Origin of the sequence: Burkholderia seminalis (assembly GCF_001718535.1) — a bacterium.
In the GTDB taxonomy this organism is placed as follows: domain Bacteria; phylum Pseudomonadota; class Gammaproteobacteria; order Burkholderiales; family Burkholderiaceae; genus Burkholderia; species Burkholderia seminalis.
Window position 1 is genome coordinate 400,153 of the sequence record NZ_CP013399.1, and the last position, 230,036, is coordinate 630,188.

205 protein-coding genes and 2 pseudogenes (2 of these 207 only partly in view) are annotated in these 230,036 nt (G+C 66.0%); 76 read left to right on the plus strand and 131 right to left on the minus strand.

All coding sequences use genetic code 11. The annotated features are described in order from the left end of the window. Positions 1–561, plus strand: the end of a protein-coding gene (locus WJ12_RS17655) for an aminotransferase-like domain-containing protein (protein ID WP_059562109.1). 774 nt of this gene lie to the left of the window's left edge; 561 of the gene's 1,335 nt are visible here — the last part of the coding sequence; its start codon lies beyond the left edge, outside the window; its stop codon occupies positions 559–561. Positions 562–865: 304 nt separating this feature from the next. On the opposite strand, the gene WJ12_RS17660 is transcribed toward WJ12_RS17655, so the two are convergent. From WJ12_RS17660 to WJ12_RS17670, 3 genes are all read right to left on the minus strand, one after another. Further along, complete coding sequence (locus WJ12_RS17660) at positions 866–3,970, minus strand: efflux RND transporter permease subunit (RefSeq protein WP_059562112.1); 3,105 nt, start codon at positions 3,968–3,970, stop codon at positions 866–868. Next, positions 3,967–5,088 (minus strand): efflux RND transporter periplasmic adaptor subunit, encoded by a 1,122-nt coding sequence (locus WJ12_RS17665; protein ID WP_059562115.1) that lies wholly within the window; start codon positions 5,086–5,088, stop codon positions 3,967–3,969. Before WJ12_RS17665 ends, WJ12_RS17660 begins: the two co-directional genes overlap by 4 nt. A 76-nt stretch (positions 5,089–5,164) precedes the next feature. After that, positions 5,165–5,782 carry a TetR/AcrR family transcriptional regulator gene (locus WJ12_RS17670; RefSeq protein WP_049035844.1) on the minus strand — a complete coding sequence of 206 codons (618 nt, stop codon included), beginning with the start codon at positions 5,780–5,782 and terminating at the stop codon, positions 5,165–5,167. A gap of 97 nt (positions 5,783–5,879) precedes the next feature. Between WJ12_RS17670 and WJ12_RS17675 the strand changes: the two genes are divergently transcribed. The 8 genes from WJ12_RS17675 (at position 5,880) to WJ12_RS17705 (ending at position 14,716) form a co-directional block, all read left to right on the plus strand. Further along, complete coding sequence (locus tag WJ12_RS17675; protein WP_059562221.1) at positions 5,880–7,346, plus strand: efflux transporter outer membrane subunit; 1,467 nt, start codon at positions 5,880–5,882, stop codon at positions 7,344–7,346. 236 nt (positions 7,347–7,582) lie between these two features. Beyond that, the gene (locus WJ12_RS17680; protein ID WP_082744782.1) at positions 7,583–8,515 is read left to right on the plus strand and encodes a helix-turn-helix domain-containing protein; all 933 of its coding nucleotides are present in this window, start codon (positions 7,583–7,585) and stop codon (positions 8,513–8,515) included. 376 nt (positions 8,516–8,891) lie between these two features. Continuing rightward, entirely contained in the window at positions 8,892–10,361 is a 1,470-nt protein-coding gene (locus tag WJ12_RS17685) for a catalase (RefSeq protein ID WP_059562117.1), read from the plus strand. A 66-nt stretch (positions 10,362–10,427) separates the two neighbouring features. Then, entirely contained in the window at positions 10,428–11,069 is a 642-nt protein-coding gene (locus WJ12_RS17690) for an HD domain-containing protein (RefSeq protein ID WP_034190444.1), read from the plus strand. Positions 11,070–11,228: 159 nt separating this feature from the next. Continuing rightward, on the plus strand, positions 11,229–11,975 hold the full coding sequence (locus tag WJ12_RS17695) for a glucose 1-dehydrogenase (RefSeq protein WP_059562119.1): 747 nt from the start codon (positions 11,229–11,231) through the stop codon (positions 11,973–11,975). 304 nt (positions 11,976–12,279) lie between these two features. Further along, positions 12,280–13,101 carry an alpha/beta fold hydrolase gene (locus WJ12_RS17700; protein WP_059562123.1) on the plus strand — a complete coding sequence of 274 codons (822 nt, stop codon included), beginning with the start codon at positions 12,280–12,282 and terminating at the stop codon, positions 13,099–13,101. A gap of 116 nt (positions 13,102–13,217) precedes the next feature. Beyond that, a complete protein-coding gene (locus WJ12_RS34940) occupies positions 13,218–13,754 on the plus strand; it encodes a DUF3331 domain-containing protein (protein WP_167361884.1) in 537 nt (178 codons plus the stop codon). A 38-nt stretch (positions 13,755–13,792) separates the two neighbouring features. Next, positions 13,793–14,716, plus strand: a complete 924-nt coding sequence (locus WJ12_RS17705; RefSeq protein WP_059562126.1) for an MBL fold metallo-hydrolase — start codon at positions 13,793–13,795, stop codon at positions 14,714–14,716. Between the two features lie 375 nt (positions 14,717–15,091). On the opposite strand, the gene WJ12_RS17710 is transcribed toward WJ12_RS17705, so the two are convergent. The 3 genes from WJ12_RS17710 to WJ12_RS17720 all read right to left on the minus strand — a co-directional run bounded on the left by WJ12_RS17710 (position 15,092) and on the right by WJ12_RS17720 (position 18,088). Continuing rightward, complete coding sequence (locus WJ12_RS17710; protein WP_231750658.1) at positions 15,092–15,406, minus strand: VOC family protein; 315 nt, start codon at positions 15,404–15,406, stop codon at positions 15,092–15,094. 671 nt (positions 15,407–16,077) lie between these two features. Next, positions 16,078–17,355: an ATP-binding protein gene (locus WJ12_RS17715; protein WP_059562132.1), complete on the minus strand. Its 1,278-nt coding sequence runs from the start codon at positions 17,353–17,355 to the stop codon at positions 16,078–16,080. Beyond that, complete coding sequence (locus tag WJ12_RS17720) at positions 17,339–18,088, minus strand: response regulator (protein WP_176730085.1); 750 nt, start codon at positions 18,086–18,088, stop codon at positions 17,339–17,341. The genes WJ12_RS17715 and WJ12_RS17720 overlap by 17 nt, the downstream gene beginning before the upstream one ends. A gap of 313 nt (positions 18,089–18,401) precedes the next feature. Between WJ12_RS17720 and WJ12_RS17725 the strand changes: the two genes are divergently transcribed. The 4 genes from WJ12_RS17725 (at position 18,402) to WJ12_RS17740 (ending at position 25,000) form a co-directional block, all read left to right on the plus strand. Next, a complete protein-coding gene (locus WJ12_RS17725; RefSeq protein ID WP_059562135.1) occupies positions 18,402–19,646 on the plus strand; it encodes an efflux RND transporter periplasmic adaptor subunit in 1,245 nt (414 codons plus the stop codon). Between the two features lie 12 nt (positions 19,647–19,658). Then, positions 19,659–22,856: an efflux RND transporter permease subunit gene (locus tag WJ12_RS17730; protein WP_059562138.1), complete on the plus strand. Its 3,198-nt coding sequence runs from the start codon at positions 19,659–19,661 to the stop codon at positions 22,854–22,856. Continuing rightward, positions 22,853–24,280 carry an efflux transporter outer membrane subunit gene (locus WJ12_RS17735; protein WP_059562142.1) on the plus strand — a complete coding sequence of 476 codons (1,428 nt, stop codon included), beginning with the start codon at positions 22,853–22,855 and terminating at the stop codon, positions 24,278–24,280. Before WJ12_RS17730 ends, WJ12_RS17735 begins: the two co-directional genes overlap by 4 nt. A 315-nt stretch (positions 24,281–24,595) precedes the next feature. Next, positions 24,596–25,000 carry a hypothetical protein gene (locus tag WJ12_RS17740; RefSeq protein WP_049036671.1) on the plus strand — a complete coding sequence of 135 codons (405 nt, stop codon included), beginning with the start codon at positions 24,596–24,598 and terminating at the stop codon, positions 24,998–25,000. 344 nt (positions 25,001–25,344) lie between these two features. On the opposite strand, the gene WJ12_RS17745 is transcribed toward WJ12_RS17740, so the two are convergent. The 4 genes from WJ12_RS17745 to WJ12_RS17765 all read right to left on the minus strand — a co-directional run bounded on the left by WJ12_RS17745 (position 25,345) and on the right by WJ12_RS17765 (position 29,384). Next, positions 25,345–26,232, minus strand: coding sequence for a hypothetical protein (locus WJ12_RS17745; RefSeq protein ID WP_156810498.1), 888 nt, complete (start codon positions 26,230–26,232; stop codon positions 25,345–25,347). A 98-nt stretch (positions 26,233–26,330) separates the two neighbouring features. Next, the gene (locus WJ12_RS17750) at positions 26,331–27,065 is read right to left on the minus strand and encodes an immunity protein Imm33 domain-containing protein (RefSeq protein WP_059562147.1); all 735 of its coding nucleotides are present in this window, start codon (positions 27,063–27,065) and stop codon (positions 26,331–26,333) included. 468 nt (positions 27,066–27,533) lie between these two features. Beyond that, a complete protein-coding gene (locus WJ12_RS36770) occupies positions 27,534–28,535 on the minus strand; it encodes a hypothetical protein (protein ID WP_226104038.1) in 1,002 nt (333 codons plus the stop codon). A 342-nt stretch (positions 28,536–28,877) separates the two neighbouring features. Next, positions 28,878–29,384 (minus strand): winged helix-turn-helix transcriptional regulator, encoded by a 507-nt coding sequence (locus tag WJ12_RS17765; protein ID WP_034190431.1) that lies wholly within the window; start codon positions 29,382–29,384, stop codon positions 28,878–28,880. Positions 29,385–29,612: 228 nt separating this feature from the next. On the opposite strand from WJ12_RS17765, the gene WJ12_RS17770 reads away from it, so the two are divergent. The 3 genes from WJ12_RS17770 (at position 29,613) to WJ12_RS17780 (ending at position 32,634) form a co-directional block, all read left to right on the plus strand. Further along, positions 29,613–30,707, plus strand: coding sequence for an NmrA family NAD(P)-binding protein (locus WJ12_RS17770; RefSeq protein ID WP_034190430.1), 1,095 nt, complete (start codon positions 29,613–29,615; stop codon positions 30,705–30,707). 72 nt (positions 30,708–30,779) lie between these two features. Then, a complete protein-coding gene (locus WJ12_RS17775) occupies positions 30,780–31,409 on the plus strand; it encodes a hypothetical protein (protein WP_051701043.1) in 630 nt (209 codons plus the stop codon). A gap of 43 nt (positions 31,410–31,452) precedes the next feature. Further along, complete coding sequence (locus tag WJ12_RS17780) at positions 31,453–32,634, plus strand: alpha/beta fold hydrolase (RefSeq protein ID WP_034190477.1); 1,182 nt, start codon at positions 31,453–31,455, stop codon at positions 32,632–32,634. 113 nt (positions 32,635–32,747) lie between these two features. Here the strand turns inward: WJ12_RS17780 and WJ12_RS17785 are convergent, their stop codons facing one another. From WJ12_RS17785 to WJ12_RS17805, 5 genes are all read right to left on the minus strand, one after another. Then, positions 32,748–33,497: an SDR family NAD(P)-dependent oxidoreductase gene (locus WJ12_RS17785; protein WP_034190476.1), complete on the minus strand. Its 750-nt coding sequence runs from the start codon at positions 33,495–33,497 to the stop codon at positions 32,748–32,750. 86 nt (positions 33,498–33,583) lie between these two features. Next, positions 33,584–34,330 (minus strand): SDR family NAD(P)-dependent oxidoreductase, encoded by a 747-nt coding sequence (locus tag WJ12_RS17790; RefSeq protein ID WP_059562228.1) that lies wholly within the window; start codon positions 34,328–34,330, stop codon positions 33,584–33,586. 124 nt (positions 34,331–34,454) lie between these two features. After that, the gene (locus WJ12_RS17795) at positions 34,455–35,444 is read right to left on the minus strand and encodes a zinc-dependent alcohol dehydrogenase family protein (RefSeq protein WP_059562154.1); all 990 of its coding nucleotides are present in this window, start codon (positions 35,442–35,444) and stop codon (positions 34,455–34,457) included. A gap of 29 nt (positions 35,445–35,473) precedes the next feature. Further along, complete coding sequence (locus WJ12_RS17800) at positions 35,474–36,820, minus strand: LLM class flavin-dependent oxidoreductase (protein WP_059562156.1); 1,347 nt, start codon at positions 36,818–36,820, stop codon at positions 35,474–35,476. A 56-nt stretch (positions 36,821–36,876) separates the two neighbouring features. Next, positions 36,877–37,713, minus strand: a complete 837-nt coding sequence (locus WJ12_RS17805; protein ID WP_059562159.1) for an alpha/beta fold hydrolase — start codon at positions 37,711–37,713, stop codon at positions 36,877–36,879. Between the two features lie 180 nt (positions 37,714–37,893). Here WJ12_RS17805 and WJ12_RS17810 point away from each other — a divergent pair, with 180 nt between their 5' ends. Then, positions 37,894–38,793, plus strand: a complete 900-nt coding sequence (locus WJ12_RS17810) for a LysR family transcriptional regulator (RefSeq protein WP_049036458.1) — start codon at positions 37,894–37,896, stop codon at positions 38,791–38,793. A gap of 479 nt (positions 38,794–39,272) precedes the next feature. After that, positions 39,273–39,767, plus strand: coding sequence for a GNAT family N-acetyltransferase (locus tag WJ12_RS34945; RefSeq protein WP_049036459.1), 495 nt, complete (start codon positions 39,273–39,275; stop codon positions 39,765–39,767). Positions 39,768–40,554: 787 nt separating this feature from the next. Here the strand turns inward: WJ12_RS34945 and WJ12_RS17820 are convergent. The 3 genes and pseudogenes from WJ12_RS17820 to WJ12_RS37240 form a co-directional block, all read right to left on the minus strand. Then, positions 40,555–40,878 (minus strand): ribonuclease E inhibitor RraB, encoded by a 324-nt coding sequence (locus WJ12_RS17820; protein WP_197423895.1) that lies wholly within the window; start codon positions 40,876–40,878, stop codon positions 40,555–40,557. Positions 40,879–41,088: 210 nt separating this feature from the next. Continuing rightward, entirely contained in the window at positions 41,089–41,664 is a 576-nt protein-coding gene (locus WJ12_RS17825) for a chloramphenicol phosphotransferase CPT family protein (RefSeq protein ID WP_059562167.1), read from the minus strand. A gap of 560 nt (positions 41,665–42,224) precedes the next feature. Continuing rightward, positions 42,225–42,332, minus strand: a pseudogene (locus WJ12_RS37240) (integrase core domain-containing protein); the annotation flags it as partial. Between the two features lie 63 nt (positions 42,333–42,395). On the opposite strand from WJ12_RS37240, the gene WJ12_RS17830 reads away from it, so the two are divergent. Both WJ12_RS17830 and WJ12_RS17835 read left to right on the plus strand, forming a co-directional pair. Next, the gene (locus WJ12_RS17830) at positions 42,396–42,629 is read left to right on the plus strand and encodes a hypothetical protein (RefSeq protein WP_011549124.1); all 234 of its coding nucleotides are present in this window, start codon (positions 42,396–42,398) and stop codon (positions 42,627–42,629) included. Between the two features lie 217 nt (positions 42,630–42,846). Next, positions 42,847–43,278 carry a GNAT family N-acetyltransferase gene (locus tag WJ12_RS17835; RefSeq protein WP_034190424.1) on the plus strand — a complete coding sequence of 144 codons (432 nt, stop codon included), beginning with the start codon at positions 42,847–42,849 and terminating at the stop codon, positions 43,276–43,278. Between the two features lie 354 nt (positions 43,279–43,632). On the opposite strand, the gene WJ12_RS17840 is transcribed toward WJ12_RS17835, so the two are convergent. The 10 genes from WJ12_RS17840 to WJ12_RS17885 form a co-directional block, all read right to left on the minus strand. Beyond that, entirely contained in the window at positions 43,633–44,364 is a 732-nt protein-coding gene (locus WJ12_RS17840) for a transporter substrate-binding domain-containing protein (RefSeq protein ID WP_059562230.1), read from the minus strand. A gap of 342 nt (positions 44,365–44,706) precedes the next feature. Further along, the gene (locus WJ12_RS17845) at positions 44,707–45,237 is read right to left on the minus strand and encodes an OsmC family protein (RefSeq protein WP_049036658.1); all 531 of its coding nucleotides are present in this window, start codon (positions 45,235–45,237) and stop codon (positions 44,707–44,709) included. Positions 45,238–45,287: 50 nt separating this feature from the next. Further along, positions 45,288–46,358, minus strand: a complete 1,071-nt coding sequence (locus WJ12_RS17850; protein ID WP_059562170.1) for a substrate-binding domain-containing protein — start codon at positions 46,356–46,358, stop codon at positions 45,288–45,290. A 166-nt stretch (positions 46,359–46,524) separates the two neighbouring features. Then, positions 46,525–47,580 carry an ABC transporter permease gene (locus tag WJ12_RS17855; protein WP_059562173.1) on the minus strand — a complete coding sequence of 352 codons (1,056 nt, stop codon included), beginning with the start codon at positions 47,578–47,580 and terminating at the stop codon, positions 46,525–46,527. Next, on the minus strand, positions 47,580–49,130 hold the full coding sequence (locus WJ12_RS17860) for a sugar ABC transporter ATP-binding protein (protein WP_059562176.1): 1,551 nt from the start codon (positions 49,128–49,130) through the stop codon (positions 47,580–47,582). The genes WJ12_RS17855 and WJ12_RS17860 overlap by 1 nt, the downstream gene beginning before the upstream one ends. Before the next feature lie 102 nt (positions 49,131–49,232). Further along, complete coding sequence (locus WJ12_RS17865; protein ID WP_059562179.1) at positions 49,233–50,615, minus strand: LLM class flavin-dependent oxidoreductase; 1,383 nt, start codon at positions 50,613–50,615, stop codon at positions 49,233–49,235. Positions 50,616–50,641: 26 nt separating this feature from the next. Beyond that, positions 50,642–51,409, minus strand: coding sequence for an ABC transporter permease subunit (locus WJ12_RS17870; RefSeq protein ID WP_034190419.1), 768 nt, complete (start codon positions 51,407–51,409; stop codon positions 50,642–50,644). Next, positions 51,406–52,140 (minus strand): ABC transporter permease, encoded by a 735-nt coding sequence (locus WJ12_RS17875; protein WP_059562182.1) that lies wholly within the window; start codon positions 52,138–52,140, stop codon positions 51,406–51,408. The genes WJ12_RS17870 and WJ12_RS17875 overlap by 4 nt, the downstream gene beginning before the upstream one ends. 4 nt (positions 52,141–52,144) lie before the next feature. Then, positions 52,145–52,948, minus strand: coding sequence for a transporter substrate-binding domain-containing protein (locus tag WJ12_RS17880; protein ID WP_049036649.1), 804 nt, complete (start codon positions 52,946–52,948; stop codon positions 52,145–52,147). Positions 52,949–53,123: 175 nt separating this feature from the next. Then, on the minus strand, positions 53,124–54,431 hold the full coding sequence (locus WJ12_RS17885) for an NtaA/DmoA family FMN-dependent monooxygenase (RefSeq protein ID WP_059562185.1): 1,308 nt from the start codon (positions 54,429–54,431) through the stop codon (positions 53,124–53,126). A 339-nt stretch (positions 54,432–54,770) separates the two neighbouring features. Here WJ12_RS17885 and WJ12_RS36780 point away from each other — a divergent pair, with 339 nt between their 5' ends. After that, a complete protein-coding gene (locus WJ12_RS36780; protein WP_082744785.1) occupies positions 54,771–54,968 on the plus strand; it encodes a hypothetical protein in 198 nt (65 codons plus the stop codon). A gap of 60 nt (positions 54,969–55,028) precedes the next feature. Here WJ12_RS36780 and WJ12_RS17890 read toward each other — a convergent pair whose 3' ends face one another. Then, positions 55,029–56,030, minus strand: coding sequence for an AraC family transcriptional regulator (locus WJ12_RS17890; protein ID WP_059562187.1), 1,002 nt, complete (start codon positions 56,028–56,030; stop codon positions 55,029–55,031). Between the two features lie 58 nt (positions 56,031–56,088). Here WJ12_RS17890 and WJ12_RS17895 point away from each other — a divergent pair, with 58 nt between their 5' ends. Then, complete coding sequence (locus tag WJ12_RS17895) at positions 56,089–57,144, plus strand: SDR family oxidoreductase (RefSeq protein WP_059562189.1); 1,056 nt, start codon at positions 56,089–56,091, stop codon at positions 57,142–57,144. Between the two features lie 37 nt (positions 57,145–57,181). Here WJ12_RS17895 and WJ12_RS17900 read toward each other — a convergent pair whose 3' ends face one another. From WJ12_RS17900 to WJ12_RS17920, 5 genes are all read right to left on the minus strand, one after another. Beyond that, complete coding sequence (locus WJ12_RS17900; RefSeq protein WP_034190413.1) at positions 57,182–57,643, minus strand: MarR family winged helix-turn-helix transcriptional regulator; 462 nt, start codon at positions 57,641–57,643, stop codon at positions 57,182–57,184. A gap of 160 nt (positions 57,644–57,803) precedes the next feature. After that, on the minus strand, positions 57,804–58,517 hold the full coding sequence (locus WJ12_RS17905) for an SDR family oxidoreductase (RefSeq protein ID WP_059562191.1): 714 nt from the start codon (positions 58,515–58,517) through the stop codon (positions 57,804–57,806). Between the two features lie 72 nt (positions 58,518–58,589). Further along, entirely contained in the window at positions 58,590–58,964 is a 375-nt protein-coding gene (locus WJ12_RS17910) for a hypothetical protein (protein ID WP_027789306.1), read from the minus strand. Between the two features lie 33 nt (positions 58,965–58,997). After that, positions 58,998–59,879, minus strand: coding sequence for an NmrA family NAD(P)-binding protein (locus WJ12_RS17915; RefSeq protein ID WP_059562193.1), 882 nt, complete (start codon positions 59,877–59,879; stop codon positions 58,998–59,000). A gap of 383 nt (positions 59,880–60,262) precedes the next feature. Beyond that, positions 60,263–61,186, minus strand: a complete 924-nt coding sequence (locus tag WJ12_RS17920) for a LysR family transcriptional regulator (protein WP_034190410.1) — start codon at positions 61,184–61,186, stop codon at positions 60,263–60,265. 105 nt (positions 61,187–61,291) lie between these two features. Here WJ12_RS17920 and WJ12_RS17925 point away from each other — a divergent pair, with 105 nt between their 5' ends. From WJ12_RS17925 to WJ12_RS17955, 7 genes are all read left to right on the plus strand, one after another. Continuing rightward, positions 61,292–62,026: an SDR family NAD(P)-dependent oxidoreductase gene (locus WJ12_RS17925; protein WP_059562232.1), complete on the plus strand. Its 735-nt coding sequence runs from the start codon at positions 61,292–61,294 to the stop codon at positions 62,024–62,026. Between the two features lie 12 nt (positions 62,027–62,038). Then, positions 62,039–62,806 (plus strand): SDR family NAD(P)-dependent oxidoreductase, encoded by a 768-nt coding sequence (locus WJ12_RS17930; RefSeq protein ID WP_034190409.1) that lies wholly within the window; start codon positions 62,039–62,041, stop codon positions 62,804–62,806. A gap of 27 nt (positions 62,807–62,833) precedes the next feature. After that, positions 62,834–63,430, plus strand: a complete 597-nt coding sequence (locus WJ12_RS17935; protein ID WP_059562196.1) for an NADPH-dependent F420 reductase — start codon at positions 62,834–62,836, stop codon at positions 63,428–63,430. A gap of 501 nt (positions 63,431–63,931) precedes the next feature. Continuing rightward, complete coding sequence (locus WJ12_RS17940) at positions 63,932–64,774, plus strand: transporter substrate-binding domain-containing protein (RefSeq protein WP_049036066.1); 843 nt, start codon at positions 63,932–63,934, stop codon at positions 64,772–64,774. Then, on the plus strand, positions 64,771–65,505 hold the full coding sequence (locus WJ12_RS17945) for an amino acid ABC transporter permease (protein WP_049036067.1): 735 nt from the start codon (positions 64,771–64,773) through the stop codon (positions 65,503–65,505). Before WJ12_RS17940 ends, WJ12_RS17945 begins: the two co-directional genes overlap by 4 nt. Beyond that, entirely contained in the window at positions 65,495–66,280 is a 786-nt protein-coding gene (locus tag WJ12_RS17950) for an amino acid ABC transporter permease (RefSeq protein WP_059562199.1), read from the plus strand. The genes WJ12_RS17945 and WJ12_RS17950 overlap by 11 nt, the downstream gene beginning before the upstream one ends. Beyond that, positions 66,267–67,106: an amino acid ABC transporter ATP-binding protein gene (locus WJ12_RS17955; protein ID WP_059562202.1), complete on the plus strand. Its 840-nt coding sequence runs from the start codon at positions 66,267–66,269 to the stop codon at positions 67,104–67,106. The genes WJ12_RS17950 and WJ12_RS17955 overlap by 14 nt, the downstream gene beginning before the upstream one ends. Before the next feature lies 1 nt (position 67,107). Here the strand turns inward: WJ12_RS17955 and WJ12_RS17960 are convergent, their stop codons facing one another. From WJ12_RS17960 to WJ12_RS18015, 12 genes are all read right to left on the minus strand, one after another. After that, positions 67,108–68,439: an LLM class flavin-dependent oxidoreductase gene (locus WJ12_RS17960; protein ID WP_034190403.1), complete on the minus strand. Its 1,332-nt coding sequence runs from the start codon at positions 68,437–68,439 to the stop codon at positions 67,108–67,110. Next, positions 68,436–69,803 (minus strand): MmgE/PrpD family protein, encoded by a 1,368-nt coding sequence (locus tag WJ12_RS17965; protein WP_059562205.1) that lies wholly within the window; start codon positions 69,801–69,803, stop codon positions 68,436–68,438. Before WJ12_RS17965 ends, WJ12_RS17960 begins: the two co-directional genes overlap by 4 nt. 214 nt (positions 69,804–70,017) lie before the next feature. Further along, complete coding sequence (gene ssuD / locus WJ12_RS17970) at positions 70,018–71,139, minus strand: FMNH2-dependent alkanesulfonate monooxygenase (RefSeq protein ID WP_059562235.1); 1,122 nt, start codon at positions 71,137–71,139, stop codon at positions 70,018–70,020. Between the two features lie 181 nt (positions 71,140–71,320). Continuing rightward, complete coding sequence (locus WJ12_RS17975) at positions 71,321–72,118, minus strand: ABC transporter ATP-binding protein (protein ID WP_034190401.1); 798 nt, start codon at positions 72,116–72,118, stop codon at positions 71,321–71,323. Positions 72,119–72,120: 2 nt separating this feature from the next. Further along, entirely contained in the window at positions 72,121–73,485 is a 1,365-nt protein-coding gene (locus WJ12_RS17980) for an ABC transporter substrate-binding protein (RefSeq protein WP_082744786.1), read from the minus strand. Positions 73,486–73,538: 53 nt separating this feature from the next. Further along, the gene (locus WJ12_RS17985; protein WP_059562208.1) at positions 73,539–74,579 is read right to left on the minus strand and encodes a branched-chain amino acid ABC transporter permease; all 1,041 of its coding nucleotides are present in this window, start codon (positions 74,577–74,579) and stop codon (positions 73,539–73,541) included. Between the two features lie 10 nt (positions 74,580–74,589). Continuing rightward, positions 74,590–75,471 carry a branched-chain amino acid ABC transporter permease gene (locus WJ12_RS17990; protein ID WP_034190398.1) on the minus strand — a complete coding sequence of 294 codons (882 nt, stop codon included), beginning with the start codon at positions 75,469–75,471 and terminating at the stop codon, positions 74,590–74,592. A gap of 26 nt (positions 75,472–75,497) precedes the next feature. Then, positions 75,498–76,277, minus strand: coding sequence for an ABC transporter ATP-binding protein (locus tag WJ12_RS17995; RefSeq protein ID WP_059562212.1), 780 nt, complete (start codon positions 76,275–76,277; stop codon positions 75,498–75,500). A gap of 15 nt (positions 76,278–76,292) precedes the next feature. Beyond that, entirely contained in the window at positions 76,293–77,396 is a 1,104-nt protein-coding gene (gene sfnG, locus WJ12_RS18000; RefSeq protein ID WP_069245757.1) for a dimethylsulfone monooxygenase SfnG, read from the minus strand. A 30-nt stretch (positions 77,397–77,426) separates the two neighbouring features. Beyond that, complete coding sequence (gene msuE, locus WJ12_RS18005) at positions 77,427–78,005, minus strand: FMN reductase (RefSeq protein ID WP_049033006.1); 579 nt, start codon at positions 78,003–78,005, stop codon at positions 77,427–77,429. Between the two features lie 244 nt (positions 78,006–78,249). Next, the gene (locus WJ12_RS18010; RefSeq protein WP_059557399.1) at positions 78,250–79,440 is read right to left on the minus strand and encodes an acyl-CoA dehydrogenase family protein; all 1,191 of its coding nucleotides are present in this window, start codon (positions 79,438–79,440) and stop codon (positions 78,250–78,252) included. A gap of 40 nt (positions 79,441–79,480) precedes the next feature. Further along, positions 79,481–79,708: a hypothetical protein gene (locus WJ12_RS18015; RefSeq protein WP_059557400.1), complete on the minus strand. Its 228-nt coding sequence runs from the start codon at positions 79,706–79,708 to the stop codon at positions 79,481–79,483. Positions 79,709–79,882: 174 nt separating this feature from the next. On the opposite strand from WJ12_RS18015, the gene WJ12_RS18020 reads away from it, so the two are divergent. Beyond that, entirely contained in the window at positions 79,883–81,100 is a 1,218-nt protein-coding gene (locus WJ12_RS18020) for an acyl-CoA dehydrogenase family protein (RefSeq protein WP_082744676.1), read from the plus strand. Next, a complete protein-coding gene (locus WJ12_RS18025; protein ID WP_059557401.1) occupies positions 81,097–82,203 on the plus strand; it encodes a sigma-54 interaction domain-containing protein in 1,107 nt (368 codons plus the stop codon). Before WJ12_RS18020 ends, WJ12_RS18025 begins: the two co-directional genes overlap by 4 nt. Before the next feature lie 218 nt (positions 82,204–82,421). Here the strand turns inward: WJ12_RS18025 and WJ12_RS18030 are convergent, their stop codons facing one another. Then, positions 82,422–83,699 (minus strand): acyl-CoA dehydrogenase family protein, encoded by a 1,278-nt coding sequence (locus WJ12_RS18030; protein ID WP_049034843.1) that lies wholly within the window; start codon positions 83,697–83,699, stop codon positions 82,422–82,424. Positions 83,700–84,363: 664 nt separating this feature from the next. On the opposite strand from WJ12_RS18030, the gene rbsK reads away from it, so the two are divergent. The 3 genes from rbsK to WJ12_RS18045 are packed head-to-tail and all read left to right on the plus strand — an operon-like array spanning position 84,364 to position 87,759. Further along, complete coding sequence (rbsK, locus tag WJ12_RS18035; RefSeq protein WP_059557403.1) at positions 84,364–85,290, plus strand: ribokinase; 927 nt, start codon at positions 84,364–84,366, stop codon at positions 85,288–85,290. Positions 85,291–85,330: 40 nt separating this feature from the next. Then, complete coding sequence (gene fucP / locus WJ12_RS18040) at positions 85,331–86,704, plus strand: L-fucose:H+ symporter permease (RefSeq protein ID WP_034191098.1); 1,374 nt, start codon at positions 85,331–85,333, stop codon at positions 86,702–86,704. Between the two features lie 2 nt (positions 86,705–86,706). Next, positions 86,707–87,759 (plus strand): aldose 1-epimerase family protein, encoded by a 1,053-nt coding sequence (locus WJ12_RS18045; RefSeq protein WP_059557405.1) that lies wholly within the window; start codon positions 86,707–86,709, stop codon positions 87,757–87,759. Between the two features lie 34 nt (positions 87,760–87,793). Here the strand turns inward: WJ12_RS18045 and deoR are convergent, their stop codons facing one another. Beyond that, complete coding sequence (gene deoR, locus WJ12_RS18050; protein WP_034191096.1) at positions 87,794–88,564, minus strand: DNA-binding transcriptional repressor DeoR; 771 nt, start codon at positions 88,562–88,564, stop codon at positions 87,794–87,796. A 137-nt stretch (positions 88,565–88,701) separates the two neighbouring features. On the opposite strand from deoR, the gene deoC reads away from it, so the two are divergent. Then, complete coding sequence (gene deoC, locus WJ12_RS18055) at positions 88,702–89,382, plus strand: deoxyribose-phosphate aldolase (protein WP_034191095.1); 681 nt, start codon at positions 88,702–88,704, stop codon at positions 89,380–89,382. A gap of 65 nt (positions 89,383–89,447) precedes the next feature. Here the strand turns inward: deoC and WJ12_RS18060 are convergent, their stop codons facing one another. Together WJ12_RS18060 and WJ12_RS18065 are read right to left on the minus strand one after the other, a co-directional pair. Beyond that, the gene (locus WJ12_RS18060; protein ID WP_059557407.1) at positions 89,448–90,425 is read right to left on the minus strand and encodes an ATP-binding protein; all 978 of its coding nucleotides are present in this window, start codon (positions 90,423–90,425) and stop codon (positions 89,448–89,450) included. Further along, positions 90,422–91,330, minus strand: coding sequence for a DMT family transporter (locus WJ12_RS18065; protein ID WP_059557408.1), 909 nt, complete (start codon positions 91,328–91,330; stop codon positions 90,422–90,424). The genes WJ12_RS18060 and WJ12_RS18065 overlap by 4 nt, the downstream gene beginning before the upstream one ends. Positions 91,331–91,421: 91 nt before the next feature. On the opposite strand from WJ12_RS18065, the gene WJ12_RS18070 reads away from it, so the two are divergent. Further along, positions 91,422–92,222: an AraC family transcriptional regulator gene (locus tag WJ12_RS18070; protein ID WP_059557410.1), complete on the plus strand. Its 801-nt coding sequence runs from the start codon at positions 91,422–91,424 to the stop codon at positions 92,220–92,222. 21 nt (positions 92,223–92,243) lie between these two features. On the opposite strand, the gene WJ12_RS18075 is transcribed toward WJ12_RS18070, so the two are convergent. The 5 genes from WJ12_RS18075 to WJ12_RS18095 form a co-directional block, all read right to left on the minus strand. Continuing rightward, the gene (locus WJ12_RS18075) at positions 92,244–92,804 is read right to left on the minus strand and encodes an OmpA family protein (RefSeq protein ID WP_069245758.1); all 561 of its coding nucleotides are present in this window, start codon (positions 92,802–92,804) and stop codon (positions 92,244–92,246) included. 4 nt (positions 92,805–92,808) lie between these two features. After that, positions 92,809–94,419: a C1 family peptidase gene (locus tag WJ12_RS18080; protein ID WP_049030028.1), complete on the minus strand. Its 1,611-nt coding sequence runs from the start codon at positions 94,417–94,419 to the stop codon at positions 92,809–92,811. Positions 94,420–94,450: 31 nt separating this feature from the next. Next, complete coding sequence (locus WJ12_RS18085; RefSeq protein ID WP_082744677.1) at positions 94,451–96,007, minus strand: caspase family protein; 1,557 nt, start codon at positions 96,005–96,007, stop codon at positions 94,451–94,453. Positions 96,008–96,280: 273 nt separating this feature from the next. Continuing rightward, complete coding sequence (locus WJ12_RS18090) at positions 96,281–96,766, minus strand: anthrone oxygenase family protein (protein ID WP_059557420.1); 486 nt, start codon at positions 96,764–96,766, stop codon at positions 96,281–96,283. Between the two features lie 2 nt (positions 96,767–96,768). Further along, positions 96,769–97,593 carry a Rossmann-fold NAD(P)-binding domain-containing protein gene (locus tag WJ12_RS18095; protein ID WP_069245759.1) on the minus strand — a complete coding sequence of 275 codons (825 nt, stop codon included), beginning with the start codon at positions 97,591–97,593 and terminating at the stop codon, positions 96,769–96,771. 94 nt (positions 97,594–97,687) lie between these two features. Between WJ12_RS18095 and WJ12_RS18100 the strand changes: the two genes are divergently transcribed. Beyond that, positions 97,688–98,353, plus strand: coding sequence for a TetR/AcrR family transcriptional regulator (locus WJ12_RS18100; RefSeq protein ID WP_059557415.1), 666 nt, complete (start codon positions 97,688–97,690; stop codon positions 98,351–98,353). Between the two features lie 62 nt (positions 98,354–98,415). Here WJ12_RS18100 and WJ12_RS18105 read toward each other — a convergent pair whose 3' ends face one another. The 7 genes from WJ12_RS18105 to WJ12_RS18130 all read right to left on the minus strand — a co-directional run bounded on the left by WJ12_RS18105 (position 98,416) and on the right by WJ12_RS18130 (position 107,700). Further along, positions 98,416–99,270, minus strand: a complete 855-nt coding sequence (locus tag WJ12_RS18105; RefSeq protein WP_059557416.1) for a 3-hydroxybutyryl-CoA dehydrogenase — start codon at positions 99,268–99,270, stop codon at positions 98,416–98,418. Positions 99,271–99,307: 37 nt separating this feature from the next. Continuing rightward, positions 99,308–100,501, minus strand: a complete 1,194-nt coding sequence (gene bktB, locus WJ12_RS18110; protein ID WP_059557418.1) for a beta-ketothiolase BktB — start codon at positions 100,499–100,501, stop codon at positions 99,308–99,310. A 48-nt stretch (positions 100,502–100,549) separates the two neighbouring features. Then, entirely contained in the window at positions 100,550–102,178 is a 1,629-nt protein-coding gene (locus WJ12_RS18115) for an electron transfer flavoprotein-ubiquinone oxidoreductase (RefSeq protein ID WP_418219561.1), read from the minus strand. A gap of 81 nt (positions 102,179–102,259) precedes the next feature. Then, a complete protein-coding gene (locus WJ12_RS18120) occupies positions 102,260–104,050 on the minus strand; it encodes an acyl-CoA dehydrogenase (protein WP_069245761.1) in 1,791 nt (596 codons plus the stop codon). Between the two features lie 304 nt (positions 104,051–104,354). Beyond that, complete coding sequence (locus WJ12_RS35955; protein ID WP_124670589.1) at positions 104,355–104,543, minus strand: hypothetical protein; 189 nt, start codon at positions 104,541–104,543, stop codon at positions 104,355–104,357. Between the two features lie 353 nt (positions 104,544–104,896). After that, the gene (locus WJ12_RS18125; RefSeq protein ID WP_059557877.1) at positions 104,897–106,057 is read right to left on the minus strand and encodes an AraC family transcriptional regulator; all 1,161 of its coding nucleotides are present in this window, start codon (positions 106,055–106,057) and stop codon (positions 104,897–104,899) included. 8 nt (positions 106,058–106,065) lie between these two features. After that, complete coding sequence (locus WJ12_RS18130) at positions 106,066–107,700, minus strand: AMP-binding protein (RefSeq protein ID WP_059557879.1); 1,635 nt, start codon at positions 107,698–107,700, stop codon at positions 106,066–106,068. Between the two features lie 308 nt (positions 107,701–108,008). On the opposite strand from WJ12_RS18130, the gene WJ12_RS18135 reads away from it, so the two are divergent. From WJ12_RS18135 to WJ12_RS18145, 3 genes are all read left to right on the plus strand, one after another. After that, the gene (locus WJ12_RS18135; protein ID WP_059557881.1) at positions 108,009–108,800 is read left to right on the plus strand and encodes an HAD-IIB family hydrolase; all 792 of its coding nucleotides are present in this window, start codon (positions 108,009–108,011) and stop codon (positions 108,798–108,800) included. A gap of 306 nt (positions 108,801–109,106) precedes the next feature. Next, positions 109,107–109,562 (plus strand): carboxymuconolactone decarboxylase family protein, encoded by a 456-nt coding sequence (locus tag WJ12_RS18140; protein ID WP_034190995.1) that lies wholly within the window; start codon positions 109,107–109,109, stop codon positions 109,560–109,562. A 129-nt stretch (positions 109,563–109,691) separates the two neighbouring features. Beyond that, the gene (locus tag WJ12_RS18145; protein WP_059557883.1) at positions 109,692–110,792 is read left to right on the plus strand and encodes an AraC family transcriptional regulator; all 1,101 of its coding nucleotides are present in this window, start codon (positions 109,692–109,694) and stop codon (positions 110,790–110,792) included. 25 nt (positions 110,793–110,817) lie between these two features. On the opposite strand, the gene WJ12_RS18150 is transcribed toward WJ12_RS18145, so the two are convergent. Both WJ12_RS18150 and WJ12_RS18155 read right to left on the minus strand, forming a co-directional pair. Beyond that, positions 110,818–112,308, minus strand: coding sequence for a sensor histidine kinase (locus tag WJ12_RS18150; protein WP_059557999.1), 1,491 nt, complete (start codon positions 112,306–112,308; stop codon positions 110,818–110,820). Then, a complete protein-coding gene (locus tag WJ12_RS18155; protein ID WP_049030868.1) occupies positions 112,308–113,027 on the minus strand; it encodes a response regulator transcription factor in 720 nt (239 codons plus the stop codon). Before WJ12_RS18155 ends, WJ12_RS18150 begins: the two co-directional genes overlap by 1 nt. 447 nt (positions 113,028–113,474) lie before the next feature. Here WJ12_RS18155 and WJ12_RS18160 point away from each other — a divergent pair, with 447 nt between their 5' ends. Next, a complete protein-coding gene (locus WJ12_RS18160; protein WP_034190992.1) occupies positions 113,475–114,134 on the plus strand; it encodes a carbonic anhydrase in 660 nt (219 codons plus the stop codon). Positions 114,135–114,191: 57 nt separating this feature from the next. On the opposite strand, the gene WJ12_RS18165 is transcribed toward WJ12_RS18160, so the two are convergent. Continuing rightward, positions 114,192–114,761: a lipocalin family protein gene (locus WJ12_RS18165; RefSeq protein ID WP_059557885.1), complete on the minus strand. Its 570-nt coding sequence runs from the start codon at positions 114,759–114,761 to the stop codon at positions 114,192–114,194. A 250-nt stretch (positions 114,762–115,011) separates the two neighbouring features. Between WJ12_RS18165 and WJ12_RS18170 the strand changes: the two genes are divergently transcribed. From WJ12_RS18170 to WJ12_RS18215, 10 genes are all read left to right on the plus strand, one after another. Continuing rightward, entirely contained in the window at positions 115,012–115,608 is a 597-nt protein-coding gene (locus WJ12_RS18170; RefSeq protein ID WP_034190990.1) for a sigma-70 family RNA polymerase sigma factor, read from the plus strand. Next, positions 115,605–116,339 carry an anti-sigma factor gene (locus WJ12_RS18175; RefSeq protein WP_034190989.1) on the plus strand — a complete coding sequence of 245 codons (735 nt, stop codon included), beginning with the start codon at positions 115,605–115,607 and terminating at the stop codon, positions 116,337–116,339. The genes WJ12_RS18170 and WJ12_RS18175 overlap by 4 nt, the downstream gene beginning before the upstream one ends. 155 nt (positions 116,340–116,494) lie before the next feature. Continuing rightward, the gene (locus WJ12_RS18180) at positions 116,495–117,328 is read left to right on the plus strand and encodes a DUF1295 domain-containing protein (RefSeq protein WP_059557887.1); all 834 of its coding nucleotides are present in this window, start codon (positions 116,495–116,497) and stop codon (positions 117,326–117,328) included. Then, positions 117,325–118,425 (plus strand): SAM-dependent methyltransferase, encoded by a 1,101-nt coding sequence (locus tag WJ12_RS18185; protein ID WP_059557889.1) that lies wholly within the window; start codon positions 117,325–117,327, stop codon positions 118,423–118,425. The genes WJ12_RS18180 and WJ12_RS18185 overlap by 4 nt, the downstream gene beginning before the upstream one ends. 8 nt (positions 118,426–118,433) lie before the next feature. Then, complete coding sequence (locus WJ12_RS18190) at positions 118,434–119,045, plus strand: lipocalin family protein (protein ID WP_082744694.1); 612 nt, start codon at positions 118,434–118,436, stop codon at positions 119,043–119,045. A gap of 92 nt (positions 119,046–119,137) precedes the next feature. After that, positions 119,138–120,445 (plus strand): NAD(P)/FAD-dependent oxidoreductase, encoded by a 1,308-nt coding sequence (locus tag WJ12_RS18195; RefSeq protein WP_059557891.1) that lies wholly within the window; start codon positions 119,138–119,140, stop codon positions 120,443–120,445. Next, a complete protein-coding gene (locus tag WJ12_RS18200; RefSeq protein WP_069245762.1) occupies positions 120,442–121,296 on the plus strand; it encodes a DUF1365 domain-containing protein in 855 nt (284 codons plus the stop codon). Before WJ12_RS18195 ends, WJ12_RS18200 begins: the two co-directional genes overlap by 4 nt. Continuing rightward, positions 121,293–122,522 carry an SAM-dependent methyltransferase gene (locus tag WJ12_RS18205; RefSeq protein WP_059557895.1) on the plus strand — a complete coding sequence of 410 codons (1,230 nt, stop codon included), beginning with the start codon at positions 121,293–121,295 and terminating at the stop codon, positions 122,520–122,522. The genes WJ12_RS18200 and WJ12_RS18205 overlap by 4 nt, the downstream gene beginning before the upstream one ends. Next, complete coding sequence (locus tag WJ12_RS18210; RefSeq protein ID WP_049028789.1) at positions 122,512–123,054, plus strand: chalcone isomerase family protein; 543 nt, start codon at positions 122,512–122,514, stop codon at positions 123,052–123,054. The genes WJ12_RS18205 and WJ12_RS18210 overlap by 11 nt, the downstream gene beginning before the upstream one ends. A 43-nt stretch (positions 123,055–123,097) precedes the next feature. Continuing rightward, a complete protein-coding gene (locus tag WJ12_RS18215) occupies positions 123,098–123,634 on the plus strand; it encodes a DUF2878 domain-containing protein (protein WP_059557896.1) in 537 nt (178 codons plus the stop codon). A gap of 476 nt (positions 123,635–124,110) precedes the next feature. Here the strand turns inward: WJ12_RS18215 and WJ12_RS18220 are convergent, their stop codons facing one another. Further along, positions 124,111–124,416, minus strand: a complete 306-nt coding sequence (locus WJ12_RS18220; protein ID WP_059558003.1) for a DUF4148 domain-containing protein — start codon at positions 124,414–124,416, stop codon at positions 124,111–124,113. Between the two features lie 321 nt (positions 124,417–124,737). On the opposite strand from WJ12_RS18220, the gene WJ12_RS18225 reads away from it, so the two are divergent. From WJ12_RS18225 to WJ12_RS18235, 3 genes are read left to right on the plus strand one after another with little or no spacing between them, the layout of a single operon-like run. Next, positions 124,738–127,977: an efflux RND transporter permease subunit gene (locus tag WJ12_RS18225; RefSeq protein ID WP_069245763.1), complete on the plus strand. Its 3,240-nt coding sequence runs from the start codon at positions 124,738–124,740 to the stop codon at positions 127,975–127,977. Positions 127,978–128,031: 54 nt separating this feature from the next. Next, the gene (locus tag WJ12_RS18230; protein ID WP_059557899.1) at positions 128,032–129,456 is read left to right on the plus strand and encodes an efflux RND transporter periplasmic adaptor subunit; all 1,425 of its coding nucleotides are present in this window, start codon (positions 128,032–128,034) and stop codon (positions 129,454–129,456) included. A 30-nt stretch (positions 129,457–129,486) separates the two neighbouring features. Next, positions 129,487–131,007, plus strand: coding sequence for an efflux transporter outer membrane subunit (locus tag WJ12_RS18235; RefSeq protein WP_059557901.1), 1,521 nt, complete (start codon positions 129,487–129,489; stop codon positions 131,005–131,007). Here WJ12_RS18235 and WJ12_RS18240 read toward each other — a convergent pair. The 6 genes from WJ12_RS18240 to WJ12_RS18265 form a co-directional block, all read right to left on the minus strand. Beyond that, positions 130,985–132,445 (minus strand): heavy metal sensor histidine kinase, encoded by a 1,461-nt coding sequence (locus tag WJ12_RS18240; RefSeq protein WP_059557903.1) that lies wholly within the window; start codon positions 132,443–132,445, stop codon positions 130,985–130,987. The genes WJ12_RS18235 and WJ12_RS18240 overlap by 23 nt on opposite strands. Then, entirely contained in the window at positions 132,442–133,119 is a 678-nt protein-coding gene (locus WJ12_RS18245) for a heavy metal response regulator transcription factor (protein WP_034190976.1), read from the minus strand. The genes WJ12_RS18240 and WJ12_RS18245 overlap by 4 nt, the downstream gene beginning before the upstream one ends. Positions 133,120–133,278: 159 nt before the next feature. Then, on the minus strand, positions 133,279–134,397 hold the full coding sequence (locus WJ12_RS18250) for a Rieske 2Fe-2S domain-containing protein (RefSeq protein ID WP_264169589.1): 1,119 nt from the start codon (positions 134,395–134,397) through the stop codon (positions 133,279–133,281). 21 nt (positions 134,398–134,418) lie between these two features. Then, complete coding sequence (locus tag WJ12_RS18255) at positions 134,419–136,119, minus strand: NAD(P)/FAD-dependent oxidoreductase (RefSeq protein ID WP_059557905.1); 1,701 nt, start codon at positions 136,117–136,119, stop codon at positions 134,419–134,421. Between the two features lie 44 nt (positions 136,120–136,163). Beyond that, positions 136,164–137,204, minus strand: coding sequence for a monodechloroaminopyrrolnitrin synthase PrnB family protein (locus WJ12_RS18260; protein WP_080287973.1), 1,041 nt, complete (start codon positions 137,202–137,204; stop codon positions 136,164–136,166). 50 nt (positions 137,205–137,254) lie between these two features. Next, positions 137,255–138,871 carry a tryptophan halogenase family protein gene (locus WJ12_RS18265; protein WP_049029698.1) on the minus strand — a complete coding sequence of 539 codons (1,617 nt, stop codon included), beginning with the start codon at positions 138,869–138,871 and terminating at the stop codon, positions 137,255–137,257. Between the two features lie 781 nt (positions 138,872–139,652). Between WJ12_RS18265 and WJ12_RS18270 the strand changes: the two genes are divergently transcribed. Further along, positions 139,653–140,255 (plus strand): LysE family translocator, encoded by a 603-nt coding sequence (locus WJ12_RS18270; protein WP_034190972.1) that lies wholly within the window; start codon positions 139,653–139,655, stop codon positions 140,253–140,255. Positions 140,256–140,402: 147 nt separating this feature from the next. Here the strand turns inward: WJ12_RS18270 and WJ12_RS18275 are convergent, their stop codons facing one another. The 16 genes from WJ12_RS18275 to WJ12_RS18350 all read right to left on the minus strand — a co-directional run bounded on the left by WJ12_RS18275 (position 140,403) and on the right by WJ12_RS18350 (position 159,529). Beyond that, positions 140,403–141,248 carry an IclR family transcriptional regulator gene (locus tag WJ12_RS18275; RefSeq protein WP_226104030.1) on the minus strand — a complete coding sequence of 282 codons (846 nt, stop codon included), beginning with the start codon at positions 141,246–141,248 and terminating at the stop codon, positions 140,403–140,405. A gap of 100 nt (positions 141,249–141,348) precedes the next feature. Further along, positions 141,349–141,675 carry an H-NS histone family protein gene (locus WJ12_RS18280; RefSeq protein ID WP_034190970.1) on the minus strand — a complete coding sequence of 109 codons (327 nt, stop codon included), beginning with the start codon at positions 141,673–141,675 and terminating at the stop codon, positions 141,349–141,351. 92 nt (positions 141,676–141,767) lie between these two features. Then, positions 141,768–143,063 carry a polysaccharide pyruvyl transferase family protein gene (locus tag WJ12_RS36785; protein ID WP_063896727.1) on the minus strand — a complete coding sequence of 432 codons (1,296 nt, stop codon included), beginning with the start codon at positions 143,061–143,063 and terminating at the stop codon, positions 141,768–141,770. Positions 143,064–143,108: 45 nt separating this feature from the next. Further along, positions 143,109–144,326 (minus strand): glycosyltransferase, encoded by a 1,218-nt coding sequence (locus WJ12_RS36790; protein ID WP_063896728.1) that lies wholly within the window; start codon positions 144,324–144,326, stop codon positions 143,109–143,111. Continuing rightward, positions 144,323–146,653, minus strand: a complete 2,331-nt coding sequence (locus WJ12_RS18295; protein WP_059557910.1) for a DUF4838 domain-containing protein — start codon at positions 146,651–146,653, stop codon at positions 144,323–144,325. The genes WJ12_RS36790 and WJ12_RS18295 overlap by 4 nt, the downstream gene beginning before the upstream one ends. Beyond that, a complete protein-coding gene (locus tag WJ12_RS18300) occupies positions 146,650–147,480 on the minus strand; it encodes a glycosyltransferase family 2 protein (RefSeq protein ID WP_034190967.1) in 831 nt (276 codons plus the stop codon). The genes WJ12_RS18295 and WJ12_RS18300 overlap by 4 nt, the downstream gene beginning before the upstream one ends. 67 nt (positions 147,481–147,547) lie before the next feature. Next, positions 147,548–148,618 carry a glycosyltransferase family 4 protein gene (locus WJ12_RS18305; RefSeq protein WP_049036126.1) on the minus strand — a complete coding sequence of 357 codons (1,071 nt, stop codon included), beginning with the start codon at positions 148,616–148,618 and terminating at the stop codon, positions 147,548–147,550. Between the two features lie 3 nt (positions 148,619–148,621). Next, positions 148,622–149,458: a glycosyltransferase family 2 protein gene (locus tag WJ12_RS18310; protein ID WP_034190966.1), complete on the minus strand. Its 837-nt coding sequence runs from the start codon at positions 149,456–149,458 to the stop codon at positions 148,622–148,624. Beyond that, a complete protein-coding gene (locus tag WJ12_RS18315; RefSeq protein ID WP_059557911.1) occupies positions 149,455–150,681 on the minus strand; it encodes a hypothetical protein in 1,227 nt (408 codons plus the stop codon). Before WJ12_RS18315 ends, WJ12_RS18310 begins: the two co-directional genes overlap by 4 nt. After that, the gene (locus WJ12_RS18320; protein ID WP_049036127.1) at positions 150,678–152,207 is read right to left on the minus strand and encodes an oligosaccharide flippase family protein; all 1,530 of its coding nucleotides are present in this window, start codon (positions 152,205–152,207) and stop codon (positions 150,678–150,680) included. The genes WJ12_RS18315 and WJ12_RS18320 overlap by 4 nt, the downstream gene beginning before the upstream one ends. Then, positions 152,191–154,422 (minus strand): polysaccharide biosynthesis tyrosine autokinase, encoded by a 2,232-nt coding sequence (locus WJ12_RS18325; RefSeq protein ID WP_059557913.1) that lies wholly within the window; start codon positions 154,420–154,422, stop codon positions 152,191–152,193. The genes WJ12_RS18320 and WJ12_RS18325 overlap by 17 nt, the downstream gene beginning before the upstream one ends. A 32-nt stretch (positions 154,423–154,454) precedes the next feature. Then, positions 154,455–155,615, minus strand: a complete 1,161-nt coding sequence (locus WJ12_RS18330) for a polysaccharide biosynthesis/export family protein (RefSeq protein ID WP_069245804.1) — start codon at positions 155,613–155,615, stop codon at positions 154,455–154,457. A 119-nt stretch (positions 155,616–155,734) separates the two neighbouring features. Beyond that, the gene (locus WJ12_RS18335; protein WP_034190963.1) at positions 155,735–156,133 is read right to left on the minus strand and encodes a hypothetical protein; all 399 of its coding nucleotides are present in this window, start codon (positions 156,131–156,133) and stop codon (positions 155,735–155,737) included. Next, on the minus strand, positions 156,133–156,585 hold the full coding sequence (locus WJ12_RS18340; RefSeq protein WP_059557916.1) for an arsenate reductase/protein-tyrosine-phosphatase family protein: 453 nt from the start codon (positions 156,583–156,585) through the stop codon (positions 156,133–156,135). Before WJ12_RS18340 ends, WJ12_RS18335 begins: the two co-directional genes overlap by 1 nt. Positions 156,586–156,593: 8 nt before the next feature. Then, positions 156,594–157,964, minus strand: a complete 1,371-nt coding sequence (locus WJ12_RS18345; RefSeq protein WP_059557918.1) for an undecaprenyl-phosphate glucose phosphotransferase — start codon at positions 157,962–157,964, stop codon at positions 156,594–156,596. Positions 157,965–158,005: 41 nt separating this feature from the next. Further along, on the minus strand, positions 158,006–159,529 hold the full coding sequence (locus tag WJ12_RS18350; RefSeq protein ID WP_059557920.1) for a mannose-1-phosphate guanylyltransferase/mannose-6-phosphate isomerase: 1,524 nt from the start codon (positions 159,527–159,529) through the stop codon (positions 158,006–158,008). 708 nt (positions 159,530–160,237) lie between these two features. On the opposite strand from WJ12_RS18350, the gene WJ12_RS35960 reads away from it, so the two are divergent. After that, positions 160,238–160,492, plus strand: coding sequence for a hypothetical protein (locus WJ12_RS35960; protein WP_154233814.1), 255 nt, complete (start codon positions 160,238–160,240; stop codon positions 160,490–160,492). A gap of 325 nt (positions 160,493–160,817) precedes the next feature. Here the strand turns inward: WJ12_RS35960 and pntB are convergent, their stop codons facing one another. The 6 genes from pntB to WJ12_RS18380 all read right to left on the minus strand — a co-directional run bounded on the left by pntB (position 160,818) and on the right by WJ12_RS18380 (position 170,125). Beyond that, the gene (pntB, locus tag WJ12_RS18355) at positions 160,818–162,230 is read right to left on the minus strand and encodes a Re/Si-specific NAD(P)(+) transhydrogenase subunit beta (protein WP_034190959.1); all 1,413 of its coding nucleotides are present in this window, start codon (positions 162,228–162,230) and stop codon (positions 160,818–160,820) included. A gap of 13 nt (positions 162,231–162,243) precedes the next feature. Then, on the minus strand, positions 162,244–163,842 hold the full coding sequence (locus tag WJ12_RS18360; RefSeq protein ID WP_069245764.1) for a Re/Si-specific NAD(P)(+) transhydrogenase subunit alpha: 1,599 nt from the start codon (positions 163,840–163,842) through the stop codon (positions 162,244–162,246). Between the two features lie 641 nt (positions 163,843–164,483). Beyond that, the gene (locus WJ12_RS18365; protein WP_034190957.1) at positions 164,484–166,565 is read right to left on the minus strand and encodes a putative bifunctional diguanylate cyclase/phosphodiesterase; all 2,082 of its coding nucleotides are present in this window, start codon (positions 166,563–166,565) and stop codon (positions 164,484–164,486) included. A 540-nt stretch (positions 166,566–167,105) separates the two neighbouring features. Continuing rightward, positions 167,106–168,122 carry a pirin family protein gene (locus WJ12_RS18370; RefSeq protein WP_226104031.1) on the minus strand — a complete coding sequence of 339 codons (1,017 nt, stop codon included), beginning with the start codon at positions 168,120–168,122 and terminating at the stop codon, positions 167,106–167,108. Between the two features lie 40 nt (positions 168,123–168,162). Further along, complete coding sequence (locus WJ12_RS18375) at positions 168,163–169,074, minus strand: NmrA/HSCARG family protein (protein ID WP_167361885.1); 912 nt, start codon at positions 169,072–169,074, stop codon at positions 168,163–168,165. 145 nt (positions 169,075–169,219) lie between these two features. Beyond that, positions 169,220–170,125 carry an alpha/beta hydrolase family protein gene (locus WJ12_RS18380; RefSeq protein WP_034190955.1) on the minus strand — a complete coding sequence of 302 codons (906 nt, stop codon included), beginning with the start codon at positions 170,123–170,125 and terminating at the stop codon, positions 169,220–169,222. A 105-nt stretch (positions 170,126–170,230) separates the two neighbouring features. Here WJ12_RS18380 and WJ12_RS18385 point away from each other — a divergent pair, with 105 nt between their 5' ends. Then, positions 170,231–171,127: a LysR family transcriptional regulator gene (locus WJ12_RS18385; protein WP_124609306.1), complete on the plus strand. Its 897-nt coding sequence runs from the start codon at positions 170,231–170,233 to the stop codon at positions 171,125–171,127. Between the two features lie 177 nt (positions 171,128–171,304). On the opposite strand, the gene WJ12_RS18390 is transcribed toward WJ12_RS18385, so the two are convergent. The 7 genes from WJ12_RS18390 to argH form a co-directional block, all read right to left on the minus strand. Next, the gene (locus WJ12_RS18390) at positions 171,305–172,681 is read right to left on the minus strand and encodes an MmgE/PrpD family protein (RefSeq protein WP_059557922.1); all 1,377 of its coding nucleotides are present in this window, start codon (positions 172,679–172,681) and stop codon (positions 171,305–171,307) included. Next, complete coding sequence (locus WJ12_RS18395; protein WP_059557924.1) at positions 172,678–173,586, minus strand: polysaccharide deacetylase family protein; 909 nt, start codon at positions 173,584–173,586, stop codon at positions 172,678–172,680. The genes WJ12_RS18390 and WJ12_RS18395 overlap by 4 nt, the downstream gene beginning before the upstream one ends. Then, a complete protein-coding gene (locus WJ12_RS18400) occupies positions 173,583–174,452 on the minus strand; it encodes a polysaccharide deacetylase family protein (RefSeq protein WP_034190952.1) in 870 nt (289 codons plus the stop codon). The genes WJ12_RS18395 and WJ12_RS18400 overlap by 4 nt, the downstream gene beginning before the upstream one ends. 7 nt (positions 174,453–174,459) lie before the next feature. Further along, entirely contained in the window at positions 174,460–175,293 is an 834-nt protein-coding gene (locus WJ12_RS18405; RefSeq protein WP_059557926.1) for an ABC transporter substrate-binding protein, read from the minus strand. Between the two features lie 92 nt (positions 175,294–175,385). Beyond that, positions 175,386–176,189, minus strand: coding sequence for an amino acid ABC transporter ATP-binding protein (locus WJ12_RS18410; RefSeq protein WP_082744695.1), 804 nt, complete (start codon positions 176,187–176,189; stop codon positions 175,386–175,388). Further along, positions 176,186–177,082 (minus strand): amino acid ABC transporter permease, encoded by an 897-nt coding sequence (locus WJ12_RS18415; protein WP_082744696.1) that lies wholly within the window; start codon positions 177,080–177,082, stop codon positions 176,186–176,188. Before WJ12_RS18415 ends, WJ12_RS18410 begins: the two co-directional genes overlap by 4 nt. Then, entirely contained in the window at positions 177,076–178,509 is a 1,434-nt protein-coding gene (gene argH, locus WJ12_RS18420) for an argininosuccinate lyase (protein ID WP_059557928.1), read from the minus strand. Before argH ends, WJ12_RS18415 begins: the two co-directional genes overlap by 7 nt. Positions 178,510–178,634: 125 nt before the next feature. Between argH and WJ12_RS18425 the strand changes: the two genes are divergently transcribed. Further along, the gene (locus WJ12_RS18425; RefSeq protein ID WP_059557930.1) at positions 178,635–179,513 is read left to right on the plus strand and encodes a LysR substrate-binding domain-containing protein; all 879 of its coding nucleotides are present in this window, start codon (positions 178,635–178,637) and stop codon (positions 179,511–179,513) included. A gap of 39 nt (positions 179,514–179,552) precedes the next feature. Here WJ12_RS18425 and WJ12_RS18430 read toward each other — a convergent pair whose 3' ends face one another. From WJ12_RS18430 to WJ12_RS18440, 3 genes are all read right to left on the minus strand, one after another. Further along, on the minus strand, positions 179,553–180,083 hold the full coding sequence (locus WJ12_RS18430) for a GNAT family N-acetyltransferase (protein WP_059557932.1): 531 nt from the start codon (positions 180,081–180,083) through the stop codon (positions 179,553–179,555). 89 nt (positions 180,084–180,172) lie between these two features. Continuing rightward, complete coding sequence (locus tag WJ12_RS18435; protein ID WP_034190947.1) at positions 180,173–181,282, minus strand: DNA alkylation repair protein; 1,110 nt, start codon at positions 181,280–181,282, stop codon at positions 180,173–180,175. A gap of 175 nt (positions 181,283–181,457) precedes the next feature. Next, positions 181,458–182,156: a hypothetical protein gene (locus WJ12_RS18440; RefSeq protein WP_059558012.1), complete on the minus strand. Its 699-nt coding sequence runs from the start codon at positions 182,154–182,156 to the stop codon at positions 181,458–181,460. A 370-nt stretch (positions 182,157–182,526) separates the two neighbouring features. Between WJ12_RS18440 and WJ12_RS37045 the strand changes: the two genes are divergently transcribed. The 4 genes from WJ12_RS37045 (at position 182,527) to WJ12_RS18450 (ending at position 184,950) form a co-directional block, all read left to right on the plus strand. After that, positions 182,527–182,655: a hypothetical protein gene (locus tag WJ12_RS37045; RefSeq protein WP_257786220.1), complete on the plus strand. Its 129-nt coding sequence runs from the start codon at positions 182,527–182,529 to the stop codon at positions 182,653–182,655. 29 nt (positions 182,656–182,684) lie between these two features. Further along, positions 182,685–182,855, plus strand: coding sequence for a helix-turn-helix domain-containing protein (locus WJ12_RS34960; RefSeq protein ID WP_080287969.1), 171 nt, complete (start codon positions 182,685–182,687; stop codon positions 182,853–182,855). A gap of 321 nt (positions 182,856–183,176) precedes the next feature. Then, positions 183,177–184,433 (plus strand): sulfite dehydrogenase, encoded by a 1,257-nt coding sequence (gene soxC / locus WJ12_RS18445; RefSeq protein WP_059557934.1) that lies wholly within the window; start codon positions 183,177–183,179, stop codon positions 184,431–184,433. Further along, complete coding sequence (locus tag WJ12_RS18450) at positions 184,426–184,950, plus strand: c-type cytochrome (RefSeq protein ID WP_059557936.1); 525 nt, start codon at positions 184,426–184,428, stop codon at positions 184,948–184,950. The genes soxC and WJ12_RS18450 overlap by 8 nt, the downstream gene beginning before the upstream one ends. Positions 184,951–185,224: 274 nt before the next feature. Here the strand turns inward: WJ12_RS18450 and WJ12_RS18455 are convergent, their stop codons facing one another. The 6 genes from WJ12_RS18455 to WJ12_RS18480 form a co-directional block, all read right to left on the minus strand. Then, complete coding sequence (locus WJ12_RS18455; protein ID WP_049036684.1) at positions 185,225–186,112, minus strand: ABC transporter permease; 888 nt, start codon at positions 186,110–186,112, stop codon at positions 185,225–185,227. After that, entirely contained in the window at positions 186,109–187,098 is a 990-nt protein-coding gene (locus WJ12_RS18460) for an ABC transporter ATP-binding protein (RefSeq protein ID WP_059557938.1), read from the minus strand. The genes WJ12_RS18455 and WJ12_RS18460 overlap by 4 nt, the downstream gene beginning before the upstream one ends. A gap of 67 nt (positions 187,099–187,165) precedes the next feature. Further along, the gene (locus WJ12_RS18465) at positions 187,166–188,197 is read right to left on the minus strand and encodes an ABC transporter substrate-binding protein (protein WP_059557940.1); all 1,032 of its coding nucleotides are present in this window, start codon (positions 188,195–188,197) and stop codon (positions 187,166–187,168) included. Between the two features lie 48 nt (positions 188,198–188,245). Then, positions 188,246–189,172: a TauD/TfdA dioxygenase family protein gene (locus tag WJ12_RS18470; RefSeq protein WP_059557942.1), complete on the minus strand. Its 927-nt coding sequence runs from the start codon at positions 189,170–189,172 to the stop codon at positions 188,246–188,248. 55 nt (positions 189,173–189,227) lie between these two features. Then, on the minus strand, positions 189,228–189,674 hold the full coding sequence (locus WJ12_RS37070) for an AAA-type ATPase lid domain-containing protein (protein ID WP_269435162.1): 447 nt from the start codon (positions 189,672–189,674) through the stop codon (positions 189,228–189,230). Positions 189,675–189,792: 118 nt separating this feature from the next. Then, on the minus strand, positions 189,793–190,533 hold the full coding sequence (locus WJ12_RS18480) for a GntR family transcriptional regulator (protein WP_034190923.1): 741 nt from the start codon (positions 190,531–190,533) through the stop codon (positions 189,793–189,795). A 159-nt stretch (positions 190,534–190,692) separates the two neighbouring features. On the opposite strand from WJ12_RS18480, the gene WJ12_RS18485 reads away from it, so the two are divergent. Further along, positions 190,693–192,255 (plus strand): SLC13 family permease, encoded by a 1,563-nt coding sequence (locus tag WJ12_RS18485; protein ID WP_226104032.1) that lies wholly within the window; start codon positions 190,693–190,695, stop codon positions 192,253–192,255. Positions 192,256–192,294: 39 nt separating this feature from the next. Beyond that, a complete protein-coding gene (locus WJ12_RS18490) occupies positions 192,295–194,703 on the plus strand; it encodes a hypothetical protein (RefSeq protein WP_059557946.1) in 2,409 nt (802 codons plus the stop codon). Positions 194,704–195,117: 414 nt separating this feature from the next. Here the strand turns inward: WJ12_RS18490 and WJ12_RS18495 are convergent, their stop codons facing one another. Continuing rightward, positions 195,118–196,017 (minus strand): DMT family transporter, encoded by a 900-nt coding sequence (locus WJ12_RS18495; RefSeq protein WP_034190921.1) that lies wholly within the window; start codon positions 196,015–196,017, stop codon positions 195,118–195,120. Positions 196,018–196,224: 207 nt separating this feature from the next. On the opposite strand from WJ12_RS18495, the pseudogene WJ12_RS37115 reads away from it, so the two are divergent. Next, positions 196,225–196,491 (plus strand): annotated as a pseudogene (locus WJ12_RS37115) (winged helix-turn-helix transcriptional regulator); the annotation flags it as partial. A 397-nt stretch (positions 196,492–196,888) separates the two neighbouring features. Here the strand turns inward: WJ12_RS37115 and WJ12_RS18505 are convergent. Further along, positions 196,889–197,197 (minus strand): H-NS histone family protein, encoded by a 309-nt coding sequence (locus tag WJ12_RS18505; protein ID WP_059557951.1) that lies wholly within the window; start codon positions 197,195–197,197, stop codon positions 196,889–196,891. 105 nt (positions 197,198–197,302) lie between these two features. Then, on the minus strand, positions 197,303–197,575 hold the full coding sequence (locus WJ12_RS18510; RefSeq protein ID WP_226104033.1) for a flagellar transcriptional regulator FlhD: 273 nt from the start codon (positions 197,573–197,575) through the stop codon (positions 197,303–197,305). A gap of 319 nt (positions 197,576–197,894) precedes the next feature. Here WJ12_RS18510 and galU point away from each other — a divergent pair, with 319 nt between their 5' ends. The 4 genes from galU (at position 197,895) to WJ12_RS18530 (ending at position 202,112) form a co-directional block, all read left to right on the plus strand. Continuing rightward, the gene (gene galU / locus WJ12_RS18515; RefSeq protein WP_034190918.1) at positions 197,895–198,779 is read left to right on the plus strand and encodes a UTP--glucose-1-phosphate uridylyltransferase GalU; all 885 of its coding nucleotides are present in this window, start codon (positions 197,895–197,897) and stop codon (positions 198,777–198,779) included. Positions 198,780–198,804: 25 nt separating this feature from the next. Next, on the plus strand, positions 198,805–199,404 hold the full coding sequence (locus WJ12_RS18520; protein WP_059557953.1) for a phosphatase PAP2 family protein: 600 nt from the start codon (positions 198,805–198,807) through the stop codon (positions 199,402–199,404). A gap of 315 nt (positions 199,405–199,719) precedes the next feature. Further along, the gene (locus WJ12_RS18525; RefSeq protein ID WP_059557955.1) at positions 199,720–200,913 is read left to right on the plus strand and encodes a hypothetical protein; all 1,194 of its coding nucleotides are present in this window, start codon (positions 199,720–199,722) and stop codon (positions 200,911–200,913) included. Between the two features lie 71 nt (positions 200,914–200,984). Continuing rightward, positions 200,985–202,112 (plus strand): sialidase family protein, encoded by a 1,128-nt coding sequence (locus tag WJ12_RS18530; protein ID WP_059557957.1) that lies wholly within the window; start codon positions 200,985–200,987, stop codon positions 202,110–202,112. Between the two features lie 63 nt (positions 202,113–202,175). Here the strand turns inward: WJ12_RS18530 and WJ12_RS18535 are convergent, their stop codons facing one another. The 16 genes from WJ12_RS18535 to WJ12_RS18605 all read right to left on the minus strand — a co-directional run bounded on the left by WJ12_RS18535 (position 202,176) and on the right by WJ12_RS18605 (position 219,774). Further along, on the minus strand, positions 202,176–203,111 hold the full coding sequence (locus WJ12_RS18535) for a KpsF/GutQ family sugar-phosphate isomerase (RefSeq protein WP_059557958.1): 936 nt from the start codon (positions 203,109–203,111) through the stop codon (positions 202,176–202,178). After that, complete coding sequence (kdsB, locus tag WJ12_RS18540; RefSeq protein ID WP_059557960.1) at positions 203,089–203,892, minus strand: 3-deoxy-manno-octulosonate cytidylyltransferase; 804 nt, start codon at positions 203,890–203,892, stop codon at positions 203,089–203,091. The genes WJ12_RS18535 and kdsB overlap by 23 nt, the downstream gene beginning before the upstream one ends. Further along, the gene (locus tag WJ12_RS18545; RefSeq protein WP_059557962.1) at positions 203,876–204,427 is read right to left on the minus strand and encodes a KdsC family phosphatase; all 552 of its coding nucleotides are present in this window, start codon (positions 204,425–204,427) and stop codon (positions 203,876–203,878) included. Before WJ12_RS18545 ends, kdsB begins: the two co-directional genes overlap by 17 nt. After that, entirely contained in the window at positions 204,424–205,269 is an 846-nt protein-coding gene (gene kdsA / locus WJ12_RS18550; protein WP_059557964.1) for a 3-deoxy-8-phosphooctulonate synthase, read from the minus strand. Before kdsA ends, WJ12_RS18545 begins: the two co-directional genes overlap by 4 nt. Positions 205,270–205,300: 31 nt before the next feature. Continuing rightward, on the minus strand, positions 205,301–206,383 hold the full coding sequence (locus tag WJ12_RS18555) for a glycosyltransferase (protein WP_059558017.1): 1,083 nt from the start codon (positions 206,381–206,383) through the stop codon (positions 205,301–205,303). Between the two features lie 52 nt (positions 206,384–206,435). Continuing rightward, on the minus strand, positions 206,436–207,389 hold the full coding sequence (locus WJ12_RS18560) for a glycosyltransferase (RefSeq protein ID WP_059557966.1): 954 nt from the start codon (positions 207,387–207,389) through the stop codon (positions 206,436–206,438). Then, positions 207,386–207,916 carry a serine O-acetyltransferase gene (locus WJ12_RS18565; RefSeq protein WP_034190910.1) on the minus strand — a complete coding sequence of 177 codons (531 nt, stop codon included), beginning with the start codon at positions 207,914–207,916 and terminating at the stop codon, positions 207,386–207,388. Before WJ12_RS18565 ends, WJ12_RS18560 begins: the two co-directional genes overlap by 4 nt. Before the next feature lies 1 nt (position 207,917). Further along, a complete protein-coding gene (locus WJ12_RS18570) occupies positions 207,918–209,117 on the minus strand; it encodes a capsular polysaccharide export protein, LipB/KpsS family (protein WP_059557968.1) in 1,200 nt (399 codons plus the stop codon). Between the two features lie 28 nt (positions 209,118–209,145). After that, on the minus strand, positions 209,146–210,378 hold the full coding sequence (locus WJ12_RS18575) for a lipopolysaccharide biosynthesis protein (protein WP_059557969.1): 1,233 nt from the start codon (positions 210,376–210,378) through the stop codon (positions 209,146–209,148). 63 nt (positions 210,379–210,441) lie between these two features. After that, positions 210,442–212,679, minus strand: coding sequence for a polysaccharide biosynthesis tyrosine autokinase (locus tag WJ12_RS18580; RefSeq protein ID WP_059557970.1), 2,238 nt, complete (start codon positions 212,677–212,679; stop codon positions 210,442–210,444). A gap of 54 nt (positions 212,680–212,733) precedes the next feature. Then, a complete protein-coding gene (locus tag WJ12_RS18585; RefSeq protein ID WP_034190906.1) occupies positions 212,734–213,168 on the minus strand; it encodes a low molecular weight protein-tyrosine-phosphatase in 435 nt (144 codons plus the stop codon). Next, on the minus strand, positions 213,165–214,340 hold the full coding sequence (locus WJ12_RS18590) for a polysaccharide biosynthesis/export family protein (RefSeq protein WP_069245765.1): 1,176 nt from the start codon (positions 214,338–214,340) through the stop codon (positions 213,165–213,167). The genes WJ12_RS18585 and WJ12_RS18590 overlap by 4 nt, the downstream gene beginning before the upstream one ends. 180 nt (positions 214,341–214,520) lie before the next feature. Next, positions 214,521–215,597, minus strand: a complete 1,077-nt coding sequence (locus WJ12_RS18595) for a sugar transferase (RefSeq protein WP_034190904.1) — start codon at positions 215,595–215,597, stop codon at positions 214,521–214,523. Between the two features lie 86 nt (positions 215,598–215,683). Continuing rightward, entirely contained in the window at positions 215,684–215,866 is a 183-nt protein-coding gene (locus WJ12_RS35965; RefSeq protein WP_124670535.1) for a hypothetical protein, read from the minus strand. Positions 215,867–216,418: 552 nt separating this feature from the next. Next, positions 216,419–217,363 carry a GlxA family transcriptional regulator gene (locus tag WJ12_RS18600; RefSeq protein ID WP_226104035.1) on the minus strand — a complete coding sequence of 315 codons (945 nt, stop codon included), beginning with the start codon at positions 217,361–217,363 and terminating at the stop codon, positions 216,419–216,421. A gap of 1,502 nt (positions 217,364–218,865) precedes the next feature. Next, positions 218,866–219,774 carry a LysR family transcriptional regulator gene (locus tag WJ12_RS18605; RefSeq protein WP_069245766.1) on the minus strand — a complete coding sequence of 303 codons (909 nt, stop codon included), beginning with the start codon at positions 219,772–219,774 and terminating at the stop codon, positions 218,866–218,868. 113 nt (positions 219,775–219,887) lie between these two features. On the opposite strand from WJ12_RS18605, the gene WJ12_RS18610 reads away from it, so the two are divergent. From WJ12_RS18610 to WJ12_RS18640, 7 genes are all read left to right on the plus strand, one after another. After that, positions 219,888–221,237, plus strand: a complete 1,350-nt coding sequence (locus tag WJ12_RS18610) for an MFS transporter (RefSeq protein WP_059557972.1) — start codon at positions 219,888–219,890, stop codon at positions 221,235–221,237. Then, complete coding sequence (locus WJ12_RS18615; RefSeq protein WP_059557974.1) at positions 221,234–222,274, plus strand: alpha/beta fold hydrolase; 1,041 nt, start codon at positions 221,234–221,236, stop codon at positions 222,272–222,274. Before WJ12_RS18610 ends, WJ12_RS18615 begins: the two co-directional genes overlap by 4 nt. A gap of 25 nt (positions 222,275–222,299) precedes the next feature. Further along, positions 222,300–223,955 (plus strand): tannase/feruloyl esterase family alpha/beta hydrolase, encoded by a 1,656-nt coding sequence (locus WJ12_RS18620; protein ID WP_059557976.1) that lies wholly within the window; start codon positions 222,300–222,302, stop codon positions 223,953–223,955. A 723-nt stretch (positions 223,956–224,678) separates the two neighbouring features. Further along, positions 224,679–225,206 carry a peptide-methionine (R)-S-oxide reductase MsrB gene (msrB, locus tag WJ12_RS18625; protein ID WP_059557978.1) on the plus strand — a complete coding sequence of 176 codons (528 nt, stop codon included), beginning with the start codon at positions 224,679–224,681 and terminating at the stop codon, positions 225,204–225,206. Between the two features lie 35 nt (positions 225,207–225,241). After that, positions 225,242–227,089, plus strand: coding sequence for a cytochrome c biogenesis protein DipZ (locus WJ12_RS18630; protein ID WP_059557979.1), 1,848 nt, complete (start codon positions 225,242–225,244; stop codon positions 227,087–227,089). Positions 227,090–227,144: 55 nt separating this feature from the next. Then, positions 227,145–227,888 carry a peptide-methionine (S)-S-oxide reductase MsrA gene (gene msrA, locus WJ12_RS18635; RefSeq protein ID WP_059558018.1) on the plus strand — a complete coding sequence of 248 codons (744 nt, stop codon included), beginning with the start codon at positions 227,145–227,147 and terminating at the stop codon, positions 227,886–227,888. Between the two features lie 220 nt (positions 227,889–228,108). Continuing rightward, positions 228,109–229,224: an aromatic ring-hydroxylating oxygenase subunit alpha gene (locus tag WJ12_RS18640; protein ID WP_059557981.1), complete on the plus strand. Its 1,116-nt coding sequence runs from the start codon at positions 228,109–228,111 to the stop codon at positions 229,222–229,224. Between the two features lie 28 nt (positions 229,225–229,252). On the opposite strand, the gene WJ12_RS18645 is transcribed toward WJ12_RS18640, so the two are convergent. Further along, the gene (locus tag WJ12_RS18645; protein ID WP_034190664.1) at positions 229,253–229,642 is read right to left on the minus strand and encodes a cytidine deaminase; all 390 of its coding nucleotides are present in this window, start codon (positions 229,640–229,642) and stop codon (positions 229,253–229,255) included. Positions 229,643–229,667: 25 nt separating this feature from the next. After that, on the minus strand, positions 229,668–230,036 hold the 3' end of the coding sequence (gene deoA, locus WJ12_RS18650; RefSeq protein ID WP_059557982.1) for a thymidine phosphorylase. It continues 948 nt past the right edge of the window; 369 of the gene's 1,317 nt are visible here — the last part of the coding sequence; the start codon falls outside the window, past its right edge — the gene reads right to left on this strand; its stop codon occupies positions 229,668–229,670.

Genomic DNA, 230,036 nt, shown 5'->3' on the forward strand with positions numbered 1-230,036 from the left:
GAGGATGCGGCTTATGCCTTTCTGGAGAAGCGTCCGCCGCCGCCGCTTGCGATGCTTGCGCCCGAACTGACGGTGTACGTGTCCAGCTTGTCGAAGAGCGTCGCGACGGGGCTGCGCATCGGCATGGTCAGCGCACCGCGCGGCTGGGTCGGCAAACTGGAACGCACGATCCGGGCGACCGTCTGGAACACGCCCGCCGCCATGACGGCGATTGCCTGCGGCTGGATCGAGGACGGCACCGTTGCAAGGCTCGAAGCGGAGAAACGGCGTGACGCTTCCCTGCGCCAGGCCGTCGTGAGCGAAGTCCTCGGTCATTTGAAGCTGGTCCGTCACTCCTCGTCGTACTTCGTCTGGCTGCCGCTGCCACACGAGGTTCGGGCGGATGCCGTTGCGAAGGCGTTGCTGCGTGAGCGCATCTCGGTGTCGACGGCACATCCCTTTGCTGCGTCGAGACACGTTCCGCACGCCGTTCGCCTGGCACTGGGTTCGGTCGACCTCGACACGCTCCGGCGTTCCCTCGAGACAGTCGCGAACGTGGTGAAAGACCATACTGATCGGTAGTCAGTCTTGTCCCGGCCGGCATTGCCGGCCTGCGAAGGCCGGATCTCGTCTCACCTGCCTGTCACCTCCCGCCGCCGCATCGAGTCGCCGTCCGGCGTCGGTCCGATTCCGTGCCACGGCCCGACGCCCCGAAGTCACCGCGCAAAGAACAAACGGGGCGCACCGGATCGCCTCTCCCGATCTGGACTGCAAGCCATGGCTCGCCTTCCCGCAGCGTCAATCCGTTCGCCGCCGGACTCGCAACCGGACGCAGGTCGACTCCGCGTCGCGAGGCGCCGGGCGATACCTTCATCGCCCGGCGCGCTCATGCCTCCGTCGTCACGCTGGCGCTGGGTTCGAGCGCGGAACGGCTTTCTCCTGCCGCGGGCCGGATCTTGAACCAGATCGAGTACATGGCCGGCAGAAACACCAGCGTCAGAATCGTTCCGGCGAAGGTTCCTCCGATCAGCGTATAAGCCAGCGTGCCCCAGAACACGGAATGGGTCAGCGGAATGAACGCCAGCATCGCGGCAACCGCCGTCAGGATCACCGGCCGCGAGCGCTGCAGGGTCGCCTCCACCACCGCATCGAACGGCATCATGCCCGCGTGCGTGTTCACCTCGATCTGGCCGATCAGGATCAGCGTGTTGCGCATCAGGATGCCGGACAGCGCAATGAGCCCGACCAAGGCGTTGATGCCGAAGGGCTGATTGAACAGCAGAAGCGTCGGCACCACGCCGATCAGACCCAGCGGACTGGTCGCGAACACCATCATGGTCGCGGCTATCGAGCGCGTCTGGAAAATGATGATGAGCAACGTCAGCGCGATCATGATCGGAAACAGCGGCGCGAGTGCATTGGTCGCCTTGTTGGCCTCCTCGATGGAACCGGCCTCCTCGATCCGGTAGCCGCCCGGCAGCTTCGCGATGATGGGCTGCAGCTGCGCGAGCATCGCGGTCGACACATCGGGCGGTTGCAATCCTTCGGCGATATCGCCGCGCACGGTGATCGTCGGCGTTCGATCGCGACGGCGCAGGATCGGATCCTCCATGCGGATGTCGACCTTGCCGACCTGCGAGAGCGGCACCCGCTGCCCCGCGGTACCGACCAGCGTGAATCCTTCGATCCGTTGCGGGTCGAGCCGGGTGTCTCCCGCCGAACGCGCGACCAGTTCCACCGAACGAATGTCCTCGCGCACGTGCGTGACGGGAATCCCGGTCAGCAGGAATTGCAGTTGCTGCGCGACCGAGCTGGACGTCAGCCCGAACGACCCGAGACGAGTCTGATCGAGCGTGAAGTGCACGGTGGGTACGCGCGGCCCCCAGTCGGCGTTCACCGTTCGCATCATCGGGCTGGCGTTCATCGTCCGTTCGACCTGTGCGGCGATCGTGCGCAACGTCCCCGCGTCCGGGCCCATGACCCTGAACGCGACGGGGTAAGGCGAGTAAGGGCCGAACACCAGCTGCGTGACGCGAACCTGCGCCCCGGGCACCAGGCCTGCGGCGACGACCTTGCGCAGACGGAATTTGAGCGCTTCACGTTGACGCTCGTCGTTCGTGCGGATCACGATCTTCGAGAAGGACGAATCCGGCAGCTCCGGAGACATCGCCAGATAGAAGCGCGGCGCGCCCTGCCCGATGTACGAGGTCACGATCTGCGCTTCCGGCTGCTTCGCGAGCCACGCCTCGACCTTTTCCGTTGCCGACGCGGTCTGCTCGATCGAAGTCCCGTAGGGCATCTGCACTTCGACGAGCACTTCCGGGCGATCGGACGTCGGGAAGAACTGCTTCTTCACCAGTCCCATGCCCATCACGGCGATCACGAACGATGCCACCACGATCCCGGCGACCATCCACTTGCGGCCGATCACGCGCCCGAGGAAACGGCGAAAGCGCTGGTAGTTCCGCGTGTTGTAGATCGCCTCGTGGCCGCCTTCGATCACGGCGATGTCGGGCAACAGCTTGACGCCGAGGTACGGCGTGAAGACGACGGCCACGACCCACGACGTGATCAACGCGATGCCGACGATCCAGAACATGTTGCTCGTGTATTCGCCCGCTGTCGAGCGCGCGAAGCCGTTCGGCATGAAGCCGACCGCCGTGACCAGCGTGCCCGACAGCATCGGCGCGGCCGTGTGGCTCCACGCATAAGCCGACGCCTGGACGCGGTTGTAGCCCTCCTCCATTTTCACGACCATCATTTCGATGGCGATGATCGCGTCGTCGACGAGCAGGCCCAGCGCGAGAATCAGCGAACCGAGCGTGATGCGGTCGAAGCTCTTGCCCGTGGCGGCCATCACGACGAAGACCCCCGCGAGCGTCAGCGGCACCGCCGCCGACACGACGATGCCGACGCGCCATCCCATGCTCGCGAAGCTCACGACCATCACCACGAGCAGCGCGACGAAGAACTTGACCATGAATTCGTCGACGGCCGAATGGATATTGACGGCCTGGTCGGTCACCTTCGTGAGGCTCATGCCGAGCGGCATCCCGCCGTTGATCGATGCGACCTCCGCGTCGAGCGCCTTGCCGAGGTTGAGCCCGTTCCAGCCGTCCCGCATCACGACGCCGAGCAGCAACGCCGGTTCGCCGTTGTTGCGAATCTGGAACGTGGCCGGGTCTTCGTAACCGCGTTCGACGGTCGCCACATCGGAAAGCTTCAGCGTGCGGCCCTGAACGACGATCGGCGTGTCACGAATGGTCTGCAGCTTGTCGAACGCGCCTTCGACGCGAATGAAGACCTGCGCGCCCGCCGTATCGATCGAACCGGCCGGCGTCAGAACGTTCTGGTTGTTCAACGCGGCGAAGATCTCCTGCGGCGTCACGCCGAGCGTCGCGAGCCGGTCGTGCGAAAACGAGACGTAGATCCGTTCCGCCTGCTCGCCGATGATGTTCACCTTCTTGACGCCCGGCACATGAAGAAGCCGCTGGCGCAATCCCTCGGCGTCGCGCACCAGCACTCGTTGCGGCTCGCCTTTCGCCTTCAGCGCGAACAGCGCGAACGTCACGTCGGAGTACTCATCGTTGACGAGCGGGCCGATCACGCCGGGCGGCAGGTTGCCCGCTTCGTCATGCAGCTTCTTGCGCGCCTGATAGAACTCCTCGGGCACGTCCGCGGGCGGCGTACTGTCGAGCAAGGTCACGGTGGTGAAGGCCAGCCCCGGACGCGTATAGGTCTCGGTCCGGTCGTACCAGCGCAGTTCCTGCATGCGCTTTTCGAGCGGCTCGGCCACCTGGTCCTGCATTTCCTGCGCGGTCGCGCCGGGCCACGCCGTGATGACCGTCATCGACTTGACGGTAAAGGGCGGATCTTCGGCCCGCCCCAGTTTCAGGAAGGCCACCACGCCGGCGATCGAGATCAGGATGATCAGAAACAGCGTGACCGAGCGCTCCCGCACCGCGAGCGCCGACAAGTTGAAGCCGCTCATCGCGCCGCTCCTTGCGCGGAGACGGATGCCGCGATCATCTTGTCATTGGCGAGACGCACCTGCTCTCCGTCGTGCAACAACTGGGCACCGAGCGCGACGACCTGGTCGCCGTCGCGAAGGTCGCCCGTCACCGTCGCACTGTCGTCGCTCAATGCGGTGACGCGCACCTTGCGCCAGGTCACGCGCGACTGGGCCCGGTCGACCGTCCAGACCCCGGTGCCCGTGCCTGGATCGAACACCGCGCCGACCGGTACCACCATGCCGGCGGGTGCCTGGCCGGCATCGCCTGCGAGATCGAGCGTCACGGTCGCGCCGAGCGGCGCATTCGACAGCGCGCCCTGGAGAACGTATCGCGCCTCGTAGGTCCGTGTCAGCCGATCGGCGGAGTCGGAGAGCTGGCGCAGGACGGCGGGAACGGGCTTCTGGGCCGCGCCGTACAGCGTCGCCTCGGCAATCGAGCCGGATGCGGGACGCAGCGTCTCGGGAAGCTGGACGACGGCCTCGCGGGGGCCGGCATGCGCGAGCCGCACGACGATTTGTCCCGGCGCGACGACCTGGCCGGGCTCCGCCAGCGTCTCGACCACCACGCCGTCGGCGTCCGCCATGACGACGGCGTAGCCGGACGCGTTGTTGGCGAGCACCGCCTGCGCCTGCGCCGCGACGAGCTGGGCCTTGGCGGAGTCGGCCGCCGCCTTGAGCTGGTCATAGGTCGATGCCGAAACCGCGCCGGCCGCGACGAGATCCCGATAGCGCGCCTCGTCGGCGGCCGTCTGCGTCGCGCGCGCCTGGGCGGCATCCACGAGCTTCTGCTGCGCACGGGCCTGCAGCCCCAGGTCGATCGGATCGATGCGCATCAGCGGCTGGCCGCGCTTGACCGTCTGGCCCGCGTCGACCAGCCGCTCGATGACCTTGCCCTGAACCCGGAAACCGAGATCGCTCTGAACGCGGGCGCCCACGACACCCGAAAACGACCGGCTCGCCCCCGCCGCGCCGTGAACGGCGCTCGTACGCACAAGTGGCGCCTCGGTGCGCGGATCGGCGGCCGGATGCTCGCCGCATGCCGCGAGCGCAAGCGAAGCCACGCCCAATGTGTAGACAAAATGATGGCGCCGGAACATGAGGTCCCCTCTCGCAAAGAACAGGAGCCCTCATTCTGATACCAGTGACCAATTCAGTCAACAGTCACAACAAGATTCATGGCGCGAGACTTCTGAGTACCAGGTTCGCAAGTTGGGTCGTCGCCTCTTCCGCACCCTCGAGGTTGTACTGGAGCAGCAGCGGATTGAAATAGGGCTTCATCACCAGAAAGATCCCGTTCACCGCCTCGTCTTGCGGCGTCTTGCGTTCGAATTCGCCGGTTTCGCGCCCGAGCCGCAGGATCTCGGCGACGAGTTGCCGGATCTGGTCCTCATAACCCTGGACCGATGGCCAGGGCGATGCGGCCGACACGGCGGCGATGTCGTAAAGCTTGCGATCCTGGAAGAAGAGCTCGCTTCCGGATGAAAGCAAGGTCTTGAACATACAGCGAAATTTTTCTGTCGCGCTGTGCGCGCCGTCGATGTTTTCCTTGACGGCGGTGATCATCGCGGCGAGGCGATTCGCGCAGATGACTTGACCGATCGCCTGCTTGGAATCGAAGAATTTGTAGATATAGGCTTTTGAAAACCCGATTTCCTTCGCGAGGTCGGAAACGGTGGTCTTTTCGTAGCCGTAGCGGCTGAAGTATTCCGTTGCGGCGTCGACGATCTGCGCGCGAACTTCGTGGTCCGAGGGACCGCGGGACGGGGAGGCGGAGGGAGTCGGTTTGTTCATGTCTCAAGCTTAGCCGCTCACTCGCGAGTTGACAACTTGTGACCATATTGTATATTGGTCACACTATCCGCTCTCCCGTTGCGCTCCCGAGATGATCATGCCCCTGCACCGTCCACTTGTTCTCCTGGCCAGCGTCGCCGCCCTTTCGGCGTGCGCCGTGGGTCCCGACTACCACCGCCCGGATGCGCCGCTGGCGCAGCACTACCTGACCCAGCCGTCCGCCGGCACGGCACAGGCTCCGGTTGCCGATCTCTCCGCCTGGTGGGAAAGCTTCAACGACCCGCTGCTCACGCGTTACGTTTCGCTGGCGCTGGCGCAGAACCTGGACCTGGCTCAGGCCGTCGCGCAAATCACTCAGGCACGCGCGCGCCTCGGCACGGCCAACGCGGCGCTCCTCCCGTCGGCCTCGGTTTCCGCGTCGGCGGCCCGCGCCTATCAGTCCGTCGACACGCCGTTGGGGCAATTGCTCAATGCCACGCCGGGTTACGCGCGCTGGGGCACCGAGTACGAAACCAACCTGGAGGCCGGTTGGGAGATCGACATCTTTGGCGGTCTGCGCCGCCAGCGTGAAGCCGCGCTCGCCGATTACTCGGCGACGCAGGCGGCGGCGGTCGCCACCCGCCTTGCCGTCGCGGCCCAGACCGCGGACATCTACGTCACGATCCGGGGGCTCCAGGCCCGTCTGGACATCGCGACCCGGCAGGTGCAGACGCAGCAGACACTGCTCGCGGACGTGAAACTCCTGTATTCGAAAGGTGCGGCGGCCGACTATCAGGTTCAGCAGGCGCAAGGCGCGCTCGATCAGGTTCAGGCCGGCGTGCCCGTCCTGCTCGCGGCGCTCGACGCGGCGTCGAACGCCCTCGACGTGATGCTCGGCACGCCTCCCGGCACGCACCGCGCGGAGCTGAGCCCGCCCGCCGTGATCCCCGTTGCGCCGTCGCTCGCGGAAATGGGCACGCCGGCCGATCTGCTGCAAAGACGTCCCGACCTGATCGCCGCCGAACGTCACCTCGCCGCGGCCAATGCGCGCATTGGCGCCGCGATCGGCGAGTACTACCCGACGGTCTCGCTGAACGCCTTCCTCGGCAGCGCGACCGCCGCCGCCACCGGTACGTTGTTCTCGAGCGGCGCCAACCAGGCGGCCGGCCTCGTCGGGCTGCGCTGGCGCCTGTTCGATTTCGCGCGCATCGGCGCCGATGTCGAAGCGGCGAAAGGCGCCGACGCGCAGGCGCTCGCGGCCTATCGGCAGGCCGTCCTCCGCGCGTCCGAGGACGTCGAGAACTCGCTCTCGTCATTGGTGAATCGACAGGCGCAGGCGGCCACGCTGTCGCATGCCGAGTCGTCGTTTTCCCGCGCCAAGGATGCGTCGATGACCGCGTACCGCAGCGGTGCGGCGAGCTTCATCGACGTATTGCACGCGAACGAGACGCTGCTGCAGGCCGCCGACGCGCGCGCGCAAGCACAGACGGAATCCGCGCGGGCAGCGATCTCGACGTTCAAGGCGCTCGGCGGCGGCTGGGACCCGGCATCGCACGTCGGTCAGACGTCGTTGAGTTCACGCTGACGAAGCCGCCCTGCGTTGGCGCGCGCAACGACGCCCGCGCACCGTCCGGTTCCGCGCGAGTGCGAATCGCACCATTGCCGTGCGCGTCGCACCCGCGATCGGACAGCGTCACGCGCGTGACTGCACGCATCGCGCGGCCGTCATCGAATTGCGCTAAATTGGGCCTGATTTCATTTGAACCCGCCGTCGGGCAAAGGCACGCCACGCCCGACCGGGCGCACTCCAGGGCGCGATGAATGAACGACAAGGATCCTGTCGATTACGGTCAACCCGTCGCAGACGACACGCTCGCCAGACGGTTTCTCCTGCGAGATGCACCGACCGTGCGGGCCGGCGTTTTCTCCCACGGGCAACCGATTTCGTTCACCCGGTTGATCAACCCGCGGCCCCAGCCGGGGCGCTCGCTCACGCCGCAACCGGAGGAAGCCTTCGTCTTCCAGATGCCGCTGATACTCGGCCCCGATCCCGGCCTCCGTTATTCAAGCGGCAATCTCGACGCGTCCGCGTCGTGCAGTCCCGGCAGTTGCTTTCTGCTCGACCTGCGCTCGAGCCCGACGCGCCGTCTCGACATGCCGTTCGATACCATGCGGCTCTATCTGGCCCAGGGCGCGATCGAGGAATTCACCGATCAAAAGCGGCGCCGGCGCATAGGAGGACTCGTGCAGCCGCATCTCGGCGCCAGCGACCCGGTGCTGCTCAGTCTGTCGCATACGCTGCAGACGGTCCTGCAGCAGCCCAACCTGACGAGTGCGCTGTTCATCGATTACCTCGCGCTGGCGTTCTGCGAACACGTCGTCACACGCTATGGCCGAGCCGATCCGGCACTCCGGCCGCGCCGCTCCGGACTCGCTCCTTGGCAGATGCGGCGCATCGAGGATTATTTCGCGTCCCACCTGCACGACAATCCGTCGATCGCCGATCTCGCGCGCGAGTGCAATCTCTCCACCAGCTACTTCGGCGAAGCCTTCAAGCAGACCACCGGCAGCACGCCCCATCAGTGGCTGCTCAAGCGCCGAATCGAGCGCGCGAAATCGCTGTTGCGGGACACCGATGCGAGCCTGGCCAGCATCGCGTCGGACTGCGGATTTTTCGACCAGAGTCATTTCTCGCGCGTGTTCTCGCGTCTCGAGGGGTGCGGGCCGAAAGACTGGGCGCAGCGCAACCGATAGCACCGCACCGGTGCAAACGTCACGGGCGGCGCATGTGTGTCCGCTCGACATGCGCCGACGCACCCCGCACCGCCGCCTCCTGATCCGGATTCAGCCCCTGCCCCCGGTATTCGACGGTCGTCCGCGAATCGTCCAACGAACCGGTGTTTTATACAAGATCGCGCGGGCACCCCGCGGGTACGCTTCTCTCACATCGACTCGTCGATGCCTCCGTGGCGCGTCACTCGTCGAACGGGTGGCCATCGCGGTCCGGCCGTTTCATGTCGGCGCACCTGCCGAAATTGCACGTTGATTTTCCCGTAAAGCCTCGCGCGGCCGCCCGCCCCGAAACGGCATGGCGCTGCGCCGGTCCGCCCACCCCTCCTGGAGTCGACGCATGAAAAATCGCGATACGTCTACGCGTCTCGATCACGCAACCGGTGCGCCCGTCGCCGACAATCTGAACATCGAAACGGCCGGCCCGCGCGGTCCCGCGCTGCTGCAGGATATCTGGCTGATCGAGAAACTCGCGCACTTCGACCGCGAGGTCATTCCCGAACGACGCATGCACGCCAAAGGATCGGGCGCGCATGGCGTATTCACGGTCACGCACGACATCACGCGCTACACCAAGGCGAAACTCTTTTCGGAAATCGGCAAGGCAACGCCGGTATTCATGCGCTTTTCGACAGTCGCCGGCGAGCGCGGCGCCGCCGATGCCGAACGCGATATCCGGGGCTTCGCGGTGAAGTTCTATACGGAAGAAGGAAACTGGGACATCGTGGGCAACAACACGCCCGTGTTCTTTTTCCGTGATCCGCTGCGTTTTCCCGATCTCAATCACGCGATCAAGCGCGACCCGCGCACCGGACTGCGCAGCGCAAACAGCAACTGGGACTTCTGGACGCTGCTGCCGGAGGCGCTTCATCAGGTCACGATCGTCATGAGCGACAGGGGCATCCCGCGCAGCTATCGTCACATGCATGGATTCGGCAGCCATACGTTCAGCCTCGTCGATGCCGACAACCAGCGGACGTGGGTGAAATTCCACTTCCGTACGCAGCAAGGCATCGAGAATCTGACCGACGGCGAAGCCGAACAGCTCGTGGGCAAGGACCGGGAAACGCATGGCCGCGACCTTTACGAAAGCATCGAACGCGGCGAGTTCCCGCGCTGGACCCTCTTCATTCAGGTGATGAACGACGACGAGGCCAGGGCGCTGCCGTTCAACCCGTTCGACCTGACCAAGGTCTGGCCGAAAAGCGATTTCCCGCTGATCGAGGTCGGCGTGCTCGAATTGAACCGCAACCCGGGCAACTACTTCGCCGAGGTCGAGCAGGCCGCGTTCTCGCCCGCGAACGTCGTGCCCGGCATCGGCTTTTCGCCGGACAAGATGCTGCAGGCGCGGCTCTTCTCTTATGGCGACACGCAACGTTATCGACTGGGCGTGAACTTCAATCACATTCCCGTCAATGCGCCGAAGTGCCCCTTCCACAGCTACCACCGCGATGGCGCCATGCGCACCGACGACAACCTCGGCGGCACGCCGTCCTACTACCCGAACAGTGCCGGCGAGTGGGAAGTGCGGCCCGATCTTCACGAGCCGCCGCTGCGAATCGAAGGCGACGCCGCACATTGGGACCACCGCGTGGACGTCGATCACTTCGCGCAGCCCGGGAATCTGTTTCGCCTGATGAGTCGGGCGCAGCGACAGGTGCTGTTCGACAACACCGCCCGGCAGCTGGCCTCCGTCCACGCGCCTATCCAGGAACGCCACATCCTCCATTGCGCGAAGGCGGACCCCGAGTACGGCGCGGGCGTTCGCGAGGCCCTCGCGAGAATCGGGGCGACGGCTGCGGCGAAATAACCGGCCGTTCGCGTGCGGCGTCCGCCAGGACGCCGGCATCCGCTCACATTTCGATGGAGAACCGTCATGTCGCAGGTCATTCAGGATGTCGCCGTGCCCGACAGTCAGCTTGCACGGGAAATTACCGAGTTCGTGCGCGACACGTCCACCCCGCTGCTCTTTCATCATTCGAGCCGCGTCTATTTGTTCGGCGCCCTGGAAGGCGTGCGTCGCGGCCTGAAATTCGATCCGGAACTGTTGTACGCGGGCGCCATGTTCCATGACATCGGCCTCACCGGCGCGTACAGCAGCGCCACCGAACGCTTCGAAGTCGACGGAGCCAATGCGGCCCGCGACTTTCTCTCGGGCCGGGGCATCACCGCGGCCGACATCGATCTCGTCTGGACGGCCATTGCGCTGCATACCACGCCCGGCATTCCGCGCCATATGCACCCGGTCGTTGCGCTGGTGACCGCCGGGGTCGAGATGGATGTGCTCGGCCTTTCGTACCACGCGTTCTCGCACGAGGAACGCGAAGCCGTCACGCATGCGCATCCGCGCCCGCCGCACTTCAAGGAAGAGATCATTCAGGCGTTCTACAACGGCATCAAGCATAAGCCGGAGACCACGTTCGGCAACGTGAAGGCCGACGTGATCGCCGACAAGGAGCCTCACTTCCATCGGGGGAATTTCTGTTCCGTCATCCGCAATTCGGCATGGCCGGGTTGACGATGCCATGTCCCGCGCATCGACGGCCGGCCAGTCGCGCCGCGCCAGGCGATCGCGACCGCATGCAGGTCCGCATTGGCAGAAAACACCGGCGATCGCATCGTGCGAGACGGCTGGCCGGTGTCCATCAACGGAATCATTCACACTGAGGTGAACATCATGGGCAAGCTTGCAGGAAAAGTGGCCGTTGTAACCGGTGCGTCGAAGGGTATCGGCGCCGCCATCGCCAAGGCGCTCGCGGCAGAGGGCGCGTCGGTCGTCGTGAACTACGCCAGCAGCAAGGCCGGCGCGGACGACGTCGTGTCCGCCATCACCACGGCCGGGGGGAAAGCGGTTGCCGTGGGCGGCGACGTGTCGAAGGCGGCCGACGCGAAAGGCATCGTCGATGCGGCAATCGAAACGTTTGGCCGCCTCGACATCCTCGTCAACAACTCGGGCGTCTACGAGTTCGCGCCGATCGATGCGTTCACGGAAGCGCAATACCGCAGGCAATTCGACATCAACGTGCTCGGGGTCCTGCTCACGACGCAGGCCGCCGTCCAGCACCTGGGCGAAGGCGCCAGCATCATCAATGTCAGCTCGGTCGTCTCGACGCTCACACCGGCGACGACCGCCGTCTACAGCGGCACGAAAGGCGCGGTGGATTCCATCACCGGCGCGCTCGCGCGCGAACTCGGGCCGCGCGGCATTCGCGTGAATACGATCAACCCCGGCGTGATCGTGACCGAAGGTGCGCAAAGCGCCGGCGTGATCGGATCGGAGTTCGAGAGTTCAGCGGTCAGCCAGACGCCGCTCGGACGCGTGGGCCGGCCGGACGATGTTGCATCGATTGCGGTTTTCCTCGCTTCCGGCGACGCAAAGTGGCTGACGGGCGAACACATCATCGCCAGCGGCGGCATGCGCTGACGCGGGTTCGCTCGCGTACCGTCGGCCCCGCCATCGACGCAATGCATATGACGACCGCTCCCGATTTCCCGCGGTTCAGCGGGTTGCCACGTGGATTCGGAGCATGACGACTGCAGTCACTGAAACGAAACGACGATGCCCGCACTTCGTGAGTGCGGCCCGCATGCGCGGGTCGCTGCTCACCGCCACGCCGGAAACCAGCGGGCGCCGGTGCGACGCGCCGTTCGCGATCGCCAACTCGACACGATGCTCCGTATTGCCCTGCCCGAGACTTCCTTCAAATCAACCTGATCAGGAACGTGCCATGAGCTATTTCAACTCCACGGACGGTACCGAGATTTTCTACAAGGACTGGGGGACAGGCACGCCGGTCGTCTTCTCCCATGGGTGGCCGCTCTGTGCCGACGCCTGGGATGCACAAATGCTGTTCCTCGGCACCCGAGGCTATCGTGTCATTGCACACGATCGCCGCGGCCACGGCCGTTCCGGTCAAACGTGGGACGGGAACCACATGGATCAGTATGCCGACGATCTCGCGGCACTCCTGAACCATCTCGATCTGCGCGGCGCGGTGCTGGTCGGGCATTCGACCGGTGGTGGCGAGGTCGCACGCTACATCGGCCGCCACGGAACCGGACGCGTCGCAAAGGCGGTGCTGATCGGCGCGGTTCCGCCGATCATGCTCAAGACCACCGATAACCCGGGCGGTCTGCCGATCGACGTATTCGATGGACTGCGCGCCGGCGTGATGAACAATCGTTCGCAGCTCTACAAGGAGCTCGCCGTACCGTTTTACAACTTCAACCGCCCGGGTGCCGACGTGTCACAAGGCACGATCGACGCCTTCCAGGTGCAAGGCCTGATGGGTTCGATCAAGGGGCAATTTGATTGCATTCGTGAATTCTCCGAGGTCGACTACACCGAAGACCTGAAAAAAATCGACGTTCCCCTCCTCATTCTGCACGGCGACGACGACCAGATCGTGCCGATCGACGCATCGGCACGACGATCGGTTGAAATCGCCCCGAATGCACGGCTCAAGATCTATCCCGGCGGCTCGCACGGCATGGCGACGATCAACGCGAGCGCAGTCAACCTCGATCTACTCGATTTCCTGCAAAGCTGAATCGTCTGTCTGCGATGTGCCTGTGCAGCGCTTTGCACAGGCCCCGCGCAAAAACCGCCCGCCTGGCAGCACCATTTCTCACGCTGCATCCAGCATCCAATGGCGATATTGAAGCTATGGAAAACACTCCAGGTATCGACGATGTCGCAAACGACATCAGCGACCGGAATCGTTGGGACAGGATCCTCGATGCCCTGCGATCGCCTCCGGCTGCACCGCTTTCACCGGGAGCGGACGAGCGTGCATGCAGGACCGATTCGAACCTCGGGGCGGTCCGCATCGTGATTCTCGAGCGCCCGTCCGCCGACACCGTGCTCGTCTCGTGGAGCAGTTCAACGACGTGTCGATACGGCGAGCAGACCTGGCAGAGAGTGATTGCCCGGAAGGACGGCGTTTGCATTCTGAGCGGCGACTCGATTGCTCGAGGGGACGCGGTCTTTCGTCCAAAGCGCGCGCGAAACGCGATGTGCAGCAACGCGACGGCAATGATCAAGGCGTCGGCCATCGATTCGCCGCCTTGCCGGGGCGGTCAGACATCAGTCGGGTCGGTCTCTGAATCCAGGGCCTCGACGCCGAACCGGCCTGGCGATCGGCACGCGGATGCTTTTCCCGAACTCGAACCGCACTTTGCCCAACTCGTCTCCGAGGCTTGAATCGGAGACGGACGGGGGCAAGAAAAAGGAGACATCGCGTGGATCAATCGCTCGAACGCGCCATCGCGGGCATCGTTCGGACGCGTGCCGGAAAACATCCGGTGCCGGTTGTCCATTCCTTTTTTGACGAGGCGACATCTACCGCGAGTTATGTCGTTCACGATCCGATCTCGCTTGCCGCAGCAATCATCGACCCGGTCCTCGACTTCGACGCACCGACGTGCCGATGTTCGGAGACATCGGCCCGCGCTATCGTCGCTTATATCGAATCGGAAGGCCTCTCGATCGCATGGCTGCTCGAAACCCATGTCCATGCGGACCACCTGAGCGCCGCGTCCTTTCTGCAGGCGCGTGTCGGCGGTGCGCTCGCTATCGGACGCGCGATCACCGCGGTACAGCGACGCTTCGGCAGCTTGTTTAACGCCGGACCGGAGTTCCTGCGCGACGGCTCGCAATTCGATCACCTGTTCGATGACGGAGAGCGATTCAACATCGGGGCGATCGAGTGCAGGGTTCTCGACGTTCCCGGACATACGCCCGACAGTGTCGCCTACGTCATCGGCGATTCGGTGTTCTGCGGCAACACGATGTTCATGCCGGACTACGGGACGGCGAGAGCCGACTTGCCGGGCGGAGACGCCAGGCGGCTTTTCCGCTCCATTCGGCGATTGCTCTGCCTTCCCGACGAAGCAAGACTGTTCGTGAGTCACGACTACAAGGCGCCTGGCCGGGACGCCTACGCGTGGGAAACGACAATCGGGGCCGAACGCACCACGAACGTACACGTTCGTGACGGGATTACTGAAGACGCGTTCGTCGCGGCACGTACCGCACGAGACGCGACGCTAACCTTGCCGAAGCTGATTCTTCAAGCGATGCAGGTGAACATGCGGGCCGGTGCTCTTCCGCCTTTGGAAAACAACGGCAAGCGCTATCTGAGAATTCCGTTGAACACGATCTGATGCAATTGGCGGTGAACTTGGCGTTCGGCGGGTCGATGCTCCTGGGCTCTCTCGGAGCGCGGGTTCACTGAATCTCGAGCCACGGCTGGACTGGACCCTGGCCGTGTATGCGAGCTGAGCCTGGCATGCACGGCATGCGGGGCGCTACCGTGATTGAAGTTCGAGTCGATACGCCTGAAAATAAGCGGCATTACTTCGTTATCCTTCCGTTATGTGGCATCGACAATCAGCGGCACATGATGTCGAGCGGCCGTTGTGTGGTCGCGCGAAGGATGCTTTGCGACCCGGGCGACATTCGTCGCGGCTCCTGCAACGGCCCTTCGTCGCCGCCAAGCGGTCGTTCGCGGGACATACGACGAACTGCAAAGCCCGTGGTTAGTTGCGGCACATGCAAAGCTCGAACTCGTGTCCGTCGGGGCTGCTCAATACAATGCTTTTCATGGACGCGATCTTCAATCCGTCCATCACGATGGCGGCGCCGTTTTCTGTTGCCCGTTTCACGAATTCGTGAAGTGCACTTTCTTCGAACTCAAAGACCGGGACGGAGCTGCTACCTTTTATCTCGTCTCCAAAATCGTTTAACAAAAGGCCCAGTCTGTTTGTTCCGATCAAGAATTCAGTCCACTTGCCGGACCGCTTCAGCGGTTCATATCCGAGAAGTCGCTCCCAGAAAGAAGTGGACGTCTCCATATCACTCACCTTCAAATACACGGTCCGAAGTTTCATGACGTGCCCCCGAAATGGATGCCAACGGAATGTATCAGATGCCAAAATAATTGGCTTTCAACAGCATCGGCCAGATTCATGCAGTGATTGAAGCTTGACTGAGCTTGAGGTCGAAAGCGTACTGTCTGAACTCGGTGCTTCGCCCGGCCGGCCGCCCGGTACGCCGGGAATCGGTCTAGAAATCAGGGGGTACTGCCGGAACGCTTGGTCCACTGCGTGAGTGGACAAATTTAATGCGGACGTAGACGAGTTGTGTCATTCGCACCGAGCAATGGGGAATTCGATTCGACTCGCGTCGTCCGGTCGAATCGCCGTCTGGCCGCCCTGCTGAACAGCCATGAAGCGCCCGTATCCTGTCACGTCGAAAAGGGTCTCGATCACTTCGACGTGCACTCACGCTGCACGATCTGCACAGTCATCGGTATCGAACACTGGAAGCGATGATGAAGGGGAAACATATCGTGAACGGAGTCATCGATGTCGGGTTGCCGTTCCTCCCTTCCGCCAACACCTGGTGAACACACCACCGAGGACCTCAACGAAGGCGCCCGCACGCTTGCCGAAGTGGTGGGCGCATGGAAGCTCGACTAGACACCGCTGCCACCCGGACGAGCGGCGACAGCGCATGCAGCGCTTCATCGCGCGACGCTGTGCTTCGGAAACCTCATCGCTATGACAAGGCCGCCGTCGGCCGCGTTGGAAATCTGCAGCGTGCCGCCGTGATGGCGAACGAGGCGGCGGACGATGGCGAGGCCCAATCCGCTGTGCGCGGTGCCGCCGCGCGCGGGATCGAGCCGGACAAACGGACGCAGCACGCGGTCCAGGTCAGGCTCGGACACGCCGGCCCCGTGATCTCGCACCACGAGTTCGTAGTGCTCGTCATGCGCTCGCGTGGCGATCTCCACGGGCGGCTCGCCGTAGGTCAGCGCATTCTCGACAAGGTTGGAGAGAATGCGGTCGATATCGACCATGGGCAGCATGAAGTCGAGCCCCGCGTGCAGATCGAGCGTGACAAGTGCATCGGTATGCGCTTCGCCGCCCGGACTCGGTGCGTCGGTGTAATCGCGACGGCAATGCGTGTCCACGCTGATTTGCGGCGACCCTTCGGGGCTCTCGTGCGCAAAGTCGAGAAACTGCGTGATGACACGCGACATGGATTCGGTATCGCGCAGAAAGCCCTCGCGATCGCTACGGTCGGTCAGCAGGTCTGCCCGCACCTGCATGCGTGTGATCGGTGTCCGCAGGTCGTGCGCGATACTCGCGAGCATCACGGCGCGCTCGCGCTCTGCCTCGGCCAGCTCGCGCGTCATGTCGTTGAAGTCGCCAATCAGCTCGCGCAGTTCGCGCGGCCCGCGTGTGCGCACGCGGTTCAGATGATGGCCAGTGCGATGCTCACGCGCGGCTGCGGCAAGATCGCGGATGGGGCGGTTCAGGTGCCACGCAAGCACGACGGCAACCACGATAGCGAACACCAGCGTCAACGCCAGCACCCCGGTGAAACGACTCAGTGGCACCTCGGCCCGCGGGAGCACGATGCCACGCGTGCTGCCTGCGGGGAGCACGCGCAGCGTGCCGTCGCTATCCATCGCCACGTGGATGCCCGACGGCAGCACGTGCCGCAGCTGCCGTTCGATGGGCCCGAGCGTGTCGATGCGAAAGCGCTGCGCTTCGGCGGCCGGCAGTTGCTTCAGGTCCACGAACGAAATACCGAGAATGTTCGCCACAGACCGTTCGCTGCCGCCATCGTGATCGCCCATGCGGGCGGCTGCCTCCATGACGCGCGAAATATGGAAAGCGGTGAGGCTCGCGCGGGTTCGGTCGATCAGCAGCAGCGACGTGAGGTGAACCAGCACGAGCAGGCCCACCGTCGTGATGACGAGCCGGCCGAACATCGAATCAAATGGATTCTTCATCGGCCGGGATGTCGGGAATGAACATGTAGCCGACGCCGCGCATGGTTTGCAACCGCCGGGGATTGGACGGATCGTCCTCGATCAGGCGACGCAGGCGCCATACCGGCACGTCGATGCCGCGCTCCGTCACCTCGGCATCCGGACCGTGGAGCAGCTCGATGAGCCGCGCACGCGAAAGCGTCTCCATGGGGTGCGAGGCCAGCACCTCGAGCAGCGCGTACTCGCCGCCCGTGAGCTTCACGGGTATGCCTTCCCTCAGCAGCGTGCGCGTCGAGAAATCCAGTTCGAAACGGCCGAACCGGCACGGGGCGCGCTTCTCCTGCACTACCGTGGTTGGCGGCTGGCCTTGGCGGCGCAGCACCGCGTGGATGCGCGCGAGCAGTTCCTGCGGCATGAACGGCTTGCCCAGATAGTCGTCCGCACCCAGTTCGAGCCCCAGCACGCGTTCCACGCCTTCGGCGCGCGCGGTCAGCATGATGACGGGAATCGTGTCGCCGCGCGCGCGCAATTGCTTGAGCGCGGTGAGGCCATCCACGCCCGGCATCATGAGGTCCATCACGATGATGGACGGCCGCTCGCGTTCGAGCCGCCGCGCCAGATTGGTGGCGTCGTGCAAGACGGAGAACGCGCTGCCGCGTTGCTGGAAGAACTTGCGCAGCAGGTCGCGCAGCTCGGCGTCGTCATCAACGAGCAGGACCTGCAGCGTGGAATCGGGAAAGGGGGGTGCGTGCACTTCGGGTATTCGGGTGGTATGAGAACGGATTGATGGTAGCCCGGAGAAGGCTCGACTGGCTTTCGAAATATTACTGAGTATTGGCGCTCGCCAGATGTATGTGCCGCACCGCCTGGTGTTTCGTTTCGTACGCAGCAAGCATCCCCGTCTCTTTCGTCTGTCTTCTCGGGTCACCGGACAGTAAGTTTCCGTAAGCACGGAAATAGGCGACGTCGGTAGCGTTACGCCTTGCCCAGCACCGGTTCCGCTGAGCTGCCATTGAAGCGCTCGGTGCCATCCCGTTCCCGCATCGCGATGTCCAAACAGGTCAAAGATGAAGACGTCAATCCTCTCTAACCACGCGCACCACCGCACGATGTGCAGGCCGCGGCGCTTATTTTCCGCGCTCTCGATATTCGCCATACTCGGCACCGCGGGCTGCAACAAGCCGACAGGCGCGGCCTCCGGCTTTGCCGCACAAACCGCCGCGGTCGGCGTACTCACGCTCGCGCCGCAGCGCATCGTCGAAACCACCGAACTCTCCGGCCGCCTTTCCTCGCTGAAGGTTTCCGACGTCCGCCCGCAGGTGGGCGGCATCGTCTTGAAGCGGCTGTTCGTGGAAGGCAGCGACGTGAAGGCGGGTCAGGTGCTCTACCAGATCGACCCGGCCACCTACCAGGCGACCTACGACCAGGCCCGCGGCACGCTCGAAAAAGCGCGCGCCACGCTGGCCTCGGCGAAAACGAAAGCGGATCGCTACACGGAACTCGTGAAGATCAACGCCGTGAGCAAGCAGGATTACGACGATGCCGTCGCCGCCGTTCGCGAAGACGCAGCCGACGTCACGGCCGACGAGGCGTCGCTCGAATCTGCGCGCGTCAACCTCGAATACACGCGTGTGCGCGCCCCAATTTCCGGGCGCATCGGTGCATCGAGCGTGACCGAGGGTGCGCTCGTCACCTCCGACCAGACCACTGCGCTTGCCACCATCCAGGCGTTCGACCAGATGTACCTCGACGTCACGCGCCCCAGCACGGAATGGCTGAAGCTGCGCAAGGCCTTCGCTTCGGGGCGCCTGAAGAAAACGGGCAGCGACAGCGCCGCCGTCACGCTCGTAATGGAAGACGGCACCGAGTACGCCCACCCCGGCGCGCTGCAGTTCTCCGGCGTGACCGTGGACGCCACGACGGGCTCGGTCACGCTGCGCAGCACGTTCCCGAACCCCGAACGCGAATTGCTGCCCGGCATGTTCGTCCGCGCCCGTCTGGAAGAAGGCGAAAACGACAACGCGATACTCGTGCCGCAGATGGCCGTGACGCGCACATCGGACGGCAAGGCGAGCGTCTACGTGGCGGACGCGACCGGCAACGCGCAGCAGGTGCAGGTGGTGGCCGACAACGCATTCCGCGACCAATGGATCGTGACGTCGGGTCTGCACACCGGCGACCGCGTGATCGTGAGCGGCCTGCAGAGCGTGCATGCGGGCGCGCCGGTCAAGGTGGCGGCCGATACGCCGCAGACGCAGGCGAACGCGGCACCCGCGACAGACACGGCCTCGTCCGTGTCGGCACAACGCTAGGCGGAGAACGGCATGGCAGAGTTCTTCATCAAGCGTCCCATTCTCGCGTGGGTCATGGCCATCGTCATCATGCTGGTGGGTGCGGCGGCGGTCACGAGTCTTCCCGTCGCGCAGTACCCCACCATCGCGCCGCCCTCGGTGCAGGTGACGGCCACCTACCCCGGCGCCTCCGCCGACACCGTCGCCGCAACCGTGACCCAGGTGATCGAGCAGAAGTTGAGCGGCATCGACAACGTGCTGTACATGTCGTCCACGAGCAGTTCCGCCGGGCAGGCCACCATCACGCTGACGTTCAATCCCGGCACGAATCCCGACATCGCGCAGGTGCAGGTTCAAAACAAGGTGACGCAGGCCACGCCGACCTTGCCCGAAACGGTGCAGGAGCAAGGCGTGCAGGTGGCGAAGGCGTCGACGAGCTTCCTCATGATCGTCGCGCTCTCGTCGCCGGGCCGCACCTGGAATTCGGTGGATCTCGGCAACATCATCGCGACCCGGATCGAAGATCCGCTCGCGCAGTTGAACGGCGTGGGCGACGTGACGCTGTTCGGCGCGCAGCACGCCATGCGCATCTGGCTCAACCCGGTGAAGCTCCACAGCTTCGGACTCACGCCCTCCGACGTGACCACGGCTATCACGAACCAGAACGTCGAGCTTTCCACGGGACAGGTAGGCGGCTCGCCGGCAACGGACTCGCAGGCCATCAACGCAACCATCCGCTCGTCGAGTCTGCTTACGACCGCCGACCAGTTCGCCAACATCCTGCTGCGTGTGAACAGCGACGGCTCGCGCGTGCTGCTGAAGGACGTGGCGCGCGTGGAGGTGGGCGGCGACAGCTACGACACCTCGTCGCGTCTGAACGGCAAACCGGCATCCGCACTCGCCATCAAGCTCGCCACCGGCGCCAACGCGCTGGACGCAGCCAACGCGGTGCGCGCGAAGCTCGCCGAAATCCAGCTGCAATTGCCGCAGGACGTAGCGATCAGTTACCCGTACGACACCACGCCGTTCGTGCGCATCTCGATCGAAGAGGTCGTGAAGACGCTGCTCGAAGCAGTCGTACTGGTTTTCCTCGTGATGTACCTGTTCCTGCAGAACGTACGCGCCACGCTGATTCCGACCATCGTGGTGCCCGTTGCGCTGCTCGGCACGTTCGGCGTGATGTCGATGATCGGTTTTTCGATCAACGTGCTCTCGATGTTCGCGATGGTGCTCGCCATCGGCCTGCTCGTGGACGACGCCATCGTGGTGGTGGAAAACGTCGAGCGCATCATGAGCGAGGAGAAACTCGGCCCGAAGGAAGCCACGCACAAGGCAATGGGGCAGATTACCGGCGCGCTGGTCGGCGTGACCACCGTGCTCACCGCCGTCTTCATTCCAATGGCGTTCTTCGCGGGCTCCACGGGCGCGATCTACCGGCAGTTCTCCATCACCATCGTCTCGGCGATGCTGCTGTCGGTCATGCTTGCGCTCACGCTCACGCCGGCGCTGTGCGCCACGCTGCTCAAGCGCGCCGACGTGGAGCACCACGAAAAGCGCGGCTTCTTCGGCTGGTTCAACCGGTGGTTCGCGAGGAGCAATGCGGGCTACAGTTCCTCGCTCGCACGCGTGGTCGCGCGGCCCGCGCGTTACATGCTCCTCTACGGCGTGATCGCCGGCGTCGTGGCGCTGCTCTACGTCACGCTGCCCTCCTCGTTCCTGCCTGACGAAGACCAGGGCTACTTCATCGTGTCGATCAGCGCGCCCGCGGGCACGCCGGCCTCGCGCACGCTGAAGACGGTGGAGACGGTGGAACAGTACGTGCTGAAAGACGAGCCGGGCGTCAAGCAGGTCATCGCCATCAACGGCTTCAGCTTCAACGGTCAAGGGCAGAACAACGCCATCGCGTTCGTAACGCTCAAGGACTGGAGCCTGCGCGGTTCGCGCGACAGCGCGTCGGCCATCATCGCGCGCGCCAACCAGCATTTCGCCGGCAATCGCGACGCGCGCATCTTCGTGCTGAATCCGCCCGCCATTCAGGAACTGGGTACGCAAAGCGGCCTCGACTTCGAGATCGAAGACCGCGGCGGCGCAGGACACGACAAGCTGCTCGCGGTGCGCAACCAGTTTCTCGGCATGGCGTCGAAGGAACCGACGCTTGCCATGGTGCGCCCGTCCGGTCTCGAAGACACGCCGCAGTTGCAGGTGGACATCGACCGCGAAAAAGCCAACGCGCTGGGGCTTTCCATCTCCGACGTCAACGACACGCTGCAGACCGCGTTCGGTTCGTCCTACGTGAACAACTACATCGACACGGGGCGCGTGCAGAAAGTCTACGTGCAGTCGGACGCGCCGTATCGCATGATGCCTGCCGACCTTGGCGACTGGTATGTGAAGGCAAGCAGCAGTTCGTCGGGTTCGTCATCCTTATCGTCTTCGAGCACCGCCACGAGCACGACAGGCTACGACTCGACGATGGTGCCCTTCTCGTCGTTCGCCAAGAGTCACTGGACGTTCGGGCCGCCGCAGATCGAGCGCTACAACCGGCAGCTCGCCACGGGCATTTCGGCTGCCACGCGGCCCGGCGTGAGCACCGGCGAGGCCATGAACGCGGTCGAGCAGCTCGCGCACAAACTGCCGCCCGGCTTCGCTCTGGAATGGACCGGACAGTCCTACCAGGAGAAGCAGGCCGGCTCCCAGGCCACGACGCTCTATGCGATCTCGCTCGTCGTCGTGTTCCTGTGCCTCGCGGGACTCTACGAAAGCTGGTCGATTCCGCTCGCGGTGCTGCTCGTCGTGCCGCTCGGCGTGCTGGGCGCGTTACTTGCCGCTCACGGGCGCGGACTTTCGAACGACATCTACTTCAAGGTGGGGCTGCTGGCCACCATCGGGCTTTCCACGAAGAACGCCATTTTGATCGTCGAGTTCGCGAAGGATCTGCAAGCGCAGGGGCACCGCCTCGTGGACGCCGTACTCGAAGCCGCCCACATGCGGCTGCGCCCCATTCTCATGACTTCGCTCGCGTTCGTGTTCGGCGTCCTGCCGCTCGTCATCAGTACGGGTGCCGGCGCCGGCGCACGCCATGCCATCGGCACGGGTGTGACGGGGGGCATGATCGCGGCCACGGTGCTTGCGATCTTCTTCGTACCGGTCTTCTTCGTCGTGGTGCGCAGACTGTTCAAGGAACACGGTCACGCCACGGACTCCGCCGACATCAACGAGGGCAACGCATGAAACGCACACTGATCGCCCTTCTTTGCGCGGTCGCACTGGCAGGCTGCACGCTCGACCCGACGTACCGGCGCCCGGCCGCGCCCGTCGACAGTGCCTGGTCCACCGTCCCCGTGCCGACGCAACCGAAAGCGGCACAGCCCACCGCTGAGGCACCGCTGGGTGCCGACCTCGGCTGGCGCGACTTCTTCAGAGACCCGCGCCTGCAAAAGCTGATCGAAGTCGCACTCGCGAACAACCGCGACATGCGAGTGGCCGCGCTCAACGTGGCGCAGTACGAAGCGCAGTACCGCATCGCGCGCGCCAACATCGGGCCCGCCATCAGCGCATCCGGCTCGGTCACGCGCGAACGCGTGGAAGGCTCCACGAGCTCATCCAGTTCGAGCAGTGCGAACGTGGGGCTCACGTCGTGGGAAATCGACTTCTTCGGCCGCCTGCGCAGCCTCAAGCGCCAGGCGCTGGAGCAATACCTCGCCACGGACGCGGCGCGCACGAGCACGCAGCTCAGCCTGATCGCGACGGTCGCTACCGACTATCTGCAGTTGCTCTCCGACGAAGCTACGCTGCAGGTCACGCAGAACACCGTGGATGCGGACCAGCACACCTACGACCTCACGGTGCGCATGATGAAGATCGGCAGCGCGTCGCTGCAGGACGTGCGCCAGGCCGAAAACTCGCTGGCCAGCGCGCGCTCGAGCCTGGCCTCGTACACGCGTGCGGTGGCGCAGGACCGCAACAACCTGGTGGCCGAAATCGGCGCGCCGCTGCCCACCGATCTGCCGCAAAGCGGTGCGCTGATGGAAAGCGAGAACATGTTCGCGGACATCGGCGAAGGCGTGCCGTCGGATCTGCTCACGCGCCGCCCCGATATCGTCGAAGCCGAGCACACGCTGAAGGCCGCCAACGCCAACATCGGCGCGGCGCGCGCCGCGTTCTTTCCGAAGATCGAGCTGACGGCTTCCGCGGGCACCACGAGCAGCAGCCTCTCGAACCTCTTCAAGGCGGGCACGGGTGCGTGGACATTTGCGCCGTCCATTTCGGTGCCCATCTTCGACTTCGGCTACAACCGCGCCACGCTCGACGTAGCGAAGGTCGAGAAGGATATCGACATCGCCAACTATGAAAAGGCCATCCAGACGGCGTTCAAGGAAGTGTCGAATGCACTCGCGGGACGCACGACGTACGTCACGCAGGTGGCTGCGGACCGCGACTACGTGAACGCCGCGCAGCAGTACTACGACCTCGCGCAGGCACGCTACCGCAGCGGCACCGACAGCTTCCTGACCTTGCTCGACGCGCAGCGCACGCTCTACACTGCGCAACAGCAACTGATCACGGACATGCTCGCCAAGCAGTCGAACCTCATCACGCTGTACAAGGTGGTGGGCGGCGGCTGGTCGGAGACGAGCGCGATGGCGCAACGATAATCATACGAACGGTCGATGGGTCGTTTGCTTCGACAATGACCCATCCGATTCGCCCGCACGCCTCGATCCTGCCTCGATTCCACGGCCCGTTTACCGGGCCGGTCTCGGCAGCCGGCCGCCGAGCGGGTGATCGGGCATCGTTGATTTTCACGGGGCATCGCTGCATGTCGAACGGATAGGTGTACGGATTCCTAGTGTGCGATCAGACCGCCTCGATCTGGCATGACGAGAGACACGATTCAGTCACGAGCGAGCAAATTGGAAAACAAGAGACGATCAATGCGACGAGTCGGTCGATCGCACCTAACGAGAAAAATGTTTCTGCCGTTGCCAACGGAAAAGATCCATGCGCTGTCATTGGAGAACCACCTCGCCCTGGCCACCGTGCGGGGTGGGCGCGGGGACCTCGACCAGGTCATTTGCCTGGTTCGCGTGGTGTACCTCGCGTTCTATCTGCGGGATGCGACCTCGACTGGCACGGACCTTGATCTGTACCGGCGCGCGGAAGCAGCGCTCAATGCATGCGTCACGCGTGTGGATCGAGGGGAGCGCTGCCTGCTGCTCGATCACGAACTGGCGATCGTCGAGCAGATCCTCGTCATCCATGACGAACAGTTGGCCGCCATCCCGTGGCATCGCTACCTGGACGCTTGGGAGCGACTGCGATACTACATCGCGAACGGAAAATGCTCGCCAATCGCAGCCGCAGCGAGCATGTGACCCCATCGACCGAGAGGGAATTGTCTGCATTTGAACGAGTATGGACCGATAGCGCCGAGCTTGAGAACACAGTCACACTGTAGTGATCAAGCTCCCTATCTCGCTGGCGCATTTACTCAGTGTCAGGACTGGCACGCGACCGCGAATGACGGTTTTGGGGCAACGCGAAGGACTCTTTGCGACCCGAGCGGTCAGCCACTTTGCTCCAAGCCGGTCGCTCAATCTAGGCATGTATTTGATCCGAGCACATCCCAATCCGGCACTGCCGCGGTCAGGATTCGAAGCCGAAAAGCAGACTCCCGAAAACTATCGGCTGATGTCACTTCCGTACGTCGGGTGTTGTGTCATGCCGAGTCTCGCTCCCACGCGTCACAATCCTGAACCGAACAACTTTGGCAGTCCGGTTGTTTGCCGCAAACAGGCTTTGGGCGCCACCCGTGCTCCTCCCTCGCTCGGTCCTGCGCGTACCACATAACCAAGCGATCGACTTGGCGAGAGCTGAGCTCAGAGACACCTGGGAACATCACACCGTTGCGCGATGGCGGTGGCGCCAGCGCACTCGAAGAGAAGAGTGCACAAGCGTCCTGCCATGCTCTCACGAACGGAAGCGTGAGCGCTGGGCGGAGATCATCCGTAGCGCCGTCAGGAAAGTATCGTTTCCATTGGCCACCTAGCCTGCTGACGAACCGACAAATATGCCGATCCGGTTTTACCACTCCCCATCCCAGGTCCATCAGGATATGAAGCGCCGCCTTGTCTGCGACACCTGTAAAGGTATAGAGGACCGTGAACGGATCTACGATATCGTCGAGTGACCAATTCTTCTTCGGTTGAAGAACCGTCGCGAGCCGATCCGTTCCATAGGTGGAAATCTCTTTCGCCCGCATGAAGAGTTCGTCGACGCGCCTGCGCATCCCGAATTCATTTCCGCCGACAACGGCGAGCTGCTCAATGTCGGCAACCGTCTGTCTACCACTGACGGCATCTTCTATCGTGAATGGCAGCGCTCGGAGCGCGTCAATGCGCCGAGTTATGCCGGCTTGGCCCATTCCCATCGAATACATCGGCAAGTAGAGGACAGCGTCGACAGCAGTGAAATTGTTTACCACGCTGTCCAGTCGCCGCTTAAGTTCTGCAGGATTCGGCGTCCTCTGGCAGAGATTCTGGTAGACGGCGTTAATCTGATCGGGTGTCATAGTGATGAGGTCGTAATTGTCCTTGTGATTTTCCAACCGCAAGGCGGCCGTTGGCGAAGGTCGGCTCTTGGCCGACTGCAACCCAACGGGCTTGGCTGTAGCCGACCCCAAGCGGGCATAGCACTTCTAAGCGGTCACTCGGGGAAAGATTGGGTGCCGCACTGTTTCAACGCTTCAAGATACGAGCCTGGTACCGGTTGAATTTCGCCGTCGGGTCCGGTCACGTGTATCTGCAGACCATCGAGGAGAATCTGTAGGCCAGGCGGCAAGGCAAAGAATTTGATCAGGTCGGGCCTGTCGACGCCCAATTGATAAAGCGAGATCCTGAGGATCGATGAACCGCCTTCATCGCGCGGATCTGTTAGCGACCATCCGGAGTCCGCTCCGTGAGCGGGATTGCGCGTCAGAAGCAGGTGACTGGCGCGCTTGTATTCGGCGTGTACAACCGCACTCTGCTGCAGCGACGGGAAGTCTGACCCTAGAGGGGGTACGATACTCTCCACCATGTCTTTCTGATTGCGCAAGTACTTCAATGTGTTGTCGACCGAGTCGATGAACTTGATTGGGATTGCCTTCATATCAGGTTCGGTGACGCGCAGAAGGCCGTCCGCTGTGGCCTCTAGCTTCGTCAGCATCCACCCGATCTGTACAGTCTCACCGGCATGAAAGCGCTCGCCGTCCGCGACTTTTCGCTCAAAGTAGCCTAATAGCCAACTGATGTCCGGTGCGGGAATCGCTCGATTAAAGACCCGAATCTCGAATTCTGGATGGTCAACCAGCTTGCAATCGATAGTTCTATGAATAGATCCGGTTGGCTGCCGCTCCGTTTGCGTCGATCCGGGTGAGCGAAACAGTGAGCGAAAACGCATAGTTCGTATTCTCGGGTGACGAGCGATTGTCGACGATCCGGTCCGCGATGTGCATCGACCGGTTGAATCCGCTGCCGTCACTGGCCGAATCGGCCCAGACAGCCAAAGATACTTATCAGTACGACGACAGTGAGAAGCACCCCGACCAGCGCGTAAGCGGAGAAAAACTTGATAGGCGACTCGGCTTTGTATATGGTCCCGCCACCACGAGTACCGACTTCGTCTTCCGTAAAATAACTCGAAAGCGTTGCCACCAAGCCGGCCGTCGACGCGAACAATGTTCCGATCCTCCCAAAGTGGGCGGTATCGGTTAGATCTGTCACGCATCCCCCCATGAGACCATGGCTAGCGCGAGCAGAATCCACACGGCCGTTCTCATAAATGGTCCTGTTCCGTTGCCTCAAATATATGCAATTGTCGACGATCCAAGCAATACGGTCGAAGGTCTCTTTGTGGCCGGCCTCGTCCTTACGAAGAAGGTTCGAGGCAATCACTTCGACGGATCAAGACCCTTACCGCGCGCATGAGGTGATGGTTTATCGTCGGAATCAATGTTGCCGGAATCTCATAAGGGCCAGCGGTCCGAAAATCGGCTGCGTGCAAAATGTGAGCCCGCCCACTGTTGAACTGAACGAACGCCTCGATCGTTGGATCGTCCCGCATAGCCGCTTTCATTTCATCTTCCCCGAACCAGGGTGACGAATAGAGGGTGAACGTCTGTCCATCGAATGGCGGTAGCGCTCGGAAACCCGCGTGAACGAGCCAGTCGAATTGCGCCCGATTCACCTTAACGATACTAGACGCGCCGTAAAGACTGCTACCGCTGCGCGCGAGATAGTCGATCCACCAGTCGTTTTGCCATGGCTCGTAACCAAGCAACGCACCCTCCAGTCGCTCCATGTTTTCGCAGCCGTCGCCTTGTCGGTTGAGATTCTGGCGGAAAAACTCCAGAGCCGGGATGCGCCACTCCTCGCCTTTGAGCGTATATAGGACTTGCCCGATTCGACGTGCTGGACGGCCTTGACGCACCGGTGCGTCAACGATGATTTCCTGCGAATGCAAGACACCTTGAGCCACATACTCGTCAAAGCGAGCCTTCAGTTCGACCGACGGCCGGCATTCGCTGTCGAAATCGATGAACCCGAATGGTTTACGCCCTTGCACCATCAAAGCCAGTTCGTAACCGGTATGGACGAGGTACGGTACGGGAACACGGGCTTCTACATACTTCGTGAGGATGGTTTCGCGTGAACTGTGTTCAAAGTCGATCGCGAAGAATTCGCAAACGTCGGCGACCTGTATCGGCGACAGAAGATACCAATCGTCAAGCGCGGCATCCTCCGGGGCGTCCGGGTCGACCAGCTGCCGCAGCGCCGCAACATCGTCGATTTCGAATCGGATCTGAAGGCACGGGTACCGAAGATCAGGATCGATCGCCGACAGAATGAACGAGTTTCTCCGATCTCTCATGGCAGCTTCCCGTGCGTCAGTTTAAAGACTTCGATTCAATACGCGCGAAGATTGTCGACGATCTACTGGCCTACACGCAATCAGAAACGATCTGGACTTCGGCGCCAGATTTACCTTTCAACGTCCGCCCTTGGCCGAACGCGGCCGGCCGCCGCCCCGAGACGCGCGCCGAGCGCAGATCGCCCCTCAGTTGCCATTCGAACCCGCGCATTCGTAAAGGCCAGTTCCCAGGGTGCAGCTCCTTTGAGCCGGCTAGTCTCGAACCGGCGCGGGCTCGGTGCACTTACGCACCGACCCACCAACGGAGCCGGCGTGTATCGCGAGAGATCGGGTTGGTCTTCATCATGCCCGCTGGCGGCGGCGCGCACCTTGCGCCAAGCGCCAACGCAGCAAATCGTCCGCCCCGGGGCCTTCCTCGATGATCAGATCAGCGGTGCCGACCTCCTCGCCCGTGTTTTGATCGATAAAGCCCAACCGTATCTCGGCGCCGGTCTTCCGGTTCACGAACTTCATCGGCGGCGCCGACGCTCCGGAAACCCCCAGGCTATCTCCTATCTCGGCGAGCACCGGCATGACTCGAGCGATCTGCCAACCTTTCCGGGTCAACAGATATTCAAAGCGATCCGGGTTGACCTGATAGCGCTTGCGCTCGACGAGGCCGTTGGCCTCCAGATGCTTGAGCCGATCGCTGAGTGTCGCATTGGTGATGCCCGACGACTGGCGAAACTCGTCATATCGGCTGAGGCCAAGGACGAGATCGCGCAGGATCAGCAAAGCCCATCGGTCGCCGATCACCGCCATCGCTCCGGCGATCGGGCACACCATTCCATCGAAACCCTTCGAGCGCATGCGCTGTATCCCAAATAGTCCGACGATCGTCGTCGGGTAAGTCTCATTATAAGAGTAACAACGCCTCGACAGAACGATCCCGCGGGCACCACGGCCTCGCCCTGCTTCCGGGAACCGAAAAGCACTTGTCGGGCAGGTCAGTAACTCTCATAATAAGAGTTACTGACCTGCCCCGGATTGGAAGACGCCGGTCCGGATGCCCGTTCAATCAAACTCGAGGAAACGAACATGACTTCCCACGCCACTTCCAGGATTTTCGTCGTGGGCGGCACCGGCGCGCAGGGGCTGCCCGTCGTCGGCGCGCTCGTCGCCGACGGCAAGTATTCCGTCCGGGCCTTGAGTCGGGACCCCGATTCCCGGCGGGCCAAGGCGTTGCTTGCACTCGGCAACGTATCGATCCTGAAAGGCACATTCGCCGATGAAGCCATCCTGCGAGAAGGTTTCCGCGGCTGCGACGGGGCATACATCAATCTCGACGGATTCAACACCGGAGAGAAAACGGAGATCTATTGGGCGATCCGTTGCTACGAAATCGCGCTCGAGGAAGGCATCCAGTTCTTCGTGTACGGCAACCTCGACTACGCACTCAAGAAAGCCGGCTACGACTCCCGTTTCCGCGCGGGCCACTATGACGGCAAAGGCCGCATCGGCGAATGGATCCTGTTCCAGAACCAGACGAACCGGGACCGTATGGGCGCCGCCGTGTTCACCACGGGGCCGTACATGGAGATGGCGATCTCGGCGATGACGCCGATGACGCCGTTCGTGGAGGACGGCGTGGTGACCTGGCGCGTGCCGCTCGGCAACGGCGCGGTGCCGCATGTCGCGTTGGACGATTGCGGCTATTACGCACGCTGGCTGTTCGACCATCCGGAGCGCGCGAACGGCATGGACCTCGAAGTCGCGATCGAGCAGGTCGAGTACCAGAAACTGGCCGAGGCGTTCGAGCGGGTGACCGGGCATCCGGCGCGCTATATCGACACGGATCTGGACACCTACTGGAACGGCCCGCTCAAGATGGCCGCGAGCCGGCCCGCTGGATACAACGCGGATCCGAGTGACAAGAGCACGATGAGCTTCCGCGACAACTTCACCGGGTTCTGGAACATCTGGAAGCACGGTGTGATCCGGCGTGATTACGAGCTGCTCGATGAAATCCATCCGAATCGAATCAGGACGGTCGAACAGTGGCTACGCCGTGAAGACGAACGCGGCCGGCAGCAAGGGATAGGCAGCCTCTGGGAGCGCGTACAGCCGGAAAACCTGTTCAAGTCGACACCGCTTCTGAAGCTGTCCGAAGACGGCGGAAAGGGCGCGCTGTAACGCTTGGACAATGCGTCCGGATCTTGGCCTGAAAGCAAGCTCAAAAATTAGGTTAACTAATGGAAAGTTAAAATGGATCAGCCAATTGAAACACAAAAGAGCCGCGGAACGCGCGTCCTGCTGGGCGTACTGCTCGTCTGGGGGCTGGCCGTTGCCGTCGCCGCCGAATTCGGCATCTTCCGTGCCGTCTACCCGCTGTGGCTCGCAGGGCTGATCGCGTTGGGCATCGTGGCACCGGTCGTCGTATACGCACTGTCCGGAAGGTTTCGCGCCTACATCGAGACCATTGGGCTGCGAACGCTGACGGCATTCCATATCTGGCGCATCGCGGCCGCGCTGGTCTTCTTCTGGTACGGAGCCCACGACCTCTTGCCGGAAGCCTTCGTGCGAAATGCAGGATGGGGCGACTTCATCGCCGGATGGCTGGCCCTCGGCGTCACGCTGCTGCCGAAGACGCGCAACCGATATCTGGCGTTCCATCTGTTCGGGTTTGCCGATTTTGTCGTCGCGGTCGGTACCGGGCTGACCTGCTTCCTGCTCAACGATCCACGCATGTCCGGCATCCAGACGCTGCCGATGGCATTGATCCCGTTTTACGGCGTGGGTATTTCCGGGGCGAGCCACATCATGGCGTTCGACCTGCTGCGTCGCCAGCCCGTCGTGCCGGACTCCGCGGTAAAGCATGCCAATCCAACGGCTTGAGCCGGACCAGGGCGCACACGCCCTCTTCAACCAGGAAATCATCATGAAGTCTCGTCTTACCCGTGCCGCAGCCGGCACGCTGCTTGGCTTGTTGCTGTCAAGCTCCCTGTTCGCGGGTACCGCAGCGGCCCAGTCCAACGCGCCGGCCGCTGCTTCCGCCAACGGAGCCACGCCTTGGGACCAGCGCGTGAATCCGGCGGCTGTCCAAAGCGATGCCTGGTTCGACAACTACAGGTTCCGGGACGGCGAGACGCTGGCCCGGCTAAAGCTTCACTACGCGACGCTCGGCACGCCACATCGCGATGCACAGGGGGCCATCGACAACGCCGTCCTGGTCCTGCACTGGACCGGTGCGGACAGCCGCACGCTGCTGAGCCCGACTTACACGAAGGCGCTGTTCGACGCGGGGCGTCCGCTCGACGCGCGGCGCTACTATCTGATCTTTCCCGACAACGTGGGCCATGGGCAGTCGAGCAAACCCAGTGACGGACTGAAGGCGAAATTTCCGAACTATGATTACGGCGACATCGTCGATCTTCAGCACAAGCTGGTCACCGAAACCCTGGGCATCGGGCATCTGCATGCGATTCTCGGCATGTCGATGGGTGGCATGAACGCGTGGCAATGGGCGGAGACCTATCCCGGCATGATGGACGGCGTGATGCCGGTGGTCTCGCTGCCGATTTCGGTCTCAGGTCGCAATCTGCTGTGGCGACGCATGGTGATCGACGACATCCGCTCCGATCCGGACTGGAAGAGCGGCGACTACACGGAAACGCCACGCGGCTGGGTCGATGGTTTCAGGGTGCTGCGGATGATGATCGACAGTGCGCCCGCACTGCAGCAGGAAATTCCGGATGGCGTGGCAGCGGACAAGTTTCTCGCGGCCACCCGCTTCCAGGCGGAGCACGTCGACCCGAACGACATCCTGTATTCGCTGAAGTCGTCATTCAGCTACGATCCCGAGCCAGCGCTCTCGAGGATCAAGGCCAGGCTCTTCGCCCTGAATTTTTCCGACGACGAGTTCAATCCCGACACGCTACAAGTCCTCGAGAGACTCGTCCCGACGCTTCCGCAGGGCCGGTACGTGGTGCAACAGGGCACGTCATCGTCGCCCGGCCATTTCACCATGACGCGTCCCGACCTCTGGGCGCAACACGTGGGTGAATTCATGCAGTGGCTCGGTGACATGCCTTTGCAACCGGGCAGTACGAAGCCCGGTTGATAGCCGATTCATCCAGGCCATGACGTAATCCACGCGGTGGGAGGCTGCAACAACCGTGTCCGAACGTCTATGCAACAGATGAACGTGTCCATGGAAAGACCGGGCCGGAGCGGTTAAGCAGCAGTTCGTCCGCCGTTAACTCTCAGAACTTCTCCGGTCATGAAACTCGCTTTTTCCGACGCCACAAAAATGATTGCGTCCGCAATCTCTTCAGGCGTTCCCGCACGTTTAAGCGGCACGGTGGCGAGCATCGCGGCCTTGCTCGATTCGGAGCCCGTTATGCGGTCGAGCATTTCAGTCTGGATGGGCCCCGGAGCGACTGCATTGACTCGAATATTGAATGCGGCTGTCTCGAGCGCGGCGGATTTCGTCAGACCCTCGACCGCATGCTTGCTGGCGACATACAGTGCGTTCCTGGGGGCGCCGCGAATACCCATCGTCGACGATACATTGACGATGCTCCCGCCGCCCTGGGCTGCCATGGCGCGGATCTCGTGCTTGAGCGCCAGCCACGTGCCGAGCACATTCGTATCGAAAACGAAAGCGTATTGATCGACGTTCTGTTCAACTATCGGTGCCGGGTCGCCCTCGTAACCGGCGCTGTTCACCGCAATATCCAGGCGGCCAAAGCGGGAAATGACGCGGTCGACCAGGCCTTGGACCTGGTCCTCGAAGCGCACGTCTGCCTGCACAAATTCCACTTCGGCACCAGACGAACGCAGTTGGTCTGCGAGCTTCCTGCCCTCTTCGAGTCGACGGCCCGAGATGACCAGCCGAGCTTTCTCTTTCGCGAAGGCAATCGCGGTTGCGCGACCAATTCCAGAAAGCGCTCCCGTCACGAGTACTACGGGCGAATCATTCATTTTCCGACTCCTTTTGCAGTCCATAAAAATTCTTGGTTATCGGAGCCACGAAACGGCAAGCATTGCGTCACGTGGCTCGTATTGCGTTACGCGCTGTAGCCACCGTCGACAGGAATAATCGCGCCGGTAATGAAGCTCGCCGCAGGGCTGGCGACGAAGGCGACCACGGAGGCGATCTCTTCAGGCCGACCGAAGCGTCCGAGCGCAGTGGCGGCTGCCTGCGCCTCGGCAAAGGGACTGTTATCAGGATTCATCTCGGTATTCGTCGAACCGGTGCCGATAACATTCACGGTAATCCCCTTCGGGCCCAGATCCCGCGCGGCGCCTTTGCTGTAGCCCTCGATCGCGCGCTTCGTTGCGCTGTAGTCAGCAAGGCCGGGCCATGTCGATCGCCAGGCGAGCGCCGACGAAATCGAGATAATCCTGCCGCCGCTCGCCATCACCCGCGAGGCTTCTCGAATAGCGGTTACCACGGCTTCGTAATTGATCTTCTGTTGTCGCTCGAAGCCCGATGTATCGGTGGTCTCGGCCACCGTGCCCGTCACGAACACGGCGGCGTTATTGACAAGGATGTCGATCCGGCCGAACCGTTCGACAACTTCCGCAATCAATGCCTTGACCGCTGTTGCGTCCGCCTGGTCGGACTTCAGGGCAATCGCCTTGCCACCGGACGCTTCGATCGTTGCAATGACCTCTCCGGCTGCGATCTCGCTGCTGGAATAACTCAGCGCGACGGTGGCGCCTTCCGCAGCGAGCTGGATGGCGGTTGCGGCGCCGATACCGCGCGAGCCGCCGGTCACAAGAGCAATCTTTCCTTGAAGTGTACTTGCCATGATTTTGTCCATTAAGTAGAGGATGAGTCGCGGGCACCTGGATCGCCCGGATGTTTTTCATAACGCCAGAACTACAAGTTGAAACTTCGTCGAGCGGAAGTTCGCTACAAGTGGCTACCGCAAGCTACAGCGTGACGACGATCCTGCCGATGTGCCGGTTCTTCTCCAGCTCGCGATGCGCGTCGACGATTTGTTCGAACCGGAAGTACTTCGAGATGGTTGCCGTCAGCTTGCCCGCTTCGAGATTGTCGTAAACGAATCGGGCAACCTTGGCCTGACGGGCCGGGGTGGTCGTAATCGAGAACAGGTTATAACCTCGGATCACGACCTCCTTTGCGAGCGCGCGGAGCATGGGAAGCGGCGTCACTTCGTCGCTTAACGCGCCATAGATCATGACGGTGCCACCCGGCGCCAGGGCGTCGATCAGCTTGGGGAAAGCGGGACCGCCGACCGGATCGAACGCGACAGTCGCACCCGCACCGCCGGTTATCCGTTCGACCTCGCCCACCAGGTCCTGGTCGTCGGTGACGACGACATGGTCCGCGCCCGCCATGCCGATTTGCGCGGCCTTTTCCCTGGTGCGCGTCGTTGCGATGACCTTCGCGCCCGCAAGCTTCGCAACCTGGATCGCACCGATGCCCACGCTGCTCGAACCGGCAGTGATGATCACGGTATCCTTGTCCGTGACGATGCCGCTTTCGATAAATGCGCCCCATGGAGTGATGAAGGGATTCCAGATCGAAACCGCTTCTTCGAACGAAATGGACGATGGCTTCTTCACTGCCGCACTTGCTGGCGCCAGCACATGATCGCCGTACAGGCCGTAGTCGTTCATCGAGAAGGCCGGCATGGTGGAAACCTCATCGCCCACCGCGAGGTGCGTGACGTTTTCTCCCACGGCCTCCACGACGCCCGCGGACTCATAGCCCAGCCGGCCGGGGAGATTGACCGGTTCAACATAGACGCCCGTGCGCCACATCGATTCCGCACGGTTCAATCCGATCGCCCTGACGGCAATGCGAATCTCATCCGGCCCTGGTTCCGGCAATGCGACTTCCTCGATCTTCAGAACATCGGGGGCGCCATATTCGGCAAAGGTGACGATGCGTGCCATGGAGAAATCCTTTATCGAAAAATGAAAGATCAGACAACCGCGCCGGGCTCGTACGGAAAGAAGCGGTTGGACGGCCGCGAAAGGCCGAGATGCTCCCTTAGTGTTCGCCCTTCATATTCGCGTCTGAACAGACCGCGCCGCTGAAGCTCCGGAACGAGCTTGTCGACCACTTCGTCGAGGCCGCCGGGAATCCACGGAAACATGACGTTGAAGCCATCGGAGGCCTCTGTCTCCAGCCACTCCTGCATCTCGTCGGCGATCGACGTCGCGGTGCCGACGAACGTGAAGCCCGAATAACTGCCGGCGGCTTGCGCGAGTGCCCGGATCGTCAGACCTTTCTCCCGGGCGAGATTGACCATGCGCTCGCGCTGCGAACGACCGGCTTCCGTCTCCGGGATCTCCGGCAGTGGCCCATCGGGGTCATGGCCGGAAACGTCGAATCCCAGCATCGAGTTCAGGGAGCCGATACCACTGTCGTAGTGGACGAGACTGTCGAGCGTCGCGCGTCGCTCGAGCGCCTCATCCATGCTGTCGGCTACGACGACAAAAGCACCGGGCAGGTAACGCAGCATGTCGGGTGTGCGCCCGATCGCAGCCATGCGCGCACGAACATCGGCATTGAAGCTGCGTGCGGCCTCCATCGTCGGCGGAGCGCCGAAAACGACCTCCGCGGTTTCCGCCGCGAGCTGACGGCCTGCCGGCGACGCCCCGGCCTGAACAATCACGGGCCAGCCCTGCGGAGGCCGTGCGATGTTGAGCGGGCCGCGTACTGTCAGTAACGGGCCTTCGTGACCAATCGCATGAATGCGTGCCGGATCGACGAAGACCCCACTCTCCGTGTCCCTGACGAAGGCGTCATCAGCGAAGCTGTCCCACAGACCGGTGACGACATCCACGAACTCGCGTGCAAGCTCGTAGCGCTCGTCATGATCCATCTGGGCCTCGTAGCCGAAGTTCAGGGCCGCGTCGGGGTTCGCCGTCGTCACCACGTTCCAGCCGGCCCGGCCACCGCTGATGTGGTCGAGCGACGCGAACCGCCTGGCGATGTGATACGGCGCATCGAAGGTTGTCGAGGCTGTGGCGATCAGCCCGATCCGCTCGGTAACCGCCGACAGCGCCGAGAGCAGCGTGAAAGGTTCGAATGACGTCACCGTGTGGCTCCTCATGAGCGCCGCGATCGGCATATTCAATAACGCCAGATGGTCGGCCATGAAGAAGGCATCGAACTTCGCCTCTTCCAGTCGCCGGATCGAGCGCCGCATCTGGTCGAGGCTGAAATTCGCCTGCGGGTCGGCGCCCGGATAGCGCCACGCGCCCGTGTGGATGGCTGCGGGGCGCATGAATGCACCGAGGTGGAGTGGGCGATGACGAGCCATCTGTCGCTCCGTCGCGTCAGGTGCCGCTGGCCCGATTGACGGGTCAGCGGCTGGTTTCAGGCGTCGAGGAACGTCGTCGCATTGGCGACGAACGTGTCCGGATACTGATAGATCGACCCGTGATTGGAATCCGGATAGACGATCAGCTGCGCGTTCGGCAGATGCTGCTGGAGCGTGAACGAATGCCTCGTCGGAATAATGACGTCGTTGCTGCCCTGGACGACCAGCACGGGCTGCCGGATCGATTTCAGATACGCCAGCGCGCTATCGTTCGGCACATGCCACTTGCCGATCGCCTCGCCTTGGGCGGCAATGGTTTGCGCGCTCACTTGCGGATCGCGATCCTGACGACGCAGCTTGCGCTCGAGAAAGGCAAGGCCGGCCTTCTGGCTGGCTTCGGAAGGCCCGAAATGGACAGCAAGCCACAGATGTTCGGGCGGGTCATAGCTGCCGGCGAAGATTTCCGCGGAGCGGCTTTCCGACATGTCCTGCGAACGATGCCCGGTGCCGACGAGGATGATCTTGCGGACAAGGTCACCGCCCTGCAGCGCGATCTCCTGCGCAACGAAGCCCCCAATCGAAATGCCGAGTACGTCGACCTGAGTCAGGCCCAGCGCGCGAATGAACGCAATCGCATTGGCCCCCATTTCCTGGAAACTCGTCGGCGTGTCGCCCGAGGAGCTGGAGACGCCAGCATTATTGAAAAGGATCACTTCGCGATCCTTGGCAAAACCGTCGGTCACTGCCGGATCCCAGTGATCCAGGGTGCCGGTGTAGTGCTGATTGAAGACGAGCGGCAAGCCGCCCGGCTTGCCGAACCGGCGGTAGGCGAAGCGGATGCCGTTGGCCTCGACGAACTGCGTCGGTGCTGTATCGTGACTGATGCTGTTCATGGTTCAATCCTCTGTTCACCGACGCGCTCACCAGGGTGGTGGCAGCCTGCCGGAATTGACGGTTTCTTGCTGCGTTGGAGTCAATATAGAGGTCGGGCACGCCGTGCACTAGCCGTGAAACCCGGTTATGATCTATCCGGAAATTGCATAGATAGAACGTCAGGCGCCACGAGGAATACGATGGACATCAACGCGTTGCGGATTTTCTGCCGGGTGGCTCGACTGCAAAGTTTCTCGGCCGCCGCGCGGGAGCTGTCGATCTCGCAATCGCAAGCCTCGCGAGCTGTCGCCGATATCGAGGCCGAGTTGGGCACGCTTTTATTGGCCCGGACCACACGCGCCGTGATTCCGACCGAGGCGGGTGCCGACTATCTCATTCGCGTCGAGGGGGTGCTCGATCAGCTTGACGATGCAGGACAAAGCGTCCGGCAGGACGAGCTTCGTGGAACGCTTCGCGTTGGGATGCCGACGAGTGCCGGCGTGCGGGAAATCATTCCCCGACTTCCCCGTTTTACTGAACGTCATCCGCTGCTACGGATCGAGATCGTGCTCGACGACCGTCGCCAGGACCTTGTCCGGGACGCAGTCGATGTCGCCATCCGTATCGGAACCCTCCCGGACTCGAACGCGACGGCGCGTCTGCTCACGAGCTACGCACGACTGATCGTCGCCTCCCCTGCATATCTCGCCCGATGCGGCACGCCCGTTTCGCCGGACGCGCTCGTCGGTCACCGGATCGTCTATGGGCCCGCGGCCACCGTCAGTACCGCCTGGACATTTACGCAAAAGGAGATAACCACCAACGTGCCGATAGAACCCAACCTGTCGTTCAGCGACAACGAGGGCGCAGTTGCAGCTGCGAAGGCTGGCTTGGGTATTACTTCGATAGGATATTGGGCGTGCCGCAGGGAGCTGGAGGAAGGATCACTCGTGCCGATCCTCACCGACTGGTCGATGGTCGGCACCAAGGTGCACGCCTATTTCCCCCTCGGCCGTGCGACCCGGACGGCGGCCCGTGCCTTCATCAATTTCTTGCTGGAAGAATTTAGCGAAGGCGTCGACGTGACACGCGTCGGATGATGTCGCTGCATCTCCGTCATGCGTATGCCGCGTGTCGATACGTGAAGGGTTGGGTTACCGCTCGTCGAAGAGCACAGCGGCCCGGAAACGTTCAGACGTCAATGCTCCCCGGCGCGAGGCGCGGCCGCATGAAGGTTCACGAGCAAAAATAGAGCATCGCCTGGCGCTTCGTCAGGTTCCGTTTATCTTCTGATTACTGGACGGCGCCCAAGTTTTAGTCAGCTCGCGGCTCAAACCTCGGCGGCACATGAGACATCGATACCCCGGTTATCTCGTGGCCAACGAAAACACGCTCGATTTCCATGACAATCTCCTTTCACGCAAAGGGAGATTGAGTGTGCGCCTCTACCGGCGGCCGCTATCCGACCCGGAAGCGACCTTCAACTTCCCATGAAGCGGATGCTAGCGCCATGTTGTGCTGCGTGTGTTCATGGGTAAATCGACTTAGAATTGCGCCTCACACTTCGAACAAGCGCCAGATGGTCACAGTCCGCCCTCTCAGCATCGATTCGGATAGCGATTACGCGAATGTATCGCGCGTCTTTATCGAAGCCGCCTCTTATACTCAACTGGTAGAAGGACGGTCGCCCTCCAAAGAAGATGTTGATGATTTCTTCCACGGCAAGCCTGCAGGTAAAGATGGGGGAGATAAATCAGTCTTCGGGTTTTACGTCGGGCCAGACATGGTTGGCTGTGCCGACGTGATTCGCGCATATCCAACTGACGACTGCATCTGGATCGGACTGCTGTTATTTTCCGATGCGTACCGGAGTCGTGGTTACGGAAAGACCGCGTTAGCGTTGCTCGATGCCCTGGCGCGTGAGTGGGGCTTCCGCAGGGCGCAACTCGCGGCCGTTTCGACGAATCCGCGTGCGTTCGCATTTTGGCAGCGCGAGGGATTTGAGGAAATCCGACGGACGACCAATCCGCGATTTCTCGGAGAGTTGATCGTCATGGAGCGCCCCATTCGGTAGCTGCGTCGAATGGCTCAAACGGGTGGCGGTTTGAGGCAGTGCAGGCGGAAATTAGCTGCCGAACAACGACTATTGAGCGAGGGCTGACGTGGCCTTGGTTAGCCAAAGTGGAGGCGGCCTCGACCGGCCGCTCCTGGCCGAACTCAGCCGGTCGCTGCCTCCGACGCGCGACGGGCGACTTCCGACCCACAAGGGACATTCCGATTTCTCCGAAGCGGACGTCTACCGAGGTTTATTGGGACTTAGGGGAAGACGATCACTTAATTGGTGCTAGGGTTATCCTTTCTACTCCGAGGATTCCGCAGCGCAATAAAGAGACCAACTCCGAGGACGATACCGAACATCCAACTTAGCATGTGTAACGCATTGGCGGCCCGTAAGAGATATGAGACACGGGCCACGCCAAACATTCCACCAATCGCCAATACTATTATCAGTATCCGTATTGTCCACCATAGCGGGGACCGACTGAACCAACTCTCATCCCTGTGCGTCCCAACAAAAAAGATGGTGGTCAGGCTCACAAAAATAGTGGAGAACCATACCCAACACCAGAAAAATGCTAGCAATATAGAATCACCAGGAGCATACATCTGGGCCCTCGCTTATCTGCGGCTCAGCGCCTATTAGAAAATCCGCCGAGCGTTGTGGTATTCACTTCGTAGTCGGTTGCGATTGTAATCGCCACAGTTTATAACGCACAGATTGTTGACGCTAATCTACCAGGTGCCATTGACCGTCCCTTCCTGACCGGATTGCGTCGGCGGCAATACGTCTAGAAATTTTGTCAGTTGCGTTTTTGAGCGACGCACCCCCACCCATCGTAGGTCAGCCCAAAAAACGCAGAGATACACGTCATGAATCCCGACACAGCTAAAATATTGTGCTGGAGAACTGGCATATGGATGAAGACTAGGACGCGAAATTGGTCGTCAACTTGTTGCACCGAAGCGCGGCCGTACTGGTAGTCGTTAATGAAGCCCGAAACGATCGATGCCTTCTCGGCGGACGGTGCAATCAGGCAAAAATCGACTTCGCGAGGCATGCCAAAGTCGTCTCCCTGTGCATCCATTACACGCAATTGATCAACGTCAGCAACCGCAGTTTCCATCAAGGTCTCAATAACTGACACGGCTTTCCCCTCTTTTTGTATTGTTGAAGATTGGCAATGACGGCCATGATCGAGCGCTTACTGTCGATTTGCATATCGTGGATTTCACCATGCTACCTGCGGTGAACGTCGGGAGAGATGTTGTTCGTTGTCGATGATCTACGATCTGACACCGAATGTCCCTTCTTGGCCGAAACCTATCCATCCGGGTTACTGGAAAAACCGCTGGTGCATCTTCGTGAATGCAGCAGGTGTCGGTCGGGTTTGTAACCACTTCAGGACCTGCTGACCGCATTCGACACCGTTCGAAGATGATGTGTCGACAACGTAATCGTAGTGTCGGTTAGCGTGAATCGAGTGAAACTGAGACTCGGCCAGTCCGATCTTACGATCGCCACGGGCCTGTTCGCGCTCGATTAGAACTTCAAGCGCACAAGAAACGCCGATAATAAGTACCGGTAGCTCGACCAGGTCTTCAAGCATGTAGCGCCACGAATCGGACGAGAGAACATGATCGACGATCACGGCCTGACCGTGTCTGAAAAAAGTGGCGGCCGTGGCATTGATCGCCCGACACAGGGCTGCCACGCGAATCTCTACCAACGGCTTCTCGACGTCCCAATAGTCGGCAGGCTCCATGCTTCGGAATACATCAAGCTCAACGTGCAAAGGATGCTCGTCCAGGTTCTCGCACAGATATCTGGACAATGTGCTTTTGCCCGAGCTGCTCGGACCGTTGAGTACGACGATGCCCCCCGGGGAGCGCAGCGTTTCTCTAATCGGCATTTAGGAACCTGTCGACGGCCTGCGAACGCAGGAAGCCAGTCAATTGTCGTCCAAGTGACGCACGGTGTCGAACGTCCGTTTGTGGCCGGGAGCAGGCGGACGCAGTTGACCCCGAATGTCCCGCAACACCGCTTTTCCAGCATAGATGACCGAGCTTGAGACAGAGAGCGTCCTGTCTGAAGTCAGCGCTTCGACCGGCCGCGCGGTGGGCCGGGAATCGGTCCAGAAATCAGGACGTTACCACCGGAACCCTTGCTCCACTACGCGAATTGACAAATTTAATGCGGACGTAGGCGAGTTGACGGCATTATTTTGATGCGACCGTCAATAAAGTCGTCAATTCGCGGGACGGAGGCCTTGATCCATGAGAATTCTGGAGTGACGGAATTATTTTGCTCTACGCCAAAGCGGTCGTTCAAAACCTCTGGTTCGTCGGGGTGTTAGTGGCTCCGTGGTCAGCACACGTCTTGCGACCCGATCATGCCACCCGGTCGCAAGACGTTGCTCAGAGCGTCACTTCGACGCAAGGCGGCGCTGACCTGAGGCGGGATTTTGTAGCCACGCTCGATGAGTATCTTGGCCTCGGCGCGACTGCGGAACCATTCCCGATTAAATCGCTTCTCGCGCAGCGTGCCGTTGGAACCTTCAACGGAGTCGTTCTGCCAAGGGCGGCAAGAACGAACACAGCGTGTACGATCTGGTCTTCAAGAAAACCATCCAAGGAGAGTGGAATGAATCCGGAACAGGCCCGAGCCGAAGAAACCCAGGCGATGGAGCGCATGGTGGCCGCCACGCTGCGCGTGCAGAGCACGTTCGCCTCGATGCAGAAGCAATTTCCGCCGCAAGGCAGCGGCGAGCCTTCGCCGTTCGCGCTGCAAACCTTCGATGCCGCCCTGCAGGAACTTGAAGACGCACAGGCCGCGTTCGATGCGCTGCTGAACGATCTGATCGACGGTAACCGCTAAAAGCTACGCCCTTACCTGCACCGATTGTCGACGATCTAAAAAGCTGTGTCGAACGGCCGTTCGTGGCCGAACGTGGCCGGCCGACGCCTTGTGATACGCGACCGGCGGAGATCGACCCACAACAGTCCTTCGTCTTTCTCGCTAGCGGATATCGGGCTGTGAGATAAGGCGGATTTGTGTGTAAGAATTCACATCCTTTAAACCCGGGTCACACGCCATGAGTCAGAGTCGCCGCACCAATGTCAACGTTCGACGGCTTACCCCGGCAGAATGGGCGCAAGCCTTTCCAGTCATTTCCCAATTGCGCTCACTGGACGAAGCGGAGTTCTTGAAGCGAGTGCAGCGGCAATCGCATTCTGGTTTCGAGCTCGTGGGAGCGTTCGAGAACGGCGAGCTTCTCGGCGTCATGGGGATGAGGCCGGTCCACACGCTGGCGCGCGGAGCACATCTGCACATCGATGATCTTGTCGTAACTGCCAAAGCTCGGGGAAGCGGTACAGGTCACGCGTTGATGGCATATGCAGAAGCCGACGCACGGGCTCGCGACATGAGTGCCGTGTTTCTCGACGCGAGACCAGAGGCTGTTTCCTTCTATGAGCGTCAGAACTTTGTGCTTCACACCGCACCGTCGATGAAAAAAGTGCTCTAGTCGAGCGACGAGACGCAGGAATGCCGAACCCGGGCCTCCGACCGCCGCAGTCGGTCGTCGTTCGTCCCGCGTCGTCGAACTTCCGCAAACGATCCGCTCGAAACCCGCCCCCCAGCGAAACAACACGCGCCGATTGTCAACAATCTGGCTGCTCGTGCCGAACGGCCGCTTGTGGCGCCGGCTGCAGCCCATCATGACCGATTGAATCCGCAACCCGAAGCAGCCATGCGGTTTCCTCCCGGACAGCCATTCAATTCGATCGGTTCGAGATCGATTGTTGGACGGGCGCCCGAAAATTGACGGCAATCCATCAAGCTCTTCCGACTGGCGATTATCGGTTGACACCCGCCATGCTCACCACTCGAGAGCGGGGTCGATCTCGTTGGACGACAAGCCGAATACCGCCATTCTGGCCCGATGGTCCGGTGAACCCAAATAAGAACGGAGTTGCCGGTTTACCGCATTGCGCAACTCGCTGTTTTGCGGGTCGAACGAGAATGCGCCGAGTGGGGGCCTCTGTTGTTTGCCATTCGCTTCCGGCTCGTGCGGCACGGCCTCAAGCGCTGAGGCTCCAATCCGATCCGCAACAATGCGATTTCCCAGCGCCGTACTCGCGTACGCGTCGATCGTGCCGGAGAGAACCGCATCAATCGCGTCGGCTTGTTGCGCGAAGACGGCTATCTGGTCATCGCTTATGCCCGCCTCTTTTGCCGAGTCGTGCTGAACCTGTCCGGCAATGATGCCAAGGCGGGCGTCGGAGCGTTTGGCGAGTGACGTGTAGTTGTTGAGGCCCTTCGGGTTACCGGCCCGAACCAGAAAGCCGTCGCCGATCCCCCATACAGGTTCGCTGAATGCGACCGATCTGGCGCGTTCAGGCGTAATGAAGAGCGGAACGTTCATATCCCAGCGTCCAGTTGCAACGCCGGGCAGCAGTTCACTGAATGTCGTCAGGCGATGCTCGATCCGCGTGACGCCAATCGCCCGAAGAACGACACCGGCCAGTTCAATATCGGCACCCGAAGCAGTTCCTCCGGGTTCCGTCCATCCGAAAGGGGGTTCGTCAATGTACGCAATCGTTACCTTCATCGCCATGTCTCGCGAAATGGGACGGCCACCGCATCTGGCGCCGATTGGTCATGATTCTACCCATACACACGGATGTTCGTTCCTGAGCGGAATCCATCAGTAAAAGCCAAGCCAATACTGCCCGACAGTCCTCCCAGGTGGGTCGGATTGCGACGCTTCTCCTTAACGATTCGCATACCGAATCGTATATGGATCATGCCTCGACGGTTGCGTATCGAACGCCGACACACCGACTCGATCCGCACCATGTTTGCCGCGCCCGGCACGACGAAACGCGAAACCACAATGAAACCCGCATGTGAATGCCGCGAAGCTGCATGAACGAATCGTCAGTCCGGCGCGTCAACCTTGCGTATGCCTCAATTCGCCGCCGATATCTTGCGGCAGCCTCAGCAAGTTGAAGATCGGACAGACCGCCTCGACCGCCTGGTGCAACGCGCGAATGGCTTCGGGCGGCTCGGGCGACACGATGTCGAGCGTATAGCGGATGTTGTGCGGGAATACCGGAACATGCTCGAACCCCGGCTGCTGTGCGAGCGGATGCTGGTCGCCGGTGACCTCGACCGCGATCGAGTCGACCTTCAGGCCACGCTCCGCGGCCTGAATCAACGTGATATGCGTGAGGCAACTGCCGAGCACGCCAAGCTGCAGCTCCGGCGATGCGGGCCCGAGGTTATAGCCCGCGAAGTCCGGCGGACTGTCGCTGATCACCTGGAAGTCGCGAATCCGGATCTCGCGCACGCCGCTGCGACCGAGCGCGCGCACGGTCGCCTTCAGCGGCGTCGCCTTGAATTCGGGATCGTTGCGGGCCGCCTGCTGCTTCGCGTGCCACGCATCGCGCTTTTGTACGAGATAGTCGTTGAGAGTCGTCATGGTCGAATCATGGGTAGATTGCGCGGATCGCTCGCTGCATTCGCACGCGATCAGTCGACCGCCGGAATCCATGCGGCAGTCGCCGCGTCGCTTGCCCGGAATGCGGGGAACTTCACGCCGAGCTCGGCCACGGTGCGAATGTCGTTTTTCACGAGATCGTCGCGCGTGATCAGCGTCGGCTTGACCGCGATGCGCGCGCCCGGGTTCTGGCCGGCGACCAGCAGTGCGGCCGCGCGCACCGACACGGCGCCGACGACCGCGGGATTGGTCGCGGCCGTCGCGACCCACGCGCTGTTGGGCGCACGAATCGCCTCGATGTCGGCCGTCGAGATGTCGGCACTGTAGATGCGGATCTTCGACGACAGCTTCGCTTCGTCCGCGGCGAGCTTCGCGCCGCGCGCGAACTCGTCGTAAGGCGCAAAGACGACGCGGATATCCGGATTCGCTCGGTACGCCGCGGCCGCCTGATTCGCGACCGATTGCGCGATCGGCGTGTCGACGGTGCCCCAGCGCGCCTTCTCCTGCACCTTCGGGTGCGCGCGCTTGAAGTCGCGCCACGCGGCGTCGCGGCGGTCGAGCGGCGCAAAACCGGCAACGTAGACGTACCCGGCCGAAAACGCGTCGCCGTTGTCCTTGACGGCCTGCCCGAGCAGCAGGTTCGCGAGGTCGCGATCGTTCTGCTCGATCTGCGGCACCTTCGGGTTGCCGAGATCGACGTCGAACGCAACGACCTTGATGCCCTTGTCCAGCGCACGCTGCACGACGTCCTTCAGCGACTCCGGCAGGCCGTGATTGACGATGATCGCGGACACCCCGACGCTGATCGCCTGCTGGATCTGCTCGCGCTGCTCGGCCGCATCCTGCCGGCCCTCGTAGATGCGCAGGTCGATGCCGAGCGCACGCGCCTGCTTCTGCGCGCCGGCCTCGTACGCCTGGAAGAAGTCGCCGGTGGACAGATAGTTGACCAGCGCGATCTTCACGCCGCCCTTGTCGAACGGCGCGGGCGCCCCCTTGAGCGGACCGGCCTGCACGGCGGGTACGCCCAGCGCAGTCGCGAAACACAGCACGAGCGCACCGATCTTCAGATCGACGCGCGATTTCCGGCGAAGCAACGAGCGCATGGCGAGCCTGTCTCCACATTGGACAATATCGGCTCAATCTATCAGCGCCGCATGCAAACTCAAACCGAGCGATTCGAAAATGGATATCACTTCGGATGGCAAACCGTTACCGTTCCGCGAGCCGGCCGATCCATGCGAGCCGCTGCGACGCATGACGGCACGTGCGTCACGCGCGCGCATCCGTCCGACGCCCGATGCCGAACGTGAACGCCAGCGCGAGCACGAGCAGCGCCCCCTTGATGAAATCCTGCATGTAGTACGGGGCATTCAGCATCGTCAGCCCGTTGAGCAGCACACCGACGAATACCGCGCCGACGACGGTCCCGAACACGTTGGGCCGCTTCGCGCCCCATACCGCGTAGCCGATCAGCGCGGCGGCCACCGCATCGAGCAGTAGCGAGTGGCCGGCGCTCACGTCGCCTCGACCGACCCGCGCGGCGATCAATACGCCGCCCAGCGACGCGATCGCACCCGATACGACATACGCGGCCACGCGGTAGCGCGCGGCGGGCGCACCGGCAAGCCGCGCGGCCGTTTCGTTGCCGCCGATCGCATGGATCACGCGGCCCCATCGGGTCGCCTCCATCGCGACACATGCGACTGCCGTGATAGCGACGAGCAGCAGCACCGGCAACGGCACCACGTCGAACACGCGCAACCGGCCGAGCGCGAGAAACGCGTCGGGGAACACGCCGGTTGCATCCGTACCGTCGGGCAGCACCGAGCCGGTCGCGAGCGAACGGCCACCGGTCGGAATCAATTGCAGGCCGGCCATCAGGAACAAGGTGCCGAGCGTCGCGAGCTGGTCGGGCACGCGCAGGCGCGTGATCAACACGCCGTTGAACCACCCGGCGGCCATGCCGAGCGTCACGCAGGCGATGACCGCCGCCAGCGTGCTGCCGTGCCACACGACCAGCACATAGCTGGCGGCCATCTGCGCGGTCGCGGCCACGCTGCCGACCGACAGGTCGAAACCGCCGGCCGCGAGCGTGATCGTCACGCCGACGCCGAGCAACGCGACGATCGACACCGACTGCAGGATACTGAACAGATTGTCGACGTTCAGGAACGCGGGTTCCCTGAGCGCGAAGCCGATCACCAGCAGGACCAGCACGAGCAGGATGCCGGTGCGCTCGAGAGCGTCGCGGATGCGGGCCGGCGCGGCGCGCGGCCGTTCGACGGGTGCGGCATCGTGCTCGGTGGAAGAAGTCACGGTTTTCATCAGGGGGCGCTCAGGGTGGAGGATGTCGAAGGCAGGTCATCGAGCGTCGCGCGATCGAACCGCACGATACGGTCGGCGATCTCGGCAGCTTCTTCCACATCGCTGACGAACACGATCGTCGCACGGGCATGCGCGTGACGCCGCAGCGTATCGACGATATCGGCCCGCGCGCCGGCATCGATGCCCTGAAACGGCTCGTCGAGCAGCAACAGCCGCGCGGGTTCGGCATGCCAGCGTGCGAGCACGACCTTCTGCTGATTGCCGCCCGACAGGCGGACCACGCGATCGTCCGGGCCGGTGCAGCGGATGCCGAACCGTGCGATCGCCTCCGCGGCGGCCGCGCGTTCACGCGCCCTGCCCACCGGGCCGCGCGCGAACCAGCGCGCCAGAAACGGAAAACCGATCGTGCCCGCGATCGACGCGAACGGCACGCTGTCGGGAAACAGCGACGTGCGCCAACGGTCCTCGCCGGCCAGGAAGACGCCGGCGCGAATCGCATCGGCCGGCGAACGCGGGCGCCACGGGCGGCCGTCGAGCGTCATGTCGCCGGACACCGCCCGCGCGGCGCCGAAGATCGTGTTGGCAAGACGCGACTTGCCGCCGCCGACCGGGCCCGCGATCGCGACGATCTCGCCGTGCCGGACATCGAGGTCGAACGGCGTGCTGGCCGGCGTCAGCCGAATACGCCGCATGCTGAACGCGGCGTCCGACTCGCGCGCCGCGGCGCGGGCCGGTGCCGGCTCACGCGTTTTCGGCAACGGCCGTCCGATCATCGTTTCCACCGCCGCATCGAAATCGACGGGCGCGGGCAGATCCGCGACGATCCGGCCATCGCGGACGATCGCCACGCGGTCGGCCATGCGGCGCAAATCGCCGAGCCGATGCGACACCAGCAGGATCGCCACGCCATCGCGGCGCAACGCGTCCAGCAGCGCGAAGAGCCGCTCGGCCTCCGGTGCGGACAAGCTGGCGGTCGGCTCGTCGAGTATCAGCAGCGACGGCTGTCCGCCAAGCGCGCGCGCCAGCGTCACACGCTGCTGATCCGCCAGCGACAGCGACGCCAGCGGCGCGGCCAGGTCGACGTCGAGCCCGACCCGCTCGGCGAGCGGTCGCGCCGCGGCACGCCGTGCGGCCGGCGTCGCACGCCACGGTGACGCCCGATCGCACAGCCGGTCGAGCAGCAGGTTGTCGGCGATCGACAGCGTCGGCACGACCGCGTCGACGACCGACTGGTGGACGGTCGCGACACCAAGCCGCTTGGCGGCGTGCGGCGACGCCGGTCGATACGGTTCGCCGCGCAGTGTCAGCGTGCCGCCGTCCGGGCGCAGCGCGCCGCTCAGGATCTTGACGAAGGTCGACTTGCCCGCGCCGTTCGCGCCCATCAGCGCGACGACTTCGCCCGCGTCGATCGACAGATTCAACGCCGACAGCGCGACGGTCGCGTCGAAACGCTTCGCGATGCCAGCCGCGCGCAGGACCGGCGGCGACGCCGATCGATGTGATCGACTTTCGCGCGTCGCACCGGCAATCCCGTTCGCCGTCGCATTCATGCCGGATACCCCTGTCGGGCACGGCGTGGTTGAAACCGGAACAGCACGTCGTGATTCACGTCACGTACCTCCCCTGGTAGCAGCTCGGTATCGCCCGGCTCGTCACCGTTCGTCGGATGCGGATTGCCGGAACGACGCGCCATGCGCGGTGTCCGGCAGACGGTCGCGGCCGCTCAGCCGCGAGCGGAAGGTACCGGCCGGCGAAGTCGTCCGGTACAGGCCGCGCTTTTTCAGTTCGGGCACGATCAGTTCGGCGAAATCGTCCAGCGTGCCCGGGCTGATCAGCGGATTGAGCATGTAGCCGCTCGTGGTCGACTGCCGTGCATGCTCGGCGAGCTGATCCGCGACTTCGTCCGGCGCGCCGACGAGGATCAGGTCGGTGCCGCGCGTGACGCTCGCGAACTTGCGCCGCACGTCGCCGGCCGTGAGCGGCTTGCCGCCGCCGTCGGGCCGCACGACGTAGGACGTGAGCCCTTCCGTGCGCGTCGTCAGCGGTTCGTCGTCCGCGTAGCGGTCGATGTCGATACCGGTGTCGCCCGCATAGCTGACGAGTTGTGCGTGCTGATGGTAGTGCTGCTGCAGCGTGTGGTATTTCTCCTTCGCGTCGCTCGACGAGCGCGCGGTCACGATCCGCAGCACGGTCAGCGACTTCACGTCGTCCGCCGCCCGGCCGCGTTCGACCGCCAGCCGGCGAATCTCGTCGAGGCCGGCGCGGATCTCGTGCGGATTCGACTTCGCGACGAATACCACCTCCGCGTGCTTCGCCGCGAACTCGCGCCCGCGCCCGGACCAGCCGGCCTGGATCAGCACGGGCGAGCGCTGCGGCGACGGCGCACAGACGTGCGGCCCCTGCACGCGATAGTGCGTGCCCTCGTGCGCGATCGGCCGCACGCGGTCGCCACGCGCATAGCGCGGCGCATGCTTGTCGGCCACGACCGCGTCGTCCGCCCAGCTCCCTTCCCACAATTTGTACACGACGTCGAGAAATTCCTCCGCGCGCGCGTAGCGTTCGTCGTGGCCGACCATCCGGTCGAGCCCGAAGTTGCGCGCCGCACTCGTCAGGTAGGACGTCACGATGTTCCAGCCGATCCGGCCGTTGCTCAGATGATCGAGCGTGCTGAAGCGGCGCGCGAGCGCGAACGGATGCTCGTAGGTCGTGCTCGCCGTCACGCCGAACGCGAGCCGCTCGGTCTGCGCGACAAGTGCCGGAATCAGCATCATCGGATCGTTCGCGGGCGCCTCGACCGCCCATCGCAGTGCCGCGTCGGCCGACCCGCCGTAGACGTCGTACAGACCGAGCACGTCCGCGAAGAACAGCATGTCGAGATCGGCCTGCTCGGCCGTGCGTGCGAGATCCGACCAGAACGCGAGCGTATTCGCGCGCAGCCGTTCGTCGGCCGGATGGGTCCACAGGCTCGGCGCGCCGCCGCAGCCGACGCTGGCTTGTTCGTACAGGGAAAACAGCAAGGGGCGAGGATCGGACATCGTGGGGTTCGTTACCAGGGCAGGAATCAGTTGGGTGCCGCCCACGCGTTGGGCGACGCGCGGCGACGGCGTGCAGGCACGCGAGCGTGGGGGGCGCGCGCCAGATGGCGATTGACATGCCTCTCGAGACGAGAGGCCGGAATGGTGAGGAGCGCGACCAGCACGACATAGACGACGGCCGCGCCGGCCAGCGGCTCGTAGACGCGCAACGTCTCGAAGCGCAGCGTATTGGCCGTTCCCATCACGTCGAACACCGTCACGGTCGACGCGAGGACGGTCGATTTCAGCAGCAGGATCGCCTCGCCGATGAGCGCGGGCAGCGCGAGCCGCCACGCGCGCGGGCCGACGATGCGGCGCAGCACCTGCACGCGCGTCATGCCGTATGCGTACCCGGCTTCGATCTCGCCGGCCGGCACGCCGGCGATCGCGCCGCGCAGAATCGTCGCGACATACGCGCTCTCGTTCACGCTCAACGCGACGATTGCGTACCAGAACGCGTCGCGCAGCAGCGGCGATGCCCAGCTGTCGCGCATCCATTCGCGCGGGACGATCTGCCCGAATCCGTAGTACAGCAAATACAGCTGAACGAGCAGCGGCGTGCCGCGAACGAGCATGATCCAGCCGCGCGCGGACCAGCGCAGCGGCGCATGGCGCGCACCGGCGGCGAGCGCGAGCGGCACGCCGAGCAGCACGCTGGCCGTGCCCGACAGCAGCGTCAACGCGAGCGTCGTCGGCACCGCGGCGAGCAGCTTCGGCATCACCGTATCGAACAGGAACGGCAGCGAGAAGATCATGCGGTCGCGCGCCTCGTGCCACGGTTCGCGTGCCGCTCGAGCACCGCGAAGATGCCCGTCGACGCGATGCTCAGCAGCAGGAACAACGCGGCCGTGACGAGATAGAAGAATACGTAGTGACGGGTCGCGCCGGCCGCGAGCTGGCTCGCCTTCAGCAAGTCCGTGAACGAGCCGAGCACGCTGATGAACGACGCGTCCTTGGTCGCGTTCAGCCACACGTTGCCGACGCCCGGCAATGCGAGCCGCGCGGCGGCCGGCAGCCGGATGCGCGTGAACGTCTGCCATGGCGTCATCCCGTATGCATGCGCGGCTTCGATCTCCCCGATCGGCACGTTGACGAGCGCCGCGCGGAAAATGTCGGTCAGATACGCGCCCTGGATGAAACCGAGCGACAGCGCAGCAACGAGGAACGGCGGGAACGCGAAGCCGTCGGGCACCAGGCCGCCGCGGTGCAGCGCGACCTCGACGGCAGGCGCGAGCGCATAGAACGCGAGCAGCAGGCACAACAGCTCGGGCAGCGCACGCACCAGCGTCGTGTAGAGCCGCGCGAGCCATGCGAGCGGCGCGTGGCGCGACAGCTTGCCGAGCGCGCCGGCGATGCCGAGCAGCACGCCGGTGCAGAACGACGCCGCCGCGACGCCGAACGTCAGCGCGAACGCGCCCGCGAACACGTGGCCATATCCACCGTCGTCGAATGCAAGCAGCGCGAGCAGCGAGTCGTCCGCGGCCATCGGGTCAGCGGCCCTTCTCGATCGTGCCCTTCAGGTTCGGATAGCGGGCGGTGATCGCATCCCACGTACCGTCCTGCTGCAGCTGCGCGATCGCGGTCGACAGCTTGCCGCGCAGCGCATCGCCGCGGCGCACGCCCGCGCCGACCCCGAGGCCCAGCAGCGGATTGTCCGCGCAGGTCGCCTTGACCTCGAAGTCCTTGCCGTCGCGCGACGCGAGGAAGGCCGTGAACAGCCCCTTGCCTTCCTGCACGTAGTCGACACGGCCGGACACCAGATCCGCGAGCGCGTTGTCGAACTTGTCGAATGCCTTGATCTGCGCGTCCTGCTTGAAGCGGGCATCGAGGAACGCCGAGAAGTTCGTGCCGGCCTCGACACCGATCACGCTGCCCTTGACGCTCGCGGGCACCGCGCAGTCGACGCGGCGCCGGTCGCTTTTCGCGCCGACGAACACCGTCGGCGATTCGTAATAGGCACGGCTGAAATCGATCGCTTTCTGCCGCTCGCCGGTGATCGTCATCGACGACCAGATCACGTCGATCTTGCGGTTCTGCAGTGCCGGAATCAGGCCGTCCCACGCAATGTCGGTGAGCTCGCACCGCACGTTCAGTTTGCCGCACGCGGCATCGAGCACGTCGATTTCCCAGCCCTTCCACTTGCCGCCCGCGTCCTTCGAAAAGAACGGCGGATACGACTCGGCGTCGATGCCGACGCGCAACGTCGGCTGGGCCGCATGGGAAGCCGGCACGAGGCCGAGCACGAACAGCGCGGCCGCGGCACGGCGGACCCTGGAACGCATCAAACGATTCATGTGGCGAATTTCTGAAATAACGTCGGAACGACCGGCGTCGCAGCCGGCAGGAGGCGAGACTGTAATGCGTGCCGAAGCGTGTACCAAATGGTTATTTTTTCGATGAATATCTGATCGCGCGATATGGCGGAACGGCGCACCGCCGAACGCGACGCACGGTGCATCGTTCGCCCGCTCACGCCTCCGCTGTTTCGCGCCGCTGCGCCGGCAGCTCCAGATTCGCGCGGAAATCGCCGCCCACGTAGTCGGTATCGAGCAGGCCGCGACGCCGCAATTCGGGCAGCAGGCCGTTGAGCAGCAGGTCTTCCTGGTCCGGCTGGCCGAGCCCGTGCAGCGACAGCACGTCGACGAGCCCCTCGCGATAGCGCGCCTCGATCGCATCGGCGAGCTGCTCGGGCGTACCGGCGACGAACCAGTGGCCGGTCTCCTGTGCGCGGATGATCAGTTCGCGCAGCGTCAGCCGCTGGCGCGCATAGGCGACGAAGATGGCGACACGCCCTCGCCGGCGATGGACGCTGTCGATAGCAGGCAGCAACGCCGCCGGCAGCGGCTGATCGAGCGGCAGGTCGCGCAAGTCGACACTGCCGCCGAGCATGTCGGCGAGCTTCAGCCTGCCTTGTTCGTAATCGATGCGCTCATGCTTGTCGCGCAATCGTCGCGCGACGTCGGCATCGGACTCGCCGATCACCGAATGAAACGAGTTCATCACGAGCGGCGGCCGGTCGCCGCGACCGAAGGCGGCGGCCTGCCGGCGCAGCTCGGCGACGAACGCGCGCGCATCGTCGTGCGTCGGCTGAGACGTGTAGACGACCTCCGCGTACCTCGCGCCGAGCGATACGCCGCTGGCCGACTGCCCGGCCTGAAACAGCACCGGCCGGCGCTGCGGCGACGGCGGCACGTTCAGCGGCCCCCGCACCTGGAAGTGCTCGCCGTGGTAGTCGATCGCACCGAGCTTGCGCGGGTCGACCGAGAGGCCGCCGCCCTGCGCGCGCCGCGTCGCACGCGGATCGTTCGCATCGAACAGCGCGTTGACGACTTCGACGAATTCGGCCGCACGGGCGTAACGCCGTTCGGGGTCGGGCAACGCCGCGTCGCCGAAATTCTCCTCGCCGACCGACGACGTGACCGCATTCCACGCGGCCCGCCCGCCGCTGACGTGATCGAGCGTGCCGATCAGCCGCGCGAGGTTGTACGGATGGTGATACGTGGTCGACACCGTCGCGACGAGCCCGATCGACGAGGTCGCCTGGCTCAATGCCGCCAGCGCGACGATCGGCTCCTGGCTGCCCGTGGTGCCGGCCAGGCCAGCCGCGTCGGCCTGCAGCAGGTCGGCGGTAAAGAGGCCGGTGATCTTCTCGGCTTCCGCCTTGCGTGCGAGCGACGCCGCGCGGCGCACACCGTGCACGACGTCCGGGTCGCCGGGCGCGTACAGCACGCTCGCCGCACCGACGAGCGTCTTCAGTCGTCTGCGCGCGCCGCTCATGACGCGGCTCCGTTCGTCGCGCCATGGCGTGCGCTGCGCGTCGCGTATCGTTCGCGTGGATCGTTCATCTGCATTCCTCGTGATTCCGTTCGATCGGTGGCAGCATGCCGGCATCGCGACGGCGAGCACGCGCGCGCCGGGCCGTCCTGCATGCGCCGGGAACGCGCCGCGGGGGGCGCAACCACTGACCATAACGCAAGCGCCCGGGGCGGCAGGAACGAATATTTTCGGCTTTCGATATTCTTCTTGATTGTTTGACCGTGCGAACGGCGCCGCAAAATAATTCGGCATGCAAAACCCGTTGATCAGGCCGCCTCGACCCGCGCCGATCGCCTCATCATGACGTTCGACGCCATCCGCTCCCACTCCGATTTGTCTGCGCTACCGTTCCGCTTGAGCGTGCTCGACAAGAGCCCGGTAGCATCGGGGGACACGCCCGCCGACGCGCTGGCGCACCCGTACACCGCGTCGCTGCTCGATGCGCTGCCGGCGCTGCCTGGCGTGCATGCCGCGGCGCCGCCCGCCGTGCCGGCATGAACCTCGACCGTTCTCATTGAAGCGCCGCCATGAGACGGCGGCAGTGCCGAACCGGCAGCGTCAGCTTTCCCCGCGAACGCCGCCGCGTTCACTGCCGATGTTTTCGGCAGCCGTTCGAGCGATATGACGATAGGCCGTCGGCGCATGTCCGGACATGCGCTTGAACGCGTTACTGAATGCGCTTTCGGACGAATAGCCGAGCGACTGCGCAAGCAGGGCGACCGGGATGCTCTCGTCGCGCAAACGGCGTTCCGCAACCCGCATGCGCCACTGGCCGAGATAGGTCAGCGGCGCGACGCCAGCGCTCGCCCTGAAGTGCGCAGCGAACGTGGTTCGTGACATCGCGCACGCGGCGGCAAGCTCGTCCAGATGCCACGCGCGTGCGGGATCACCGTGCATCAATCGCAGTGCCGGTGCGATGCGTGGGTTGCTCAACGCACGCAACCATCCCGCCAACGGCGCGGACGCGTTCAGATGGGCGCGCAGTATCTGAATGAAAAGCAGTTGCGAGAGCTGGGCCGATACGAGCTGCGCGCCGGGCAGATCGGCCGCACGCTCTTCCACGAGTTGCTCGAGAAGCCAGCGCACCCTCACTGCCTGCGGCGATGCGGCCGGTACGTGAATCCAGGGCGGCAGTACGTCCGACAGCAAGTTGCCGGTTACCGGATCGAGCAGGACGTGTCCTCCGATGTGGGCGAAATCATCGCCGTTGCCCAGTTTCGCCGACGACTTGCCGGCGCCCGAGAACAACGCCATCGCATCGACGGGTGGAACGCCAGGATCACTGGCGAGGACAAAGGATCGTTTTGCCGTCAGCAGACCGACATCACCGCTTTCAAAGCGGATCGGCGTTTCCTCTTCGTCGATGCAAACCCAGCACGTGCCCTTCACCACCGCAAAGAATTTGATCTTGTCGGGTGCCGGAAAGCGAATGGCCCAGGCGCCGCCGGCCGAGAAGCCTCCCGTTGCCAGCGATTCGGCGTTCGCGAGTCTCAGGATGTCGGAGAAGGGATCGTCGCTCATCATCGTACTGTCGCGCAAGTAAATCGCACTATAAAGCATTAACAAGCGGCAGACCGGCCCTTAACCTTCCGGTTCTTCATCCCTGACATTCAACGACATGAACAGCAATACCAGCCTCGAATCGGTTCTCGTAACGGGCGGCACCGGCTTCATTGCACAACACTGCATCCTGGCGCTGCTGCATCGCGGCTATCAGGTACGAACCACCGTCCGCTCGCTCGCGCGCGAAACGCAGGTGCGCGCCCAGCTCGAAAGAGGCGGCGCGGAACCCGGAGATCGTCTGTCATTCGTCGAGGCGGATCTCCTCGCCGACGACGGCTGGCAACGGGCAACCGCCGGCTGCGCCTACGTCGTGCATGGCGCGTCGCCCACGCCCACCGGCACGCAGACGAGTGAAGACGATTGGGTCAAGCCCGCCGTGGCAGGCACGCTGCGCGTGCTGCGTGCGGCGCGGGACGCGGGTGTCCGGCGCGTCGTGCTGACCTCCGCTTTCGGTGCGATTTGCGCCGGACACGGGCCAATGAACCGCCCCTTCGACGAAACCGACTGGAGCAACCTGACGGCCGCCGATGTCTGGCCTTATCAGAAGTCGAAGACGTTGTCGGAACGCGCGGCATGGGACTTCATCGCGCGAGAAGGGCACGGCATGCAACTGTCCGCGATCAACCCGGTGACGGTTGTCGGGCCCGTGCTCGGCGACGACTATTCGCACTCCATCCGCCTGATCAGGGGCATGCTGAACGGCCAGCCCGGCAATCCGCGCATCAATTCCGGTTTCGTCGACGCGCGCGACGTCGCCGACCTGCATGTGCGGGCGATGACCCACGACGCCGCGAACGGAGAGCGCTTCATTGCCATTGCCGGCGAAAGCATGTGGCTCGCCGAAGTCGCGCAGGTGCTCAAGACGCGCATGGGCGATGCCGCGCGCCATGTGTCCACCCGGGTGCTGCCCGACTGGCTGGTGCGCATCGGCGCGCTCAGGGATCCGGCGCTGCGAGGATCGCTGCCGCTGCTCGGCCGCAACCTGAACGCCACCAGCCAGAAGGCCATCGGCTTGCTCGGCTGGTCGCCCCGCCCGCGCGAGGACGCCATTGTCGCCACGGCCGAAAGCCTCGTGCGCCTCGGACTGCTGCGCGATGCAGGCCAGCGATAACGACAGCGGATTTCATCGCCCTTCGTCGAATGACTGCTCAGTCTTGCGACGAGCGCATCGACACGTCGCCGATCTGCACGCCTCTCAACCCTTCTCGCAACGCCGTCACATTGGCCACACCGTTCAGTTGCTCGAACTCCCGTTGCGCTTCCTGCCAGAGTGGGGAGGCTCTTTCGTGCAGGCGCCGTCCCTCCTCGGTGAGTTCGACGAGGCGGCTGCGGCCGTCGGTGGGCGACGGCTTGATCGTGACGAAGCCGTCGCGCTCCAGGAAGCCAACCATCTTCCCCATCGCCGTTCGTTCGATATCGAGCCGTTCGGCAAGGGCGTTGACCGGCGTACTTCCCACTTCGCGCAGGGCGGCCAGCGTGAGGAATTGCGTGATGCGCAAGCCCGAGGGCTCGAGATGACTATCGTAGAGTCGGGAGATCTGCCTGCTCGCCTTCCTTACGGTGAAGCAGTTGCATTGATCGATGCCAAGCGGCTGGTTGACGGGCAACATCGGGTGCACTCCTGATTTCGGTTCCTTGCGCGAGCGCGACGCACACGTCGCGCAAGGGTATGGTCGTATCCATCGATGATAGCCGGGAGCGACAACGCTGGCGCACGATCCGCGCACCTCGTGTCTCGCCGCCAAATCCGGCCCGTGTCGACCGCGGTGTTCAAAGCCCTGCCGGCGGCGTGATGTAGCCGGGTATCTCGGCCGCGAGCGTGCTCTTCAGCGCCGCGGTCCCCTCGTCGGCCATGACCTCGCTCTTGCCGGCGGCGAGCGCGTCGTAGGTCCGTCGTACGACGTCACCGGGACTGGCTTTGGGCACGTCGATGCCGTTGGTCAGATCGGTATCCACGAACCCGACGTGCAGGCCGAGAACCTGGATGCCGCGCTCGCGCAGGTGAAAGCGAAGCTGGTTCGTGTAGCTCCAGGCGGCGGCTTTCGACGCGGCATACGGCGTCAGATAGGGCCGAGGGAGCCACACGATATCGGAGAGCACGTTGATGATCGCGGCATTCGGCTGGGCCGCGAGGATCTGTTCGAAGGCCTGTGTGACACGCACCACGCCGTAGTAGTTGGTATCGAACAAGCGGGCGGACTGCGCTTGCATGTCGGCCGCCAAAGGCCCGTCGATCAGCGCGGCGATGCCCGCGTTGTTGATCAGCAGCGTCGTGTCGGCCGCCCGTTTCGCGGCCTCGGCGATCGACGCCGGATCCGTGACATCGATCCTGACCGGCACGATGCCCGGCTCGTCGAAACCGCTCGTGTTGCGCATACCGGCGTACACTTTCGCCGCCCCGCGCCGCAGCGCCTCGCGTGCAAAAGCGAGGCCCAGGCCGCGATTGGCGCCGGTGATGAAGACGGTGGCGTTCTTGATATCCATGACAAGCTCCTGTTTCAAAAGCCGCGTGCCGGGGGCGTGTCGACGCCCGCCACGAGCACGCGGGTGCCTGGTTCAGAGAAAGACGTGTTCCGGCAACTGTTTCGAAAGCGACTCCCGCAGATGGGTCGCGAGAGTCAGTACGGCGCCAAGCGGGCTCATTCGCACGCTGACTCGCGGCACCGAGCCGTCGGCGTTGCGATCGACGACCACGACCGCGCTCAGCGTCTCGCCGCTCGTCAGTACGGCCTCGTATTCGAGAAAGAGCCGCGAGCCGACGGCCTGAACGAACGTGGGCGTCTGCGAGACGTAAAAGGTCCCGACGGCGTCGACGGCGAGCCGGATTTCGTCGCGCCCGGTCACGGGCGTGCGCAACACCGAGCTGACCAGTTCGGCATCGGCCGTCAGATCATCGAGAAACGGGTGACGATCAGGCTGAATGGGTGACATGTTCAAACCCCTCGATTCGTTTCAGGGACGTGTTCACACGAATGCGGCCCGATATTTCTCGACGAATTGCTGAACCGACAGCGGCGGCGTTCCGGTGATCTTCTCGACGGCGTCGTTGGTGCCCGAGAAGATGCCGTCTCGGTAGTTCTGCGCGACTTCGACCAGATGCTGCGTGAGGAACGGCGGAAACTTGTAAAGGGTCTCCATCTTGATTCGGAATGCCTCGATGGAAATCGGCGCGTATTCGATCCGGGCGCCGAGAACCTCGCTCATCGCGTCCGCGATCTCGACGTGGTTCATCTCGACGGGGCCGTGCAGCGTGTAGGTCTTGCCCCCGTGGCCTTCGGGTTTGGCGAGGAGGTGGGCGATCACGCGTCCCTGGTCGTCGCTGGAGATGGGCGCGTGACGGCCGTTGCCAAACGGAAATTCGATCTTCTTCGTGGCCCATATCTCCCGCGCAAAATGCGGATAGACGAGCCAGTCGGCAAAGAACGTCGGGCGCAAATGCGTCGTCGCGACGCCCGACCAATCGAAGACCTGCTCGGAGACCCAGTGATCCTGTGCCGCGTGGCTCAGCGACGCCCGGCGCGCGGAAATCTGCGACATGTTGACGATCGCCGTGACCCCCGCCTCCTTTGCCGCCTGTGCGAAATAGGCTGCGGCCCCGATGATCCCCGGCGCGATCGGATGAAGGAAATACGCCGATCGGATGCCTTCCATCGCTGCCCGAATGTCGTCGATGCCGGTGAAGTCGCCGACCGCGACATCGACACCGCGCCGCCTCAGGGCTGCCGCCCGATCGTCATCGGTGCGCACGTAGGCACGCACGCGTTTGTGCATCTTGAGCAGTTCGTCAATCGCCATACCTCCGGTGCGTCCGGTTGCACCGCTCACAAGAATCTCAGGCTCGTTCATCGCTTCGCTCCGTTCGAAAATGAGAGCATATGCTCCCTTGAGACAAAGAATAGGAGCATATGCTCTCATAGTCAAGCTTTTTGGTTGACGGGGCGACGGCGCTGGAGTTCATCAGTCAGGAGCCCGAGTATTCGACCTGCCCGCCGATTCGGCCGGGCTGCAAACCGCAAATCGCCGTTCGCGCTGGCCCTCGCCAACGATTCGCTCAGCGACGATGCGACTCATCAGCGGGATGGCCAAGGGATCGCACCATCTCTGGAGCCGACAGTTGAGTGCGCATCCGGCGGGCGCGAGCGAACAAATGAAAATGGCAGGAATCAACCGACAGCCGCCCTCCGACTGGCGACTTTCGATTGCGAATTCAACCCGTCAGCGGCCGCACGTTACGTCGACTTCCCTCTTCCCGCCTTTTGTGGCGCCCGATTGCCGAGCAGTTCGACCAGCCGCGCCTCGCATCCGGAAAGCGCGTACCCGCGCCGCTGCGAGATCATGAACGTCAGGGGACGCATGTGCCAGGCACGCCGCTTGAGCTCGACAAGGGCGCCGTTGGCGAGGTCCGCCTCGACCATGTGGCGCGGCATGTGCCCCCAGCACAGGCTGCCTTTGAGCAAGTCGTGCTTCGCGCCGAGGTCGTTTACCCACCATTGGCGTTCACTGGCGACTCCCTGCTGGGTCTTTTCCGCATCGGGCTGGTTGTCGGTGACGACGAGCTGGATGTGCCGGCCGAATTCTTCCCGCGGGATCGGCATCGCCATCGCGGCCAGCGGGTGCGATGGCCCGCAGACGGTCACCATCTGCGCATCGCATAAATGATGCCGTTCTACGGTGCCCGGGCTCAGCTCGGGCACGTCCGTGATCGTGACCGCCAATGCGCACGTCCCGTCGAGAACCAGACGCTCGCCGCCCTGCATGGTTGTCATGCGCAGATTGATTGCAACCGTCGGAAAGTCCGCCTGCACGGTGTGCAGGCATTCAATCAGGTGCGCCCGCGAAAAATAGGTGTCCACGGCGATCGAGACCTGCGGGACGCCGGTCTCGGCAATCGCCACCGCACGCATCTTCATTTCCTCGGTGCGCGAGATCACCCCGCGTGCATCAGGCAGGAGGCTGCGGCCCGCGGCCGTGAGCGTCGCTTTGCGCGTGTTGCGCTCGAACAGCACCACGTCGAACGCGCTCTCGAGCGCGCTGATCGCATGACTGACCGCCGACTGTGCACGCCTCAGCTCCCTCGCGGCGCCGGAAAAGCTTCCCTGGTCACACACGGCAACGAACGCCCGAAGTTGATTGATGGTGACGTTGTCCAGCATATCTATCTATAAAGTAGATGGTACTTATAGATATTCAGTCAATTGGCTTCATGAATCAAGTGCTCCAGAATCGGCGTGTCACTTTTGTTTCGAAGGATGCACGACATGAACAGACTGAATGGCAAGACTGCCGTGATCACCGGCGGCGCAACTGGCATCGGCCGCGCCGCGGCGCAGCGCTTCATCGAGGAAGGCGCTTTCGTCTACCTGTTCGGCCGCCGGCAGGCGGCACTCGACGCCGCGGTGGCCGAGCTGGGGCCCAATGCCCGCGCGGTGAAGGGCTCGGTCGCCGATCCGGCCGACCTCGACCGGCTCTACGCGGCGGTCAAGGCGGAGCGCGGCACCCTCGACATCGTCTTTGCCAACGCCGGAGCGGGAAGCCCGCTTCCGCTCGGCCAGCTCACCGCCGAGCACATCGACGAAATCTTCGACACCAACGTGAAGGGTTCGATCTTCACGGTCCAGAAGGCGCTGCCGCTGATGGGCCCGGGTGGTTCGATCATCCTGACCGGATCGAGCGCCGGCACCACGGGAGCCCCGGGATTCACGGCCTACAGCGCGAGCAAGGCCGCGGTGCGCAACCTCGCGCGGACCTGGGCAGCGGACCTGAAAGGCACCGGCATCCGGGTCAACGTGCTGTCGCCCGGGGCGACGGCGACCGAACTCGCCAAGGAGGCGCTGGGCGAAGCGGGCCAGAAGGCCTACGGCGCGCTGACGCCGCTCCAGCGTATGGCCGATCCGGCCGAGATCGGCGCGGTGGCGGCCTTTCTTGCGTCGTCGGACAGCAGCTTCATGACCGCCAGCGAGGTCGCCGTTGACGGCGGCCTGGCACAGCTCTGAGGAGAAAAACAGATGACGCAATCACTGAAGGGCAAGACCGCGCTCGTGACCGGGGCATCACGAGGCATTGGCCGCGCCATCGCCGAACGTCTGGCAAAGGACGGGGCGACCGTCGCACTGACCTACAACGCCAGCACATCCGGCGCGGACGAAACGATCGTGGCCATCGAGAAAGCGGGAGGCAAGGCGTTCGCCGTCCACGCCGATCTCGTTGATCCGACGACCGTCCCGGCATTGTTCGAAAGACTCGACGACGAGTTCACGAGGCGGAACGGAAGCAAGACTCTCGACATTCTGGTCAACAACGCCGGCAATTCCGGCTGGCTCGGCTTCAAGGAAGCGACGCCGGAGAGTTGGGACACCCTGATGGCGGTCTACGCCCGCGCGCCCTTCTTCATCATTCAAGCCGCACTGGATCGCCTCGCCGACGGCGGACGCATCATCAACATATCTTCCGCGGCCGCCACGAAGCCCGTGACGGCCGCGCCCGTCTACTCGATGGCGAAAGCAGCCATCAATACCCTGACCCATACGCTCGCAATCGAGCTGGGGCCGCGTGGCATCACCGCGAACGCCGTGGCGCCGGGCTTCACGCGAACGGATGCGAACGCCGCCTTTCGGGAGAATCCCGAACTCGTCAAGGCGGCCGAGGCCCAGATCGCGCTGGGCCGCTTCGGCGAGCCTGCGGAAATCGCCGCTGTCGTGGCGTTCCTGGCGTCCGATGAGGGCCATTGGGTCACCGGCCAAACGATTGAAGCGAGCGGCGGTTACAAGCTCTGAGCACACCGGGAAACGAAGGAGAAACCCATGCGTTACGCAATCGTCGGCTTCGGCAAGATCGGCCACGCATTGGCCAGGGCGTTCGCCCGCAACGGCATCGACGTGGCCGTTGCAAGCACGCGCGATCCGGCAAGCTTCGCGTCCGATGCGGCAGCGATCGGGCGTTCGATCATTCCCGCCACGCTGGCGGAAGCGGTCAAGGCGGACATCATCTTTCTGGCGGTCCGTTTCGAGTCGCACCCGGCGGTCGCGAAAGCGCTGCCGGACTGGACGGGCAAGATCATCGTCGACGTGACGAACACCTTCGCCCCGCCCGAGGAACTGGACGGTCTTCCCTCCTCTGCGTTCGTCGCGCACGCGTTCACCGGAGCCAGGCTGGTGAAAGGCTTCAATCATCTGGCGGCGGCCATTCTCGGCCAGGACCCGGCCGTACAGGGCGGCAGGAGAGTCGTGTTCCTCGCGAGCGATGATGACGGTGCCGCGGCGGAGATCGGCGCGCTTGCGGAAAAACTGGGTTTCGCGCCGATATCACTCGGCGGACTTTCGGACGGTGGACTGCTTGTTCACGCGCGCGGAAACAACTGGGGAAAACTGATCTTCAAGGACTTGATCACGTTTGACTGACGGTCAACGGTTTCCGGATGTTCCCTGAGCCGACGAGTCGGAGGGCACCCACGACAGAATTATTTTGATTCGCATGACGAATCACCTCCTCCACCGATTCCGGGTCGACGACGCCGTTTCGCCGGTCGTCGTCGACCCAGGGAAGTGAAACCACCGCGAGTTCAAACGGTTGTCCGCCACACGCTCGAGTCGTCTTCCAGCGGGCATCGCCCCGAGCCACGGGGCCGCATGCGCGTGCGTGATCGCTGGCGCCGCGCCGCATGGCGCGGCCGGCCGACCGGTTCGCGCAGATCCGTTCAGCATCCGCTCGCGCGAGCCCTCCGCTACACCGCCATTTTGGCCGCGCAAACGTCGCGTTCCTCTGCGTAAATCGGAGGATCAGATAACGGTATGAGAATTTGTTGGTTCTTGGATGCGTTCCACATCCCGAGAATACAGGCTCCCGACAACCGGGCGCGCGACGCTCCGCCCCGCGTCGCTCCAACAACGTTCCTCTTTCCCATGTTCAGCAGATCGTTTCGCACTACGTCGGGCCACGCGCTTTTCCTCGCCGCCCTCCTTTCCGCTTTTTCCGGTGTCGCTCGCGCGGACAGCACGCTCGATCGCATCCATCAACGTCACAAGATCTCGATCGGCGTGATCCTGTCGGGCCCGCCGTTCGGCTCGCTCGATCCCGCGACGCAAAAACCGGTCGGCTTCAACGTCGATCTGGCGAACGACGTCGCGAAGCGGCTCGGTGTCGACGCCGAGCTGACACCGGTGCAGCCGTCGAACCGCGTGCAGTTCCTGCAGCAGGGCAAGGTCGACGCGCTGATCGCCAACATGGAGCTGACGACGGAGCGCGCGGAGATACTGTCGTATGCGCCGACGCCGTTCGAATCCATCGGCGGCGCGCTGATCGCGCGCAAGGACAGCGGTATCAAGTCCTGGGCCGACTTGCGCGGCAAGCCGGTCTGCGTGTCGCAAGGCAGCAACTACACGAAGCCGCTCGCGACGGAATACGGCGCGCAGGTGAAGGCCTTCCGCGGTCAGCCGGAATCGCTGCTCGCACTGCGCGGCAACAACTGCGTGGCCGCCGTGCACGTCGCACCGACGTTGCGCATGCTCGTCGCGCGCAACCCCGACTGGAAGGACTATACGACCCCGCTGTCGAGCGACCTGATTCCGTCGCCGGCCGTGATTTGGGTCCGCAAGGGCGAGACCGATACCCAAAACGCGCTCGACCGGATCGTCCAGGACTGGCACCGCAGCGGCTGGCTGCTCGACGTCGAGCGGAAGAACGGAATGACGCCGTCGCAAGCCGTGCTCGACCTGCACGCGAAGCTCAAGGCGCAGCGCACATGACGGTGGCCGCCGCCGTCGATGCACTCCGCACGTTCGGCCTCGATTACAGCTTCGTGCTCGCCCCGGACGAACGCGCGTCGTTCGTGCACGGGATGGGCGTGACGCTCGAACTGTCGATCGCGACCGCGTTCGGCAGCCTCGCCTGCGGCATCGTGCTCGCCGCGCTGCTGGTGTCGCCGAGCGCGGCGCTCGCGCGCCCTGCGCGTGCCTTCGTCGAGGTCACCCGCAACACACCGACGCTCGTGCAATTGTTCTGCGCATTCCTCGTCGTCAACATGCTGATCAGCGCCGCACTGCGCGATCTGGGCGGCAATCCGCTGACGCCGTTCCTCTGGAGCGTCATCGTGATCTCGCTGCACAAGGGCGCGTTCCATGCTGAAGCGCTGCGCGCCGGCCTCGACGCGGTCCCGCGCGCAACGCTCGAGGCAGCGCAATCGCTCGGCTACAGCCGCCGCCAGCGGCTCTGGCACGTGCAACTGCCGCTCGCGGTGCGCTTCGCGCTGCCCGCGCTCGTCAACAACCTGGTCGACCTCGTGAAGATGACGACGGTCGCCTCGGCGATCGCCGTCGGCGACGTCACCTATGCGTCGATCATGATCTGGACGCAGCGCGACAATGTGCTCGAGCTGATGATCCTGATCCTGCTCTTCTTCGGCGCGCTCACGTTCGCGGTCAACCTCGCGGGACGCTGGCTGGAACACCGCCTGAGGATACCCGGCTATGGCCATTGACTTGCGCGCACAGCCCGTGCGCGTCGTGCGATGGCCCGCCGTCGCGGCGACACTGGCTGCGCTGGCCGTCGTCGCGCTGGCCGTCGCGGCCCGCCATCACCCGACCCTCGTCGCGCTCGCCACGTGGCTGCCGGCGCTCGGCAAGGCGATGCTGGTCAACATCGGCATCAGCGCGAGCGCGATCGCGATCGGCACGCTCGCCGGCCTCGTGCTCGGCCCGCTGACGCTGTCGCGGCTCGGCATCGCACGCGTCATGGCGCGCGCGTACGTGCAGGTGTTCCGCAACGCGCCGCTTCTCGTGCTGATCTATTTTTCGACCTACGTATTCCCGTTCGAGATCAGGTTCGGCCATGCGGCGCTGCCGTTTCCGGACTGGTTCAAGGTGACGCTCGGCCTCGCGCTGCCCGCGAGCGCGAACTTCGCGGAAATCTTCCGCGGCGCGATCCAGTCGATTCCGCGTGCGCAGTGGGACGCCGCCCGCTCGCTCGCGTTCAGCCGCGTGCAGGTGTTCCGCTGGATCATCCTGCCGCAATGCGTACGCCGCATGCTGCCGCCGTGGATGAACCTGTATGCGAGCATTGCGATGGCGACCGCGCTCGCGTCGCTGGTCGGCGTGCACGACCTCCTCGACACCGCGCAGGTCGCGAGCAACACCGTCGCGCGTGCCGACTTCACCGTCGTCGTCTATTTCACGGTACTCGGCCTGTTTTTCGCGTACTGCTACCCGATCGCCCGTTTCACCCGCCTTCTCGAACGACGTCATGCATTCCACTGAAACTCCGCGCGGCGCGGACGAGCCGCTCGTCCGCCTGCGCGACGTGCATCTGTCCTATGGTACGACGCCCGTGCTGCGCGGCATCGATCTCGACGTGCACCGCGGTCAGGCCGTGTCCATCATCGGTCCGTCCGGCTCCGGCAAATCCACGATCCTGCGCTGCATCACCGGGCTGTTGCGGCCGCAGCGCGGCCTGATCGACGTCGACGGCACGCGCGTCGACCGGCTCGCATCGGAGCGCGACGAAATCGCGCTGCGCAAGCGGGTCGGTTTCGTGTTCCAGCAATACAACCTGTTTCCGCACCTGAGCGTGATCGACAATCTCGTCGTCGCGCCGGTACGGATTCTCGGCCGCGATCGCACCGACGCGGTGCGCACCGCACACGCACTGCTCGAACGCGTGCGTCTCGCGGACAAGGCGCACGCCTACCCCGGCGAGCTGTCGGGCGGCCAGCAGCAGCGCGTCGCGATCGCCCGCGCACTCGCGATGCAGCCCGACCTGATCCTGTTCGACGAGGTGACGTCCGCGCTCGATCCGGAAACCGTCGGCGACGTGCTGGCGGTGATTCGCGATCTCGTGCGCGACGGCATGACCTGCGTGCTCGTCACGCACGAGATGCGGTTCGCCGAGGAAATCAGCGACGTCGTCTATTTCACCGAGGCGGGCGTGATCGTCGAGCACGGGCCGGCCGCGCAACTGTTCCGCGCGCCGCAAAGCCCGCGCACGCGGGCCTTCCTCGCCCATGCGCTCGGCCCGGCCGGCCGCGCCCACGCAAGCCGCGACGACGCGCCGATCGCCCTGGACCTGACGCGCTTCGCGGTCTGACTCAACGCGCGGCGTAGCGGCTCGGCGGGCGCGCGAGCCCGAGATGGTCGCGCAGCGTCGTGCCCTCGTATTCGGTGCGGAACAGGCCGCGTCGTTGCAGTTCCGGCACGACATGCTCGACGAAATCGTCGAGTCCGCCCGGGAAATAGGGCGGCATGATGTTGAAGCCGTCTGCGGCGCCGCCATCGAACCACTCCTCGAGCGCGTCCGCGACCTGCGTCGGCGTGCCCCACACGATCCGATGCCCGCGTGCGCCGGCGACGAGATAATAGAGTTCGCGCAGCGTGAGGTTCTCGCGGCGCGCGAGATCGGTCAGCAGCTTCGCGCGGCTCTTCAACTGGTCGGATTCGGGCAGGTCGGGCAGCGGGCCGTCGAGCGGATACTTCGACACGTCGTGGCCGAGACGGTCCGACAGCAGCGTCAGCGCACCCGACGTATCGGTCCATTGCTGGAGCTGCGCATATTTGTCCTTGGCTTCCTGCTCGGTGCGGCCGATCACCGGGAATACGCCCGGCATCACGGCAATTGCGTCCCGGGCGCGGCCGTATGCCGCGAGCCGCCCCTTCAGGTCGCGATAGAAAGCCTGCGCTTCCTCGAGCGTCTGCTGCGCAGTGAACACGACTTCTGCGGTGCGGGCGGCTAGCTCCTGGCCGGGACCCGACGAGCCGGCCTGGATCACGACCGGATGGCCCTGTGGCGGACGCGACGCGTTGAGCGGCCCCTTCACGTTGAAGAAGTGTCCGGCGTGATCGAGCGTGTGCACCTTCGCCGGGTCGAAATACACGCCGCGCGCCTTGTCCCTGACGACCGCGTCATCGTCCCAGCTGTCCCACAGCCCCTTCACGACATCGACGAATTCGCCGGCCATCTCGTAGCGCTGCGCGTGATCCGGATGATTGCCGCGCGTGAAATTCGCGGCGGTGCGGTCGTATGAAGTCGTCACGACGTTCCATGCCGCGCGCCCACCGCTCAGGTGGTCGAGCGAGGCGAACACGCGCGCGATATGGTAAGGCTCGCTGTACGTCGTCGACGCGGTCGCCGCCAGGCCGATGCGCCGCGTATGCATCGCGAGCGCCGACAGCAGGCTCAGCGGCTCGAAGCGCATGGCCATCGACGGATGCGCGTCGGGGCCGCTCGTCAGGCCGTCGGCCAGGAAGACCATGTCGAACTTCGCGCGCTCGGCGGTCTGCACGACGCGGCGCATGAGATCGAAGTTCTCGCTGCCGGATTCGGCATCGGGGTGGCGCCAACCGGCGACGTGGTGTCCAGCGCCCTGGAGGAACAACCCGAGACGCATCTGGCGGCGGGAAAGTGTGCTGCGATCGGTGCTCATGATTGAAGCGGCGTAAAGGTGTGGAAAAGCCGGGCGAGATCGGCCGTGCTTCGCATCGTGTCGATCAGTGCCGGGACGAACGCGAGTGCGGGATCGTGAGCGGTCGCGTCCGCGAACTTCGCGGCAAGGTCATCGGCACCGACGAGGCGTTCGGTGCGTTGCCGCAGCGTGTCGCCGTTGCGCAGCGCAATCTCGACGACCGAGAAACGCGTCGCGGGATCGGTCGACGCGCGCGGCGCCGCGGCATCGTGGCGCCGCGTCACGCGTGCGGCGAGCGCGATCAGGTCGCCGCGCACGGGCACGTCGGCAAACGTCGCGACACCGGGCGGCCCGTCCGTCAGTGCGGCGGCCACCGCGTATTCCACGCTGAAGCGCGCTTCGAGGCCGGTGGCCGGCAGTCGGTTCGACAGCGGCGTATCGCCGCCGGGCGGGAACGTGGCCGCGATGCCGTCGATGTCCGCCGGCGCGATGCGATGGCGGGCGCGCAAATCGAGCGCGGCCTGCACGGCGTAATGAGTTGCCGTGCAGCACGGCCACGGCTTGAAGTACAGCCCCGGCGCCACGATCTGCCACGGCGCGCCCCAGTCGGCCAGCACGCGCGCCGGTTGCGACGCACCGCCGCCGAACACGGCGAAGAATCCCTCCGGGCCGTCGAGTGCGCCCGGTGCGCCGGCCAGGCCGGCCTCGGCGAGTTCCGCGGCGAGCAGCCCCGCGCGTGCCGCCAGGCCCGCGTGCAACGGCTTGACCTCGCTACCGAACTGCAGCCGCAGCCCGGCCGATTGCGTCGCGGCGATGCCGAGCGCGTTTTCGGTGGCCGCCGCATCGAGCCCGAGCAGACGTGCGGCGGCCGCCGCCGCGCCGAGCGTGCCGAGCGTCGCGGTGTTGTGGAAGCCGAGTTCGTAGTGGCGGCTGCCGAGCGCGAGACCGATTCGCGCCATCGTCTCGACGCCGACGACGTATGCATCGAGCAGTTCGAGCGCGCTGCGGGCGCGCACCTGCGCGAGCGCGAGCAGCGCCGGCAGCAGCACGGTGCCTGGATGGCCGCGCACGCTGCTGTGCACGTCGTCGTAGTCGAGCGCGTGGCCTGCATAACCGTTGAGCAGCGCGGCATGTTGCGACGATGCCGGAATCGCACTGCCGATCACCGCTGCCGCGCCGGTCGATTCTCGAGCGCACACCGCCAGCAGCTTGCGGTAACCGTTGTCGCGAGCGCCGGCGAACGCGGCGGCAAGAAAGTCGAGCAGGCCGCGCCGCGCGGCAGCGATCGCGGACGGATCACGCGCGGGTTCGGCGCACGCGATCGCCTCGGCCAGCCGGCGCGTGATGTCGCCGGCCGTGCCGTCGGGAATCAAGTGGGAAGACATGTCGGCAGTTGGAAAGTCGCGAATCGCCGCAACGGGCGGCGCAACCGGGAACCGTCCGGTTCCCGCTCGAATGGGAGCGTTGGATACTAGCGAAGCATCCGTGCGCGCCCAACCAAGTATTCGAGCTTTCTATATCGCGTAATCAGCGTTGCCTGGACGGAGGCACGCTGTCGCAAAACGCGCGATCGCATCCGTCTGGGCTTCCCCAAGCGGGTCAGTTGGCCCGGATATCGAACGCGCCACCGGTGAGCGTCCGATCGCGCAACGTGACCGGTGTTTTGCCGGGCAGCAGCGGAAACACCAATTCCGCGAAACGAATCGCCTCTTCCAGATGCGGATAGCCGGACAACACGAAACTGTCCACACCGAGGTCCGCATACTCGTTGAGTCGCGCGACCACCTCTTCCGCGCTTCCGACCAGCGCCGTGCCCGCCCCTCCGCGCACGAGGCCGACGCCGGCCCACAAATTGGGACCGACCATCAGTGTTTCACGGCTGCCGCCGTGCAACGCCGCCATCCGTTTCTGCCCGACTGAATCCATGCTCGCATAGTTGCGCTGTGCCGCCGCGATTTCCTCATCGGTCAGGTGACTGATCAGTCGATCTGCGTCCGCCCATGCCTCCTCGCTGGTTTCGCGCACGATGACATGCAGCCGCACGCCAAAACGAATCTCGCGACCATACTGCCGGGCGCGCCGACGCACGTCGGCGATCTTCTCCGCCACCGCATCGGGCGGTTCACCCCAGGTCAAATAGGCATCGACATGCTTCGCGGCCAACTCGTGCGCCGCTGGCGAGGAACCGCCGAAATACAGCGGCGGATAAGGCTTGCTCGCCGGTGGGAAGAAGTTCTGCGCGCCCTGCACCTTCAGGTGCTTGCCGTCGAAATCGACTTTCTCGCCCAGCAACAGACGACGCCAGATCGTGAGAAATTCGTCGCTGGCCTCGTATCGCTCGTCGTGGCTGTAAAACGCGCCATCGGCAGCAAGCTCGGTTGCGTCGCCGCCCGGCACGACATTCAGCAACAGCCGCCCCGCGCCGAGGGCCTGGTCCAGCGAGGCCGCCTGGCGTGCGGAAGCCGTCGGATTGCCAAGTGATGTCCGCAGCGCCACCAGCAGCTTGATACGCTGCGTGACCGGAATGAGGCTGGCCGCCGTCACCCACGGATCGAGACAGGAAGCGCCCGTCGGAATCAGCAGACCGTCGTAACCGAGTTCGTCGGCCGTGACCGCAATCCTGCGCAGGTAAGCGTTCGTTGCCTGACGGCCGAAATCCGATCTGCCGAGATAGCGCGTATCGCCCGAAGTGGGCAGAAACCAGAAAATATCGAGACTCATCATGTATTCGTGAAATCATCATCCGCAGCGCGCGCGGGTCGATGCCATGCCGGGTTCTCGCACGATCGGCGCCACGGCTGTCGAAACGCGGCAAGCAGGAGCGACGACGGCGAGCTCGGGACATCGCTCGGCCCGATGCTGTCGATTGCGCATCCTGTCCGACTTCCGACCGGCGGCCCCGTCATGCCGAAGTCGTCACCAACGTCCGTTGTGCCCGTCTGGCCGCATATTCGACCGGCGTACCGCCAAGATAGGCATCCCGTAAAGCATCGAGCTCCCTGAGTTCCGCCGACGTGCCATGCGCGACGACTCGACCGCTTTCCAGCACGTAGCCATAACCGGCAAAGCGCAACGCAATCGACGCGTTCTGCTCGGCGAGCAGGAAACTCACGCCCTCGTCACGGTTGAGCGTCGCCACGACCTCGAAAATCTCCTCGACAACCAGCGGCGCAAGTCCCATCGACGGCTCGTCCAGCAACACGAGTGACGGGTGCGCCATCAGCGCCCGGCCAATCGCGAGCATCTGCTGTTCGCCGCCCGACGTATAGCCGGCCAAGGCTTTCCGCTTCAACTTCAGGCGTGGAAAGATCGTGTAGATCCGCTCCAGATCCGTGTCGATCCCGATCCGCTTCGAGCGCCGCGCGAAAGAACCGATCCGCAGGTTCTCCTCGACCGACAGGTGTCCGAAACAGCGACGCCCTTCGAGTACCTGGACCAGACCACGCTCGACCAGCGTCCACGGCTCGACACGCGTGACGTCCTCGCCGCGATAGACGACGCGGCCACTCGTCAATTCGCCGCGCTCGGCATGCACCAGGCTCGACAGTGCCTTGAGCGTCGTGGTCTTGCCCGCCCCGTTGCCGCCGAGCAGCGCAACGATCGCGCCCTCGGGGACCGTCAGCGACACCCCGCGCAACGCGGGAATGATCTGGCTGTAAGTTACGGCAATCTCGTCGACCTGCAGGATCGGGGCGCTCATGCTCACGGCTCCTTGCTGCAATCGCGCGGCGTGATGCCCTTTTCCTTCGCATAGGCAAGCGCCGACTTCTCGATAATCGGGCGCAGCAGCGCGCGATCGGCCTGCACCCAATCGCTGATCACGTGCCACTTGGCACCATCCCATTGCTGAAAACGCACCGCGCCGCCCCCTTCGTGGTCCGCGCAGGACAGCTTGAGCGGCTGCACGAGACCGAGCGCGCCGAGCTGCTTGAGCCGGGCGTCGTCGAGATTCAGATGCTCGAAGCCCCAGCGCACCTGCTCGCCCGTCAGCGGCTTGTTGCCGTACTTGCGCTGCGCGACGCGCACCGCCTCGACATTCAGGATGCCGTTCACCACGCCGAGGTTGTAGTACACGGTGCCGAAGCGCGCGGGATCCTTGAGGTTGCCGTTACCCGGTTTGATCACGAACTGGTTGATCGCCTGCAGCACCGGGTAATCCGTTCCCGACGGGTGCGTGGTGATCGAGATGAAGCCCTTGGCCGCATCGCCGGCCGGGCGCACGTCCTCCTCCGAATTGCTCCAGATGTTGCCGATGATGTGGTCGACCGGATACCCGACCTTCTGTGCGGTCTTGATCGCCACCGGGTTCATCACGCCCCAGCCGCGCAGGATCACCCAGTCGGGATTGATCTGGTGAATCTTCAGCCACTGCGAACCCTGCTCGTTACCCGGGTGCGGAACCTCGATCTGGGTCACGATGAAGCCGTATTTCTTCGCCAGCAGATCGACCACGGGAATCGTCTCGCGGCCATACGGCGAGCCGTGATAGAGCACGACGATCTTCTTCCCCTTCAGGCTCGCCAGTCCGCCCGAGCGCTGCCCGACGTAGTTGACGATCGCCGACACCTCGCTGTACGGATTCAGCTGCAGCGGAAACACGTACGGGAACACGGAACCGTCCGTGGAGTCGGTACGTCCGTGGTTGATCGTAATGAGCGGGATCCTGTCGGCCGTGGAACGGTCGAGCGTCGCATACGCGATACCAACCGACAGCGGATTGGTGGCCGCGGCCGGAGCGCCGTCGGGGCCGCTGTTCTTCAGGCGTTCGTAGCACTCGACGCCCTTTTCCACGACGTATTCGGTCTCGCACTCCTTCCACACCAGCTTGACACCATTGACGCCGCCGTCGCGCGCGTTGATCAGCTGCAGGTAGTCGATAAAGCCGCCGAAGAAGCCGCTGCCGCCCGCCGCGTACGGACCGACGCGGTAACTTTGCAGCGGGAAGTATTCCGCGCCCGCCGCTCGCGCCTGCGGCACGACCGCCGGAGAGAGCGCAAGCACGGCGGCAAAGGCGCCAACCCATTTTCTCCACGCCAACCCTGAAAATCGTTTTCGAATATTACTCATATGCTTAGTATTCCTTGTTGATATAACTAAAAAAATTCCCCGTCGACACGGCTTCATTTCTTGTTCACGAATCGCGCCCACGCCACCTGGACCAATCGTACGAGCCCGTCCGGTTCCTTGATCAGGAACACGATGACGAGGCTGCCGAATACGATCTTCTGCAGGTTCTGCACCTGTTCGCCGCCGATCCCGAATCGCGCGAGCTCGCCGCCCGCGTTCGACAGCAGGATCGGGAGCAGCACGATGAAGGCGGCGCCGAGGAAGTTTCCGCCGATGCTGCCCATGCCGCCGATGATGATGATGAACAGGATCTGGAACGACAGGTTGAGGCTGAAGCCGTCCGGTTCAATCGTGCCGAGGTAAGCGAAGGCCCAGAGTGCGCCGGCAATCCCCAGCACGAAGGAACTCAGCGCAAACGCGAGCAGTTTGGTCCGGCCGATCGGAATGCCGATCACGCGCGCCGCCGTATCCATGTCGCGCACCGCCATCCAGCGCCGCCCCAGCTCGCTTTTCACGACGCTCGCTCCCAGTGCGAATAGCACCGTCGCGACGCCGAGCACCAACAGATAGCGCGACGCCGGCTTGTCGATGTGCCAGCGACCGATCTCAAGCAGCGGCGCGCTCAGCACACCCGACGTATCGTTGTTCGAAAACCAGCTCACGCGGGTAAACAGCCAGACCACGAAAAATTGCGCGGCCAACGTGGAGACGATCAGATAGAAACCCTTGATGCGCAGGCTGGGCAACCCGAATAGCACGCCGACCGCGGCACTCACGCCCCCGCCAAGCAGCAGACTCGCCGGCAACGGCAGCGCCGGCACGCGCACGAGCAGGTTGTAGCTCGCGTAGGCCCCGATCGACATGAATGCCGCCGAACCCAGCGAAAGCTGCCCCGCATAGCCGGTCAAGAGGTTGAGGCCGAGTCCCGCGATCGACAGGATCAGAAACGGCACCAGAATCGCATTGAGCCAGTAATCGTTCGCCCACAGCGGCACGCCAACGAACGCGACGAGCACAAGCACACCCGGCGCGATCCACCGGCGCGGGTTCACGCGACGCGATACGGGGACCGAAGCGGTATTCGTCAATTCCATGTGACTTCCCTCAGACACGCTCGACGGGCGGCTCGCCGAACAGGCCGTACGGCCGCGCCAGCAGGAACAGCATCGCCATCAGATAGGGGAACCAGTTCTCGATGCCGTCGCCGATCAGCCCACCCGCGTAAACCTCGGCCAGCTTCTCGGTGGCACCGACCAGCAGCCCTCCCGCGATCGCGCCGCCGATCGACGAAAAGCCGCCGATGATCAGCACCGGCAGCGCCTTGAGCACGACCAGCGAAAGCGAAAACTGCACACCGAGCCGAGCGCCCCACAATAGCCCGGCGACGAGACTCGTGAACCCCGCCAGCGCCCAGACGACCGCCCATACGCGCGGCAGACGCACGCCAACCGCCAGTGCGGCAAGCGGATCGTCGGCCACCGCACGCAGCGACAGGCCAAGGCGGGTTCCTCGCGCGAACAGCGACAGTCCAAGCACCAGCGCGCCCGCCGTCGCAGCCGCGAACAGATCGAACTGGCTGACCATGACGCCGGCCAGATGCAGCGGCTTGTCGTCGATGCCGAGTTCGAGACCGTGCACCTGCGCGCCCCAGAGCAGTTGCGCCCCGCCCTCGAGCACCAGGCTCAGGCCAAGCGTCGCCATGAACAGCACGATGGGCGGCCGGTTCACGAGCGGGCGCAACACCAGCCTCCCCGTCAGGATCGCGATCACGACCAGCGCGCCGAGCGTGGCGACAAACGCGAGCCATCCGCTCCAGCCGCGCTCGACAAGGCTCACGTAGGTCAGCGCGCCGAACAGCACGAGCGCGCCCTGCGCAAAGTTGAAAATGCCGGACGCCTTGTAAATCAGCACGAAACCGATCGCGACAAGCGAGTACATCACGCCCGCAAGCAACCCGCCGGTCAGCACCTCGATGAAGAACTCCATTACCCCCCCGTTGTCGTCCGTTCCCGTCAGTGACGGGTGCCCAGATAGGCCGTCAGCACATCCGGATGCCTGCGCACCTCGTCGGGCCTGCCGTCGGCGATTTTCCTGCCGTAATCAAGCACCACCACGTGATCGGACACGCCCATCACGACGCCGATGTCATGCTCGATCAGCACCACGGTCACCCCGAGATGCGCGTTGGCATCGAGCACGTATTCGGCCATCGCATGCTTCTCGTCGGCGTTCATCCCGGCCATCGGCTCGTCGAGCAACAAAAGACGCGGCGCGGCCGCGAGCGCGCGCGCCAGTTCAACGCGTTTTTGCAAGCCATACGACAGCGTGCCGACTACCGTGTCGCGATGGCCCTGCAGGTCGAGTTTCTCGATCACACGTTCCGCGTACCTGCGTTGTTCGGCCTCGTCATGGCGTGCGCGTCCGACATGCAGCGTCTGCTCCAGCCAGGTGCTGCGTCGATGCAGGTTGCGCCCCGTGAGCACGTTGTCGAATACGCTCATCCGGCGAAACAGCGCGAGATTCTGGAACGTGCGCGCGATGCCTCGGTGCGCGGCGCGATACGGATCCATGCGCCGGTACACCTGCCCGTCGAACCGGACGGCACCCTGCTCCGGCCGATATACGCCGTTGATCACGTTGAGCAGCGAACTCTTGCCCGCGCCGTTGGGTCCGATCAGCGCGCAGATTTCGCCCGCCGCCACCTCGAAACTGATGTCGGTGACGGCCTTGACGCCCTTGAACGACAGCGAGATGCGCTCGAGCGCGAGCAGCGGCGGTGCGGTCTGAGTCATGCGTCTCGCTCCGGGTCAGGCCGCGACCGGCTGCTGGCGGCTTTCGAGTTCGCGCACGAGCGGCAGCACCTTCTTGCCGAAGTACTCGACTTCCTCGATGAAATGCAGGAACCCGGCCAGCACCAAATCGACGCCGATCGCCTTCAACGCGACAATGCGCTCCGCGATCTGCTGCGGCGTGCCGATCAGGTTCGTGCGGAAGCCGTCGTTGTACTGCACGAGATCCTCGAACGTCGATTTCGCCCAGTTGCCTTCGCCTTCGGGCGACGCCTTGCCGGCCTCCTTCACCGCATCGCCGAACGCATTGACCGCCTCGACGTGCGCGTGCGCAATGATGTCGTCGAGCACGGCCTTCGCCTCTTCCTCGGTGTCGCGCGCGATCACGAACGCATTGACGCCGATCCGCACGCGATGGTTGTTCGCGGCCGCCTTGGCACGGATATCGTCGATCTGCGCCTTGAGGTTCTCCGGCGTGTTGCCGTTGGTGAAATACCAGTCCGACACGCTCGCCGCGTTGTCGCGCGCCGCCCGCGAGCTGCCGCCCTGGAAGATTTCCGGGTGCGGTTTCTGCACCGGCTTCGGGCTCAGCGTGTAATCGTTGAAGCGGTAGAAGTCGCCCTTGAACGTGAAGTTGTCCTGGGTCCAGATGCCCTTGAGCGCCTGGATGAATTCCTTCGAGCGCCGATAGCGTTCGTCGTGCTCGAGCCACGGCTCGCCGATCGCGGTGAATTCGCCCTTGAACCAACCGCTCACGACGTTGATCGCGATGCGCCCGTTCGAAATGTGGTCGATCGTCGCGAGCTGCTTCGCGACCACCGCCGGATGCCACGGCCCCGGCAGGATCGCGGCGAGCACCTTGAGCTTCGTCGTCGCATGCAGCAGCGCCTGGCTGAACGACACCGACTCGTGCTGGTATTCGGCGCCGTAGCCGGCCGTGAAGCGGATCTGGCTCAGCGCGTAGTCGAAGCCGGCCGCCTCGGCCGTGCGTGCGAGCTGCTGGTTGTATTCAAGGCTCCAGTCGGTACGCTGCTCGATCGTGCTGACGACGAGGCCGCCGCTGACGTTCGGCACCCAGTACGCGAATTTGACGGCATCGCCGGAGGAGGTCGTGTTGCTCATGGAAATGTCCTGGTTGGAAAATGTCGAGATTCACGCGACCGGCACGGCCGCGGAAGATTCAAATCCGCCGACTTCGCGAACGAGCGGGACGGCCCGCTCGATGGCCAGCCGGATGCGCCCGCGCAACTCGGGGCTCGTAATCGTGTAGTTCTGGAAATCCCGTTCGGACGCGTACACGCCGATCGGCAAGGTACGCGCCTGGAAAAAACTGAACAGCGGGCGCAATTGATGGTCAATGACCAGCGCATGACGTTCGCTGCCCCCCGTCGCAGCCAGCAGAACGGGCACGTCGATCAGCGCCTCGTGATGCACAAGATCGAACAGATGCTTGAAGAGCCCCGTATACGAAGCCCGATAGACAGGACTTCCTACGATCAACGCATCCGCCTCCTCGATCGCGCGCAACTGTCGCTCCAGTTCGTCGCCGGCATCCGCTCTCGACAGCACACCGGACAGCACCGGCGCGATCACCCCGAGTTCGATCAAATGCGGCTCGACAGGCAACTCGGCACGCAAGCCGGACAGCAACGCCTCCGACAGCGCGAGCGTTCGTGACGGCCGCGAGGTGTTGCCCGATACCGCAACGACCTTGTATGTCTTCTTTCCCATCAAGCATTCCTCTTCATCTGTCGCACGAGTCCGATAACGTCGACCAACCATCTAGCGAATACCGTGCCAAACACGCCTCTTCCGTTCCGCAACGGACAAAATGGGCTCAATCTACGGTCACGCCGCGACATTTCGCGGATCGCAAGCCGATCCTTAAATCATTCCGAATGGACTGGAATCCATATCTCCGATCCAGATGACTGACCCGCAGCATCCCTGCTTCCGGGCCGCGTCACGAGCAGCATCAGGAGTAAAAAGAAGGCGTCGGAAAACGCTCGTTGAGGGCCCAGTCCCCCAACTCGCGAATCTTGTAGTCGATCGGATCGTGCAGGGTATGAACACGCAGGTTCCGCCAGAACCGATCGAACCGCAGCGCGGCCGTCGTTGCCCGCGCGCCGGTCACTTCGAACATGCGCTGCGTGATATCGAGACCAGCCTGCGCAGACGAAACCTTCGCCGCCGCGACGGCTATCGCCACCTCGCCCCGTTCGCGTTCCGTCAGCGCCGCCTCGCGCCGCCAGGCCACATCGAACGCGCCCGCGGCGCGCTCGACCAATGCGCTTGCCCCCTCGATGGCAAGCCAGAACCGACCGTAGTGACCCTGCACATACAGATCCTCCGTCGGATGCGATGCCGGAGACGCGACCCACGATCGCGTACTCTCCCGCGTAAAATCCCGCGCGGCGCCTATCGCGCCTTCGCCGATACCAAGATAGATATGCGCCAGAATCAACTGGGCCAACAGCGGCCGCAAGCATGCAAACGGCGAAGACAAAGGCCCCGGATCGGCTAGGATCTCGTCGCCGGCCACCTTCACCTGTTCGAACAGCACCGTCCCGCTATCCGTCTGACGCTGCCCCATGTTGTCCCAATCGTCGAGGATCGCGATCCCTTCGCGCGCAGTCGGCACCACTCCAATCAGCAAACGTCCCTGCGCATCGAAAGCCGACGCCAGCAGGCGATCCGAATCGGCCGCGCCGGAGCAGAAGCTCTTGCGCCCGACGAAAACCCATCCGTCCGCCCCATCCGATTCCGCGCGCGTACCCTTGTCGAGCGGATTGAGCGCGTTCCCCCAGAACCAGCGTTGCGAAACGGTCCGCTCCAGCCAGGGCTCCCACTGCTGCGGGCGCCCGAACAAGCGCACTGTCGCGAGATGCAGATGGTGAAAGGCGAAGAGATGCGCGAGCGAGCTGTCCACCCGAGCGAGACGCCGTACGACGGCCAGCGTGTCGGACCAGGTCGCTCCGTGCCCCCCGAATGCGCGAGGCACGCTCAGCGCAAGCAAGCCGCTATCGCGAAGTACTCGACGCTCGTGCAACGCCGTTCCACCCGCCCGGTCGCGCGCTATCGCCGTACGTGCCAGCTCCTGCACGACGGACTCCACCACGGGCTGCCACGCGGCCATTTCGACTGTCTCCGCACCGATATGCTTCATGAGCGAAACACCTTCTGATCGACATTGTTCGAGCAGACGCTCACGCATGTTCCATGCCATGGGCGAATGGACTCAAAAGCATCAGAACCAGCAGGCGCCGCTCGTGCCCCGTAACGGGCTTGCACACGACCGACGACGGTTGCAATCCAAGCAGTGCCAAGCTGATGACGATCGATGCGCGTATGGCCGGCACCGCGCCGTCACCCGTCGGGAGAAACTCATTCGTGGCGTTGCCCGCTCTGACGAGCCGATCGCCGCGCGTGCTCATCAGTCAGCATTCCGTCAGCAGGATGCTGACCACCAAGCAACCGCGCCCCTTCCCGCTGCCTGAAAATCAAGCTTCTGATTTGGATATGAAAATTCGTTGCTTTCCAGGAAGCATCGACGCAAAGAGAATCCCTCACACCGGAACACTACGCCGCACTTCACTCCTACCTTTCACATGGCAACACTCTCGACCTATCCGGATACGATCGGGCTTCGCGGCACGCCCTCCGATACCTCGGCAGTACGCGTCATCGCCGAAGAACTGGCTGCCCGATTCGGGCAGACCGCCGCCGAGCGAGATCGTGCGGGCGGCACGCCAAAGGCCGAGCGCGATGCGCTACGCGCCAGCGGCCTGTTGCGACTCAGTATTCCAGCCGCCTATGGCGGACTCGGTGCGAACTGGCTGACCACGCTGGACGTCGTGCGTACGCTCGCGCGTGCCGACGGCTCGCTTGCCCACCTGTTTGGTTTTCATCATCTGCTGCTTGCCACCGTCCGTCTGTTCGGCGCCGCCGAGCAATGGGAGCCATGGTTCCAGCAGACGGCCGCCCACGACTGGTTCTGGGGCAACGCGCTCAATCCGCTCGACGAGCGCACGATCAGTTCTCCGGGCAACGGCTGGCTCGAGTTCAGTGGTCAGAAAAGCTTCTGCTCCGGCGCACTCGATTCCGAAATGCTGATCGCTTCCGCTCGGGACGTCGACACCAACGCGCTGCTCATCGCGGCTGTCCCGACGCACCGCAGCGGCATTTCCATCTCCGAGGACTGGAACAATATCGGTCAGCGCCAAACCGACAGCGGCACCGTGACCTTCGAACGGGTGCGCGTCGAGCATCACGAAATCCTCTCTGATCCCGGACCGCTCTCCACACCGTTCGCCTGCCTTCGCCCGTTGATCGCGCAGCTCGTCCTCACGAACGTCTACCTGGGCATCAGCGAGGGCGCTTTCAACGACGCACGACACTACACCTTGCACGAGGCCCGACCCTGGCCCTCGTCCCGTGCGGAAAGAACCGACGACGACCCCTATATCCTCGGCCAGTATGGAGAGTTCTGGGCTGGCCTCGAGGCCGTCCGCGTTCTGGCCGACCGCGCCGCCGCCCGACTCGACGATGCATGGGCACTCGGCGCGGCACTCAGCGACGATGAGCGCGGAGAAGTCGCGATTGCGGTCGCGAGCGCAAAAGTCTCGGCGATACGGACCGGGCTGGACGTTTGTACCCGCATGTTCGACGTCGCGGGCGCACGCGCCACCCACGGCGCACTGGGTCTGGACAGACACTGGCGCAACCTGCGCACCCACTCGCTGCACGATCCGTTGGCCTACAAACTGCGGGAACTCGGCGAGTGGGCACTCAAACGAACCTACCCCCAACCGACCTTCTACTCATGAACCGCCCGCTCCCTCCCGCCCAACCGGGCGACCCGGATGACACTGCCGACCCGGACGTGCTGACCTTGCCGGACCGGCACGCGCTCACCACCTCGATCCGTGCACGCGCGCAGGTCTTCGTCGATCCACGCTCACTCGCGTTGCTCAACCAGATACGCATGATCGCGCCCAGCGACGCAAGCGTGCTCATCATCGGTGAAACCGGAACCGGGAAAGAACTGATTGCCCGCCACGTACACAATCTGAGCCATCGCAAGAATCAGCCGTTCGTCGCGGTCAACTGCGGCGCGTTTTCGGAAACGCTGGTGGAGAGCGAACTGTTCGGCCACGAGAAGGGGGCGTTCACGGGCGCGTTCAGCGCCAAGCCCGGATGGTTCGAGGCGGCCAACGGCGGCACGTTGTTCCTCGACGAGATCGGCGATCTCCCGCTGTCGATGCAGGTCAAGCTCCTGCGCGTGCTGCAGGAGCGCGAAATCGTCCGGCTCGGGGCGCGTCACAGTATTCCGATCAATGTGCGCGTGGTCGCGGCCACCAACGTGCATCTCGACGATGCCGTCGCGGCAGGTCACTTCCGCGGCGATCTGTTCTACAGGCTCAACGTCGTCCAGCTCGCGATCCCCGCACTACGCGAACGCCCGGGCGACGTCCTTCCGCTCGCGCGATACTTCATCGAAGACTATCGCGGTCGTCTTGGCTACGGCCCCGCGGATATCGACAGACGAGCCGAACAGAAGCTGCTTGCGCATCACTGGCCCGGCAATATCCGCGAACTGGAGAACGTGATCCACCACGCACTGCTGGTCAGCCGCCATGATCTGCTCCAGGATTCCGATCTCCAGATCCGGTATGGCGACACGACGTTCGCCCGACGTCACGAGTCGACGCCACACCTCGATCCTCAGGAAACGTTCGAGCAGGCGCTACGCTGCCTGTTCGACGCGGAACACGACAATCTGTTCGAGCATATCGAGGATACCGTGATGCGCGTGGCCTTCGAATTCAGCCACCGCAATCAGATCCAGGCAGCGAAGCTGCTCGGCATCAGCCGCAACGTATTGCGTGCACGCCTGATCCGGGCAAAGGAAATCAACGCCTTGAAGTAGCACGCGCCGAAGCGATGCCGTGCATGACATGCATTGCGTCGCCGGCTCATGCGCGAAAGCATCGGAATACATGAATCGCTCGCAGTCGTCGCTCACGCATACCGAAAAGCAGCGATGCCGAACATGTACACGTTACGCAGCAATCCTTTTCAATTCGGCAAGTCCTGCTTGAAGAAGTAAAGGGAGCGGGATACACCTAGTCCGCTCCTCGCACGCGTTCAGGCGGCAACCGTGGAAGTGCCTTGCGCACCCGGCCCGCTGCCGATGGCCCAGACATACGGCGGCTCGGTACCGTTGATTTCCCGATCGCCGACGATGCGGGCCTTGAACACCAGCGGATTGTGCGAGGCCGCCGTGCGCGCGTTGCGCCAGTGGCGATCGAGGCCCTTCGCGGCACTCGAGCCCGATGCGCCAAGCGCGTTGAACAGATCGGTCGTCGCGCGCAGCACGAGGTCCGACACCACGATCTGAGCACGCGCCGAATCCAGTTCCGCGTCGACATTCGCACGGTGCTCGGCTTGCTCGTCGCCGCCAAAACGTGCCTCGTACGCACGCTGCGACGCCTCGCTCGCGCGCACCGCCGTGGCCTCGGCCGCGAATACGCGCGCAGCCACCTCTCCCACCACCTGCTGGATCTGCGGATCCTGCGCGAACGACGGGGCGTTGCCGTGGCTGAAGATGCGCTTGCGCGAACTCACCTCGCGCGCGATGTCACGCAGCGCGGCGCGCCCGGTGCCCGCGAGCACCGCGAGCAGCACGAGCTGGTAGAACGCCGTCTGATACTTGAAGCGCGTCGCGAAGTCGAACACGTTCTGCGCATCGACTCGCGCCGCGTCGAAGCGGGTCGTGCCGCTACCGGTCGTGCGCTGACCGAAGCCGTCCCAGTCGTCGCTGCGTTGCACGCCGGGTTGGTTCGTCCGGACGGCCGCGATCACGTCTCGGCCGTCTTCATCGCGCGCGAATACGTCGATCCAGTCCGCGAAGATGCTTCCGGTCGAATAGTATTTCTCTCCGTCGAGGATCCAGCCATCCCCGTCGCGCCGCACACGGGTAATCACATCGCCTATCGCGACGCTGCCAACCTCGGTCCACGCGTTGCCGACGAGTTCTCCGGCGACAAAGCGCCGGAACCATTCGTCACGCGCCACATCCGGCGCGGAATTCAGCCGATCCTCGACGAAAGCGAAGTGGCCTCGCAACGCCTGCGGCAGGTTCGAATCGGCGGCGGCCAGTTCGATGAGAAGCTGTATCAATTGCGGCAACGACGCGCCCGCGCCGCCATGCTCGACCGGTACGCGAACCGCGCCGAACCCACTCTCCCTGAGCCATTCGATCGGGTCATACGGCAACGTGCGGGAACGTTCACGTTCGAGCGCCCCGTCTGCGATACGCGCGAAAACCGGGCGGAAGCGCTCCGCCAGGCGCTCGTAATCCGTGCCCCGCGACAGCTGGGCATCGGAATGATGGACGGATTTCAGATGATTTGAAGCGGTCATGTCGGCTCCGGCAGATTGGAAATGGCGTCGAAAGCATCACCCGATGCAGAAACCGTGCCATACCGCACAAGCACCGCCCGGCATTGAAATCCCCTCACCGCAATTTCAATGCTGCTGATTCCGCAGCAAACATGCTGACATGCTGCTGGCGGACAGCGGACATCGGGTGTGTCGCTTCATGATCTCCGTCGCCGCGCCTCCATATCGCCGGAACGGAACGCCGTCAGGACGCCGGATCCGCCGGCACCGCGTGCGCATCGCGCGGCAAATTGACGGGTATGAGGCATCAACGGATGCGGCTTCGATGTCGCGTGCGGCGCCGTGACGCGCACGTCGGTCCCCGGCACGCCGTAATGGGCGTGCGGCGTCGACTCGTCGAGGCCTTCCGGCGAAGCGCGAAATAGCGCGAAACCAGGGTCCGGGTATCGCCCAGGCCCGTCGTGATGATCGGTACCCGCAGACGGTGGATGACGTCCAGCGTCCTGTTCGCGTCTTTTGCATGTCGACAACCTCGGTACGCGCGAGCCCCCGCGGAACGCCCGATCCAAGTGACCCTATTTACATCATAAGATTGCATTTTCACATTTAATGTGATTTTATTATCACACACTACAGTCGCCGCCCCATGCTCGCGGCGCACCTCATATCAAAGGAAGAGACGCAGATGGAGACAATCGCCGTCATCGGCAGCAACATGGTCGACCTCGTGACCTACGTCACACGCATGCCCGGCCGGGGCGAAACGCTCGAGGCGCCGAACTTCGAGCTCGGCTGCGGCGGCAAGGGCGCGAACCAGGCCGTCGCGGCCGCGCGCCTCGGCGCGCGTGTCGTGATGGTCACGAAGGTCGGCGACGACGTGTTCGCCGACAACACGATCCGCAACTTCGAGCGCGAGGGAATCGACACCACGCACGTGCGCAAGGTCGCCGGCGTGCCGAGCGGCGTCGCGCCGATCTTCGTCGAACCCGATTCGAGCAACAGCATCCTGATCGTCAAGGGCGCGAACCGCCACCTGCGGCCGGCCGACATCGACGCGGCCGCGCCGGCGCTCGCCGAATGCGCGCTGATCGTGCTGCAGCTCGAGATCGAGCTCGACACCGTCTATCACGCGATCGAATTCGGCGCACGGCACGGCATCCCCGTGCTGCTGAATCCCGCGCCGGCGGTGGCCGACCTCGATTTCGAACGGATCCGCTCCGTCGAATTCTTCGTGCCGAACGAAACCGAGCTCGCGATCGTGTCGGGCATGCCGGTCGATTCGCGCGAAAGCGCCACTCGCGCCGCCGAAGCGCTGGTCGCACGCGGGCTGAAGCACGTGCTCGTCACGCTCGGCGACCAAGGCTCGCTGCTCGTCTCGCGCGACGGCGCCCGGCACGTGCCGGGCGTCCCGGTCGACGCACGCGACACGACGGGCGCGGGCGATGCGTATATCGGCTGCTTCGCGCGCTGCTACGCCAGGTCGCGCGATGCCGTCGACGCGATGCGCTACGCATCCGCGTACGCCGCGCATTCGGTCACGGGCCTCGGCACGCAGAAGTCGTACGCCGACGCCGCGACGTTCGAACGCTTCCTCCACGACGCCGGCCTCTGAACGGCGCCTTCATCGACGAGACATTGGGAAGGAGACACCCATGAGCCGAGCCAGGATCGAACACACACCCGACGGCTACTACCTGAACCGCACGCCGCTCTTCGCGTTCACGCTGCTGTGCTGCCTGTTCGCGCTGTGGGGCACCGCCGCGAACCTGAACGACGTGCTGATCGCGCAGTTCAAGAAATCGTTCTTCCTGTCCGATTTCGAATCGGCATTCGTGCAGTCCGCGTTCTATCTCGGCTACTTCTTCCTCGCGATTCCGGCCGCGACCGTCGTGAAGAAGTTCAGCTACAAGACGACGATCCTCGTCGGCCTGCTGCTCTACACGACCGGCTGCCTGCTGTTCTTCCCGGCCGCGTCGATGGCGAAATACGGGATGTTCCTCGTCGCGCTGTTCGTGATCGCCGCGGGCCTGTCGTTCCTCGAGACGGCGTCGAACTCGTATTCGACGCTGATGGGCCCGCGCGACACCAGCACGCGGCGGCTGAACATCTCGCAGACGTTTTATCCGTTCGGCGCGATGGCCGGCGTCTACATGGGCAGCTTCCTGATCTTCAAGGAAGGCGACGCGTCGCATGCGCAGCTCGCGGCGATGTCGGCCGCCGACGCACACGTACACCAGCTCGCGATGATCCAGGCGACACTCGAGCCGTACAAGTGGCTGATCGTCGTGCTCGTCGCGGTATTCATCGTATTCGCGCTCACGCCCTACCCGGCCTGCAAGGGCAACGGTCCCGGCGCGGTCACGCACCGGATCGACGCGCGCGGCACGCTCGCACGCCTGTTCGGCAACCGGCGCTTCGTCGCGGGCGTGGTCGCGCAATTCCTCTATGTCGGCGCGCAGGTCGGCGTGTGGAGCTTCACGATCCGGCTCGCGATGCAGATCGGCGGCCTCACCGAGCGCGGCGCGTCGCGCTACCTGCTCGCGACGTTCTTCGCGTTCTTCGTCGGCAAGCTGGTCGCGACACTCGTGATGAAGCGCGTCGGCCCGGCCAAGGTGCTGATCGTCTACGGCATCCTGTGCATCGCGCTGCTCGCGTATACGATCAGCGTGCACAACATCACGGCCGTCTATGCGGCCGTGTGCGTGAGCGTGTTCCTCGGCCCGTGCTGGCCGACGATCTACGGCCTGACGATCGACGGCCTCGGCAAGGACACCGAATACGGCGGCTCGATCCTCGTGATGAGCATCGTCGGCGGCGCGGTCGTGCCGCTGATCCAGGGGCTGATCTCCGATCACACCGGCGGCAACATGCAGCTCGCGTTCGTCGTGCCGCTCGCATGCTTCGTCGTGATCGTCTACTACGGCTTCCACTGCCTGCGTCACCTGCCGGCCGCGACGCCCGACGCAGCCGCCGACGGCCGTGCGCCCGCGCGCTACGCCGCATCGCGCAACACGTCGGGAGCGTGACCATGCGCGGCGAAATCGAACTGCGGCGCGACGACTTCCGCGAAACGCCACGCACGCTGTACCGCACCGACGGCCTCACCGTCACCGCGTTCGCGTATCCGTCGGGCGTCGAGGCGCTGAAGCTCGAAAACCGCCGCGGCCATCTCGTCGTGCTGCCGTATCTCGGCCAGATGATCTGGGCCGCCGAATTCGACGGCCGCGACCTGACGATGAAACACATGTTCCGGCAGCCGAAGCGCGCAGCATCGATCATCGATACCTACGGCTGCTTCATGTTCCACAGTGGGCTGCTGCGCAACGGCTGCCCGGGGCCGGACGACACACATGCGCTGCACGGCGAGATGCCGTGCGCGCCGATGGACCGTGCGAGCCTCGTCGTCGGCACGGATGCGCGCGGCGCGAGCGTCGAAGTGACCGGCGAATACGAGTACGTGCAGGGCTTCGGCAGCCACTATGTCGCGCGTCCGTCGGTACGGCTCGCGGAGCACGAGGCGCGGATGACGATCGCGATGGGCGTGACGAATCTCGGCGGCACGCCGATGGACCTGATGTACATGGCCCACCTGAACTACGCGTACGTGCCGGGCGGCCGCTTCGTGCAATCGCTGTCGCGCGGCGGGTTGCGGCTGCGCGACAGCGTGCCGGCACACGTGAAGCCGACCGCCGCGTGGCGCGACTACACGGCCACGCTCGCGCGCGAACCCGAGCGGCTGACGACGCTCGATACGCCGGCGCTGTACGACCCCGAGATCGTGTTCTTCATGAACGGTGCGGAAACGGACGCCGATGGCATCGCGCATTTCCGGCTCGCGCATCCGGATGGCGGCGCATTCCACACCGCGTACCGCCCCGGGCAATTCCCGCATGCGACGCGCTGGATCCTGCACAACGCGGACCAGCAGGTCGTCGCGTTTGCGCTGCCGTCGACCTGCGAGCCGGAGGGATATGAAGCGGAGCGCCGCAAGGGCCATGTCGCGGCGCTCGCGCCGGGCGCGACGCGCCGCTTCGACGTGCTCACCGGCTACCTGAGCGCGGCGGAAGCACGTGATGCCTGATGCGATGCAACGCGCGACGCATGGCCGCGGGTCATCAGGTCACGAGCGCGATGCCGTGTTCGCGGATCGCCGTTTCGTAGCGGTGGCTCAGTTGCCCGTCGGAGATCACGTAGTTGAAATCGGTCAGCTCGGCGAAATAGGCCGCGCGCACTTCGTCGAACTTCGTGTGGTCGACGAGCAGGAAGCGGTTCTGTGCGCGCGCCATCACCTTCTTCTTCGCGTCGACCTCGTGGAAGTTGAAGCACGTGACGCCGCAGCGCTCGCTGACGCCGGCCGCCGAGATGAATGCCTTCGACACGCGCACCGAGTCGAGGATGCCTGTTTCGGCGACCGATTCGAACACCATGTTCTGGCGGTGATACGCGCCGCCGCACAGGATCACGTTGCAATGCGGCTTCTGCTGCAGCTTCGCGAATACGTTCAGCGAGTTGCAGACCGCCGTGAACTCGAGGTCGTCCGGGATGAAATCGACGATGAACGGCGTGGTCGAGCCACAATCGACGAAGATCGTGTCGCCGGTCGTCACGAACTGAGCGGCCAGCTTGCCGATGCGGCGCTTTTCCTCGGTCTGCCGGTTGTTCTCGGCACTGATCAGGTACTCGCCGATGTCGCTGCGCTGCGCGGCGAAATGGCGCGTCACATAGCCGCCGATCAGGCTGAGGCCGTGCGGGTTGTCCGCGAGATCGCGGCGGATCGTCATCTCGGAGACGCCGAACAGCTCGGCGACTTCCTTCAGATGAATCGCGTTCTGCCCTTGCAGCACGTTCATCAAGGTCTTGATCCGTTCGCCCTTCTTCGTTTCCATGCCAGTATCCTGCCTACCCGTCGCGTGTCGTGCCGGGCGCCCAGGCCCGGCCGGAATGTCGTATTTGTAACAAACCGATGTGAAAACATCAACTTTCCGTGTGCCCTTCCGGCACACGAACCGTGGAGTCCTGACACATGCCGCTTTCCAACGCCCAACTCGCCCACACCATCGATCACACGCTGCTCGCGCCCGACGCGCGCGACGCGCAGATCCGCGAACTCTGCCGCCAGGCGGCCGAGCATCGCTTTTACTCGGTCTGCGTGAATTCGGCGAACGTGCCGCTCGCCGCACGCGAGCTGGCCGATACCGGCGTACTCGTTTGCGCGGTGGTCGGCTTCCCGCTCGGTGCGGGGCTGTCGGCCGCGAAGGCATTCGAAGCCACCGCCGCGATCGACGCGGGCGCCGGCGAGATCGACATGGTGATCAACATCGGCGCGCTGAAGAGCGGCCGCGCCGACGACGTGAAGGCCGACATCGCGGCCGTCCACCGCGCATGCGGCGCGGTGCCGCTCAAGGTGATCCTGGAAACCGGGCTGCTGACGGACGACGAGAAGGTGCGCGTGTGCGAGATGTGCCGCGATCTCGGCGTCGCGTTCGTGAAGACGTCGACCGGATTCGGCCACGGCGGCGCGACGCTCGCGGATGTCGCGCTGATGCGCCGCACGGTCGGCCCGGCACTCGGCGTGAAGGCCTCGGGCGGCGTGCGCGATCGCGCGGCCGCACTCGCGATGCTCGAGGCCGGCGCGACGCGGCTCGGCACGAGCTCGGGCGTCGCGATCGTCACCGATCAGGCAGGCGGCGGGTCGGGGTACTGACGACGCCAACGGCGCACGGCCGCATCGGGCCGACGGGCGTCGTCACGCGCGACGTTGCGCCCCGTTCAACCCGTCCGCCGAATCGGCCCGCCCTCTTCGGCGCCGCGTTCGTCCGCAAGCCGCCCCGCGTAATCGCGTGCGAACTGCACGGCGATGCGGCCCGAGCGCGCACCGCGTTCCAGCGCCCACTGCAGCGCGGGCTCGCGCGCCGCGCGGATTGCTTCGTCGTCGAAGCCGGCCGCGCCGAGGCGGCTCTCGACGACGGCCAGGTATTCGTCCTGCGTAAAGCCATAAAACGTGACCCAGATCCCGAAGCGCTCCGACAGCGAAATCCGCTCCTCGACCGCGTCGCCCGGATGCAGTTCGCCGTTCTCCGCGCGCGTCACGTTCGCGTTGTCGCTCGCCTGCTCGGGCATCAGGTGGCGGCGATTGGAGGTCGCATACACCAGCACGTTCGACAGGTCGCTCGCGACCGAGCCGTCGAGCACCGTCTTCAGCCCCTTGTAGCCGGTCTCGCCGGCCTCGAACGACAGGTCGTCGCAAAACACGATGTAGCGCTCGGGCCGCGCGCGTACGAGCTCGACGATCGCAGGCAGGTCGCTCAACCCTTCCTTGCTGACCTCGATCAGCCGCAACCCGTGCACCGCGAACGCGTGCAGGCACGCCTTCACGATCGACGACTTGCCGGTGCCGCGCGCGCCGGTCAGCAGCACGTGATTGGCCGCGAACCCGCGCACGAATTGCCGCGTGTTCCGTTCGACGATCGCCGCCTGCCGGCCGATGTTGCGCAGCGCGTCGAACCCGACGAGCGCGGGCGTGGCGATCGGCTCGAGCGGCGCCGTTCGAGGGCCGCCGCCGAAGCCGCGCCAGCGAAACGCGACGGCCGCCTCGAAATCGACGTCGGCCGGCCGCCCGGTGTGCGCCATTGCTTCGAGCGCGGTCGCGATGCGTTCGAGCTGGCGCGCAAGCGACGGGTCGGCAACCGGCGCAGGTCCGTCCGGCAGCGCGGCAATCAGGTCCCGCATGTCGAATCCGGCGCTCATTGGCGGACCTCTTGCGACGCCCTGGCATGGAACGGAAACCGCTGCGCGATCGCCACGCCGACGAGCGCGACACCGCCGCCGACCAGGTGATACAGCCGCAGCGATTCGCCGAGCAACACGATCGCGCCGGCGGCCGTCATCACCGGCAGCAGGTTCATGAACATCGCGCAGCGGCTCGGGCCGAGCAGCCGCACGCCCTGCATCCACAGATACGGCAGCACCACCGACGCCAGCACGCCGGCGTACAGGATCAGCGGCACGCTCGCGCGCGTCGGCCAGGCGGCCTGCGCGGGCAACCGCAGCAGCATCGGCAGCATGAACACGAGCGCGGCCAGCGCCTGCACGTAGGTCGACTGCCATGCCGGCAGCGCGCCGATGCGCCAGCGCTTGAGCAACACGCCGTACAGCGCGTACGCGGCCGACGCGGCCAGCATCAGCAGGTCGCCCATGTGCACGCCGCGGGCGGCGATCGCCGTCGGGTGCCCTTCGGCGATCAGGTAGACGACACCCGCGAGCGACAGCCCCCCGCCGCCGATCATGCCCGCGCCCGGCGGATCGCCGAGCAGCAGCGAGCTGAGCACCATCGTCATCAGCGGCACGAGCGCGGTGATGATCGCCATGTTGGTCGCGCTGGTCGTCTTCGCGGCCTCGTAAGACAGGCTCTGGAACAGCGCCATCGCGAGAAAGCCGAGCGCCGCGAGCTTCGGCAGGTGCGCGACGAGTACCGCGCGATTGCGCCATGCGGGGGCGAGCGTGAAGACGCTCATCAGCACGACCGCCAACAGCAGCCGGTAGAACGTGATGGCCGACGGGTCGATCGTCGACGCCGACAGCTTCGACACCACGACGTTGCCGGCCCACAGCGCGATCGCGCAGAAGGGAAACAGAAAAGGTGACTTGTTCATCGCGTTCGACGGATTAATATCCTGACAGGGAATCTGGCGTGAATCGGAACGCCATCGTGCCCGTCCGCCCAACTGCCTGTCTCACGCCAAAATGTCAGGACTTATCGCCAATCGGACATTCGAGTCCACCCAGCCCTTCGCGCACCTGCGCTACGAATCGACGCCGATGCCGGTGTCCGCGATGGCGGCGGCCTATACGCACGGCACGTCGATCCCGGCGCACCGGCACCGCCGCGCGCAGCTTCTCTACGCGATCGAAGGGGTGATGCACGTGCAGTCTGAGGGTGCGTCGTGGGTCGTGCCGCCGACGCGCGGCGTGTGGCTCGAAGCCGGCCTCGACCATACGGTGCAGATGAGCGGCGACGTGCAGATGCGCACCGTGTTCGTCGAACCGGGTGCGGTCGAGCACCTGCCCGCGCGCAGTTGCGTCGTGGAAGTGCATCCGCTGCTGCGCGAGCTGATCCTCGCCGCGGTCGAGGTACCGCTCGACTATGCGCCGGGTTCGCGCCACGATCACCTGATGCACCTGCTGCTGGCCGAGGTGACCGTCGCACCGCTGCTGCCGCTGTACCTGCCATGGCCGCACGACGCGCGCCTGCGGACGATCTGCGACACACTCGTCGCCGCGCCCGACGACCTGCGCACGATCGCCGAATGGGCCGACCTGCTCGGGCTGTCGGTGCGCACGCTGCATCGCGCGTTCCGGCGCGAGACGGGGCTCAGCTTCCGCCGCTGGCGCGAGCAGGCGCGGCTGCTGCTCGCGCTCAAGCGTCTGGCGCACGGCGAGAAGGTGGTCACCGTCGCGATGGATCACGGCTACAGCAGCCAGAGCGCGTTCTCCGCGATGTTCAAGCGGCACTTCGGCGTGTCGCCGTCGGCGTTCTATGCGTAGCGCGGGTCGCCCCGGCCCGACTCACTGGCCGCCGTCGAGATTCACGACTTCGACCCGCCGGTTCACGGCCGCACGCGGATGCGCCGGGTCTTTCGGGCGCGCACTGCCCACACCCTCGACTGCGAGCCGCGTGCCGTCGATCCCGAAGGTCGACACGAGGTAGTCCGCAACGGCCTGCGCGCGCCGCCTCGACAGAGAGAGATTCGTGCTCGGGTTGCCAGACGCGTCGGTGTGCCCAACGATCCGGAACCGGGCGTGCGCGAGCGCGTCGTCGCTCAGCGCATGACCGAGGTTGTCGAGCAGCACCCGGCTGCCCGGCGTGAAACGGGCCGACGAGAAATCGAACTGGATCGCGAGGTTCACGGACGGCGGGCCCGGCGTATTATCCTGCGTGCGCACCGGTGCCCGTTCGACGACGATGCCGCGCAAGCTGCGGCTCGCGCCATGCGGCGCAAGCTGACGCACGATTTCGTCGGCAGACGGCCGCATGTCGGCTACATCGCCGGCATGGACAGGCAACGCGGCAAATCCGCCAGCGCACCACAGGCAGGCCGCGATGCGCGCGGCAAGCATCGTCTTCATGCGTTCACTCCTTCGCCACCGTCTTCAAAGGCAACACGGCAACCGCCACTGCGTCGTGCGCGGAGGCCGCCGGATCGGGGTCGAGCAGCGGCATCCGGAATTTCGTCAGGAATTCGCGATCGACCTCCTTGTCGGGCAGTGTGCCCACGACGAGCCGCCGGCGCGACGCGATCACGACGACGATCTCGTCGCCAAAAGGTTTCGCGACGCGATACACGGGCTGACCGTTCCTGCCACCGCCGAACACGAGTCGGCTGCGCGGTGGAACAGGGCGCGGCGACGCGCCTTCCGGCCAGCTCAGATAGACGACTTCGCCGCTCGCCTGCAGGTACGCGACATACAAGTAGCTCGGATAGCCTGGACTCGTCACCTGCAGCGCGAGCGAATCGCCTTCCCGATAGCGCTCGGCCGGGTGTCCGACCGCTTTCACGTCGAGCCCGCCCGCATGGCGCAGCCCCTGGTCGAAACTCAGGTAGACCTCGCATTGCGGCCACGGATGCACGGTCACGCGATTGTCGACGCGCCCTGAATCCGGCATCGCAGCAACGGCCTTCAGCAATGCGTCGAGATCGCCCTGAGAGCCGACGAAGCCCGTTAGCGCCACGCTTCGGTCAGCCGCCACACCGGCGTCAACGCGCGCGCACTGCAGTTTGTCCACGCGGCGCCGGATCGCATCGCGCAGCGCATCAGGCGACACGTTCTGTCGAATCACCGGCGGCACCGGCGGCGGCTCCGGTTCGACATGCGCGGCGGTCAGCAACCGCCGAATCCCGTCCGGGTCGATTTCATCGATGACGAACGGGCCGTTCGACAAGTTCGTGAGCAGCGTTTGGTAGTCGATGCGCAGCAGCCCCTGTTCGCCCCAGTGCTCGCCCCATGAGTTGACGACAGTGAAGGTCTGGCTCGCGTCGTCATAGCCGGCGATGACCATCGCGTGCGCATTCTCCTTCGGCAGCACGTCGCGGAAAACCCCGCCGCGGTATCGCTGCAGCGCGCTCGTGATGTCGCCCGAATAGATCCCGATCACAACCGGCTTGCGCGCGAAGACCGCGCCGCGAATCTTCTCGAGGACGTCGCGGTCATCCTTGTCGATCAGGCTGTAGGTAAGCAGGCGATTGTTGCGCGCGTCGCGCATGCGCAGGTCGTCGGGCAGCGCCGAACACGTCTTCGGGTCGTACGGCAAGCCGTCGAACGTGACGAGGCCGTTGTCGTGAATCGCATCGAGGGCGGCCGTGACCGACGTGCCGCCCTCGCAGCGGCCGCGATGCAGCAGATTGAACAGGTAGGCCGGGCTGAAGGCAACGCGGCGCCGCTCACCGCCCGCCGCGCCCTGCCGTTCGAGCTGCAGGTTGAAGGCGGCACTAAGCGCGTTGTAGCCGGTCGCCCAGGCCGTACAGGAACCCTGCTCGCCCTGCGAGCGCACGAGCGGGAAATAGCGTGTGAAATCCGAGCGCGGCGGCAGGTACGCGCGATAAGCAGGCTGGCGCGGCACGGCCGCGAGCACGGCGGGCGGGTCGTCGACGAGCCCCGTGGCATGACCGGTCTGCGCGGACACGGGCCGCGCGGCGGCCGCAAGCAGAACGCACGCGATGGAGAAGCGGAGGCGACGGCACATGATCGTACTCCCCGGCAGCCGGATACGTGTGTCACGTTTTCGTGAACGACATCAGTTCGCGGCGCTCGCTTGCGGACATGACGCCGTGCCGGTCGTAGTTCACGGTATCGATCGCGACGAAGCGCGGCACCTTGCCCGGGGCGACCCAGTACGTCCGGGCGCGCCGCGACGGCACATACAGCCGCCAGCCGTTCGCCTCGACCCGAAACGCGTCGAAGCGACCGGCCGGCACGTCGATCGTCTCGCGCGCGACCACCCTGCATGTCAGTTCGACGACGTCCACCTTGCCATTCGGAAACGTGTAGTCGAAGCGCGTGATCCATTCCTTGCCGATCGAGTACTCGCTCGCGAACAGCTGGTTGTCGCCAAGCACGCCGCCGTCGGCCTCTCGGCGCGGATTGCCGAGCAGATCGGTCACGAATTTGCCGCCGTTGAATTCGATCCGGTCGCCGACGATACGCGTTACGCGATGCACGAACACCCGCTCGTCCTGATGAAGACGATCGACGAACCGGTAAACGTAACGGTCGCCAAGCGCGATCCTGCCGGCTTCCGCACTGCCCTGGCTGTACGGATTCGCGGATGAGGTCTGAACCCTGATCCGTTGCTCGCCGCTCTCTGCCAGCAGACGATCCAGTTCGATCTGGGCGATTTCGCTGAAATGTCCGTTCGGATGCGCTTTCAGGTACGCGAAGATCGCTTGCGCGGTGCCGGACTGCTGCGCCGCCTGCCAGTCATCGCGATCCTTGCCGAACGCCGCGTCGCGCTCCGCCTGCGTCGGCACATGTGCGTCGGCCGGCGGCACGAAAAAGAAGTCGTCTTCGAGCGACGTGCTCTCCCACGGAATCTGCCGCCCCTGCGAGCGCTGCCGCACGGACAGCCGCACGCGCTTGAACACGTCCTCGATCTGCACGCCCGGGCGCACGATTTCCTTGAGCAGGTTCTCGGTGTAGAGACCGTTTCGGCCATCGCCGTCCGACGCGACATTGCCGGGTGCGGTTGCATACGCGAGCAGCGTGCGTGTCGGCGCGTCCATCTGGCTCAATCCCGATCCCGTCTTGCCCGCCGCACCGAACGGATTATCGCGGCACGCATCGAGAATCACGACACTTGTCGGCGTGTCGGCCTTGCCGAGGCCGTCGAGCAGCGTCGCGACATCGACGGACTGCCGCATCACGTCGTCCGCGCGCGCGAGCCGGACATCGATGGGCAGCAAGTAGTTACGCCAGTCGATCTGTATCCCGTGCCCGGCGAAATAAAACAGCGCAACGGATTGCGTACGCGTGACCTTCGCGCAGAATTCGCCGATCGCGTCGACCATCGACTGGCGCCCTGCATCGAGCCGGCGATCGATCGAAAAACCGAGTCTGCCCAGCACGTCGGCGATCGCGGTTGCATCGTTGACGGGATTGTCGAGCGCCGCGCGCGGATACGCGGCATTGCCGATCACGAGTGCCGCACGCGGCGCATCGCGAAGCGCCGCCTGCACTGCCGGGCCATCGAGCCACGGCAGCGCGGCTAGCGCGGACAAACGGCCGAGCATCACACGACGCCGTGGATCGAATCGTAATTGCGAACCCGGCCGCATGTCTCCTCCCTTCGCCTAGCGAGCGGCCGAGGTCGGCGCGGCAATTCGCGCGAATGGTCTGACGATTCCGTTCACGGCACCTCCCCGGTACATCCCCGACACGCGGTCGGTCGCGTGCCCGATGTTTGTCCACATATCATCCGGGGAAAGCGTATTCCGTTCAAATCGGGTGTTTCGCCAATGCGGCCGGAGCACGATGCTTCAATATCCTGACGATTGACGGCGATACGGTCCCCGTTGCATCGGCCGTGGCGCCTCGCCCGCACTCTGCCGCTACCGCGCCGCAATCCCCGCGATGAAACACACGCACGCAACCGCCGACGCGACCGTGCGCACGTGATTCCACATCGTCCAGTCGCGCAGGTAGCGCGTCCAGAGCGCCGCGCCTTGCGCGGTCGCCGGATCGGCCGCGGCGAGCGCGTCGTTGAGCGGCACGTTGACGACCATCGTCACCGCGAACATGCCGAATACATAGAGCACGCCACCCGCGACCGCCGCCATCGCGCCCGGCTGGCCGCGATCGAACAGCGCGATCACGACGAGTGCGAGCGCCATCAGCGTCGTGCCGAGGAACAGCGGCATGAACGGCGAGCGCACGATGTCCACGTTGATCGCGTTCATCGCGGCCGCGCCGGCCTGTGGCGCGAGCCGCCCGAGCGACGTCATCACGAACGTCGAGAACGCGAAGTACACGCCGGCCATCAGCCCGCAGCCGATGGCCGAACCCCACAGCAACGCGGCAGTCACGAACGCGATCATGATCAGGCGCTCCACACGCCGGTTGCGGCCGTCGCCCGCGCGTAGTCGGCGAAATCGCGCGCCGGCCGCCCGAGCGTCTCCTCGATGCCATGCGCCACCGCGCTGTTGCGCCCGTCGAGCACCACGCGGAACAGATCGTCGAGCAACGCGACGACCGGCTCCGGCACCCCGACCTCGTGCAGTTCGGCGACGAACGCGCCGTGTGAAATCTCGCGATAGGTAACCGGCCGGCCGGCGGCGCGCGCGATTTCGCCGACGGCTTCGGCAAACGTCAGCGCGCGCGGGCCCGTGACTTCGATCACGCGGTCAGCGAACCGCACGTCGGTGAGCGCCGCCACGACCACGTCGGCGATGTCGTCCGCATCGACGAACGGCTCGCGCACGGCGCCGGCCGGCAGCGCGACTTCACCGGCCAGCACGCCGTCGAGCAGATAACCTTCCGAGAAGTTCTGGTTGAACCAGCTTGCCCGCGCGACACCCCAGCCGATGCCAGATGCCTGCAATGCAGCCTCGGTCGCTTGCGCGCCGGGCTCGCCGCGCCCGGACAGCAGCACGACGCGCGCGACGCCGCGTTCCCGCGCGAGCCGCGCAAAGGCCGCGATCGCTTCCACAGCGCCTTCAACGGACAGGTCGGGCTGGTAGGTCACATATGCAGCCGACACGCCCTCAAGCGCGGCCGGCCAGGTCGCCGGCGCCGTCCAGTCGAAGCGGACGGCCGACGTGCGCGATACGGGCCGCGTCGCGATGCCGCGCGCGCGCAGCCGTGCATCGACGCGGGCGCCCGTCTTGCCCGAACCGCCGACGACGAGGATGGGAAGTGCCGACATGTGCGTCTCCTTTGACCAAAATGCGAGAATTTCTCGCGTTTTAAAAACACGATAGACTCTCGCATTAGCAACGTCAAGTTTTTCCGGAGGCGGCATGGGCCGACAAAAATCGGGGCAAACCACCGAGCCCGAAGCGGCGGCAGCGGACGCACCGGCGCGTGCACGGCTCGTCCCGACGCAGCAGCGCAGCCGCGAGCGGTTCGAGCGCATCCTGGCGTGCGCGTCGGAAGTGATGATCGAGAAGGGGTGCGACGCGTTCCGGATGAGCGACATCGTCGAACGCACGGGCATCTCGTTCGGTTCGCTGTATCAGTACTTTCCGGACAAGGCGGCCGTGATCGGCACGCTCGCGGAGCGCTACAACGCGGCCGGGCATGAATGCGTGCGGCGCGACCTCGCGACGCTGAAGACGCTGGGCGACCTGCACGACACGCTCGCGCGCATCACGGACAGCTACTACCGGATGTTCGTCGACGAGCCGCTGATGCGCGACATCTGGCGCGCGACGCAGGCCGACCGCGCGCTGCAGGCGCTCGACCGGGCGGACGGCGAGTTCCTGGCCGGCCTGCTCGCGGACGCGTTGGGAGAAGTGGCGCGCGACACGACACACGCACAGCGGAGCGCGTTCGCCGAGCTGATGATGATCCAGATCGCGGCGGCCGTGCGTCACGCGATCACGCTGCCGCCGAAGGCCGCGCGGCAGATCCTCACGATGTTCAAGCACACGCTGCCGCGCGATCTGGCGGTGCTCGACGCGTAACCGCGCCGCTCAATGCACACGGCCGCCCGAAGGCGGCCGCGCGAAGTGGCATGACGTGCCGCTTACTTGCTGTAGTCGTACACCCCGCGCCCGGTCTTGCGCCCGAGCCGCCCTGCCGACACCATTTCGCGCAGCAGCGGGCATGCGCGATACTTGGGATCGCCGAAATCCTTCAGGAACACGTCCATCACCGCGAGGCACACGTCGAGGCCCACGAGGTCGGCCAGCGCGAGCGGCCCGATCGGGTGGTTCGCGCCGAGCTTCATCCCCGCGTCGATCTCCTCGGCCGACGCGATACCTTCGGCCAGCACGAAGAACGCTTCGTTGATCATCGGCACGAGAATGCGGTTCACGACGAAGCCCGGTGAGTTGCGCACGCCGATCGGCGACTTGTCGAAACGCTCGGTCAGCGCGCGTACGGCCACCGCGGTCGCGTCGCTCGTCTGCAGCCCGCGGATGATCTCGACGAGCGGCATAAGCGGCACCGGGTTGAAGAAGTGCATGCCGAGAAAACGTGACGGATCGGCAAGGCGCGCCGCGAGCGCGGTGATCGAGATCGACGACGTGTTGGTCGCGATGATCGCATCGGGCCGCGCGACGGCCTCGATCTGCGCCAGGATGCGGCCCTTCAGCTCGACGTTCTCGGTCGCGGCTTCGATCACGATGTCGACCGATGCGAGCTTCGCGTAGTCGGTCGACGTCGTGATGCGCGCCAGCGCCGCGTCGCGTGCGGCCGCGTCGAGCTTGTCCTTCGACACGAGCCGTTCGAGGCTGCCCTTCAGCGTCGCGACGCCCTTGTCGAGCGCGGCGTCGCTGACGTCGATCATCACGACGTTGAGTCCCGCAACGGCCGCGGTCTGCGCAATGCCGTTACCCATGGTTCCGGCGCCCACGACGCCGACGATTTCGATGGCCATGTAGTTCCTGTGTGTTCGGGTGCTGAGGGTTCGATTATCAGATGTTCTCGAAGATCGCAGCAATACCCTGGCCGCCGCCGATACACATCGTCACGAGCGCGTAACGCCCGCCGATGCGCTTCAGTTCGTACAGCGCCTTCACCGTGATCAGCGCACCGGTCGCGCCGATCGGGTGACCGAGCGAGATGCCCGAGCCGTTCGGGTTGACCTTCGCGGGATCGAGGCCGAGTTCCTGCGTGACCGCGCAGGCCTGCGCGGCAAACGCCTCGTTCGCCTCGATCACGTCGAGATCGGTGATCTTCAGGCCCGCGCGTTCGAGCGCCTTGCGCGTGGCCGGCACCGGGCCGATGCCCATGTAGGCCGGATCGACGCCCGCGTGCGCATACGCGACGAGGCGGGCCAGCGGCTTCACGCCCTGCGTGCGCGCGGCATCCGCGCTCATCATCAGCACGGCCGCGGCTGCATCGTTGATGCCCGATGCGTTGCCGGCCGTCACGGTGCCGTTCTCCTTCGCGAACACCGGCTTGAGCTTCGTGAAATCGTCCGCGCTCGCGTCGTGACGCACGTGCTCGTCGGTATCGAACGCCACCTCGCCCTTCTTCGTACGGATCGAGATCGGCAGGATCTGGTCCTTGAAGCGCCCTTCCGCGATCGCGCGCGCCGCGCGACGATGCGATTCGAGCGCCAGCGCATCCTGCGCGTCGCGCGAGATGTCGTATTGCTTCGCGACGTTCTCGGCCGTCACGCCCATGTGGATCGTCTGGAACGGATCGTGCAGCGCGCCGAGCATCATGTCGACGAGCTTGCCGTCGCCCATGCGCTGGCCGAAACGCGCGGCCGGCACCGTGTACGGCGCGCGGCTCATGCTCTCCGAGCCGCCGCCGATCGCGACATCGGCATCGCCCAGCATGATCGTCTGCGCGGCCGACACGATCGCCTGCAGGCCGGAGCCGCACAGACGGTTCACGGTCAGTGCCGGCGCGTGCTGCGCGACCCCGCCGTTGATCGCCGCGACGCGCGCGAGATACATGTCCTTCGGCTCGGTGTTCACGACGTGGCCGAACACGACATGGCCGACCGCTTCGCCCGACACGTTCGCGCGCGACAGCACTTCGGCCACCACCTTCGCGCCGAGATCGGTCGGCGAGAAATCCTTCAGGCTGCCGCCGAAATCACCGATCGCGGTACGAACACCGCTCACCACCACGACTTCCTTCGCTGCATTGCTCATCGTCTCACTCCGGTTCGTTCGCGCCCGCGGGCGCGGGGATGCGTTGCGTTACATGTTCGGGTAGTTCGGCCCGCCGCCGCCTTCGGGCGTGACCCACACGATGTTCTGCGTCGGGTCCTTGATGTCGCAGGTCTTGCAGTGCACGCAGTTCTGCGCGTTGATCACGAGGCGATCGCTGCCGTCGTCGTGCTTCACGAACTCGTACACCGCCGCCGGGCAGAAACGCCCCTCCGGTCCCGCGTACGTGCGCAGGTTCACGTTCACCGGCACGCTCGCATCCTTCAGCGTCAGGTGCGCCGGCTGGTTCTCCTCGTGGTTCGTGTTCGAGATGAACACCGACGACAGCCGGTCGAACGTCAGCTTGCCGTCCGGCTTCGGGTATTCGATCGGCTCGCACTGCGACGCCGGCTTCAGCATCTCGTGATCCGCATGCTTGTGGTGCAGCGTCCACGGCACGTTGCCGCCCATCACCTTCTGCTCGAGCCCGACCATCAGCGTGCCCAGGTACAGGCCCTTGGCCATCCACTGCTTGAAGTTGCGCGCGCGGTACAGCTCCGTGTACAGCCACGACTGCTTGAACGCGTCCGGGTACGCGTTCAACTCGTCCGACTGGCGGCCGGCCTGCACCGCGTCGAACGCCGCGTCCGCCGCCAGCATGCCGGTCTTGATCGCCGCGTGGCTGCCCTTGATCCGCGATGCGTTCAGGAAGCCCGCGTCGTCGCCGATCAGCGCGCCGCCCGGGAACACCGTCTTCGGCAGCGACAGCAGGCCGCCGGCCGTGATCGCGCGCGCGCCGTACGACACGCGCTTGCCGCCTTCGAGGAACGCGCGGATCGACGGATGCGTCTTGTAGCGCTGGAATTCCTCGAACGGCGACAGATACGGGTTCGTGTAGCCCAGGCCCACCACGAAGCCGACCATGACCTGGTTGTTGTCCATGTGATACAGGAACGAGCCGCCGTAGGTGTCGGACTTCAGCGGCCAGCCGGCCGTGTGGATCACGAGGCCCGGCTTGTGCTTGGCCGGATCGATTTCCCACAGCTCCTTGATGCCGATCCCGTACGCCTGCGGATCCGCGTTCGCGTCGAGCTTGTACTTCGCGATCAGTTGCCGTCCCAGATGGCCGCGGCAGCCTTCGGCGAACAGCGTGTACTTCGCGTGCAGCTCCATGCCGAGCTGGAAGTTCTCGGTCGGCTCGCCGTCCTTGCCCACGCCCATGTTGCCGGTGGCGACGCCCTTCACGGAACCGTCGTCGTTGTAGAGGATCTCGGCGGCCGGGAAGCCGGGGAAGATCTCGACGCCCAGCGCTTCGGCCTGCTGGCCCAGCCAGCGCGTGACGTTGCCCAGCGAGATCACGTAGTTGCCGTGGTTCTTGAAGTTGTCGGGCAGCGCCCAGTTGGGCGTGGTGACCGCGCTGCTCTCAGACAGGAACAGGAAGCGGTCTTCCGTCACCTCGACGTCGAGCGGCGCGCCGCGCTCCTTCCAGTCGGGGAACAGTTCGGTGATCGCGCGCGGGTCCATCACCGCGCCCGACAGGATGTGCGCGCCGATCTCGGAACCCTTCTCGAGCACGCACACGCCGATCTCGGTGCCTTTCTCGGCGGCCAGCTGCTTGAGCCGGATCGCCGCCGACAGCCCGGCGGGGCCGCCGCCGACGATCACAACGTCGTATTCCATCGATTCGCGCGGGCCGTATTGCGCGAGCAAGTCCTGTGTGGTCAAAATCCTGTCTCCTCCTGCGTCCCGACCGTCAACCGGTCAGAACTGGTCTTCCGTCAACGCGAGCACGCTCTCGTTGCCCTTCGCGCCGACGATCGACGCCTCGAGCGCGCCGGCCTGCACGAGAATATGCTCCGCATAACATTGCGCGATCGCGATCTTCGCATCGAAGAACGCCGGGTCGCTCGCGCGGTTCGCCTGCGCCGCCACCAGCGCGCGCGCCATCTGCCACCCGCACAGCACCACGCCCGCCAGCTTCAGGTACGGCACGCTCCCCGCGAACACCGCGTTCGGGTCCTGCTTCACGTTCGCCACCACGTAATCCACCGCCGATGCCAGCGCGCGGGCACCTTTCTCCAGCTGTACCTTCATCGACGCGGCCGCCGCACCGTCCAGCTTGCCCAGCGCCGCCACCGTGGCGTCGATCTCCGCGAGCAGCCCCTTCGCCACCGCGCCCCCGTCGCGCATCGTCTTGCGGCCCACCAGGTCGTTCGCCTGGATCGCCGTCGTCCCTTCGTAGATCGCCAGGATCCGCGCATCGCGGTAGTACTGCGCCGCGCCCGTCTCCTCGATGAAGCCCATCCCGCCGTGCACCTGCACGCCCAGGCTCGCCACGTCGTTCACCATCTCCGTGCTCCAGCCCTTCACCACCGGCACCAGATACTCGTAGATCGCCTGATGACGCGCTCGCGTCGCCTCGTCCGCATGGCGATGGGCCATGTCGCTGTGCGACGCCGCCACGTACGCCAGCGCCCGCGTGCCTTCGGTCAGCGCGCGCATCGTGCCGAGCATCCGCCGCACGTCCGGGTGATGGATGATCGTCACCGACTGCCTGGCCGAGCCGTCCACCGGGCGGCTCTGCACGCGCTCCTTCGCGAATGCCGCCGCCTTCTGGTATGCGCGGTCCGCCACGCCGATCCCCTGCATCCCGACGCCGAAGCGCGCCGCGTTCATCATGATGAACATGTATTCGAGGCCGCGGTTCTCCTCGCCCACGAGGTAACCGATCGCCCCGCCGTGATCGCCGTACTGCAGCACCGCCGTCGGGCTCGCCTTGATCCCGAGCTTGTGCTCGATCGACACGCAGTGCACGTCGTTGCGCGCGCCCAGCGACCCGTCCGCGTTGACCATGAACTTCGGCACGATGAACAGCGAGATGCCCTTCACGCCTTCCGGCGCGTTCGGCGTGCGCGCCAGCACCAGGTGGACGATGTTGTCCGCCATGTCGTGCTCGCCCCACGTGATGAAGATCTTCGTGCCGAACACCTTGTACGTGCCGTCGCCCTGCGGCTCGGCGCGCGAGCGCACCAGCGCGAGGTCGGAGCCCGCCTGCGGCTCGGTCAGGTTCATCGTGCCGGTCCATTCGCCGGAGATCAGCTTCGGCACGTAGCGCTGCTTCTGCTCGTCGGTGCCGGCCGTCAGCAGCGCCTCGATCGCGCCGTCGGTGAGCAACGGACACAGCGCGAACGACAGGTTCGCGGCGTTCAGCATCTCGATGCACGGCGTCGCGATCAGCTTCGGCAGCCCCTGGCCATCGTACTCGGCCGGATGCTGCAGCCCCTGCCAGCCGCCTTCGACGAACTGGCGGAACGCGTCGCCGAAGCCGGGCGTCGCGCTCACCACACCGTCCTTCCAGCTGCTCGGGTGGCGGTCGCCCTCGACGTTCAGCGGCGCCAGCACCTCGCCGCAGAACTTCGCGGACTCCTCGAGCACGGCCTGCGCCGTGTCGTAACCGGCATCCTCGAAGCCCGGCAACTGCGCGACGGCGTCGATGCCCGCGAGTTCCTTCAGCACGAACAGCATGTCCTTGACGGGGGCGTTATAGCTCATGGTCGATGTTCCAATCAGGCGGTGAATGAGGCGCGATCGGGCGGGCGGATACGGCAGAACCGGCCAGACCCGGGCGACGTGACGACCCATCGTAATGCCGCCGTCGCCGATTCTCATTGTCATATCCGGCCCACATAGTGACAAAACCGGCCACGGGATGGGGAGGTGTGGCCGGGAACGGTCGGCTGGACACGGGTTTGGCGGGAAGGCGTTTCAGGGATTCGGCCTGCGTTCGACAGTACACCCGACCTGAGAAATCAGCTGCTGCGTGTACCATACCTCTCAAATCGCACATCCCGACCGATCAAACATCACGCAAATAGAAAATGACCATGACCGATGCAGTGATTCGAGCCGGGGCATTGGCTGCAGTATTACTTGCGGCAAATCGAATCAGGCAAAAAGGGACAGCCTCCCGACCGCCTGTCAAGTCAAAATCGGCCGCGGCGCAGCGCGTGGCAGCCACCGCAGTGTCGGCAGTCATCTTGCTCATTTACCTCTACGCCATGCGCCACTATCTGGCGGCACTCTTTCGCCGTTAAGTCCCCATAGAAAAGCGAATACGAGGTGATGACGCCGTCGGTCAGTCCGCACCACGCTTCTTCGACATCCATTCTCGCAAACGCACGTTTGGCTTGACGAAAACAAGGCCGCGCCGGTTCGATATTCGATTCGACTGCCGTCCGGCGCATGGACACCCTTCGGGCGCGTGGCGGTGCGCTGCAGTGAGTCAAATCGCGTTTTGCCTTCGCAAATGCCCACGTCATAAAGGGAGCCGGCTATGGGACCAACCGATGGCAGCCGGTTATGGGAGCCGCCCGCGAAATCCGGCTGCCCCCGCACGTATCAGGCCTGCCGCCGGTAAGTCCCCGGCGTGCTCCCCGTCCAGTGCCGGAACGCGCGATGGAACGCGCTCGGATCGTCGAAACCGATATCGGCGCCGATCGCCGCGATCGTGTCCGGCGTGTCAGTCAGCCGCTGGATCGCGATGTCGCGCCGCAACTCGTCCTTCAGCACCTGGAACGTCGTCCCTTCGGCAGCAAGGTGACGGCTCAGCGTGCGCACCGAACAATGCAGGTGCTCGGCCGCCTGCTCGATCACGGGCAGGTCGGGCAGCGCCGCCGACAGGTACTGCCGCACGCGATGGCACACGAGCTGTTCGCTGAACGTTTCGAAGATCCAGTCTCCGGGCGCACGCGCGAGAAACTTGCGCAGGTTGCGCTTGCTCTGCCGGATCGGTGCGTCGAGGTAGTCGGCACTGAAGCGCATCAGCGTGCGCTCGCGGTCGAACTTCACGGAGCCGGTGAAGAAATACAGGTGCTCGACCGCGTGGCGCGGCCGCGGGCACGCGAACTCGATCTGCAACAGCGGGATCTTCTGCCCGATCAGCCAGGAACACACGCCGTGCACGAGCTTGAGCATCAGCTCCTGGCCGAGCGCGCCGATCGGGCCGATCGCGTCGTTCGGGCGCAGCAGCACCTGCGCGACGAGGCCGTCGCGCTTCGATTCGACGAAGAAGTCGTCGAGCAGGATATGGAAGAATTGCCCGAAACGATGCAGCGCCGTTTCGAGGTTGCGCGCATCGAGCAGGCTCAGGCACAGGTACTTCAGCGTGCCGCCGCGCAGCGGGCGCGAGAAGATGCCGGGCATCTCGTCGTCGAGGTCGATCGCGAGCGTGCGGTACAGCGTCGAGAACTGCTCCTCCGTCACGCGCGCATGCGGCTCGCCAAGCAGCTCGAGCGGGATGCCGGCGCCGCGCAGGTAGCGCTCGACCACGTCGCGCTGCGCGCCCGCACTTGCCAGGAAGCCGTTGACGAGCGAGATCGGCACCGTCGCGCTCGGCGACGGCAGCGCATGCCCGGGCCGGGCGGAAAGTGAGTCAGAACCGGTCATCGCGTCCCCGTCGGTCGAACCGCTCGCATTGTACTTGAGCGGCCCGCGCCGGGCCTTCGGGGCCCTCGCGGTCTTCGACGCGCGGGGCCGCGCCGCGGCGGCAGCGCGGCGCATCGTCGCCGTCAGTCGATACGGCTCAGTTCCCGCCGCAGGATCTTGCCGACCGTCGACTTCGGCAGCCGGTCGACGAAGCGGACGATCTTCGGCACCTTGTACGCCGCCAGGCTCGCGCGGCAATGCGCGACGAGTTGTGCCTCGCTCACGTCGGTATCCGGCAAGCGCACCACGAACAGCTTGACGGCCTCGCCCGTGCGCGGATCCGGCACGCCGATGCATGCGCATTCGGCGACGCCCGGCAGCGCGGTCGCGACCGCTTCCACTTCGTTCGGGTACACGTTGAAACCCGACACGATGATCATGTCCTTCTTGCGGTCGACGATCCGCAGGAAGCCGGCCTCGTCGAACACGCCGACGTCGCCGGTACGGAAATAACCGTCCGCGGTGAACGCGGCCGCGTTCGCGTCCGGCTTCTGCCAGTAGCCGCTCATCACCTGCGGCCCCTTCACGCAGATCTCGCCCGCTTCGCCGATCGCCACCTCGCGGTCCTGGTCGTCGAGGAGCTTCACGTCGGTCGACGGCAGCGGCAGGCCCGTGGTGCCCGTGAAGGCATCGATCGACTGCGGGTTGAACGACACGACCGGCGACGTTTCGGACAGCCCGTAACCCTCGCGGATGAAATTACCCGTCACGGCCTTCCAGCGCGACGAGATCACGTCGATCACCGCCGCGCCGCCGCCGGCCGACAGCTTCAGCCGCGACCAGTCGACTTCCTTCAGCCGCGGATGGCCGGCGAGCCCCGCGTACAGCGTGTTCACGCCGACGAACACCGTCGGCCGCGCGGCCTTCAGCACGTCGATGAACCCGTCCATGTCGCGCGGATTCGCGACGAGCCAGTTCTGTGCGCCGATCGCGAAGTAGGACAGGAAGTTCACCGTCAGCGCGAAGATGTGATACAGCGGGATCGCCGTGACGACGACCTCTTCGCCCGGCGCCCGCGCGGCCGGCACGATCGCCGCGAACTGTTCGATGTTCGCGACGAGGTTGCGGTGCGACAGCGCCGCGCCCTTCGACAGGCCGGTCGTGCCGCCGGTGTATTGCAGCAGCAGCAGGTCCGCGCCGCCGAGCGCGACCGGCGCGTATGCGAGCGCTTCACCCGCGGCAATCGCGTCCGCGAGCGCGATCGAGCCGGGCGGCAGCGCGTCGCACGTGCCAGCCGGCGCATCGACGACGCCGAGATCGCCGCGCCCCACGCTCAGCACGGTGCGCACGCGCGTGGCGCCGACCACGTCGGCGAACGTGCCCATCGAGCCGCCGCAGACGACGGCCACCTCGACGCCCGCGTCGTCGAGCTGATGCTCGAGCTCGCGCGCGGTGTAGTGCGGGTTCACGTTGACCTGGACCGCGCCGATCTTCGCGACGGCGACGAACACAACCGGAAACGCGAGCACGTTCGGCAGCATCACGGCCACGCGATCGCCCTTGCGCACGCCGACGACCTGTTGCAGATAGGCGGCCAGCGCGGTCGACAGGCGGTCGACGTCGGCATAGGTGAGCGTGCGGCCGTACGCATGGAACGCCGGGCGATCGGCAAAGCGGCGCATCGCGTCGTCCAGCAGCGCGCTGACGGAAGCGTGGCGATCGGCGTCGATCTCGGCGGGGATCGAGCCATACGACCCGGTCCAGTGTCTCTTCGTCATGTCTCACTCCTCGGCTCGGGGGACGGTGTGCACCCGGCGCACCGTTCGCACGGCGGCCTGCACGCCGAAAGGACGCGGGCCGTCGCCTGACCGGCGACTATCGCCCGCGCGACGCGCTTTGCAAATGATCCGGGCGGCCGAAAAGATGATCGAAACGGACATGCGGGCAGGCGCACTTGTCCAGACAACCTCGCTTGCCGCGGCGGGCAGCCGTTTATTCCGCAACGCGGATTGCAAAGCATCAAGCGGCATGGCAGCGCCCGCCGCCCTTCTTCATAATCGACGATCGCCCTTCATTCGCCGAAACGATGCAGCCGCTTTCCCTCGCTCCCGCCGACACCTTCTCGTCCGTTCGATTTTTGCTGACCGACATGGACGAGACCCTGACCTATCGGGGCCGCCTGGCCGCGCACACCTATGCGGCCCTCGAGCGGCTGCAGGCGCACGGCATCCGCGTGATTCCGGTGACTGCCGCGCCGGCGGGCTGGTGCGACCAGATGGCGCGCATGTGGCCGGTCGACGGCGTGATTGCGGAGAATGGCGGACTCTTCATTCGGCGCGGCCCGGACGGGCACGGCGTCGAACGCCGCTACTGGCACGCGGACGACGTGCTCGCCGACGCGCGTGACGCACGCCGACGTATCGCGCGGCATGTGGAGCAGGCCGTCCCTGCCGCACGCCTCGCGGACGACCAGGACTTCAGGCTGACGTCGCTCGCGTACGCACGCACGGGCTCCGGCCAGGACGACCGGATCCTCGACGCGCTGGTCGCGGCCGGTGCGGACGCGACCATCAACAATCTGTGGATCATCGGCTGGATCGGCGGATACGACAAGCTGTCGATGTCGCTGCGCGTGCTGTCGGGCACGTACGGCGTCGACGCCGACACCGCGCCGGCGTGCGTCGCGTATTCCGGCGATTCCACGAACGACGCGCCGATGTTCGGCTATTTCACGCACACGGCCGGCATGAGCACCGTGGTCGACTATCTGCAGCACTTGCCCGTCCTGCCGCGATGGATCACGCAAGGCCCCGGCGGCAGCGGATTCGTCGAGTTCGCCGACGCGATCCTGCGTGCTCGCCCGGACGTTCAGGGCTGACCCGGTGCGGCGGTCCGACTATCGCCCTGCCGGCATGAACACCATACGGGATCGGGCGATTCCGGTCGCCGGCCACGCCTGATACGATCGCTTCGCTTCCGGTTCGCGACGGTCCACCCTTCCGCAACCGCCGCCGATGAAGCCGGCGCATCCGCACGACGGATCACGTCCGTCTCGTCGCCCGGTCACGCCGGTCACCCCATCCTCCTCATGATAAGGATTGCTTCGTAACTGCCAGCTATCCCGGCAGTGCACGGAAACAAGACCGGACTCCTCGGTCAACCACTCGATCAAAGGTCAATCGCCATGCCTGAACGCATCTCGTTTGGACAGCTTCCCGCCCGACTGCTCGACGTCGTGCTCAACGTCGAGGAATACGCGAACCACACCGGTCACGACTTCAAGCTCGTCGAACTGGTGCGCGCACGTGTGTCGCAGCTGAACGGCTGCGCGTATTGTCTCGACCGCCATATCAAGGAAGGCATCCATGCCGGCGACGATCCGCTGCGCTACAACCTGCTGCCGGTATGGCACGAAACGCCCGATCTCTACAGCCCGAAAGAGCAGGCCGCGCTGCGCTGGGCCGAAGCGCTCACGTTGCTCAGCGAGCACGCGATCGACGACGCGCTCGTCGCCGCGACACGCGAGCACTTCGATCGCGACGAACTGGCGACACTCACGCTGATCGTCGCGCAAATCAACACGTGGAACCGGCTCGCGAAGCCGTTCGCATGGCAAGCCGGCGTGTTCCAGGCCGGCTGACGCCGGTCGAGGCCGGGTGCGCCGGGTCATGCCGGCGCGCGTATCAGGGTGAACCCTGTAGCGCATGGGACCGTTCCCGCGCAGAATTGCGTGCCGTAAACGATATCGATTCGGACGCAGGATCCCGCCATGCCGCGCAGTGCGCTCTTGAACCCGACGGCCGCCCGCGCAGCCCGCCTGCCGGACGCCGCGCCCGCTCACGCGCTGCGCGAGCAGCGCTTCACGCCGGCCAAGCTGGCCGTGCTGCTCGACGTGGCCGCCCAGGCCGGCCTCGACCCGGCCGCGGTGCTCGACGGCACCGGCCTGACGCCGGCCGACGTCGCGGACCCGTTCACGCTCACGTCGCCGCTGCAGTTCCTGACAGCCGCGCGCCATGCGATCGGCCACTACGACGGCACCGATCTCGGCGTGCGCGTCGGCCGCCGGCTGCACGCGTCGAGCTACGGGATGTACGGCTACGCGATGCTGTGCTCGGAATCGCTCGCGCACGCGTTCGATTCGGCGGTCAAGTATCACCGCCTCGCGAACGGCATGCTCGCGATCCGCTGGGTCGAACAGGGCGACACCGCGTCGTGGCTGTTTCCGGACCGGCACGAAGTCGCGCTGCCGGATCTCGACGCGCCGCTGTACCGTTTCCTGATCGACATGCAGTTCGCGCTGCACGTGACGATCATCAAGGACGTGATGGGCGCGTGGTGCGTGCCGGCGCGCGCGCAGTTCGCGCAGCCGGAACCGCCGCACGCGGCAGCACTGGCCGACGCGCTCGAATGCCCGATCGCGTTCGACCAGCCGCACCACGTGCTCAGCTATCCGGCCGCCTGGCTCGCGCGCGCGCCGCAGCTCGCGAATCCGATCACCGCCGCGCAGGTGTCGTCGCACTGCGCGAGCCTGCTCGAGGCATTGCGCAGCCAGGCCGGCGTCACGCGGCGCGTGTACCAGGAACTCACGCGCACGCCCGGGCAGTTTCCCGACATCGACGCGATCGCGGACACCTTGTGCATCACGTCGCGCACGTTGCGCCGCAAGCTCGAAGCCGAAGGCACGTCGTACAGCGAGCTGCTGACGAGCGTGCGCAAGGCGCTCGCGATCGACTACCTCAGCACGACCACGCTCAGCACCGAGGACATCGCGCTGACCCTCGGCTTCAGCGATGCGGTCGGGTTCCGCCACGCGTTCAAGCGCTGGACCGGCACGACGCCGAGCGACGTGCGGCGCAAGCGCGGCGGATAAGCACGGCGGATGCCGCCGACGGCGGTCAGCGCGCGTCGCCGGCCGCCGCCGGCGCGACCGCCAGCGCAAACTCGAACACCGCGCCGCGCCCGGCCCGGTCGACGAGCCGGATGCCGCTGCCGTTGAGCGCGAGCATCCGGTGCACGATCAGCAGGCCGAGCCCGCCGCTCGTCACCGTGCCGCCGCTCATCGGCCGCTGCGGCCGCTGGAACAGCCCTTCGCGCCGCGCGGCCGGAATCCCCGCGCCGGTATCCGCCACGGTCACGACCACGCGGTCGCCCCGCGGCTCCAGCGCGACCTCGACCTCGCCGTGCGGCGGCGTGTGCCGCAGCGCGTTGTCGAGCAGGTTGGTCAGCACGCGCTCGATCATCCCGAGATCGGCCGACACGACCGGCACGCGCGGCGGAATCCGCGCATGCAGCGCGACGCCGCGCGACGCCGCGGTCAGCTCGAATTTCTGGAACACGTCCTGCACGAGATCGACGAGCGAGAACGGCTCGCGCTCGGCCTGCACGCCGCCCGATTCGAGCCGCGCGAGCTCGAACAGCGCCTGCGCGAGCCGGCCGACCTTCGCGCTCTGCGCGAGCGCGATCGACAAATAGCGCCGCCGCTCGGGTTCGGCGAGCGTGTCGGCCTTCAGCGACAGCGTCTCCAGATAGCCGTGCAGCGAGGTCAGCGGCGTACGCAGGTCGTGCGAGATGTTCGTGATCAGTTCGCGCCGCTGCTGGTCCTGGCGCGTCAGCGCGCGCCACTGGTCGCCGATCCGGTCGGCCATCTGCGCGAACGCGGATTCGAGCACCACGATGTCGTCGCCGCGCCCGCCCGGCGAGCGCGGCACCGGCGGCTGCGTGTCGGGCGCGCCGTTCGCGTCGAAGCCGCGCATCGCCTCCGTCAGCCGGCGCAGCGGGCGCGTGATGAAACTGAACGCGGTGAGACCCGCGATCAAGCCGAGCAGCGCGACCACCGCCATCGACCACAGCGTCGTGCGCAGCACGTTGCCTGCATCGACGCGCGCGGCAAGCCGGTCGTGCGCCTCGCCGAGCAGCACCACGTAGATGTAGCCCAACGGCGGCTGCCCCGCGCGCTGCAGCGGCGCGGCGCTGAACACCTTGCGCGCGTCCGGGCTGCGCGGGTCGTCGCCGAGGATCGGCAGCGGCCGGCCCGCGATGAATTGCTGCACGGGCGCGAGATCGATACGGTCGCGCTTCACGTGGCCGGGCGGCGCATCGTCGCCCTTGATGCGCCCGGCGTTGTCGAGCAGGTACACCTCGACGCTCGGGTTCACGCCCATCAACTGGCTGAACAGCGTGCGCACGGCGTCCGGGCGCAGCCCGTTCGCGTCCATCAGCGGCGCGCTGTTGGCGATGTTCGCGGCCAGGTCGCGCGACAGCGCCTGCACGACTTCCTTTTCACGCATGTCGTTCGCGCGGATCTGCAGCCACGCGGACGCGCCGGAGCACGCGAGCAGCAGGATCGAGAACACGAGCGACAGCCGCTGGGTAAGCGTGAGCTTCATCATGCGTCCCGCTGGCCCGGCGCGGCGAGCTTGTAGCCCCGTCCCCATACGGTGAGGATCCGCACGGGTTCGGCCGGATCGACCTCGATCTTCGCGCGCAGCCGGTTGATGTGGGTGTTGACCGTGTGTTCGTAGCCTTCGTGCTGGTAGCCCCACACCGCGTTGAGCAGGTCCATCCGCGAAAACACCTTGCCGGGGTGCCGCGCGAAGAAGTACAGCAGGTCGAATTCGCGCGGCGTGAGGTCGATGCGCGCGCCGTCGACGCTCGCCTCGCGCGCGATCGGATCGAGCGCGAGCCCCCCGACGTCGAGCGTGCCCGCGTCGATGCGCGAATCGCGCGCGAGCGCATCGACGCGCCGCAGCAGCGCCTTCACGCGCGCGACGAGTTCGAGCACCGAGAACGGTTTCGCCAGGTAGTCGTCGGCGCCGAGCTCGAGACCGAGGATCCGGTGGACCTCGCTCGACCGCGCGCTCGTGATGATGATCGGCGTGTAGCGCGTCATCGCGCGGGCGCGCCGGCAGATCTCGAGGCCGTCGACGCCCGGCAACATCAGGTCGAGGATCAGCGCATCCCAACCGCCCTGTTCGAGCAGGCGCAGCCCTTCGGCACCGTCCGCGCTGTGCACGACTTCATAGCGCTCGTCACGCAGGTGCAGGCTCAGCACGTCGGCGATGTCGGCGTCGTCCTCGACGATCAGGATGCGTTTCGGTTGGTCCATGGCGGTGGGCGGCGGCACGTCGAAGCTCGGTTCGATAACGGTGGTCGGCGGGCGATCGGCGGCCCGGGTCGAGTCGCGGCGGAAAAGCCGCGCTGCCGTCATTGTGCAAAATTTTGCCGCGGGAAGTGATCACATTTCGTTGAACTCTTGATCACCCTCGTTCCGCGAGCCAGTGCCCTCAACGCTTTCCGCCCCGTCCCCCAAAACAACAGACGAGTTGTCCCGCTCGAACACGCGATTGGCGCCCGTATGCGCGGCAAGCCGTGCGGCAGGCGAACCCGGAAGCCGGCCGGCTCCGCCGACGCGACATCGAAACATCGAATCCAGCCCTATTTGTCGGAGGGGCACCATACCCACGCAAGCCCGATATCGGCATAATATTGCCCGCCGCGCGAGCGACCCGCCTTCGCTGCGCCGGTGAATCGAATCCGAAGCCCTGGAGCAAGCATGCGTGACATCATCGACGGTTTTCTACGTTTTCAGCGCGACGTCTACCCGCAACGCGTCGAACTCTTCAAGCAACTCGCCACGTCGCAGAACCCCAAAGCACTGTTCGTCACGTGCTCCGACAGCCGCGTCGTGCCGGAACTGCTCACGCAGCGCGAACCGGGCGAACTCTTCGTGATCCGCAACGCGGGCAATATCGTGCCGTCGTACGGGCCTGAACCCGGCGGCGTGTCGGCCACGGTCGAATATGCGGTTGCCGTCCTCGGTGTTCGCGACATCGTGATCTGCGGCCACTCGGATTGCGGCGCGATGGGCGCGATTTCGCGTTGCACCTGCCTCGATCACTTGCCCGCTGTCGCGAACTGGCTGCGCCACGCCGACGCCGCGAAAGTCATCAACGCCGCGCATCAATACGATACGCCGGGCGCGAAGCTCGACGGGCTCGTGCGTGAAAACGTGATCGCCCAGCTTGCCAACCTCCGCACCCATCCTTCCGTCGCACTCGCGCTCGAGCAAGGACGCATGAACCTGCACGGGTGGGTGTACGACATCGAGACGGGCGGGATAGACGCACTGGACGGCGCGACCCGGCGCTTCGTCCCGCTGGCCGAGTCGCCCACGGTGGTCGCCGTGGACGCACGCAATCGCGGGCAGGTCTAGTTCGGCCTCGCGTAGGCGCGCCGCGTCTCGCGCAAACCGATGGCCGGCGCCGCCAGTTCAATGCGCGGTGCGGCGCAGCATCGCGGTATCGTAGCCGAGCGTCCGTACGCGCTCGACGAGCGCGGCGGCTTGCGCGGCCGACGGCTTCGCGACGCGCGTCAGGATCCACAGGAATCGCCCCGACGGCTCGCCGACGATCGACCATGAATAATCGTCGGCGTGATCGAGTATCCAGTAGTCGCCCAGAAAGAACGGCCCGAAGAACGACACTTTCAATTTCGCGTCGCCGCTGTTCGCCACGATCCTCGCCCTTCCGTCCGAACTGCGCGCGGGGCCGTCCGGCCCGCCTTCGCGACAGGTATTGCGCACGCCGATGAGGCCGTCGTCGCGTTTCGCATAGTCGGCCGTCACGCCGTCGCAACCGCGCTCGAAACGGTTTTCATAGCGCGCGAACTCATACCATCTGCCCACATAGCGATCGAGATCGACCGCCTTGGCCGGTTGCGGCACCTGCGCGTTGCCGCTCTTGCCGCCCGCGAGGTCCGCGCATCCCGCGAGCAACAGTGCCGCGCCGGCAACGGCCACGGCGGCCGTCCGCACGGACGCACGAAAAACAGATCGCTTCATTGAAGCCCTCCCGGCCACGAAATCGCATCATTGTGCATGCAACCACCCTGCCGCGTCAGCAGCGGCGGGTGCAGCGGTCGTCTGCATCCCGGCGGGCGATTCGTTCGTATCTCGTTGCAACGTCTTCATACGGTTCGCCACCATGCGCGACATTCAGCGGGTCCGCCGTCGATCGCTCGATCAAGTGCATCCGGCAGTGCTATATTTCGCTCGACATTCACGCCATGGCGATTCTCGCCATTTCTTCAGCATGAACGACACGCCGGATGGTGCCGAGCGCTTCGACCCGTCAACCGACGCCGATGCCGTGCGTCGCGAACACCTGAACCAGGTCATGTCGCGGGTCGCGAGCGGCGACCAGGCGGCTTTCGCCGAGCTGTACCGGCTGAGCTCGTCGCGGGTGTTCGGCATCATCGTGCGCATGGTTCACGATCGCGGGGAAGCCGAGGATCTGCTCCAGGAGGTCTACACGGCCGTGTGGCGACGGGCCGACGCATTCGATCCGGCACGCGGCGGTGCGATGACGTGGCTGACCACGCTGGCGCGCAACAGGACGATCGACCGGTTACGGCAGCATCGCGAGGCGCCACTCGACGACGAACAGGTGCTGGATCTCCCCGACGAGGATCCGACGCCCGCCGCGCTCGCGGAGGCAAGCCAGGAGCGCCAGCGCCTCGAACGCTGCCTCGAGCGGCTCGAGCCGGTTCAGGGCCGCGCAATACGCGAGGCTTTTTTCAGCGGCGCGACTTACAGCGAACTCGCCGCGCGCCTGCGTGTGCCGCTCGGAACCATGAAAAGCTGGATCCGGCGCAGCCTGATGCAGCTGAAGGGATGTCTCGAGCAATGAATACGCCCGCCGATCACGATCCCGAATTGCGCTGCGCGGAATACGCGCTCGGCGTGCTCGACGCCGATGCGCGGCGCGCACTCGAGGCATCCGCCGCACGCGATCCGCTATTGCAGGCGACGCTGGCGCGCTGGCAGCGCCGCTTCGCACCGCTCGCGGAAGACGTCGCCCCCGTCGCCCCGCCCGGCCGGGTCTGGACGCGAATCCAGCGTGACCTCGGCTTCTTCGTTCCGCCGGCCGCACACGGCACCGCGCCATCGGACGGATGGTGGAACAGCCTGCGACTGTGGCGCTGGGTCGGCCTCGGCGCGAGCGCGGCCGCGCTGGGACTGCTCGCGGTCAACCTGATCCGGGTGAACGAAGCGCCGCCGCGCGCGGCCGCCGTCGCGGGCAGCTACATGGTGGCCACGATTGCACGAGCGGACGGCGTCGCACACTGGACCGCCACGGTCGACCTGCGCCGCGCCCGGATGGTCGTGGTGCCGGCGGACAAGCCGACGATCGCCGCGAATCGCTCGACCGAGCTCTGGCTGATTCCGCCGAATGCGAAGCCGATCTCGCTCGGCGTATTCACGCCGGACGCGCCGGCGTCGATGACGCTGCCGCCCGCGATCGTCGCGCAGCTCAGCGCGCGCGCGGTGCTCGCCGTGTCGATCGAGCCGCGCGGCGGCTCGCCGAGCGGTCAACCCACCGGTCCGGTGCTCGCCACCGGGGCCATGCACGCGGCATAACGGGCGCCGCGCCACCCCGCGTCGGGCAACCGCCCTTCGCGGGAGAGCGCGGTGCGCACCCCTGTCGTCCGCGCGCAAGTCGCGGCGCATCCCGATGCATCCGTTTGGCCTTCGGCTCCGTATATGACGGATATCGCGTCTCCGGAGCCGCCCGCATGCCTGCCGTCGCCGTTGCCCTCCTCGCTTTCGTCGGACTGTTCCTGTCGTTCACGGCGGTGTGGATCAGCCAATTGCGCTCGCGGAATGCCGGGATGATCGACCCGGTCTGGGCGGTGACGCTCGGCGGCATGGCCATGTTCATCGCGGGGCTCGGCACCGGCCCGGTATTGAACCGCGCACTCGTCGCGACAGGCGGCGGCATCTGGGGGCTGCGGCTCGCGCGGCACTTGTGGCGTCGCAACCATCGGCAACCCGAGGACCGGCGCTATCGGCAATTTCGCCTGCAATGGGGCGACGCCGCGCCGCGCAACATGTTCTGGCTGTTCCAGTTGCAGGCGCTGATCTCGATGGTGCTGTCGGTCGCGTTCTTCGTCCCGGCATACAGTCCGGACGCGCCGTCCCGGTCCGCTGCCGTCGCCGCCGTGTCGATCTGGCTCGTCGCCGTGGCCGGAGAGGCCGCCGCCGACCGGCAGCTCAAGCGCTTCCTGGCCGCCCCCGGGCGCCGCGACGGCGTCTGTCGGGTGGGCTGGTGGCGCTATTCGCGTCACCCCAACTACTTCTTCGAATGCCTGCACTGGTGCGCTTACGCGGCGCTGGCGATCGGCATGCCGTGGGGCTGGCTCACGCTGATGCCGCCGTTCCTGATGGCGTGGCTGCTGCTCAGGGTCTCCGGCCTGCCGCTGCTCGAGGCGCATCTCGTGCGAACGCGGCCGGGCTACCGGGAATACATGCGCACGACCAGCGCCCTCGTTCCGTGGCCGCCCAGGCCGGCCGCGTGCCCGCCCCTTGCCCGCCCCGACCATCCCGAAGACAGGAGTACGCGCTCATGACCGCCACCGCCTCGCAACCGTCGCCCGCCCGGATGCCCGCCCCCGGCGACACGTGGCTGATCCGCTGCTGCGAACGCGGCTGGCTGCCGGATCCGCTGATCCGCGCCGGGATGCGCGCCCTGCTGCGGCAGCGCCTGCGCGACGAACATCTGCTCGACGGCGAGCGGCGCGCGGCCGCCTTCGAGCGGCTGGTGCACGAACTGAACGCGAGCCCCATCGCGATCGATACGCAAGCGGCCAACACGCAGCATTACGAAGTGCCCGGCGCGTTCTTCGAAGCCCATCTCGGCCCCCGGCTGAAATACTCGTGCGGCTATTACCCGCTCGGCAACGAAACGCTCGCGCAAGCCGAGGACGCGATGCTGTCGCTTTACGCGGAGCGGGCCGGTCTCGCGGACGGCCAGCGCATCCTGGATCTCGGCTGCGGCTGGGGGTCGCTGTCGCTGTGGCTCGCCGAGCGCTATCCGCACGCGCGGATCGTCGGCCTGTCGAATGCTCACGGTCAGCGAAACTTCATCGAGCAATGCGCGGCCCGGCGCGGGCTGACCAATCTGCGGATCGTCACGGGCAACGTGGTCGACTTCGATTTCGCGCCCGGCGAAGCGGGTTTCGACCGCGTGCTGTCGATCGAGATGTTCGAGCACATGAAGAACTACCGGCAATTGCTGGCGAAAATCGCGCGCTGGATGCACGACGACGGCAAGCTGTTCGTGCACGTCTTCGCGCACAAGCTGCTCGCCTATCACTTCGCGGTGCGCGACGACACCGACTGGATGTCGCGCCATTTCTTCACCGGCGGCACGATGCCGTCGGCCCATCTGCTGCCGCGGTTCCAGGACGACGTCCGTCTCGACCGCCAATGGTGGATCGACGGCACCGCCTATGCCCGCACGGCCAACGACTGGCTCGCGTCGCTCGACGCCGCGCGCGGTCGGATCATGCCGATTTTCGAAACGGTCTACGGCGCCGACGCGCGGATCTGGTTCCAGCGCTGGCGCATGTTCTACATGGCGGTCGCCGAGCTGTTCGGCTATGCCGGCGGCCAGGAATGGGGCGTCGCCCACTACCTGTTCGACAAGCGGCCGGTACGCGCGTGAGACGTGTGATGCCGTCCCCGATCGTCCGCCGCTTCGCCGCCGCGCTCGCGGCAGGTCTTGCACTCGCCATCGCCGCGGGCTGCTCGGGCAATGCGCCGAACACGAATCCGCGTGCGGCCGTGCCCCTGTCGAGCGTGCCCGTCGACCTGCCGCGCTACATGGGCCGCTGGTACGTGATCGCCAACATCCCGTACTTCGCGGAACGCGATTACGTGGGCAGCCGTGCCGAGTGGACGCTGCGCGAGGACGGCCGGATCGACGACGTGTTCGTCGGCCGCAAGGGCGGCTTCGACCGGCCCGAGCAACACTATCGCTTCGTCGATACGGCAAAGCCCGGCAGCGGGGGCGGCGAATGGCGCGTGCGGCTGTTCTGGCCGGTGTACGTCACGCAGTTGACGCTCTATGTCGATCCCGACTATCGCCATACGATCCTCGGCTACCCGGGCAAGACGCTCGGATGGATCTTCTCGCGCGAGCCGACGATGGACGACGCGACGTATCGCTCGCTGCTCGCGCGGCTCGATGCGATGGGCTACGACACGTCGCGCTTCAGGCGCGTGCCGCAAACACCGGGGCAGATCGGTCAACCGGGCTTCGCCTCGCCGGGCGAGCGCGACTGAAGCGGGCCACGCGCATCCGCCGCCCGCTTTGCTCCGTATCTCCGAACAACCCTTCCCGAGACCGCCGACCCGCCTGACGGAGACCCTTCGCGATGCACCAGCCCCTCACTGCCTTGCCGCCCGGGCGGCGGATCGCCGTCGTCGGCGCCGGCATCGCCGGCCTGGCGAGCGCCTACCTGCTGGCCCGTCGTCACCGCGTGACGCTGTTCGAGGCGGCCGGCTACCTCGGCGGCCACACGCACACCGTCGATGTCGAACTCGACGGCGCGCGCCACCCGGTCGATACCGGGTTCCTCGTCTTCAACGACCGGACCTATCCGAACCTGATCGCGCTGCTCGCCGAACTCGGCGTGGCCGCGCATCCGAGCGACATGTCGTTCTCGGTGTCGGTCGACGGCGGCCGGCTCGAATGGGCCGGCAGCAACCTCAACACCGTGTTCGCGCAACGCCGCAACCTGTTTTCGCCGACGTTTCTCGGCATGCTGCGCGATATCCTGCGCTTCAATGCATCCGCGCACGACCACCTCGATGCGGCGAGCCGCCAGCGGCTGTCGGTCGGCGAACTGCTCGCCGCGGGCGGGTACGGCGCACCGTTCCAGCATCATTACCTGCTGCCGATGGCGGCCGCGATCTGGTCGAGCGCGGCCGGCGACATCCTGCGGTTTCCGGCCGCCACGTTCCTGCGCTTCTGCCTGAACCACGCACTGTTGCAGGTCAACAACCGCCCGCCCTGGCGCACGATCGCGGGCGGTGCACGGCAGTATGTCGAGCGCATCGCCGCGACGCTCGACGACGTCCGCCTGAACGCGCCGGTCCGTACCGTTCGGCGCGACGAACAGGGCGTCACGGTGGCGACCGACGCGGCCGGCGGCGAGCGGTTCGACGCCATCGTGCTCGCGTGCCACGCGCCGACGAGCCTGCGGCTGCTCGCGGACGCCAGCGAAGCCGAACGCGGCGTGCTGGGGGCCGTGCGCTATCAACGCAACGTCGCGGTGCTGCATACCGACACGGCCTTGCTGCCGCGCCGCCGGCGCGTGTGGTCGGCGTGGAACTACCTGAGCGGTCGTGCGGCGCCCGCTGCCGACGGCGCAGCGCCCGTGTGTGTGAGCTACCTGATCAACCAGTTGCAGCCGCTACCGTTCCGCACGCCGGTCGTCGTCACGCTGAACCCGATCGACGCGCCCGCGCCCGACACGCAGCTCGGTCGCTACGACTACGAGCATCCGTTGCTCGATCTCGCCGCCGTCGACGCGCAGGATCGCCTGCCTGCGCTGCAGGGGCGGCACCGCACGTGGTTCGCGGGCGCGTGGACGGGCTACGGTTTTCACGAGGACGGCCTGAAATCCGCGTTGCGCGTGGCCGACGATTTCGGCGTGAAGCCGGTCTGGGCCAAGCCATGAACGTGCCGTTCGCAAGCGACGGCAGCGGCGCGCGGCTTCTGGTCGGGCACGTGATGCACGAGCGGCTGCGGCCCGTGCACCATGCGTTCACGTATCCGCTGTTCCAGGTTTGCTGCGACATCGAGCGGCTTCACGAAATCGGCGGCCACTGGTTCGGCGTCGATCGATGGCGGCCGTTCGGACTCGCGTCGCGCGACTACGGTCCGCGTGACGGCCAGCCGCTTGCGCCTTGGCTGCGGGCCCGCCTCGCCGAAGCCGGCATTCCGGCCGACGGCCCGATCTGGCTGCAGACGATCCCGCGCCTCTTCGGCCATGCGTTCAACCCCGTGAGCTTCTGGTACTGCTACGACCGCGCGGGCCGCCTCCGCGCGTTGTACGCGGATGTGCGCAACACGTTCGGCGCGTACCACGGCTACCTGCTGAGCGCGAGGCGGCACGCGCCGATCGGAGACGACACCGTCCTCGTCCGCCGCAAGACGTTTCATGTATCGCCGTTTTGCGACGTCGCCGGGACGTACGCGTTTCGCGTGCGTCAGCGCGGCGACCACCTGCTGGTCGCCATCGACTACCGCGACGACGACGGTCCGCTGCTGCGGACGGCGCTCGTCATGCAGGCCGGCCCGCTGAGCGCCGCGCGGGCGTGGCGCGCGCTCGCGCGGCAGCCGTTCAATGCGATCGGCGTGCTCGTCCGCATCCATTGGCAAGCGCTGCGGCTCTGGCTCAAGCGCGTGCCGTTCCACGGCAGGACGCCCCCTGCCCGGCCGCCCCGCGCCGGTGCGCTGCCGCCCCCGTCGGCACCGGTGTCGCCGCCATGCCGCCCTGCGGTATCCGACCACGAGGTCCGCCCATGACCCTGCTGCGCCTGTTATCGAATGCCTCGCAACCCGCGCTGCCGCTTTCCGCGCGGTTGTTTGTCGCGCTGCTGCGGCGGCTGCGGCACGGCCACCTGATACTCGTGACGCCCGAAGGCGCGCAATACGTGTTCGGCGATCCGCACCGCCAGCCGGCCGCGACGCTGCAGATCCGCGACTGGCGGGCGTGCCGCGCGATCCTGCGCGCCGGCGACATCGGCTTTGCCGACGCGTATCGCGCGGGCCGCATCGACACGCCCGACCTCGTCGCGCTGCTGCGTCTGGCGATCCGCAACGAGCCGGCGATCGCGCGCACGGTGACGGGCGGCCGCTTCGCCCGCCTCTGGTATGCGCTGCGCCACCGGCTGCGGGCGAATACGCGCGCCGGGAGCCGCCGCAACATCCACGCGCATTACGATCTCGGCAACCCCTTCTACGCGCTTTGGCTCGACGAAACGTGGACGTATTCGAGCGCGTGCTTCGACGGCGACGCGCGGCGCTCGCTCGCCCACGCGCAGACGGCGAAATATCAGCGCATCGTCGATTCGCTCGGCCTGCGCGCCGGCATGCGCGTGCTCGAGATCGGGTGCGGCTGGGGCGGCTTCGCGATGCATGCGGCCCGCCAGGGGATCCGCGTGCACGCGCTGACGATCTCGCCGTCGCAATACGCGCTGGCGGCGGAACGCATCGCGCGGGCGGGGCTGTCCGGTCTCGCGACACTCGAGTTGCGCGACTACCGTGACATCGACGGGCGCTACGACGCGATCGTGTCGATCGAAATGTTCGAGGCGGTGGGTGAAGCGTTCTGGCCGGTGTATTTCGACACGCTCAGGCAGCGCTTGAAAGCAGGCGCGCGGGCGTTGATCCAGTCGATCACGATCGCCGAATCGCAGTTCGATGCGTACCGTGCATCGAGCGACTTCATCCGCGAGTTCATCTTCCCGGGCGGCATGCTGCCAAGCGCCGAGCGCTTCGTCGGCGCGGCCCGGCACGCGGGCCTCGTCGCCGAACCGGTGCATGCGTTCGGTCTCGACTATGCGCGCACGCTGGGCACATGGCGCGCGGCGTTCGAGGCCAACCTCGACGCGGTCCGCGCGCAAGGATTCGACGAGACCTTCATCCGCACCTGGCGCCTGTACCTGGCGTATTGCGAAGCGGGATTTGCCGAACGGCGCACCGACGTGATGCACTTCGTCGTCTCGAGCGGGGACCGCCATGACGCGTAGGCTCGCGATCCTCGTGGCCGTGGCCGCGTATGCCGCCACGCAGGTGGCGAACGCGGGATGCGTCGACGACGTGGCGTCGGCGCGGATGATCGGATCCGGCCGATTCTGCGTATTCGGGCTTTGCCTTTATGACGCGCAGCTTTGGGCGTCCCGTTCGCCCGCGGCATTCGATACGCCGTTCGCCCTTTCGCTCGCGTACCGCCACGACGTGAAGGGCGAGCGGCTCGTCGCCACCGGCATCGCCGAAATCGAGCGCCTGGCCGCGACGCCGTTGCCGGCGGCGACCCGCGACGCCTGGCGCGCCGACATCGCCGGCGCCTTTACCGACGTGTTGCGCGGCGACGTGCTCTGCGGCGTCTACCTGCCGGGCCGCGGCGCGCGTTTCTACAAGAACGACCGCCTGATGTCCGACGTCGCCGATCCGGACTTCGCGCGCGCGTTCTTCGCCATCTGGTTCGATCCGCGCACCCGGGCAGCATCGCTGCGCCGCGAGTTGCTTGGCGACCCGGTCCGCCAAGGGCCGAACATGTGAGCGTGCGACGACGGCCGCCGGCCGGCCGAACGCGCAGCGACTCATGCTTCATTCCGCCGCCGTCGAAACCGCCGCGTATCTCGTGCTGTCGCAAGCCGGCTGGCTCGTCTGCGTGTCGAGCGCCGCACATGGGCGCGGCTGGATCGGGACGCTGTGTGCGGTACTGCTGGCGGGCGGCCACCTGCTGCGCACCCGTTTCACCGCCCGCGAAGCATCGTTGATTGCGATCGTCGCTGCGATCGGCTGGAGCTGGGATGCCGTACCCGTTGCGACGGGCGCGCTGCGCTACCCGAACGGCGTCTTGCTGGACGGAACGGCGCCTTACTGGATCGCGGGTTTGTGGGTGCTGTTCGCCGCCCAGCTGAACGTCCCGCTGCGCTGGCTGCGCGGGCGCTGGCTGGCCGCCGCGCTGCTGGGCGCCGTCGCCGGCCCGCTCTCGTTCCGGGCGGGCGCAGCGCTCGGCGCGGTGCGCTTCGTGAGCCCGACCGCATGGATGCTGCTCGCATGCGGCTGGTCGGTCATGCTGCCGTCGGCCGTCTGGTTAGGCCAGCGCCTGGACGGAACACGCGACGATCATTGACACGGTTCCGTCGGCAATACCGCTTGCCTGTCAACCGTGCTCGCTCTTCAAGACACGGGCCTTCCCCGTTCTCCCGAACGCGTTCCGGACCGACATGACATTCCGGCCGGCCGCTTCCTTTAGTTGCGCCGACAACCGCTCGCCAAGTCGCCCCGTGTCGTGAGCAATACTGGCAAGCGTCGGTAACCGATCCGCTGCAAGGCGCTCGGGGCCCGCCCTGTCGGCAGCGGCGCCGGTCACGTGCGGCGGTGCCAGGCACCCGCGCCGAATCGCCGATCGAGAACTCGTGCGCGTTCTCGCGCAAGGTATGCGGTAGCGTCGCGACAAGGCCGCTCTCGAAGCGATTGGACCGCCGGATCCGCTTCGATGAGCCGCCACGGTTCGGGGGCGCCGCGTTGAAACAGCGACCCGCGGACGACACACCTGGAATCCGCAGCCGCTTCCGTCGCGGCCGCGAAGGGGGTCGAACATCGCGCTCAGTGATGCTCGTACAACGGCTGCGCGTCAAGCGACGCGAGCGATGACACGGCCGCACCGGCGACGACGGATGGCCGAGCGGCAACCGATTGCGACGACTGCGCGGCGATCTTCGCCTCCGCTGCCTGAATGTCGTCGGGATAGTACGGATCGCTGCCGACCGGCCGATAACCGGCCTTTTCGACCCGAACGAGATCGGCACGCACGTCGGCGCGCGTGACCGTGCCGTCGGCGGTTTGCGCGAAGGCGACGATCGGCGCGCTCAATGCGCAGGAAAGCAGGACTGCACGAATCAGGTTGTTCATGATGTTCACCTCTCAAGATGGCGTATTGGCGTCCGCACACCAGGCCGGACCGTCGCTCCGCATCGATGCGATGAAGAGTGGAATCCATTCTGCGATTCGCGCGCTTTCCGGAAGGTGAGGCTTCGATTACGGTCTTGTCATCTGATGGCTGCCGCCTGTCGGCCGCGAGCCAACCGGTCCGGTCGGACGCTGCGCACCCGCGCGCCGGCACAGATAACGGTTTCGTAATCTTCGGGTCAGGGTCGGGTCAACGCCGCGCCGGCAGACTGCACGCTCGTCGCATCGAATGCGAATCCGAGCCCTGCTTCGAGGAGCACCATCATGTGGATCGTCCGGCTGGCGTTACGCAGGCCCTACACGTTCGTCGTACTCGCGCTGCTGATCTTCATCGCGGGACCGCTTGCGCTGCTGCGCACCCCGACCGACATCTTCCCGAACATCGACATCCCGGTCGTCAGCATCGTCTGGTCGTACAACGGCTTCTCCGCGGAAGACATGGCCAAGCGCATCACGTCGAACTACGAGCGCGCGCTCACGTCCGACGTCGACGACATCGAGCACATCGAGTCGCAGTCGCTGAACGGCGTGTCGGTCGTGAAGATCTTCTTCCACCCGGGCGCCGACATCAATCGCGCGATCGCGGAAGCCGCGAGCAACGCCGCGTCGATCCTGCGCATCCTGCCGCCCGGTACGCTGCCGCCGAACATCATCACGTACAACGCGTCGACGGTGCCGATCCTGCAGCTCGGTTTGTCGAGCGACACGCTCGCCGAGCAGCAGCTGTACGACCTCGGCAACAGCTTCATCCGCACGCAGCTCGCGACCGTCCAGGGCGCGGCGGTGCCGCTGCCGTTCGGCGGCAAGATCCGCCAGATCGTCGTCGACCTCGACACGCGCGCGCTGCAGGCGAAGGGGCTCGCGCCGATCGACGTCGTGAACGCGATCAACGCACAGAACCTGATCCTGCCGGGCGGCACCGCGAAGATCGGCACGCACGAATACAACGTGCAGATGAACGGCAGCACGCAGACGGTCGCGGCGCTGAACGACCTGCCGGTGAAGACGATCGGCGGCAACGTCGTGTACGTGCGCGACGTCGCGCACGTTCGCGACGGCTACGCGCCGCAGACCAACATCGTGCGGGCGGACGGCAAGCGCGCGGCGCTGCTGACGGTCGAGAAGACCGGCAGCACCTCGACGCTGACGATCATCGACCAGGTGAAGGCGATGCTGCCGAAGATCGCGGCCGGGCTGCCGAAGGCGCTGCACATTTCGCCGCTCGACGACCAATCGGTGTTCGTGAAGGCGGCCATCCAGGGCGTCGTGCGCGAAGCGCTGATCGCCGCGTGCCTGACCGCGCTGATGATCCTGCTGTTTCTCGGCAGCTGGCGCGCGACGCTGATCATCGCGATCACGATCCCGCTCGCGGTGCTCACGTCGCTGCTCGCGCTGTCCGCGCTCGGCCAGACCATCAACATCATGACGCTCGGCGGGCTCGCGCTCGCGGTCGGGATCCTGGTCGACGACGCGACCGTCGCGATCGAGAACATCACGCATCATCTCGAGCGCGGCGCGCCGCTCGAGGACGCGATCCTGACCGGCTCGGGAGAAATCGCGGTGCCGACCTTCGTGTCGACGCTGTCGATCTGCATCGTGTTCGTGCCGATGTTCCTGCTCACGGGTGTCGCGCGCTACCTGTTCGTGCCGCTGGCCGAGGCCGTGATCTTCGCGATGATCGCGTCGTACTTCTTCTCGCGCACGCTGGTGCCGACACTCGCGATGGTGCTGATGCGCGCGAAAGGCAACGGCCGGCCGCCGCGCGGCGTATTCGCGCGCATCGCACGTTTCCAGGCCGCGTTCGAGCATCGCTTCGAAGCCGTCCGGCTGCGCTATCGCGCGCTGCTCTCGGCGGCGATCGCGCGGCGCCGCCGCTTCGCGGCCGCGTTCCTGCTCGCGTGCGTCGCGTCGACGGGCCTCTACGCGTTCGCCGGGCAGGACTTCTTCCCGTCGGTCGACACCGGCGAGATCCGCCTGCATCTGCGCGCGCCGACCGGCACGCGGATCGAGGAAACCGCGCGACTGACCGACGAGGTCGAAGCGAAGATTCGCGACGTGATTCCGGCCAACCAGCTCGCGAGCGTGCTCGACAACATCGGCGTGCCGGTAAGCGGGATCAACCTCACGTACGACTCGTCGGACCCGATCGGTACCGAGGACGCCGACGTGCTGGTCACGCTGAAGCCGAATCACGCGTCGACCGCCGCGACCGTCGCGACGCTGCGCAACGTGCTCGCGCAGTCGTTCCCCGGCGTGACGTTCGCGTTCCTGCCGGCCGACATCGTCAGCCAGATCCTCAACTTCGGGCTGCCCGCGCCGATCGACATCCAGATCGTCGGCAACAAGCTCGACCAGAACCGCGCGGTCGCGAATACGCTGCTCGCGAAGCTGCGCGGCGTGCGCGGGCTCGTCGACGCGCGCATCCAGCAGCCCGGCGACGAACCCGCGATCAACGTCAACGTGGACCGCACGAAGGCGATCCAGGCCGGCCTCGAACAGCGCGACGTCGCGCAGAACCTGCTGATCGCGCTGTCCGGCAGCTCGCAGACGACGCCCAACTTCTGGCTCGATCCGCGCAACGGCGTCAGCTACCCGGTGCTCGTGCAGACGCCGCAATACACGGTGAATTCGCTGCAGTCGCTCGCGAACGTCCCGCTGCCCGCCGGCACCGCGCGCGCGCCGCAGACGCCGGCCGGCGGCCCGGCCGCGGGCGCGCCCGCGCAGAACCTGCTCGGCTCGTTGGGCTCGTTCTCGCGCACGACGCAGCAGGCCGTGGTGTCGCACTACAACGTGCAGCCGGTGCTCGACCTCTTCGCGTCGGTGCAGGGGCGCGACCTCGGCGGCGTCACGGCCGACGTGACGAAGCTCGTCGACGCCGCGCGCGCGCAACTGCCGCCCGGCTCGTCGATCGTGCTGCGCGGCCAGGTGCAGGCGATGCACGAATCGTTCGCGGGCCTCCTCGGCGGCCTTGCGCTCGCGATCTCGCTGGTCTACCTGCTGATGGTCGTGAACTTCCAGTCGTGGCTCGATCCGCTCGTGATCGTCGGCGGGCTGCCGGCGTCGCTCGCCGGCATCGCGTGGATGCTGTTCGTCACGCGCACCACGCTGTCGGTGCCCGCGCTGACCGGCACGATCCTGTGCATCGGCATCGCGACCGCGAACAGCATCCTCGTCGTGAACGCGACGCGCGAGCTGCTCGCGGCCGGCGCATCGCCGTGGCAGGCGGCGCTCGACGCCGGCTTCAACCGCTTCCGGCCCGTCGTGATGACCGCGCTCGCGATGCTGATCGGCATGTTGCCGATGGCGCTCGGCCTCGGCGACGGCGGCGAGCAGAATGCGCCGCTCGGCCGCGCGGTGATCGGCGGCCTCGCGTTCGGCACGCTCTCGACGCTGCTGTTCGTCCCGGTGCTGTTCGGCTTCGTCCACGCGTGGCTCGCCCGGCGCCGCGACGCCGCGGCCGCCCGGCGCGTGCAGTCCGCGCCCGATACGCCGGCGCTGCGCTGACGCGCGGATGGCCTCCTTCTTCTCATCCTTCGATTCGCCCGACCCGGACCCATCATGAACGACTCGATCGAACCCGTCGCCCCGCCGCCCGCCGCCGACGCGGCAGCCGCGGCAGCAGCCGTGCCGCCCGCCGCGCGGGGCGCCGCCCCCGACACCGCACCGGCCCGCCACGGCCGCAAGCGGGCCGTGCCGCTCGCGGCCGTGGCGCTCGCCGCCGGACTGCTCGCGCTCGGCATCGTGCCGCGTATCGATGCACGCGCCGCGCAGCGCATGCAGGTGGCCGCGCAGCAGGCGCTGCCGGTGGCGGTCATCATGCCCGGCACGGCGCCGGCCGATCAGACGCTGACCTTGCCCGGCTCGGTGATGCCGTATGCGGACGCATCGATCTATGCGCGCACGAGCGGCTATATCGCGCACTGGAGCGCCGATCTCGGCACGCACGTGAAGGCCGGCCAGGCGCTCGCGCGGATCTCGGCGCCGGATCTCGACGCGCAGTTGCGCCAGGCTCGCGCCGACGAGGCGAGCGCGCAGGCGAACTACGACTATGCGAAATCGACCGCGCAGCGCTGGCAGGACATGCTGAAAACGCAGTCGGTCTCGCAGCAGGACACCGACACGAAGGTCGCGGACATGAACGCGAAGCGCGCGATGCTCGCGTCCGCGCAGGCGAACGTCGCGCATCTTGCCGAACTCGTGTCGTACGAGTCCGTCGCCGCGCCGTTCGACGGCGTGATCACCGCACGCAACGTCGACGTCGGCACGCTGGTGACCGCGGGCGGCACGCCGGGCAGCCCGGGCCTGTCCGGCGAACTGTTCCACCTCGAACAGACGGACACGCTGCGCGTGTTCGTCGACGTGCCGCAGGACAGCGCGGCCGGCGTGTCGACCGGCACGCCGGTCTACCTGACGACGCCGCAGTTTCCGGGGCGGCGCATCGCCGCGCAGGTCGCGCGCAGCGCGGGCGCGATCGACCCCGTCACGCGCACGCTGCGTGTCGAGATCGACGTCGACAATCGCGACGGCACGCTGATGCCCGGTGCGTATGCGCAGGCGCATCTCGTCGTGCCGAGCGCGGCGCCGGCGCTCGACCTGCCGGTCAGCGCGCTGCTGTTCCGCGCGAACGGCGTGACGGTCGCCACCGTCGGCGCGAACGGGCGCACCGCGCTGAAGACCGTGCAGATCGGGCGCGATTTCGGCACGCGCGTGGAAATCGTCGCGGGGCTCGCGGCGACCGATCGCGTGATCGACAACCCGGGCGATGCGATCACGGCAGGGGAAGCCGTGACGATCGTGTCGACCGCGCACGATGCGGCGCCAGTGGCTGCTTCGTCCGCTTCGTCCGCTTCGCCCGCGCAGGCCGCTCGGACCGCACTGGCCGATCAACCGGCGTCCGCGTCCGGTGCGCGCGACGTGCCGCCGCGCGAGGCCGGCGTTGCACCGGCTACGTCAACGCCCGCTCGGGCGCCCGCCCGCGGCTGACCCTTCGACGCCTCCCACGAGATGCCTGCCATGCGCCTTCTTCATCCGCTCCCGTTCGCTCGCCGCATCGTCGCGCTCGGCGTTGCCGCCGCACTGACTGCCTGCTCGACGCTGCCGCCCTATTCACCGCCCGCCGTCGCGGTGCCCGCCCACTACGCGGGCGCACCGGCCGCGCAAGCCGGCTGGCACGTCGCGATGCCCGCCGACGCCGCCGCGCGCGGCGCGTGGTGGACCGTGTTCGACGACGCCGACCTGAACGCGCTCGAAGCGCGCGTCGACGTGTCGAACCAAACGGTGAAGAAAGCGATCGCCGATCTGCAGCAGGCGCGCGCGATGGTCGACTATCAGCACGCCGGGTTCCTGCCGACGATCACGGCAGGCGTCGCGCAGAGCCGTGCGCGCGTGTCGCAAAACCGGCTCGGCTCGTCGCTCGCCGGCAAGACGACGCCCGACTACCAGGCCGGCGTGGCCGCGAGCTGGGAACCCGACGTATTCGGCCGAGTGCGCGACGCCGTAGCGGGCGCGCAGGCGAACGCCGCCGCGAGTGCAGCCGACCTGCAGGCCGTGAAGCTGTCGGTCACGGCCGAGCTCGCGACCGACTATTTCGCGCTGCGCTCGCTCGACACGCAGAAGCAGCTGCTCGACGATACGGTGCGCGCCTACTCGGATGCGCTGACGCTGCTCAAGCAGCAGCTCGCGGCCGGCGCGATCGACGCATCGGCGGTCGCGCAAGCCGAGACGCAGCTCGAATCGACCCGCACGCAGGACACCGACATCGACGCGTCGCGTGCGCAGTTGCAGCACGCGATCGCGACGCTCGTCGGCGAAAGCGCGTCGACGTTCGCGCTGCCGCCGCGCGTGCAGGCGTTCCGCGTGCCGGCGATTCCGGCCGGCGTGCCGTCGCAACTGCTGGAGCGGCGGCCCGACATCGCGGCGGCCGAACGCCGGGTCGCGGCCGCGAACGCGCGGATCGGCGAGGCGCGCGCCGCGTTCTTCCCCGATCTCGTGCTGTCGGCGAGCGCCGGCCTCGAAAGCGCGTTCTTCGCGCCGTGGCTCGCCGCACCGAGCCTGTTCTGGTCGCTCGGCCCGCAACTCGCCGGCACGCTGTTCGACGGCGGCCGTCGCAGCGCATCGCTGCGCGGCGCGCACGCGCAGTACGACGGCGCGGTCGCCGACTACCGGCAGTCCGTCCTCGTCGCGTTCCAGCAGGTCGAGGATCAGTTGTCGGCGCTCGATGCGCTTGCGTCCGAAGCCGGCAGCCAGCAGCGCGCGACCGACGCGGCCGACCTGTCGCTGCGGCTGACGACGAATCGCTTCAACGCGGGCGCCGTCAGCTATCTGGACGTGGTGACCGCGCAGACGATCGCGTTGACGAACCGGCGCACGGCCGATCAGATCGACGCGCGCCGGATGGAGGCCGAAGTCGCCTTGCTGAAGGCGCTGGGCGGCGGCTGGCAGGCGGGCGCGGACGTGGTATCGAAAGCCGGTACGACGGAACGAGCAACAGCCGCTCAGCCCGCCCCCGCCGTCACGCTGCCGGCGGCCGGTTGAACGTGAGTACGAAGCGCGTACCGCGCGCGTCGCTTTCGACCTGCGCGGTGCCGCCGTGCAACTCCATCACCGAGCGCACGATCGCGAGGCCGAGCCCGGCCGTGCCGCCCGGCACACCGCCGCTGCGCGCGGGATCGCCGCGCACGAACCGGTCGAAGATTCGCGGCAGCAGCGCGGGATCGATCGGCTCGCCCGGATTCGCGACGACGACGCTCACCGCCTCGGCCGTTTCGTCGACACCGAGCGTAATGACGCCGCCGGCGGGCGTGTAACGCAGTGCGTTCGCGAGCAGGTTGCCGACGGCGCGGCGAAACAGCTCGACATCGGCGGTCAGCTGCCCCTGCCCTTCGACGCGCAACGTCGAGCCCGCTTCGTCCGCGAGCCCCTCGAAATACCCGGCGATGCGCTCGAGTTCGTCGCGCACGTCGAACGCGCGCTGCCGCGTGACGAAGCTCGGATGCTCGGCGCGCGCGAGAAACAGCACGTTCTCGATCATCCGCGCGAGGCGGTCGTATTCCTCGAGATTCGATTCGAGCAGCGTCTGGTACTCGTCCACCGAACGCGGCCGCGCGAGCGCGACTTCGGTGGCGCCGCGCATGTTGTTCAGCGGGGTGCGCAGGTCGTGCGCGAGGTCGGCGCTGAATTGCGACAGATGCGCGAATGCCTGCTGCAGGCGGCCGAGCATCGCATTCTGCGCATCGACGAGCGCACGCAGCTCGGGCGGGGCGCGCGACGCGTCGAGCCGCGTGTCGAGCTTGTCGACCGTGATCCGGCCGGTGTTGTCGACGATCTCGCGCAGCGGCGCGAGCGCCGTGCGGATCAGCCAGTAGCCGAGCAGCAGCGCGAACAGCGCGCCGAGCCCGCCGGCGAGCTCGAGCCGGTCGCGATAGCCGTCGAGCAGGTCGGCCCGGTCGCGCATGTTGCGCGCGATCGCGATGCGGATCGGCGTGCGGTCGCCCAGCGCCGCCTCGATCACGACGCCGCGCATCGGCGTGCCGCCGCCGGCCGTCCACGTGACGAGCCGGTCGGCCGTGATCCGGTCGTTTGCCGGAACCGGCACCGCGTGCGGCGCGAACAGCTGCACGTCGGCGAGCGGAACCGATGCGGCGGCAGGCGCGTCGTCGAGCGCGGCGAGCCGGACATTGTGCCGTGCGAGCACCTCGCCCCGCGCATCGACGACGGCCATCGACAGCGCCTCGTTGCCCAGCACCTGGCTCGTCAACCGCTCCGCGTGCGCACGCACCGCCTCGAGCGACTCGAGCTCGCCCGCGAGCCGGCGTGTGTGGCGCGCGGCCAGCACGATGTCGAGGTCGTCCTGCGTGTTGACCTGCCGCTCGAGGCCCGCATACACATACGTCCCGACGAGCGCGAACGACGCGAGCGTGGTCGCGGCGAACGCGAGCGCGAGCGTCGCGGCAAGCGAGCGCGGGCGCATCATGCGTCGTCCTTCGGTTCGAGCACGTAGCCGACGCCGCGCACGGTATGGATCAGCTTGACCGGAAACGCGTCGTCGATCTTCGCGCGCAGGCGCCGGATCGCGACCTCGACGACATTGGTGTCGCTGTCGAAATTCATGTCCCACACGTACGATGCGATCTGCGTGCGGCTCAGCACCTCGCCCTGCCGGCGCGCGAGCAGTTGCAGCAGCGAGAATTCGCGCGGCGTGAGGTCGATGCGGGTGGCGCCGCGCTTCACGCGGCGGCGCACCACGTCGATTTCGAGGTCGCCGACCGTCAGGTGCTCGGTCTCGCGCGGCGGCCCGCGACGCGCGAGCGTGCGGATGCGGGCGAGCAGTTCGACGAACGCGAACGGCTTCACGAGGTAGTCGTCGGCGCCGAGTTCGAGGCCGTGCACGCGGTCCTGCACGTCGTCGCGCGCGGTCAGGAACAGCACCGGCGTCGTGTGCGTGTCGCGCAGCCGCTTGAGCACGGCCCAGCCGTCGAGCACGGGCAGCATCACGTCGAGCACGATCACGTCGTAACGCTCTTCCTGCGCCAGCATCAGCCCTTCGCCGCCGTCCTTCGCGAGATCGACGCTGAAGCCCGATTCCTCGAGCCCCTTCTTCAGGTAAGCGCCCGTCTTCGGTTCGTCTTCGACTATCAGGATGCGCATGGCCGGCTCCGTCGCTAGCGTGGGGACATCCGGCGATGTTACCCGGAAATGGCGCCACGGCTTTGCTGCGTGCAGGCGCGCACGGCGTTGATGACAAAACCGTAATCAGCCGGTCAGCGTGGCGAGATCTTCTTCGCGACGCGGCCGAACCCGGTCCGGCTAGAGCCGCCGGCTCGCGTATTGCCGCTCGCTTGCGCCGGCGCGGTCGACCCAGCCGCGGTAGAACGCGCGGTACTTCAGCACGAGCTTGTCGTACTTGCTGTACGCGCCGCCGCCGTCCGGCTTCATCCCGTTCCAGATCTTGACGTCGTACCCCGCGGCCTGCCGGGTCTGGAGCCCGAACAGCAGGTAGTCGGTCGCGCGACGCAGGAGGCCGCCCGCCTTCCGGATCGAGATGAGCATGTGCATGACGTTCTTGCCGTCGCTCACCGGCGTCACGCACTGCAGCAGCTTGTATTTGACGTCTCCGTCCAGCGCGACGGTCATCACGCACCCGCCGGGGTAGCCGTCGAAGTGCAGGTTCATCTGCGACATGTTCATGCCGAGCGCGCGCGACAGCATGCCGAAAGGCCCGAAGTACCGGTCCACGGTGAAATCGATCCCGGCACCGAACCACGCGCCCGCCCGTGCCAGCGACTCGACCTCCGGCCACGGGCGCCAATCGTCGAAGAGCTTGAGCTCGAAGGCCGATATCGGCAGCGCGTGGACGGGCGCCGCGTGCTGCGCGTCGTAGAAATTCTCGACGATCCGCAACACCGCCGTCGTCGTCTCGAACGCGAAGTGCAGGTGCATGAAGTCGCCGTTGTCGACATCGGCCGCGGCGATTTCGGGCAGCGGGTGCAGCGGCTGCGCGGAGCCGTACCAGACCCACACGTAGCCGTACCGCTCGGCCGTGACCCACGTCGGCTGGCGCGCCCCGCGCGGGACCGGCTCCAGGCGGCACACCGCCGGGCTGTGGCCGGGGATATGCACGCACTGGCCGTGCTCGTCGTACCGCCAGTGGTGAAACGGGCACCGGATGCACCCGTCCTCGACCTGCCCGTCGGCCAGGTTCGCGCCAAGGTGCGCGCAGTGGCGGTCCATCACCACGGCCCGTCCCGACGCGCCGCGCCATGCGACGCACGGCTGGCCGAAGAGCGTCAACGCCGCCGGCTTGTCCTTGAGGTCGGCCGTGCGCATCGCGACGTACCAGCTCGCGGCCACGCGCGTGGTCGCGTCGTATGCCGCCGCCGGATGCGCGCCGGCACCCACCCGATTCAATTGAATGTCGTCGATCATTTCGATTCCGGGGTCGGGCGACTACTTCAGCGCCAGGCCGATGCGGGTCGTGACGTACGCCCTGAGCAGCGCGAACATCGGGTTGTAGTCGAAATACCTTTTCACCTCCGCCGGCGCGCTGGTCTGCGTCCAGTGCAGCAGCTTCATCGCCGGCAGCAGGCTGTACTTCGAGTTGTTGAGCTGCGGCCTGGCCCCGGTGATGCAGTATCCGAAGCCGAACATCGGCTTGGCGAACTCGCGTTCGTTGATGAGCGCGTGAATCCGCGCCGCGGCCTCCCCGGCCGGCTTGCGCCCGGCGCTCACGGCCTCGACCTCGGCCTTGGCGTCGTTGAACAACTGGTAGTACCCCTCCATGTCCGCGCACAGGAACCCGAGGTACGGCGCGTCGTCGTCGAGGCGATCGAGGTCGCGCTCGTCGCGCGACGCGCGGAACCGCGCGTGGGCTTGCACGAGCCGGAACTGGCCGAGGATCGTGCCGACCGCCCACAGCCGGTGGAACGCGTCCCACAGGCGAAAATCCGAGAACGCCGTGTAGCAGCAGCTGACGAAGTCGTCGTTGTGGTCCAGCAGCTTCTGCTGGAGCCGCTCGATGTACTCGAAGCGCTCGGGGGAGAAGTCGTCGTCGCGCAGCGCCTTGATCAGGCGCGCCGCGAGCGCGTGGATGGTCACCGCGGTGTTCTCGAGCCCGCGGGAGAAAAGCGGATCGATGAACCCGTTCGCGTGCAGCATCAGGCAGTAGCGATCGCCGACGCACGCGCGCGACGAGAACTGCAGGCGGTCGGTCCTGACCCAGTCGCGCACCGGCACAGCGTCGCGGAACTGCGCCGCGATGCTCGGGAACCGCGCGAGGAATGCGTCGAATTCCTGCTGCGCGGGGATGTCCGTTTTCGGGTGGACACGCGGGTCGAGCTGCAGGCCGACGCTCACCAGGTTGTTGGTCGACCGCGGGTGGTTGTTGAACGGAATCACCCAGAGCCAGCCGCCCTCGAACATGTGGTGCAAGGTCCCCTCGTGCCAACGCCAGCGCTGCCCCTTGACCTTGAAGATGTCGTCGAACGGCTTGACCCCGAGCATGTGCGTGTAGAGGCTGCGCGAATGCGTCTTGAAGCGGCACGGCTCTTCGCGCAGCGCGAACTTGGTCGCGAGCGGCGCGCGGGGCCCGCCGCAGTCGATCATGTACCGGCCGGTGAACCGTTCGCCCTGGGCGGTGGCCACCGCGACGCCGTCCTCGTCCGCGTGGTATTCCGTCACGGTCGTCTTCTGGCGGACCGTGCAGCCGTATTTGATCGCGGCTTGCAACAGGTAGGCGTCGACGTCCTGCCGGTAATAATGGCTCTCCGGCCCCCACGGCAGTTCGGGGATGACACACTGCGTGAACTCCTTCGGATCGTGCTCCTCGCCGGGCTTGTGGAATACGAAGCCGAAGTTGCGCTTGATGCCCGTGCTCGATGCGACGTACCGCTGCGTCGCATAGAACGACGTGATGTGGTCAAGCTCCGGAATGCCGTAGCGATCGGCGATGATGCGGTTCATCAGGGACGTCTCGGGGATCGACGATTCGCCGATCGTGAACCGCGGGTGCGACGACTCCTCGATGATCAGCACGCGAAACCGTTGCCTGGCCAGGATGGCGCCCATCTGGGTGCCCGACATGCCCGAGCCGAGAATGATCACATCGAAGTGGTTGCTGTCGCGCCCGTTCGCGGGGCTCTGCTGAGTCATGGGGGCACACTCTCCTGGTGAGATGGAACACATGGCCGCGCGCGTCAGGCGCAGGATTCGTCGAGCGCGGCGCGCACGCGCGATCGCGCGGCACGCGTGAGCGTCAGCAGATCGCCGAGCATGCTGGGCGCGTACCCCCCGCTGCCGATCGACGGGCCGCTTTTACCGGCTTCGTATGCGCGCTCCGCCAATTTGACGTGAGGCGCCCGGAAGTGCAGCAGGACCTCGAATACGCGGTCGAGGGCCGCCAACCCGGCCGCGACGGGCTCGCCCCGCGCACGGGCCGCTTGCGCGTCGCCGAGCGCACGGTCGACGAGCGACGGCTGCCCGGCGAACCGCGCGTAGATCGCCCTGAATGCGGGCAGCACGTAGGGCAGGTACGTCTCCTTGAATTCCCGATACGCGTGGTGGTCCGATTGCGACCCCCACAGCACGTGCTCCAGCACGAAGAGCGGCATTTCGACGGCGCCGGGGCCGAGGTAGCTGCGCCCCCCCACTCGAATCGGTTCGTAGAACGGACGAAGCTCGTCGTAGAAGACTTGCAGCGAGATGAAGCGGTACGCATAAACAATCGAGTCGACCATTTTCCGCAGATAGGCCGCCAGCGCGTCGCACCCTTGCGCGAACGCGGGTGCCTGCAGCGGCACGTCGGACAGCTCGACGGTCAACGCGATGGCCGCCTCGAGCGCCGCCATCGAGAGGCGCACGCTCTCGAGCAGGTGCGCTTCGTCGCGCAGCCCGGTGTAGCTGCGCTGCGCGTCGGCCGCCGCCGGGTTCCAGACCGTCACATGCAGGAGCGTCTCGCGCGGCGGCAGGCCGGTCGCGCGCGCCAGGTCGAGCAGCACCGGCTCGAGCCCGGGCACCGCGTCCACCGGCTCGTGTCCGTGCCGCTTGAGCGACCCGAGGAAGAACCCGATATCCCGCATCGCGGCCGCGGCTTCGACGAAACCCCAGCCCGCAGGCATGCCGCGCGCCGGAAGGAACGCGCGCAACAGGCCGACGATGCCGGGCACGTCCCGTTGACGGTTCAGGCCGGGCAGTTGCAGGACGAACGCCCGCGCCTGCAGCGGATCGCACGCCGCCACGGCGTCGTGCGTGGCCGCGATGGCGCTTACCCGGGCCAGGGTGCTGTCCACTACAGGATCTCCGGCGCCGCGAGCGTCGGCCCGGGCTGGCTGCGAGACAGCCCCGCGTGGCCCTCGCGCAGCGAGCGCAGGTAATCGTGGTTCGTCGGCAGGCTCTTTCGCAGACGCTCGGCCTCGCGCCGGATCCGGGCGAACATCGCCTCGGCCTTGTCGATCGACTCCGGCCGGTGCCGCAAGAGCGGCAGCGACCGGTCCGGCAACAGCCCCAGGCCGGCAAAAATGCAGTAGTAGTTGCCGTTCAGCCAGAAGTTCTTGAATTCGTAGTCGAAGGTGTCGTAGTACGTCGAATCGTCGAACGACGCGGTGGTCAGCGGCAGCCCCGCCTTGTAGCGTTCGACCTTTTCCTGGATGGCGTCCGAGAGCCGCAGGTCGTGCCGGTTCGCGCGCCAGAACGGTGTGTCGTCGCGCGACGTGGTGAAATAGTGCGCCTGGACGAAATCCCGGCAGTCGTCGAACATGTAGACGATTTCGGCATTGAATGCGTCGGTCAACCGCGGGTCGAACGACGTGTCGGGGAAGTGCTTCACCAGCTGGTAAAGCGCCGCGTAGATGAAGTAGATGCCCGTCGATTCCAGCGGCTCCAGGAAGCACGACGACAACCCGATGGAGACGCAGTTGTTGACCCACGCCCGCCGGTTGCGCCCGACCCGGAACTTGATCTGGTTGAGCGGCTGCTCGTCCGAGAGCCCCCAGAGGTCGAGGAAGTCGGCGGTGGCCTGGTCGCGCGACGTGAACTTGCTCGAGAACACGTAGCCGCTGCCGAACCGGCCCAGCATCGGGATCTTCCAGGTCCAGCCCGAGTTCATCGCGATCGCCGAGGTGTACGGCTCGATCCCCACGCGCGCGTCGTCGGCGGGCACCGCGCTCGCGACCGCGCTGTCGCACAGCAGGTAGTCGGACATGTCGATGAACGGCTCCTTCAGGGCCTGGTTGATCAGGAGTCCCCGCATGCCGGAGCAGTCGATGAACAGGTCCGCTTCCAGCGTCCGCCCCTCCTTGGTGGACAGGCTGGAGATATAGCCGCGATCGTCCAGGTGAACCTGCTCGACCTCGTCGACCACGCGCTTCACGCCGCGTTCGACGGCCCAGCGCTTCAGGAAGTCGGCCACCAGGTGCGCGTCGAAGTGCCACGCGTGGGACATCTGGCGGGTGCCGTCGGCCAGGCACGGTGCCAGCTTGGCGTCCAGCGCCTCGGTCTGCGGGTAGCAGGCGTACGCCATCGGCTGCTGGAAGCCCTGTTCGCGCTTGCGCAGCCAGTAGTGGGTAAGCGGCACGCCGTCGCAGTTCGGCACGTTGCCGAACAGATGATAGAAATGATCGCCGGGCGCGCGGTCGGGCGACTTCCGCCAGTTCACGAACCTGATGGCAGACTTGAACGCGCCATTCACCTGGGGCATCCACTCCCGCTCCGGTATTCCGAGAAAGTCGAAGAACACCTTCTGCAGACTCGGAATGGTCGCCTCGCCCACGCCGATCCGGGGAATCGCCGCGGATTCGACGAGCGTGATGTTCGCCTGCTGCTGGAGTGCCCGGACGAGGTACGAGGCGGACATCCAGCCCGCCGTGCCGCCGCCCACGATGACGATATTCCTGATCGGATTACTCATGACACGCTTCCCATGGGATTGAAAACCTGAATGGATAGTGCCGCCTTTTCGAATTGAACCGGCAAATTGTTCGACAACGCGTCACAACATGACGCCACCCGTCATGACAAGTCAAATCGCAAAGACGCAGTTAATTGACGCGAATTCAATCAACAATGCGAATCCCCATCGAATGCGGCGGCACACCGCGCAATGGATTCAGCCTCGGCAGATTGACTTGCCGATTCGACGATCGCCGTTAGTGCACGGCCATGATCAATTGCCCTGATTGCCAGCAGGATTGATACGCCATGCACTTGATCGCTGCGGCACACCTTAACAGCGTTCAGGACGGCATGCCGAGAAAAATTTCATATCAATCTAAAGTTATCCAGAGAAATTCTAAATCCCGCAAAATATCGACGAAATGCTGCACAACGATCGATTTAATTTCTCAAACCAAATGAATTCTGTTTTTTATTTAAATCGCATAAACAAGCACCCCATTTTACAAAAAACGCGAAATGGCCGACCTAATTAACAGGAAAGAAATAAAGCCCTTTTCATTTCCAAAACAACGAAGTCGATCTTTTCGAATTTCGGCAGTTTTGATGCCGACCTGAAAATAATCCGACTCGTCGCCGGAGAAATTCGTCATCATGTGTCCGGGCGGACACGAAGGCCATGCAATGAAAACGGGCACGTACCCGAAAGAGCGGATCGCCTCTGCACTGAAGCATTCCAGCGGCGCCCCGGCTTCGGCCGGCCGCGAACCGCGACACCGACGAATCGAGGAGGCCGCGTGCCCATCCAGGAAGCGTTGCTGAAGATGTCGATGTACGTCTCGCTGGTGCTGATCGTGCCGGGGCCGACCAATACGTTGCTGCTGTCGTCCGGGCTGAAGGTCGGCCTGCGCGGTACCTGGCCGCTCGTGATCGCCGAGGCGCTCGGCTACGCGATCGCGATTTCCGTATGGGGATTCTTCCTGGCCGCGTTCGCTGCCGGCCGGCCCTGGCTGTATGACGTGGTCAAGCTCGCGAGCTCCGTCTACATCTTTTTCCTCGCGCTCAGGATGTGGACGCATAGCCGCGTGCTGCAGGACGTACCGATCGCGCCGGTGAGGTTTCGCGATGTGTTCGTCGCGACGACGATGAACCCGAAGGCGCTGCTGTTCTCGAGCACGCTGTTTCCGTTGGAGGCGTTCAGGTCGGCCCACTATTTCGCATGGACGCTCCTCGTCTTTCTGGTCGTGCTCGCGCCGATCGGCGTGGGCTGGTCGTCCCTCGGCGGACTCCTGACCTCGCAACGCGCGTGGGCCGCCCGAACGTCGACGCTGCTGCGCGGCGCCTCGCTCGTGCTGTTGATGTTCTCCGGCACGCTCGTGTACTCGGTCGTGAACCGCTGACCGCAGGCTGCCGATCGTCGCGACGCGTGAGCACACATCGCGCCGCGACATGACCGCGACCGCCCTGAGCGCGGCCTGGCGCAGAGCCGGCGCCGCTTCACGATGAGTTCGCCCTCTCCGTCGGTACCCGGAACGATTCCCGCCGCCCTACGTGCATGCCGCGCCGCGCGCCGGCATGTCGACGGCCGATTGCATGAACCGCTGATCGACCGTCGCGGCGATGCGCTGCGCCGTTTCGTACAACGCCGCGCTGATCTGCTTGACCGACATCGCGCCCGCTTCCCCCGACAGCGCGAGGTACGGGCACGCGAGGATCGCGATGGCCGAACCCGACTTGTCGACGATCGGCGTCGCGATATCCGTGATGCCGGGAATGCGCGCATTGGGACGGCAGAGATAGCCGTCGACCAGATGGGACGGCAACGTGTCGTCACCGGGCGGCGGATTGCGCGACCCACCGGCGTGCCCGTCGGCCCGAGACAACCGGGCCCGCACGTCTTCGTCCTGAAAGGCCAGGTACATCTCGCCCGCCGCGCTGCCGTGCAGCGGCATGCGCGTGCCGACGCGGACCGCGATGTTCCATTCCGTCTCGGCGCCGGCCGTCGCGATGACGATCATCGTGTCGCCGTCGAATACCGCCAGGTAACACGACTGGACCGTCTGCAATGCGAACTGTTGCAACAGCGGCGTGACGAGCGCGCCCAGCGATCGGGTCGGTGCATGATGCTGCCCGAGAAAGTAAAGCTTCATGGTGAGCGCGTACCGGTCATAGCGATCCACCCGGTAGATGTAACCGCGATCCTCGAGCACCTGCATCATCCGGTACAGCTCGCTTCGGCTGCGTTTCAACGCGCGGCAGATGTCCGCCTGCGCCATGCCGTACTGGCGATCGATCAGCAGCTCGAGGATATCGAGGCCTTTCTCGAGCGCCGGGGCGCGATAGCTCGTCTTCTTCCTGGGTCCCGGGCTGTCCGGGGGAGCGACCGGGTCCATGTCGGGATTCCGCATATGCCGCATTGCCTCTGAAATTCAGTTCGTTCGAGTCATGCCGGATCGACCGGCGTCGCTTCAGGACGCCGTTGCCGACCGGCCGTCAGCGCGTTTCCGGCCACCATGGCTGCGGCGTCTCGCGGATCAGGTAGTCGTCGAGATTCTTGCCGGCCAGCCACCGGGGACGTGCGCCCTTCCCCGACCACGAGCGGCCGGTGTTCGGGTCGTAGTATTTCGCCGGCGCCTTCTGTTGCCGCGCCTTGATGAAGCCCGCCGCGCGCAGCAGTTCGATTTCGGTGATGCTGAACTGCCGGACGTACTCGGCGATCTCCTTGAGTCGGGCCTGCTTCTCCTTCTGCCGGACTTCTTCGACGATCAGGTTCAGTTGACCCAGTTGCTGTTGCAGTTCGCGAATGGTGGGACTTTTCATTTGACAGGTTCAAGCGAGACTCGACAGGTTGCCGTTCGACCCCGCGCGGCGCGGCGCGGCTTCGAACGGGGTAAAAATGGCGGAATACCCGCTCACGACGGCTGAATCGCGTGGATCACGCCGCGCAGGTTCCTGCACGACGCCTCCTTGACGCGCGGCAGCGCGGCATGCACCTGGTCGCGCAGTTGTGGAAGCTCCGACACGAAGCGGTCGAGCACCGCCGCCAGGCGCGTCGCGCGCATTGCTTCGTCAGGCTTCATCAGGAAGGTGTCCGGCAGCCCGAAATGACTGAAAAGGCCCTGGAACTTGTCCTGGTAGGTCAGCGCCGCGACGGGCACGCCCATGCCAAGACTGGCGATCGCGAGATGCATGCGGCCCGTCACCACGCCGTCGACCTGCCCCGAAATGGCCTTCAGCTCGGCCGCCGACATGCGGGTGCGCGGGTAGTACAGCCGGTCGCCCATCTTCTCGGTCAAGGCGTCGTGCAGTGGTTCGAGACAGGTATCGTCGCCGTCGCGGCCGCGATAGTCGTGAGACAGCAGCACGACGCTGACGCGATGCCGTGCCGCGAGCCCGTGAAGCGCCTCCTGCGCCGACGCGACGAGCGCCGCGATATCCGTGTCGCTGGCCCGGCGAATCAGCATCGGGTGCAAGTTGAAAGCGATCACGATGTCGCCGGCCGCGCGCCGCGATTCGACCCACGATGCCGTCCCCCTGACGCAATCCGACGCATGGTCCGGCTGAAGCATGAATGCGGAATCCGCCACCAGCTCGGCGGGCGCCGAACTGAAACGCCTGAATCGGTCGAGCGACACGCCGTCGCGCACATTGACCAGCAGCCGCGCGTCGATCTGGTCGAATGCATGCCTCAGTTGCCGGTACGGCTGGCGGTTGAAGCTGAAGCCGAGAATCGTGCCGGCCACGCCGCGCCGGACCAGCAGGTCCGCCGTCGCCAGCAACCGCAGCGACGTCATCGGCGAGTAGTAGCCGTCCATCACGTCCGCGCCGATGACGACCACCGCGCTGGGCTGCAATGCGGCCAGCCGTTCGACGGTGTCCATCAGGCGCCACGGCTCGCGCCATGCGTCGACCGCCTGAAAGCCGAGCCGGGTCGCGGCGTCCGCCGCCTCCGGCGTGGCCGTGACGACCGACACCCGCAACGCGCCGTTCGCAACACGCAACCGCTCGACGACCGCGCGCAGCATCGCCTCGTCGCCTTTCGAGCCGACCAGCGTCCACGGGTCGCACGGCAGGACCAGCAGATGGGCGCCGGGCGCGGCGGCGTCGTTCGCGGCACGCCGTGCGGCCTCGCGACGCCATTGCCGCGTCAGTCGCGTGACGTACAGCCGCACGCGCAGCCGCTGCTTCAGATCGGCCAGTTTCGACATGTTCGATTCCCCTGGTTGGTTCGATGGTTTCGATGGATGCGTCCGTCACGCGTGCGCTGCAACCGGCCGCCGCCGGAGCGTCTCGCGCAGGACATCCAGCTGCGTTTCGTGCCAGGCCAGCGCGGCGGCGCGTGCGGCGGCCCCCTGCGCGACACGCTGCGCGCGGTCCGTCGCGAGCCGGACGACCGCATCCGAGAAGCCCTGCGGATCGCCGTCCCGCACGACGGTCACACCGCGCAGGTCCTGTTCGCCGAGGCCGCGCGCGCCGGTCCGCGTGCTGACGATCGGCACGCCGAGCGCCATGCTCTCGAGCAGCTTGATGTTGATGCCGGTGCCGAGCAGCATCGGATTGATCGAGATCGGCGCGATCGCGAACGCGTCGCCCAGCTCGGCGACGGTGCCGCGCTTGACGAGGTGCGGACCGTCCGGCACGGCCGCCGCGATCGTGCCGGCGAGATGCAGGCGAAATGCCGGCAGCCGCGCCACGACATGCGGCAGGATCTCGTCGACGAAGTACTTCACGGCGTCGCGGTTCGGCTGGTTGTCGCTGCCGAGAAAGGTCGCGTCGGCATGCCCGGCGCAGTCCACCTGCGGCGGAAACGCGAGCAGGTGACTGAGGACCGCGACCGACGGCGTGTCGCCGCCGCCGAGGCGTGCCGTCAGCGCGTCGCCCTCCTCGGCCTGGATCGCCAGCGCGACATGCGCACGGCGCAATCCGTCGCATTCCCGTTCCGGCGGCATCGAAAACATGTAGCGCTTCGCACCGGGGCGGCCGATGAACGGCACGTGCCGGTCCGCGAAGATGTCGTGCGTGTCGACGACCTTCACGACCGAATCGGGAAACGCATCGAGCGCACGCGAATAGAACACGTATTCGACGAACACGGCGTCGAACGCGTGGCGGTGCTGCAGCGCGCGCAACTGCGCGGAGAAGCTGTCGCTGAACAGCTCGTCGAGCCCCGTGTAATACGCATGCCGGCTGCCGGCCGCTTTCGCGGCGAGGCGACGCGCAAGCCACGCGACCCGCTTGAACCGATAGCGCGCCAGCGCCAGGCCCGCGCGACGCAATACCGACACGCGGTCCGCACCGAACTCCTCGCGATGCGCGTCGAGATCCATGCCGCCCGTCTGGCGCGATTCCAGATAGACGAAATGCACATCGCAGCCGAGCGACCTCACCGCCCGCGCGAGATTCAGGACGCGACTGCGATTGCCCGCGTTGACGGGAAACAGCGGAATCGGCGAAACGATGGCGACTTTCATGAAGCGTTTCCTTGAAGCGGAGCGGGCGGCGGCGTGTCGTCCGGCGCACGGTGACGAATGGCGACGAACGCCCCCACGCGCACGGACTGTCCTCGCGCGAAGCCGACGCCGTGGACATAGATGCCTTTCTCGTGATCGGCGTCGTACCTGAACGGGCCGCCCGGCACGGGCAGCCACCGGAATCGCGCGTCGTCGAGCGTGCGCGCCGGCGTGTCGGTGCGCAGCGTCATCGGCGGGTACGCGCCGACGCGCACGGCGGCCGCGCCTGCCCCGCCGCCTTCCGGCACGCGCACCGATGCGTAGAGATCCCAGCGCCCGTCGCGCGGCAGCTTGTCGAGCTTGAGCTGGACCGCCCATGCGCCCGAATCGCCGCGCATCGCGATCGCGGCGCCGTCGAGCGAACCCGGATCGGCCACCAAACGCGCGCTGTCGTAGAGGTTCACGCGCGACACGTCGATCGAGCGCCAGTCGCCGTCGGCCAGACCCGCCACGAGCGGCGGCGCGACGACGGGATGCCGGTCGATATCGAGCAACGCGCCGAGTGCCGCGAGATTGCCGCTTTGCCGATACTGACGAATGCCTGCTGCCGCGATCGCCGCGTCGAGACGGGCGCGTCGCGCGCCGACGTCGAGGTCCCAGCCGTCCTTCGCGGCGCGCGCCGCGTAGCGCTCGCGCAGGGCCAGGATCACGAAATCGAGCGGCACGCGCGCCTGTCGCACGCGCGCGCCGCGCACGGCGTCACCGTCGACGGCACGGGCGGCCGCGTCGAAATCGCGTTCCGCCTCGCGAACGAAGTCGTACGTATACATCGACATGCCGACCGGCGTCTGCTCGGCGAGCACGTCGCCGCTCGCGCGCAGCGCCGCATGCATGCGGTCGATATAGCGCATGACGGCCGGGGCCGCCGCACCGTAGTAGGCGTCGCAATATTCGCGGACGAGCGCACGCGGGTCCGCCGTCGGCGTCCACAGCATCCGTGCGATCAGCCACACGCGCAGGCTCGCGAATTCGCCGCCGCGCGACTGCCAGTCGCCCTCCGCAAAGTAGCCGTCGACGTTCGGCAACGTGGCGAGCCACGCAATGCTGCGGCCGACCGGATAGAGATTCGGCGTCGGCTGCAGGTAGCCGCCGAAGTTCACGACGTGGTCCCAGACGGTGACGTGCCGCGCGATCTCGTTCCATCGCTTCAGGCCGTCGCGCAGCCGCGCGTTGCGGTCCTCGTTCAGCGCGACGCTGTAGTCGACCTGGATCGTCATCGGATAGACGCGGACGTGATCCGGCACCTGCATGCCGTCCGGCGGCGTGAAGCCCCAGTGATAGGCCGGCATCGCGAAACGCGCGCCCGGCACCGCGGCCCGGACCTGCGCCGACACGTCCCGCACCATGTCGAGAAACGCGGCCGACAGCGCGCCGCCGTGCGTATCGGCGAACGCGCGACTCGCCTGATCCGGGTCCCAGCCCCAATCCATGTCGCGGATGCCGAACCAGATGCTGCCCGGATCGGGCAAACGCTTCAGCCGCTTCACGATCTCGGCGGCCATGGTGGCGCGGACGTCGGCCGACATCATCGCGAGTTGCCCGCCCGCATACCAGGACGGGTGAGCGGCCGCGTAGCGGTCGCGCGGCACGAGCGTCCAGAAGTCGGCGTCGCCATCCCGCGCGAGCCAGCTGCGATCCCACATGTCGATCCCGGGCGGGGACGCGCGGTACGACGTCCCGTGCGACTCGCCGTTCAGCAGGTTGTGCGCGCGAAACGGCTTGTCCTCGCCTTCCGCACTCAATACCTCGCGATACGCGAAGCGCGGAACCTGCCGCACGGGTGTCGCGTCGACGCGAAGCTCGGCCTGCCTGGGCACTTCGGTGGCATCGGGCGCGAGCCACTTCACGCCCAGCTTGCGGTCGAGCCACCAGTACGCGCCGAACAGCGTGCCGCGCGGCGTCCCACCGGCGATGACGAGGTCGGCGCCGCTGCGGCAGACGACGAAGCCGTCGCTGCCGAGCCCCGCCGCGTTGGCCGGCCCGCATCGTTGCGCCGCATGCTCGCCGCCGACGACGATCGCGGGTGTCCGGTCCTGGCCGTCGTCCGACACGGCGAACGACGCGCCGCTGATGCGCGACAGGTAGTCGGCAATCTCGTCGGCCGCGTGCCGTGTGACGGCATCCGCCGCACCGGCGCGCACGCCGTAGCGCGCGACGCCGTCCCGCGCGAGCAGCACGCGCGACGCCGGCGGCACGGGCTGCGCGCCATCCGCGCCGTGCATGACCAGCGCGTACAGCGCGGCGGCCACGGCACACCGGACGACGCGAGACGGACGGACTGGCGTCATTGCCGGGCGATCCGCGACACGCCGGGCGGCAACGACAACGGCACGTGGAATTTGCGATAGAACCGCCACAGGCTGCGCAGATGATGGCGTCCCGCACGGGAGACGGGGCTCGCCGCCGACTGCCGCTGATGCTCGTGCACGAGCGTGACGCCCGGCATGCCGAGCACGCGATAACCGGCAAGCCAGGTCCGTGCGCACAGATCGACATCCTCCATGTAGAGGAAATACGATTCGTCCATGCCGCCGAGCGACTCGAACAGGTCGCGTCGCACCACGAACCCCGTTCCCATCACCCATTCGGCGTCGAACGGGCTGCCGCACGACCAGGCATCGATCATCAGATGCCGAGCCATCCGCGCGCGGAAGCGGTTCGAGCGGCCGAGCGCGGTGCGGCGCGCCAGGATGTCGAGCCAGCTGTAGAACCGCCGTGCCGAATACTGGCGGCGACCGTCGGGATACTGCAGATCGAGCCCGACGAGCCCGGCCTCCGGGCGCGCGTCGAGCAGGTCCAGCACCCTGGCCAGCCCGTTCTCGCTGAAACGCGTATCGGGATTGACCACCAGCACGTAGTCGCGCCGGCAGGCGGCCATGCCGAAGTTCACACCCGACCCGAAACCGCGATTGCATGCGGCACGCAACAGCCTCACGCCGTGCGGCAGTTCGCGTCGCAACCGCGCATACGAGTCGTCCGGCGACGCATTCTCGACGACGACGATATCGTCGGCAAACGCGACGCGTAACGACGTCAATGACGCCACGCATCGTATCGTCAGGTCGGGCGTGCCGTAATTGACGACGATGACGCTGATTCTTCCTTCCGTTTCCATCGTGATACCCCGCGCCGTGATTGATGGTATCGGCCGGTTTGCCCGGCTCTGTTGATTGACGGGCGCGTCATGCCGACGCGCCGACCTGCTCGACGAGCCGCCAGAACTTGCTCGCCGATGCGTTCCAGTCGAACCGGTGGATCTGCTCCCGGCCCCGCGCGACGAGCGCGTCGCGCGATGCGGCCTCCGTGCCGAGCCGGCGCATCGCGACCGCGATATCGACGACCGACAGCGGATTGACGAGCATCGCGGCGGCCCCTGCCACTTCCGGCATCGCCGACACGATCGACGTCAGCACGGGCACGTCGGACGCCATCGCCTCGAGAATCGGCAAGCCGAAACCTTCGTACTGCGATACGAACGCGACGAACAGCGCGCCGCGGTACAGCTTCGGCATCGCATCGTTCGGCAGGACCCCCGCGAACACGAGCCCGTCGGCGCACCGGTGCTGCGCGGCATGCGCAAGCAGCGCCGGGTCGGGTTCGCCGGTCAGCATCAGGCGCACGCCGAGCGGCAACAGCCCGCTCGCGCCGAACGCCTCGATCAGCCGGTGCAGGTTCTTGTAGTTGCGCCGGTTGCCCGGATACAGCACGTACGGAAATGGATAGCCGAGCGTGTCGCGATTGCGCCGGTACGCGTCGTCGGTGCCGTTGTGGATCGCGTGAACGCGCTCGGGCGGCATGCCCGACCAGCGCAGGAATTCGTCGCGCGTGAACTCGGACACGCAGACGATCGCCGTGCAACGCCGGTACAACGGCCGGAGGATCGTGTCGTAGTAGAAGCGGTGCGCACGCGTATAGAAGTGGCGATGCGTGAGGTCGTGCACGACGACGACCGACGGGAAGTCGGGCAACGTGGCCGGAACGAACCCGGGATTCCAGAACACTGCGTTGCGGGCCGGCAGCCGCCGCAGCGCCCGGCTCAACGCCAGCGGCGACAACGGATGCGCGACACCGCCGCCGACCGTCAGCGGCGCGATGCGCACGGTCGACGGTGCACGCTCGGCATAGGCCGCCATCACGTTGTGGATGCCGGTGCCGACCGGCCAGCGCGTGTCGGTGTAGACCGTGAGCGGTGCGCGCTCGACGCGACCGGCGCGATCGGCGCTGTCCGTCGACGGGGAGAGGATCGTGCTCATCGTTCAGTCCATCCAGCCCAGCAGCCGATGCGATGCGGCGATCCAGTAGTACTTCGCCCGGCGGGGATTGCGGCGCGCGCACGACAGCACGCAGCCGGCCACGGGCCGCGCGATCATGTAGAGGACGTACGCGAGCGGATAACGATTGATGCGCAGCACGTGCCCGAACCCGCGGTTGTAGCGTCGTCCGCGCGCATACGCATGCTCGTCGAGCACGGCCAGCGGCTCGGGATGATGCACGCGCAGGTGCGGGTCGTAGTCGATCCGGCATCCGGCCCGCAACGCGCGGACCAGGAAATCCACCTCTTCCCCCGCGCCCCAGCGCGAGGTCGCGCCGACGCCCAGGTCGACGTCGAACTGCCCCGCCGCGGCGACGGCAGTCCGGCGCAGGAAGATCGTGTACGACGTCGCGCACACCCACACGTTGAAACGGTTCACGGTCTGCGCCGACGTCGCCCATCGTCCTTGCGACGGCCTGCCCGCGGCGTCGACGCTCATCCCGGTCATGCCGTCGATCGTGCTGTCGGCCGACAGGCGCGCCGCGACCGCATGGAGCATCCCGGGCCGATACCAGCAGTCGTCGTCGGGAAAGCCGACCACGTCGCCCGTCACGGCCTTCAGCCCGACGTTCGTCGCGCGCGACTTGCCCTTCTCCGATCGCAGGTGGACGATGGTCAGCCGGTCGCGATACCGGTCGACGATCCGCTCGACGCGATCGTCCGGATTCTGGTCGACGACGATGACTTCGAGGTCGGCATAGGCCTGCAGCAGCAGCGAGTCGAACATGCGCTCGATCTCGTCGCTGCGGCCGAGCGTCGCCATGATGAGGGAGAATTTCATCGAATAGACCCGGACGGAAAAAAGGATCGGGGCCGCGCGACGCGCGGCGCGGTGCGTGCTTTGCGGGGTGCCGCCCGAGGAGCGAGGGCGAACGACGCGAGGTAGCCGATGAACAGGTACGACGTTTCGCTCTGGTGCATCGGGTTGATCAGCGACCAGGCGGCGATCGGCGCCAGCATGACCATCGCGCGCCGGCCCTGGCCGAGGCCGCCGAAGAACACCGCCCACGCGAGCAGCCCGATCGGGCCGGCGACCAGCATCAGGTCCAGCGGCGCGCAGAAGACGGCACTCGTGCCCTCGCCGAGCCCGCGCACGGCGACGGCCGAGTGCGAGAAGTAGTGTTCGACGAAGCCGAAGCCGTGACCGATCCAGTCGCGGCCGACCAGCTTGATCGATTCCGTGAAGGCCAGCCCGCGCTCCTGCTGCAGGCGGACCTGCAACTGGTCGCCGGTCAGCTCGCGCGTGAACATGTACAGATAGAACCCGGCGCCGGCGGCCATCGTCAGCGCTTTCGCGAAGAAGTAGCCGCGCACCTGGAACAGGATCACGATCGCGCACGCGATCAGCACCGTCTTCGATTCGCTCAGCAGCGTCACGACCAGTGCGAGCACCACGAACTTCACGACGTCGGGAATGCGGCGCGGCGACTGCAGGAAACATGCATAGGCGCTCAGGAAGAAGAACGCGGCGAACCAGTTCCGCTCCTTGAACGAACCGTGAATCGCGTTCTGCATGAAATCGACTTTCTCGTACAGCACCGGGACGTCGAAGTGCTGCAGCGCATACTGGAACGCCAGGAATCCCGTGATCGCGACATAGCCGAACGGCAGCGGCCGCTGGCGCGCCCGTGCGCCGTAGTAACGGCCGATCAGATAGAACGCCGGCATCACGAACACGAATTTCACGATCTGCTCGGCCGCCTTGAAGTGCGGATAGCCGGACAGGAACGTCGTCGACAGCGCGGCGCCGACGAACAGCGTGAAGGTCCAGATTTCCCATGCGCCGACAGGGATCCGGCGCCGCACCAGCAGCACCGGCAGCACAAGCACCGCGAACAACTGGCCGAGCTGCGCGCCGCCGATCTTCAGGAACTGGATCGCGTTCAGCAGCAGCAGCACGAGCAGCACGGCATCCGCGAGATCGAAGCGCGCGCGCGGCGCGGCCGGCGCCGCACCGGGCGACGCCGCATGCTGCCGCGGCACCTGCCGGACGAGGCCGTTCATGCCGCTTTCCTCGCATCGCGCAACGCGATCAGCATCGACACGGTTTGCCGGGCGGCCTGACGACGCAGCATCCAGGTCGCGCCGGCATACGCGGCGACGAAGCAGACGATCAGCAGGACCAACCGGGCCATGACCGGCACGCCGCCGAGCCATGCGCCGAGCCGCGAGACGAGCAGCGCGCAGCCGAGCGCGATCAGATAGGGCGGCACGAGCCGTCCCAGCAGGCGGCCCGGGTCGACCGACAGTTCGACGACGACGGCGCCGAAGCTGAGCGGCGTGATGAACAGCACCGCACCGACGTACAGCCACGCCAGCCCGGCGACATCGTGCGACGGCAGGCACAGCATCGCGCCCAGCACCAGCACGAGCTTGACGACCGTCAGCCACATCGTGACGCCGGGGCGGCCGCGCGCCGACAGGAATGCGCCGTTGACGAACTGGACCGTCTGGACTGCGCCGAGCGCCATCAGCGGCGTCATGACCGCGGCACTGTCGGCCCAGCGCGCGCCGAACAGCACGATGGTGATGTCGCGGCTCATGACGGCCATCAGCACGAACAGCGGCGCCGCGGCCATCGCGGCCAGCCCCGTGACGTCGAGGTAGGTGGCCGCCATTTTCCCCGCGTCGTGCGCGACGCGCGACAGCACCGCGAGCGCGACGTCGGTCGCGGCGCGGCACAGCAGTTCCAGCGCCGTCTGGTAGAGCCGCGCGCCGATCGCGTAGATGCCCAGCCCGGCCGCGCCGTACAGCGCGACGACGATCAGGTCGACGGTGCGCGTCGCCCACCAGTCGATCAGCCGCGCCGCGACGACGTGGCCGCCGAAGCGCGCGATGGGCCAGAAAGTCGACGCGTTGCGCCGGCCGCGCGGACGCCAGACCGGTTTGCGCCAGAGCCAGAACGCGGACATCGTCATGAAGGTCGCCGCCTGCGCGATCAGGCTCCACGCACCGGCACCCGCCACCGCCAGCGCGACCGCCACGGCGCCCGCGACGCTCACCGCCACGAGTTGACGCATCGCCAGCGTGCGGAAATCCAGCCGCCGCTTGTACAGTCCCTCCTGGAACGAACTGGCCGAGCCGATCGGGACGAATACGCAGGCCACCCGCAGGTAAGGCGCGAGGCCCGGTACGCCCAGCCAGGTCTCGACATGCCCGGCCATGGCGAACAGCACGGCCGCGAGCACGACGGCCATCGCGATCGACAACACGAACGGCCATTCGAGATCGTCGTCGTCGAGCGTCGCGCGCTGCACCACCGCGTCGCCCAGCCCGCCCTCGGCGATCATCAGGACCAGCGACAGCGACAGCGTGACGGCCGCCGCGAGCCCGACGTCGGCCGGGCCGAGCCAGCGCGCGACCAGCAGGTACGTGACGAGCGTGACGAGCTTGCCGCCCCAGGCCTGCACCAGCGCCCATGCCAGGCCGCGCACGGTGCGCGCGCCGAGCCGCTCGCCGCCGGACCACGCATGGCCGTTCGCGGCGCGCGGCGCAAGGTCGCGCAGCGCGGGCTCAGTGCTCGGTTTCATACGCGTAGTTCCCTTCGCCATACGCACCGTAGACGGCCTGACGCCGCGGCACGTCGTTCAGCACGACGCCGCTGATCGCGATGCCCGCGTTGCGCAGGCGACGTTCGGCCTCGCGGATCTCCGGCATCGAACTGCGGCCATGCCGGACGCACAGCAGCGTCGTCGCGCCGTGGCGGCCGATGGACGCCGCGTCGTGCAGCGCGAGGATCGGCGCCGTATCGACGATAACGATGTCGTAGAGCCGCGACGCCGTGTCGAGCAGCCCCTTGAAGCGGCCGTCGGTGAACAGCTCCGAGGTGCGCGCAACCGCACCGCGCGCCAGCACATCGACGCCGGCGATTGCCGAACGCTGCACGCCGCGCTCGAGCGTGCCGCTCGCGATCGCGTCGGGCAGGCCCGGCGCCGGTTGCAAGCCGAAGTGACGGTGCGCCTGGCCGCGGCGGATATCCGCGTCGATCAGCAGCACGCGCTTGCCGCCCGAAGCGAACAGCGACGCCAGGTTCGCGCAAAGGAACGATTTGCCCGCATTGGGCTGCGGGCTCGTGACCATGATCACGTGGTGCCCCGACTCGGACAGCGTGAACTGCAGCGTCGTGCGCAGGCTGCGGATCGCGTCGACGGTCACGTCCTCGGGAATTTCCGACGCGAGCACATGCGCGCCCTGGGCCGCGCGTTGCTGGCTTCGCACCAGGCGTCGCTGCTCGCGGCTGTGCGGGACCACCGCATAGACCGGCACGCCCAGCGCCTGCTCGAGGTGCTCGGAGTGCTCGACGCGCCCCCAAACCGCGCGTTGCGCGAACGGGGCAGCCACGCCCAGAGCGAGCCCGACACACAGCGACAGCGCGACCAGCAGCAGGCGCTTGGGCTTGACCGGCTTCACCGGCAGCACCGGCTCGTCGACGGCCCGCACGTTGCCGATCTCGCTTTGCCGGGCGATCTTGAGCTGTTGCGCGGTATTCAACAGGTTGGTGTACAGCTCGGTGTTGACGCGCACGTCGCGCAGCACCGCGAGACCTTCCCGCTCCGTACCCGGCAACCTTGCTTCGAGCGCCTTCAGTTCCTGTGCCTTGCCCGCCAGTTCCGCGAGGTTGGCGTCGAGGGCCTGCACGGCCGGATGGCCATCGGCGAATCGCGCGATCAGGTCGACGCGCTTCTGCTTGAGTTCGAGCGTGCGCGTCTCGATGTCCACTTCCTGACCGAGCAGCAACTTGCCCTGTTCGTCGAGGTCGACCGTGCGCGTACGCGAACGAAATGCCGCGTACCGTTCCTCGGCATCCTTCAGCGTCTTCTCGACCGTCGGCATGCTGGCCTCGAGCGATTTCAGCGTCGCGGCGGCCTCCTCGCTCCGGTAATCGCGGTTCTGCGCGACATAACCGTCGACCACGGCCTTCAGGATTTCCCGGATGCGCGCCTTGTCGTCACCCTCGAGCGTGACGGACAGGATGCCGGACTGCTTGGCCTTCTCCTCGACGGTCAGATCGTCCTGGAGTTGCGACACCGCCTCGAGCTGCGGGATGCGCTTGAGCCGCAGCACCGTGCCCGGGCGGGCATCGAGATCCGCGACCAGCAGCGTCAGCGGCTGTCCCTTGAACGCCCCGTGCGCCGGCACGCCCACCGCGCCCTTCAGCACGACGTCGTCGTCCTCGTCCCGAAGCACGTAGCGACCGCCGCCTTCGGCTGTCACGGTGAACCCGATCCCGTCCAGCACGTCGATGCCGTCGTGGCTCTTCTTGCCGACCGTCCCGAACGCGGCGACGTTGAACCGCTCGCCGCCCCATGCAAACCGCGACAACCCCCACAGCGGCGGCGCCACGCCGTCGTCCCGGTAGCGGCGTGCGACCCAGCGGCCGATCAACGGGAAATAGCGCGGTTCGGCGATGATGTTGAGATGCTGCTTCGACACGACCTGGTCGATCACCATGCGCGCGCGCACGAGTTCGAGTTCGGCGGCGGTCGTGCTGCCGTTGTCGAGCAATGCCGCGATGTCGTGCAGCGGCGAATTGCCGGCCGTCGTCGATTCGTTGACCTGGATCGTCGCGTCGACCCGGTAGATCGGCGTCGCGAACACGACGTACAGCAGCCCCAGCAGGAACACGCCGGCCGCGATGCCGAGTACCAGCCGCCACCGTGCCAGCACGATGTCGACGTACGACGAAAGGGGGGCCTCGTCGTACAACGCCGCGTCGTACAGCCGTGCTTCGGAAGGGTCGGTCATGGCAAATCCAGTGTCTATCGGGTTCCGGCGGTTCATTTCGCGACCAGCGCGCCGGTCATGCCGGCATTGATGGCGGGCAGCAGCAACGACAGCACGCGGCTGAGTCGGACGAGGCCGTTGCCGTCGACGTAGACGACGTCCTTCGGCGCGAGCCTGAAGTCGTTCGCGAGCACCATCGCGACCGGCGACTTCGCGTCGAGATGAAACACATCGGGCGTGCTCGAGCCGCGACCGCGAATCACATAGACCTGCGCGGTGTCGGCGGTGCCGCTGTTGAAGCTGCCGGCCTGCTGCAATGCGTCGCCGAGCGTCAACGAACCGTCGCGCAGCGGCAACGCGAGCGTCGGCTTCGCGACCTCGCCCATCACGAATGCACCGCTGTCCTCGCGCGACTGCACGCGCAGCACGTCCCGGTTGCGCAACAGGATGCGGGCCGGGTCGATCCGTCGTGCAACGAGCTGCGACAGATTCAGCACGTAATGCTCGTCGCCGCGCATCAGCTCGATCCGGCTACGGTCGGCCGTGGGTTGCAGGCCGCCCGCGCGATCGAGCGCCTCGATCAGCGTCATCGGCACGTCGTTGATCGGCTGGCCGCCCGGATTGCGCACTTCCCCCTCGACGTACACCTGCTGGCTGCGGTACGACGTCACGCGCACGGTGACCTGCGGATCGCGGAAGGTCTTCGTCAGCGCGACGCGAAACGCATCGCGGACCTCGGTCGTCGTCCGGCCCGCGACCGCGATCGTGCCGACATACGGAAACTGCACGCTCCCGGTGTCATCGACGACGAAGCCGTTGACGGGATCGCTCGGCCGTTGCGTCGACGACGACTGGCTCGTCGGCGCCGCGGCGGACAGCTCGGGGTGATCCCACACCGTGATCTGCAGCACGTCGCCGGCGCCGATCCGATAGCCGCCCTTCGCGCGCTCGCGCAGCAGCGTGTCGACGTTCTCGGTCGCATCGCTGTCGTCGCGCATCGATTTCAGCAGGTTGACGTCGATTTCCCGGATCGGCACATCGAGCGACCGCGCCGGCTCGCCGTTACGTGTGCTGGCCACCGGCAGTTCCTGCGAACCGGTCATTCGCATGCCGGGTGCGACCGCACATGCCGTCAGGAACACCGACAGCACGAGCGGCGCCAACGCGCGGCCCCGTCTGCTGCCTGTCGATATCACGTCGAATGCATTACCCATTGCTGCCTCGTCTGTCGCGCTGTCGTTCATGCCGTCCGTGGCGCGTTGCTCGCGGTTGTTTTCATGACGTCGATCGAGGGCGCGACTCGTCTCGCCCCCGTCCCGTGCCTGCCGATCGATCACCATGGCGAGCGGGACCAGGGCGGCACGATGCCCGGCCAGTCGCCCGCCGTGCCGCCGGCCCCGGCGGGTGTCCGAATCGGGACGCGTCGCGCACTGCGCGCGCGATGCACGGTCGGCATGCCCAGCGCATCGCTCGACAACGCACGCATCTGCCGCTCGACCGGCAGCGGCGCATAATTGCCGGCCGACGGCACGGCGACGCCGGATGCGACCGCCGGCTTCGCGATCGAACCGCGCCAGGGATTCGACGTGTGTGACGCGGGGTCCACAAGACCGGTGATCCACCGCGGCGGATTCGGCGCAGCGCTCGTCGCGGGGCGCGCCGCCGGCGCGCTACCATGCGCGGCCGACATGCACGCCAGGCCGGCGAGCAGCGCGAAGTGGCGAGCGCGCATCAGCGGCCTCCCCGTGCGATGGCCGCCGGAATCCGCGCGATCCAGTACGCGACCGCGCGCTCGATGTGATGCGCCACCGCATCGAACACGTCCGCCGACTTGCCGACGGGATCCGCGATATCGCGCTTCGTCGCATGGTCGAGCTGGAATACGCGACCCCGCGCGAACGGATAGCGGCGCTCGATCTCGCGGCATTGCACGAGCGTCATCGCGAGAATCAGCTGCGATGCGCGCACGTGGCCGAGATGCACCGGCTGCGCGATATGGGACGTGATGTCGAAGCCGCGTTCGCGCATGACGTCGATCGCGGCCTGTGCGGCCGGCCGCCCGGCCAGCGCGATCAGCCCGGCGCAATGCACGTGCACCGACGGCAGTGCGCGCGCCAGCATCGCGCTCGCCATCGGGCTGCGACATGCATTGCCGTCGCAAACGACCAGAATGCGTTCGATCATGGCCGGGCTCAGTAGGCGTTCGGATGAACGAAGCCCTTCAACACCGTGGCGGCGACAATCCTCATGTCGAGCCCGAAGGACCAGTTGCGCAGGTAATAGAGGTCGTGCTGCACACGGCCGACCATCTTGTCGAGGTGATCCGTTTCGCCGCGATAGCCGTTGACCTGCGCCCATCCGGTGATGCCGGGCTTGATCCGGTAACGATGGATGTAGCCCTCGACGAGCGGCCGGTACAGATCGTCGTGCTCGATCGCGTGCGGCCTCGGCCCGACGACCGACATGTCGCCGCGCAGCACGTTGAAGAACTGCGGCAGCTCGTCGAGGCTCGTGCGGCGCAGGAACGCGCCGATGCGCGTGATGCGCGCGTCGCCGCGCGTGGCCTGACGCACGATGCCGGCCTGTTCGGCGTGCACGCGCATCGTGCGGAACTTGTAGATCCTGAACACCCGGCCATCGGCGCCCTTCCGATACTGCGTAAACAACACCGGGCCCGGCGACGACAACTTGACCGCCAGCGCGATCAACCCGAGCAGCGGCGCCAGCGCGACGAGCGCCGCGGCCGCGAACACACGATCGAACAGCGCCTTCTGCATCAACGCGCGATGCGACATCGGCGACGCCACCAGGTTGATCGCGGGCATGCCGACGAGATCCATCATCGTTCCGCCGAGCAGCGCGATGCTGCACATGTCCGGCATGAAGCGGATATTGATCAGGTCGTCGCCGAACGTCTTCAGGACCCGCCGGATCGTCTGTTCCTCGGAGATCGGCAACGCGAGCCAGATTTCCGTCGCGGCTTCGGTGCGCACGGCCGCGGCGAACTCGGCGAAATCCGCGATCGCCGGGATGATGCCGCCGGCCCCGCCCGCGGGATCGTGGAGCACCACCGGGCGGAACCCGCTCGCAGGGGACAGCGCGAGCGTTTCGATCACCCGCACCGCATGCGCGCCGTTGCCGACGATCGCCACCTTGCGAAGATTCAGGCCGGCATGCCGCACGTGCGCGAGCATCGTGTAGGCAGCCAGGCGGATCACGACGAATCCGCATCCCGCGATCGCCGTCCAGTAGACGAACCACAGCCGCGACACGTGATCGACGCGATGCATCGCGAACAGCAGCACGAGATTGCCCGCCTGCACCGCGACCCATGCGGCACTGATGCGGCTGATCATCGCGATCCACGACCGCCCGCGCCACGACTGGTACACCTGAAATGCGGGAAAGACGGCAAGCGTCAGCATCGCGACGAACGGGACGACCATCGCGTCCGACCGGCCGAGCGTATCGTCATCGAACCGCACATGCGACGCGGCGGCCGCCGCCAGCACCACGACGAGTGCATCGAACAGGCGCGCAACAATCGACTGAACTCCGAACATGATTCTTCTCCAGGCGGCGCGCGACGGCGCCGCATTTGCCGTCACGCGCGCCCGTATGCATCGTCGAAGCGCACGATGTCGTCTTCGCCGAGATAGCTGCCGGTCTGCACTTCGATGATTTCCAGCGGCAAGCGCCCGGGGTTCTCGAGCCGGTGCCGCACGCCGATCGGGATGTAGGTCGATTCGTTTTCGCCGAGCAGGAATTGCTCGTCGCCGCGCGTGACGGTCGCGGTGCCTTTCACGACGGTCCAGTGCTCGGCGCGGTGATGGTGCATCTGCAACGACAGACGCGCGCCGGGATCCACCACGATCCGCTTGACCTGGAAGCGTTCGCCGCGGTCGACCGAGTCGTACCAGCCCCACGGGCGCCGCACGAGCCGGTGCGTCTCGGCTTCCGCGCCATGTTCGGCCTTGATCCGGGCCACGAGCGACCTTACGCCCTGAACGTGCTGCCGGTCCACGACCAGCACGGCGTCGGGCGTTTCCACCACCGCCACGTTGCTGACGCCGACACACGCGACGAGCCGGCCTTCCGAATGCGCATAGCACGCAGTCGCGTCCTCGAACATCACGCGTCCGCGCCCGGCGTTGCCGTCCTCGTCCTTGTCGAGCGCGGCCCAGACGGCGTCCCACGACCCGAGGTCGGACCAGCCTGCATCCAGCGGCACGGCGACGGCCACCGGCGGTTCGGTCATCGCGGCCAGCCGCTCCATGACCGCGTAGTCGATCGAATCCGACGGGCTCGCGGCGAACGGTTCCGGCGCCGGGTGAAAGCAGCCGTCGTCCGCGCGGCCATCGCGGATCGCGGCGACGCACGCTGCGTGAATGTCCGGCGCAAGTGCCTCGATCGCGCGCAGCCAGACACTCGCCCGGACCACGTAAATGCCGCTGTTCCACCAGTGCGAGCCCGACGCGACGTACTGCGCCGCGATTTCGGGCGCGGGCTTTTCGACGAACGCATCGAGCGTGTAGCCGCCGGCGGCGCCGTCCAGCGAGACCTGGCCACCGGTACGCAGATAACCGAAGCCCGAATCGGCATGCGTCGGCCGGACGCCGAGCGTCGCGATGCACCCGAGCCGCGCGTAACGCAATGCGGTTGCCATCGCACGCTCGAAACCGGACGTGTCGTGGATCGCGTGATCGGCCGGCATGACGACCAGCACGGCGTCGCCGTGCTCGGCCAGCGCAAGGGCTGCCGCGAGCGTCATCGCGGGCGCCGTATCGCGGCGCGCCGGCTCGACGACCACGCGCGCCCGCAGGCCGCCGGCCGCAAGCTGCCGCACCGTGGTGTGCCGATGCGCGTCGCCGCATACGACCTGTGCAGCAGCCAGCCCGAATGCCGACCCGAGTCCGCTCACCCTGCGCAGCGTCGATTCGAGCAGCGTTTCGTCGCCGACGAGATGCGTGAGTTGTTTCGGGTGCTGCTCGCGGGACATCGGCCACAGCCGGGTTCCCGACCCGCCGGCCAGAACCACCGGCACCACCGCGCCCGCGGCGACACGATGCCGATCCTGAACGCCCGGATCGGCATGGCACGCCTTGTCGATCAACTCGATTTCACTCATCTCATGTACTCCTAAACATCCACCTTTCCCATCACGACACCGCATGGCACTGCCTGTCCCTTGCACCCATTGCCTCGCCTGCGAGCATGTCCGTGCTGACGCCGGACATGCTCCGCCCTCGGTATCCCGATACGTCGACAACATTCATCCCGGACGTCACCCGTCCATCGATGAATTAATCAATAAATTCGCATTCCTATATGTAGTGGAACGCGCGGTTACCGGACGAGCGATTCGATTCCCGCAAGGAACCCGGACGATGAAGGGACTGCGAATTGCCTAGGCGCACGCCTCCGCACCGATGCACTGTCGCCGCGATGGCGTGTCGGCCCGGTTCGGCATGGCAATGAAAATGCCGCGTCCGAGCCATCCCGAACGGATTGGCGCATGAACGCGATTGATCACGTGAAGGCCCGGAATCGACCGCTTCGCCCCCGCGTCGCGTCCGGATATCGGAATAAGGATGTGATTCATGATCGGTCTAACGTTATGGTATTAACTACTTCGGCACGTGCCATTTAACGCACGATCCGTGCCATTGCGTCCCTTTCTTTTGCTGCAACGCAGAAAAACCTCGACAAACCAATGACCTATGTCCGGAATTGAAAAGGTATGAATAAATAGAAATAATCGGGTTTAACGTTTGCGGGGATGAAACGCTCTCGCCCGTTACGTAACGATGCGCCGTAACGCACGCCGGACGGGAACATGGCACGGAACACCCGGATCGTTGCGATTGCGGAACGGGTGCGGCCGGAGGCGCGGCCTGAACGACAGATTCACCGCACATTGCAGCGCGTATCGGAATGCGGTGAATATCGGCGGCCGGTAATCCGCAATCCAATCCAAAAAAACCTGTCAACCGATTTAAATACCGGCAAGGTGCGCTGGAAATGGCGGATGCCTCGCCATCGTTTGCATACGACAGCGCGACAAAAATGGATCGACGGCCGCGACGCGTGACGCAAGCGGCGTGGAATCGAACGGGGAGCGTATCGGTCGCGCGCGCAGTGCGGCGCGTGTACAAGCCTGGACAGGCAGGGATCCCGGGATGTTTCGGATGTCGTGCCCGGGGAAGAGCGACGCCATGCCCGGTCGTGCATGATCCGGATCGTCCGGTCGATCACGTCGATCGATTCGCGCACGACGTATCGTGCGCCGTGGCCGGACCGCTGGCGACCGCGGAGCACTTGCGCATGGCCTCGCCCCGCGGTGCACGTGTTGGCGGCGACGGCCGGGCGTTGCCGGCCGTCGCGCGCTCCGTCACTGACTCAAGTTCACGCTCGCATCAGGCCTTCAGCATGCCGAAGACCTCGCTCAGCATGGACTTCGCGTCGCCGAACAACATCCGGTTGTTGTCCTTGTAGAACAGCGGATTGTCGACGCCCGCATAACCCGAAGCCATGCTGCGCTTCATCACGATCGACGTCTTCGCCTTCCATACCTCCAGCACCGGCATGCCGGCGATCGGGCTCGTCGGGTCGTCCTGCGCCGCCGGGTTCACGATGTCGTTCGCGCCGATCACCATCGACACGTCGGCCTCCGGGAAGTCGCCGTTGATCTCGTCCATTTCGAGCACGATGTCGTACGGCACCTTCGCTTCGGCCAGCAGCACGTTCATGTGGCCCGGCATGCGGCCCGCGACCGGGTGAATCGCGAAACGCACGTCGACGCCCTTTTCACGCAGCAGCTTCGTCAGCTCGAACACCGTGTGCTGGGCCTGCGCCACCGCCATCCCATAGCCGGGTACGATGATCACGCGCTTCGCCTCGCGCAGCAGCTCGGCCGTTTCCGCGGCGCTCACCGCCACCGCCTCGCCGGCCGGCTGCGCGCCGCCGCCGGCTGCCGCCGGCGCGCCTGCGCCGCTGCCGAAGCCGCCCGCGATCACGCTGATGAAGTTGCGGTTCATCGCGCGGCACATGATGTACGACAGGATCGCACCGGACGAACCGACCAGCGCGCCGATCACGATCAGCAGGTCGTTGCCGAGCATGAAGCCGGTGGCCGCCGCCGCCCAGCCCGAGTAGCTGTTGAGCATCGACACCACGACCGGCATGTCCGCGCCGCCGATCGCCATCACCATGTGCACGCCGAACAGCAGCGAGATCACCGTCATCACGACGAGCGGCAGCATGCCGTCCTGGATGCTTTCCGCATGCAGGAACGCGCGGCCGAAGTAGATCACGATCAGCAGCGCGGCCAGGTTCATCCAGTGCCGCGCCGGCAGCAGCAGCGGCTTGCCGCCGATCTTGCCCGACAGCTTGCCGAACGCGATGATCGAGCCCGCGAAGGTGACCGCGCCGATCAGGATGCCGACGTAGATCTCCACTTCGTGGATGGCCTTCTCGGCGCCGGTGAACTGCAGCGACGTGTCGATGTAGCTCGCGAAGCCGACCAGGCAGGCGGCGAGACCGACCAGGCTGTGCATCAGCGCGACCAGTTCCGGCATCTGCGTCATCTGCACCTTCTTCGCGGCGTACAGGCCGACGGCGCCGCCGACGACCAGCGCGGCGACCACGTACGGAATGCCCGCGGCCGACACGCGCGGGCCGGCCACGGTGGCCAGCACGGCGATCAGCATGCCGATCATGCCGAGCAGGTTGCCGCGACGCGCGGTTTCAGGGTTGGCCAGCCCGCCGAGGCTGAGGATGAACAGGATCGCGGCGCCGATATAGGAGACGGTAGTCAGGTTTGAAGTCATTGTTGTCGTCCCCTTATTTGCGGAACATCGCCAGCATGCGTCGCGTGACCGCGAAGCCGCCGAACATGTTGACGGCCGTGAGCGTCAGCGCGCCCACCGCCAGGCCGAGGATCAGCCCGGACGGGCGATCGCCCGCGTTGGCCAGTTCACCGAGGGGCGGCGCGACCTGCACGAGCGCGCCGATCGCGATGATCGACGAGATCGCGTTGGTCACGCTCATCAGCGGCGTGTGCAGCGACGGCGTGACGTTCCAGATCACCATGTAGCCGACGAAGCACGCGAGCACGAACACCGTGAAGTGCGACAGGAAGCTCGCCGGCGCGTACTGGCCGACGACCAGGAAAGCCAGCGCGCCGACCGCGAACACGATGGCGAGCGCCTTGGCCGACATCGGCTCGCCGCTTTGGCCATGGCCCTTGGACTTCGCGGGCGCGGCCGCCGCGGGCGCCGCCGGGGGCTTCGGCGCGACGACCGCCTGCTTGATCGGCGGCGGCGGCCACGTGATGTTGCCGTCCTTGATGACGGTGAGGCCGCGGATCGCGTCGTCGTCGAAATCGACGTTGATCGTGCCGTCCTTGGCCTTGCACAGCTCCTCGACCACACGCAGCAGGTTGGTCGCATACAGCGTCGACGACTGCCGCGACAGGCGCGACGCGAGATCCGTGTAGCCGACGATCGTCACGCCATGGCGCACGACGGCCTCGCCGGGCACCGTGAGTTCGCAGTTGCCGCCCTGTTCGGCCGCCATGTCGACGATCACGCTGCCGGGCTTCATCGACTGCACCATCTCGGCGGTGATGAGCTTCGGCGCCGGCTTGCCGGGAATCAGCGCGGTCGTGATGATGATGTCGGCGTCCTTCGCCTGCTGCGCGTACATCGCGCGCTGCGCCTGCTGGAAGCCTTCGCTCATCACCTTCGCGTAGCCGCCGCCGCCCGAGCCTTCCTCTTCGTAGTCGACCTTGACGAACTCGCCGCCCAGCGACTTGACCTGGTCGGCCACTTCGGCGCGCGTGTCGTTCGCACGCACGATCGCGCCGAGGCTCGCGGCCGTGCCGATCGCGGCGAGACCGGCCACGCCGGCACCGGCGATGAACACCTTGGCCGGCGGGACCTTGCCGGCCGCCGTGACCTGGCCGTTCAGGAAGCGGCCGAACGCGTGCGCGGCCTCGATCACCGCCCGGTAGCCGCTGATGCCGGCCATCGACGTGAGCGCGTCCATCTTCTGCGCGCGCGACAACGTGCGCGGCAGCGAATCGATCGCCAGCACGGTGGCGCGCCTGGCGGCCAGCTGCGCCATCAGTTCGGGATTCTGCGCGGGCCACACGAAGCCGATCAGCGTGCCGCCCTCGCGCATCAGCGCCACTTCGTCGCTCGTCGGCGGGCGCACCTTGAACACGATGTCGCTGCCGGACCAGAGCTCGGCCGCCGTGGCGGCAATGCTCGCGCCGGCCGCACGATACGCGTCGTCGTCAAAGTTCGCACCGGCCCCGGCGCCGCTTTGCACGGCCACCGAAAACCCCAGCTTGATCAGTTTCTCAACCACCTCGGGGACGGTCGCTACGCGCCGTTCGCCGGTGGCTATCTCCAGAGGAATCCCAATCTGTAATGTCATATTGTGAACTGTCGGTTGCGGCCGCGCGAAAAATTCAGCCCCGAGTGTCGAGTGGCCAAATTCAGGCTCCCGGCCTTGGTGAAACAGGTCAACCTGGATCAACAGCGCAGCCCTGATGCAGCCACGAACACGTTGTCTCCATCGCCAGGTTCCGTACTCGATATCCGGCGTCGGGCCGTGGGACAGCGGCATCAAGCATACCGGCCGACGCGGTCTTCTCGAAATTTATCTTCTGAATCGAGCAGCATTCGTTTCATGAATCCCGTGCCGAGGATTCAGCGACAGTCTGACCGTTTCGGTTTACTCGTTCAAGTCGCGTGTGATCTCCGCACACGCCCCTTTCCCGGCGAGGCTTCGAAGGAATCGGTTCCGCCGACGGAACACATGTCGGCCGGGCTTCACGGATCATTCGCTTTCCTGCCGCGGGGGCGCTACAAACGAACGCCAGCCAGGTCTTTCGATATGGCCCTTTAACTCGCACCGATCCATGCACTCATCGCACCCAACCACGCGTTGCGCCCTTGATCGCCACCGCCCGACGTTGCATGCTTCGGCGACTTCACGCACGGCTGCTCGGCGGTCGCGCGCCGGCCGTCGGCTTGTCGCCCATCGGATTTCACAACCGAATCATGACGACGGGATCAAGCGCTCCCGATCGCATTGCCTTGCGCGGTCATGTCGATGAAATGCTCCGCCGGCATCGGACGCCCGAGCAGGAAACCTTGCAGCGAATTGCAGCCGAGCGTGGTCAGGAACTGCTGCTGCGCCGTCGTTTCAACGCCCTCCGCGACGATCTTCAGGTCGAGTGCCCGGCCGAGCGCGACGATCGCGGAAATGATCGCGGCATCCTCGGTGTCGTGTTCGAGATCGCGGATGAACCCGCGGTCGATCTTGAGCTCGCTGGCCGGCAGGCGTTTCAGATAGAGCAGGCTCGAATAACCCGTTCCGAAGTCGTCGATGGAAATACGCACGCCCATGTCGTGCAACTGCTCGAGGATTCTCAAGCTGGCGTCGGCATCGCGCATCGCAGTCGATTCGGTGATCTCCAGCGTCAGGCAGCGCGGTTCCAGCGCGTGCCGCTGCAATGCGGCCTGCACGACCTGGACCAGGCTCGCGTGACCGAATTGCAACGGCGACAGGTTGACGGCCATCGTCCAGTCGGTTCGACCGGCATCGCACCACGCGCGCATCTGCCGGCAGGCCTCGTCCAGTACCCACTCGCCGATCGGGACGATCAACCCGGTCTTTTCCGCGATCGAGATGAACTGATCGGGTGAAATGAGGCCGCGCGTCGGGTGCATCCACCGCAACAATGCCTCGACGCCGATGATCGGTCCATGCGGCACTTCGAACTTCGGCTGGTAATGCAGGACCAGTTCACGCCGCTCCAGCGCCAGACGGAGTTCCTGCACGATCTTCAGGTGCTCGCGGACATTCGCGTTCATCGATGCCTCGAAGAAGCAGTACGCGTTTCGGCCGAGCGCCTTCGCGTGATACATCGCTGCATCGGCATTGGTCATCAGGTCCCGGAAATGGCTGCCGTTGCCGGGATAGAGCGCGATTCCGATGCTGGCCGACACGCGCAATTCGTGCTCGGCCACGCGGAACGGTTGTCGAATCACCGCCAGTACCTTGTCCGCCACGCCGGCCGCGTCAGCGGGTTCGTCGACGGACACGACCAGCACGAACTCGTCGCCACCCAGACGGGCGATCGTGTCCTGCGTGCGCAGGTTCGCGCCGATGCGCTGCGCCACGTCGACCAGCAGCAGATCGCCGACATGATGGCCATACGCGTCGTTGACCGCCTTGAATCCGTCGAGATCCATGAACATCAGCGCGAAACATCCTTTCTCGCGGTCGGTGCCCTGGATCGCCTGATCGATCCGGTCTTCGAGCAGCACGCGATTGGGGAGCTTGGTGAGGTTGTCGTGCAACGCCAGATACGTCAATTCCTGGTTGGCTTCGGCCAGCGACGTCGCCAGCACCGCCGTGCGGGACTCCAGACGCAGATCGAGGATGGAAACGACCAGCGCGATGGCGAGGATGGCCAACGTGGCGACGATGATGACCAGTGCGAGCCAGCCGGCGTCCATGCGCGAGCCGGCTGCACCGCAGATGCTGCCCAGGGGGAACCGGGCGGCGGCCATCCCGGTATAGTGCATGCCGGCGATGGCGGCCCCCATCAGCACGGCGGACCCCAGGTTGAGCAGGCGCACGCGGGACGAGTTCGCACGCCGGATGAACACGATCCACAGCACGGCGCCGGACGCGACCACGGCGATCGCGACCGACAGGCAAACGAGCAGCAGGTCGTACCGGATGCCCGGCGACATGTGCATGGAGGCCATGCCCGTGTAATGCATTCCCGCGACGCCGGCCCCCATCAACACGGCCCCGCCGCACAGCCGGTGCCACTTCAGCGTATCCCGACAGACGAGCCACAGTGCGCACGTGGAGCAGGCGATGGCGATCAGCAGCGACAGCAACGTGATGGCCGGATCGTATCCGACCGGAATCGGCAACGCGAAAGCAAGCATGCCGACGAAATGCATCGACCAGATGCCCGTGCCCATCACGCAAGCCGCGCCGACCAGCCACCAATGTGCGGCGCGCCCCTGGGCGGTCTTGATGCGCCCGGCCATGTCCAGCACGGTGTAGGACGCCAATATGGCGATCAGGAGCGAAAGAAGAACGAGCAACGCGTTGTAGCTTGTCGGCAGCATTGTTATTTACAGATCGCTTTCGGTTCGGCGGTGACGAGATCACACGTTACACGGGGTCTGCGTGAATTCGCGTGAAGGTCGGGCACAAAAGGAAAGCGGTGCCCGAAGGAACGGACTGGTCGTGCGACCAATCAGGCGATTCCAGCGACCACCGCTTGCATGGCGGATCATAAACGCGACCTTCCGTTCAGGGAAGGATTTACCGCTGCGGGGTCGGTGAAGAACGCGGCCCGAATTGTACGGGCATCCGCGGGCATGCCATCGGGCGGCCATGCGTCAGGCGCGGCCGCCGTGTTTGTCGATCGACGCCATCGACGGCAGACATCGACACGGGCGAGCGGTCACACTCGGCGTCGACCCGATCGTCTCGCATGGTGCGCAGCAACCGCGCGGTTGACGAGTTCGGCTGTATCGCGATCAATGTACAGTCGCTCGATCGCCTCGACACGCTGCTGCGCCGGCTCGATTCCGGGTATGAGCGAGTCTGTCGATTCCGGCCGGCCTTCAGGCCAGCCCGGTGCGGGCGTTCCAATCCCGGCGTCAGATCGACTGGAGCGCACCGCTCTGCTTGCCCTCGGCACGAAGTTGACGTCCGATGCGGCGAATCTCGGCCTCTCCGCGCTGAAGCGCGTCGACACTGGTGTGCACGGAGTAGTGGCCGAGCACGAGTTCGTAGGGATGCTGAGTGGCGGAACCCAGCACGAAGCGCGTGTCGCCCTCGGCGACCAGTTCGATCGCCGTCTCGGCGCGCTCGAAGATCGCGACCTCTCCACGCGTGATGCGGGATGACGCACGCAGTGCGCCATCCATCACGGAAACCCACGCGACGTCCTGCCCCGGAGGAGGAACAAACGCCCAATGCTCGCCATCCTTCAGCGTGACCACGAGGTAGGTCATCGGCGGTGCATCGACAGGGCTCGTCATGCCATCGTACGTGCCCAGGATCACGCGCACGGGGCCCGCGCCCGGAACCTGCTCCGGCATCACATATTGGCTCCTGGTCGGTGCATTCTCCAGATCTGGCGGGAGCGCGACCCAGAGCTGAAAGCCCCGCAGGGGTGCCGTGTCAAAGGTGCCCGTGTGCCACACACCGCCGCCCGCCTGCATCCATTCCACACCACCCGCGGGCAGCACCCCGGCGTTGCCCGTCGTTTCCGCATATTGGACCGCGCCGTCAAGGACGACCGTTACCGTGGCGATGCCGGAGTGCGGATGCCAGCCGAATTCAAGCGGTCGGGCGTGACTGCCATTGGACTCGAAGAGATCAAGGAACACGAACGGCTTGATCAACCGACCCAGGTCAGAGGGACTCACCAGCCGCGTAATCGACCCGTTGCCCAACCCGCGCGCGCGGCGGACGATACCACGTGAACGCTGCTCATGCTTGAGCGGAAACTGGGCGTTTTCGCTTCCCGTCGTGCTTGTTGTCATGGCATTCATCCTTGTTTTCACGTCTTCTTTCGACTTGCCGCTCGTGCGAAAGTGAGCGAATAGTGGCTGACCAACCCGCGCGTCGCGCAATACCCGGTTGGGGTCCCGCCTATCATCCGCGTCCATGACGATATCGAATCGGCATCCTAACTTCTTGCCACGCTGATCAAGCCGGCATGTTGACCTTGGCCCACTCCGCAAAGCCGGTGATCTGCCCGTTGACCAGCGCATCTGCGCGCGCCCTCTTGGCGTCCGCGTCAGGGCCGAAGTAACTGTAGTCTTCGAAGTAACCCATCATCGCGCAGACTTCGTCCGCGCCGGGATAGAACATTTCGTAGGCCTTGCCCGGCACCTGGTTCACCACCACGTTGTGGCCCTGCGCATTCAGGATATCCGCGAACGCCTGCCAGCTGTAAGCGTCGGCGCACAACGACAGAATCTGCCCCTGACCGGCTATCTCCGGATGGTCGAAGACTTCCTTGACCAACTTCCCCAGTTCGCGGATGTCGCCGGCATGGACGCTCTTGCTGTTGATATCCATCGGAACCGCCCAGGCCTTTTGATTCCCGTTCCCGGTGGGTTGCGGCGCCATCTGGCCAAGGAAATTCTGAAAGAAGAACGGCGCTTCGACGAAGCTGTAATCGGGAAAGCCCGCGTCGGCGATCACGGCGTTGGCCCGAGCTTTGTGGGTGAAGTGCGAAACCTCATACCGGCCGCCTGAAATTTCGTGAGCGTCGGGTAGCGTCGACCAGACCATGTGAGTCACGCCGGCAGATTTTGCAGCGCCGACCACATGCCTTACCTGATCGTATTCGCTCGTCCCTGTTGCGGGATCCCAGAAATTCGTGACCAGGAACACCCCATGGGCTCCGCTGAGCGCGGGCGCCAATGTGTCTACCCTGTTCAGATCTGCGGCAACCACTTCGACGCCTCGAGCGGCGAGCCGTTTGGCCTGATCCGAGCCGACATCTCGACTGATCGCCCGGACGGTATAACCGCCTTGATCGAGCAGCGCATTCACCACGCCTTGCCCCTGTCGCCCCGTCGCGCCAAACACGACAATGGTTTTTTCCGACATGGTCATTCTCCTGCGTTTTCTGCGGATTGCCGCTGATACCAAGGAGCCGAGGACATCGCTCGGGGAGCGGGATCCTCAGCGCTCGTCTCGCACCCAGTCGTAGCGGTGTGGTGCGTTCACGTAGCGTGATCGAAGTGAAACGGACTCACTTCACATGCTTGTCGAACCATGCGATCAACTGCTCCGGGTGTTCGGAGAAATAGTTGTAGCCATCCCAGCGCCGGGTGCTGCCTTCGAGCCAGAACAGCTGCTTGTCGGCAACGGGAATGTTGTCGAAGATCGACTGTACGTCGCCGGGCTTGGTCAGCGCGTCGTTACGCACCTGCAGCAGGAAGGCCGGCGCCTGCCAGTGCTTCGCGTATTCCAGCGGCGACACCTGGTCGATCCTGAAGCTGGTAATCAGCTGCACCTCGCGGTCGATCGCCTCGAACTGGTCCGCAAGCCCCATGTACTCGAGGTTGCGCTCGACCATGGCTCGCATCGAGATCGGCTGCACGGCAACAAGCGCCTGTACGTCGGCGAAGAGCTCCGGATATCGCGTCTTCGCGACGAAGGTGGCGTTCGCACCCATGCAGCGGCTGAGCAGGCCCAGCTTCATGCCACGGGTATCGGGGCGGGACTTGACGTACTTCAGCGAACCGGCGACGTCGCGGGATTCGAACAGGCCCCACGTGAAGATGTTGCCGTTGGCCGCGCCGCTCTGGCCGTGGTTGCGCGCGTCGTAGGTCAGCACGTTGTAGCCAGCCTCATGCAGGTGCTGATATTCCCGCATGTAGTTGACCTCGATGTCATTGCCCGGAACGAACTGCCACCGCGGCAGGTGCGAGGGGAAGCCGTAGCGGTTCATCGGCATCGGGTGGTTGGCGATCACCAGCTTGTTCGAGCCCGCTCGGGGAATCCACCACGCCTCCAGCGGAGTGCCGTCCAGGGACGGGAACGTGATGTCCTCGTACGCCATTCCATACTCGTCCGGCGTGTGGAGGATCGGTGCGCGGACCGGGGTGCTGAGGCCCTGGGCCAGCGTCGTGAGCATCTGCGAAGTATCGGGCATGACGGTTTCTCCTTAGCTATCCGATTCGGGAAGTTTTCCCAGTCCGCAGAAGATACGTCCGAGCCTTTCGTTGAACAAGACGGGCATTTTTAGTATCATCGTTCCATGAGTGGAACAATAGATCTCAACCAATTCCTGATATTCATCCGGGTCATTCAGGCGGGAAGCCTGAGTGAGGCAGCGCGACGCCTGAACCTGCCGAAGTCCACGGTAAGCCGAAAAATCTCCGACCTGGAAGACCGGATCGGCGAGCGGCTCATTCAGCGCACGACACGCAAGCTCAGCCTCACCGAGGCCGGCCGCGTCCTGTTCGAACGCGTCGGCCCCGCCATGAGCGACATCGAAGAGGCGGAGAGCGCAGTGGCGGGAATGCGTGGGACGCCCCGTGGCGTGCTGCGGGTCGCGGCGCCGATGTCTTTCAGCCCACTCAGACCGATCATTGCCGAATACCTCGCTCGCCATCCCGACGTCGCGATCGAGTTGGTGAACTCAGATCGCCTTGTCGATCTCGTCGACGAGCGCTTCGACGTCGCGATTCGGGCGGGCGCACTCGTCGATTCGTCGCTCGTCGCACGCAAGCTCGGAACAGCACAGTTCATGCTCGTGGCGACGCCCGAATACTGCGAACGCCATGGCGTCCCGAAGACACCTGCCGAACTGACGAACCACGCATGCATCGCCCTTGGCGGTAAAGCGACGTCGCGCGTCTGGCCTTTGGAATCAGGAAGCAAACGTACCGAAGTCCGCATTACGCCACGACTGATGGCCAACGACATCGAGATGGTTCGAGTGGCCGCTCTCGCCGGCGTGGGAATCGCATGGTTACCCAAGGCCTTGTGCACCGACGATCTCGACGGGAAGCGCTTGCGGCACCTGCTCGTCGACTGGTCCTGGGAAGACATTCCGGTCTATGCGCTCTACCCGACGAGGCGCCATCTTTCACCCAAGGTCGTCGCCTTCGTCGATCTGCTCGCCCAGCGGATCCGGTTGGGCAACGATTGACGTGCCGCGTGCGGCACGCTCGAACCGGATCCGGTGATCTCCCGAACCAGCTCAAATCGACGCGCGAAAGCGCGTCGGACATTCTTGTGGATGTTCATCCGGCCGGGTTCCTGGAAGATCGGGGGTTTGGCGACCTCCAGTCGCCCGGACCCCGTCCGGACGAACCATCGAACCAACCTATCGAAGCTTCACAGCCAGCCATTCGTTCATCACGCGCGCGTCCTCCAGCCGATCCAGCGCCAGGCAGGCGTCGCCCAGCGCATCGACCTGCGGCCGGTCGAACGCCATGCCCGCCAGCGTGCGATATTTCGCGAGCAAGGCCGCGTCCGGCAGCGGATTGCGCGGATCGCCGAGCGCGATCGGCACATGGCACGATACCTGCCGCCCGTCCGTGCCATGCAGGATCACCGTCGGCTCGTCGAGATCGCCGAGCGCCGGGTCGACCTCGAGCGCGATGCGCGCCAGCAGCGCGGTCACGCGCGGATCGCTGCGCTGCGCCGCGCGATACACGCCGATTCCCGTGTCCCCGAATGCAAGCGCCGCCGCCACCGCATACGGCAGGCTCATCTGCGCGGACGACAGCGTCGTCAGATCGCAACCGCCGCACATGCGCACGACGAACGCACTCGCGCGCACGACCACCCGCTCGATGTCGCCCGCATCGAACCTGCGGCCGTTCGCGAGCTGCAGCGCCGCGTCGACGGCCGCATGCGCGCTGCGGCACGATGCGTGCGGCTTGATCGAACAGCGCATCAGCTTCCAGTGAGTGCCGAGGCCGTCGGTCAGTGCATCGGGCGCATGCGACTGCGCGGCGAACGTGCTGAAGAAACCGCCCCATACGTCGTCGAACACCCGCGCGGGGCCGCTCACGCCTTCGCGCGCAAGCAGCGCCGCGAGCACGCCGCCCTCCGCCGCCCGCCCGGCGTGCAGCCGCTTCGTCTGCGAACCGTCGTGGATGAAACCCCACAGGCCGCCCGCGAAACTCGCCGCATGGCCGAGCGCGTCGCGCGTGCGCGCGGCGTCGAGCCCGAGCACGCGCGCGCTCGCGGCCGCGGCGCCGAACACGCCGCAACTGAGCGTCGAGTGCCAGCCCGCCCCGTTGTGCGCCGCGTAGCCGCCCGCCGCTTCGAGCACGCGCCGGCCGACGTCGTAGCCGAGCACGATCGCCATCACGCATTCGCGCCCCGTCACCGGGCGGCCCGCGCACGACAGCGCGGCCAGCACGGCCGGCAACACCACCGCGCCCGAATGATCGCAGCCGCCGGAATCGTCGAGTTCGAGCGCGTGCGCGGCAATGCCGTTCACGAACGCCGCATCGCGCGCGCCCGCGGCGTGCCGCGTGCCCCACAGCGTCGCGCCGCCCTGCGCGACCGTGCCCGTCAGCGCGCGGGCGCTGCGCGTCTCGGCGGCATACGTGCCTGCCAGCGCCGCGCCGAACGTGTCGAGCACATGACGCCGTGCCTTCGCGACGACGTCATCCGGCAATGCATCGGCGGCCGTTTGCGCGACGAATGCCGCCAGCCGGGTAGCGCGCGTTTCCGGCGCCGCCGTCATCGCGCGGACGCGTCTGCCGCGCAGTGCGCGAATACGTCGACCGGATGGCCCGGCGGATTGACGGGCGCCTGCGCACGCCACCAGCGTGCGATGTCGCGCCCGGTCGCGAACCACGCGTCGCCCGCATCGCGCAGGTGCGCGAGCAATGCGCGCAGCAGGTCGATACGCCCCGCCGTGCCGATGATCTCCGGATGCAGACGCACCACGCAGCACAGCCCGAACCGCCGAAACCCGTCGACATCGCGCCGCCAGTTGTCGAGCACATCGCGATACGCCGCGATGCGCGGCTGGCCGGCCGGCACCGGCGGCGACAGGTTGAACTCGAAGTACGGCTCGTCTTCAAGCTCGTAGTGCAGCGGCAGCTCGACGAGCCGCGCGCCGTGTGCGCCGCCGTCGCCGCGCGGATGCACGTACGGCAGATCGTCGCCGCGCCATGACGACGACCACGTGAAGCCTTCCGCCACGAGCCAGTCCGCGAAGCCGCCGGCCCAGTTGCCGGTGAACGAGCGAAACCCTTCCGCGTCGCGGCCGGTCGCATCCGCGAGCGCCGCGCGCCCGGCACGGCAGGCATCGATCTGCGCGGCGAGCGGCAGCGCATCGAAGTCTTCGCAGCGATACCCGCTCACGCCGAGTTCGTGGCCCGCCGCGCCGATCTCGCGCACCGCTGCCGCGTGGGTCTCGGCGACGATGCCCGGGACGAACCAGCTCGCGGGTACGCCGAACGCATCGAAGGTGTCGAGCAACCGCTCGACGCCGCGCGTCGCGCCGTAACGCCACACCGACAGCGATTTCTCGCGACCGGCGATACGCGGCTCGCGTGCCTGGATACCGTGAATGTCGTTGAAATCGACCGTGATCGCGACCGCGCAGCGCGCGCCGCCCGGCCACGCAGGAAGGGTCGTCATCGGCCGCTCCGTTGCGTTTGCGCCTCTCGCGCATGCTGCGCGAGCCACCAATCGGCCACTTCGCGACAACGCGCGAACCATACGCCGTCGCGCGCGCGCATATGGCCGAGCCACGCCTCGAGCAGCGCGATGCGCCCTGGCTTGCCGCACACTTTCGGGTGCAGCAGCGTCGTCAGGCACAGCCCTTCCCGGTAGACGCCGTCGAACTCGCGCATCCAGTTGTCGAGCGTCGCCTCGTAGCCGGCGATCCGATCGAGCCCGGCCGGATAGTCGGGGTTGCGGTGGTACGCGAGCGACGCGTAGTCGTCGGTTTCCCAGCGCCCCGGTATCTCGACGAGCGGCGGCTCGCCGTCCGCGCCGTGCAGAAGATACGGCCGGTCGTCGCCGCGCATCGAGCTGGAATAGCGCACACCGGCCTCGCGCAGCACGTCCACCGTCGCCGCGCTCCAGTCGCCGGACGGCGTGCGGAATCCGACCGGCCGCACGCCGAGCATCCGAACGAGGATCTCGGCCGACTGCGCCATGATCTCGCGCTGCCGATCCGGTTCGAGTGTCCAGAAGGCTTCGTGCCGGTAGCCGTGATAACCGATCTCGTGGCCGCGCTCGACGATCGCCGCGCATCGATCCGGCCACGTCCGCGCGACCCAGGCGGGCACGAAGAAGGTTGCGGGCACCTCGAACGACGCCAGCACGTCGAGCAGCCGGCCGAGCGCGCGCCACGGCCCGTAACTGCCGAGCGTGAAATACGCGGGGTTGCGCCAGATCGACCCGTTGAGCATCGCGTCGCCGGTCGGACCGTCGAGATCGAACGCGAGCGCGACGCATGCACGCTTCGCGTCCGGCCAGCGGGGAGCCAGATCCGTCATCGCGCGCTCAGTGCGTGCCGTTGATCATCGCCTTCGCCACCGCGTGTTCCTGCAGCCCCCACTTCGCGAGCAGCTTGTGGTACGACCCGTCCGCGATCATCTGGTTGAGCGCCGTGCTCAGCGCGCCGCTCAGCGCGGTATTGCCCTTCGCGACGCCAATGCCCGTGTACTGCGACAGGAACGGCTTGCCGACCGGCGCGTACGCGTTCTGCTCGAGGCTGTTCTGGTACGGCAGCGTCTCGCCGCCCTGCACGGCCGCGTCGATACGGTTCTGGCGCAGCTGCATGCGTGCGTCCGACGAGCCGTCGGTGCCGACCACGACGATCGCCGGCTTGCCGGCCTTCACGCAGTTCTCCGCGCTCCATGCGGTCGTGTTGTCCGGGAACGACGTGCGCCGGCTCGACCCCACGCGTTTGCCGCACAGCGCGCTCATCTGCGCGAACTCGCCGGCGCGTGTCTTCAGCGTGTAGAACTGCGGCCCCGTCTCGATGTAGTCGACGAACGTCACCGCGTCGCGGCGCGTCGGCAGGTCGGTCATGCCGGAGAGGATCATGTCGACGCGTTGTGTCGCGACCGCGCTCATCATCTGGTCGAAGCTCGTCTCGACCCAGTTCAGCTTCGCGCCCATCTTCGCGGCGAGCGCTTCGCCGAGATCGACGTCGAAGCCCGCCAGCTTGTCGGTGGCCGGATCCTTGTATTCGAACGGCGGATAGTTCGGCACGATCGCGACGTTCAGCGTGCGCTTCGCGCCGGCGGCCTGCGCGGTTGCGTGGGACGCATGCAGCGCGAGTGCGCCGAACGCGACAGCGGCCAGCATGCGGGTCAGGACGGATGCTTTCATGGGATGTCGCCTTGTCATGGTGAGTAGTGAAGTGCTGCGCCGGTCTGCGTGCCGGCTCGCTCGGGTGCGGCGGGCCGGGCGGCCCGGCCCGCTCATGCGATCACGGCCGAGATGAAGTCGCGCGTGCGCGCATGCGACGGCGCGGACAGCACCTGTTCCGGCGGCCCGCTCTCGACGATCCGGCCGCCGTCCATGAACACGACGCGATCGGCCACCTCGCGCGCGAAGCCGAGCTCGTGCGTGACGACGATCATCGTCATGCCGCTCTTCGCGAGATCGCGCATCACGGCGAGCACTTCGCCGACGAGTTCGGGATCGAGCGCCGACGTCGGCTCGTCGAACAGGATCAGTTGCGGATGCATCGCCAGCGCCCGCGCGATCGCGACGCGTTGCTGCTGGCCGCCCGACAGCTCGACCGGAAACGCGTCGCATTTGTGCGCGAGCCCGACACGCGCCAGCAGCGCGCGCGCCTCCTCCTCGGCTTGCGCGCGGCGGCGCTTGAGCACCTGCACGGGGCCCTCGATCACGTTCTCGAGCGCGGTCTTGTGCGGGAACAGGTTGAAGCGCTGGAACACCATGCTCGTCGCCAGCCGCTGGCGTGCGACCTGACGCTCCGTCAGCGCGTGGAGCCGGTTGCCGGTGCGCCGGTAGCCGGCCAGTTCGCCGTTGACCCACAGCGCGCCCGCGCTGATCGTCTCGAGCTGGTTGATGCAGCGCAGGAACGTGCTCTTGCCCGAGCCCGACGGCCCGATGATGCACAGCACTTCGCCCTGCGCGACGTCCAGCGTGATACCGTGCAGCGCCTGGAAATCGCCGTACGCCTTGCGTACGTCCACGGCGCGAACGACTGCGTTCGTCATGACGTTCTCCCGATGGTTGACGGTCGCGTCGCTCATGCGCGGCCTGCCGCACGGCCCGCGCCGCGCGCGAAGCGCCGTTCGACGCGGGCCTGCGCGAGCGACAGCACGGTGACGACCGCGAGATACCAGATGCCCGCGACGATCAGCAGCTCGATCACGCGGGCGTTCGCGTAGTAGATGTTCTGCGCGTTGTGCAGCATCTCCGCGTACTGGACGACGCTCGCGAGCGAGGTCAGCTTGACCATGCCGATCAGCTCGTTGCCGATCGGCGGCACGATCACGCGCATCGCCTGCGGCAGGATGATGCGGCGCAGCGCCTGCAGGTGCGGCATGCCGATAGATTTCGCGGCCTCGTACTGGCCGGTATCGACCGACAGCAGCCCCGCGCGCACGACTTCCGACGTATACGCGCCCTGGTTGATGCCGAGCCCGAGCAGCGCGGCAAGGAACGGCGTCATCACGTCGACGGTCCGGAATTCGGCGATGCCCGGGATGCCGAGGGTCGGAAACACCAGCGCGAGGTTGAACCACAGCAGCAGCTGCAGGATGATCGGCGTGCCGCGAAACAGCCAGATGTAACCCTGCGCGATCGCGCCGAGCACCGGGTTCGACGACAGCCGCATCACCGCGGTGACGACGCCGAGCACGATGCCGAGCGTCATCGCGAGGACGGTCATCACGATCGTGTTGCCGAGCCCGGTCAGGATCGAGCGCGCGGTCAGGAACTGGCCGACGACGCGCCACTCGATCTGCCCGCGCGCGAACGCGACGGCCACGTAGGCGAGCGCGACGATGATCGCGATCGAGGCGGCATAACGGCCCCAGTAGCGCCGGCGCACGCGCACGAGGCCGGCGGTCTCGTCTGCCGCGGCGCCGGCCGGCACCGGCGATGCGCCATCGAGGCGCCGCGAATCGGATGCACTCAGCATGACGGCCCCCGGTAGTCGGCCGCCCACGCGGCCTGGCGTTCGATCGCGCCGCTCAGGCGGCCGATCTGTTCGCGCACGCGTGCGGGCGACGTGCCGCCCGCGCCGCCGCGCGCCGCCACGGCCGCGTCGAGCGTCAGATGCGCGCGCACCGCCGGCGCGAGGCGCGGATCCACGGCCTGCAGCTGCTCCGCGCTCGCGTCGGCCAGTTCGATGCCGTCGTGCTCGCACACGCGCACGAGCGCGCCGGTGATCTCGTGTGCCTCGCTGAACGGCACGCCCGTCAGCGCGAGCCAGTCCGCGACCTCGGTGGCGAGCGTGAAGCCGAGCGGCGCCTGACGGCGCATCTCGTCGACGTTCACGCGCATCGTGCGAATCATCCCCGCCATCGCGGGCAGCACGAGTCCGAGCGTATCGATCGAATCGAACGCGGCGATCTTGTCTTCCGCGAGATCGCGGTTGTACGCGAGCGGCAGCGATTTCAGCGTCGCGAGCAGGCCGGACAGGTTGCCGATCAGGCGCCCCGCCTTGCCGCGCGTCAGCTCCGCGATGTCGGGGTTCTTCTTCTGCGGCATGATCGAGCTGCCGGTCGCGTAGCCGTCGTCGAGTTCCACCCAGCGGAATTGCCGCGACGTCCACAGGATCACTTCTTCCGACAGGCGGGACAGGTTCACGGCCAGCATGCTCGTGACGAACACGAATTCGGCGACGTGATCGCGCGCGGCCACCGCGTCGATCGAGTTCTCGCAGGGTGCGTCGTAACCGAGCTCCCGCGCCGACAGCTCGGGCCGCACGCAGATCGCCGAGCCGGCGAGCGCAGCGGCGCCGAGCGGCGAACGCGCAGTGCGACGGTCCCAGTCGACCAGGCGGTCGGCATCGCGATACAGCGCCTGCGCATGCGCGAGCAACTGATGCCCGAACACGATCGGCTGCGCGGGCTGCAGATGGGTGAAGCCGGCGGTCACCGTGTCGACGTGCCGGCTCGCCTGGCCGACCAGCGCATCCTGCAGGTCGAGCACGCCGCGCACGAGCCGGCGTGCGTGGTCGCGCAGATACAGGCGCAGGTCGTTCGCCGCCTGGTCGTTGCGCGAACGCCCGGCGCGCAGCTTGCCGCCGAGCGCCGGCAGCCGCTGCGTGAGCACCCGTTCGAGAAACGTATGGATATCCTCGTCGGCGAGCGACGGCGCGATCGCGCCCGCGGCGTAATCGCGTGCGATGCCGTCCAGCGCGGCCAGCAGTTGCGCGAGTTCGTCGTCGTTCACGATGCCGGCGCGGTTCAACTCGCGCGCATGCGCGCGCGAGCCGGCCAGGTCGTACGGCACGAGGCGGAAGAAACTCGGATCGGAACGCGACAGGTTCTGCAACGCGTCGGACGGTTCGGACTGGAAACGGCCGCCCCACAGGCGTTCGATCGGTTCGGTAAGGCTCATTGCGGTCGACCTCGACTCGGTTGGATGCCCCCAACTGTAGGCATTCAATTTTTTTTGTTGTAGCGAGAAATTGAATCCGCTTAAATGAAATTTTTCTCAGTATCGTCGCCGCCGACGCTCCCCCGATGCGCAACCGCCTGCCCCCGCTGAATCCGCTTCGCGCCTTCGAGGCCGCTGCCCGGCGCGGCAGCGTGGCGGCCGCCGCCGACGAGCTGCACGTGACCGCGAGCGCGGTCAGCCACCAGATCCGCATTCTCGAAAGCACGCTCGGCATCGCGCTGTTCGTCCGATCGAAGGCGCGCGTGAAGCTCACGCCCGAAGGCGAGGGGCTGCTGAAACCGGTCAGCGCCGCGTTCGACATGATCGCGAACGCCACCGTCAGGCTCGAATCGCCGGCCGCCGTCGGCGATCTCGCCGTATCGACGCCGCTGTCGCTGACGTCGCGCTGGCTCGCCCGGCACATCGGCGATTTTCTCGAGCGCTACCCGGGCATTCATCTGAAAGTGATTCCGTCGAACGACGAGCGCGAGATCCATTCGCCGGACGTCGACGTCTGCATCCGCTACGGGGAGGGCAACTGGCGCAACCGGCATGTCGAGCTGCTCGCGCATCCGGCGCTGTTCCCGGTCGTGAGCCCCGCGCTGATGAACGGGCGCGATGCGATCCGCAAGGTGCAGGATCTCGCCGGGCGCACGCTGTTCTGCGAACATGCGGGCTCGTGGATGCGCTGGCTGGCCGCAGCGAACGCCGACAAGCTGCCGGGCATCCGCATCCTCGAGATCGGCAACGCGCACATCGGCGTCGAAGCCGCGGCACACGGGCAAGGCGTCGCGCTCGGCGACAGCCTGTCGGTGCGCGACGACCTGATCGACGGCACGCTCGTGCGGCCGTTCAGCGAGACCGTGCCATCACGCCACGCGTACTATCTCGTCACGCGTCACGAGCTGACCGAGGCGCCGCTCGTGACCGCGTTCACGTCGTGGCTGCGCGCCCGTCTGGTGTGACGCGTGCCGCCGGCGGGTACCGCGGCGGCCGTGGTGCGATCAGGACGCGAGGCGCGCCAGGTCGTCCCATACGATGACGACGTTGTGCGACCGCCAGACCGGCCCCGCATCGACGTACTCGCCCGCGAGCCGGCCATCCAGCGCCGCGTAGAAGGCGAGCGCGGCATCGTTGCCCTTGACCACGCTCAACGCGGCGCCCGGATAATGCAAGCGGCTCAAATGCGTCGCGAGTCGTGCGAGCAGCTGGCGGCCGATGCCGCGGCGCTTGAATTCGGGATCGACGTACAGGAACTTGATTTCGCCGCGGCCGCCGAATACGGGCTCCGACGGCGCGCCGGCCATCCCGATGCCGACGATCCTGCCGCCGGCGTGTGCCACGAGCACCCGTTGACGGCCGTCGTTCGACATCAGCTTTTCCCGCCATGTCTTGCCGCGGTAATGCTCGTCGAGAATCGCATGGGCCTGCGCCGGCGCGAGGTCCCGATAGGTATGCCGCCAGACCTTCACGTGAAAATCGGCGATCGCCTGCGCATCGTCGATATGGGCAGTCCTGATGGATATTCCGGTCATGGGAGATTCTCTCGGCGGCCAGGCAAGCGCGGATGCGGTACACGCGGAGGATTGTCGACGATCCGGTCGGCGATGTCGAACGGCCATCCTCACATCGCGAGCTCGAAGAACGACCGCGCGACGACCTGGCCGTTGACGATCAGCTCGACCTCGTGCCGGCCCGCATAGTGCCGCCGCGTCGTGAAATCGCGGATCGCCCGGCTGTGCCGCAGCGCGACGCGCGCGCCGGGCTCGAGCGTCAGCCCCTTCAGCTTGAACACCTTCGGCGACGCCTCGCCATTTTGCTTCACGTACGCGATCCGGTAATCGACGACGAGCCGCTGCGCGGTGTCGGCCGTGGAATGCAGCTCGCAGTCGAGCGTGATCGATTCGCCGAGCACCACCTGCGCGGGCGTCACGCCGAACGGGCCGACGGCAAGCCGCGGCGCGCGTTCGGCACCGAGTATCGCGAGTGCACGCGCATCGCCCTGCTTCACGAGCGTGCGCAGCGCATGCCGGACGATCCAGCGCGTATGCGGATGGTCACCGCCCCAGCGTTCCGCACGGTCGAGCACCCAGGCCGGATGCGACTTCGCCACGTCGTTCAGGTGATTCGCGACCGAGCGGCGCACGTAGGCGCTCGGGTCCGCGCGCAGCGTGTCGAGAATCGGCGCCGCGAGCGCCGGGTCGGCCTCGATGTCGCGCAGGCGGAACGACCACGGCAGGCGCGGGCGGCTTCCCTCGCTGGCCAGCCGTCGCACGGCATCGTCCGCGTCGTGCGACCAGGCTTCCATGGTGGCGAGCGCACGCGCGGTATCGATGCGCAGGAATTCGCGCACCGCGAATTCCGACGTACCGAACGACGTGAAGCCTTTCAGCGCGTCCATCGAACGGTCGAACGCATGCCGACCGTACTGCCCGACGTAATCGGGTGCGATGAGCGACACGAATCCGCGGCCCAATCGTGGCGCCGCCTCCTGCAGCAACGCCAGCACGGCGTCGTAGCCGCCGGGCAATGCTTGCGCTGCCGCATCGATCGCCACGCTGGCGCGCCTGACGCGCGCCATCAGCGTCAGGTCGTCGAGGCCGTCGAGCGCCGTCGTCAGAAATGCCGCCCGGTCGAAACCGGGTTCGATCGCATGCAGCAGGTCGGACAGTGTTCGGAATTGTTGCTCGCCCAACGAATCTTTCAGCGGGGCGGAAGCCTGAGTAGTGGTCATGACGGAAGAGCGCCGATGTGCGCCGCGAATCAACGAATACGAAAGCGCACAGTATCGCCGAAGCTCGTGTCAATTCCTGTCAGTAGACTAGGTACGGCCGGAACCCTCTTGCGCGGGACGCGGCCGGCACACGTGGATCGCCTCTTTGGCGACGGCACCACGGGCGCGCCGCCGTTCACGGCTGCTCGCGCGAAACGCCTCCGGCGAACCGGTTTCGCCACTGCCCGCCGGCGAACGCAACGACGATCAGCGACAGATAACCAGCGACGAGCAGATGCCGCCAGCTGTCGAGCGCGGCGCGATGGGCCACCAGCGCGGCGTCGGGGGCCGGTGCGGCGAGACTGCCCGGCACGACCGCGCGCGTCATCTGCACGAATCCGGCCGCCGACAGCACGGGCAGCAGAATGAGCATGCCCAGCAGCACGAACCGCGCGCGATGGAAAAACGCGCGCCGGCGCAGATGAAACCATAGCCCGAGGCTGCCGTGCACCCACCCGGGCGCGAGCAGCGCGATCTGCAGGCCCTGCGTGCCGCTCGTCAGCAACGCCACGACGACCCGCGCATAGTTCGGTTCGAAGCCGTAGAACGACGTCGCGACGCGCGTGCCGACGACGTGACGGATCAACAGCAGCGGCAGGCTGAGTCCGGCCCACAGACGCAGCCACTCGGCCGGCGGCAGCGCCCAGTGCCGGCGGCCGTAGATGGTGCGGATCGCCAGCGCGAAATGCAGGCCGGCCGCGCCGTACAGCAGGATCGTTCCGGGCAGGCTTTGCCAGACGCCGATCGCCAGATGCAGGCCGCGCTCGGCGACGTCGATCGACCACATGCCGAGCGCGTGATTGATCATGTGAATGGAAATATAGATCCACAACATGATGCCGGACCCGAGCTGCAGCCTTCGCGCGGCACCGCGCACGCGGTCCCGGAACGCCGGCGATCGTGGCCCGTCGTTCGTCGTCGAGGCGGAACCGCGATCGCACGATGACTGGTCCGGAACGTCCCCGCGTAGCTGCTCCCCGTCGCTCATGGCTCCTCCCTGTCGATGCGTCCGGCACTTGATCCGCATACCGCGGCGCGGGCCGGTTTATTCCGGCAACGTGCGACATCCCGCGCGCGAAGCACCTCGCGCGGCGGCGGGAATAGACGCCGTGTGCGCAGGGTATACCGTGTGCGGGCACGACGGATCGCGCTCGTGACGTCCCGCCCCGCTTCCCCTCGCGGCGAGCGGGTTCGAGGAGACCATCATGTCCAACGTTCTGTCGCACTGGATCCTGATCGGCTGCGACGCATACGACGAGTATGTGTTCGTGCCGTGGCTCGGCAAATCGCTGTATCTGAGGACGGTCGCGCTGCGTCGCGTGTGCCTGCTGTGACAGGTTGATCAGCGTAACTGGACAATGATATGGACCCGAATCTTCTGCCGCTGCTCCCTGCGGCCGCGAAAGAACGGAATTTCCGCGCGGCGGCAGACCGGATGGGCGTCACCCGCTCCGCGGTCGGCCAGGGCATCCGGCGCTTGCGGTTGACGCACGCCGCCCCACGTGAAAGCCCCCGCGATGGTCGTCACATATGAGGCTCGTCAGGTCGTCCCACACGAAGGCGATGATGTGCGACCGCCGAACCGGTCCCGGATCGACATACTCGTCTGCTGGCCGGCAATTCGGCGCTTCGTAGACGTAGACAAAAATAAGGTTGTCATCGTGCGTGGCATCGCGAAAACCGTGTCAACTCCCTGCGATGGTGTTGCAGCGTCCAGCCGCTGCGATCACGCGTTATCCGCCCGCGAAATAGTCGCGATAAGCAAAGCGGGAATCGTTGTTTGCCGCGCCGCGCCCGGTTGCCGAGAATGTGCGTTTCCCCGCGCGCGGCTCCCGCGTGCAACCCGTGCCCGACCATGACCGATTCCCGCTTTCCTCCCCGCGCTTCGCGCCCCGGCCGGCGCGCCGCGCTGCGCCAGCTCGCCGGCGGCTGGGCGGCGGCGATGCTGCCTGTCGGCAGCGCGCTCGCGAGCCAGCCGCTCGAGGTGCCGCCATGGACGCGTGCGCCCGGTGCACCACTGCTGTCGCCACCCTACGGCGTGCCGGGGCAGCACGAGCACGACGTGATTCGCCGCAGCGCCCGCACGCCTGCGCTGCCCGGTTCCGGCTCGTCGCTGACACCGCTCGCCGACCTGTTCGGCGACATCACGCCGAACGGGCTCGTCTACGAGCGTCATCACGCGGGCGTGCCGGACATCGATGCGCAACGCCATCGGGTCGTCGTGCACGGCCTCGTGCGCGAGCCGCGCGTCTTCACGCTCGACGACCTGCTGCGTTTTCCGTCCGAATCGCGGATCCACTTCCTGGAATGCTCGGGTAACACGGGCAGCGAATGGAACGGCCCGAGCGGGCTGCCGGTCCAGTTCACGCACGGCTTGCTGTCGTGCTGCGAATGGACCGGCGTCCGGCTGTCGACGCTGCTCGACGAGACGGGCATCGATCCCGACGCACGCTGGCTGCTCGCCGAAGGCGCGGACGGCGCGGCGATGACGCGCAGCCTGCCGCTCGACCGGATCCTCGAGCGCGCGCTGGTCGTCTATGCGCAGAACGGCGAACGGCTGCGCCCCGAGAACGGCTACCCGGTGCGGCTGATCGTGCCGGGTTTCGAAGGCAACACGAACATCAAGTGGCTGCGACGGCTGAAGCTGGTGCGTGCGCCCGAGATGACGCGCGAGGAAACGTCGAAATACACGAATCTGCTGCCCGACGGCTGCGCGCGCCAGTTCGTGTTCGAGATGGACGCGAAATCGGTGATCACGCGGCCGTCGGCCGGCCATCGGCTCGCCGCGCACGGCTATTACCCGATCAGCGGCTACGCGTGGTCGGGCCGCGGCCGGATTCGCGCCGTCGACGTGTCGACCGACGGCGGTCGCACGTGGCAACCCGCACGGCTCGCCGGCGACGTACGCGATCGTGCGTTGACACGCTTCGAGGCCGACTGGGTATGGCGCGGCGAGCCGGCCGACCTGCAAAGCCGGGCAACCGACGAAACCGGCTACGTGCAGCCGACCCGCGACGCGCTCGTCGCCGCACGCGGCCTGAACTCGCAGTACCACTACAACGGCATCCAGAATTGGCGCGTGGGCACGGACGGCGAGGTGCGCAATGCGTAAGGTGCTCATTTGCCTGCTGGCGAGCTGCGCGATGACGTCGGGCGCGTTCGGCGCCGGCTTCGGCCTCGGACAGCCGGTCGATCGCGCGGCGCTCGCCGCGTGGGACATCGACGTCGCGCCGGACGGCACTGGCCTGCCACCCGGCGCGGGCACGGTCGCACGCGGCGGCCACGTGTTCGCCGACAAATGCGCGATGTGTCACGGCGCCGGCGGCGAAGGCGGTGTCGGCGATCCGCTCGTGGGCGGCATCGGCTCGCTCGCGAGCGCGAAGCCCAAAAAGACGGTCGGCAGCTACTGGCCCTACGCGACGACGCTGTTCGACTATATTCGCCGGGCAATGCCGTACAACGCGCCGCAATCGCTGAGCGCGGACGACGTCTACGCGGTCACCGCGTACGTCCTCCACCTGAACGGCATCGTGCCCGGCGACGCCCGGCTCGACGCGCGCACGCTGCCGCGCGTGAAGATGCCGAACCGCGACGGCTTCGTGCCCGACCCCAGGCCGGGCAAGCTATGACCCGTCTCGCTCCGCTTGCCGCCGCATCGGGCAGTGCACCCGCGCGCGTCGCGCCATGCGTCGCGCGGATCGAGCGCATCACGGGCAGTCATTCGGCAGATCCTTGTTCGCGTAGATCGGAGAGCATCGCGGCAGCGCACGACGCGGCATCCGTTATGCGGCGTACGTGACACGCCGTCCGCAAGTACAGGGACCCACCCGCCGCGCGCGAAAAGCCGACTTCAGCTTACGTTCCGCATGCGCCGGGATTGATCGCGTCCGGACGCGTCAATACTCAGTGCTGAATGCCCCAGCGCCGCACGGTCGCGCGTTCGAGCGTATCGAACACGAGGTTCTCGACCAGCAGCCCGATCACGATGACGGCCGCGAGGCCCGCGAACACGCGATCCGTATACAGCTCGTTGCGGTTCTGGAAGATGTACCAGCCGAGCCCGCCCTGGCCCGCGCTCGCGCCGAATACGAGCTCGGCCGCGATCAGCGTGCGCCACGCGAATGCCCAGCCGACGCGCAACCCCGACAGGATCGACGGCAGCGCGGCAGGCACGAGAATCAGCGCGATCTGGCGCAGGCCCGTGAGCCCGTAGTTGCGCCCGGCCATTTTCAGCGTGACCGGTACGCCGGCGAAGCCGGTATACATGCTCAGCGCGAGCGGCCACAGCACCGCGTGCACGAGCACGAACAGCAGGCTGCCGGTGCCGAGCCCGAACCACAGCAGCGCGATCGGCAACAACGCAATGGACGGCAGCGGATTGAACATCGACGTGAGCATCGTCAGCAGATCGCGGCCGATGCGCGTGGACACGGCAAGCGACGTCAGCGCGAACGCCAGCAGCACGCCCAGCGCATAGCCGCGCAGCAGCACCGACATCGAGATGCCGGTCTTGACCAGCAGTTCGCCCGACTCGATGCCTTGCACGAATGCGGCCAGCGTCGCACCGAAGGTCGGGACGAGCAGATCGTTCGCGACGATGCGCGCGACGATCTCCCATGCGGCGATCAGCACGAGCGCGATGACGCCGCGGCGAAACCACGCGGCCCCGGCGATGCGGCGCAGCAGCGGTGCCGGCGCCGCGCGCTCGGCTTCGGGCGGCGTGACGAGCGTGCGGGTGTATTCGTCGCGCACGGGCGGCAGCGGCGGCAGGACCGGATCGATCGTACTCATGATGCGGCGTCCTCCGTCGTCGGTACATGGGGGGCGTCGGTGTCGAATAGCAGGCGATGGATCCGTGCGACGTTGTCGCGGAAGTCGCCGGTGTCGACGTTGTCGAGCGAATGCTCGTGACTGTTGAGTTCCGCGCGCACGCGGCCCGGGTGCGGCGACAGCAGCAGAATCCGGTTGCCGACCACGAGCGCCTCCTCGATCGAATGCGTGACGAACAACAGCGTGAAGCGGAATTCGTCCCACAGCCGCAGCAGTTCCTCCTGCATCTTGCGGCGCGTGAGCGCATCGAGCGCGGCGAACGGTTCGTCCATCAGCAGCACGCGCGGCTGCATCGCCAGCGCCCGCGCGATCGCGACGCGCTGTTTCATGCCGCCCGATAACGTATGCGGATAGGCGTCGGCAAACGCGCCCAGGCCGACCTTGTCGAGATAGTGCAGCGCGCGCTCGCGTGCTTCGGCGCGCGACAGCTTGGCGGCGACACGCAACGGAAACGCGACGTTCTCGACGACCGTCTTCCACGGCGGCAACTGGTCGAATTCCTGGAACACGACGACGCGGTCGGGCCCCGGCCCGCGCACGGGCCGGCCGTCGAGCGCGATCGAACCCGAGACCGGCTCGATGAAGCCGGCGATTGCCTTCAGCAGCGTCGACTTCCCGCATCCCGACGGGCCGAGCAGCACGAAGCGGTCGCTGCCGTACACGTCGAAGCTCACCTGATGCGTCGCGCGCACGATCCGCGCGCCGCTGCGGTATTCGAGGCTGACCTGGTCGATGGCCAGCAGGCGTTCGCTGTGCGCACCGGCCTGCGCGGCATCCCCTGCCGGCTGCCCGGCGGCGCCTGTATCGGGGGCGGCGGATGCGACCGGCGACGCGCCGCCGCGTGCCGCATACGGCGGCAACCAGGTTCGGGGAGAAGTGGCGTTCACGATCGAATCTCTTGCGGGAAAAACATCAACATACGGCCGGGCGTCGCGCGGACCAACCATCGATTGCGCATATCGAAACCGCGCCGACGCATAAGCGTCGATCGCGGCGTCGCAGCGTCGACTCCGCTCAACTACCGCCGGCGGTCGCGGGATCGTCGAAGAAGTAGTCGCGCCACGACTTCGGCTCGTTGCGGATCGCGCCGGTGCGATGCATGAACTGCGCGAGCGGCAGCGTGTTCTGCGGCGCGGTCTTGAACTGCACCTGCGGATTGCGCAGGATCTTCAGCAGCAGTGCGCGATCGATCTTCGAACCGTTCACGCGAATATAGGTGTCGGCCGCGCGCTCCGGATCGGCCGCGATCTGCCGTGCGGCGTCGGCCAGCGCGGCGACGAACGCACGATAGGTCTTCGGGTTGTCGTCGCGGAATTTCTCGGTCGCGTACAGCACCGTCGCGGAACTCGGGCCGCCGAGCACGTCGTACGAATTCAGCACGATGTGCGCGTTCGGGTTGCCGGCAAGTTCCTGCTCCTGGAACGGCGGATTGCCGAAGTGGCCGGTGATCACGTTGCTGTTCGCGAGAATCGCGGCCGTCGCGTCGGGATGCGGAATCGCCTGCGTGAGCGGGTCGAGCTTGTCGAACTGCTTGTCGCCCCACTGCTTCGCGGCCGCGTACTGCAGCACACGCGACTGCACCGACACGCCGACCGCCGGCACCGCGATGCGGTCCTTCGCGCTGAGGTCGGCGATCGTCTTCACGTTCGGGTTGCTGCTCACGAGGTAGTACGGAAAATTGCCGAGCGACGCGACGCCCTTCACGTTCTGCCGGCCACGCGTGCGGTCCCACACGGTCAGGAGCGGGCCGACGCCCGCGCCCGCGATGTCCACCGCGCCGGACAGCAGCGCGTCGTTGACGGCCGCGCCGCCCGACAACCGCACCCAGTCGACCTTGATGTCGAGACCGGCCTTGCGCCCTTCCTTCTCGATCAGTTGCTGGTCGCGCGCGACGTTCAGCATCAGGTAGACGACGCCGAACTGCTCGGCGATGCGGATGCGCCCCTCCGCCTGCGCGGCTTGCGGGATCACCGCGCCCGCGAAGGCGAGCGCGGCGGTGAGTATGGCCGCCAGCGCGCGACGCGCCGGCAAGAACGAAAACGACATCGGAACTCCGGTCGGGATGAGGCAGGAATGAATGACGCGGCGCGCGGCTCAGAAAGGCGCGTCGCCTTCGATCGTCGTGCGGTACAGCTTGCGGCGCAGGTGGTCGGGCGTGCCGGCGGCAAGATGCATCAGCGAACGGTTGTCCCAGAACACCAGATCGTGGTCGCGCCATGCGTGCCGATACAGGTGCTCGGCGCGGACGCTGTGCGCGAACAGTTCGTCGAGCAGCGCGCGGCTTTCGTCGTCGGGCAGCCCGACGATGCACGTCGTGAAATGCTCGCTGACGAACAGCGCCTTGCGGCCCGTTTCCGGATGCGTGCGCACGACCGGATGAACGACCGCCGCGACCTGCGCGATCTGCTCGGGCGACAGGTTCGGCCGCCACGGGCTGCGCGCCTGCAGTTCCGCATAACGCGCGAGATACGTATGCTCGGCGCGCCGCCCTTCGACCGCGCGACGCAAGTGAGCCGGCAGCGTGTCCCACGCGAGATGCATGTTCGCGAACAGCGTGTCGCCGCCTTCCGCCGGCAGTTCCTGCGCGTGCAGCAGCGAGCCGAGGCTCGGTTTTTCCTTGTACGACAGGTCGGAATGCCAGAAATGGCCGGCGTCGCCGAGCCCGACCGGTTTGCCGTTCTCGACGATGTTCGACACGATCAGCACTTCCGGGTGGCCGGCCAGCGCGAACTGATGGAGCACGTGAATCTGCAGCGGGCCGAAGCGGCGGCTGAACGCGATGTGCTCGTCCGGCGTGATGCGCTGATCGCGAAACACCAGCACGTGGTGATCGAGATGCGCACGATGGATGCGCGCGAAATCGTCGGCGTCGAGCGGTTTCGACAGGTCGAGGCCGATGACCTCGGCGCCGAGCGGCGCGTCGAACGGCACGATGTCGAAATGCTGCGCCGCGCCGTCCGGCCGCAAGGCGGGATGCCCGGCGGAAAGCGTTGCGGCATCGCGGATGGCGGTAGTCGTCACGGCACGGCCTCTGATTCGGTCAAAACGCGAATCTACGAGGCCTTGCCGGCACGCGTCAACGAAGCGATTCGGATACGTTTATCTGCTGCGGTGATAAAGATCGCTGCTCGCGCATACGGGGCCGATCGGGGGCGGTGCGCACCTGGCTGAACCGGCAATGCTCGAACGCCTCCGGGAACTTCAGGTGCTCCGGGCGAATCCGGTTGCCGTTCGATACGAGCGGCGCCAGGTGCATGACGTTTTCCAGCTCGCGGACATTACCGGGCCAAGAGTGCGCTTGCAGCGCATGGATCGTGCCCTCGGACGATATCGGCTGCGGCCACTCGCGCAGCGGCGGCAGGCGCACGCGGACGAGATTGATGCGATCGCGCGCGCACCGAAAGGGGGCGATGCTCGCTTTCCGGCAACGCAATGAGCGGAGGGGAATCTGTGCGGTCGCCCATGGTCCGGGCGCGAGAGGAACGGTTGACGATACCGGCATCCGCCCAAGCGGCTTGATCATAGTCAACCTCGAGCGCCCCCAAAATTCCGATTGCGGTGATGCTTCGCTGCCGCGCGCAAATAACGAATCTAGTGCGTGTCGCGCAACGCGGCCAGTGAACGGGCGGCCGCATACCCCGTCAGCCGACGAATCTAGCCTCCACCCCGCTGTGCACGAGGAGGTCGAAACGCTCCGGCCGAATGTGGAACACCGTCGATTCGCAGGTACGGCCGTCCGCCAGGCGCGACGTGCGCCGCAGCACGAGTAGCGGCGAATGCGCGCCGACCCGGAGGCGCTCCGCAACGTCTTCGGGCGCCCCCACGGCCGTGACCGACATGTCGGCGTCCGTCATGCGCCAGCCAAGCACGCTTTCCAGCACCTCGTAGGTCGACATCCGCTCGGCCTGCTCGAAGGTGACGGTCGCGGCGTCGGGCAGCAGGCAGGTCTGCGCGAGCGCGATCGGCTCGTCGTCGACCCAATGCACGCGTTCAAGATAGACGCAACGCGCGACGTCGTCGGCAAAGACGTGGCGCAGGCCCGGCGGCACGTCGCATGCCTCGAACCGCAGCAACGTCATCCGGGCGCGGGCGCCCTGATCGGCGATCGAATCGTGGAGCCCGCGCAGCACGTCGAGCCGATGCCGCAGCCGCTGCTTCGCGGCGAACGTCCCTTTGCCCTGCTTGCGCTCGACGATGCGCGCGTCGCTCAGCCGATCGAGCGCGAGCCTGACGGTCACGCGGCTGACCTGAAAACGCTCGCTCAACTGTGCCTCCGAAGGCAGCTTGCCGCTCGGCTCGTACACACCGCGTTCGATCTCGTCGCGCAGTGTCGTCGCAAGCTGCTCGTAAAGCGATGTCGTGTCGTCACGCACCAGCGTCATCTGGTCCTTCCTCGTCGTGCTGGGTCCGCGCTATGCGCGTCTCCCGATATCGATATGAAAAGCAATTGGAACGCCCAACTTGTATTAATACGTATTATCACATCTCGACAGACGTTCGGGGGCCGCGTTTCGCGGTCCCGACGCCCGGGGAGCATACCAGTGACTGAAAACGCAATCGGCACGCCGCCGCTCGATGGCGCGCAGGCCAGCCGGCCGACACGAACCGAACCGGCCATTGCGCCGCGCATCGATCCGCACGCGACGGGTCGGTCGCGCGGTGCACGGTGGCGTGCGGCGATCGGCTTCACCACCGCGTGGCTCGCGTTCTTCGCGATCGCATGGTGGCTGCCCGCGCCTGCGCATCTGTCGGCCGAAGGGAAGGCGACGCTTGCCGTCGTCGCCTGGGTCGCGATCGTATGGATCACCGAAGCCATTCCCGTCGGCGTAAGCGGCATCCTGCTGCCGATGCTGCTCGTGCTGTCGCACGCGAGCCCGTCGTTCCCGAAGGCGGCCAGCGGCTTCGCCGCGCCGGTCGTGTTCCTCTGCCTCGCCGCGTTCCTGTTTTCCGCGATCATGCAGGCAAGCGGGCTCGACCGCCGCGTCGCGCTGCTGCTGCTCGACCGGCTGAAGGTCCGCACGGCCAACGGCGTGATCTGGGCAATGTTCGCGGTGAACTGCGTGATGGCGCTCGTCGTGCCGGCCGCGAATGCACGTGCCGCGACGCTGCTGCCGGTCACGAACGGCATCGTCCGGCTGTTCGGCGAATCGCCGCGCGAACGCGCCGCGCGCAAGGCGATCGTGATCCAGACGCTCGTGTACGGCGCGATGATCAGCGGCATGTGCATCCTGACGGCTCATCTGCCGAACATGGTCGTGACCGGCTTGCTCGAGAAACAGCTCGGCATCCGGATCTCGTACCTGACGTGGCTGAAGCTGCAGTGGCCGTACCTCGGGATGTTCGCGATCACGCAAGCCTGGGTGCAATTCCATTTCCGCTCGCGCGCCGTCGCGATTCCGGGCGGGTCCGGCGCGATCGCGGCGATGCGCGAGGCGCAACCGCCCGCGGCGCGCAACGACTGGACCGTACTTGCACTGTTCGCGGCCGTCGCCGTGTTGTGGGCGACCGAGCCGCTGCATCACCTGCCGTCGGAAATCGTCGCGCTGATCGCGCTGGCGCTGCTGTTCGCGCCCGGCGTGCTGCGCTTCGGCTGGGCCGAAGTCGAACAGCGCACGATCTGGGGCACGCTGTTCCTGCTCGCCGGTGCGTTGTCGCTGTCGTCGGCGATCAGTGCGTCGGGGCTCGCAAGCTGGGCCGCCGATCACGTCTACGTCGCCGCGCGCGGGCACGGCTGGTGGCTCGCCATCGCGATCGTGATGCTCGGCACGCACGTGATCCGTATCGGCATGCTGTCCAACGTCGCGGCCGTCACGATGATCGCGCCGATCGCGCTCGCGCTCGCACCGCGCCTCGGGCTGCATCCGGTCGCGTTCACGATGCTCGTCAGCGATACCGACAGCTTCGCCTATCTGCTGCCGACGCAGATCACCGCCGGCGTCATCGCGTACAGCAGCGGCGCGTTCTCGACGGCCGATTATGCGAAGGTCGGCGCGGTGTCGGTGCTCATCGCGATCGTCTACGGCCTCTGCGTGATCGCACCGTGGTACGCATACATGGGCATTCCCGTCTGGGACGCGAGCGCGCCCTGGCCGTTCGCGCATTGACGCGCGCCGCCTTCCCTCGACATCATTTTGCATTCCACAATGAACGCATCCCACGACGCCATCGATACCATTGACGCACGCGCCGCCGCGCTGCGCGACCGCCTGGGCCCGCACGTTGCGCCCGACGGGCTCTACGAACGCCACAAACGCCTGCCGTTCGCCGGACGCGTGCAATGCAACCTCACGCGGCTCGAAGCCGGCGAGTGGAGCGAAATCGTGCTCGACTACGAAGTCGGCTCGTCCGGCATCGCCGACGGCGGCTGGCTGAAGGCGACCTTCAAGTTCTATTCCGACTGGGCGCTGTTCCAGACGAGCGACCCGAGCGCCGCGAACTACATCAGCGCCGAGTACCACGCGGCGCCGCTCGTGCCGGGCCAGAGCCCGGCCACCGTGCAGGCGCTGAACGTGCGCTTCGATCAGAAGGGGCATGAGCGGCCGTTCCAGAAGGCCGTGATCGTCGACATCGTCGACGGCTACGTGAATGCCGGCGACCGGATCGTGATCCGTCTTGGCGACCGCCGCCGCGGCCCCGGCACGCGCGTGCAGACCTTCGCCGAAGACAACTTCCGCTTCCGGCTCTACGTCGACCCGCTCGGCACGTCGCGCTTCGTCGCCGTGCCCGGCGACGTGTCGATCGACATCCGTGCCGGTGCGCCGTCCGACGTGCTGCTGAACGGCCCGCGCTTCGTGCGGCCCGGCACGCGCGCACCGTTCCGGCTGTCGCTTCAGGACCGCTGGGGCAACGCGTGCCGCGATGTCGGCGGTCATGCCAGGGTCGTCGCGTACGATGCCCGCGGCGAGATCGTTTCCCGGCGCGAACACGCGCTGCCCCATACAGGCTTTGCGAGTTGTGCGGTGGACGACCTGCCGGTCGACGCGGGCACGCTGCGCATCGTCGCCGACGTACCGGGGCACCCGGACGTGCGTGCGGCCGAAGCGTGGCTGACGGTCGATGCGTCGCTGCCCGTGCCGCGGGCGCTGTATGCGGACCTTCACGTGCACGCACATGACACCGTCGGTACCAACAGTCCGGAGTACAACGCGCGCTACGCACGCGACATCGGCGGTATCGACGTGCTCGGCTACACCGCGAACGACTTCCAGATCACCGACGAGAACTGGCGGCTCGGCGTCGACGCGGTCGAGCGCTTCAACGAAGCGGGCCGGTTTGTCGTGTATCCGGTGCAGGAATGGTGCGGCAGCTCGACGGCAGGGGGCGACCACAACGTGGTGTTCCTCGGCGACGACCAACCGGATTTCCCGTACAACGCGCGCGGCGAGCACAATCGCACGCTGGTCTGGAACGAAGACATGAAGGGTCATGCGGTCGAACTCGGCCGCTGGCCCGTCGAGGAACTGTGGGATGCGTATGCGGACAATGCCGCGCAACATCTGGTCATGCCACACGTGGGCGGTCGTCGTTATATCCCCGACTGGCATCATCCGGAGCTCGAGCGGCTCGTCGAGATCGCATCGTCGTGGGGCCATTTCGGCTGGCTGTACCAGGACGTGATCGCACGGGGTTATCAGCTCGGCGTCGCGGCCAGCGGCGACGAACATCGCGGCCGGCCCGGCGGCGGCGCACCCGGCGTGCAGGTCTTCGGCGTGCATGGCGGGCTGACGGGCGTGCTGGCGCCCGTGCTCGATCGAAAGCACGTCGGCGCAGCGCTGCGCGCGCGCCGCACGTGGGCGACGACCGGCGAGCACAGTGCGCTGCTGGTGCGCTGCGGCGATCACCGGCAAGGCGACGCGTTTGCGCACGAAGGGCCGGCGCGGCTCGACTATCGGCTGCTCGGCCAGTCGGGCTGGGAATACGTGGCCGCGTATGATCACGATGGCTTGCTGTGGGAACGCAACCTGCACGCGGAACTCGGCTACGCGGAGCGGCTGGTCCGGGTCCGCTGGGGCGGTGCACGCATCCGCGACCGCTATCGCTGGGCTGCGTGGCGCGGCCGGATCCGGATCGTCAACGGCACGATTCACCGTTTCGGGTCGAACGGGTTCGAGCATGTCGAGGAGTCGGCATGGCGCACCGGCGCGACCGACATCGAGTTCCGCAGCGACACCTACGGCGACGCGGACAGCATCGAACTCGACGTCGGCAATCTCGCCGCCGCGACGATCGTGGTCGAGGGCACGATCGACAGCTTCGCGAAGGTCGGCGACCCGCTGGAACGCAATCCGTTCGTGCACGCCCCTGCGTTCCGCTTCGAAATCAGCGGCGCGGAGTTGCTCGCGCGCGAATCGGCGACACACGCACTCGGCGGCACGGAGCTTTTCGTCGCGGTCGAACGGCTGACAGACAAGCCGCTGCCCGTCGATCTCGCGGGCAGCATCGACGTGGCGCCCGACAACGCATCGTTCGGGTATCGCCCCGTCTATTTCTTCGGGCGGCAGCGCAACGACAGTAAGGTATGGTCGTCGGCACAGTTCATCACGTTCGAGTGAGGCGTTTGCAGGCGTCGGTCATCTGACGCCTCGAACTCGATCGCATTGGGCCGGTCAAGCTGTCACGACGCCAGCATTGCCGATCCGGCTAGCCGCGCGGCGGGTGTTGAAGTTCGCAGATACGGCTAACGGCGTCCGTTCGCGCGTTAATCTTGTTCAATGATTCGGATAATGCACTTATCCTGACAGGACGCCGGATGGCCCGAGCTCAACTTCTCTTGGCAGGCTGCATCGGACGTTGACGTTGACATAGCGAACTTCCGCGTTTGGCCGGTTTCCGCCCAACACGATCGGCTGTAGCCGACCCATAGGGGGCCTTCAATTTCCTCGATCCCGGTCGTTCGCGGTCGACACAGTTCTGTCGCGTGTGCATCGACTCGTATCGGCCAATCACAGCCAAGCCTGCTTGTCAGACTAGACTGCGGGTCCCTCCGGTGGCTCTTCCCGGATGGCGACAGCGATTGCACTCCCGACAATCCCAATGATTCCGACGACTGGAACGACATCTAGCTTTTCGCCCCATACGAAGAAGCCGAAAAGCGTTGCCCAAATGATACTTGTGTAAGTGTAGGGCGCCAGTTTCGCAGCGCTGTCACGCCGGACTGCCACCGTAAATAAAATCTGGCCGACTGTCGCAAATATTGCAAGCAGCACTAAGATAAATAAGTCTTTGAGTGTCGGAGTCCTCCAGGCAAACAATAAAGAAACACCCGTAACGGCAGTCCCGAAGGCTGTGAAGAAAAGCACCGTAATGCTTGAGTCATCGCCAGCTTTGAGCTTGCGAAGCTGAATCATAGAAAGAGCACCGCACAAAGCGCTCAGTAGCAACAGACCTGGGCCAAGGAAGTTCGACAAGCTGCCCTGAGGTCGGACTACTAGAAGGACCCCGACAAAGCCTACGGACGCGGCAACGGCATTTCGCGCGAGTAAGCGTTCCCCAAGCAAGAAAGGGGCGAGGACAACAACAAAAATAGCCTCCGAATAGACGATTGCCACTGCCTCGCTCAACGGCAGATACGGCAAGCCCGCGAAAAAGAGTCCTGAGGCACCGAGAAGCGTGAGTGCACGAATTGTCTGTCCGCGAAGGTCGATCCTTCGGATCCGAGGGCCAAGCGAACCACCATGAAGACTGGCGAGAACAGCCGGCACAATCCCGAACAGCATTCGGAAGAATGTCACCTCGTTAGCTGGATAGTTGAGGGCTACCGCTTTGCCCAGTGCATCGACGACCGCAAAACAAAACATCGAGACCAGTATCAGCGCAATTGTTTGATACTGGGCGGTGCGATCGGAGACTGCAACGTTGATGCGCATATTATCTCGGCAGTGGTAAGTCCAATGTGAGAAAGCGAATTGTCAACGATTCGGCGTTGCTTGTCCAAGAGCCGGTTCTGGCCGAACCCGGTCGAATGGCATCGCGGTAGCGTCGAACCGGCTGATGCCGCCCCTAACCCGTTATCTCATCCTCCGCGCCGTCAGCGACCGCCGACAAGCCACTCCTGGCAGCTGCCACATTGCTTTCACACGCTCGGCGTGTACGGCAGGCGCATGCACGGGGTGACTCAGCCGATGTTGACGCGCACGTTACGACAACTCGAACGTGACGGTCTTGTGCTCCGTCACGATTTCGATGAAGTGCCCGCTAGAGTCGAATACGAGTTATCCGACATGGGCATGGACCTGCTCGTTCGCGTGGTCCCGCCGTGGACCTGGATCGCCGAGAATGCGGACCGCTTCCGAGAAGCAAGGCGGATTTTCGACAGCCATCACCGCGACGCGAACTCGTAGCTTTCCGGTTATTGATTTGTATTGCTTATTTTCCTGGCGGGAGACGGGTTCGAGTCTCTGAGTGAGCGGCTTATGGCGGTCGCACCTGTCGTACTTCGTCGCCTATCCATTCCAGCTAGCCGCACAGTCCAAGATTCGCGCTATCGCTGGCGTCTTGTTTCGGCTGACACAGGAAGACTGATTGTGATCGGGAAAAACAATCCTGTCCTGCGAATTCGCACTCAGCAGGTGACGCGAGCGCGAACACCGCCAAGGCCGGTGTTCAAATATTCGATGACGGCATGTATCAGAAGACCGGCAACGCCGGTCTCCTATGCATACGTCGCGGAATCCCCGGGCCAACACTTCGCAAACGACTGCTCCGCCGCCGCGAAGCGGAAGTCGAAAGTCTTCACGCTCAACCGGCACTGCGCTCGATCAGGAACCGGTCGCGACGGCCGCCCTTGATCCAGGCCGGCTCGCGCCCGCGCCCGCTCCACGTCGCGCCGGTCTTCGGGTCGCGATAGCGCGGCGCCGACACGCGCTTTCGCGGCGTCGCTTTCGCCGCGCCGCCGCGGCGCCCGAATATCTGTCCGGCGGTCAGGCCATATTCGGCGACCCGCGTGCGAATCTCCTGTATGACGGCCTCCAGTTCGGCGAGCCGGGCCTCCTCGACCTGCTTCATCAATTCATCGGCTTGCGCCTTCAATTCGCGATAACCCGGCATGCAACTCCTCCACATTCTCTTGGGGTAAAAAACGAACGGCCGCGACGATCCGATCTCGTGAAACGGCGCGACCGGAACATCCATTCGATAAAGTCTGAAAACGGATCAAGCGCGGCCCGGCGCGTTTTCGGCGCGAAATTCACAAACCAGTTCGCCGCCGGCCGCGAGTTCATCGATCTGGTCCAGCGTCAACGCGTCGATCGATGCGGCGATTTCATCCGAGATACCCAATTGCCGCTTGCCCTGTTCGTAGTCGATCCGCAATATGCGCTGCGCGAGCACGAGATACGCGCGGTTGAATTCCGCAATTGCATCGAAGATATCGCCCCGTTCGGTCATGACTGCTCCTGAGCCGACGGCGATCGTCGCATGCCGCACGCGCGGCGCCGAGACCGGCCGTCCAGTAATGGATGCCTGAATCTATGTCATGCGATCGACGTCATGCCGACAATTCCTAGATGGCATCAGACATATTCGAATTCGGCAATCTCAATTCGCGATTCGCCGTTCATCGCTGTCGGATTCAGCCTAGATTCGGTCTCCACTCGAAACGCGAACACTCATACGATGGTCGAACGGCGCGCGAGTCCGGCTGCGCGAACGATATGGCACCGGCGCGCGACGATTGCATGCACGCATCGCCGGTTACCCTCGGCATTGTTGATGCCTGATCCTGAACGGATGGAATTCGAAAATCATGTTGAAAGTGACGAAAGCCGTATTTCCGGTTGCCGGTCTCGGCACGCGATTTCTGCCGGCGACCAAAGCCAGCCCGAAAGAAATGTTGCCCGTCGTAGACAAGCCGCTGATTCAATATGCGGTCGAGGAAGCGATCGACGCGGGCATCACCGAAATGATTTTCGTGACCGGCCGCAGCAAGCGCGCGATCGAAGACCACTTCGACAAATCCTATGAGATCGAGGCCGAGCTCGAAGCGCGCGGCAAGGAAAAGCTGCTGTCGCTGGTTCGCGGCATCAAGCCGAGCCACGTCGACTGTTTCTACGTGCGCCAGGCCGAAGCGCTGGGGCTCGGCCATGCCGTGCTGTGCGCGGAGAAACTGGTCGGCGACCAGCCGTTCGCCGTGATCCTCGCGGACGACCTGCTCGACGGCCCGACGCCGGTGCTGCGCCAGATGATCGACGTGTTCGATCACTATCACGCGTCGGTGATCGGCGTGGAGGAAATCGCGCCCGACGCATCGAAGTCGTACGGCGTGATCGAAGGCAAGCGCTGGGAGGACAACCTGTTCAAGCTGTCCCGCATCGTCGAGAAGCCGGAGCCGGCGCAGGCGCCGTCGAATTTCGGCGTGGTGGGCCGTTACGTGCTGAAGCCGAAGGTGTTCGAGCATCTGCGCGCGCTACGGCCGGGTGCCGGCGGCGAGTTGCAGTTGACGGACGCGATCCAGTCGCTGCTGTCCGACGAGCAGGTGCTTGCCCATCGCTACGACGGCACGCGTTTCGATTGCGGCAGCAAGCTCGGGTATCTGAAGGCGACGGTCGAGTTCGCGCTGCGGCACCCCGAAGTGGCCGCGGATTTCGAAAGCTATCTGGCCACCCGCATGTCTGCGCTGCTGGCCGCCTGACGGCGCGGCCATCACGAATCCGATCATGTGGGCCGCCGTCAGCGATCTCGGCGACGCGGCGCTGACGCTGCCGCTGGCCGTCGTATGCATCGCGTGGCTCGTGCGCTCGACGGCCGGACGGCATCGCGCGGCGTCGTGGGCGCTGATGCTCGCGGCCGGCATGGCGCTCGTCGGCGCGACCAAAATGCTGTACGCCGGCTGCGGTATCCAGATCCGCCCGATACATTTTCGTGTGATCAGCGGGCATACGATGCTCGCGTCCGCAGTCTGGCCGATGGTGTGCGTGCTGGCACTGAGCGGTGGCATGCAACCGCGGGCGAGCGCGTCGCGAGCGCTGCCGCTAGGGCTCGGGCTCGCGCTCGGCGCGCTGATCGGCGTCGCGCGCGTGTTCGACGACGCGCACACGCCATCGGAAGTCGTCGCCGGCTGGCTCGTCGGCTCGGCGGTCGCGCTGGCATTCGTGTGGCGACACGGCACGCCGCGTGTCGACGCACGCTCTCGCGTGCTCGTCGTCGGCTCGCTGCTGGCCGTGTCGGCCGCCGCGTACGGGCGCCACGTGCCGATTCAGGAGGCGATCGAACTGTATTCGCCGTTCTTGTGCGGGCGATTCGCGTTTCAGCCGTGACGGCCGCGCCTGGATCGTACGCTGCGAACGCCCTCGCCGGCCTCCGGCACATCGCGCGCTCCGCCGACCCCGCCCGAAACGGACAGAATGCCGCCCGGATCGGACGGCCCGGCTCGCCCGACTGTCCAGTCGTCTATCCTCGGTCGCCGGAAGCGCTTCGTCCCGGACGACGAACGCACATTCCGCGTGCGACGCGGCGCGACACGATGCCCGCCCTCCCCGCGGGCACCTTGCCACGCGCCGCACGACCTCTCGCCGCGCGGCGCCGGCACGGCCGGCACGCAGCGGATCCGGAGCCTCCGATCGGGCACACGCATGTCGACCTTGCTCTTTTCAGCCAGCGTACTGTTCTTCTCGCTCAACGCGTTCAGCGTGCGGGCCACCTTCGCCGCGTATGTGCTGCTGTGCGCGCTCGCCTTTCTGCGCGCGCCGACGCTGATGAACCGGCAGCGCCACCTGTTTCCGGTGTGCACGTACTGGCTGATCAGCACCTGCCTCGCCTTCATCCTGTCCGCGTTCGGCGATTTCTACGTGAACTTCTTCATCAAGTTCGTGCTGATCCAGACGTACATCGCGTTGAGCTACTGGATGTTCGCCGCCGGCGTACTCACACGGGCATCGCTCGACACCGCGTGCAAGACGCTGATCTACGTGCATGCCGCATTCTTCACGTTCCAGCTCGTCTTCTACCTCGGAACCGGCACCTTCATCGATTTCGACAGTTACGTGCGCGAAGCGGACTCCGAAGCGCTCTATGCGACCAAGGCGCTGTCCGACAGCCTGATTTCGATCCGTGCGCTGGGCCTGTATTCCGAACCGTCGTTCTATGCGATGACGGTCGTCCCGAGCGCGGTGATCCTGCTGCTGTCGAAGCGGCGCATCACGCTCGCGCCCGTCATCGGGTTCGCCACCGCGCTGCTCAGCTTCTCGGTCGCGTCGATGGTCGTCTGCGCGGCGCTGTGCGGGCTGCACGTGCTCACCGGGCGCGGGCGGCTGCGGACGCGGATCGCCGTCGTCGTCATCGCGCTCGCGTGCGTGCCCTGGCTCTACGGCGTGTACGATCAGCGGGTGAACCAGTCGGTCGATTACGATGCGGTCGGCAGCCGGACGCTCGTGCTGACCGAGCTGACCGAGCGCGATGTCGTCGCGGGCGTGTTCGGCGGTGGCCTGTTCTGGGACGAGCGCAACAACGTCGGGAAAACGCACCTGCGCGGCTACCAGGTGCGGGACAGTTCGTTCTACGTCTACCTCGTGTTCGCCGCGGGCATCGCCGGTTCCGTCGTGTTCGGCGGTGCGCTTGTCATGCTGTTCCGCCGCAAGGGCCGGCGCAAGTATCTGCTTTATTTGCTGCCGATCCTGCTGTTCAAGTATCACGTGCTCTATGGCATGCTCTGGCTCACCATCCTGCTGTTCGTCGTGCTGGCCGACCAGGACGCGCCCAACCGGCGCGCGGTTGCCCGTCCCATCCCGAACCCATCCGGCGGCAAGCCGCTCGCGCACCTGACATGAACTCGCTTCGACCTGCCTCGACGTTCCGCGCGCTGAAACGGTCGACGATCGCGGCGCTATGCCTGGGCTGCATGGTGACGGCGGTTCGCGCGCAAACCGTGCCCGCGCCGCCCGGCGAGGTGATCGCGCACAGCCCGGCCGCCACGCGCGTCTATCTCGGCTCGCCGTCGCTGGCCGTGCTGCCGAACGGCGACTATGTCGCGAGCTTCGATACATTCGGCGCCGCGTCGGCGCAGAACCGGGTGTCCGTGTTCACGTCGCACGACAAGGGCGCGATCTGGTCGAAGCTTGGCGATGTGCCGGACCAGTACTGGTCGTCGCTGTTCGTGCTGAACGGTGCGCTGTACCTGATGGGGACCAACCGCTCGATGGGCACGCCGACGATTCGCCGCTCCGAAGACGGCGGCGAAACGTGGACCACGCCGGTCGACGCGTCCACCGGGCTGCTGCCTTATGCGGGGCGCTACATTACCGGGCCGGTGCCGGTCCTCGTCGATCGTGGACGCGTGTGGCGCGCGTATGAAAGCGTCGAGGACGGCGACCTGCGTGCACTGGTCCTGTCCGCGCCCGTCGATCGCGACCTGCTCGATGCCCGCAACTGGCGCGCGTCCGCGCACCTGCCGTCGGACAAGCGCTGGCTCGACGGCAGGTTCCAGTCATGGGAAGAAGGCAACGTGGTCGGCCGGCAAGGCGCCGCGCCCGCCGTCGTGCTGCGCGTGAACACCGCGAACGGCCCGGAGAAGGCCGCGCTGGTGGCGACGGGCAACGACGGCCGCACGTTGTCGTTCGACCCGGCACGCGATTTCATCGACCTGCCCGGCGCCGGGAAGAAGTTCACGATCCGCTTCGATCCGCAGTCGAAGCAGTACTGGACGATCACGAATGCGGTGCCGAAGAGCGCCGGGCGGATGAACCTCGAACGCGTCCGCAACACGCTGGTGCTGCTGTCGTCGCCCGATCTCCGGCAGTGGACCGCGCGGCGCGTCGTGTTGCAGCACGCCGATCCGAAACGGCACGGCTTCCAGTACGTCGACTGGCAATTCGACGGCAACGACCTCGTCGCGGTGCTGCGCGTCGCGTTCGACGACCCGGAAGGCGGCGCCGCGAGCCAGCACGACTCGAATTTCGTCACGTTCCTGCGCGTGCGCCGGTTTCGTCAGGACGCGGCATCCGCCGCGCTGACGCAAAGCCTGCAATAGCGCACGCCGGTGTGCCGGCACGTCTCCCGCGCGCCGCCCCACGCGGCGGGCGCGGCCCGTTCGCTATTTCTTGAACACGCCGACGACGTCGCCGCCGTCGACCACCAGCAACGCGCCGATGCGCTGCTGCTGCATCAGCAGCAACGCATCCTCGACCCGCGTCCCGGGCCGTACCGTCGACGGCTCGATCGACATCATGTCGGCGGCCGTGCGCCGCAGCACGCCGTCCCCATGCCGCTCGATCGCGCGACGGATGTCGCCATCGGTCACGATGCCCCAGCCGGTGTCGCGCCTCACGATCGCAAGCCCGAGCCGGCCGCGCGTCATCGCGTCGAGCACGTCGAGCGTCGACGTCGCCTCCGTCACGAACGGCAGGTTGCCGCGCGCCATTTCGTCGTCGACCGTCGACAGCAGCCGGCGGCCGAGCGAGCCGCCCGGATGGAAGCGCGCGAAGTGTTCCGGCTGGAAGCCGCGCGCCCGCATCAGCGTGACCGCCAGCGCATCGCCCATCGCGATCGTTGCCGTCGTCGACGCGGTCGGCGCGAGCTGCAACGGGCACGCCTCGCGTTCGACGCCGATGTCCAGATGAACCCGCGCGGCGCTCGCGAGCGTCGACACCGGGTTGCCGGTCAGCGCGATCAGGTCGTTGCCGTTGCCGCGCAGGAACGGAATCAGCTTGATCACCTCGTCCGTTTCGCCGGAATTCGAAATCGCGAGAAACGCGTCGTCCGGCGTCACCATGCCGAGGTCGCCATGATAGGCCTCGCCCGGATGCATGAAGAAAGCCGGCGTACCCGTGCTGGACAGCGTCGCGGCGATCTTCCTGCCGACAATGCCGGACTTGCCCATCCCGCATACGACGACGCGGCCGCTCGACGCGAGGACGATCTCGACCGCTTGCTCGAAATTCGCATCGAGCCGCGCGGCCACGCCGGCCAATGCCCGCGACTCGATCTCGAAGACCTGCCGGGCGGATTCAATATGGTTCTGTCGCATCATGGGTTTGCCGTTTGAGAAGGGAGACGACACGGGCGACGTCGTCGGGCGTATCGATGCCGGGGGGCGGCGCATCGGGCCAGCGCATCACGTCGATCGGCATGCCGAGCCACAGCGCGCGCAACTGCTCGAGCTTCTCCAGCTGTTCGAGTTCGCACGGTGCCGCGCTCGCCAGCGCCTGCAGCGTCGCATTCGCGTAGCCGTAGAGGCCGATGTGGCGCAGAAACCCGGTCCCGCTCGCACCGTCCGCCGCCGGCCGCCCGTCGCGGCAGAACGGGATCGCCGCGCGCGAGAAGTACAGCGCGCGGCCGTGGCGATCCACGACGAGCTTGACGATCGCCGGCTCGTCGAGCAGCGCGACTTGCCCGACCGGGCAGGCGACCGTCGCGACACCGAGATCCGGCGCCGCGCCGCAAAATCCGGCGAATGCCCTCAGCAGCGCCGTCGGCACGAGCGGTTCGTCGCCCTGCACGTTGAGCACTGCATCGGTGTCTGGCCAGCCAAACGCCCGCGCGAGTTCCGCCGCGCGGTCGGTGCCGGACGCGTGAGCGGTATCGGTCATCGCGAACCGGATGCCGCGCGCGTCCAGTACCTCGGCGATGCGTGCGTCGTCGATCGCGACGACGATGTCGGTATCGGGCAGCGCGCGGCGCACGCGCGCATGCACGCGGACGATCATCGGTTCGCCCGCCAGATCGACGAGCGGCTTGCCCGGCAGCCGCGCCGAACCGTACCGCGCCGGAATCACGACGCGCACCGTCCGCCTGTTATTGAACGAGGTCATGACCGCTCCATTGTTCGAGCAACGGCCGGTATGCGTCGTCGAGCGACAGCCCGGCCTCCATCAGCAGATGCTCGGCCACCTCGCGCGCGACGCCGCGGCCGCCGGCCGCGCGCGCGACATGGTCGACGCGGGTGCGGACGAGCCGATGCGCATCGGCCGGCGCATACGACACGCCGACGCGTTCGATGACCGGGAGATCGTTCACGTCGTCGCCGACATACGCGACTTCATGATCGTCGACCCGTTGCCGCGCCTTGATGTCCGCATAACCGGCGCCCTTGTCGTCGCAGCCGCTCACGAGCACGTCGACGCCGAGTTGCGCCGCGCGCCACGTCAACGCGCCGCTGTGCTTGCCCGACAGGATGCCGGTGCGGATGCCGTGCGCGCGCAGCAGCGCGACCGCGACCCCGTCGTGCGCGTGAAAGCTCTTCATGCACTCGCCTTCGTGCGTGACGTGCAGCAAGCCGTCGGTCAGCACGCCGTCGACGTCGAACAGCACCAGGCGCACGGGCCCGCGATACGTCGCGCCGCTCACCGGACATCGAGCGGCGGGAGCCGCTTGACCAGGTCGTCCACCGCCTTCACCTGCTGCAGGAACGCGTCGAGCAGCGCGAGCGGCAGCGCGCTCGGGCCGTCGCAGCGCGCGCGGTCGGGGTCGGGATGCGCTTCGAGGAACAGCCCGGCCAGCCCGACCGCCATCCCGGCGCGCGCGAGGTCGAGCACCTGGCGCCGCCGGCCACCCGACGCAGCACCGCCCGGATCGCGCATCTGCAGGCTGTGCGTGACGTCGAAGATCACCGGGCAGTCGCCCGTCGTGTCGCGCATCTGGCGGAAGCCGAGCATGTCGACGACGAGATTGTCATAACCGAACGACGAGCCGCGCTCGCACAGGATCACGCGGTCGTTGCCGGCTTCGCGGCACTTCGACACGATGTGCTCGACCTGCGTCGGACTCATGAACTGCGGCTTCTTGATGTTGACCGCGTTGCCGGTCTGCGCGATCGCGACCACGAGATCCGTCTGGCGCGCGAGGAACGCCGGCACCTGCAGCACGTCGACGACCTGCGACACCGGCCCGGCCTGCCAGGTTTCATGCACGTCGGTGATCACGGGCACGCCGAACCGGCGCTTGACCGCGTCGAAAATCCGCAGCCCCTTGTCGAATCCGACGCCGCGATACGAGTGGATCGACGAGCGGTTAGCCTTGTCGAAGGACGCCTTGAACACCAGCGGAATGCCGAGACGGCGCGTGACCTCGACGAACGTCCCGCAGACGTCGAGCGTGAAGTCCAGGCTTTCGAGCACGTTGAGGCCGCCGAACAGGACAAACGGCAAGTCGTTGCCGACGGTGACATCCGGGGTGAGGGTTACATTCATACGGTTCTCCACGAAATGGGGGATGCTGTCGTTAGCGGGTCGCCCGTGCAGCATAGAGCGGCACGAGCTCGCCCAACAAGCGCGCCTCGGCGAAGCGGTGCCGCGCCTCGCCGCTCGCCCGCCGTGCCAGCTCCCGGCGCAGCGCGCCGTCGCCGGCGAGACGCTCCAGCCACGCGACCGCGTCGGCGGCCGACGCGTAGATCACACCGGTCTGCAGATGGCGCACGACATCCACATTGCCGGCGCACCCGGACACGACGACGGGCCGCCCGGCCAGCATCGCCTCGATGACCGACACCGGCATGCCCTCCCACGACGACGTCGACAGGTATACGTCCGTGCCGGCAAGCCGCCGCGCGACCTCGTCGTGCGGCAACCATCCGGTCACCTCGACGCCCGCCTCGGCCAAGCGCGCCTTCGATGCATCGTCGCCGTCGCCGATCCAGACGAAGCGCACGCCGCGCGCACGCAGGCCGTGCGCGATCTGCGCGAACAGCGCCGGATTCTTTTGCGCGCGAATGCCGCCGACCGTCACCACCCGCAGGGGGCCGCCCGCCGGCCGGCCGTCGTCGCCCGCCGGTACCGACGACGGCCGGCCGATTACCGCATTCTCGACCACCACCACCGGCTGGCGCAGCCATGCGCGGATCGCCCGGCCCTCGCTTTCCGAGCATGCGACGTACAGGCATTTGCGCACGCATGCGACCCATTCGAGACCGACGAATGCCAGCCGCTTCACGCCGGAGATGTCGCGGCGCATGAACGAGATGCAGTGCGGGCTGTAGAAGAACGCCGCTTTCGGCAACGCGAACAGCGTCGACAGTCGCCCGAGAAAGCCGGCGAACGACGAGTGCAGGTGTACGACGTCCGGGCCGATCTCGTTGAGCGTCGCGCGCAGCCGTCCCGCGGTCCGCAGCAGGCCCGCGCCTTTCATCTGGACGTGGCGCAGCGACACCCGCTTGTCGAACATCGCGGCAAGACCGGGCGGCGTATCGGGCCGCACCGAGTAGACGACATACACGTCGTGGCCTTCGCATGCCAGGCGATTCGCGATCAGGCACACCATCGACAACGTGCCCGTGGCGCTGGATTCGACCATGTGGACGATCTTCATCGGAATCCGTTCCATGAGGGATGAGCCGCCGCGCTGACGGCGAATGACGTCGTCAGGCACCCGGACGGCGCCCCGCGACCGCATCGATAAACGCGAGCACGCCCGAGCGCTCGATCACGCGGCCCCATTCGAGCGACTGCATCGCCGCCGGGTCGGGCCGGGTCGCCCGGACCCGCGACAGTGGAAACAGTTCGTCGAAGATCGCCGCACCGGTGACGTGGCACTGGATGCCGAGTTCGTGCGCGGTGCGCACGTTCGACGGCGCGTCGTTGCAGATGATCTTCTTGCCGAGCGACGCGTACTCGAGCAGCTTCGTCGGCGTCTGGAAGCAATGCGGCCGGTGATACGGAAAGAAGCACACCGCGTATTCGCTGTCGCGGACGATGCGCAGCGCGTCCGGTTGCGGCACGCGGCCGACGAAACGGATACCCGGCGTATCGACGAACGCCGCGTGGATCTCGGGCTCCGGCTGGCCGACCAGCACAAGCGTGTCCGACGCGTCGCGACGCGCGTCGCGATAGGCGGCCAGCACCTTCTGAAAACCGCGTTCGCGGCTCATTTCGCCGATATAGCAGAACCTGGCGGACGGCATCGGCGCGACACGGTCGCTCCCCGCCTCGGCCGGCGCGAAGATCCAGTCCGGCACGCCCATCGGCAGCAGCAACGCGCGCACGCCATCTCGAAACGCCATCGCGTCGCGCATCTGCTCGTTCTGGAAGATCCGCAGATCGGGCCGCACGTTCAGCACGCGTTTCACGCCATCCTTGACGGCCGCGAGCCGGCCGACCGACAGCGACCGGTAATCGTGAATCACGAACCGCGCGGGCGGCAGCGTGCGATAGAAACCCATGATGCACCACAGGATGCAGACGTCCCGATCGGGAAAGCGCCCGTACGCGTCGATATCGCCGTCGAATACCTCGAACCCGTGCTTCCCCAGGCGGCTGCGGTAAGCGGCTATCTCGGGATAGTTCGCCTTGCCGGGATGCAGAATGAACACTTTCATGTCGGTTCCTGTTCGTTGTCGAGAATGCGCGCGGGGACGCCGACGGCCACGCAACGGTCGGGCACGTCACGCAACACCACCGCGCCGGCGCCGATCCGCACGCCGTCGCCGACCCGCACCGCGCCGAGCACGACGCTGTGCACGCCGAACTCCACGTGATCGCCGATCGTCGGCACGCCGCCGAGCGTGCCGTCCTTCCGGATCGTGTTGCCGATCGTCACGCCGTGCCGCAGCGTGCAGTAGTCGCCGATCACCGCGTAGCCGTTGATCACGAGGCCGGTGCCGTGATAGAGCGCGAGCCCCTTGCCGATCTTCGTCTTCACCGGAATCTCGATGCCCATCAGCCAGTCGCACAGCACGATGTAGAGCAGGATCAGCGGCGCGCCGGCCAGCAGCGTGAACCGGCTCCGGCACGCGAGGTAGTGCACGACGCGGTAGAAGATCACCACGCTGCGCGTCTTCACGAACGCATTGCGGCGGCAGTCTTCGGCGATCGCCTCGGCGGTCTGTCGCAACGTGACGCCCATGTCAGTGCCGCCTCTCGAACACGCGCCGGGCCGCATCGGCGGGAATGCGCGCGGCGCCGAAGTAGTCGATGCCGTCGACCAGGAACGAATGGATGTACTTCAGCAGCCGCTCGCGATCGAACTCCTTGTAGAAACAGCGGCCGAGCGACACCACGCGCTTGCCGTACAGCATCGCCTCGAGCCCGACCGTCGAATTGATCGTGACGACCGCATACGCGTGCCGCAGCAGGTCCGTCGTCGGCGACGTGACGATTTCGAAGCGATACGTCTCCTGCAGGCGCACGATCGCTTCGATCTCGGCCGCATCGGTTTCGGCCGGATGCAGCTTCACGAACAGGTCGGCGCTCTCGTTCGCCGCGAACGCGAACGCACGGCGGATCGCCTCGAGATTGTCGACGTCCGAATGCAGCTTGATTTGCGTGTCGCCGGATACCTGCAGCGGCAGGAACACATAGCGGCTCGTCGCCAGCGCGTCCGCCGACATGTACGTGGCCTGGCGCGGCGCCGGCATCCCGTTGCGCGCCCGCACGCTCGTCAGGCGCCGGCGGCCGACGCCGCGGCTGACCACCTTCATCACGTAGTTGGTCGCCGACATGGCCTTGCGCGCGAACGACGTTCGCGCCTGCGGCAGCGGCATCTGCTTGTAGCGCTCGTAGGCCGACAGCCAGCGCGCATGCATGTGCTCGTCGGGCAGCGGCAACCGATCGATGCTCTCGGGGTGGCGGCTGATCGTCGACAGCGCATTGACGCCCAGCGAATCGACGAACAGCTTGCCCGGCAGGTTCGAGATCTCGATGAAGCGGGTCGCGACACCGTACACCGTGCACGCCTGCCGCACCGCGCGGCACACCAGTTGCTGTCCGTTCCACATCACGCACTGCTCGATCCGCAGGCCGCGCAGCACCTCCGATGCGATATGGAAGATCGCCGCCGACTCGCGCTTCGCGCGCGCCTCGGTCATCTGCCCGTTCAGTACCTCGATCGACAGCGGGTACGGCGTGCGGTCGGCCGCGTGCCCGTCGGGCACGTCGATCGGCATCAGCCGGTTCAGGTACACCGAGCGATAGCCGCTCAGCAGCAGGCCGAGGTGCGCGACCGGCTCGCTCGTCAGGAACGCGAACTCGTATTCGTGCCGCACCGCGCTCACGAGCCGGGTCGCGAAGTAGTAGCGCTCGAGGGAATCGATGACGATCAGGATCATGGTGTGCTCATTCGTCGTTGCGGCGATCTCACGCCAGCGCGCGGGATCGGGACAGGTTCGTGTCGAGGACCCGGTACGTGAGCGCGATGCCGGCTGCCATCAGCGCCGCGCCGGTCAGCGAAAAAACCTGCACGCTCGCCGGGGCCGACAGGTTCATCAGCCGCGCGATGCCCAGCGCACCGGACAGGCACACGCCGCAGGTCAGCTGAAACAGGAAATCGACGCGCTGCGCGCGCGTCGCGAGGAAGATCTGCGACAGCGGCACGTAGATCAGCTGCAGCGCGAACAGCGGCATCAGGCTGTGATAGAACCCGACCGAGCCGTGCCAGCTCGGGCCGAAGAACCGGTTCACGAGCGGCGCGAACAGCAGCAGCCCGCCGGCCATGTACACGACCGCGAGCACCGCGAGCGCGCGGGCGTAGGTCCGGTACACGCGCGGCACGGTCGCGCCCGCATCCGGACGCGCCATCGCACCGATCGCGTCACGGCGAAACACGCCGCCGACGCTCTGCGCGATCAGCGACACCGGAAAGAAGCCGAGCCGGTACGCAGCCGCGAAGTAGCCGGCGCTCTGCGCGTCGAACCAGTGCGGAATCGCGATCGACAGTGCGTAGGTCAGCACCGACGCGCACAGCGTCGACGGCAGGATGTACAGCGCGAAACGGCGGTTCCTGACGAAGAACGCGCGCGACAGCCTGAACGCGTACCCGGCGCGATAGCCGGAAAGCAGAATGGCCGCGGCCATCACGATCGACACCGCCGCGGTCGCCAACGTGTACAGCGCGAACACGTCGACCCTTCCGCACGCTGGGCAGGCGAGCGACAGCACGAGGCCCGCGAGGAACATGCCGTTGACCACCACGCGCGACAGCGCGATCCAGCCATAACGCCTGAGGCTGTTCAAATAGGAACCGGCGGCCAGTTGCACGAACGTGGCCAGCGCATAGACGGCGACGAGAGAGAGATCCCGGCGCCCGGCGACGGCAATCACGACGCCGACCGCCGCGGTCACGACCAGGCTCAGCGCCGTCACGTTGACGAACGCGTTGAACGACTCGCCCGGCCTGTCGTCGACGCACGCGAGTTCGTAGCGGAACGCGAGCAGCGTGCCGACGAAGGTCGCGAGCGCGAGCAGATAGTTGAAATGGCCGAGCGAGTCGGGCCCGAAGCGCCGTCCGATCACGAAGATGCAGGCGAACAGCGCGATCTGGCCGAGCACGACGCCGGCAAGCGACACGATCGAATCCCGTGGATTGATCATCTCGCCTCCGTGCGCGGTGCGCGGCCGGATACGCGGGCCGGGCCGCCGGCGGCGGTGAGCGCGTCACGCATCCTGCGCCCCGTATTCATACGCGACGTAGCGGTACCCGCCGTACTTCGACCCGTATCCGTACTGCCCAAGCCGTGGGTTGACGCCGTTGAAGATGACGCCGCTCAGGCGGACCCCGTTCTGCGCGAAGCGCTTCACGGATTCGCCGATCTCGCCGAGCTTCGTCTTGCCCGCCATCGTGACGAGCAGCGCGGTGCCGGCGATCGCGCCGAGAATGCCGGTATCGGGCACGGCAAGCACCGGCGCCGAGTCGATCACGACGATGTCGTAGCGTGACGACAGGTCGTCCATCAGCGCCGCAAGATTGCGGTTCAGCAGCAGCTCCGCGGGGTTCTTCGGCATCGTCCCGGTCGAGATGAAGTCGAGACCGTCGACCACTTCGCGGTGAATCACGTCCTCCACGCGCGCGCTGCCGGCGATCAGCTCCGTGAAGCCGCGCCCGCGCGGAAAACCGAGATAGTCATGCAGCCGGCCCTTGCGGATGTCGCCGTCGATCAGCAGCACGCGCTTGCCGGCGCTCGCCATCACGACCGCGAGGTTCGCCGACAGGAAGGTCTTGCCGACGCCCGGCGTGGGGCCCGCGATCAGCACGATGTTGTTCTTCGCCTCGAGCATCGCGAACTGCAGCGCGGTGCGCAGGCTGCGCAGGCACTCGACGGCCGGTTCGTTCGGGAAGTCGATCGACAGGATCGACTTGTGACCGCGCTTGCGCGCGGCCTCCTCGGCCAGGTCGCGCTGATGGTCGCTGATCGGCACCGTCGCGTACACCGCGAGGCCGAGACGGCGCTCGATCTCGTTGTGATCGGAGATGCCATGGAACAGCATCGAGCGCGTGATCGCGGTGCCGCAGCCGGCGAGCAGCCCGAGCAGCAGCGACGCGAGCGCGACGAGCGCCTTCTTCGGCCGCACCGCCACTTCCGGTACCGCCGCCGTGTCGACGAGGCGCACGTTGCCCGTCTTGCCGGCCTGCACGAGTTGCAGCTGCTGCATGTTGTTCAGCAACGCGGTGTAGAGGTCGGTGTTGACCCTCACGTCGAGCATCAGCCGCACGGTATCCTGCTGCAGGTCCGGCAGGCGCCGGATCTGTTGTTCGGCCGTATTCCGATAACCGTTCAGCGCGGCGATCTGCTCGTCGATCACCGCGACGCTCGGATGCCGCTCGGTGAAGCGCGACATCAGCTCCTGACGCTTCTGTTGCAACTCGAGCAGGCGCGTCTTCGCGTCGGCGGTCTGCGCCAGCGCGAGCTTCGCTTCCTCGGTGAGGTCGACCGTGCCGTGCTCGTTGCGCAGCTTCGTCAGGCGCGCCTCGGAATCGGTCAGCTGCTGCTTGAGCTGCGGCAGTTGCCCGCTGAGAAACTCGAGCGACTGCGCGGCCTCCGCCGACTTCCGCTCGATGTTCTGCCGCACGTACTGGCGGCCGATCTCGTTCATCGTGTCGCTGACCCATTTCGGGTCGGTGTCCTGCAGGCTGGCGACGACGACGTCCGATTGCTTCACGCGCTCCTGCACGTTGAGGCGATCGCGGATGTCCTCGATCGTCTTCAGCCGCGAGTTGCGCACCAGCACGAACGCGGCGCCCGGCTTCGCGGCGATCGACGCGACCAGCAGCGTGACCGGCCCGCGCGGCGAGCTGAAATGCTCGAGCGTGCCGACCGTGCCCTCGACCGGCGCATCGAAATCGCCGCCTTCGAGCCGGTAGCGCTTGCCGCCGAGGTTCGTCAGCGAGAACGCATCGCCTTCGTTCTTGCGCGGCACGTCGAAGCGCGGCACGTCGATATGCTCGCGGCCCCATGCGTAGCCGCCGAAACCGGCCAGGCCGGGGTCGGACAGGCCGTCGGCATGGCGCGAGATCCAGTCGCCGATCAGCGGAAAGCGCTTCGGCTCGGCGTCGATGAACAGGTTGAGCTTGTCGACCGCGCGTTCGACGACGAGGCGCGACGCGAGGATCTGCTGCTCGGCGGCGGCCGAGGACTTCACGTCGAACAGCGCGGAGACATCGCCGAGCAACGACTTGGCGGCCGACGTGTCCGGGCTGTCCTCGACCTGGACCATGATGTTGGCTTCGAACACGGGCTTGCCGAGCATCGCATACGCGAGGCCCGCAGCCAGCAGCACGCACGTGATGATCGCGATCAGCCAACGGCTTTCCAGCAGGATGTCGAGCACCGTGACAAAGTCGGTCTCGCTGCCGTCTTCGGCGGTGGGCTGCGGCGGGGCGGAGGGTTGGGTCATGGCAGCGACGGGAGGCATATGGGGTTTCATTTGGGGCATCGACCTGCGGCCGCGTCAGACGATACGCAGGCGCTTCGACCACTCGGACACGCCGAGCTCGATCAGTCGCGCGCAGCGTTCGAACACGAATCGGGGCTGGCGGTAAGGGTCGTGCACGTCGAAATCCGTGTACTCGCCGAGACGGAACACGCGTCCCCGCACGAACGGGAACTGGTTCTCGAGTGACGTCCGCTGGCGACGGTCCATCACGAGGATCAGGTCGGCGTCGGTACACAGCGAGCGGCCGATCTGCTGCGCGCGATGCGTCGACACGTCGAAGCCGCGCATCCGCATGACGTCCTGCGCATACGGCGCGGCCGGCATGCCGACCAGCGCGTTCAGGCCGGCGGACGCGATGCGGCGCCCGGGCATCGCGTCACGCAGCATCGCTTCGGCCATCGGGCTGCGGCAGATGTTGCCCTCGCAGACGATCAGGATCGATTCCATCACTTGGTCGCAATCGCCGCGGTCAGGCCGGCGTTGATGGCCGGCAGCAACAGACTGAGCACACGGCTGAAGCGCACCAGCCCGTTGCCGTCGACGTACACGACATCCTGCGGCTTCAGCTGGAACTGATTCGCCAGCACCATCGCGACCGGCGAGCGCGCGTCGAGGCGATAGACCTGCGGCTGCTCGTCCTGCATCCCGCGCACCACGTAGACCTGCGCCGCATCGGCCGTGTTCGCGTTCAAGCTGCCGGCCTGCGAGATCGCCTCGCTCAGCGTCAGCCGGCCATTGCGCATCGGCAACGCCGTCACGGGCTTGTTGACCTCGCCCATCACGAACACGCCGCTCTCGTCGCGCGGCAGCACGCGCACGAGATCGCCGTTGCGCAGCACGATCGTCGACGGGTTGCGCCCCTGCTCGGCCATCTCGGTCAGGTCGAGCCGGCGTTCGACGCCGTCGCGCACGAGCACGACGCGGCTCTGGTCGGCCGACGCCGCGAAGCCGCCGGCCCGCCCGATCGCGTCGTACAGCGTCATCGGGATGTCGTTGACGGGTTGCGAGCCCGGCGTATGCACCTCACCCTCGATATACACCTGCTTCGCGCGGAACGATGCGATGCGCACCGTGACTTGCGGATTCCTGAACGTCTTGTCGAGACGCCGCGTGAGCTGCGTCTGAACCTGCTCGGCCGTCAGTCCAGCCACCGGCAGGCGCCCCGCGAACGGGAACTGCAGCGTGCCGTCCTGGTCGACGACGAAGCCCGGCGGCGCATCGGCCGGGCGCGGCGCGGCCTGCGCCGGCGCGCCGAGCGCCGCCGCGAGTTCGGGGTGATCCCAGACGACGATCTGCAGCACGTCGCCGCGCCCGATCGTGTAGGCATCCGGCGACCCGACGACATCGCGTGCTTCGCCGCGCGTACTGCGTTCGGTGTCGCGCATGCGCCGGATCAGCGACAGATCGATGTTCGTGATCGACACCGGCAGCACGGTGCTCTCCGCCTGCGCGGCCACGCTTTGCAGCGGAATCGACGTCGGCTGCTGCATGCGCATGCCCGGCGCGATGCCGCACGCGCCCAGCAACGCACACAGCGGCGGGATCATCACGAGCGAACCGACACGCATTGGCCGGCGCGGCGCGATCGCGCGCGCCGACTCCATTTGACGCAACCTCTGCATTACACCCTCGCACTCTTTTAATTTGAAATTTCACCGGTCGCCCCGCGTCGTGTCGAACGCGAGTACAGCACCCCTGTCGAGACCGGACATGCTTGCCGCTACTGCTCACTGCCGAACCCCGCCGCGCCTGCCACGGTGACGCGCCGCCGCCCATCCTTCGCGACGTGCGCGCGGCAGCGGCTAATACGCGCCCGATCCGCGCACCACCACGTTGATCGTCCGCAACAGGATGCCGATGTCGCGCCGCAGCGACCATTCGCGCACGTAGGACACGTCAAGCGACACGCGCGTCGAATAGTCGGTGTCGTTGCGGCCGCTGACCTGCCAGAGTCCGGTCATCCCCGGTTTCGCCATCAGGTAGTAGCGCACGTCGGTGCCGTAGCGTTCGAGTTCCGCCTCGACGATCGGTCGCGGCCCGACGAGGCTCATGTCGCCCTTCAGCACGTTCAGCAGCTGCGGCAGTTCGTCGAGACTCGTCTTGCGGAGCAGGCGTCCGATCGGCGTGATGCGGACATCGTTCTTCAGCTTGAATTCGCGATCCCATTCCGCGCGGGCGTCGGCATCGCGCTCGAGCAGCGCCTTGAGCACCGCATCGGCGTTCGTCACCATCGAGCGGAATTTCAGGCACTTGAAGCGCCGGCCGTCGCGGCCGACGCGCTCGTGCCCGAAGATCGCCGGGCCGCCGTCGCGCCGCACGATCCACGCGATGCCCAGCAATACCGGCGCCAGCATCAGGAGCAGCAACGACGCGCACACCAGGTCGAAGCCGCGCTTGACCAGGCGCTTCACGCGCCCCACCGCGCGGTGGCCGATCTCGCGCTGGCCGCGCAGGTCGGCGTGCGCGATGGCCGCCGCACGCATCCGATCGCCGGCACGCTCGATCATTCCGAAGAGCGCGAGCGTCAGCGCACGGAACGCGATCAGGCCGATCCCGCTGGCGAGCGTCCAGTACACGAACCACTCGCTCGACAGCACGTGCGCGCGATGCAGCATGTACAGCAGCGCGGTGCTCACGCCCTGCACGACGATCCACGCAAGCACGGTTCGACCAAGCACGTGCAGTGCCGAACGCGTGCGCGCCGCGTCGTAGATGCCACAGGCGGGAAATACCGACAAGGCCAGCGCGGCGGCAAACGCGACGAGCGCGCCGTCGAACAGCGTCCCGCGCGCGCCGCCGGTGGCACCGATCAACGCGGGAATGAACGCGCCCAGCACGATCAGCCCGATATCGGTCGCTCGATTGATCAACGAATTCATTGATATGAACTCCTAATTTTTTGTCCAGCATCCATCCGCGTTCCGCACCGGCACTTCACGTCAAAACTCATGGCGCCGCGAGGCGGTCATTCCGCTGTGCCGCGGCACGCTGCGGTGCGCTCGCCGGTCAGCGTGCCCATCCGTGTGCCCGTCGGAATGTCGTCACTTCCGTGTTTCCGCAGTGCATCATATTCATCGCGACTCGCGCATTTATCGCTTGCGTCCGAATTCGCCTTGTTGATGGCTGATGGAATCAAGGGTGAATCCATGCCGGATTTATCCGATCGCCCTCACGATTTTCCGGATAACATCCCGTGCGAAATGACGCACGTCTTTTCAGTGATTCTCGAATCACGACCGCTACGGCACTACGCCGCCTCCCGCCAATGCAGGATTCATGTTGCCGGTGCCATTCGCCACGCCAGACGGCGATTTCATCGCCGGGTGCCACGCGGAACAGACGAGCGAGCATCGGCGGTCAATCTCCGCGCGAATGCTGGTTCGAGGAATAAAAAGGCCTGCACGGTGCGCTCACGAACACACGGCAGGCAAAATTCCGAGGAGTACCGGGGTGCCGCCTCCTCGAAAGGCCAGTCGATAACCTAATCGAGCGGATACGCGGTTCGGGCGGCGGGTGTCGGACGGCGCCACGATTGTGGCCGAATCCGCCTTCGTCGCGCGTCGATCCACCGATATACGAATTTTGCAGTACGAATGGAGCGCCCTGTCATTCGAATGAAATACCGTTCATCCGGAAACTCATTACGCCCGGCACGATGAATTGCCGTATCGGCTTCGAGTGACGAAAGGCACGCTCGCGACTACGATGTCGCGTTGTTCATCCAGCTGCTCAGATCCGACGCATACAGCATTTCCGCCGAGGCTTCGCCGCCTTTTCGAGCAGCGGCCCGATACTCGGTTGGTGAAGTCTGCAAGTGCTGGCGAAACAGCTTGGCCATCCGGTCGCCGCTGCCAAGGCCGGTTCGTCTCGCGACCTTATCGGCCGGAAGGTCCGTTTCGATCAGCATGCGACAGGCCTTTTCAAGGCGGATTCTCAACACGAACTCGGTTGGCGTCACACCGATCTCGTTCTTGAATCGCCGGAGGAAATTGCGCTCGCTCATCGCGGCGGCCTGCGCCTCGTCCGCGATGGAGATCCGATTCTCGCTGTTGACGCGCAGATGATGAGCCGCGCGTCGGATCAAGGTGCTGGCGCGCGCGACACGAGCGCCGAACAGCACGTCGGTCAGCTTGCGGTTCGCACCGGATACCATGCACGCCACGATTTCCTGCGCGATTTCGTAACCCATGTCCACGCGCACGATCGACAACGCGTCCGAGAACGGCCCGTCGTCTTCGTCACCCGCACATTCGATGTCGTCGCGTCCGAGGTGCGAAGCGCCGTCGTCGTCCGCCGACGGCAACACCTTCTCGGCCTCCTTTTGCGCCAGGTGAATCTGCGTCAACAGCTTCCGGCCGCCACCGCTGCCCCTGACCACGCGCGCGCGCTGATGCGCGTGCCTGAGCCACGCGATCAATTGCTCGTCGAGAGCATCGATCCCACCCTCTCCGCTCAGGACGAACATCGCGTGAACCGTGCTTGCATCGAGCATGCGGGTGGCGTCCGTCCAGATTCCGACACCGGACGACGAACGAACCGGGCCGCCATGGATCGAATAAAGCCGCAATTCGTAGTGGTCGGCGAATGCGCCCTCGGCCCGACCTAGCTGATTGGCGAGTTCGAACACTGCCGCCAGCTTGCCCATCTGCATAATCGAAAAACCCTCGAGCAACAGTACGATTACGCTTACCCGTTGATGCCCGGTTCCGGAGCCTCTGCCACGATTCACGCTTAACCCCGCCGACGAATGATTCGATACTGTTTGCATCTTGCGGCCCTTTAACAATTTCTTACATTTCTTGATTTCTGCGCCGCATCATATGCGGCTGGGATTGTTAGCCGATTTATCAATGTCCGTTTCCGCCGTGTTGTTGTCGGAATCAATCAAGCCCGTGATGCGACCCTGTTTATTGACAATAGCCGGATGGAATGTGAATTAATTCTCAAAATTCGATAGAAAATTGACGCTAGTCATCGACAGCGGATATCGATCGGGATAACGGAAAACTCACCGGGCTCAGGATAATTGCGACGAAATTCGGGCCGCCCGGTGCATGACGCCCGTGAGCCGGTGGATCAGGGCTGGATGAGGGAAGATGTTTCGGCGACCGCATGGGTGTGCGGACCACCGCAAATTCGGGCAGTTGCCTCGATTATTCGTGCACCTCGGCGTCACGTTCAAATCGATGTCGCGTGCACGGGTCCCGGGTGTAATGCAGACGGCAATCGATGTAATCGGGTGAGCCCTGATCGGAAATTGCTGAACACGAATGGGTGGTGCGAAGTACGATTTGTATTCGCTTCGATATCGAGGCAAACGTTCGCGACGGACATATTCATCCGATGTCATTGGAAATCCACGCAGTATCCCGTGCTGTATCGACGCTCGAATAGCGGTGCAATTACCGAATATTTCGAAACGGTGCCACGCAAACGTTTCGTTAAATATGGATATACCCCTGATGGGCGCACCAAATTGATGCAGCAATGTCGCGCCGACGCCCTATTCGACATATCGACGTCGCCGGAGAGCGGCAAAATGCGACGCGTTGCGTTCGGACTCGTTTCGACGCTATTGGCACAGCTCGCGGCGTGCCACCGCGCCAAAGCCAATGTGCCTGCAGGCAGCGTGGCACACAAATTGACGGGATGGCCAGGCAATTCGTGAATACGATGACACGCGACCACGTCGCCTTCACGGCAGAAACCTGTCGTGGCGCCGGCAACGACGGATTCGATGCCGTTGTCCGACCGTATGAACGCGGTCGTGTCGCGACAGCCAGTCCGTCACGATTGGCGTTCCGGCCATGCGTTCGCATCAGGCGAGCCGGATAGAGGCACGTAGACCGTTTCGACATCCCAAACAAGAGGCTTGCAAAAGGCGGCGGGGCCATACATGCACGAAAAGCGTGAAATCGGCAAACCCTGCGGTCGGCTTTGCCTTCGGAGCGACCCGCATCCTGTACCGCCGGCAACCCGTTTTGCCCCGCCGGGCCACAGACCATCACCTGTAACCGATCGCTCCCCGCGATCACGCGATGCGACGGAGCGTCCGAGAAGGCAGCCCGCGCGTCCGGGAATTTGTCGACATTGCACAACGGAACTCGGCAGACCGCGCCATCCGTCAGGTGCTTGCCGTTCTCAGGTTTATTCGCGATGCGGGTGACGCTGGACAAACATCAGCAACGCTTCACGGAAATGCGACGCGGCGGGGTTTTGCAAATCATGCCGGGTAACGAGATGCAACGGCGCGCGAAACGCATGATCGCCGGCCACACGGCAGTAGCGCACGCTTTCCTGATGGTAACGTTGCATCGACGCCGGAACGAGCGATACGCCGCCGCCCGCCGCCACGAGATTGATTGCCGTCACCATGCGCGGCACCTCTTCCGCGACGTGCGGCTCGAATCCCTTCGCCTGACAAGCGCGAATGAAGTCCGCGTACATGCCGGGCGCACCCGGCCGACGCACGAAGATGAACGATTCGTTCGCGAGCTGTTTGAGCGACACGGAACGACTGCTGACCAGCCTGTGCCCCACCGGCAGCACCAGCAACATGCGTTCTTCGGCGAGGAGTTCGAAGCGTAGGTCAGCGGGCGTTTCGACCGGTTTGCGGAGAATGGCGGCATCCGCGCGGCCGTTCAACATCATTTCGATGATCTCCGCCGCATTCACCTCGCTCATCTCGATCGAAATCTCGGGGTACATGTCCCGAAAATTGCGAATAGCGGTAGGCGTAAGGGGGTGAAACGCCGCCGAACTCGTGAGCGCGATACGCACCGTGCCGATCCGGCCTTGCGCCACTCGGCGCGCATGGACGACGGCGTTGTTCAGTTCGAGCAGTACCGCACGCGCGCGTGCGGCGAAGATCTCGCCGGGCGCCGTCAACACGACGCCGCGGGGCTGCCGCACGAACAGCGCGAAGCCTAGTTCCTGTTCGAGTTCCTGAATCTGCTGCGACAACGGCGGCTGCTGGATATGCAGTCGCGCGGCGGCCCGAGTGAACTGACCTTCTTCGGCGACGGCGAGGAAATAGCGCAGCTGTCTGAGTTCCATCGTTTGTCTGGTATATGCGTTGGATATGGCAACCGTGTCTCATCGGTATTTTACATTCGCGACATCGACACGTACGCTTGCTTCAAAAGCTGGAAGCGCATCAAAGGAGACACATGCAATCCACCTTGCAAGCGGCTGTGCACGCGTCGGCCGCAACGGCACTCAGCCGTTCGCAAACCCGCCGCGCGGTGCTCGCGTCGGTCATCGGCAATGGCCTCGAGTGGTTCGACTTCCTCATCTACGGCTACTTCGCGAAGATCATCGCGCAGGTGTTTTTCCCTGTCGGCAACGGATTTGTGTCGATCACGCTGACGCTTGCGACGTTCGCGGTCGGCTTCGTGGTGAGGCCGCTAGGCGGCATCGTGATAGGCGCATGCGCGGACCGCTACGGTCGGCGCAAAACCTTGTCGCTGCTGATTCTGCTGATGGCGGCGAGCACGCTGATGATGGGCCTGACACCCAGTTACGCAGCCATCGGCATGGCCGCACCGCTCCTCGTCGTCCTCGCCCGTATTCTGCAAGGGCTCTCGGTGGGCGGCGAGTTCGCGACAGCGGCCGCGATGCTGACGGAATACGCGCCGCCAGGACGCAAGATGTTCTTCGGCAGTTTTCAGATGACGTCACAGGCCGTCGCGCTGCTTCTGTCGTCGCTGTGTTCGTACTTGCTCACCACGCAGCTGTCGCATCAGTCGCTCGTGACGTGGGGTTGGCGCGTGCCATTTCTGCTCGGCGCGCTGGTGGGGCCCGTGGGCTTCTACATCCGCCACAAGGTCGGCGAGTCGCCGGAATTCGTACAGTTGCGGGAGCGCCTTGGACATGCGCCACGCCAGTCGCTACGGACATTCATTCGCGAGCGCGGCGATGCGGCGCTATGCGCGATGGGCGTCATCATCATCGGCGCCGCGACCAATTATCTGTGGCACTCGTATATGCCGCTCTATGTCGAACACCAGTTGCATCTACCGCTCAAGAACGCGCTGTTCGGCACGGCGATCTCCGGATTGATCGGCATTGTCGGCTATCCGCTGGCAGGGAAGCTTGCCGACCGCTTCGGCGCGTATCGGCTGTTCTTTCCGGTGACGATCGCCTGGGTATGCGCTGCCTATCCGCTTTTCGCATGGGTGCTCGCGGCGCCCTCGCCCGAACGCGTCTTCAGCGCGCAGATAATCGCGACGGTCGTGCTCAGCGTCATGTCGGGCGCGCACCCCGGCATGCTGACGCAGTTGTTTCCGACGGCCATGCGTTCGACGGGCGTGGCGCTGTCGTACAACGTGGCCGTCACGCTGTTTGGTGGACTCGCGCCGCTCACCGTTTCGACATTGATCGACGTCACCGGCTCGCGCATCGTACCGGCGTGGTATCTGGTGTTCGCCGGCATCGTCTCGTTGTTGCTGGTCGGGTTCACGTCGTCCGGGCGACGCTTGCGCCACGAGCCCGACCTGTGGCCGGGTGATACAGCATGAGCGCCGCGATGTGCCTTCCCCGGAACCACGAGATGCGTCCACGCAACGAAGTACCCGTCAAAGTCGTCGCCAGCGAGCGGTTGACCGTTTCGACGTCACGCGGCGCAGCGAACGTGCCGCTGTTCACGGGCGGCACCGCCGCACGGGCCACCGCGACGCAGGTCGTCGTGATGCTGCACGGCCGATTGCGCGACGCCGACGCATACCTTCGATCGACGCAGCGCGCGCTCGACGCCTCCACGGCCGATGCGAAAAGCGTGATGCTCGCCGTGCCGCAATTTCTCGCGACGGCCGACGTCGCGTATCACCGGTTGGCGGACGCCTGTCTGCATTGGGAATGGACCTCGTGGATGGGCGGACTTGACGCAGTCGGTCCAGCGCCGCTCAGCTCGTTCGATGTGCTCGATGCGCTCGTCGAACATTACGTGCAGGGCATGCAGAGCGGCCGCTATCCGAAGCTGCGCGAGATCGTGATCGCGGGACATTCCGGAGGTGCGCAGGTCGCGCATCGGCACGCGATACTCAGCAACGCTACGGCATGTTGTCTCGCACGCGGTGTGAAAGTACGTTACGTCATCGCGAATCCTTCGTCGTATGTGTATTTCGACGCGTGGCGTCCGCACTGCGAGGGCATCGATCGAACCGCATGCGCCGGATTCAATGAATGGAAATACGGCACGTCGCGACTTCCCCGCTACGCGGACGGACTCGACGCGCAATCGCTCGAACGTCGTTATGTCGATCACGACGTCACCTATCTGCTCGGTGCGCACGACGACGATCCGGCGCACCCGGCTCTCGACCGCTCATGCGAGGCGATGATGCAAGGCCCGCACCGCCTCGCACGCGGCCGCGCGTACTACGCCTATCTGCGCGCCCGGCATCCGGCATTGCGGCATGTGCTGCATGAAGTTCAAGGCGCGGGGCACAGCGGCGATGCAATGTTCGTATCGCAGGCCGGCGTGTGCGCACTGTTCGGCCCCTCCGTTCGGCTCGCCAAATCTGGCGTCGAGCAGGCAGGCGGTGCTGTCGAATAGCAATCCATTCATCCTGGAGACGACGATGGACAACAGACCGTTGTGGGGGGCGCTCGCCCTCAGCCTTTGCATCAGCGGGTGCGGCGGCAATGAGTCGAGCGGCGGCGCTTCGGCGAGCTCGCCGCCACCGCCGTCAGCCGCGGCCCAATGTGGGGCATTGAACGGCCTGGCGATTCCGGCATCGTCGATTGCCGAGCCGACCGGCGGCGCGACGATCACGAGCGCCACGCTGGTGGAGGCCGCCGGTGAATATTGCCAGGTGAATGGGGCCATCGCTCCCGTCGATCCCGCGGCGCCGTCGATCAGGTTTCAGGTCAATCTGCCGACCCACTGGAACCGCAAGGCGCTGCATTATGGCGGCGGCGGCTTCGACGGTACGCTGATTACCGGCGTCGACGCGCTCGACATGGCGCCAACGGGCACGCCGACGCCGCTTGCCGACGGCTACGCGACGTTCGGCGACGATTCCGGGCATCAGAGCGCCAGCATCACCGACGGCAAGTTCGCCGCGAATGACGAGTCGCTGGCGAACTACGGCGGCCTGAGTCTGAAGAAGGCACACGACGTCGCGATGGCGCTCATCAGAAAGCGCTACGCGAGCGCGCCCGGCAAAACCTATTTCTTCGGCAGTTCTACAGGCGGTCGGGACGGGTTGAGCGAAGCGCAACGCTGGCCCGCCGACTATGACGGTATCGTCGTGAATCGCCCGGCGCTCAACTATACCGGGCTGCGTTTGAGCAATGTCGTGCTCGGCCGCGCACTCTACCTGAACAATGGCGCAGGCTGGCTCGATGTCGCCAAAACGGTACTGCTGCAAAATGCCGTCATGAGCGCGTGCGATGCGCTCGACGGTGTCGCCGACGGCATCGTGTCCAACGTGGCGGCGTGCAAGGCGCAATCGGCGACGGTGCTGGCGTCCGTGCGTTGCCCGAACGGCGCGGATTCGGGCGACACCTGTCTGTCGGATGCGCAGATCGCGACCATTCAGACCATCGCTGCACCGTTGCAATTGCCTTATCCGCTTGCGAACGGCGTGACGCAATACGCCGGCTACAACATCCTCGCCGGTTCGGTGTTCGCGGGGCCGTACACGACGCGTGATCTCGGCGAATCGAAAGTACCCGCGAATCCCGCGGGAAAGAAAGACGCGAACCAGTGGGTGACAGGCGATCAATGGGTCAAGTACTTTGTCACGCGCGTGCCCACGTTCGATTCGTTGACGTTCGATCCGGTCAATCCCGGTGCGTATCAGTCGCGCGTCCAGGCGCTATCGGCGCTGACCGATGCAACGAGCACCGACCTGAGCGCCTATGTCGCGAAAGGCGGCAAGCTCATCATGACGCACGGCCTTGCCGACGAGATCGTGAGCACCGACTCGAGCACCGACTATTACGCCGGTCTGGTGCAGCGCTTCGGACAAGGAACGGTCGACGGCTTCGTGCGGTTTTATCTGATGCCGGGGGTCGGCCATGGCACGGGCCCCTTTCATCCCGCCATCGATTCGCTATCCGCACTCGATGAATGGGTAGAAAGCGGCAAGGCACCTGAAACACTGACGATGAGCGACCTCAATGCCGCCACGCTCGGGAGGACGCGCCCGTTGTGCCGCTATCCACTGTGGCCCAAGTATATCGGTGGAGATGTAAAGGCAGCGGCGAGCTTCCAGTGCACTAGCTCGTAGCGCACGGCAGTTTTTCTCGTCATCGTCGTTGCCCGGTTGCACCGTCGTCTTTCAGGAACCCGAGCACAACGCCATCGCGTCGACGGGTGGAACGCGAGGATCGCTTGCGCGAACAAACGACCGTTTTGCCGTCGGTAATCCGATGTCACCGCTTCCAAACCGATTCGGCGTTCGCGAGTCTCGGGATGTCGGAGCACGGTCATCGCTCATGATCGTACTGTCGCGCAAGTCAATCGCACGCATGGGGTCGCGCTGCTCGAGTCCGCGGAGCGGGCGCCCCCCCTGTCGGGTGGTCACCCACGCTCGTCACGCAACGCGACGAAGCGATACGGATCGTCGCAACGGACTCAAGCAGGCAAAGCGCGCGATGCGAGCTGCCGCAGCACCGTCTCGGCGACCGTGCCGGGGCGCGTGCGGGTGGTATTCGACGCACTTGGCGAATTGCTCAAGGATTGCGAGGACAGGCGGATCTGACTCCGGATTCGCTACGCAACTCAACGAAAACTAAAAAAACACTTAAAAACGCGGCGCGAACCGCTGCGCGGTAAATATCGTCAGCTCACCCGTCCGAAGACGCTTGCCAGCTGGCACATCGACGGATTCCACCGCCCCCCTCGGAACACCCCAGATGTCACGATTCATTTAACTTTCCGTGAGGACTTCGACACCGGCCGCTGCCTACGATGGGCGCATGTTTTCAGGACCTGCTTCCAGGAGCCCATCATGCCCACCCGCAGACATCTGCTGTTCGCCGGCGCCACCGGTCTTGCCGCGCTCGCGGCGCTGTCGTCCGCCGGACGGCGTGCGCTGGTCGGCCGGGCGTTCGCCGCGCCGCCGGCCGGCGCACCGGCGGCCCCTTTCGAGATCACGCTCAGCGATGCCGAATGGCATCGCCGGCTCACGCCCGCCCAGTACACGATCCTGCGCGAAGCCGGCACCGAGCGGCCGTACAGCAGCCCGCTGAACGACGAACACCGGGCCGGCACGTTCGCGTGCGCCGGCTGCGCGCTCGCGCTGTTCTCGTCCGCCACCAAGTTCGACAGCCATACGGGCTGGCCGAGCTTCTGGAAGCCGCTCGACCACGCGGTCGACACCCACACCGACACGACGTTCGGGATGGTCCGCACCGAAGTGCACTGCCGGCGCTGCGGCGGGCACCTCGGCCACGTGTTCGACGACGGCCCGCAGCCGACCGGCCTGCGCTACTGCATGAACGGCCTCGCGCTCACCTTCCATCCGGCCGCCGCCTGATCCGGCCCCCCTTCCGACCGACTGGAGAACGCACCATGCTGCTCATCGTCCTTGCCTATCTCGGGGGCGTGCTCACGATCCTGAGCCCCTGCATCCTGCCCGTGCTGCCGTTCGTGTTCGCCCGCGCCGACCAGCCGTTCGTGCGCACCGGCCTGCCACTGCTCGCCGGCATGGCGCTCACGTTCGCCGTCGTCGCGACGCTCGCCGCCGTCGGCGGCGGCTGGGTCGCGCAGGCGAACCAGGCCGGCCGCTGGATCGCGATCGTCCTGCTCGCCGTATTCGGCCTGACGCTGCTGATGCCGCGCTTCGCGGAACACCTGACGCGCCCGCTCGTCGCGGCCGGCAACCGGCTCACCGGCTTCGCGCAGCGCGACGGCCGCCCGGCCGGCCCCGCATCGTCGCTGCTGCTCGGCGTCGCGACCGGCCTGCTGTGGGCGCCGTGCGCGGGCCCGATCCTCGGGCTCGTGCTGACCGGCGCCGCCCTGCGCGGCGCGAGCGTCGGTACGACGCTGCTGCTCGTCGCGTATGCGGCCGGCGCGGCGACCTCGCTCGGCGTGGCGCTCGTGATCGGCGGCAAGGTGTTCGCCGCGATGAAGCGCTCGCTCGGCGCCGGCGAATGGATCCGGCGCGGGATCGGCGCGGCACTGCTGGCCGGCGTCGGCGCGATCGCGCTCGGCCTCGACACCGGCGCACTTGCGCAGCTGTCGACCGTCACGACGGGCGGCCTCGAGACGAAGCTGGTCGACCGCCTCGGCGGACGCTCGAACGGTGCACCGGCCGCGATGGCCGCGACCGGCACCGCTGCCGACAGCGCAACCGGCGGCGCGATGATGGCCGCGGCCGCCGACGGCGCTCCGGCCGGCGGCGGTGCGATGATGCGCGCGGCCGTCACGACGCCGTCCGCGCTGCCCGTCGAAGGCACGCTGCCGTCGCTCGACGGCGCCGTGCAGTGGCTGAACTCGCCGCCGCTGACCGCGGCCGGCCTGCGCGGCAAGGTCGTGCTGGTCGATTTCTGGACGTATTCATGCATCAACTGCCTGCGCACGCTGCCGTACACGAACGCGTGGGCACGCAAGTACGCGCCGTACGGGCTCGTCGTGATCGGTGTGCACGCACCGGAATTCGCGTTCGAGCGCGACATCGGCAACGTGAAGAAGGCCGTGCACGACCTGGGCATCGACTACCCGGTCGCGATCGACAACGGCTATGCGATCTGGCGCGCATTCAACAACGAATACTGGCCGGCGCACTACTTCGTCGACGCGCAAGGGCGCGTGCGCCATCACCACTTCGGCGAAGGCGAATACGCGCAGTCGGAGCGCGCGATCCAGTCGCTGCTCGCGGAAGCCGGCCATCCGGAAGCGCTGAACGTGCCGCTCGGGCTGGCCGGTGCGCCCGCGAACGGGGCGCTCGCGGCGGCCGACAGCGCGGACGTCCGCTCGCCCGAAACTTATGTCGGCTACACGCGTGCGGAGAGCTTCACGTCGCCGGGCGGCGCCGTGCGCGATGCGGCGCACCGCTACGACGCGCCGGCCCGGCCGGACCTCAACGACTGGGGCCTCGCGGGCACCTGGAACGTCGGTGCCGAGCGCGCGTCGCTCGCCGCGCCGGACGGCCGGATCGTGTACCGCTTCCATGCGCGCGACCTGCACCTCGTGCTCGGCCCGGGTGCGAACGGCCAGCCCGTGCGCTTTCGCGTGACGCTCGACGGCGCGGCCCCCGGCGCCGCGCACGGCACCGACGTCGACGCGCAGGGCTACGGCACCGTCACCGGCCAGCGCCTGTATCAGCTCGTACGGCAGCCGGGAGCGATCGCCGATCGCACGTTCGCGATCGAGTTCCTCGATCCCGGTGTCGATGCGTACGCATTCACTTTCGGTTGATCGCGTGCGCCGCCACCCGGCGCCGTGTCCCCGACCCATTGAAAAGGAGCAAATGATGATCCCGATCTCCCCCCGTGATGCCGCGGCGCGACGGCGCGCGACCTTGCTGCGCCGCATCGGCGCCGTCGCCTTCGCGGCCGCCGCCGTGTTCGGCTACCAGCGTATCGTCAATTCCGCCGAGCCGATGCGCACCGTGCCCGCCCCGACGCTCGACGAGACGTCCGGCGCGTCGCACGACGAAACGGCCGTGCTCGCCGGCGGCTGCTTCTGGGGCGTACAGGGCGTGTTCGAGCACGTCAAGGGCGTGAAGCAGGTCACCGCGGGCTATGCGGGCGGCGCGTCCGAAACCGCGCACTACGCGCTCGTCGGCTCGGGGCTGACGGGGCATGCGGAATCGGTGCGCATCGTCTACGACCCGACGCAGATCACGTACGGCCGGCTGCTGCAGGTGTTCTTCTCGGTCGCGCACGATCCGACCGAACTCAACCGGCAGGGCCCCGATGAAGGATCGCAGTACCGGTCCGCGATCTTCCCGACCACCGCGCAGCAACGCGCGGTCGCGACCGCGTACATCGCGCAGCTCGGCACGGCGCACGTGTTCCCGGCGCCCGTCGTCACGCGGGTCGAGGACTACAAGGGGTTCTATCCGGCCGAGGCGTATCACCAGAACTACCTCGAACTGCATCCCGACGCGCCGTATATCGCGTTCAACGACCTGCCGAAGGTCGCCGGGCTGAAGCAGCGTTTCCCGGCGCTGTACCGTTCCGACGCGGTGCTGTGGCGCGACGCCCGTTCATGACCCGCCACCGGCCGCGTAACGGGATACCGCCCGCCGCGCGGCCGGGCACGACCGGCGCGCGCCGCCTGCGTCCCGATTTGCGCCGCATCAACGAAACTCGTCGCGCCATGCCGGGGCAAACCCGCATCGCGTCCGCCGTCGCGGGCAACTTCGCGTAGACTTCTCCAGATCCCCGCCGCTTCTTGCGGCGCCCGGACTACCCGCCCAGGAGGCGTCACGCATGCTCGCAGTGCCTTTGCCTGACAGCAACACCGTTGGAGAATCGTCCTCCGGCGCCACCGTGCGCGACCTGCGCCGTGTGCCGATTCATCCCGATCACTGGTACCCGCTCGCGTGGTCGCGCGAGCTCAAGCGCGGCAAGACGCTCGGCGTGCACTTCGCCGGCGAGCCGATCGTGCTCGTGCGCACCGAGTCCGGCGCCGTGTACGCGCTCGAGGATCGTTGCGCGCACCGCCAGGTGCCGCTGCACGCGGGCGTCGTCAGCGGCGAAACGCTGCGCTGCTGCTATCACGGCTGGACCTACGCGTGCGACAGCGGCCGCTGCGTCGACGTGCCCTATCTCGGCCGCGAGCGCTTGCCCAACGGCGTGCGCGCGTATCCGTGCCGCGAGGCGCACGGGCTGATCTTCGTGTTCCCGGGCGACGCGACGCTCGCCGAGGAACGGCCGTTCCCCGCCCTCGAATCGGCGGACAACCGCGCGTACAAGACGCGCCGTTTCGGCCGCGAGGTCAAGTGCCACTACTCGTTCATGCACGAGAACCTGATGGACATGAACCATCAGTTCCTGCACCGCAAGCAGATGGGGCAGATGCGCGCGCGCTCGGTGGGCCGTCGCCGCGGCGACGACTGGGTCGAGGTCGACTACACGTTCGCGCGGATGGAAGGCAAGCAGCCGGTCGGCGAGGCGCTCGTGTTTGGCGCGAGCAAGAAGCCGGCCGACCAGTCCGACAAGAGCGTGATGACGGTGCGCACCGGCTACCCGTACCAGACGCTGCAGATCCGTTCGAGCGAAGGCACGCTCGTGATGGACCTGTGGATCGTCTACGTGCCGCTCGACGCCGAACAGCGCACCAACCGCACGTTCGGCCTGCTGTCGATCCACAAGCCCGGCATCCCGTTCGCGCTCGATCTCGCGTGGCCGCTGCTCGTGTGGTTCACCGAGCGCATCTTCCGCGAGGATCGCTGGATCGTCGAGCGCGAACAGGAAGCGCACGATCGCCAGGGCGCCGACTGGAACCACGAGGTGTTTCCGGTCATCAACGAGCTGCGCGACCTGCTGCGCCAGTGCGGCGCGCGCACCGTGATCCCGATCTGCGAAACGCGCGAAGGCGCGTGACGCGTGCGACCCGCCGCGGCGCGCGCCGTTACAGACTGAACGCGCCCGGCAGCAACGCACGGGCCGTCGTGACCTCGACGGCCCCCTTCAGGTTGGCGAGGATCACTTCGATGTCGGGCAAGCCGATCTCGATGATCACCTGACGGCACGCACCGCACGGCGCGATCGGGCCGTCCGTGTCGCCGACCACCGCGAGCCGTGCAAAGTCGCCCGGGCGATAGCCGGCGGCGATCGCCGAGAACATCGCCGTGCGCTCCGCGCAATTGCACAATCCGTAGGACGCGTTCTCGACGTTGCAGCCGTGGAAGACCGTCCCGTCGCGCGCCTGCAGCGCCGCGCCGACCTTGAAGCGCGAATACGGCGCATACGCGCGTTCGCGCGCCGCCCTGGCCTGTTCGATCAGTTCGTCTCGTTCCATCGAAATGATGCCTCCGGGAGTGGGGTCAGCCGATCTGCTGGTAAAGGGTGGGTGGCGCTTCGCCCGTCTCGCCGAGCACGTAGCTGCGCCGCACCGCGTCCACCGCGTGTGCAGCCGCCGCGCCGTCGCGCGCATGCACGTAGCCGAGCGGCTCGCCGGCCTCGACGCGCTGCCCGATCTCCGCCAGCGCCGTCAGTCCGACGCTGACGTCGATCGCGTCCTCCGCGCGCGTGCGGCCGCCGCCGAGCGCGACGACCGCCAGCCCGAGCCCGCGGCAATCGACCCGCTGCACCACGCCGGTCGCCGGCGCGGGAACCGGCACGATCACCGCCGCGCGCGCCAGATGCCGGGCGGGCACGTCGATCAGGTCCGCGGGGCCGCCGAGCGCCGCGAC

Bases quoted from the DNA above. Each gene is read 5' to 3' on its own strand.
- WJ12_RS18045 (WP_059557405.1), top strand. From the start codon at position 86,707: ATGCGCGGCGAAATCGAACTGCGGCGCGACGACTTCCGCGAAACGCCA.
- WJ12_RS18115 (WP_418219561.1), bottom strand. From the start codon at position 102,178: ATGGAATACGACGTTGTGATCGTCGGCGGCGGCCCCGCCGGGCTGTCG.
- WJ12_RS17775 (WP_051701043.1), top strand. From the start codon at position 30,780: ATGGATCAGCCAATTGAAACACAAAAGAGCCGCGGAACGCGCGTCCTG.
- WJ12_RS18105 (WP_059557416.1), bottom strand. From the start codon at position 99,270: ATGGCCATCGAAATCGTCGGCGTCGTGGGCGCCGGAACCATGGGTAAC.
- WJ12_RS17940 (WP_049036066.1), top strand. From the start codon at position 63,932: ATGTTCAGCAGATCGTTTCGCACTACGTCGGGCCACGCGCTTTTCCTC.
- WJ12_RS17890 (WP_059562187.1), bottom strand. From the start codon at position 56,030: ATGCTTTATAGTGCGATTTACTTGCGCGACAGTACGATGATGAGCGAC.
- WJ12_RS17750 (WP_059562147.1), bottom strand. From the start codon at position 27,065: ATGCGTTTTCGCTCACTGTTTCGCTCACCCGGATCGACGCAAACGGAG.
- WJ12_RS17915 (WP_059562193.1), bottom strand. From the start codon at position 59,879: ATGAACGAGCCTGAGATTCTTGTGAGCGGTGCAACCGGACGCACCGGA.
- WJ12_RS18490 (WP_059557946.1), top strand. From the start codon at position 192,295: ATGAACGCATCCCACGACGCCATCGATACCATTGACGCACGCGCCGCC.
- WJ12_RS18235 (WP_059557901.1), top strand. From the start codon at position 129,487: ATGCGCCTTCTTCATCCGCTCCCGTTCGCTCGCCGCATCGTCGCGCTC.
- WJ12_RS34945 (WP_049036459.1), top strand. From the start codon at position 39,273: ATGGTCACAGTCCGCCCTCTCAGCATCGATTCGGATAGCGATTACGCG.
- WJ12_RS18620 (WP_059557976.1), top strand. From the start codon at position 222,300: ATGGACAACAGACCGTTGTGGGGGGCGCTCGCCCTCAGCCTTTGCATC.
- WJ12_RS18595 (WP_034190904.1), bottom strand. From the start codon at position 215,597: ATGAATTCGTTGATCAATCGAGCGACCGATATCGGGCTGATCGTGCTG.
- WJ12_RS17965 (WP_059562205.1), bottom strand. From the start codon at position 69,803: ATGTCTTCCCACTTGATTCCCGACGGCACGGCCGGCGACATCACGCGC.
- WJ12_RS18375 (WP_167361885.1), bottom strand. From the start codon at position 169,074: ATGTCGGAAAAAACCATTGTCGTGTTTGGCGCGACGGGGCGACAGGGG.
- WJ12_RS18495 (WP_034190921.1), bottom strand. From the start codon at position 196,017: ATGCGCATCAACGTTGCAGTCTCCGATCGCACCGCCCAGTATCAAACA.
- WJ12_RS18575 (WP_059557969.1), bottom strand. From the start codon at position 210,378: ATGATCAATCCACGGGATTCGATCGTGTCGCTTGCCGGCGTCGTGCTC.
- WJ12_RS17860 (WP_059562176.1), bottom strand. From the start codon at position 49,130: ATGAATGCGACGGCGAACGGGATTGCCGGTGCGACGCGCGAAAGTCGA.
- WJ12_RS18250 (WP_264169589.1), bottom strand. From the start codon at position 134,397: ATGATCGACGACATTCAATTGAATCGGGTGGGTGCCGGCGCGCATCCG.
- WJ12_RS18170 (WP_034190990.1), top strand. From the start codon at position 115,012: ATGAACGACACGCCGGATGGTGCCGAGCGCTTCGACCCGTCAACCGAC.
- argH (WP_059557928.1), bottom strand. From the start codon at position 178,509: ATGAGCCTTACCGAACCGATCGAACGCCTGTGGGGCGGCCGTTTCCAG.
- WJ12_RS17730 (WP_059562138.1), top strand. From the start codon at position 19,659: ATGGCAGAGTTCTTCATCAAGCGTCCCATTCTCGCGTGGGTCATGGCC.
- WJ12_RS17685 (WP_059562117.1), top strand. From the start codon at position 8,892: ATGAAAAATCGCGATACGTCTACGCGTCTCGATCACGCAACCGGTGCG.
- WJ12_RS17865 (WP_059562179.1), bottom strand. From the start codon at position 50,615: ATGTCCGATCCTCGCCCCTTGCTGTTTTCCCTGTACGAACAAGCCAGC.
- WJ12_RS18275 (WP_226104030.1), bottom strand. From the start codon at position 141,248: ATGGACCCGGTCGCTCCCCCGGACAGCCCGGGACCCAGGAAGAAGACG.
- WJ12_RS18350 (WP_059557920.1), bottom strand. From the start codon at position 159,529: ATGAGTGAAATCGAGTTGATCGACAAGGCGTGCCATGCCGATCCGGGC.
- WJ12_RS18215 (WP_059557896.1), top strand. From the start codon at position 123,098: ATGCTTCATTCCGCCGCCGTCGAAACCGCCGCGTATCTCGTGCTGTCG.
- WJ12_RS17855 (WP_059562173.1), bottom strand. From the start codon at position 47,580: ATGAAAACCGTGACTTCTTCCACCGAGCACGATGCCGCACCCGTCGAA.
- WJ12_RS18310 (WP_034190966.1), bottom strand. From the start codon at position 149,458: ATGAAATTCTCCCTCATCATGGCGACGCTCGGCCGCAGCGACGAGATC.
- deoC (WP_034191095.1), top strand. From the start codon at position 88,702: ATGCCGCTTTCCAACGCCCAACTCGCCCACACCATCGATCACACGCTG.
- WJ12_RS18225 (WP_069245763.1), top strand. From the start codon at position 124,738: ATGTGGATCGTCCGGCTGGCGTTACGCAGGCCCTACACGTTCGTCGTA.
- WJ12_RS18645 (WP_034190664.1), bottom strand. From the start codon at position 229,642: ATGGAACGAGACGAACTGATCGAACAGGCCAGGGCGGCGCGCGAACGC.
- WJ12_RS18555 (WP_059558017.1), bottom strand. From the start codon at position 206,383: ATGAAGATCGTCCACATGGTCGAATCCAGCGCCACGGGCACGTTGTCG.
- WJ12_RS18220 (WP_059558003.1), bottom strand. From the start codon at position 124,416: ATGAACAACCTGATTCGTGCAGTCCTGCTTTCCTGCGCATTGAGCGCG.
- WJ12_RS18125 (WP_059557877.1), bottom strand. From the start codon at position 106,057: ATGCGCCGCGCTGCCGCCGCGGCGCGGCCCCGCGCGTCGAAGACCGCG.
- WJ12_RS18370 (WP_226104031.1), bottom strand. From the start codon at position 168,122: ATGGACGCGGATGATAGGCGGGACCCCAACCGGGTATTGCGCGACGCG.
- WJ12_RS18295 (WP_059557910.1), bottom strand. From the start codon at position 146,653: ATGACGCCAGTCCGTCCGTCTCGCGTCGTCCGGTGTGCCGTGGCCGCC.
- WJ12_RS17770 (WP_034190430.1), top strand. From the start codon at position 29,613: ATGACTTCCCACGCCACTTCCAGGATTTTCGTCGTGGGCGGCACCGGC.
- WJ12_RS17695 (WP_059562119.1), top strand. From the start codon at position 11,229: ATGGGCAAGCTTGCAGGAAAAGTGGCCGTTGTAACCGGTGCGTCGAAG.
- WJ12_RS18345 (WP_059557918.1), bottom strand. From the start codon at position 157,964: ATGTTCGGAGTTCAGTCGATTGTTGCGCGCCTGTTCGATGCACTCGTC.
- WJ12_RS17875 (WP_059562182.1), bottom strand. From the start codon at position 52,140: ATGGCCGCGGACGACTCGCTGCTCGCGCTGCTTGCATTCGACGACGGT.
- WJ12_RS18190 (WP_082744694.1), top strand. From the start codon at position 118,434: ATGCCGTCCCCGATCGTCCGCCGCTTCGCCGCCGCGCTCGCGGCAGGT.
- WJ12_RS37045 (WP_257786220.1), top strand. From the start codon at position 182,527: ATGTCCAACGTTCTGTCGCACTGGATCCTGATCGGCTGCGACGCATAC.
- sfnG (WP_069245757.1), bottom strand. From the start codon at position 77,396: ATGAGCAACACGACCTCCTCCGGCGATGCCGTCAAATTCGCGTACTGG.
- WJ12_RS18205 (WP_059557895.1), top strand. From the start codon at position 121,293: ATGACCCTGCTGCGCCTGTTATCGAATGCCTCGCAACCCGCGCTGCCG.
- WJ12_RS17985 (WP_059562208.1), bottom strand. From the start codon at position 74,579: ATGGAATTGACGAATACCGCTTCGGTCCCCGTATCGCGTCGCGTGAAC.
- WJ12_RS18320 (WP_049036127.1), bottom strand. From the start codon at position 152,207: ATGAAACCGAGCACTGAGCCCGCGCTGCGCGACCTTGCGCCGCGCGCC.
- ssuD (WP_059562235.1), bottom strand. From the start codon at position 71,139: ATGAGTCTCGATATTTTCTGGTTTCTGCCCACTTCGGGCGATACGCGC.
- WJ12_RS18200 (WP_069245762.1), top strand. From the start codon at position 120,442: ATGAACGTGCCGTTCGCAAGCGACGGCAGCGGCGCGCGGCTTCTGGTC.
- WJ12_RS17880 (WP_049036649.1), bottom strand. From the start codon at position 52,948: ATGAATCGTTTGATGCGTTCCAGGGTCCGCCGTGCCGCGGCCGCGCTG.
- WJ12_RS18440 (WP_059558012.1), bottom strand. From the start codon at position 182,156: ATGTTGTGGATCTATATTTCCATTCACATGATCAATCACGCGCTCGGC.
- WJ12_RS18090 (WP_059557420.1), bottom strand. From the start codon at position 96,766: ATGATCGCGTTCGTGACTGCCGCGTTGCTGTGGGGTTCGGCCATCGGC.
- WJ12_RS17995 (WP_059562212.1), bottom strand. From the start codon at position 76,277: ATGACTCAGACCGCACCGCCGCTGCTCGCGCTCGAGCGCATCTCGCTG.
- WJ12_RS36790 (WP_063896728.1), bottom strand. From the start codon at position 144,326: ATGAAAGTCGCCATCGTTTCGCCGATTCCGCTGTTTCCCGTCAACGCG.
- WJ12_RS18605 (WP_069245766.1), bottom strand. From the start codon at position 219,774: ATGGAACTCAGACAGCTGCGCTATTTCCTCGCCGTCGCCGAAGAAGGT.
- WJ12_RS17830 (WP_011549124.1), top strand. From the start codon at position 42,396: ATGAATCCGGAACAGGCCCGAGCCGAAGAAACCCAGGCGATGGAGCGC.
- WJ12_RS18080 (WP_049030028.1), bottom strand. From the start codon at position 94,419: ATGTGCCGTCGCCTCCGCTTCTCCATCGCGTGCGTTCTGCTTGCGGCC.
- WJ12_RS18560 (WP_059557966.1), bottom strand. From the start codon at position 207,389: ATGAAAGTGTTCATTCTGCATCCCGGCAAGGCGAACTATCCCGAGATA.
- WJ12_RS17960 (WP_034190403.1), bottom strand. From the start codon at position 68,439: ATGAGCACCGATCGCAGCACACTTTCCCGCCGCCAGATGCGTCTCGGG.
- WJ12_RS18525 (WP_059557955.1), top strand. From the start codon at position 199,720: ATGTCGACCTTGCTCTTTTCAGCCAGCGTACTGTTCTTCTCGCTCAAC.
- WJ12_RS18630 (WP_059557979.1), top strand. From the start codon at position 225,242: ATGCTGCTCATCGTCCTTGCCTATCTCGGGGGCGTGCTCACGATCCTG.
- WJ12_RS18135 (WP_059557881.1), top strand. From the start codon at position 108,009: ATGCAGCCGCTTTCCCTCGCTCCCGCCGACACCTTCTCGTCCGTTCGA.
- WJ12_RS18610 (WP_059557972.1), top strand. From the start codon at position 219,888: ATGCAATCCACCTTGCAAGCGGCTGTGCACGCGTCGGCCGCAACGGCA.
- WJ12_RS18415 (WP_082744696.1), bottom strand. From the start codon at position 177,082: ATGCTGAGTGCATCCGATTCGCGGCGCCTCGATGGCGCATCGCCGGTG.
- WJ12_RS17885 (WP_059562185.1), bottom strand. From the start codon at position 54,431: ATGAGCGGCGCGCGCAGACGACTGAAGACGCTCGTCGGTGCGGCGAGC.
- WJ12_RS18600 (WP_226104035.1), bottom strand. From the start codon at position 217,363: ATGGGCAAGCTGGCGGCAGTGTTCGAACTCGCCAATCAGCTAGGTCGG.
- WJ12_RS17820 (WP_197423895.1), bottom strand. From the start codon at position 40,878: ATGGAAACTGCGGTTGCTGACGTTGATCAATTGCGTGTAATGGATGCA.
- WJ12_RS18535 (WP_059557958.1), bottom strand. From the start codon at position 203,111: ATGATGCGACAGAACCATATTGAATCCGCCCGGCAGGTCTTCGAGATC.
- WJ12_RS17800 (WP_059562156.1), bottom strand. From the start codon at position 36,820: ATGGCTCGTCATCGCCCACTCCACCTCGGTGCATTCATGCGCCCCGCA.
- WJ12_RS18300 (WP_034190967.1), bottom strand. From the start codon at position 147,480: ATGGAAACGGAAGGAAGAATCAGCGTCATCGTCGTCAATTACGGCACG.
- msrA (WP_059558018.1), top strand. From the start codon at position 227,145: ATGATCCCGATCTCCCCCCGTGATGCCGCGGCGCGACGGCGCGCGACC.
- kdsA (WP_059557964.1), bottom strand. From the start codon at position 205,269: ATGAATGTAACCCTCACCCCGGATGTCACCGTCGGCAACGACTTGCCG.
- WJ12_RS17715 (WP_059562132.1), bottom strand. From the start codon at position 17,355: ATGAAGAATCCATTTGATTCGATGTTCGGCCGGCTCGTCATCACGACG.
- WJ12_RS17725 (WP_059562135.1), top strand. From the start codon at position 18,402: ATGAAGACGTCAATCCTCTCTAACCACGCGCACCACCGCACGATGTGC.
- WJ12_RS17920 (WP_034190410.1), bottom strand. From the start codon at position 61,186: ATGCTGGACAACGTCACCATCAATCAACTTCGGGCGTTCGTTGCCGTG.
- WJ12_RS18025 (WP_059557401.1), top strand. From the start codon at position 81,097: ATGAACCGCCCGCTCCCTCCCGCCCAACCGGGCGACCCGGATGACACT.
- WJ12_RS18335 (WP_034190963.1), bottom strand. From the start codon at position 156,133: ATGCGCGCTCGCCACTTCGCGCTGCTCGCCGGCCTGGCGTGCATGTCG.
- WJ12_RS17740 (WP_049036671.1), top strand. From the start codon at position 24,596: ATGTTTCTGCCGTTGCCAACGGAAAAGATCCATGCGCTGTCATTGGAG.
- WJ12_RS18145 (WP_059557883.1), top strand. From the start codon at position 109,692: ATGCCGCGCAGTGCGCTCTTGAACCCGACGGCCGCCCGCGCAGCCCGC.
- WJ12_RS17930 (WP_034190409.1), top strand. From the start codon at position 62,039: ATGACGCAATCACTGAAGGGCAAGACCGCGCTCGTGACCGGGGCATCA.
- WJ12_RS18100 (WP_059557415.1), top strand. From the start codon at position 97,688: ATGGGCCGACAAAAATCGGGGCAAACCACCGAGCCCGAAGCGGCGGCA.
- WJ12_RS35955 (WP_124670589.1), bottom strand. From the start codon at position 104,543: ATGAGCAAGATGACTGCCGACACTGCGGTGGCTGCCACGCGCTGCGCC.
- WJ12_RS37070 (WP_269435162.1), bottom strand. From the start codon at position 189,674: ATGATCAAGCCGCTTGGGCGGATGCCGGTATCGTCAACCGTTCCTCTC.
- WJ12_RS18640 (WP_059557981.1), top strand. From the start codon at position 228,109: ATGCTCGCAGTGCCTTTGCCTGACAGCAACACCGTTGGAGAATCGTCC.
- WJ12_RS17790 (WP_059562228.1), bottom strand. From the start codon at position 34,330: ATGGCAAGTACACTTCAAGGAAAGATTGCTCTTGTGACCGGCGGCTCG.
- WJ12_RS18195 (WP_059557891.1), top strand. From the start codon at position 119,138: ATGCACCAGCCCCTCACTGCCTTGCCGCCCGGGCGGCGGATCGCCGTC.
- WJ12_RS18565 (WP_034190910.1), bottom strand. From the start codon at position 207,916: ATGGGCGTCACGTTGCGACAGACCGCCGAGGCGATCGCCGAAGACTGC.
- WJ12_RS17825 (WP_059562167.1), bottom strand. From the start codon at position 41,664: ATGCCGATTAGAGAAACGCTGCGCTCCCCGGGGGGCATCGTCGTACTC.
- WJ12_RS18530 (WP_059557957.1), top strand. From the start codon at position 200,985: ATGGTGACGGCGGTTCGCGCGCAAACCGTGCCCGCGCCGCCCGGCGAG.
- WJ12_RS18400 (WP_034190952.1), bottom strand. From the start codon at position 174,452: ATGACGGATCTGGCTCCCCGCTGGCCGGACGCGAAGCGTGCATGCGTC.
- WJ12_RS18015 (WP_059557400.1), bottom strand. From the start codon at position 79,708: ATGAGCACGCGCGGCGATCGGCTCGTCAGAGCGGGCAACGCCACGAAT.
- WJ12_RS18380 (WP_034190955.1), bottom strand. From the start codon at position 170,125: ATGCCCGATACTTCGCAGATGCTCACGACGCTGGCCCAGGGCCTCAGC.
- WJ12_RS18210 (WP_049028789.1), top strand. From the start codon at position 122,512: ATGACGCGTAGGCTCGCGATCCTCGTGGCCGTGGCCGCGTATGCCGCC.
- WJ12_RS17660 (WP_059562112.1), bottom strand. From the start codon at position 3,970: ATGAGCGGCTTCAACTTGTCGGCGCTCGCGGTGCGGGAGCGCTCGGTC.
- WJ12_RS18460 (WP_059557938.1), bottom strand. From the start codon at position 187,098: ATGGTTGGTCCGCGCGACGCCCGGCCGTATGTTGATGTTTTTCCCGCA.
- WJ12_RS18280 (WP_034190970.1), bottom strand. From the start codon at position 141,675: ATGAAAAGTCCCACCATTCGCGAACTGCAACAGCAACTGGGTCAACTG.
- WJ12_RS17810 (WP_049036458.1), top strand. From the start codon at position 37,894: ATGGACATCAACGCGTTGCGGATTTTCTGCCGGGTGGCTCGACTGCAA.
- WJ12_RS17840 (WP_059562230.1), bottom strand. From the start codon at position 44,364: ATGAAGGTAACGATTGCGTACATTGACGAACCCCCTTTCGGATGGACG.
- WJ12_RS18615 (WP_059557974.1), top strand. From the start codon at position 221,234: ATGAGCGCCGCGATGTGCCTTCCCCGGAACCACGAGATGCGTCCACGC.
- rbsK (WP_059557403.1), top strand. From the start codon at position 84,364: ATGGAGACAATCGCCGTCATCGGCAGCAACATGGTCGACCTCGTGACC.
- WJ12_RS17910 (WP_027789306.1), bottom strand. From the start codon at position 58,964: ATGTCACCCATTCAGCCTGATCGTCACCCGTTTCTCGATGATCTGACG.
- WJ12_RS18255 (WP_059557905.1), bottom strand. From the start codon at position 136,119: ATGACTCAGCAGAGCCCCGCGAACGGGCGCGACAGCAACCACTTCGAT.
- WJ12_RS34960 (WP_080287969.1), top strand. From the start codon at position 182,685: ATGGACCCGAATCTTCTGCCGCTGCTCCCTGCGGCCGCGAAAGAACGG.
- WJ12_RS18230 (WP_059557899.1), top strand. From the start codon at position 128,032: ATGAACGACTCGATCGAACCCGTCGCCCCGCCGCCCGCCGCCGACGCG.
- WJ12_RS17900 (WP_034190413.1), bottom strand. From the start codon at position 57,643: ATGTTGCCCGTCAACCAGCCGCTTGGCATCGATCAATGCAACTGCTTC.
- WJ12_RS17735 (WP_059562142.1), top strand. From the start codon at position 22,853: ATGAAACGCACACTGATCGCCCTTCTTTGCGCGGTCGCACTGGCAGGC.
- pntB (WP_034190959.1), bottom strand. From the start codon at position 162,230: ATGACTTCAAACCTGACTACCGTCTCCTATATCGGCGCCGCGATCCTG.
- WJ12_RS36785 (WP_063896727.1), bottom strand. From the start codon at position 143,063: ATGTCGAAACTGGCCGATCTGAAGCAGCGGCTGCGCGTGCGGCTGTAC.
- WJ12_RS36780 (WP_082744785.1), top strand. From the start codon at position 54,771: ATGACGTTCGACGCCATCCGCTCCCACTCCGATTTGTCTGCGCTACCG.
- WJ12_RS18060 (WP_059557407.1), bottom strand. From the start codon at position 90,425: ATGAGCGCCGGATTCGACATGCGGGACCTGATTGCCGCGCTGCCGGAC.
- WJ12_RS18030 (WP_049034843.1), bottom strand. From the start codon at position 83,699: ATGACCGCTTCAAATCATCTGAAATCCGTCCATCATTCCGATGCCCAG.
- WJ12_RS18570 (WP_059557968.1), bottom strand. From the start codon at position 209,117: ATGATCCTGATCGTCATCGATTCCCTCGAGCGCTACTACTTCGCGACC.
- WJ12_RS17935 (WP_059562196.1), top strand. From the start codon at position 62,834: ATGCGTTACGCAATCGTCGGCTTCGGCAAGATCGGCCACGCATTGGCC.
- WJ12_RS18340 (WP_059557916.1), bottom strand. From the start codon at position 156,585: ATGATCGAACGCATTCTGGTCGTTTGCGACGGCAATGCATGTCGCAGC.
- WJ12_RS17895 (WP_059562189.1), top strand. From the start codon at position 56,089: ATGAACAGCAATACCAGCCTCGAATCGGTTCTCGTAACGGGCGGCACC.
- WJ12_RS18305 (WP_049036126.1), bottom strand. From the start codon at position 148,618: ATGAGCACGATCCTCTCCCCGTCGACGGACAGCGCCGATCGCGCCGGT.
- WJ12_RS18095 (WP_069245759.1), bottom strand. From the start codon at position 97,593: ATGTCGGCACTTCCCATCCTCGTCGTCGGCGGTTCGGGCAAGACGGGC.
- WJ12_RS18590 (WP_069245765.1), bottom strand. From the start codon at position 214,340: ATGCAGAGGTTGCGTCAAATGGAGTCGGCGCGCGCGATCGCGCCGCGC.
- deoR (WP_034191096.1), bottom strand. From the start codon at position 88,564: ATGGAAACGAAGAAGGGCGAACGGATCAAGACCTTGATGAACGTGCTG.
- WJ12_RS18245 (WP_034190976.1), bottom strand. From the start codon at position 133,119: ATGCGCATCCTGATAGTCGAAGACGAACCGAAGACGGGCGCTTACCTG.
- WJ12_RS18120 (WP_069245761.1), bottom strand. From the start codon at position 104,050: ATGAGCTATAACGCCCCCGTCAAGGACATGCTGTTCGTGCTGAAGGAA.
- WJ12_RS18580 (WP_059557970.1), bottom strand. From the start codon at position 212,679: ATGACCCAACCCTCCGCCCCGCCGCAGCCCACCGCCGAAGACGGCAGC.
- fucP (WP_034191098.1), top strand. From the start codon at position 85,331: ATGAGCCGAGCCAGGATCGAACACACACCCGACGGCTACTACCTGAAC.
- WJ12_RS18175 (WP_034190989.1), top strand. From the start codon at position 115,605: ATGAATACGCCCGCCGATCACGATCCCGAATTGCGCTGCGCGGAATAC.
- WJ12_RS18385 (WP_124609306.1), top strand. From the start codon at position 170,231: ATGAGTGGAACAATAGATCTCAACCAATTCCTGATATTCATCCGGGTC.
- WJ12_RS18520 (WP_059557953.1), top strand. From the start codon at position 198,805: ATGTGGGCCGCCGTCAGCGATCTCGGCGACGCGGCGCTGACGCTGCCG.
- WJ12_RS18180 (WP_059557887.1), top strand. From the start codon at position 116,495: ATGCCTGCCGTCGCCGTTGCCCTCCTCGCTTTCGTCGGACTGTTCCTG.
- WJ12_RS18165 (WP_059557885.1), bottom strand. From the start codon at position 114,761: ATGAAGCGATCTGTTTTTCGTGCGTCCGTGCGGACGGCCGCCGTGGCC.
- WJ12_RS18360 (WP_069245764.1), bottom strand. From the start codon at position 163,842: ATGACATTACAGATTGGGATTCCTCTGGAGATAGCCACCGGCGAACGG.
- WJ12_RS18155 (WP_049030868.1), bottom strand. From the start codon at position 113,027: ATGGACCAACCGAAACGCATCCTGATCGTCGAGGACGACGCCGACATC.
- WJ12_RS17765 (WP_034190431.1), bottom strand. From the start codon at position 29,384: ATGCGCTCGAAGGGTTTCGATGGAATGGTGTGCCCGATCGCCGGAGCG.
- bktB (WP_059557418.1), bottom strand. From the start codon at position 100,501: ATGAGCAATGCAGCGAAGGAAGTCGTGGTGGTGAGCGGTGTTCGTACC.
- msrB (WP_059557978.1), top strand. From the start codon at position 224,679: ATGCCCACCCGCAGACATCTGCTGTTCGCCGGCGCCACCGGTCTTGCC.
- WJ12_RS18365 (WP_034190957.1), bottom strand. From the start codon at position 166,565: ATGCTGCCGACAAGCTACAACGCGTTGCTCGTTCTTCTTTCGCTCCTG.
- WJ12_RS17835 (WP_034190424.1), top strand. From the start codon at position 42,847: ATGAGTCAGAGTCGCCGCACCAATGTCAACGTTCGACGGCTTACCCCG.
- WJ12_RS18425 (WP_059557930.1), top strand. From the start codon at position 178,635: ATGCGCAACCGCCTGCCCCCGCTGAATCCGCTTCGCGCCTTCGAGGCC.
- WJ12_RS17925 (WP_059562232.1), top strand. From the start codon at position 61,292: ATGAACAGACTGAATGGCAAGACTGCCGTGATCACCGGCGGCGCAACT.
- msuE (WP_049033006.1), bottom strand. From the start codon at position 78,005: ATGGGAAAGAAGACATACAAGGTCGTTGCGGTATCGGGCAACACCTCG.
- WJ12_RS17700 (WP_059562123.1), top strand. From the start codon at position 12,280: ATGAGCTATTTCAACTCCACGGACGGTACCGAGATTTTCTACAAGGAC.
- WJ12_RS17785 (WP_034190476.1), bottom strand. From the start codon at position 33,497: ATGAATGATTCGCCCGTAGTACTCGTGACGGGAGCGCTTTCTGGAATT.
- WJ12_RS35965 (WP_124670535.1), bottom strand. From the start codon at position 215,866: ATGGATTCACCCTTGATTCCATCAGCCATCAACAAGGCGAATTCGGAC.
- WJ12_RS18410 (WP_082744695.1), bottom strand. From the start codon at position 176,189: ATGAGCGACGCGACCGTCAACCATCGGGAGAACGTCATGACGAACGCA.
- WJ12_RS17665 (WP_059562115.1), bottom strand. From the start codon at position 5,088: ATGTTCCGGCGCCATCATTTTGTCTACACATTGGGCGTGGCTTCGCTT.
- WJ12_RS17675 (WP_059562221.1), top strand. From the start codon at position 5,880: ATGCCCCTGCACCGTCCACTTGTTCTCCTGGCCAGCGTCGCCGCCCTT.
- WJ12_RS18465 (WP_059557940.1), bottom strand. From the start codon at position 188,197: ATGTCGTTTTCGTTCTTGCCGGCGCGTCGCGCGCTGGCGGCCATACTC.
- WJ12_RS18390 (WP_059557922.1), bottom strand. From the start codon at position 172,681: ATGACGGCGGCGCCGGAAACGCGCGCTACCCGGCTGGCGGCATTCGTC.
- WJ12_RS17670 (WP_049035844.1), bottom strand. From the start codon at position 5,782: ATGAACAAACCGACTCCCTCCGCCTCCCCGTCCCGCGGTCCCTCGGAC.
- WJ12_RS17795 (WP_059562154.1), bottom strand. From the start codon at position 35,444: ATGGCACGCATCGTCACCTTTGCCGAATATGGCGCCCCCGATGTTCTG.
- WJ12_RS17950 (WP_059562199.1), top strand. From the start codon at position 65,495: ATGGCCATTGACTTGCGCGCACAGCCCGTGCGCGTCGTGCGATGGCCC.
- WJ12_RS18085 (WP_082744677.1), bottom strand. From the start codon at position 96,007: ATGCGGCCGGGTTCGCAATTACGATTCGATCCACGGCGTCGTGTGATG.
- WJ12_RS17805 (WP_059562159.1), bottom strand. From the start codon at position 37,713: ATGAACAGCATCAGTCACGATACAGCACCGACGCAGTTCGTCGAGGCC.
- WJ12_RS17955 (WP_059562202.1), top strand. From the start codon at position 66,267: ATGCATTCCACTGAAACTCCGCGCGGCGCGGACGAGCCGCTCGTCCGC.
- WJ12_RS18450 (WP_059557936.1), top strand. From the start codon at position 184,426: ATGCGTAAGGTGCTCATTTGCCTGCTGGCGAGCTGCGCGATGACGTCG.
- WJ12_RS18330 (WP_069245804.1), bottom strand. From the start codon at position 155,615: ATGGGTAATGCATTCGACGTGATATCGACAGGCAGCAGACGGGGCCGC.
- kdsB (WP_059557960.1), bottom strand. From the start codon at position 203,892: ATGACCTCGTTCAATAACAGGCGGACGGTGCGCGTCGTGATTCCGGCG.
- WJ12_RS18140 (WP_034190995.1), top strand. From the start codon at position 109,107: ATGCCTGAACGCATCTCGTTTGGACAGCTTCCCGCCCGACTGCTCGAC.
- WJ12_RS18160 (WP_034190992.1), top strand. From the start codon at position 113,475: ATGCGTGACATCATCGACGGTTTTCTACGTTTTCAGCGCGACGTCTAC.
- WJ12_RS18065 (WP_059557408.1), bottom strand. From the start codon at position 91,330: ATGAACAAGTCACCTTTTCTGTTTCCCTTCTGCGCGATCGCGCTGTGG.
- WJ12_RS18455 (WP_049036684.1), bottom strand. From the start codon at position 186,112: ATGAGTACGATCGATCCGGTCCTGCCGCCGCTGCCGCCCGTGCGCGAC.
- WJ12_RS17780 (WP_034190477.1), top strand. From the start codon at position 31,453: ATGAAGTCTCGTCTTACCCGTGCCGCAGCCGGCACGCTGCTTGGCTTG.
- WJ12_RS18010 (WP_059557399.1), bottom strand. From the start codon at position 79,440: ATGAAGCATATCGGTGCGGAGACAGTCGAAATGGCCGCGTGGCAGCCC.
- WJ12_RS35960 (WP_154233814.1), top strand. From the start codon at position 160,238: ATGGCACGGAACACCCGGATCGTTGCGATTGCGGAACGGGTGCGGCCG.
- WJ12_RS36770 (WP_226104038.1), bottom strand. From the start codon at position 28,535: ATGAGAGATCGGAGAAACTCGTTCATTCTGTCGGCGATCGATCCTGAT.
- WJ12_RS18405 (WP_059557926.1), bottom strand. From the start codon at position 175,293: ATGAAAGCATCCGTCCTGACCCGCATGCTGGCCGCTGTCGCGTTCGGC.
- soxC (WP_059557934.1), top strand. From the start codon at position 183,177: ATGACCGATTCCCGCTTTCCTCCCCGCGCTTCGCGCCCCGGCCGGCGC.
- WJ12_RS17870 (WP_034190419.1), bottom strand. From the start codon at position 51,409: ATGATCTTCTCGCTGCCGTTCCTGTTCGATACGGTGATGCCGAAGCTG.
- WJ12_RS18430 (WP_059557932.1), bottom strand. From the start codon at position 180,083: ATGACCGGAATATCCATCAGGACTGCCCATATCGACGATGCGCAGGCG.
- WJ12_RS17710 (WP_231750658.1), bottom strand. From the start codon at position 15,406: ATGGAGACGTCCACTTCTTTCTGGGAGCGACTTCTCGGATATGAACCG.
- WJ12_RS18480 (WP_034190923.1), bottom strand. From the start codon at position 190,533: ATGACGCTGGTGCGTGACGACACGACATCGCTTTACGAGCAGCTTGCG.
- galU (WP_034190918.1), top strand. From the start codon at position 197,895: ATGTTGAAAGTGACGAAAGCCGTATTTCCGGTTGCCGGTCTCGGCACG.
- WJ12_RS18185 (WP_059557889.1), top strand. From the start codon at position 117,325: ATGACCGCCACCGCCTCGCAACCGTCGCCCGCCCGGATGCCCGCCCCC.
- WJ12_RS17945 (WP_049036067.1), top strand. From the start codon at position 64,771: ATGACGGTGGCCGCCGCCGTCGATGCACTCCGCACGTTCGGCCTCGAT.
- WJ12_RS18075 (WP_069245758.1), bottom strand. From the start codon at position 92,804: ATGAAGACGATGCTTGCCGCGCGCATCGCGGCCTGCCTGTGGTGCGCT.
- WJ12_RS18150 (WP_059557999.1), bottom strand. From the start codon at position 112,308: ATGAAGCTCACGCTTACCCAGCGGCTGTCGCTCGTGTTCTCGATCCTG.
- WJ12_RS17905 (WP_059562191.1), bottom strand. From the start codon at position 58,517: ATGGATATCAAGAACGCCACCGTCTTCATCACCGGCGCCAATCGCGGC.
- WJ12_RS17990 (WP_034190398.1), bottom strand. From the start codon at position 75,471: ATGGAGTTCTTCATCGAGGTGCTGACCGGCGGGTTGCTTGCGGGCGTG.
- WJ12_RS17845 (WP_049036658.1), bottom strand. From the start codon at position 45,237: ATGACGACTCTCAACGACTATCTCGTACAAAAGCGCGATGCGTGGCAC.
- WJ12_RS18505 (WP_059557951.1), bottom strand. From the start codon at position 197,197: ATGCCGGGTTATCGCGAATTGAAGGCGCAAGCCGATGAATTGATGAAG.
- WJ12_RS17680 (WP_082744782.1), top strand. From the start codon at position 7,583: ATGAACGACAAGGATCCTGTCGATTACGGTCAACCCGTCGCAGACGAC.
- WJ12_RS17690 (WP_034190444.1), top strand. From the start codon at position 10,428: ATGTCGCAGGTCATTCAGGATGTCGCCGTGCCCGACAGTCAGCTTGCA.
- WJ12_RS18315 (WP_059557911.1), bottom strand. From the start codon at position 150,681: ATGAACGGCCTCGTCCGGCAGGTGCCGCGGCAGCATGCGGCGTCGCCC.
- WJ12_RS18395 (WP_059557924.1), bottom strand. From the start codon at position 173,586: ATGACGACCCTTCCTGCGTGGCCGGGCGGCGCGCGCTGCGCGGTCGCG.
- WJ12_RS18435 (WP_034190947.1), bottom strand. From the start codon at position 181,282: ATGACCACTACTCAGGCTTCCGCCCCGCTGAAAGATTCGTTGGGCGAG.
- WJ12_RS17850 (WP_059562170.1), bottom strand. From the start codon at position 46,358: ATGCGCTCGTTGCTTCGCCGGAAATCGCGCGTCGATCTGAAGATCGGT.
- WJ12_RS18130 (WP_059557879.1), bottom strand. From the start codon at position 107,700: ATGACGAAGAGACACTGGACCGGGTCGTATGGCTCGATCCCCGCCGAG.
- WJ12_RS18070 (WP_059557410.1), top strand. From the start codon at position 91,422: ATGTCAGGACTTATCGCCAATCGGACATTCGAGTCCACCCAGCCCTTC.
- WJ12_RS17980 (WP_082744786.1), bottom strand. From the start codon at position 73,485: ATGAGTAATATTCGAAAACGATTTTCAGGGTTGGCGTGGAGAAAATGG.
- WJ12_RS34940 (WP_167361884.1), top strand. From the start codon at position 13,218: ATGGAAAACACTCCAGGTATCGACGATGTCGCAAACGACATCAGCGAC.
- WJ12_RS18325 (WP_059557913.1), bottom strand. From the start codon at position 154,422: ATGACCGACCCTTCCGAAGCACGGCTGTACGACGCGGCGTTGTACGAC.
- WJ12_RS18265 (WP_049029698.1), bottom strand. From the start codon at position 138,871: ATGAGTAATCCGATCAGGAATATCGTCATCGTGGGCGGCGGCACGGCG.
- WJ12_RS18020 (WP_082744676.1), top strand. From the start codon at position 79,883: ATGGCAACACTCTCGACCTATCCGGATACGATCGGGCTTCGCGGCACG.
- WJ12_RS17975 (WP_034190401.1), bottom strand. From the start codon at position 72,118: ATGAGCGCCCCGATCCTGCAGGTCGACGAGATTGCCGTAACTTACAGC.
- WJ12_RS18240 (WP_059557903.1), bottom strand. From the start codon at position 132,445: ATGATGCGCCCGCGCTCGCTTGCCGCGACGCTCGCGCTCGCGTTCGCC.